Annotated in this window: 183 protein-coding genes, 3 pseudogenes, 1 riboswitch and 1 other annotated feature (2 of these 188 only partly in view); of the genes and pseudogenes, 145 read left to right on the top strand and 41 right to left on the bottom strand. The window is 45.3% G+C overall.

Annotation, left to right across the window (positions count from 1 at the left end):
* The 3 genes from MHI15_RS15490 to MHI15_RS15480 all read left to right on the top strand — a co-directional run.
* Window positions 1-573, top strand: the 3' portion of a protein-coding gene (locus MHI15_RS15490) for a hypothetical protein (protein ID WP_076282300.1). 105 nt of this gene lie to the left of the window's left edge; 573 of the gene's 678 nt are visible here — the last part of the coding sequence; its start codon lies off the left edge, out of view; the stop codon is at window positions 571-573.
* 443 nt (window positions 574-1,016) lie between these two features.
* Window positions 1,017-3,848 carry a glycoside hydrolase family 3 protein gene (locus MHI15_RS15485; RefSeq protein ID WP_076282302.1) on the top strand — a complete coding sequence of 944 codons (2,832 nt, stop codon included), beginning with the start codon at window positions 1,017-1,019 and terminating at the stop codon, window positions 3,846-3,848.
* Window positions 3,849-3,897: 49 nt separating this feature from the next.
* Window positions 3,898-4,314, top strand: a complete 417-nt coding sequence (locus tag MHI15_RS15480) for an HIT family protein (protein ID WP_076282303.1) — start codon at window positions 3,898-3,900, stop codon at window positions 4,312-4,314.
* Between the two features lie 56 nt (window positions 4,315-4,370).
* Here the strand turns inward: MHI15_RS15480 and MHI15_RS15475 are convergent, their stop codons facing one another.
* Window positions 4,371-4,706, bottom strand: a complete 336-nt coding sequence (locus MHI15_RS15475) for a hypothetical protein (RefSeq protein ID WP_076282304.1) — start codon at window positions 4,704-4,706, stop codon at window positions 4,371-4,373.
* Window positions 4,707-4,734: 28 nt separating this feature from the next.
* Window positions 4,735-5,673, bottom strand: coding sequence for an MBL fold metallo-hydrolase (locus MHI15_RS15470; protein WP_076282305.1), 939 nt, complete (start codon window positions 5,671-5,673; stop codon window positions 4,735-4,737).
* Window positions 5,674-5,821: 148 nt separating this feature from the next.
* Window positions 5,822-5,929: riboswitch (guanidine-I (ykkC/yxkD leader) on the top strand.
* Window positions 5,930-6,013: 84 nt separating this feature from the next.
* On the opposite strand from MHI15_RS15470, the gene MHI15_RS15465 reads away from it, so the two are divergent.
* From MHI15_RS15465 to MHI15_RS15455, 3 genes are all read left to right on the top strand, one after another.
* Entirely contained in the window at window positions 6,014-6,376 is a 363-nt protein-coding gene (locus MHI15_RS15465) for a DMT family transporter (RefSeq protein WP_036675723.1), read from the top strand.
* Entirely contained in the window at window positions 6,377-6,691 is a 315-nt protein-coding gene (locus MHI15_RS15460; protein ID WP_076125196.1) for a DMT family transporter, read from the top strand.
* 195 nt (window positions 6,692-6,886) lie between these two features.
* On the top strand, window positions 6,887-7,726 hold the full coding sequence (locus MHI15_RS15455; RefSeq protein WP_217696507.1) for an aldo/keto reductase: 840 nt from the start codon (window positions 6,887-6,889) through the stop codon (window positions 7,724-7,726).
* 668 nt (window positions 7,727-8,394) lie between these two features.
* Here the strand turns inward: MHI15_RS15455 and MHI15_RS15450 are convergent.
* Window positions 8,395-9,468, bottom strand: coding sequence for a M42 family metallopeptidase (locus MHI15_RS15450; RefSeq protein WP_076185305.1), 1,074 nt, complete (start codon window positions 9,466-9,468; stop codon window positions 8,395-8,397).
* Between the two features lie 563 nt (window positions 9,469-10,031).
* On the opposite strand from MHI15_RS15450, the gene spoVAC reads away from it, so the two are divergent.
* The 16 genes from spoVAC to MHI15_RS15370 all read left to right on the top strand — a co-directional run bounded on the left by spoVAC (window position 10,032) and on the right by MHI15_RS15370 (window position 22,983).
* Window positions 10,032-10,535, top strand: coding sequence for a stage V sporulation protein AC (spoVAC, locus tag MHI15_RS15445; protein WP_076125192.1), 504 nt, complete (start codon window positions 10,032-10,034; stop codon window positions 10,533-10,535).
* Entirely contained in the window at window positions 10,532-11,563 is a 1,032-nt protein-coding gene (gene spoVAD, locus MHI15_RS15440; protein ID WP_076185304.1) for a stage V sporulation protein AD, read from the top strand. Before spoVAC ends, spoVAD begins: the two co-directional genes overlap by 4 nt.
* A gap of 2 nt (window positions 11,564-11,565) precedes the next feature.
* The gene (gene spoVAE, locus MHI15_RS15435; protein WP_036675923.1) at window positions 11,566-11,916 is read left to right on the top strand and encodes a stage V sporulation protein AE; all 351 of its coding nucleotides are present in this window, start codon (window positions 11,566-11,568) and stop codon (window positions 11,914-11,916) included.
* A gap of 155 nt (window positions 11,917-12,071) precedes the next feature.
* Window positions 12,072-13,028 (top strand): AAA family ATPase, encoded by a 957-nt coding sequence (locus tag MHI15_RS15430; RefSeq protein ID WP_076125188.1) that lies wholly within the window; start codon window positions 12,072-12,074, stop codon window positions 13,026-13,028.
* A gap of 1 nt (window position 13,029) precedes the next feature.
* Window positions 13,030-14,274 carry a DUF58 domain-containing protein gene (locus tag MHI15_RS15425; protein WP_076185303.1) on the top strand — a complete coding sequence of 415 codons (1,245 nt, stop codon included), beginning with the start codon at window positions 13,030-13,032 and terminating at the stop codon, window positions 14,272-14,274.
* A 1-nt stretch (window position 14,275) separates the two neighbouring features.
* The gene (locus tag MHI15_RS15420; RefSeq protein ID WP_341164571.1) at window positions 14,276-16,516 is read left to right on the top strand and encodes a transglutaminase domain-containing protein; all 2,241 of its coding nucleotides are present in this window, start codon (window positions 14,276-14,278) and stop codon (window positions 16,514-16,516) included.
* 87 nt (window positions 16,517-16,603) lie between these two features.
* Window positions 16,604-17,125: a YqeG family HAD IIIA-type phosphatase gene (locus tag MHI15_RS15415; protein ID WP_036675921.1), complete on the top strand. Its 522-nt coding sequence runs from the start codon at window positions 16,604-16,606 to the stop codon at window positions 17,123-17,125.
* Between the two features lie 2 nt (window positions 17,126-17,127).
* Window positions 17,128-18,255, top strand: coding sequence for a ribosome biogenesis GTPase YqeH (yqeH, locus tag MHI15_RS15410; RefSeq protein ID WP_076125182.1), 1,128 nt, complete (start codon window positions 17,128-17,130; stop codon window positions 18,253-18,255).
* A 71-nt stretch (window positions 18,256-18,326) separates the two neighbouring features.
* The gene (gene aroE / locus MHI15_RS15405) at window positions 18,327-19,145 is read left to right on the top strand and encodes a shikimate dehydrogenase (RefSeq protein ID WP_081386436.1); all 819 of its coding nucleotides are present in this window, start codon (window positions 18,327-18,329) and stop codon (window positions 19,143-19,145) included.
* A gap of 67 nt (window positions 19,146-19,212) precedes the next feature.
* Window positions 19,213-19,506, top strand: a complete 294-nt coding sequence (gene yhbY, locus MHI15_RS15400) for a ribosome assembly RNA-binding protein YhbY (protein ID WP_036675703.1) — start codon at window positions 19,213-19,215, stop codon at window positions 19,504-19,506.
* Window positions 19,507-19,542: 36 nt separating this feature from the next.
* The gene (locus tag MHI15_RS15395; protein ID WP_076125178.1) at window positions 19,543-20,145 is read left to right on the top strand and encodes a nicotinate-nucleotide adenylyltransferase; all 603 of its coding nucleotides are present in this window, start codon (window positions 19,543-19,545) and stop codon (window positions 20,143-20,145) included.
* Window positions 20,117-20,695 carry a bis(5'-nucleosyl)-tetraphosphatase (symmetrical) YqeK gene (gene yqeK / locus MHI15_RS15390; protein ID WP_076125176.1) on the top strand — a complete coding sequence of 193 codons (579 nt, stop codon included), beginning with the start codon at window positions 20,117-20,119 and terminating at the stop codon, window positions 20,693-20,695. The genes MHI15_RS15395 and yqeK overlap by 29 nt, the downstream gene beginning before the upstream one ends.
* Entirely contained in the window at window positions 20,692-21,039 is a 348-nt protein-coding gene (gene rsfS / locus MHI15_RS15385; protein ID WP_036675699.1) for a ribosome silencing factor, read from the top strand. Before yqeK ends, rsfS begins: the two co-directional genes overlap by 4 nt.
* Window positions 21,036-21,959, top strand: coding sequence for a CvfB family protein (locus MHI15_RS15380; RefSeq protein WP_036675697.1), 924 nt, complete (start codon window positions 21,036-21,038; stop codon window positions 21,957-21,959). The genes rsfS and MHI15_RS15380 overlap by 4 nt, the downstream gene beginning before the upstream one ends.
* Before the next feature lie 55 nt (window positions 21,960-22,014).
* Window positions 22,015-22,785 (top strand): class I SAM-dependent DNA methyltransferase, encoded by a 771-nt coding sequence (locus MHI15_RS15375; protein ID WP_038569469.1) that lies wholly within the window; start codon window positions 22,015-22,017, stop codon window positions 22,783-22,785.
* Between the two features lie 36 nt (window positions 22,786-22,821).
* The gene (locus MHI15_RS15370) at window positions 22,822-22,983 is read left to right on the top strand and encodes a hypothetical protein (RefSeq protein ID WP_175623606.1); all 162 of its coding nucleotides are present in this window, start codon (window positions 22,822-22,824) and stop codon (window positions 22,981-22,983) included.
* Window positions 22,984-23,424: 441 nt separating this feature from the next.
* Here the strand turns inward: MHI15_RS15370 and MHI15_RS15365 are convergent, their stop codons facing one another.
* From MHI15_RS15365 to MHI15_RS15355, 3 genes are all read right to left on the bottom strand, one after another.
* Window positions 23,425-23,625 (bottom strand): hypothetical protein, encoded by a 201-nt coding sequence (locus MHI15_RS15365; RefSeq protein ID WP_076282309.1) that lies wholly within the window; start codon window positions 23,623-23,625, stop codon window positions 23,425-23,427.
* Window positions 23,626-23,762: 137 nt separating this feature from the next.
* On the bottom strand, window positions 23,763-23,921 hold the full coding sequence (locus MHI15_RS15360) for a hypothetical protein (RefSeq protein WP_036675694.1): 159 nt from the start codon (window positions 23,919-23,921) through the stop codon (window positions 23,763-23,765).
* 131 nt (window positions 23,922-24,052) lie between these two features.
* On the bottom strand, window positions 24,053-25,009 hold the full coding sequence (locus MHI15_RS15355) for an ArsR/SmtB family transcription factor (protein WP_036675692.1): 957 nt from the start codon (window positions 25,007-25,009) through the stop codon (window positions 24,053-24,055).
* Window positions 25,010-25,433: 424 nt separating this feature from the next.
* Between MHI15_RS15355 and MHI15_RS15350 the strand changes: the two genes are divergently transcribed.
* From MHI15_RS15350 to MHI15_RS15330, 5 genes are read left to right on the top strand one after another with little or no spacing between them, the layout of a single operon-like run.
* On the top strand, window positions 25,434-26,756 hold the full coding sequence (locus MHI15_RS15350) for an arabinan endo-1,5-alpha-L-arabinosidase (protein ID WP_370510820.1): 1,323 nt from the start codon (window positions 25,434-25,436) through the stop codon (window positions 26,754-26,756).
* The gene (locus MHI15_RS15345) at window positions 26,753-28,228 is read left to right on the top strand and encodes an alpha-N-arabinofuranosidase (RefSeq protein WP_076125169.1); all 1,476 of its coding nucleotides are present in this window, start codon (window positions 26,753-26,755) and stop codon (window positions 28,226-28,228) included. Before MHI15_RS15350 ends, MHI15_RS15345 begins: the two co-directional genes overlap by 4 nt.
* Window positions 28,229-28,232: 4 nt before the next feature.
* The gene (locus tag MHI15_RS15340) at window positions 28,233-28,505 is read left to right on the top strand and encodes a DUF6171 family protein (protein ID WP_076125168.1); all 273 of its coding nucleotides are present in this window, start codon (window positions 28,233-28,235) and stop codon (window positions 28,503-28,505) included.
* 31 nt (window positions 28,506-28,536) lie between these two features.
* Window positions 28,537-29,814 carry a glycoside hydrolase family 27 protein gene (locus MHI15_RS15335; RefSeq protein ID WP_339248756.1) on the top strand — a complete coding sequence of 426 codons (1,278 nt, stop codon included), beginning with the start codon at window positions 28,537-28,539 and terminating at the stop codon, window positions 29,812-29,814.
* Between the two features lie 12 nt (window positions 29,815-29,826).
* Window positions 29,827-30,792 carry a glycoside hydrolase family 43 protein gene (locus MHI15_RS15330; RefSeq protein ID WP_076125166.1) on the top strand — a complete coding sequence of 322 codons (966 nt, stop codon included), beginning with the start codon at window positions 29,827-29,829 and terminating at the stop codon, window positions 30,790-30,792.
* 81 nt (window positions 30,793-30,873) lie between these two features.
* Here the strand turns inward: MHI15_RS15330 and MHI15_RS15325 are convergent, their stop codons facing one another.
* Complete coding sequence (locus tag MHI15_RS15325; protein WP_076220854.1) at window positions 30,874-31,401, bottom strand: hypothetical protein; 528 nt, start codon at window positions 31,399-31,401, stop codon at window positions 30,874-30,876.
* 235 nt (window positions 31,402-31,636) lie between these two features.
* Between MHI15_RS15325 and MHI15_RS15320 the strand changes: the two genes are divergently transcribed.
* Window positions 31,637-34,312 carry a YhgE/Pip domain-containing protein gene (locus tag MHI15_RS15320; protein WP_076303802.1) on the top strand — a complete coding sequence of 892 codons (2,676 nt, stop codon included), beginning with the start codon at window positions 31,637-31,639 and terminating at the stop codon, window positions 34,310-34,312.
* 82 nt (window positions 34,313-34,394) lie between these two features.
* Here the strand turns inward: MHI15_RS15320 and MHI15_RS15315 are convergent, their stop codons facing one another.
* A complete protein-coding gene (locus tag MHI15_RS15315) occupies window positions 34,395-35,369 on the bottom strand; it encodes an aldo/keto reductase family protein (RefSeq protein WP_076280513.1) in 975 nt (324 codons plus the stop codon).
* Between the two features lie 66 nt (window positions 35,370-35,435).
* Between MHI15_RS15315 and MHI15_RS15310 the strand changes: the two genes are divergently transcribed.
* Window positions 35,436-36,143, top strand: a complete 708-nt coding sequence (locus MHI15_RS15310) for an SGNH/GDSL hydrolase family protein (protein WP_445668005.1) — start codon at window positions 35,436-35,438, stop codon at window positions 36,141-36,143.
* A gap of 41 nt (window positions 36,144-36,184) precedes the next feature.
* On the opposite strand, the gene MHI15_RS15305 is transcribed toward MHI15_RS15310, so the two are convergent.
* On the bottom strand, window positions 36,185-36,955 hold the full coding sequence (locus MHI15_RS15305; protein WP_076130709.1) for a DeoR/GlpR family DNA-binding transcription regulator: 771 nt from the start codon (window positions 36,953-36,955) through the stop codon (window positions 36,185-36,187).
* Window positions 36,956-37,197: 242 nt separating this feature from the next.
* Here MHI15_RS15305 and MHI15_RS15300 point away from each other — a divergent pair, with 242 nt between their 5' ends.
* From MHI15_RS15300 to fucU, 4 genes are read left to right on the top strand one after another with little or no spacing between them, the layout of a single operon-like run.
* Window positions 37,198-38,964 (top strand): L-fucose isomerase, encoded by a 1,767-nt coding sequence (locus MHI15_RS15300; protein WP_076142492.1) that lies wholly within the window; start codon window positions 37,198-37,200, stop codon window positions 38,962-38,964.
* A 29-nt stretch (window positions 38,965-38,993) separates the two neighbouring features.
* The gene (locus MHI15_RS15295; RefSeq protein WP_341164570.1) at window positions 38,994-40,439 is read left to right on the top strand and encodes a rhamnulokinase; all 1,446 of its coding nucleotides are present in this window, start codon (window positions 38,994-38,996) and stop codon (window positions 40,437-40,439) included.
* 20 nt (window positions 40,440-40,459) lie between these two features.
* Complete coding sequence (locus tag MHI15_RS15290; protein WP_038569477.1) at window positions 40,460-41,110, top strand: class II aldolase/adducin family protein; 651 nt, start codon at window positions 40,460-40,462, stop codon at window positions 41,108-41,110.
* A gap of 11 nt (window positions 41,111-41,121) precedes the next feature.
* Window positions 41,122-41,550, top strand: coding sequence for an L-fucose mutarotase (fucU, locus tag MHI15_RS15285; RefSeq protein WP_076282757.1), 429 nt, complete (start codon window positions 41,122-41,124; stop codon window positions 41,548-41,550).
* A 75-nt stretch (window positions 41,551-41,625) separates the two neighbouring features.
* Here fucU and MHI15_RS15280 read toward each other — a convergent pair whose 3' ends face one another.
* On the bottom strand, window positions 41,626-43,617 hold the full coding sequence (locus MHI15_RS15280) for a beta-galactosidase (RefSeq protein ID WP_341164569.1): 1,992 nt from the start codon (window positions 43,615-43,617) through the stop codon (window positions 41,626-41,628).
* A 264-nt stretch (window positions 43,618-43,881) separates the two neighbouring features.
* On the opposite strand from MHI15_RS15280, the gene MHI15_RS15275 reads away from it, so the two are divergent.
* Genes MHI15_RS15275 through MHI15_RS15235 form a run of 9 tightly spaced genes read left to right on the top strand, consistent with a single transcriptional unit; the run spans window position 43,882 to window position 57,608 of the window.
* A complete protein-coding gene (locus MHI15_RS15275; RefSeq protein WP_036675672.1) occupies window positions 43,882-44,853 on the top strand; it encodes an ABC transporter permease in 972 nt (323 codons plus the stop codon).
* 17 nt (window positions 44,854-44,870) lie between these two features.
* A complete protein-coding gene (locus MHI15_RS15270; RefSeq protein ID WP_076130713.1) occupies window positions 44,871-45,755 on the top strand; it encodes a carbohydrate ABC transporter permease in 885 nt (294 codons plus the stop codon).
* Window positions 45,756-45,789: 34 nt separating this feature from the next.
* Window positions 45,790-47,376, top strand: coding sequence for an extracellular solute-binding protein (locus tag MHI15_RS15265; protein WP_076220261.1), 1,587 nt, complete (start codon window positions 45,790-45,792; stop codon window positions 47,374-47,376).
* A gap of 51 nt (window positions 47,377-47,427) precedes the next feature.
* Window positions 47,428-49,842: a helix-turn-helix transcriptional regulator gene (locus MHI15_RS15260; RefSeq protein WP_341164568.1), complete on the top strand. Its 2,415-nt coding sequence runs from the start codon at window positions 47,428-47,430 to the stop codon at window positions 49,840-49,842.
* Between the two features lie 29 nt (window positions 49,843-49,871).
* Window positions 49,872-52,508: an exo-rhamnogalacturonan lyase family protein gene (locus MHI15_RS15255; RefSeq protein ID WP_445668004.1), complete on the top strand. Its 2,637-nt coding sequence runs from the start codon at window positions 49,872-49,874 to the stop codon at window positions 52,506-52,508.
* A gap of 27 nt (window positions 52,509-52,535) precedes the next feature.
* Window positions 52,536-53,243 carry a DUF1961 family protein gene (locus tag MHI15_RS15250; RefSeq protein ID WP_179089391.1) on the top strand — a complete coding sequence of 236 codons (708 nt, stop codon included), beginning with the start codon at window positions 52,536-52,538 and terminating at the stop codon, window positions 53,241-53,243.
* 21 nt (window positions 53,244-53,264) lie between these two features.
* Entirely contained in the window at window positions 53,265-54,074 is an 810-nt protein-coding gene (locus MHI15_RS15245) for a polysaccharide deacetylase family protein (protein WP_341164567.1), read from the top strand.
* Between the two features lie 27 nt (window positions 54,075-54,101).
* The gene (locus tag MHI15_RS15240) at window positions 54,102-55,373 is read left to right on the top strand and encodes a rhamnogalacturonan lyase family protein (RefSeq protein WP_076310670.1); all 1,272 of its coding nucleotides are present in this window, start codon (window positions 54,102-54,104) and stop codon (window positions 55,371-55,373) included.
* 15 nt (window positions 55,374-55,388) lie between these two features.
* Window positions 55,389-57,608 carry a glycoside hydrolase family 88/105 protein gene (locus tag MHI15_RS15235; RefSeq protein ID WP_341164566.1) on the top strand — a complete coding sequence of 740 codons (2,220 nt, stop codon included), beginning with the start codon at window positions 55,389-55,391 and terminating at the stop codon, window positions 57,606-57,608.
* Between the two features lie 280 nt (window positions 57,609-57,888).
* On the opposite strand, the gene MHI15_RS15230 is transcribed toward MHI15_RS15235, so the two are convergent.
* Complete coding sequence (locus MHI15_RS15230) at window positions 57,889-58,092, bottom strand: hypothetical protein (protein ID WP_341164565.1); 204 nt, start codon at window positions 58,090-58,092, stop codon at window positions 57,889-57,891.
* Window positions 58,093-58,251: 159 nt separating this feature from the next.
* Window positions 58,252-59,079, bottom strand: coding sequence for a helix-turn-helix domain-containing protein (locus MHI15_RS15225; protein WP_076141354.1), 828 nt, complete (start codon window positions 59,077-59,079; stop codon window positions 58,252-58,254).
* Between the two features lie 147 nt (window positions 59,080-59,226).
* On the opposite strand from MHI15_RS15225, the gene MHI15_RS15220 reads away from it, so the two are divergent.
* Window positions 59,227-60,513: a Gfo/Idh/MocA family oxidoreductase gene (locus MHI15_RS15220; protein WP_076141355.1), complete on the top strand. Its 1,287-nt coding sequence runs from the start codon at window positions 59,227-59,229 to the stop codon at window positions 60,511-60,513.
* Window positions 60,514-60,709: 196 nt separating this feature from the next.
* On the opposite strand, the gene MHI15_RS15215 is transcribed toward MHI15_RS15220, so the two are convergent.
* The gene (locus tag MHI15_RS15215) at window positions 60,710-61,972 is read right to left on the bottom strand and encodes a TraB/GumN family protein (protein ID WP_036675660.1); all 1,263 of its coding nucleotides are present in this window, start codon (window positions 61,970-61,972) and stop codon (window positions 60,710-60,712) included.
* A gap of 259 nt (window positions 61,973-62,231) precedes the next feature.
* Between MHI15_RS15215 and MHI15_RS15210 the strand changes: the two genes are divergently transcribed.
* The 13 genes from MHI15_RS15210 (at window position 62,232) to MHI15_RS15150 (ending at window position 86,390) form a co-directional block, all read left to right on the top strand.
* On the top strand, window positions 62,232-63,353 hold the full coding sequence (locus tag MHI15_RS15210) for a glycoside hydrolase family 88 protein (protein WP_341144015.1): 1,122 nt from the start codon (window positions 62,232-62,234) through the stop codon (window positions 63,351-63,353).
* On the top strand, window positions 63,343-65,502 hold the full coding sequence (locus MHI15_RS15205; RefSeq protein WP_341164564.1) for an alginate lyase family protein: 2,160 nt from the start codon (window positions 63,343-63,345) through the stop codon (window positions 65,500-65,502). The genes MHI15_RS15210 and MHI15_RS15205 overlap by 11 nt, the downstream gene beginning before the upstream one ends.
* A gap of 67 nt (window positions 65,503-65,569) precedes the next feature.
* Window positions 65,570-67,291 (top strand): sensor histidine kinase, encoded by a 1,722-nt coding sequence (locus tag MHI15_RS15200; RefSeq protein ID WP_076126253.1) that lies wholly within the window; start codon window positions 65,570-65,572, stop codon window positions 67,289-67,291.
* Window positions 67,291-68,874, top strand: a complete 1,584-nt coding sequence (locus MHI15_RS15195; RefSeq protein ID WP_076126255.1) for a response regulator transcription factor — start codon at window positions 67,291-67,293, stop codon at window positions 68,872-68,874. The genes MHI15_RS15200 and MHI15_RS15195 overlap by 1 nt, the downstream gene beginning before the upstream one ends.
* Before the next feature lie 169 nt (window positions 68,875-69,043).
* The gene (locus MHI15_RS15190) at window positions 69,044-69,973 is read left to right on the top strand and encodes a carbohydrate ABC transporter permease (protein WP_051490863.1); all 930 of its coding nucleotides are present in this window, start codon (window positions 69,044-69,046) and stop codon (window positions 69,971-69,973) included.
* A 15-nt stretch (window positions 69,974-69,988) separates the two neighbouring features.
* Window positions 69,989-70,825: a carbohydrate ABC transporter permease gene (locus tag MHI15_RS15185; RefSeq protein ID WP_036675652.1), complete on the top strand. Its 837-nt coding sequence runs from the start codon at window positions 69,989-69,991 to the stop codon at window positions 70,823-70,825.
* A 141-nt stretch (window positions 70,826-70,966) separates the two neighbouring features.
* Window positions 70,967-72,364: an ABC transporter substrate-binding protein gene (locus tag MHI15_RS15180; RefSeq protein ID WP_076100552.1), complete on the top strand. Its 1,398-nt coding sequence runs from the start codon at window positions 70,967-70,969 to the stop codon at window positions 72,362-72,364.
* Between the two features lie 115 nt (window positions 72,365-72,479).
* Window positions 72,480-73,754 carry an alpha-L-fucosidase gene (locus tag MHI15_RS15175; RefSeq protein ID WP_256715778.1) on the top strand — a complete coding sequence of 425 codons (1,275 nt, stop codon included), beginning with the start codon at window positions 72,480-72,482 and terminating at the stop codon, window positions 73,752-73,754.
* Window positions 73,755-73,779: 25 nt separating this feature from the next.
* On the top strand, window positions 73,780-75,612 hold the full coding sequence (locus MHI15_RS15170; RefSeq protein WP_076126257.1) for a glycoside hydrolase family 35 protein: 1,833 nt from the start codon (window positions 73,780-73,782) through the stop codon (window positions 75,610-75,612).
* 41 nt (window positions 75,613-75,653) lie between these two features.
* Complete coding sequence (locus MHI15_RS15165; protein ID WP_341164563.1) at window positions 75,654-83,621, top strand: polysaccharide lyase family 8 super-sandwich domain-containing protein; 7,968 nt, start codon at window positions 75,654-75,656, stop codon at window positions 83,619-83,621.
* A 162-nt stretch (window positions 83,622-83,783) separates the two neighbouring features.
* On the top strand, window positions 83,784-84,491 hold the full coding sequence (locus MHI15_RS15160; protein ID WP_076126261.1) for a DUF421 domain-containing protein: 708 nt from the start codon (window positions 83,784-83,786) through the stop codon (window positions 84,489-84,491).
* 108 nt (window positions 84,492-84,599) lie between these two features.
* Entirely contained in the window at window positions 84,600-86,096 is a 1,497-nt protein-coding gene (locus MHI15_RS15155; RefSeq protein ID WP_076126263.1) for an alpha-N-arabinofuranosidase, read from the top strand.
* Between the two features lie 12 nt (window positions 86,097-86,108).
* Entirely contained in the window at window positions 86,109-86,390 is a 282-nt protein-coding gene (locus MHI15_RS15150) for a DUF6171 family protein (protein WP_076100542.1), read from the top strand.
* A gap of 49 nt (window positions 86,391-86,439) precedes the next feature.
* On the opposite strand, the gene MHI15_RS15145 is transcribed toward MHI15_RS15150, so the two are convergent.
* From MHI15_RS15145 to MHI15_RS15135, 5 genes and pseudogenes are all read right to left on the bottom strand, one after another.
* Entirely contained in the window at window positions 86,440-87,354 is a 915-nt protein-coding gene (locus MHI15_RS15145) for an ArsR/SmtB family transcription factor (RefSeq protein WP_076100540.1), read from the bottom strand.
* A gap of 192 nt (window positions 87,355-87,546) precedes the next feature.
* Window positions 87,547-88,896, bottom strand: a pseudogene (locus MHI15_RS30790) (LamG-like jellyroll fold domain-containing protein); the annotation flags it as partial.
* Window positions 88,897-89,088: 192 nt separating this feature from the next.
* Window positions 89,089-90,888 (bottom strand): annotated as a pseudogene (locus MHI15_RS30785) (lipocalin-like domain-containing protein); the annotation flags it as partial.
* Between the two features lie 861 nt (window positions 90,889-91,749).
* Window positions 91,750-92,292 (bottom strand): annotated as a pseudogene (locus MHI15_RS30780) (S-layer homology domain-containing protein); the annotation flags it as partial.
* A gap of 534 nt (window positions 92,293-92,826) precedes the next feature.
* A complete protein-coding gene (locus MHI15_RS15135; RefSeq protein ID WP_076126270.1) occupies window positions 92,827-93,732 on the bottom strand; it encodes an ArsR/SmtB family transcription factor in 906 nt (301 codons plus the stop codon).
* Window positions 93,733-94,008: 276 nt separating this feature from the next.
* On the opposite strand from MHI15_RS15135, the gene MHI15_RS15130 reads away from it, so the two are divergent.
* The 4 genes from MHI15_RS15130 (at window position 94,009) to MHI15_RS15115 (ending at window position 98,225) form a co-directional block, all read left to right on the top strand.
* Window positions 94,009-95,253, top strand: coding sequence for an extracellular solute-binding protein (locus MHI15_RS15130; protein ID WP_076101554.1), 1,245 nt, complete (start codon window positions 94,009-94,011; stop codon window positions 95,251-95,253).
* Window positions 95,254-95,332: 79 nt separating this feature from the next.
* Window positions 95,333-96,211: a carbohydrate ABC transporter permease gene (locus MHI15_RS15125; RefSeq protein WP_076126272.1), complete on the top strand. Its 879-nt coding sequence runs from the start codon at window positions 95,333-95,335 to the stop codon at window positions 96,209-96,211.
* A gap of 53 nt (window positions 96,212-96,264) precedes the next feature.
* Entirely contained in the window at window positions 96,265-97,161 is an 897-nt protein-coding gene (locus MHI15_RS15120) for a carbohydrate ABC transporter permease (RefSeq protein ID WP_036675639.1), read from the top strand.
* Window positions 97,162-97,265: 104 nt separating this feature from the next.
* Window positions 97,266-98,225 carry a glycoside hydrolase family 43 protein gene (locus MHI15_RS15115; protein WP_076126274.1) on the top strand — a complete coding sequence of 320 codons (960 nt, stop codon included), beginning with the start codon at window positions 97,266-97,268 and terminating at the stop codon, window positions 98,223-98,225.
* 334 nt (window positions 98,226-98,559) lie between these two features.
* Here the strand turns inward: MHI15_RS15115 and MHI15_RS15110 are convergent, their stop codons facing one another.
* A complete protein-coding gene (locus tag MHI15_RS15110; protein ID WP_076134034.1) occupies window positions 98,560-99,372 on the bottom strand; it encodes an ABC transporter permease subunit in 813 nt (270 codons plus the stop codon).
* Complete coding sequence (locus MHI15_RS15105) at window positions 99,369-100,256, bottom strand: ABC transporter ATP-binding protein (RefSeq protein ID WP_341164756.1); 888 nt, start codon at window positions 100,254-100,256, stop codon at window positions 99,369-99,371. Before MHI15_RS15105 ends, MHI15_RS15110 begins: the two co-directional genes overlap by 4 nt.
* Window positions 100,257-100,421: 165 nt before the next feature.
* Between MHI15_RS15105 and MHI15_RS15100 the strand changes: the two genes are divergently transcribed.
* The gene (locus MHI15_RS15100) at window positions 100,422-101,015 is read left to right on the top strand and encodes a TetR/AcrR family transcriptional regulator (protein ID WP_076126280.1); all 594 of its coding nucleotides are present in this window, start codon (window positions 100,422-100,424) and stop codon (window positions 101,013-101,015) included.
* Window positions 101,016-101,052: 37 nt separating this feature from the next.
* Here the strand turns inward: MHI15_RS15100 and MHI15_RS15095 are convergent, their stop codons facing one another.
* Window positions 101,053-102,549 (bottom strand): amidase, encoded by a 1,497-nt coding sequence (locus MHI15_RS15095; protein WP_341164562.1) that lies wholly within the window; start codon window positions 102,547-102,549, stop codon window positions 101,053-101,055.
* 148 nt (window positions 102,550-102,697) lie between these two features.
* On the opposite strand from MHI15_RS15095, the gene MHI15_RS15090 reads away from it, so the two are divergent.
* Window positions 102,698-103,165: a MarR family winged helix-turn-helix transcriptional regulator gene (locus tag MHI15_RS15090; protein WP_076126284.1), complete on the top strand. Its 468-nt coding sequence runs from the start codon at window positions 102,698-102,700 to the stop codon at window positions 103,163-103,165.
* Between the two features lie 75 nt (window positions 103,166-103,240).
* Here MHI15_RS15090 and MHI15_RS15085 read toward each other — a convergent pair whose 3' ends face one another.
* Window positions 103,241-104,872: an MDR family MFS transporter gene (locus MHI15_RS15085; RefSeq protein WP_076192880.1), complete on the bottom strand. Its 1,632-nt coding sequence runs from the start codon at window positions 104,870-104,872 to the stop codon at window positions 103,241-103,243.
* A 217-nt stretch (window positions 104,873-105,089) separates the two neighbouring features.
* Between MHI15_RS15085 and MHI15_RS15080 the strand changes: the two genes are divergently transcribed.
* The 5 genes from MHI15_RS15080 to MHI15_RS15060 all read left to right on the top strand — a co-directional run bounded on the left by MHI15_RS15080 (window position 105,090) and on the right by MHI15_RS15060 (window position 110,023).
* Window positions 105,090-105,611, top strand: a complete 522-nt coding sequence (locus MHI15_RS15080; protein ID WP_076126288.1) for a MarR family winged helix-turn-helix transcriptional regulator — start codon at window positions 105,090-105,092, stop codon at window positions 105,609-105,611.
* Between the two features lie 69 nt (window positions 105,612-105,680).
* The gene (locus MHI15_RS15075) at window positions 105,681-106,427 is read left to right on the top strand and encodes a metallophosphoesterase family protein (RefSeq protein WP_305953551.1); all 747 of its coding nucleotides are present in this window, start codon (window positions 105,681-105,683) and stop codon (window positions 106,425-106,427) included.
* An 80-nt stretch (window positions 106,428-106,507) separates the two neighbouring features.
* Entirely contained in the window at window positions 106,508-107,545 is a 1,038-nt protein-coding gene (locus MHI15_RS15070) for a helix-turn-helix domain-containing protein (protein ID WP_341164561.1), read from the top strand.
* Between the two features lie 3 nt (window positions 107,546-107,548).
* Complete coding sequence (locus MHI15_RS15065) at window positions 107,549-108,811, top strand: FAD-dependent oxidoreductase (RefSeq protein ID WP_076184718.1); 1,263 nt, start codon at window positions 107,549-107,551, stop codon at window positions 108,809-108,811.
* Between the two features lie 294 nt (window positions 108,812-109,105).
* Window positions 109,106-110,023 (top strand): DUF5692 family protein, encoded by a 918-nt coding sequence (locus MHI15_RS15060; protein ID WP_076134042.1) that lies wholly within the window; start codon window positions 109,106-109,108, stop codon window positions 110,021-110,023.
* Between the two features lie 83 nt (window positions 110,024-110,106).
* Here MHI15_RS15060 and MHI15_RS15055 read toward each other — a convergent pair whose 3' ends face one another.
* Complete coding sequence (locus MHI15_RS15055; RefSeq protein ID WP_341164560.1) at window positions 110,107-111,000, bottom strand: CPBP family intramembrane glutamic endopeptidase; 894 nt, start codon at window positions 110,998-111,000, stop codon at window positions 110,107-110,109.
* A 487-nt stretch (window positions 111,001-111,487) separates the two neighbouring features.
* On the opposite strand from MHI15_RS15055, the gene alaS reads away from it, so the two are divergent.
* The 13 genes from alaS (at window position 111,488) to MHI15_RS14990 (ending at window position 127,023) form a co-directional block, all read left to right on the top strand.
* Window positions 111,488-114,121 (top strand): alanine--tRNA ligase, encoded by a 2,634-nt coding sequence (gene alaS / locus MHI15_RS15050; protein ID WP_341164559.1) that lies wholly within the window; start codon window positions 111,488-111,490, stop codon window positions 114,119-114,121.
* A 314-nt stretch (window positions 114,122-114,435) separates the two neighbouring features.
* A complete protein-coding gene (locus MHI15_RS15045) occupies window positions 114,436-114,711 on the top strand; it encodes an IreB family regulatory phosphoprotein (protein ID WP_036675601.1) in 276 nt (91 codons plus the stop codon).
* Window positions 114,708-115,127, top strand: coding sequence for a Holliday junction resolvase RuvX (ruvX, locus tag MHI15_RS15040; RefSeq protein ID WP_036675598.1), 420 nt, complete (start codon window positions 114,708-114,710; stop codon window positions 115,125-115,127). Before MHI15_RS15045 ends, ruvX begins: the two co-directional genes overlap by 4 nt.
* 13 nt (window positions 115,128-115,140) lie before the next feature.
* A complete protein-coding gene (locus tag MHI15_RS15035; protein WP_038569507.1) occupies window positions 115,141-115,449 on the top strand; it encodes a DUF1292 domain-containing protein in 309 nt (102 codons plus the stop codon).
* Window positions 115,442-115,750: a DUF1292 domain-containing protein gene (locus tag MHI15_RS15030; protein WP_076104918.1), complete on the top strand. Its 309-nt coding sequence runs from the start codon at window positions 115,442-115,444 to the stop codon at window positions 115,748-115,750. The genes MHI15_RS15035 and MHI15_RS15030 overlap by 8 nt, the downstream gene beginning before the upstream one ends.
* Before the next feature lie 172 nt (window positions 115,751-115,922).
* The gene (gene mltG, locus MHI15_RS15025) at window positions 115,923-116,972 is read left to right on the top strand and encodes an endolytic transglycosylase MltG (protein WP_248547697.1); all 1,050 of its coding nucleotides are present in this window, start codon (window positions 115,923-115,925) and stop codon (window positions 116,970-116,972) included.
* Window positions 116,973-117,028: 56 nt separating this feature from the next.
* Window positions 117,029-117,961 (top strand): peptidase U32 family protein, encoded by a 933-nt coding sequence (locus MHI15_RS15020; protein WP_076126299.1) that lies wholly within the window; start codon window positions 117,029-117,031, stop codon window positions 117,959-117,961.
* Window positions 117,962-118,060: 99 nt separating this feature from the next.
* Complete coding sequence (locus tag MHI15_RS15015; protein WP_036675585.1) at window positions 118,061-119,392, top strand: peptidase U32 family protein; 1,332 nt, start codon at window positions 118,061-118,063, stop codon at window positions 119,390-119,392.
* A gap of 319 nt (window positions 119,393-119,711) precedes the next feature.
* Window positions 119,712-121,898, top strand: a complete 2,187-nt coding sequence (locus MHI15_RS15010) for a methyl-accepting chemotaxis protein (RefSeq protein WP_248547696.1) — start codon at window positions 119,712-119,714, stop codon at window positions 121,896-121,898.
* A gap of 169 nt (window positions 121,899-122,067) precedes the next feature.
* Window positions 122,068-123,948 (top strand): cache domain-containing sensor histidine kinase, encoded by a 1,881-nt coding sequence (locus MHI15_RS15005; protein ID WP_076277086.1) that lies wholly within the window; start codon window positions 122,068-122,070, stop codon window positions 123,946-123,948.
* A gap of 22 nt (window positions 123,949-123,970) precedes the next feature.
* A complete protein-coding gene (locus MHI15_RS15000; RefSeq protein ID WP_341088732.1) occupies window positions 123,971-125,281 on the top strand; it encodes an ABC transporter substrate-binding protein in 1,311 nt (436 codons plus the stop codon).
* A 45-nt stretch (window positions 125,282-125,326) separates the two neighbouring features.
* Entirely contained in the window at window positions 125,327-126,391 is a 1,065-nt protein-coding gene (locus tag MHI15_RS14995; protein WP_339190192.1) for a LacI family DNA-binding transcriptional regulator, read from the top strand.
* Between the two features lie 71 nt (window positions 126,392-126,462).
* Window positions 126,463-127,023 (top strand): GNAT family N-acetyltransferase, encoded by a 561-nt coding sequence (locus tag MHI15_RS14990; protein ID WP_339190194.1) that lies wholly within the window; start codon window positions 126,463-126,465, stop codon window positions 127,021-127,023.
* A 62-nt stretch (window positions 127,024-127,085) separates the two neighbouring features.
* On the opposite strand, the gene MHI15_RS14985 is transcribed toward MHI15_RS14990, so the two are convergent.
* The 4 genes from MHI15_RS14985 to MHI15_RS14970 form a co-directional block, all read right to left on the bottom strand.
* Entirely contained in the window at window positions 127,086-127,988 is a 903-nt protein-coding gene (locus tag MHI15_RS14985) for a manganese catalase family protein (RefSeq protein WP_036675571.1), read from the bottom strand.
* A gap of 493 nt (window positions 127,989-128,481) precedes the next feature.
* Window positions 128,482-129,654, bottom strand: coding sequence for a glycoside hydrolase family 130 protein (locus MHI15_RS14980; protein WP_339190196.1), 1,173 nt, complete (start codon window positions 129,652-129,654; stop codon window positions 128,482-128,484).
* The gene (locus tag MHI15_RS14975) at window positions 129,654-130,868 is read right to left on the bottom strand and encodes an AGE family epimerase/isomerase (protein ID WP_339190198.1); all 1,215 of its coding nucleotides are present in this window, start codon (window positions 130,866-130,868) and stop codon (window positions 129,654-129,656) included. The genes MHI15_RS14980 and MHI15_RS14975 overlap by 1 nt, the downstream gene beginning before the upstream one ends.
* Window positions 130,869-130,889: 21 nt before the next feature.
* Complete coding sequence (locus MHI15_RS14970) at window positions 130,890-131,840, bottom strand: glycoside hydrolase family 113 (RefSeq protein ID WP_341164558.1); 951 nt, start codon at window positions 131,838-131,840, stop codon at window positions 130,890-130,892.
* Between the two features lie 296 nt (window positions 131,841-132,136).
* Between MHI15_RS14970 and MHI15_RS14965 the strand changes: the two genes are divergently transcribed.
* The 8 genes from MHI15_RS14965 (at window position 132,137) to MHI15_RS14930 (ending at window position 144,317) form a co-directional block, all read left to right on the top strand.
* Window positions 132,137-132,916 (top strand): response regulator, encoded by a 780-nt coding sequence (locus tag MHI15_RS14965; protein WP_076126317.1) that lies wholly within the window; start codon window positions 132,137-132,139, stop codon window positions 132,914-132,916.
* 319 nt (window positions 132,917-133,235) lie between these two features.
* Entirely contained in the window at window positions 133,236-134,603 is a 1,368-nt protein-coding gene (locus MHI15_RS14960; RefSeq protein WP_076134055.1) for an ABC transporter substrate-binding protein, read from the top strand.
* A 128-nt stretch (window positions 134,604-134,731) separates the two neighbouring features.
* Complete coding sequence (locus tag MHI15_RS14955) at window positions 134,732-135,613, top strand: carbohydrate ABC transporter permease (protein WP_036675555.1); 882 nt, start codon at window positions 134,732-134,734, stop codon at window positions 135,611-135,613.
* A gap of 3 nt (window positions 135,614-135,616) precedes the next feature.
* On the top strand, window positions 135,617-136,450 hold the full coding sequence (locus MHI15_RS14950; protein WP_076126321.1) for a carbohydrate ABC transporter permease: 834 nt from the start codon (window positions 135,617-135,619) through the stop codon (window positions 136,448-136,450).
* A gap of 76 nt (window positions 136,451-136,526) precedes the next feature.
* The gene (locus MHI15_RS14945) at window positions 136,527-137,558 is read left to right on the top strand and encodes a glycoside hydrolase family 130 protein (RefSeq protein ID WP_076126323.1); all 1,032 of its coding nucleotides are present in this window, start codon (window positions 136,527-136,529) and stop codon (window positions 137,556-137,558) included.
* Between the two features lie 1,693 nt (window positions 137,559-139,251).
* Window positions 139,252-140,214, top strand: a complete 963-nt coding sequence (locus tag MHI15_RS14940; protein WP_143763847.1) for an acetylxylan esterase — start codon at window positions 139,252-139,254, stop codon at window positions 140,212-140,214.
* Window positions 140,215-140,261: 47 nt separating this feature from the next.
* Window positions 140,262-142,334, top strand: a complete 2,073-nt coding sequence (locus tag MHI15_RS14935; RefSeq protein WP_341164557.1) for a methyl-accepting chemotaxis protein — start codon at window positions 140,262-140,264, stop codon at window positions 142,332-142,334.
* A gap of 171 nt (window positions 142,335-142,505) precedes the next feature.
* Window positions 142,506-144,317 (top strand): peptidoglycan D,D-transpeptidase FtsI family protein, encoded by a 1,812-nt coding sequence (locus tag MHI15_RS14930; RefSeq protein ID WP_445668003.1) that lies wholly within the window; start codon window positions 142,506-142,508, stop codon window positions 144,315-144,317.
* On the opposite strand, the gene MHI15_RS14925 is transcribed toward MHI15_RS14930, so the two are convergent.
* Window positions 144,275-145,468, bottom strand: a complete 1,194-nt coding sequence (locus MHI15_RS14925; RefSeq protein WP_341164555.1) for an AI-2E family transporter — start codon at window positions 145,466-145,468, stop codon at window positions 144,275-144,277. The genes MHI15_RS14930 and MHI15_RS14925 overlap by 43 nt on opposite strands.
* Window positions 145,469-145,676: 208 nt before the next feature.
* Between MHI15_RS14925 and MHI15_RS14920 the strand changes: the two genes are divergently transcribed.
* Window positions 145,677-147,077 (top strand): polysaccharide deacetylase family protein, encoded by a 1,401-nt coding sequence (locus tag MHI15_RS14920; RefSeq protein WP_076192865.1) that lies wholly within the window; start codon window positions 145,677-145,679, stop codon window positions 147,075-147,077.
* Window positions 147,078-147,254: 177 nt separating this feature from the next.
* Here the strand turns inward: MHI15_RS14920 and ilvD are convergent, their stop codons facing one another.
* Entirely contained in the window at window positions 147,255-148,940 is a 1,686-nt protein-coding gene (gene ilvD, locus MHI15_RS14915) for a dihydroxy-acid dehydratase (protein WP_076134060.1), read from the bottom strand.
* 493 nt (window positions 148,941-149,433) lie between these two features.
* Between ilvD and MHI15_RS14910 the strand changes: the two genes are divergently transcribed.
* The 8 genes from MHI15_RS14910 (at window position 149,434) to MHI15_RS14875 (ending at window position 160,618) form a co-directional block, all read left to right on the top strand.
* A complete protein-coding gene (locus tag MHI15_RS14910) occupies window positions 149,434-150,387 on the top strand; it encodes a glycoside hydrolase family 43 protein (protein ID WP_341164554.1) in 954 nt (317 codons plus the stop codon).
* 405 nt (window positions 150,388-150,792) lie between these two features.
* Entirely contained in the window at window positions 150,793-152,538 is a 1,746-nt protein-coding gene (locus tag MHI15_RS14905; protein WP_341164553.1) for an extracellular solute-binding protein, read from the top strand.
* An 11-nt stretch (window positions 152,539-152,549) separates the two neighbouring features.
* Window positions 152,550-153,521: an ABC transporter permease gene (locus tag MHI15_RS14900; protein WP_036680973.1), complete on the top strand. Its 972-nt coding sequence runs from the start codon at window positions 152,550-152,552 to the stop codon at window positions 153,519-153,521.
* A 15-nt stretch (window positions 153,522-153,536) separates the two neighbouring features.
* A complete protein-coding gene (locus MHI15_RS14895; protein WP_076126337.1) occupies window positions 153,537-154,472 on the top strand; it encodes a carbohydrate ABC transporter permease in 936 nt (311 codons plus the stop codon).
* Between the two features lie 58 nt (window positions 154,473-154,530).
* On the top strand, window positions 154,531-156,312 hold the full coding sequence (locus tag MHI15_RS14890; RefSeq protein ID WP_341164552.1) for a glycoside hydrolase family 2 protein: 1,782 nt from the start codon (window positions 154,531-154,533) through the stop codon (window positions 156,310-156,312).
* 27 nt (window positions 156,313-156,339) lie between these two features.
* Window positions 156,340-158,088 carry a glycoside hydrolase family 2 protein gene (locus MHI15_RS14885; protein WP_341164551.1) on the top strand — a complete coding sequence of 583 codons (1,749 nt, stop codon included), beginning with the start codon at window positions 156,340-156,342 and terminating at the stop codon, window positions 158,086-158,088.
* A gap of 42 nt (window positions 158,089-158,130) precedes the next feature.
* Entirely contained in the window at window positions 158,131-159,525 is a 1,395-nt protein-coding gene (locus MHI15_RS14880; protein ID WP_341164550.1) for a family 43 glycosylhydrolase, read from the top strand.
* Between the two features lie 145 nt (window positions 159,526-159,670).
* Window positions 159,671-160,618 carry an ArsR/SmtB family transcription factor gene (locus MHI15_RS14875; RefSeq protein WP_076126345.1) on the top strand — a complete coding sequence of 316 codons (948 nt, stop codon included), beginning with the start codon at window positions 159,671-159,673 and terminating at the stop codon, window positions 160,616-160,618.
* Between the two features lie 89 nt (window positions 160,619-160,707).
* Here the strand turns inward: MHI15_RS14875 and MHI15_RS14870 are convergent, their stop codons facing one another.
* Window positions 160,708-161,748 carry an acyltransferase family protein gene (locus tag MHI15_RS14870; protein ID WP_076126348.1) on the bottom strand — a complete coding sequence of 347 codons (1,041 nt, stop codon included), beginning with the start codon at window positions 161,746-161,748 and terminating at the stop codon, window positions 160,708-160,710.
* A gap of 193 nt (window positions 161,749-161,941) precedes the next feature.
* Between MHI15_RS14870 and MHI15_RS14865 the strand changes: the two genes are divergently transcribed.
* The 4 genes from MHI15_RS14865 (at window position 161,942) to mgrA (ending at window position 165,365) form a co-directional block, all read left to right on the top strand.
* On the top strand, window positions 161,942-162,685 hold the full coding sequence (locus MHI15_RS14865) for an alpha/beta hydrolase (RefSeq protein ID WP_076126350.1): 744 nt from the start codon (window positions 161,942-161,944) through the stop codon (window positions 162,683-162,685).
* A 34-nt stretch (window positions 162,686-162,719) separates the two neighbouring features.
* Window positions 162,720-163,484, top strand: a complete 765-nt coding sequence (locus tag MHI15_RS14860) for an HAD family hydrolase (protein WP_076126352.1) — start codon at window positions 162,720-162,722, stop codon at window positions 163,482-163,484.
* A gap of 34 nt (window positions 163,485-163,518) precedes the next feature.
* The gene (locus MHI15_RS14855; protein WP_076126354.1) at window positions 163,519-164,259 is read left to right on the top strand and encodes an NAD-dependent protein deacylase; all 741 of its coding nucleotides are present in this window, start codon (window positions 163,519-163,521) and stop codon (window positions 164,257-164,259) included.
* Between the two features lie 107 nt (window positions 164,260-164,366).
* A complete protein-coding gene (mgrA, locus tag MHI15_RS14850) occupies window positions 164,367-165,365 on the top strand; it encodes an L-glyceraldehyde 3-phosphate reductase (protein WP_341164549.1) in 999 nt (332 codons plus the stop codon).
* A gap of 94 nt (window positions 165,366-165,459) precedes the next feature.
* On the opposite strand, the gene MHI15_RS14845 is transcribed toward mgrA, so the two are convergent.
* Entirely contained in the window at window positions 165,460-166,326 is an 867-nt protein-coding gene (locus MHI15_RS14845; protein WP_076126358.1) for an AraC family transcriptional regulator, read from the bottom strand.
* 218 nt (window positions 166,327-166,544) lie between these two features.
* Here MHI15_RS14845 and MHI15_RS14840 point away from each other — a divergent pair, with 218 nt between their 5' ends.
* From MHI15_RS14840 to MHI15_RS14825, 4 genes are all read left to right on the top strand, one after another.
* Window positions 166,545-167,720 carry a galactokinase gene (locus tag MHI15_RS14840; protein ID WP_076126360.1) on the top strand — a complete coding sequence of 392 codons (1,176 nt, stop codon included), beginning with the start codon at window positions 166,545-166,547 and terminating at the stop codon, window positions 167,718-167,720.
* A 4-nt stretch (window positions 167,721-167,724) separates the two neighbouring features.
* Window positions 167,725-168,711, top strand: a complete 987-nt coding sequence (galE, locus tag MHI15_RS14835) for a UDP-glucose 4-epimerase GalE (protein WP_076126362.1) — start codon at window positions 167,725-167,727, stop codon at window positions 168,709-168,711.
* Between the two features lie 54 nt (window positions 168,712-168,765).
* Complete coding sequence (locus MHI15_RS14830; protein ID WP_076192848.1) at window positions 168,766-170,346, top strand: UDP-glucose--hexose-1-phosphate uridylyltransferase; 1,581 nt, start codon at window positions 168,766-168,768, stop codon at window positions 170,344-170,346.
* Between the two features lie 163 nt (window positions 170,347-170,509).
* Window positions 170,510-171,673 (top strand): iron-containing alcohol dehydrogenase, encoded by a 1,164-nt coding sequence (locus MHI15_RS14825; protein ID WP_076310207.1) that lies wholly within the window; start codon window positions 170,510-170,512, stop codon window positions 171,671-171,673.
* 150 nt (window positions 171,674-171,823) lie between these two features.
* Here MHI15_RS14825 and MHI15_RS14820 read toward each other — a convergent pair whose 3' ends face one another.
* Together MHI15_RS14820 and MHI15_RS14815 are read right to left on the bottom strand one after the other, a co-directional pair.
* Window positions 171,824-172,063 (bottom strand): hypothetical protein, encoded by a 240-nt coding sequence (locus MHI15_RS14820; RefSeq protein ID WP_341164548.1) that lies wholly within the window; start codon window positions 172,061-172,063, stop codon window positions 171,824-171,826.
* A 106-nt stretch (window positions 172,064-172,169) separates the two neighbouring features.
* Window positions 172,170-172,313, bottom strand: coding sequence for a hypothetical protein (locus MHI15_RS14815; protein ID WP_179088755.1), 144 nt, complete (start codon window positions 172,311-172,313; stop codon window positions 172,170-172,172).
* 2,590 nt (window positions 172,314-174,903) lie between these two features.
* Between MHI15_RS14815 and MHI15_RS14810 the strand changes: the two genes are divergently transcribed.
* The 7 genes from MHI15_RS14810 (at window position 174,904) to pulA (ending at window position 185,504) form a co-directional block, all read left to right on the top strand.
* Complete coding sequence (locus tag MHI15_RS14810) at window positions 174,904-175,440, top strand: hypothetical protein (protein WP_042186148.1); 537 nt, start codon at window positions 174,904-174,906, stop codon at window positions 175,438-175,440.
* Window positions 175,440-177,032, top strand: coding sequence for a flotillin family protein (locus tag MHI15_RS14805; protein ID WP_081392480.1), 1,593 nt, complete (start codon window positions 175,440-175,442; stop codon window positions 177,030-177,032). Before MHI15_RS14810 ends, MHI15_RS14805 begins: the two co-directional genes overlap by 1 nt.
* Before the next feature lie 411 nt (window positions 177,033-177,443).
* Window positions 177,444-178,322, top strand: a complete 879-nt coding sequence (gene glcT, locus MHI15_RS14800) for a glucose PTS transporter transcription antiterminator GlcT (RefSeq protein ID WP_341164547.1) — start codon at window positions 177,444-177,446, stop codon at window positions 178,320-178,322.
* Window positions 178,323-178,587: 265 nt separating this feature from the next.
* Window positions 178,588-180,657: a glucose-specific PTS transporter subunit IIBC gene (gene ptsG / locus MHI15_RS14795; protein ID WP_076135917.1), complete on the top strand. Its 2,070-nt coding sequence runs from the start codon at window positions 178,588-178,590 to the stop codon at window positions 180,655-180,657.
* 98 nt (window positions 180,658-180,755) lie between these two features.
* Window positions 180,756-181,031: an HPr family phosphocarrier protein gene (locus tag MHI15_RS14790; RefSeq protein ID WP_076126374.1), complete on the top strand. Its 276-nt coding sequence runs from the start codon at window positions 180,756-180,758 to the stop codon at window positions 181,029-181,031.
* Window positions 181,024-182,736, top strand: coding sequence for a phosphoenolpyruvate--protein phosphotransferase (ptsP, locus tag MHI15_RS14785; protein ID WP_076126376.1), 1,713 nt, complete (start codon window positions 181,024-181,026; stop codon window positions 182,734-182,736). The genes MHI15_RS14790 and ptsP overlap by 8 nt, the downstream gene beginning before the upstream one ends.
* A 380-nt stretch (window positions 182,737-183,116) precedes the next feature.
* On the top strand, window positions 183,117-185,504 hold the full coding sequence (pulA, locus tag MHI15_RS14780; protein WP_076279411.1) for a type I pullulanase: 2,388 nt from the start codon (window positions 183,117-183,119) through the stop codon (window positions 185,502-185,504).
* 61 nt (window positions 185,505-185,565) lie between these two features.
* Here pulA and MHI15_RS14775 read toward each other — a convergent pair whose 3' ends face one another.
* From MHI15_RS14775 to MHI15_RS14755, 5 genes are all read right to left on the bottom strand, one after another.
* Complete coding sequence (locus MHI15_RS14775) at window positions 185,566-187,179, bottom strand: sensor domain-containing diguanylate cyclase (RefSeq protein WP_340012152.1); 1,614 nt, start codon at window positions 187,177-187,179, stop codon at window positions 185,566-185,568.
* 413 nt (window positions 187,180-187,592) lie between these two features.
* Window positions 187,593-188,765 (bottom strand): ABC transporter permease, encoded by a 1,173-nt coding sequence (locus MHI15_RS14770; RefSeq protein ID WP_139330124.1) that lies wholly within the window; start codon window positions 188,763-188,765, stop codon window positions 187,593-187,595.
* Window positions 188,762-189,460 carry an ABC transporter ATP-binding protein gene (locus MHI15_RS14765; RefSeq protein ID WP_341164546.1) on the bottom strand — a complete coding sequence of 233 codons (699 nt, stop codon included), beginning with the start codon at window positions 189,458-189,460 and terminating at the stop codon, window positions 188,762-188,764. Before MHI15_RS14765 ends, MHI15_RS14770 begins: the two co-directional genes overlap by 4 nt.
* Window positions 189,457-190,881 carry an efflux RND transporter periplasmic adaptor subunit gene (locus tag MHI15_RS14760; RefSeq protein ID WP_341164545.1) on the bottom strand — a complete coding sequence of 475 codons (1,425 nt, stop codon included), beginning with the start codon at window positions 190,879-190,881 and terminating at the stop codon, window positions 189,457-189,459. Before MHI15_RS14760 ends, MHI15_RS14765 begins: the two co-directional genes overlap by 4 nt.
* A 24-nt stretch (window positions 190,882-190,905) precedes the next feature.
* Entirely contained in the window at window positions 190,906-193,467 is a 2,562-nt protein-coding gene (locus MHI15_RS14755) for a hypothetical protein (protein ID WP_341164544.1), read from the bottom strand.
* Between the two features lie 265 nt (window positions 193,468-193,732).
* Window positions 193,733-194,018 (top strand) — a binding site (T-box leader).
* Window positions 194,019-194,078: 60 nt separating this feature from the next.
* On the opposite strand from MHI15_RS14755, the gene pheS reads away from it, so the two are divergent.
* The 3 genes from pheS to MHI15_RS14740 all read left to right on the top strand — a co-directional run bounded on the left by pheS (window position 194,079) and on the right by MHI15_RS14740 (window position 199,999).
* Window positions 194,079-195,113, top strand: a complete 1,035-nt coding sequence (gene pheS, locus MHI15_RS14750; RefSeq protein ID WP_076126387.1) for a phenylalanine--tRNA ligase subunit alpha — start codon at window positions 194,079-194,081, stop codon at window positions 195,111-195,113.
* A gap of 118 nt (window positions 195,114-195,231) precedes the next feature.
* Complete coding sequence (gene pheT / locus MHI15_RS14745; protein ID WP_341164543.1) at window positions 195,232-197,676, top strand: phenylalanine--tRNA ligase subunit beta; 2,445 nt, start codon at window positions 195,232-195,234, stop codon at window positions 197,674-197,676.
* 205 nt (window positions 197,677-197,881) lie between these two features.
* Window positions 197,882-199,999: a hypothetical protein gene (locus MHI15_RS14740; protein ID WP_405169585.1), complete on the top strand. Its 2,118-nt coding sequence runs from the start codon at window positions 197,882-197,884 to the stop codon at window positions 199,997-199,999.
* 138 nt (window positions 200,000-200,137) lie between these two features.
* Here the strand turns inward: MHI15_RS14740 and MHI15_RS14735 are convergent, their stop codons facing one another.
* Complete coding sequence (locus MHI15_RS14735; protein WP_256715140.1) at window positions 200,138-200,491, bottom strand: cupredoxin domain-containing protein; 354 nt, start codon at window positions 200,489-200,491, stop codon at window positions 200,138-200,140.
* A gap of 315 nt (window positions 200,492-200,806) precedes the next feature.
* On the opposite strand from MHI15_RS14735, the gene MHI15_RS14730 reads away from it, so the two are divergent.
* Complete coding sequence (locus MHI15_RS14730) at window positions 200,807-201,874, top strand: GGDEF domain-containing protein (RefSeq protein WP_076126393.1); 1,068 nt, start codon at window positions 200,807-200,809, stop codon at window positions 201,872-201,874.
* Window positions 201,875-201,944: 70 nt separating this feature from the next.
* Here MHI15_RS14730 and MHI15_RS14725 read toward each other — a convergent pair whose 3' ends face one another.
* Window positions 201,945-202,292, bottom strand: coding sequence for a phage holin family protein (locus tag MHI15_RS14725; RefSeq protein WP_036683548.1), 348 nt, complete (start codon window positions 202,290-202,292; stop codon window positions 201,945-201,947).
* Between the two features lie 152 nt (window positions 202,293-202,444).
* On the opposite strand from MHI15_RS14725, the gene MHI15_RS14720 reads away from it, so the two are divergent.
* The 3 genes from MHI15_RS14720 (at window position 202,445) to MHI15_RS14710 (ending at window position 206,020) form a co-directional block, all read left to right on the top strand.
* Complete coding sequence (locus MHI15_RS14720) at window positions 202,445-204,811, top strand: endonuclease MutS2 (protein ID WP_076126396.1); 2,367 nt, start codon at window positions 202,445-202,447, stop codon at window positions 204,809-204,811.
* A gap of 31 nt (window positions 204,812-204,842) precedes the next feature.
* On the top strand, window positions 204,843-205,262 hold the full coding sequence (locus tag MHI15_RS14715) for a DUF350 domain-containing protein (protein WP_036683543.1): 420 nt from the start codon (window positions 204,843-204,845) through the stop codon (window positions 205,260-205,262).
* A gap of 212 nt (window positions 205,263-205,474) precedes the next feature.
* A complete protein-coding gene (locus MHI15_RS14710) occupies window positions 205,475-206,020 on the top strand; it encodes a hypothetical protein (protein ID WP_051491295.1) in 546 nt (181 codons plus the stop codon).
* 443 nt (window positions 206,021-206,463) lie between these two features.
* Here MHI15_RS14710 and MHI15_RS14705 read toward each other — a convergent pair whose 3' ends face one another.
* Window positions 206,464-207,714 (bottom strand): NAD(P)/FAD-dependent oxidoreductase, encoded by a 1,251-nt coding sequence (locus MHI15_RS14705; RefSeq protein ID WP_076281086.1) that lies wholly within the window; start codon window positions 207,712-207,714, stop codon window positions 206,464-206,466.
* A 176-nt stretch (window positions 207,715-207,890) separates the two neighbouring features.
* On the opposite strand from MHI15_RS14705, the gene MHI15_RS14700 reads away from it, so the two are divergent.
* The 26 genes from MHI15_RS14700 to MHI15_RS14575 form a co-directional block, all read left to right on the top strand.
* Window positions 207,891-208,124 (top strand): spore coat protein, encoded by a 234-nt coding sequence (locus tag MHI15_RS14700; RefSeq protein ID WP_036683535.1) that lies wholly within the window; start codon window positions 207,891-207,893, stop codon window positions 208,122-208,124.
* A 30-nt stretch (window positions 208,125-208,154) separates the two neighbouring features.
* Window positions 208,155-208,538 carry a spore coat protein gene (locus tag MHI15_RS14695; RefSeq protein ID WP_076126401.1) on the top strand — a complete coding sequence of 128 codons (384 nt, stop codon included), beginning with the start codon at window positions 208,155-208,157 and terminating at the stop codon, window positions 208,536-208,538.
* A gap of 259 nt (window positions 208,539-208,797) precedes the next feature.
* Entirely contained in the window at window positions 208,798-209,298 is a 501-nt protein-coding gene (locus MHI15_RS14690) for an Lrp/AsnC family transcriptional regulator (RefSeq protein WP_036683529.1), read from the top strand.
* A gap of 13 nt (window positions 209,299-209,311) precedes the next feature.
* Window positions 209,312-210,532, top strand: a complete 1,221-nt coding sequence (locus MHI15_RS14685) for an aminotransferase class I/II-fold pyridoxal phosphate-dependent enzyme (protein WP_036683526.1) — start codon at window positions 209,312-209,314, stop codon at window positions 210,530-210,532.
* A gap of 250 nt (window positions 210,533-210,782) precedes the next feature.
* Complete coding sequence (locus MHI15_RS14680) at window positions 210,783-210,971, top strand: aspartyl-phosphate phosphatase Spo0E family protein (protein WP_232061510.1); 189 nt, start codon at window positions 210,783-210,785, stop codon at window positions 210,969-210,971.
* A gap of 171 nt (window positions 210,972-211,142) precedes the next feature.
* Window positions 211,143-211,709: a cob(I)yrinic acid a,c-diamide adenosyltransferase gene (locus MHI15_RS14675; protein ID WP_076192825.1), complete on the top strand. Its 567-nt coding sequence runs from the start codon at window positions 211,143-211,145 to the stop codon at window positions 211,707-211,709.
* A gap of 1 nt (window position 211,710) precedes the next feature.
* Complete coding sequence (locus tag MHI15_RS14670) at window positions 211,711-212,697, top strand: RluA family pseudouridine synthase (protein WP_341164542.1); 987 nt, start codon at window positions 211,711-211,713, stop codon at window positions 212,695-212,697.
* A 193-nt stretch (window positions 212,698-212,890) separates the two neighbouring features.
* Window positions 212,891-213,256 carry an arsenate reductase family protein gene (locus MHI15_RS14665; protein WP_076126405.1) on the top strand — a complete coding sequence of 122 codons (366 nt, stop codon included), beginning with the start codon at window positions 212,891-212,893 and terminating at the stop codon, window positions 213,254-213,256.
* Between the two features lie 60 nt (window positions 213,257-213,316).
* Complete coding sequence (locus MHI15_RS14660) at window positions 213,317-214,216, top strand: 5'-3' exonuclease (protein ID WP_076126491.1); 900 nt, start codon at window positions 213,317-213,319, stop codon at window positions 214,214-214,216.
* Window positions 214,217-214,843: 627 nt separating this feature from the next.
* Window positions 214,844-215,800, top strand: coding sequence for an AAA family ATPase (locus tag MHI15_RS14655; protein ID WP_341164541.1), 957 nt, complete (start codon window positions 214,844-214,846; stop codon window positions 215,798-215,800).
* The gene (locus MHI15_RS14650) at window positions 215,800-216,681 is read left to right on the top strand and encodes a hypothetical protein (RefSeq protein ID WP_076301355.1); all 882 of its coding nucleotides are present in this window, start codon (window positions 215,800-215,802) and stop codon (window positions 216,679-216,681) included. Before MHI15_RS14655 ends, MHI15_RS14650 begins: the two co-directional genes overlap by 1 nt.
* Window positions 216,660-217,487 (top strand): hypothetical protein, encoded by an 828-nt coding sequence (locus tag MHI15_RS14645; RefSeq protein WP_076301354.1) that lies wholly within the window; start codon window positions 216,660-216,662, stop codon window positions 217,485-217,487. Before MHI15_RS14650 ends, MHI15_RS14645 begins: the two co-directional genes overlap by 22 nt.
* A 13-nt stretch (window positions 217,488-217,500) precedes the next feature.
* Entirely contained in the window at window positions 217,501-218,973 is a 1,473-nt protein-coding gene (locus tag MHI15_RS14640) for an ATPase, T2SS/T4P/T4SS family (protein ID WP_076281082.1), read from the top strand.
* The gene (locus MHI15_RS14635; RefSeq protein ID WP_076281081.1) at window positions 218,951-219,934 is read left to right on the top strand and encodes a hypothetical protein; all 984 of its coding nucleotides are present in this window, start codon (window positions 218,951-218,953) and stop codon (window positions 219,932-219,934) included. Before MHI15_RS14640 ends, MHI15_RS14635 begins: the two co-directional genes overlap by 23 nt.
* Window positions 219,931-220,812 (top strand): hypothetical protein, encoded by an 882-nt coding sequence (locus MHI15_RS14630; protein WP_076281080.1) that lies wholly within the window; start codon window positions 219,931-219,933, stop codon window positions 220,810-220,812. Before MHI15_RS14635 ends, MHI15_RS14630 begins: the two co-directional genes overlap by 4 nt.
* A 29-nt stretch (window positions 220,813-220,841) precedes the next feature.
* Window positions 220,842-221,036: a hypothetical protein gene (locus tag MHI15_RS14625; protein ID WP_076281079.1), complete on the top strand. Its 195-nt coding sequence runs from the start codon at window positions 220,842-220,844 to the stop codon at window positions 221,034-221,036.
* 17 nt (window positions 221,037-221,053) lie between these two features.
* Window positions 221,054-221,536, top strand: coding sequence for a hypothetical protein (locus MHI15_RS14620; RefSeq protein WP_339190238.1), 483 nt, complete (start codon window positions 221,054-221,056; stop codon window positions 221,534-221,536).
* 14 nt (window positions 221,537-221,550) lie between these two features.
* Entirely contained in the window at window positions 221,551-222,048 is a 498-nt protein-coding gene (locus MHI15_RS14615; protein ID WP_076281078.1) for a hypothetical protein, read from the top strand.
* 17 nt (window positions 222,049-222,065) lie between these two features.
* Complete coding sequence (locus tag MHI15_RS14610) at window positions 222,066-222,296, top strand: EsaB/YukD family protein (RefSeq protein WP_175623546.1); 231 nt, start codon at window positions 222,066-222,068, stop codon at window positions 222,294-222,296.
* Between the two features lie 14 nt (window positions 222,297-222,310).
* Window positions 222,311-223,138 (top strand): DUF5050 domain-containing protein, encoded by an 828-nt coding sequence (locus tag MHI15_RS14605; protein ID WP_339190240.1) that lies wholly within the window; start codon window positions 222,311-222,313, stop codon window positions 223,136-223,138.
* Window positions 223,139-223,143: 5 nt separating this feature from the next.
* Window positions 223,144-227,028 carry a type VII secretion protein EssC gene (gene essC / locus MHI15_RS14600; RefSeq protein WP_280752666.1) on the top strand — a complete coding sequence of 1,295 codons (3,885 nt, stop codon included), beginning with the start codon at window positions 223,144-223,146 and terminating at the stop codon, window positions 227,026-227,028.
* Between the two features lie 16 nt (window positions 227,029-227,044).
* On the top strand, window positions 227,045-227,392 hold the full coding sequence (locus MHI15_RS14595; protein WP_076281074.1) for a WXG100 family type VII secretion target: 348 nt from the start codon (window positions 227,045-227,047) through the stop codon (window positions 227,390-227,392).
* Between the two features lie 46 nt (window positions 227,393-227,438).
* Window positions 227,439-227,738, top strand: a complete 300-nt coding sequence (locus MHI15_RS14590) for a WXG100 family type VII secretion target (protein ID WP_036684485.1) — start codon at window positions 227,439-227,441, stop codon at window positions 227,736-227,738.
* An 85-nt stretch (window positions 227,739-227,823) separates the two neighbouring features.
* Window positions 227,824-228,963 (top strand): Mbeg1-like protein, encoded by a 1,140-nt coding sequence (locus MHI15_RS14585; RefSeq protein WP_339190243.1) that lies wholly within the window; start codon window positions 227,824-227,826, stop codon window positions 228,961-228,963.
* Between the two features lie 40 nt (window positions 228,964-229,003).
* Window positions 229,004-229,834 (top strand): hypothetical protein, encoded by an 831-nt coding sequence (locus tag MHI15_RS14580; protein WP_076281072.1) that lies wholly within the window; start codon window positions 229,004-229,006, stop codon window positions 229,832-229,834.
* Window positions 229,834-230,686, top strand: the beginning of a protein-coding gene (locus tag MHI15_RS14575; RefSeq protein WP_341164540.1) for an Mbeg1-like protein. 1,064 nt of this gene lie beyond the right edge of the window; the window shows 853 of its 1,917 coding nt (coding positions 1-853); the start codon lies at window positions 229,834-229,836; the stop codon falls past the right edge of the window. Before MHI15_RS14580 ends, MHI15_RS14575 begins: the two co-directional genes overlap by 1 nt.

Genomic DNA, 230,686 nt, shown 5'->3' with positions numbered 1-230,686 from the left:
ATGTTTGCGGAGAAGGTTTGGTGGCCAATGATGGGTCATTTTAATGATCTTCATCCTGAATATGAAGTGTTGGATTGGCGGGGATGGCCTTATTTTGTTGATTTTGCGTGGAAGCCTGGGCAGGTTAAGTTTGCTTTTGAGGTAAAAGGTTACGGCCCACATGTGCAAAACACAGATCGGACGCGTTATCGGCAGGAATTGAATCGAGAGACTTATCTACAAATCGCGGGTTATCGGGTAGTGGCGATACCATATGATGATCTGGAAGCGAGTCCTGAGAATACTATTTTTTTGTTGAGATCATTACTGATGCCGTACCTCGCTTTAAGGACAGAAGAGAAGGAGGCGTTTAGTCGACTGGAGCGTGATATTTTGCAAATTGCGGTGCGTTCGAACGGGGACATTCGGCCTGTTGATTTGGTGAGAGAGCTTGGCATTCATCCGCGTACGGCTAGAAAAGGATTGGGTACACTATGTGAAAAAGGGATATTTAGTCCAGTGGTTTCTTTAGAAAGTGGTAGAGTTTGTAGGTATGAGTATAAGCATTCTTTTAAGGATAATCAGATATGGTAAGGCTACTATTTTAATAAGGGCAAAAATGCCCTAGATATCGTCCGAATGGTGGGAGTCAGCCGAAAGAGGGGCAAAAATGCCCTAGATATCATCCGAATGGTGGGAGTCAGGCGAAAGAGGGGCAAAAATGCCCTAGATATCATCCGAATGGTGGGAGTCAGCCGAAAGAGGGGCAAAAATGCCCTAGATATCATCCGAATGGTGGGAGTCAGGCGAAAGAGAGGCAAAAATGCCCTAGATATCATCCGAATGGTGGGAGCCAGGAGAAAGAGAGGCCCCCTAAATCTCTAATTATGACCTGATTTCTATTTAGATTGTTAAGGTGTTGCGGAGGAGGGGAATCTTCTATGATTAGATGGATAGGACGTATGGGTGTTTTTTCGAAGGATTGTCCTCGAGAATGAATGAAACCGCTATCAACAAGAGACGAAGGAGCGATTTTGATGGGAACAGATATAGCTAGATATCCATTTCAACAGATTGATTTACCTTTAAATGAGCGAGTGCAGGATCTGATCTCCAGATTAACACTTGATGAAAAAGTAAGCCTGATGCCTCAGTATCAAGCTGCCATAGAGCGTTTGGGTGTTGGGGCTTACAAGCATGGTACGGAAGCGGCGCACGGGATTTCTTGGCTTGGAAAAGCGACTTCTTTTCCTCAGCCGAGCGGACTGGCTTGTACTTGGAATCCAGAGCTGCTGAAGGAGATTGGTTCGGCCATCGGAGATGAAGCTAGAGCCTTTTACAAAAAGAATCCAACGGTGAACGGTCTGACATTATGGGCGCCAACGGTGGATATGGAACGTGACCCGCGTTGGGGAAGAACCGAGGAAGCTTACGGCGAAGATCCAGAGTTGACCGGACGCCTCAGCACATCACTTGTGCAGGGAATCCAAGGTGATCACCCGGTCTATTTGAAAGCGGTAGCAACGCTGAAGCATTTCCTCGGCAACAATAATGAGATTGAACGCGGGAACTGCTCCGCGAGCATCGATCCGAGAAATATGCGGGAGTATTATCTGGAAGCGTTTAAGCCTGCTTTTCAAGAAGGTGGCGCACAGTCCATGATGACCGCTTATAACTCGGTGAATGGCGTGCCTGTTATTCTTCATCCGGCAGTAATGGATGTGGTCAAAGGCGAATGGGAAATGGATGGCTTTATCGTAAGCGATGCCGGCGATCTTTTTGGGATTGTGAAGGATCACAAGTATTATGAATCTTTTGCACAATCGATGGCTGAATCTATCAAAAATGGAATTGACAGCGTAACAGAAGAAACCGCAGAGACAATCAAGGTTCTTCACGAAGCACTAGACCAAGGCCTCTTAGCAGAGGAAGATTTGGATCGTGCGCTTGCCAACACTTTCAGAGTTCGTTTCCGTCTGGGAGAGTTCGATCCGGCTGAAGGGAACCCATACGCAGCGATCGACGATTCCGTTATACTTAGCAAAAAACATACCGCACTCTCCTTGGAAGCAGCGAAACAATCGATAGTATTGTTGAAGAATGACCAAGGTACATTGCCATTGAGCAAAAGCAGTCTGAGCAAATTGGCGATTATTGGTCCACTTGGTGATGAAGCTTTTAGAGACTGGTATTCTGGCACATTACCTTATGGAGTGACTCCGCTGCAGGGGGTTAGCAAAAAGCTGCCTGGTAAACACGTTACTTTTGAGAGTGGCGCAGATCAGATCATTCTTACTTCAGCTGCAAACGGCCAAGCCATTGGAATCACAGGTGAGGACGGAAGACTGGCTGTACAGCATGACATAGCAGCGCACGGAGAATTGTTCCAACATACAGCCTGGGGCTGGACTAGCAATACTCTGAAGTCGACAAGTCGCGGTCAGTATGTAACTTTAAGCGAAGCAGAGACTCTTACAGCATCTGCTGAGGAAATTTACGGCTGGTTTGTAAAAGAATCGATTAACATCGTTCCGGAAAGCGAAGATACGGTATCTTTGCGGACCTGGAATGATAAAATGATCTCGGTGAATCCGGAAGATGGAACGCTGCAGGTGGCAGATCAGGATGCCAATGCGCAAGCACGTCTTTTCAAAAAGAACATCGTAACTAACGGCATAGAGGCTGCAGTAGAAGCTGCCAAGGCGGCTGAAATCGCTGTGGTTTTTGTGGGCAACCATCCACTCCTTAACGGAAAAGAAGAAATCGACAGACCGGATATTGTGCTTCCAGAGGAGCAAGAGCGACTGGTCAAGGCTGTCTATGCAGCGAACCCGAATACAGTTGTAGTCATTGTCGGCAGTTACCCGATAACTTCCACTTGGATTGACGAGAACATCCCGGCTGTATTGTATACCTCCCACAGTGGACAAGAGCTGGGCAATGCGGTGGCAGAAGTTCTTTTCGGCGATTACAGTCCTTCCGGCAAGCTGAACATGACTTGGTTCCGTTCTGTAGAACAGCTGCCTGAGCTGATGGATTATGATATTATCAAAGGCAAAAGAACATATATGTACTTTGACGGAGAGCCACTGTATGCGTTTGGACACGGCTTAAGTTATGCCCAAATTTCCTACAGCAACCTAAGCCTAAGCGCTAAGGAGCTGCAAGCGAATGAGACGCTGAAAATTTCTGTTCAAGTAGAGAATACAGGCGTTGTTGATGGGGACGAAGTGGTGCAGCTTTATGTGCAAGCTCTGAATTCCCGGGTCAAACGTCCGATTAAACAGTTGAAGGGTTTTGAAAAAGTAAACCTAACCGCAGGTCAATCGCAAACCCTAGAGTTTACGTTACCGGTTGCCGAGCTGGCATTCTGGGATGTTACCCGTGAGCAATATTGCGTGGAAAATGGAGAGTATATGGTTCTGATCGGCCGTTCATCTGCTGACATCCAATTATCCGCTCAACTATCGGTCCAGGGGGACGTTATTCCGTCGCGTAATCTGTATATCAATACCAAAGCAGAGAATTACGATGACTACGAAGGCGTATATCTGGACGAGTGCAAAGCAGGCGGTGCTTCCATACATCCAGTAAAAGATGGCGCTTGGATCGCTTTTAAAGATGTATTGTTCGAGCAAGGGGCAGGAGCTTTTGAAGCCTTGGTATCCTCTGCAAAAGGTGGCACCCTTGAGATCAGAACGGGCAGCCCAGCAGGGAAGCTGGTTGGATCTGTTACTGTACCGTCGGGTGGCGTGTTGCAGCAGTGGAACACACTTACTGGTGAAGTGTCCGTGGAATCTGAAACTACCGATATTTATCTCATCTTTAATGGTGAGGTACTGCTTAGCCGTTTTCAATTTAATCAATAAGATAAGCTAGAACGCGCTTAATTTCTTCGGATGGAGTGGTGGTGCCTGTATGGATTGTTTGGGTTGTCGAATCGCTAACGGGATTGAGGCTAACGTAAACGTAGTATACGAGAATGAATTTGTAACTTGTGTGCTCGACATTGCTCCATTTAACGAAGGACATCTCCTAATTCTCCCTAAAAAGCATTATTGGGATCTCGAAGATATCGATTCAGAAACATCTTATGCGATTATGGACGCTTCAAAGAAGCTATCAGTCGTCCTGAAGGTTTTGTTTGAACCTGCTGGCATCAGCATTTGCCAAAATGGCGGGAAGTTTAACGACCTGACTCACTATCATATGCATCTTATCCCTAGATACGAAGGAGATGGCTTCGCTTGGAGCGAACCAATCCATCCGCTCCGTGCCGAAAAGTTATTAAGCCAAACTCAAGCTAAAATTCTCAGTATCATAAATGAGCATTAAAAAAAAGGGCATTCCTGAAGGATCAGGAATGTCCTTTTCTTTTCGTTTCTTTTCATCTAATCACAACCGCCCCCGCCAGCATCTCCACCACCGAAGTCTCCACCGCCACTATGTCCGCCGTCTCCACCCCAGCTATGCCCCCCGCTGTCAGGTCCAGAATGGTGATGCGAGTGATCTCCGTGGTGATTATGGTGGTGGTTAGAATGATTAGAGTGGTTAGAGTGGTTTGGATCCAGCAGATCCGGATGACTGGCAGCCATAAAAGACATGTTGGCGGCATCATTTTGCCTATTTCTATCAAAGGTACTTTTGTTTGAGCTCGAGCCATTACGTATTACGGCTTGTATAATAATAAATACAGCAACACCTACAAATAGTATCCCAAAAACCATAACGAACCGCTCCTTTCAACTCCAAAAATTAGTTACTAGCTGCTTTCGTCAAAAACTCAAGATTTCTGTAAAAAATACTCCCATAAGTCCAGCCCAGATAAGGCTCGGGAATTTCTATATGGTTCACATTCACATTCATGTCTTCGCGTATCAATGATTCGCTAATATGGATTATATCATTTATATACCGTTTTATTTGCTGTAGATAATGTTTTTGAGTAACGGGCCCATGACCGGGAACAATTATGTTCACATCTAAGCGCTCGACATAAGTAAGTGCCTCCAACCAGGATAAGGGATTACCGTCTACTACTAATGGATGATTATCAACTGCGACAATATCTCCAACAAAAGCTAAAGAATCGGATGGAGAAAATAGAATAGAATCGCATTCCGTATGGGCAGTACCCACCGATAGGAGTTCAACGGTCCTTGCCGAGCCATGTATAGTCATTTTGCGGTCATAAGTTAGTTGGGGAAGGGTTACTTCAAGCGTTAGTATAGACTCTTTGATTTCTTGTAAATAACCTATTTGCGAAAGGAGCTCTCGTTGTTTGGAATCGTTCAGTTTGAGCTCGAGAGATGTATTAAGCTTCGTAAGATCTTCTTCAAGATTAGGAAGCAGTTTCTTCATTCGGGCAAGCCAGTCTGGTTGAGTTTTTATCATGAGCTCTCTAGTTCTACTGGAGGATATGATTACTTCATCCGAGAAGAATTGGTTCCCTCTAACGTGGTCTCCATGCCAATGGCTGTTGACGATGTATCTGATAGGTTTATTAAAATAATACAGAGCGGCATCCCTAAGATCTTTGCCAGCTTGTGGAGTGTTGAATGTATCAAAGATTAATGTGTAATCACCCATATCTATCAAACCGGCATTACTCATGGCTCCGCCTTGCTCCTTCGCTTCAAGGCAATAAATGCCTTCCACTAGAGGGACGCAGTTAAAATGTCTGGAAAGAAACATGAATTAACCTCTTTTCCTAGATAATCGAATGAAATTTATATCTATTTTATAATTTTATGGAATTTTATACTATGATTTAATTACGCTCGGAATAGAAAAGGTTGCTTTTATACGCCCGATTTGCTACCATACGATGTAACTTAATCATTTATTTGTTTTCTAGGGTTCCGCAGCGGGTGCACAGCTGGTCTGGTCCGAGGGAAAACGCACGAACATTAAGTTTGTGTTTACACGGAGGGATAAAAGCCCGGGAGGTATCGCCATTTGGCGATGACCTTCCGGGCTTATTTGTTTGTCCGTGGGCAATCATAAGTTATGGAGAATTGAAGGAGGGCTTGAAATGAAAAAGAATTCAGAGTGGCTGAAGGTAGTTGGCGCTGCGATTTTCGAAGTCATGTGGGTCATAGGTTTAAAGCATGCTTCAAGCGTGTGGGAGTGGCTGATCACAGTTGTAGCCATAATCATAAGTTTCTATGTCATTATTTCAGCAAGCAGTAAATTACCGGTGGGTACCGTATATTCTGTATTTGTTGGGCTGGGGACGGCAGGAACAGTCATTGCGGACATGGTTTTATTCGGTGAACCCTTCAAGCTAATGAAGCTGGTACTGGTGGTTATTTTGCTGGCAGGAGTTATAGGTCTGAAAATGGTAACTAACGAAACCAAAGATATCAAAGAAACTGAAATAAAGGGGGAGTCTTAAATGGCATGGGCATTTTTGGTTGTTGCAGGATTGTTTGAAATGTTCGGAGTGGCTATGATCAACAGGTTGAATAAATACCGGAATCTGCAGTCGTTTTTGCTGCTCTTCCTTGGTTTTGGAGGAAGTTTTCTTTTTCTATCATTTGCAATGAAAAGTTTGCCTATGGGCACAGCTTATGCGGTATGGACGGGGATCGGTGCATCCGGTGGAGCAATTTTGGGGATGCTTTTATATGGGGAGGCCAAAGACTGGCGGCGGGTTATCTGTATTTTTATGATACTGGGAGCCGCAGTGGGGCTGAAGTTGATAGCGTAGTTAGCAATCAATTTGTTGCTTTTTCTCTCCTAAAGGAAAGATAAGTTATAAATTAGACACGATTCAGATGTTTCGAAAGGGTCATAAAGGTCGTATAAAGTAAGTATACAATTTATCGGTAAGGAGATTTTTACAATGACTAAGGATTCAATCGAGCATTTGGCTGAAATTGTGAAAGTGAACCGAGCTAACCGCATGCTGCTTCCAGACGGTACCTCTGTGCCTAGAATAGGACAGGGAACTTGGAATATGGGTGATGATGCTTCCCGTAGAGAGGAAGAAATTGCTGCTCTTAGATTAGGCGTGGAATTAGGCATGGATTTGATAGATACGGCGGAGATGTATGGGGAAGGAAACTCAGAGCTTTTAGTAGGTGATGCTATTAAAGGTATTCGGGATGACGTTTTCCTGGTATCCAAAGTATACCCACATAATGCCGGCAACGAGAATCTTATTCGCAGCTGTGAAGAAAGCTTGCAACGACTGAATACGGATCATCTGGATCTCTATTTACTGCACTGGCGGGGAGATATTCCGCTTGAAGTGACTGTGGAAGGCATGGAGAAACTGGTCTCTCAAGGTAAAATAGCAAGATGGGGTGTATCGAACCTCGATGTTGACGATATGAAAGAGTTGCTTAGTATAGCTGGGGGAACTCACTGTGCTATGAATCAGGTGCTGTATCATTTAGGGTCGAGAGGCATCGAAGCTGAATTGCTGCCATGGCAGAAAAGTCACCGCATGCCCGTAATGGCGTACTCTCCGCTTGCACAAGCAGGCGCGCTCCGCAAAGGGGTTATCGAGAGTGAGGCAGTTCAGGAAATTGCCCGTATTCATAACGCAACCCCACTACAAATTATGTTAGCTTGGACGATTCGCGAGGAGGAGATCATTACGATTCCGAAAGCTTCTTCACGTGAGCATGTAATTGAGAATGCTGCTGCAGGTTTAATTACGCTGAGTGAAGAAGAAAGATGGAAGCTGGATGAGGCTTTCCCGATACCTTCGTGGAAAGTGCCGCTGGATATGAGTTGATATAGCTGTCAAAGAGCTCGCCGTTGAGGCGGGCTTTTTTATATGAAAAGAGATAGGGGGAGTCTCTATAGGACACAGATGATCTTAAACGCAGAATTATGCCACTTTTGGGGGGATATCGGACACCATAGTCGCTATTAGCATAAATGACACCGATTATGAGCCCATTTCTCTGGAATAGTGTCACTGAGGTCCGCAACTTTACTCAAAAGGCTCTAAATTAGCAAATAGCGTCATCTGAGTCCGAAGCAATATGGGGAGCGTAAACAATAAACAACGTGGGGCCGTAAGCAAGCAACTTGAGAGCGTAAACAATAAATAATGTTTCGTCGCCGTAAGCAAGCAACGTTGGGAGCGTAAGCAATAAACAATGTGTCGCCGTAAGCAAGCAACTTGGGGGCGTAAATAATAAACAACGTGTCGCCGTAAGCAAGTAACCTTGGGAGCGTAAGCAATAAACAACGTGGGTTCGTAAGCATCATGGGTCCGTCGTAGTACCAATGGCGGGATCAGCGGGCAACGGGGTTCATAAGCACAATTGTTATTTAGAAGTAATATCGGGGTTTGTAAACACCACTGGGGCGCAAGTGACACAGGTCCGTAAGCCCCGACCCAAAAAAGAGCAGCAATCCTTCAAAAAGGATCGCTGCTCTTTTAAAAATAAGAACTTAGCTGTTCTCAATAATCGTTTGCAGTGTAGTGCGGTCGAGGCCTTCTACCAGTTTAACTAACAGCTCTTTAGCAGCTTCGTAGTCATCGCTATGAATAACTGATGAAGCAGTATGAATGTAGCGGGAGCATATTCCGATGACTGCGGAAGGAACGCCGATGCCACTTACATGAACCTGACCTGCATCTGTTCCACCTTGGGAGACAAAATACTGGTATTTGATCTTGTGAGTATCCGCTGTGTCTTGTACATATTCGATTAAGCCGCGATGTGTAACCATCGTAGGATCATAAATGCGCAGGAGAGCGCCTTTTCCCAAATGGCCAAAGGCTTGGCTATCCCCGGTCATATCGGCAGCAGCGCTCGCATCCAAGCCGAAGAAAATGTCTGGGGACAGAAGATTAGCGGCTGTACGTGCTCCACGAAGTCCGACTTCCTCTTGTACAGTAGCACCAGCATAAACAGTATTAGGCAGCTTTTTGCCGTGTAATGACTTAACCAGCTCAATGGCGAGACCTACACCGTAACGGTTATCCCACGCTTTAGCCATGATTTTTTTAGGGTTGGCAAGCGGGGTGAACGGACAGATCGGCAGTATTTGTTGACCTGGTCTGACGCCAAAGCTTTCCGCTTCTTCACGGCTGTCTGCACCGATATCAATATACATTTTGCTAATTTCGCCCGTCTTGCCGCGTTCTTCTGCGCTTAGTAGGTGGATAGGCGTGCTGCCAACAACACCGGTCAATGTGCCTTTTGGTGTAATGATTTGGAGACGCTGGGAAGCAACAGCAGAAGCAAGCCATCCGCCTAGCGGTTGAAAACGAATCATCCCGGTGTTAGTAATTCCGGTGACCATAAAGCCCACTTCGTCAAAATGTCCAGCGACCATAATTTTTGGCCCGTTTTCCTCACCGCGCAATACGCCGAACAGACTTCCGAGACGATCCTGCACGAACTCTTCGGTATAAGGTGTCATAGCATCCTTGACGTAAGCGCGGAGTTCGCGCTCAAAGCCCGGGGCTGCAGGGAATTCGGTAAGTGTTTTGAATAGATCCAATGTTTCTTGATTCATTTGAAATCACTCCTTTATTAAAATATAAGGACGTATAAGCTTTGCGTTATACATCATCCTTATAGTTCTACGAGAAACGGTTGCCATCCAAAATGGACGACAACGTTATTTCTTCCTGCCACTTAGTATGAACATTGTGAGCTCACTTGTCCATGCTAAAGAGACAAATGAACACCCGGTGAACGCTCCGCGAATACAATGCAATAGGGGCTCTGGTGGCAGGAGCTTTAGAAAGGATGCGAAGGAAATGAGGGTAGCAGGTAGTGTACCCAAAAGAAGGGTGCAGGGAGGATACTCCAAAAGAAACCTAAAGGTTAGCGGAGCGCGCAGACGTTACTGGCGCCACAACTCTCTGGAAAAGGAAGCAGTGCTTATTCTTGTGCTGTTCTTGCTGCTGATAGTTGTGTTACTGTATTTTTCCTGAATTGGAGGGACATAACGAAGCGGGGTATGGCAAACAATAAGGAAAACTTCTAAGCGAAGAAACAACTTGAGGGGCTCAAAGTGAGTACTACTATTATGCTTGTCAGCCCCCTTCGCCTAACTTTCAGGAGGTGCCCTCAATGCCGGCGAAAACGAAAAAATCGGGTGTCAAGCTGAAGCTTGATACCCTGACCCCGCAAGATTACGAGAAATTGTCCAAGCCCTTTGTACCCGCTAGGCCCGTATTCAAAAACTGTGTGCGAGCATTTCTTGCTGGCGGCCTAATCTGTGTAATTGGACAAGGGATTCAGGAGGCTTATATGGCAATATTCGATATGACCTCCAAAGAAGCCGCAAGTCCAACTGTAGCGACGATGATTTTACTTTCTGTAATCCTGACCAGCTTTGGCGTGTATGACAAACTGGCGCAATGGGCCGGTGCAGGAACTGCGGTTCCGGTTACTGGTTTTGCGAACAGTATGTGCTCAGCAGCTCTTGAACATCGTGCGGAAGGACTTGTGCTGGGTGTGGGCGGCAATATGTTCAAGCTGGCGGGTTCAGTCATCGTATTTGGTGCCGTTGCTGCTTTCATAATTGGTATCGTCTATCTCTTTTTAGGCGTTGGCGGAGGTGCACATACATGAAACAGCTTGGCAGTCAGACTTGGGAGTTCACGAGCCGTCCCGTTATTTTAGGCTCTTCCGCTGTAGTGGGTCCTGAAGAGGGAGAGGGTCCATTAACGTCAGATTTTGATTTTATATTTGATTCCTTGGAAATGGGTGAAAAAACATGGGAAAAGGCTGAGCGGGCTCTTTTCGAAAAAGCCTCCCTATTGGCACTGATTAATGCAAACCTGGATAAGGAGAAGCTGGAGTTTTTTGTTGGCGGAGATTTGATGAACCAGATTATCAGCAGCTCCTTCGCGGCAAGAAAATTAGGTGTGCCTTATCTTGGAGTTTTTGGTGCTTGCTCCACTTCTATGGAGAGCCTTGCAATTGCCTCTATGATCGTTGATTCCGGAGGCAGCAAATACGTGCTCGCGGGAACATCCAGCCATAACTGTACGGTGGAGAAGCAATTTCGTTATCCTACCGAATACGGTTCACAGAAGCCGCCAACGGCGCAATATACGGTCACAGGCTCGGGCTGTGCTGTAGTAGGTCAGAATGATGGGACTGGCAACAATCCGGTAGTGGTCTCGGCTACCCTTGGACGAATAATGGATCTCGGTTTGACAGATCCTTTTAATATGGGAACAGCGATGGCACCGGCGGCGGCGGATACGATCACTGCGCATTTTCGGGATACCGGACTATCCCCCGGGCATTATGACTTAATTGTTACAGGTGATCTTGCATCTGTAGGCTTGCCCATTGCGAAAACCTTATTAGCTAAAGAAGGAATTCCAATGGAGCAAACAACCTTTGATGATTGTGGTTTGCTTATCTACAATTTGGAGAAACAGAAGTATGTGATCGCCGGAGGAAGTGGTTGCGGGTGTTCCGCGGTAGTGACTTATGGTCATATACTCAAGCGTATTAAAAAAGGTGAACTAAAACGGGTGCTGATTGTGGCAACTGGAGCCTTATTATCCCCATTGTCATACCAGCAGGGAGAGAGCATTCCGTGTGTGGCTCATGCTGTTGCTATAGAAAGTGGAGGTGGAGTTTAATGATGATTTACTTATGGGCTTTTCTGATCGGAGGAGCCATTTGCGTTATAGGCCAGCTGATGTTTGATGTATTGAAGCTGACACCTGCACATACGATGAGTACATTAGTTGTAGCCGGAGCGATTGCTGATGCTTTTGGCATCTATGATCCACTTGTGAAATTTGCGGGTGCGGGCGCAACCATTCCAATCACAAGCTTCGGTAACTCTTTGGTCCATGGAGCATTGACAGAGCTGGAAAGGGATGGCTGGATCGGTGTAGTTACAGGGATTTTTGATATCACGAGCGCAGGGATTTCGTCAGCGATTGTGTTCTCTTTCCTGGCTGCATTGGTTGTTCGGCCTAAAGGATAATGGGATTTTAGCGCTTTAGATTAGAACCTGCGGGACATTTTGTCCTGCGGGTTTTTGGTTTGTTTACACTTCGTAAGCTTCAACAATGTACTTTGGGTCCCCTAATCATGTAAAATATAAATATTACTGCTTATTCTGACCTAGGAGGATCATATATGCCCGTTCGTCAAGAATCAATGCACATCATGAATGCTGTCCGTAATAATCTAGAATCCTGCATACTTGGAAAATCATTTGAAATACAATTGCTGCTAACAGCGCTGCTTGCCGGTGGTCATGTTCTGATCGAGGATGTACCGGGAACAGGAAAGACCCAACTTATTCGCGCACTTTCCAGATCAATGTCCGGAGAGTATCGCCGGATACAATGTAATCCGGATATTCTTCCGAGTGATATTACCGGTGTATCTGTGTATCATCCGAGAGATGAGATGTTTCATTTCCGCCCAGGTCCAGTGATGACGAATATCCTGCTGGCCGATGAAATTAACCGAGCCACCACAAAGACACAATCCGCCCTTCTGGAAGTGATGGAGGAACGAAATGTAACCGTAGATGGGGAGACCTATCCGCTGCCGCATCCATTTATGTTGTGCGCCACCCAGAATCCGATAGATTTTGAGGGAACCTACACGTTGCCGGAAGCTCAGTTGGATCGGTTTATGCTAAGAATTAGTCTTGGTTATCCTGATGCAGCAACCGAAAAAAATCTATTGTTGAGCCATCAAGAAGGTCAACCAGTGGACAGGCTTACGGCTGTCACTAGTATGGAGCAGATCGCTAGTATTCAGGAGGAGATTCGTGAGATTTATATGAGTGATCCTGTACTGAATTACTTGTTAGATATTGTGCGCCAGACAAGAGAGCATCCGCTTGTATTGCTCGGTGCAAGTCCACGAGCTTCGTTATCGTTTATGCTGGCTTGTAAAGCTTATGCTTTCTTACAGGGAAGAGATTATGTGCTTCCAGATGACGTAAAGGTGCTTACTCCATTTGCCTTGGGTCATCGTATATTGCTGCGTCCAGAGTCGCGCCTAGATAATGTTAGCGTAGATTCACTGCTTCAAAAGCTTCTGCAGAGCATTCAAGTGCCTGTTACGATGAGGCAATAATATGAGACGTTATTTGTCTACGATGGCAGCTCGCATTCAGCCTACTAAGTTCGCCAGCATCCTTGTAATTTGGAGTATTACGCTCTTATATGTACTATTTCAGGGCGGTAAAACTGCATTTATGTTGTTTATTATGGTCTCTGTACTTATTGCATATCTGATTGCTGGAGGTTTGGGAGGCGTTCGGCGGGCTAAGGGTGTTCGCAGTTTTTATGCCGAACAGGATAAGGGAGATTTGCTCTCTGCCGGTGGGTATCTTCGTGTAGGTCTGAAGGTCACAATCCCGGGGATTTTGCCTTTACCTTATGTAGTTGTTAGGGAAGTTCTGAAACGGCATAATGGCGAATCCTGGGTATTTGAGGAAAGCCTGATTCCCAGCCTCAGAGGACTTGGGGAACTGCGGTTTCAGACACCAGTTCTCGAACGGGGCACTTATACATTTTCAGATACGGATATCATCAGCCAAGATATTTTTGGCCTTGTTGAGCATAAAGGTACTTTTCTGGCTGAAGGCCAGTTTCAGGTGTTGCCTCGTGCAATCTATGTTCCGCGGTGGCAGTTATATGAAAGAAAATCCCGTCTTTCTGGGCCACAGACCTCTGTTGTTCAATCACGACGTGAGACTACCCAAATTAACGGTGTACGCGACTACGTATATGGCGATCGCCTAACACGCATTCATTGGAATGCAACGGCAAAGACAGGCTCGTGGAAGTCCAAAGAGTTCGAGCATGAGTCGATTCCCAAGACCATTCTAGTTCTGGACGGCTCTGCTTCTGCTTATATGAATTCGAATCAATTTGAACTCGCAGTCTCCGTCGCAGCCTCACTACTTGGATTCGGCATTCGAGAGCGAATTGGGATCGGTCTTTGCTGTTTGGATAAGACCACGAAGGTATTTGCACCTGTTGAAGGTGCTGCTGAGCGTCAGAAAATGATTCAATATTTGATCGATCTTAACGCCGAAGGGCACGGTCCACTCATATCCCGTTTGGAAAAAGGTTACCGTATGTTCCCTAAAGGCTCATACTTCGTGCTAATTAGTCCTCAACGTGGTCAGCCTGTACTGGATGCACTACGTTGGGCTGACAGCAGAGGGATGACTCCGTCGCACATTCATATAGGGAATTTATCAGAAACGAATAGCAGCACAGATTGGACAGACGTTCTAAGATCACGGGGGATTACAGGCTACAGCATTAGCTCACTGCAAGAGCTTCCCATAGTATTAGGAGGGGAAGTCTGATATGAGAAACTGGTGGAATCAGATGAAATTCTCCTGGCACCGTTCTTTAGGTCTATTGTGGCTTTTGATTATAGCCCACCAGTGGGTCTCTTATACGGAACCTATCTGGTTAAGACAGACAACTGCTGTTGTGTGGGCTGCATTAATAACGATCACTGTGATTGAAATCATAATTCCTGTAAAAGTTCAGATAAGGCTCTTTATTGAAGCGGCAGCTATTATTTATATCGTTTATCGGATACTTATCAATTATGGTATATACGTTGCTGATCCTTGGGCAACAACCCTCCCGGACAGACTGCAGGATATTGCAGTTCATATGGTGCCCTATATCTGGTTTGCTCTCGGAGCCTCAGCCCTGCTGCCGTTGTCGTCTTGGTGGGCATCCTCAAAAAGACGTATTTTATGGTTTATAGGAATGAACATAGTGGCCTTGGCTGCCTTGGATTCCTTTACATCTATTGTTTTGTGGCAGGAAGTAGCCTGGACGGTATTTGCGGGGATGGGCTGGCTGGTCAGCCAGCATCTGAGAAGCTTCCAGCTTCAATATCCGCGTGGTTGGGTGCATCTGCTGAAATATCCCACGAAAATAGTCATTAATATTGCCATCGTCTTCTCTTTGGTCATCCTAATTGGAGTGAATATGCCTGGGGTAAGGCCTACCCTAACCGATCCTTATACCGCTTGGCAAGAATGGAATGGGATTGGGAAGTCTTCTGGGAAGGGCACAGTTGGGACCACGAAATCTGAGATGGGTTCTGTCTCCCCTACTAACAATACATCGTCAGGCTACAGTCTGAATGATGATCAACTAGGTGGCGGCTTTACCTTCGATTATACACCGGTGATGACAGTGGTTTCTGATTTGCGTATTTATATGCGGGGAGAAACGCGCAGATTATATTCCGGAAGAGGTTGGGTCGATAGAGATCGGTTAAATCGGGGACCTCTAGAAGCGGTGGATGTAGGTGAAGCTTTAGAGAGCAGTGTGGGTTCTAAAGTAAATACACGAACACTGAAACAAACAGTAACCGTGCTTAATAATAATGAATTTCCCGTACTATTTGGCACTTATTCAGTATCTTCGGTGGATTCTTTAAATGGGGAAAAAGCTGGAGATGGACTCTCCTGGAGAAGCCGAGACAGCGAGCTGATCTGGGATGTGGATGGGAAGAAACTCGCTTATCCGTCTACTTTTGAGGTGACGTCTGAGGTTCCTGTAATTCCTGTTCAAGAATTGACAACAAAGACGTATGAGGAGCTATATAAAGGGAACGATTTGGAGAAAATGTTTCTTCAACTGCCTAACGATTTTCCTAAAAGAGTCAGGGAGCTGGCTGAGGAAATCACGGCTGAAGGAAAAACGCCGTATGAAAAAACAGCGCTTTTGCAACAATACTTACAACAAACCTTTCCATATACCAATAATCCAGATATATCACGTGTCACAAGCAACGATTTTGTAGAAGGGTTTTTGTTTGAGTTAAAGGAAGGTTACTGTGATTATTATTCTACGGCACTGGTTACTATGGCGCGCTCTCTGAACATCCCTGCACGGTGGGTTAAGGGGTACGCACCTGGGGAACAGCCAGAAATCCCAATGAATCCGGCACAACAGCAATCAGGCACAGTGAATAATAACTATACAATTACCAATGCGGATTCCCACTCTTGGGCTGAGGTTTATTTTGGTGATTATGGTTGGATTCCAGTTGAAGCTACACCTGGATTTAATATTCCGCTTTTAACTCAGAGTGAGCAAACCCCTGAAGTCGAACCAGAAGATCAAAAAGAGCAGGCAGAACCTACACCAGCGCCTGTGAATAACGCACAAGAAGATCAAGGGTTTCATGTAGGTCTATGGGTTGTTGTGGCAGCTGTAGTGGTGTTGCTGTCCTGGGCGATTTTTATAGTTTGGCATAGACGCTTTAAGCTTCGCTTCTTCATGCAGCAGCTGCGCAATGGCCGGCCTTTAACGCCAGATCAGAAAGTAGTGGCGGAAACTGAGCGTTGGGTAAGGTATTTGCATCGCAAGGGAATGCTAAAAGAAGAACACGAAACTTTACGTGAAGCCGTAGATCGCTGGAGTGGAGAACGGCCGGCAGTGGCTGATCATCTACACTCGCTACTAACAATGTTCGAAAAGGCGAAATATAGCCCTGAGGTTATTGAAGACAAAGACTGGCAGAGCGTGTATACTGAAGCTTTGTGGGTGCGGAGAAAAATGAGATCCAAGAAATAACACTTTGCGTGAAAGTATAGCTACAGATTTATTTGCGATGCGCAAGGAGTATGTTATAGTTTTTTGTATGAAATCGAGGTGAACGTATTGTTTGAAATGTTAGTTCCCAAACTCCGGGTGAATACGGTATTCGATATTGCTCTGGACGAGCTGTATAGACAGGGATATCGCGGAATCATCACGGATCTGGATAACACACTGGTCGGTGCCAAAGCGCCTGTGGCTACTCCGGAGCTGTTGTTATGGTTCGAAAAGGTGAAGGAACTGGGCTTTAAGCTCATCATCGTATCTAACAATAACATGGAACGGGTGTCCCGCTTTGCAACACCGCTTAATATTGAATTTGTGCACCAGGCTCGTAAACCGAGTAATGCTCCTTTTCTCAAAGCGATGAAGCAGATGGAGCTGCCCCCTGAACAAACGATTGTGGTGGGAGACCAAATGCTTACTGATGTATACGGCGGCAATCGCCTTGGCCTGTATACTGTTTTGGTACTGCCAATCTCCGTCAAGGACGAGGGGTTCGGCACAAGGTTTAATCGCCGGGTAGAGCGGGTTGCTCTGACACGGCTTCGCAAAAAAGGATTGTGGCACGAGGAGGATAAATAGTAATGAACGAACAAAGCGAAACACAGCGTCCTGAGAAGTGCAGCGGTTGCGGCATCAAGCTTCAGACGGAGCATAAGGATCAACCAGGATATCTTCCGGAGGTTGCACTTGAACGGGACCCGGTGATTTGCCAACGCTGTTTCCGGATTAAAAATTATAATGAGGCTTCATCTGTTTCGGTGAATCAGGATGAATTTCTTCGCCTGCTGAGTGGAGTAGGAGAGAAGAATGCGCTTGTTATTCATATTGTCGATATCTTCGATTTCGAAGGCAGTCTGATTTCCGGCCTGCAGCGGTTTGTTGGCAATAACCCTGTTATTCTTGCAGTGAATAAATGTGACTTGCTGCCGAAGGTTACAAACTGGAACAAGTTGCGTAACTGGATGCAGCAGCGCTGTAAAGAGGAAGGCTTGCGGACGGCTGAAATCGTACTTTGCAGTGCGAAACGCAATCAAGGTTTTGACCGTTTGCTGGAAGCCGTAACGGAGTTGCGCGGTCAACGCGACGTATATGTAGTGGGTGCTACCAATGTGGGCAAATCCACACTTATTAATCGTCTGATTTCGGACTATAGCGATTTAGAGCAGGAGTTAACGACTTCACGTTACCCTGGCACAACACTCGATACGGTCAAAATTCCACTGGATGACGGCCACTACATTATAGATACTCCAGGGATTGTGTATCCTTGGCGTTATAGTGAATTAGTTGAGCGTCAGGATCTGGATGCAGTTATGCCTGCCAATCCTTTGAAGCCGACAGTCTATCAGTTGAACGAAGGACAGACTCTTTTCTTCGGTGGATTGGGACGTTTTGATTTCGTACAAGGCCCGCATCAATCCTTCACTTGCTTTATTAGTGGTACTTTAAAAATCCATCGCACGAAGCTGGAACGCGCAGATTCCCTCTATCAGGATCATCGCGGTGAAATGCTGTCTCCACCGGGAAGTGACCGGATGGACAAGCTGCCACCTTGGCAGCGGCATGAGTTCCGGATTAACCGGGGCAGCAGAGCCGATCTGTATATTTCGGGTCTGGGCTGGATTAAGGTTAATGGAACTGAAGGTGCAGTTGTGGCCATTCATGTTCCGCGTGGTGTGAAGGTGCTTACCCGCCCTTCGATGATTTAACGAGGGAGGATAATCTATTGTCTACAACTGCAGTCGAAGGCTACAATAGCGGAAATATTCTACTCGGTGTAATGGGAGATCCTATTATACAATCCAAATCTCCAATTATGCATGAAGCAGCGCTGCAAGCGCTGGGAATTCCGGGTGCTTATGTACCGCTTCACATCCGCCCGGAGAAGCTGGGCGATGCGGTGCAAGCGATCCGTACGCTTGGTTTCCGTGGAGTGAATGTGACGATTCCGCATAAGGTTGCGGTGATGCAATATTTGGATGTATTAGATGAGAGTGCAGTAGCCGTTGGTGCAGTCAATACGATTGTTAATGATAACGGAGTGCTCACCGGATATAATACGGATGGGATCGGTTATGTGCGTTCGCTCAAAGCGGAAGCTATTTCTGATTTGTCTGGTGTGAAGATTATGGTTATCGGGGCCGGTGGAGCAGCAAGAGGAATTGTTGCCGCACTACTTCAGGAGAAGCCTTCTTCAATCATTATTGCTAATCGCAGTGTTGATAAGGCAGAGGACTTGGCGTCACAGTGCCGGAGCAAAGGGAATGTCATCGGGATTAGCATGAACGAAGTAGCAGAAATGCTAAGTGGTGTAGACGTGCTGATCAATACTACCTCCGTAGGTATGTATCCTCATATGGATGAGACACCGATAGATCCTGGACTGCTTCGTAAAGGAATGGTCGTAAGCGATCTGATTTATAATCCGCTGCGTACGCGGCTATTGTTGGAAGGACTCGAACGGGGCTGTACGATTCATGGAGGCCTTGGTATGTTTGTCTATCAGGGAGCTTATGCACTGGAGTATTGGACAGGGCAGCCTGCGCCTACGGAAATCATGCGGCAGACCATTCTCGATTGCTTGGGTGGAAATGAGTAAGAAATGGATTCATCAAGTTAGGGTAATAATAGGTAATAATATATGTTAATTAAGGAGTTATTCATTTATGTTAACTGGTAAACAAACACGGTATCTTCGTTCATTGGCGCACCATCTCGATCCTATTTTTCAAGTGGGCAAAGGTGGAGTAAATGATCACCTCGTACGCCATATTGAAGAAGCTATTGAGAAGCGCGAGCTTATGAAGATTAGTATACTGAGCAATAATATTGAGAATCCCAAGGAAATTGGCGCTGCTCTGGCTGAACAATCGGGTTCTGAGCTTGTGCAAGTGATCGGTAAGACTGTCGTTCTATACAAAGAATCACGTGATAACAAAACCATTGAGCTGCCGCGTTAATAGCTGTAAGTATACCTTACCGAGGAGGTCGTCCTCTTGAAAGTTGGAATTATGGGAGGTACCTTTGATCCTCTTCATATCGGTCATATGATGGCAGCGGAAGCCGCAAGAGATACTTATGGGCTGCAAGAGGTATGGTTTATGCCTTCACATATCCCGCCTCATAAACATGAGGCGGGTGTATCTGGAGAAGACCGACTAGCCATGGTGCAGGAAGCGGTGAAGAATCACGAAGCTTTTTGCACATTAGATTGGGAAGTTGTCAGAGGTGGCGTCTCCTATACCTATGAGACCATAAGACGTCTGCAAGAGGAGTATCCGCATTTCGATCTTTATTTCATCATTGGAGCGGATATGGTTCAGTATTTGCCGAAATGGAACGAGATTGAAGAACTGGTGCAGCGGCTTACATTTATTGGTGTGGGTCGTCCGGGGACACCTCTTGATCTAGATGCATTGCCAGACTTTATAGCAAAAAAGGTATTGCTTGCAGATATGCCACTGGTTGATATTTCGTCAACGATGTTAAGAGAACGGGCGGCAGCAGGTAAATCTATTCGTTATATGGTTCCAGAGGCAGTGTTCGATTATGTTCAAAGGAGTGGATTGTATGGCATACAGCCGCGAAGCACTGATTGAAGCGGTCTCCGCACAGATGCCTGATAAGCGCTGGAAGCATACACTCGGCGTGATGGAGACATCTATTCAACTGGCGAAGCAATATGGTGCTGACCCTGAGCGTGCAGAGACAGCAGCAATTCTGCATGATGTGGCTAAGTATTGGCCGGTTGAGCGTATGAAGGAGATCATTGAACAAAATCAATTAAATTTGGATCTTCTGGTGTATGACAAGCAGATGTGGCATTCGGAAGTAGGCGCCTTTGTAGCTGAGAAAGACTATGGGATTACGGATCCTGATATTATCAATGCGATTCGTTTCCATACCTCAGGCCGTGAAGACATGAGTTTACTTGAAAAGATCGTCTGCCTAGCTGACTACATCGAGCCTGGGCGTGATTTTCCCGGGGTTGATAAGATACGCGAGAAGGCACAAGTAAGTTTGGAAGAAGGATTAGTCGCTGGGTTCGATTCTACGATTAGTTTGTTACTGGAGAAACGCCGGGTGATTTTCCCCTTAACGGTACTGGCGCGTAATGATTTAGTTAGAATATTGGAGGATAAAATATGAGTGTACAACCAAGCAAGCTGTTAGAACTGGCCCTTAAGGCTGTTGAAGATAAAAAAGCAATGAACGTCGTGGCACTAGATCTACGTAATGTTTCACCAATCAGTGATTACTTTATCGTATGTCACGGTAACTCGGATATTCAGGTACAGGCGATCGCTACCGAAGTCCGTAAAGTGGTTCATGAAGCAGGCGGAGTGATCAAAGGGATTGAAGGCATGGATTCAGCACGCTGGGTGCTGATGGATCTTGGCGATGTTATCGTTCATATATTCCACCGCGATGAGCGTGAATATTACAATATCGAGCGTCTGTGGTCCGATGCCAAGGTTGTGGAGACTGTATGAGCCTGATTGCAGGAACTACGGTTACACTTCATGTAGAGCGGGAAGTTTCCCCATACGGATTTTTTCTGAATGCTGGAGACCAGGATGTTATGCTGCATTATACGGAGCTGACAGAGAAGGTAAAAGCCGGCGATAAAGTTGAAGTTTTCATTTTCTTTGATACCGAGGACCGTCTTGCGGCAACGATGAAAAAACCATTTCTGACGCTGGGCGAGATGGCGTTATTGGAAGTGGCTGATATTCATCCGCGTCTGGGCTGCTTTTTGGAGATGGGTCTTGGACGTCAGCTGCTGCTGCCTATCCGTGAGCTTCCAGAGCTTCCAGAGCTGCGTCCGCAGGTTGGGGACTATGTGTTTGCGATCATGGAGCATGATAAACAGGGGCGTCTGCGTGCCAAGCTGGCCGGAGAACAGGAGCTTGCTCCTCTAGCTCTGCCTGCACCTGAATCTTGGATGGGACAGACTGTAACAGCCCGAGTGTATAAGCCGCTGCAAATGGGTACTTTTGTACTTGTGGATGCGGGTGTGCTAGGCTTTGGGATTATCGGTATGGTCCATTCCTCGGAGCGGAGCCGTCTGCTGCGTCTTGGTGAGCAGTTTGAAGCACGTGTCTCTCATATCCGTGAAGATGGACGTGTTAACCTTTCTATGGGTCTTCGTAAAGAAGTGGGGATGGATGTAGATTCCGCCGCACTTTTGGAGTTCTTAAATGCTCGTCCAGGTGGAGCGATGCCTTATTCGGATGCTACGCCGCCAGATATTATCAAACAACGGTTCGGAATCAGTAAATCCGCCTTCAAGCGTGCACTTGGGAAGCTGATGAAGGAAGGCCATATTACTCAAAAAGAGAACTGGACGTATCTTGTTGCTAAGGATAATGAAGAAGGAACAACCGAAGGGCAAGAAGAAACGACGGATTAAGCTACGATTCAATAGACGGAATTTATAAAATGTTGTTATAGAAAGCGGTGTAATTGTGTCTTCCTATGGGAAATTTGCTTATGTATACGATGAGCTTATGGCAGATATGCCGTATCCAGATTGGATATCCTTTGCTGAAGCCGCATGGAGTAAATACGGCAAACCGTTAACTGTAGCCGAGCTTGGCTGCGGAACAGGAAGTATTACAATTCCTTTGGCGGGTTCAGGATATCATATGACCGGAATCGATTTATCTTCTGATATGCTCTCAGTGGCACAGCGCAAAATGGAGGAGCATCCCCAGGGACGGCGTTTTTTGCGCGAAGGCAGTGTTCGTTGGATTAGACAAAACATGAAGGAATGGGAGCTTCCGGAGCTGGTGGATTCTGTAATTTCCTTTTGTGATTGTCTGAATTATGTGTTGGAAGAGGATGACATCAGCGCAGTTTTTGCCAGTACCTATGCAGGGTTAAAGCAAGGCGGAACCTTCCTGTTCGATGTGCATCATCCAAACACACTAATTCGTTATGAAGAAGAACAGCCCTTTATTCTGGACGAGCCATCTGTTTCTTATATTTGGACTTGTGAGATGGATGTTCCACGCCGCGAAATTGAACATCATCTGTCCATTTTTGCCCGTGAAGACGGACATAGCGATCGCTATCGCCGATTCGAAGAGACCCATATTCAGCGCGCCTACGATCCTAACTGGATGAAGGAAGAGCTGCTTAAGGCTGGGTTTAGTGATGTGAAGATCTACGCCGATTTCGAGTGGGTAGAGGCAGAAGATGATGCTGAACGATTATTTTATGTAGCTATAAAATAATTATTCAAAATGTTAAGAGGGGCTGTCCCATAAGCTATGAAAATAGCTGCTGGGACAGCCCCTTTTTTTGACTTTAGCTTATTGCTGGGGGAAGCGAGTGGAATGCTGCTGTTGGAAGCACCTAGGTTGACGCTGCCGGAAACAAGTAGGTTGCCGCTATTGAATGCTCATGCATTGCCGCTTTGCGGAAGCGTGTAGGTTCCCGCAATCGAATGCTCTTGCATTACCGCTTTGCGGAAGCGTGTAGGTTGCCGCTATCGAATGCTCATATATGCCCATTGCGGAAGCGTGTGGGTTGCCGCTCTCGAATGCTCATGCATTACCGATTGCGGAAGCGTGTGGATTCCCGCTATCGAATGCTCATGCATTACCCTTTACGGAAGCGTGTGGGTTTTCACTACCCATCACGCATGCATGCACAAGTACCATCAGATATACGTATTAGTAGTAGCGATCGGACCCAGCGGACCTTATACGCAGCATTTTCCAATATTTTGGGTGCTATCGGACTCCATTGCAGCTATTGGCTTGAAAAACGTCCAATATTGGTCTTTTTCCAATGGATAGCGTCACTGGAGTCCGAAAACATGCTCCAAGAGCTAAAAATATGCAAATAACGTCATCTGGGTCCGTAAGCCGCTAAGCCGCGTAAGTCACGTAAGCCGCGTAAGTCACGTAAGCCACGTAAGCCGCTAAGCCGCGTAAGTCACGTAAGCCGCGTAAGCCACGTAAGTCACGTAAGCCGCGTAAGTCACGTAAGCCACGTAAGCCACGTAAGCCACGTGAGATACGTGAGATGATGGAGACAAGGTTGGAGCAACCAGCCAGCGCCCCAAACAAAAACAGCGCTTCTCCGATATCAGGAGAAGCGCTGTTTTTTTTATGACATCATTTGTTGGAGCAGCTTGTAATTGCGCCAACATAAGAAATACAAAATAAACCGGGCAGTGTTCATACCACCCGGCATCTTCCAATCCTTACCGATGCTCAAACAGATCAATGGCACCCAATACGACATGAGCCAGACCAAATCCAAGTACGCCTGTTGCTGCCATCTTATACTTGCTTCCAAGAAAAGCGGCGCTAGAAGCGGTTACGACGGTTCCAAGAACAGCGGGAATTAGACCTTCACGCATTCGAAACACTCCTTCTCGGTGGTTTGGGAGACAAAGTTATTATGGTTCAATATCGAAAAAATATACGAAGCACAAAAAGACCCTAAATCAGCGTTAGCTGAATCTAGGGTCTTTTTATTTAAGCGGGGTTGTTACTCTGCTATTATAACAGCGTTACGAGGGAGGCCCTCTCCAACTTCATGTACATCATACAACACACGTGCCAGTAGGTCCTGGCTATAATTGCCGAAATGTTTTCCGTAAATCGTGAGTCCACGTTTGTTTGTAGGCTTGTCGGTTACTGCGATACGGAAAGTGAGTTCACTCTTGTAATCCAATTGGATATCATCAAGGGTCACGTCAGAAATCCGACAGCCATCAATAAAGCTGCCTTCATTATTGATACGGATCAGCTTCAGCATACCGTATTGGTTTAGGTGCGGAGGCCACCAATCGGGGTTAAATGTTCCCCGGGTATCTCCGAAATCGCCAGGGCTAGTCCAGAATCCGATTTCAATTCCATTTAAATAGAAATAAAGGTCGGACGGATAGTTATCGTTAGACCCAGGAGCTTCAGAGCCGATCTCCATCGAGAACTGAATTTCGCGGAACGTTTGGTTGGCTTTAAGGTAGTTCGGAATTCTATATTCGAGGAACCCTTCAGCCATCCAAATAATTTCGGATTCAATTCGCTGCGGATCTGCAAAATAACGCGGCTCGTCGAAATCCCCGATGATGCTGTCTTTGGTAGCCAGTCCACAAGTTGGAACAGCCTGATAGTTGCTGTAATGACCTACTTGAATTTCTACTTCGTAAAGATTATCAACATCCTTGCTGCGAAGGTCAACAATAAGCTTGTCCTTATTTAAATAGCAGACCTTTTGAATACCGTGCTTACCCACTGATGTGTTTATCTCAATGAGACCGCTTTCTTCTAACTTTTTAATATGCATGGTGATGGCGCCGTTGCTGAGGTTCAGTTTCTTGGCAATTTCATTCAGGTTCAAGGCTTGATTGGTGGCAAGGAGCTCTAAAATGAGAATTCTGATTTCTGAGCTTAGTGCCTTAAAAATTTCTAATCCACTCATTAAATCTTTAATATAGATCATTTTATCAATACCTTCTTCCGATTACGTCATAAATTATACTATTTTATAAAATTATAAACTAATAAGGCATATAAATAAAGTATACTTCCTTATTTTGTAGAATGTACGAATATAAGAGGGATTTTTGGCATGATTTTTATTTGATTTAGTAAAATTTAAACATATAAAGAATTAATCTAAAGAAAAAGGCTGTTATTTCGCCCTAATTCATTTATTTCGAGTTTAATTTCATATAAATATAAAAAGGTTTATAGAAATATATTTACAAGGCTTTTTATATATGTTATTTTATATTGTAAGCGAATACATATTTTTTCATTTTAAATTTAATATTTATTGCTGTTCAATCTGTTGCTATTTCTGAGGTGATAATTTAATGGTAAAAAAAACATCAGATCTTGTCTTTCCAAGTTCCCCGGGGAACATGCCAATGTATGATCTATCAGTGATTGATATCGAGTCTTTATGGACGATTCACAACACACATGATCCAGGCATTATTAAAACAGATGAGGGTTACTATGTTTTTTCTACCGACATAAGAGTCGGAGGAGAATTACGTCCAGGCGTAATGGTTCGGAAATCACAGGATCTTATCCATTGGGAATGGGTTCATTATGCGCTGCCGGGAATTCCCCAAGTTGCGAAGGAATGGGCAGGGGCTACTAATTTATGGGCACCCGATGTGGTGAAATACGGTGAACAGTATCGAATGTATTACTCGGCCTCATCTTTCGGAAGTAGACAATCACTAATCGGACTTCAAACTTCAGCTTCTATTGAGGGACCTTGGACCGATGAAGGTGTAGTGATTCAGACGCGTGCTGAAGATTCACTGAATGCGATTGATGCCAATGTGCTTACGGATGCAGATGGGCGAATGTGGATGGTGTATGGTTCTTTTTTTGGTGGAATTCATATCATTGAGCTGAATGCGGAAACGGGCAAACCGAAGCAAGAAGGTTTTGGTACGCTGATCGCTAAACGGGATAACACCATTAAAGATGGAGCAGTTGAAGGACCGTACGTAGTGTATAACGAGCAATTCAAAAAATACTATTTGTTCGTCTCCTATGACTCTCTGTTTGAGGATTATAACGTTCGTGTCGCTCGTGCAGATACTATTACCGGCCCATATGTGGATTATAACGGACGAGATATGACTGATAGTGCGCATCAACCCCGATATGAGGTCGGCAATAAAATACTGGGTGGCTATCGCTTTGGACAAGATCCAGGTTGGATTGCTCCCGGCCATAACTCAGTTCTTCATGAGGATGGCAGCTATTATATAGTTCATCATGCACGTGGTGAAATCGATAAACATTGGTCCTATTTACAGATTCGTCGAATTCTGTGGACAGAGGATGGTTGGCCTGTTGTATCTCCAGAACGGTATGCGGGTGAAGTGGAACAGGATATTCCAGAACAGCTAATCGCAGGACAGTGGGAATGGATTGTAATGGACCCCTCAGCGGATGGCCAGATTCAGTCTGCCGTCATAAGTCTATCCTCTGACTTTAAGCTGGAAGGTGCGAATGGAAAGGGAAGCTGGTCTTTTGATGGATGCAGAGTCCTGACCTTGGTCTGGAATGATGTTGTCGAGGGTAGAGGCCGGATAGAGAAGGTGCAATTGCTTCCGTCATGGGATTGGGAGAAAGAAACTCAGACCCTTGTATTTACTGGATTAAATGAAAATGGAATTTCCATCTGGGGTAAGCAAAAGAATGGAGAAGAGAATAGATGACTACGATCAAGCTACATGCAGGTAAAGGAATTAATAAAATCAGCAAATATCTATATGGTCATTTTGCCGAGCATTTGGGCAGATGTATCTATGACGGGATCTATGTGGGGGAAGATTCACCGATTCCGAACACCAAGGGCTTCCGCAATGACATCCTAGCAGCACTCAAAAAAGTTAATATTCCTGTCCTTCGTTGGCCGGGGGGCTGTTTTGCCGATGAGTATCATTGGAAGGATGGCGTCGGTCCAAAAGAAACCCGTAAGCGGATGGTGAATACGCACTGGGGCGGTGTCGTCGAGAATAATCATTTTGGGACGCATGAATTTTTTGAATTATGTGAGCTGCTGGATTGTGAACCGTATATCTGCGGGAATGTTGGCAGTGGCACTGTTCAGGAGATGTCGGAGTGGGTTGAATATATGACCTTTGAAGGCGAATCACCGATGGCGGACTGGCGTCGTGAAAATGGGCGTGAAGAGCCGTGGAAGTTGAAGTATTTTGGTGTAGGTAATGAGAACTGGGGCTGCGGCGGCAATATGCGTCCAGAATATTATGCAGATTTGTACAGACGTTACCAGACATATGTGCGCAATTATGGTGAAAATCAGATCTATAGAATCGCTGGTGGCGCCAACGTTGATGATTATAATTGGACGGAAGTGCTAATGCGCGAAGCTGGACGGTTTATGGATGGTCTCAGTCTTCATTCGTATACGATTCCTGGAAGCTGGGAAGAGAAACGTTACGCTTTAGGTTTTGATGAAGCCGAATGGTTTGAGACTATGCAAAAAACCTTGCATATGGATGAATTGATTACTAAACATTCAGCGGTTATGGATAAATATGACCCGGATAAGCGGGTTGGAATGATTATAGATGAGTGGGGAACCTGGTTCTTAAGTGAACCTGGTACGAATCCAGGGTTCCTGTATCAGCAGAATACACTCAGAGATGCATTGGTAGCAGGGGTAACGCTGAATATTTTCCAAAAGCATAGCAGTCGTGTGCAAATGGCGAATTTGGCTCAAGTGGTCAATGTACTGCAGGCTCTTATCCTGACGGAGGGCGACAAGATGATTCTAACGCCTACCTATCATGTATTTGAAATGTACAAAGAGCATCAGGATAATGAACTGCTTGAAGTTACTATTGAGAGCCCTGATTATACGTTTGGGGAGCTTACAATTCCACAGATTAGCGTTTCTGCATCTCGTGATACGAATGGCAAAGTATATGTTTCACTCTGTAACCTGAGCCATAAGGACAGCGCATCGCTAAGTATTGGTATTGAAGAGGTTAGCTTTAGCAAAGTGACAGGTCAGATTTTAACGCATTCCGTGCTGGGAGCGCACAATACATTTGAGGCACCGGATACAGTTACTCCAGTAGCTTTTGAGGGTGCGTCTTTATTAGGTGAAAAGCTGAGCTGTGAGCTTCCACCTGCTTCCGTGGTAGTCTTGACTCTGGAATAACATCATGTCAGAGAACCAAGAAAAAAACCGTCGCTGCAAAAGCTGTGATGAGAACATGAGAATAAGCCCAGAAAAATTGGAGCGTTTAATAGAAATAGCCACTAGAGAAAGACCTTTAGCACCGGAGGAGCAATATTTGCAGCGTATTGAACATTGCCGAGATTGCTCTGGCCTGCAATTTGGTAGCACTTGCCGTTATTGTGGCTGTCTTGTAGAGGTAAGAACAAGATTGCAGGACTCTACTTGCCCTTATCCCTTGGCACCTCGCTGGGAGTGAATACTAAGTTTTTGAAAAGGACGTGAAAATCATCAAACAAAATTTGTTAGCTGCTACGCCCCCGATGGGCTGGAATAGTTGGGATTGTTACGGGGCCAGTGTAAATGAAGAAGAAGTAAGAGGCAATGCAGAATATATGGCTACCCATTTGAAGGACTTTGGTTGGGAATATGTAGTTGTGGATATTCAGTGGTATGAGCCTGGAGCGAATTCTTCGCAGTACCGCAACTTTGTACCGCTGGTTATGGATGAGTACTCCAGACTTCAACCTGCTGAGAACCGGTTTCCTTCCGCAGCGGGAGGCAAAGGGTTTGCGCCACTCGCTGAATATGTACATGGATTGGGTTTGAAATTCGGCATACACATTATGCGCGGAATCCCGCGTCAGGCTGCTCATGCGGCCAGTGCCATTCTAGGATCTGAGCAAACCGCACGCGATGTGGCTCACCCAAATTCTATTTGTCCATGGAATACGGATATGTATGGAGTAGATGCTTCAAAAGAAGGCAGTCAGGCGTATTATGACTCGCTGTTCCAGTTGTATGCCAGTTGGGGTGTGGATTATGTGAAAGTGGATGATATTGCCGCTTCACGCATTTATGGATATCACAAAGAAGAAGTTGCTATGATCCGTAAGGCTATTGACCGCAGTGGTCGCGAGATGGTGCTCAGTCTTTCGCCTGGACCTGCTCCAGTGGAAGAGGCTGAACACTTAGCCGGACACGCTAACCTTTGGAGAATGACCGATGATTACTGGGATCATTGGCATTTGCTGCGCGGGATGTTTGAGCGCTGTGAGAAATGGGCTCCTTATGTGCAGCCGGGCCATTGGCCGGATTGTGACATGCTTCCGTTAGGTCATCTGGGCATTCGTTCTGTAGATGGCGGGGGAGACCGGTTCACGCGGTTTACTCATGACGAGCAGGTCACCATGATGACACTATGGAGTATTTTCCGCTCCCCGTTAATGTTTGGAGGAGAACTTCGGGACAATGATGATTGGACATTATCTTTATTGACCAATAAGGAAGTGCTTCATCTGCATCGTTATGGTAAAGGCGGCAGACAGGTGGCGCTAAATGAGGAGCATGCGATCTGGACATCTGAGGATGAACAAGGTAACCATTATGTAGCTTTGTTTAATCTTAGCGATGAAGCTTTAACGCTTCAGGTGTCGTTCGAGCAGCTTAAGGTTTCAATTCCTAGTACTATACGTGATCTATGGCAAAGCCGCGATTTGGAAGTGGTTAACGAAGGTATTTCTCAAACTCTTCCACAGCATGGTTCTGTATTGTTAAAGTTTAAATAGAGGAGAGAGATTATGAATACGAGTGTAGAATATAAAAATCCATTGGTGGAGCAACGTGCTGATCCATGGGTATATAAACATACAGATGGTTATTACTACTTTATTGCTTCTGTCCCAGAATACGACCGGATCGAAGTACGGAGAGCAACAACAATCGAGGGATTGGCTGCTGCAGAACCGGTTGTAGCTTGGCGTAAATATGAGACGGGTCCGCTTAGTGCAAACATTTGGGCACCAGAGCTCCATTATATTGACGGGAAATGGTACATTTATTTCGCGGCGGCGCGTACTACGGAGACGAAGGATGGATTATTCGATCACCGTATGTTTGCTCTTGAGAATGAATCTGCCAATCCTTTAGAAGGAACATGGGTAGAAAAAGGCCAGGTAAAAACCGCTTGGGAATCCTTTGCATTGGATGCAACCACCTTTCAACACAAAGGAAAATTGTATTATGTATGGGCACAGAAGGATCTGAATATTGAGGGGAATTCTAACCTGTATATCTCGGAAATGAGTAATCCATGGACGCTAACCGGTCCTCAGACCATGATTGCTACTCCTGAATATGACTGGGAGATTATTGGGTACAAGGTAAACGAAGGAGCTGCAGTGCTTAAACGTAACGGCCGTATCTTTATCAGCTTCTCGGCTAGCGCTACGGACTTCAATTACTGCATGGGACTTTTGGTTGCAGATGAGGACAGCGACCTGCTGGATGCCACTTCATGGACCAAACTGCCGGAACCGGTATTCCAGACCAATGAAGAGAATGGACAATATGGACCGGGTCATAACAGCTTTACTGTAAATGAAAATGGGGAAGATGTACTCATCTACCACTGCCGCAATTATAAAGAAATTACCGGCGATCCGCTGTACGATCCGAACCGTCATACTCGTGCTCAAGTCTTCCATTGGAATGAAGATGGTACGCCGAATTTTGGGGTTCCCGTTAAGGATGCAGCTAAACAATAATTTGTTAAGGAAATAAAAAAAGAGGGTTACTTATAAGCCATTTACATGGCTGCTGAGTAACCCTCTTTCTTATGTTGCACCTTAAGGTATATATTGTTGAACGATAGAAGTAATTACGCCGTCCTGAATGGTGATGTGATACGGGAACTGGCTCAAGTCGATGACATCCGTTTTATTAAATTGATCCATAAATTGCTGTAAGGTGATGGACTCATTCCAGTTGATATCCAAGTCATCCATATTGCCAGTGTGATCAAAAATTTGCATCGTCACTGTGGCGTTATCCGCAATCGGATAAGTTGTCAGAGTATCAACATCATTTACAATATAATAACTGTCTGGAGCTCCGCCTATTTCTGCTGCAGCTTCTGGATCTCTTTCAGCAAAGATTCGATCGGCATCAGCACCCTGATACCAGTTTATTTCATCGGTCGTACCGGAGAGCTTGCCATGGTCGGATTCAATAGTATGAAAGTAAACTGTTTGATGCTGGGTCTTGTCACTATCTTGCGCATCTACCCGTGTTCCAATGGTACTTGCAGAAGTAATGAGGGAAAGAAACAACAGAACAACAACCGGTAACACATACGCTGACTTTTTCTTAAACATTATTAATCTCCCCCTTGAGATATGTAAGACGTTGTATAGAACTTATTACCCGCTCTGTTTTTTCTTAAACGGGTTTATATTACTCTTTACGTGAGAAGAGCAGTTTTTGTTGCATTTTTTTAAAAGTTTTTTTAAAAAGCAATGAGAAGTCATGAGTTTCCTAAAATGAATAGTAAAAGCTTGTCTCCTCGGGCATATTAAAATATCAAAACATGCAGATTAGGGGGAGCAGCGAATGGGCGGAATACTACGGATTTATAGGAACGATTGGCGTAATTTATTCAGAGTTCCTGTGGCCGTATTGCTGGTTGCCGCTTTGGTGGTATTGCCCTCCGTGTATGATTGGGTGAACGTTGCGTCAGTATGGGATCCTTATAGCAATACTTCTGGCATTAAAATTGCTGTTACCAGCTTAGATGAAGGTACTAAGGTGCAGGAGAAGGATTTTAATATCGGCAATGAGGTCATGGAAAGTCTTCGGAGCAATAAAAACTTGGGCTGGACCTTTGTAGATGCAGAGAGTGCACATAATGGTGTCAAACGCGGAGATTACTATGCCAGTATTGTTATCCCTGCTAATTTCTCCAAACGAATGACTGGAATTCTTGAAGGAACGATTGTGAAACCAGAGATCGAATATACCGTCAATGAGAAAATAAATGCGATTGCTCCTAAAATCACAGATAAAGGCGCCACTTCAATCACCACACAGATCAGTGAGAATTTCACGGAAACGATTAGTGAGACGGTATTTACTGTTTTAAGTCAAATTGATAAGGAATTTCAATCTGAATTGCCCATTATACGCAAGGTAGAAAAAGGATTGTTTAAATTAGAGGCGAGCCTGCCAGAAATTGAAACCGCAGGTAAACGTGTATTAAAAATTCAGGAAAATTGGCCGCAGATTCATGCCTCAGCAGAGCGTATTTCCACATTGGAGAATAAGCTGCCAGAGGTGGAAAAAGCGGGTGAGGCTTTAGAGAAAATTGCTGAGCATTGGCCGCAAATCGCGAGTACCTTAGATCATTTAGGGGGGCTACAGGACAAGCTGCCCAAGATTGAAGAAGCGGCACAGCTAATCATTCAACTTGATAACCATTATGGTGAAGTTGAACAGATCATGGCTCAGGCCTCGCAAGGTCTTACGGAAGCGCATAAAATCGTTAATGCTGCCTTAACAGCACTGCCTGAGGCAGAAAAGATTGCTACAGCCGGAAATGATTTTGTTCTGGAGCTTCAACAATTTTTGGAAAAGAGCAGTGCTGCATTTGAAGCTGTTCCAGCAGCTGTCAAACAGAATCTTAATCTCCTACAGCAAACGGAGAGCTCAGTGGTCAAGCTTGCTGAACAGTTAAAGGGAGAGGATAACGAGCCACAAGCTGTACGTGAGCAGTTGGAGTTACTCTCAGCACAGTTGGCTGCAGGAAGCAGCGTGATTGAACACACACTTTCTATGTTAAATGCATTGAACACATTTTCACCTGAAACAGTGTCTATTGCTGAGCTTGCGGCATTGAAAGGTGTAGACAGTGTTTTGAACAGTCAGAAGTCCTTGGTAAATGCTATGACGGCTGACCTTCAGAATAAGGATAACGCTGATTCCAGTGCAATTAACCAATTGTTCCTAAAGTCTGGTCTTGGGAAGCTGGCGATTGCGAAGCTTATCTCAGGATATGATTCGTCGACTATCCCTGCCATAAAAAATAAACTGGAGCAAATAACTTCGGCGGCAGATGTCACAGCCACCGCATTGCAGCAGGTGCCAGATCGTTTACCCGCGCTGGGTACCCTGCTGGAAGAGACAATGTCGGCGATTGAGTTCGGGCAGACAAGCTTAGCTAGTCTGCAGCAGGATTTGCCAGCTATACGCGAAGCGGTCCACACAGCAGCCAGTGGGGTTGCCGATCAGACCCAGGGCTTTGGTGCTTTCATCCGAGATACACTTCCGCTATTGGAGAGCAGCTTACCTACTGCTGGGGAAAAGATACAGCAAGCTGCGAATTTCGTGCGTCAGGATCTGCCTACTGTAGAAGAACGGGTTCATCAGGTCTCGGAGCTGATTCGTACAGGACTCCCCCGTGCAGACAAAGGAGTGGCGCTTGCCGCAGATTTGGTGAGAAATGATCTTCCAGTACTGGAAGACTCGATTCGAAAAGCCGCCTCCACGATCCGCCAAATTAAAGAAGAGATTGATCTGGGGGAAATTGCGCAACTGCTCGGAGGAGATATTAAGAGCAAAAGTGATTTTTTGGCCAATCCGGTAGTGTTAAAAGAGAATAAGTTATATCCCATTCCGAATTACGGCTCAGCAATGACTCCTTTTTATGTCGTACTTTCCTTATGGGTCGGAGGCACACTGCTTGTCTCTCTTCTCCGCACAGGTGTGGATACGGGGGGGCTAACGTACAAAAGATATCAATTGTATTTTGGCCGCCTGCTGACCTTCCTTACGGTGGGGATTCTTCAGGGGCTGGTGGCTGTCCTTGGCAACATTTTTATTTTGCACTGTTATGTGGTGAATAAGGTGTGGTTTGTACTTTTTGGAGTGTTAATCAGCATCGTGTTCGTAACCATTGTATTTACGCTTGTCGCTGTATTTGGCAACCTGGGAAAAGGAATAGCAATCGTGTTCATGGTGCTTCAATTCTCTAGCTCCGGCGGTACATTTCCGATTAGTACGACTGGGCGTTTTTTTCAAATATTAAATCCGTATATGCCGTTTACCTATGCAATTAGTCTGATGCGGGAGGCGGTTGGGGGAATTCTGCCGGAAGTGGCGATTCGTGATGTGATTTATTTGATTATCTTCGGTGTGCTGGCACTCTTGCTGGCATTACTCCTCAAGAAACCACTGGAGCCCTTTATCCATAAGGCTTCTGAACAAGCCGAAGAGTCTAAATTGATTTCTTAAAGAAAAAGAGGATGTGCCTAAGCCATGGTGATGGCTTTTGGCACAACCTCTTTTGTGTACTATATGGCAAGTGTGCAATAGGTTATCTTGCAGGAGCAAAATCAGCTACCGGCTTAAGAATCTCCTCGATTTGCTGTAAAGTATCTGCGGAGAGTACCGTATCTACAGCTTTGGCATTTTCTGCAACTTGCTCTGGTTTACTGGCACCAATTAATGCTGAACTTACACCAGGCTGGCGTAGAATCCATGCCAATGCCAATTGCGAAAGCTTCAGGTCTAAACTGTGAGCGAGTTCATCCAGCTGTCCAACCACAGACAACACATCATCACGGAGGTAGCTGGAGATCACACCATTAACTGAATTATCCGCTGCACGGGTTCCTGCTGGAGGTTGTTGCCCCGGTTTATATTTGCCAGTCAGAATTCCTTGCGCTAGAGGAGAGAAGACCACTTGGCCCAGCCCTTCACGCTGGGATACTTCAAGGACCTCGTCTTCAATATAACGTTCGAACATATTATAGATGGGTTGATTCGAGATCAGTGGACGCAGGTTCAGTCTGCGGCTGATACCAGCTGCATTGGAGATTTGGGCTGCGCTCCATTCGCTAACAGCGGAGTAGAGAATCTTACCTTGAGCCGTCAGATCATCCAGCGCGCGTAGAGTCTCCTCTACAGGGGTCTCTGTATCAAAGCGATGACAAAAATATACATCAATATAATCGGTGCCTAAGCGGCGGAGGCTGGCTTCACATTGCTCCATAATATGCTTCCGGGACAAACCACGGTTATTAACATCGTCTCCCATGGGGAAAAAGACCTTTGTACTTAGCACATAAGATGATCTTTCATAGGAGCGTAGAGCAGCACCCATCGCTTTTTCGCCTTCACCACGGTTATATGCATTAGCCGTATCAAAGAAATTGATACCGCATTCAAAAGCTTTGCTGATACAAGCATCGGCTGCCTTTTGCTCTGCTGCTGTTCCATATGTAAGCCAACTGCCTAGTCCGATCTCACTGATTTTGAGCCCTGAATTGCCTAGTCTTCTATATTTCATTTTTCTCTTTCCTCCTTGTATTCTATATGATAACTTTACTTGTATTATAGGAGACATTCAAGTTGAATGATTAATATACTAGTAATCAAGGAGATGAAAGATTCAATGACTAATCAAGCTACTAAAAAATCAAAAGTGATCTTATTTCAGGGTGACTCCATTACGGATGGGAATCGGGGTCGCGATGAAGACCCGAATCATATTCTTGGACATAGCTATGCGTATATCATTGGGGGCAAGCTAGGGAATGAGCGGGCAGAAGAGAATCTGGTATTCTATAACCGCGGAGTGAGTGGAGATCGAATCTCCGATTTATATGCACGCTGGAATGAAGATGCAATTAGCTTGCAGCCTGACATCATTAGTATATTGATTGGGGTTAACGATATTTGGAGAATGATGAAAGGGGAACCAAGTGGAGTTACGGACCGTTTTGAACGCGCTTACCGTCACGTACTTGAAGAAACACATGAAGTTCTGCCACATACGAAGCTGGTTTTATGTGAGCCTTTTATTTTAAATACCGGAGCTCCAGCTGAACAGTGGGCAGAATGGGAAGCGAAGATTACACATTATCAGGGAGTGGTTAAGCAGCTGTCTGAGCAATTTGATACGGTCTATGTACCTTTACAGGATGCTTTCAATGCAGCTGTGGAGAGAGCAGAAGCAGCCTACTGGCTGTGGGATGGCGTTCATCCGACGACTGCCGGGCATGATCTGATTGCTGGGGAATGGCTGAAGGTCGTCTTGGAAAGGGGTCTTTTAAACAACTAAGTTATAAAGTTATTATCTCTCTTTATCTATGCACCTGCTGATCACTCAGCGGGCGCATAGATAAGAGATACATGGTAATTATTTAAGAAATCGGTCCATTCCTCAGAAGGCTTCTGATCTGTAACAATATAATCCACTCTATCAAAGCTGAACAACTTAATGAACGCAGTCCGGTCAAATTTGGAGTGATCTACGAGCAGAACCACTTTATTTGCCTGCTGCTGCATAAGCACCTTCAGTTCACTTTCTTCTTCATTTGAATCACTTAGCCCGCCTGTCATGGACAATGCTTTACAGCTGAATATAGCTACATCCACATTATATTTTCGAATCGTCTGTGAAGCGGTATTTCCAACAAAGGAGCTGGTCTCGGGGCCTAAAATTCCACCTGTGGAAATTAGCTTTTGACCGGAGTGTTGGAATTCGGATAATACCACCAGAGAGTTCGTAATAATTGTCAGATTGTTTTTCTCCTCAATAATTCTACGCAAGGCTTCAAACACCGTTGAGCTCGTATCTGTCACCAAGCTGTCTCCATCATTGATTAATTGCAGTACATTATCGGCTATGATTCGCTTTGCTTCAATATTGACCTGATGTCTGCTGATGTAGGAAGGATCTTCATTGGTATGGGCGTTGAGAATGGCTCCACCATAATTTTTTTTGGCAAGACCTTCTTTGTCCAGTTTATCTAGATCCCGCCGAATGGTCTCTTCCGAGACGTTGAATTTTTGCGCTAGCTCTGCGACATGGACCTTCTTCTGTCTGTAAAGCTCTTTAATAATTAGATCCCGTCGTTCAAATGCTTTCATTCGTTCACTCACCTTTATATATAAATCGTCTGCTTTCTAGTGTACTACATTGTTGTTTAAATCTAAAAATAATTACATATTCACATAAAACCACAATATATAATAATTATATCACATAAAACCACACTTTTGTTTAGGTAATATGTTGTTTTGTGTTGACTAAAGCGCTTGCAGATTTTATGATGAAGGAGAAATAGATCTATTAACGAATGACTCTAAGATGATCTTGAGGAGGAACGGCATTGATAGAAAACTATCCGAAAATTGGTATCCGCCCAACCATTGATGGCAGAAGAAGAGGCGTTCGTGAATCACTGGAAGAGCAAACGATGGGCATGGCTCAGCGGGTGGCTAAGTTTATTGAAGCGAATTTAAGGTATCCGAATGGGAGTCCTGTAGAGTGCATCATCGCCGATTCTACGATCGGTGGAGTTAAAGAAGCTGCTGCTGCGGCTCAGAAATTCTCCGGGGCTAACGTAGGGGTGTCGATCACCGTGACGCCTTGCTGGTGTTATGGCTCAGAGACAATGGATATGGATACATCCATTCCGCATGCCGTGTGGGGATTTAACGGAACGGAACGGCCGGGTGCTGTGTATCTAGCTGCTGTTCTCTCGGCGTATGCTCAAAAGGGAATTCCTGCGTTTGGTATCTATGGTGAAGATGTTCAAGAGTCTAGCAGTGAAGAGATTCCAGCGGATGTGCAGTCTAAATTGCTGCAGTTTGCTAGAGCAGGCTTAGCAGTTGCTCAAATGAAGGGGAAATCATATTTATCTATGGGTTCTGTTTCGATGGGGATTGCGGGTTCCATTGTGAATGAACAGTTTTTCCAAGAGTATCTGGGCATGCGCAATGAATATATAGATATGTCTGAATATGTCCGGCGCTTTGAAGAAGAGATTTATGATAAAGAGGAATTTAAGCGGGCGCTAGCGTGGACTAAAGAAAACTGCCAAGTTGGCACCGATAATAATCCGCCGCATCTGCAAATCAGTGCAGAAGAGAAAGAGAAGCAGTGGGAGACCTGTGTGAAAATGACATTGATCGCCCGCGACCTGATGATCGGCAATCCGGTTCTCGCTGAGCTTGGTTTTGAGGAGGAAGCTAACGGCCACAATGCAATTGTTGGCGGTTTCCAAGGCCAGAGACAATGGACGGACCATTTCCCTAACGGCGATTTCATGGAGACGATGTTGAATTCTTCTTTTGACTGGAACGGCAAACGTGCACCTTATCTCGTAGCGACAGAGAATGACAGCTTGAATGGGGTAACGATGCTGTTCAATTATTTGCTTACGAATACAGCACAAATCTTTGCGGATGTCCGAACCTTCTGGAGTCCCGATGCTGTGAAGCGAGTGACGGGTCATCAATTGGAAGGAGAAGCAGCTCACGGAATACTGCATCTGATCAACTCTGGTTCGGCAGCGCTTGATGGTACAGGTGAGCAAAGGATAGAGGGTAAGCCTGCAATCAAACCTTTTTGGGAGATTACAGACGAAGAGGCTGAGGCTTGTCTAAGCAATACACAATTCCGGCCAGCTTCTCAAGAATATTTCCGGGGAGGCGGCTTCTCTACCGATTATTTAACCCAAGGCGGAATGCCGGTTACTATGGCTCGTTTGAACCTGGTGAAGGGGCTTGGACCTGTTCTTCAGCTTGTTGAAGGTTACACCGTAGAGCTGCCTGAAGAGGTTCATCATACTTTGGATCAAAGAACAGATCCGACATGGCCGACGACCTGGTTCGCTCCTAAGCTAACTAACAGTGGTTCATTCCAATCGGTATATGATGTAATGAATAATTGGGGCGCGAATCATGGGGCGATCAGTTATGGCCATATCGGGGCGGATCTGATTACGCTGGCGTCGATTTTACGCATTCCAGTAAGTATGCATAACGTTGAGGAATCACGTATTTTCAGACCACGGGTGTGGTCGTTATTTGGGACGGAGAATCTGGAAGGAGCAGATTACAGAGCCTGTCAGAATTTCGGACCGCTATATTAAAATCTTCTTGTGGAGCAGGTGTGCTTGAAATGGGTGATACGATTAAGCTTCTGGCTATGGATCTTGGCGCCAGTTCCGGAAGAGTGATGTTGGGATTGTATGACGGTAACACCCTTCGCATAGAAGAAATTCATCGGTTTGCTAATACGCCGGTGTATGTTGGCGGGCATTTGTATTGGGATGTTTTGAAGCTCTTCCACGAAATGAAAAAAGGAATCCAGAGAGCTTATAGGGCGCATGGAAAATTGAGGTCTCTAAGCGTGGATACGTGGGGAGTCGATTACGGTTTTATTGATAAAAGAGGGATATTGCTCTATTCCCCCCATCATTATAGGGATAGGAGAATGGGAAGCCATCGTCTAGGGTTGGAGGCGCTGCTTCCACCAAGGGAGCAATTTAGCATTACAGGTATTCAACCGAGCTTGATTAATACGGTTTATCAGCTGTTTGCTGATTTTCAGGATAATGATTCTCTGCTAGAGATCGCAGATACTATTTTAATGATGCCAGACCTGTTCCACTATTTATTCTCTGGTATCGCGGCAGCAGAAAGCACGATTTGGAGTACAAGTGGCTTAATGGACGCTGTATCTGGTGAAGTCTCCACTGAAGTATTCAGCAGACTTAATATCCCGGTTGGTCTAGTGCCACAACGGGTTCAAGCGGGAACGGTTATTGGTTCTATCCTTCCGGTAATTCAAGAGGAGCTTAGCGTAGGTTCAATGGAGGTAATTGCGGGCGCTTCTCATGATACGGCTTCAGCAGTAGCCTCTATTCCTTATTCTCTAAAGGATGATGCAGCATTTATTAGCTGTGGTACATGGTCGTTAGTGGGCATGGAGACGCCTAAAGCTGTCATTACAGAGAAAAGCTATGAATACGGATTCACAAATGAGCAGTGTTACGGCCAATCTAATCGTTTGCTCAAAAATATAACGGGACTATGGATTTTGCAGGAGCTGCAAAGGAATTGGGCCGAAGCGGGAAAATACGTCAGCCAAGGCCAAATGGTTGAGCTAGCCGAAACCATAAATCATGCTCCAGCAATTATTGATCCGAATGATGAGCTGTTTAGTACACCCGGTGTGATGACCCAACGGATTAGAGAATATTGCGAACGAACAGGCCAGCAAGCCCCTTATACGAAAGCTGAGATTATACGCGTCATACTTGAGAGCTTAGCAGAGTCCTATCGCCATACGATTGACGAAATGGAAGAGATCACCGGCAAAAAAATCAATATCATTCATATGGTCGGTGGTGGGATTCAGAATGAACTGCTCTGTCAGCTTACTGCTAATATTACGGGGAGAAAAGTTGTAGCGGGGCCTGTGGAAGCCAGTGCAATTGGCAATATAATTATTCAACTGGCTGCCCTAGGGGAACTGGAAATCTCCGGGGGCAAGCAGGTAGTGGAAAGATCTTTTGCCTTTAAGACATATCAGCCTTCTTTGGTGAAGGTTTGTGAAAAATAGGATACGAGGAGAGAAACCCTATGGATACCTTGGAACAAAAATTACGTTTGCAGATTTGTGATATCGGGAGAAACCTGTTTAATAAAGATTTTATCGCGGCTAATGATGGGAATATTTCTGCTCGCTTATCAGAGAATGTAATTCTGACTACCCCCAGAGCGGTGAGTAAGGGATATTTAGAGCCTCATATGCTTGTAAAAGTGAATCTGCAAGGTGAAGTCCTTGAAGCAGCTGAAGGCTACAGACCCTCAACGGAAGCAAAAATGCATCTAAGAATTTATAATGAGCTGCCAGAGATGAAGGGTGTGGTCCATGCACATCCCCCGTATGCTACTGCATTTGCCATAAAAGGTGAGGCGCTCGACAAGATGATGATGCCAGAGTCGGTGATTATGATCGGAGATATTCCGTTGGCGGAATATGGAACACCATCGACGGAAGAAATTCCAGATTCACTGATGCCTTTCCTGGGCAAAAAAACTGCGGTTCTGCTAGAGAATCACGGAGCCCTTACTTGGGGAGAAGATGTTATGGAAGCATATCTGAATATGGAGCGGCTTGAGTATACCGCCAAGCTCACCTTCATTACCCGGATGATTGGCGGGGAGAGAGAATTGCCACAGCATCGGATTGATGAGCTGGTAGCGTTGCGATCATTTTATGGGAAGTAAAGAGGTGCCTTATGTTAAAAGGAATTCCTAAGCTGCTGTCTCCGGAGCTGGTACGCATTCTGATGGAGATGGGTCATGGGGATGAGCTTGTATTGGCTGATGCGAATTATCCCGGACATTCGTTGAATCCGAGGGTACTGAGATATGATGGCATCGGTATTCCCGAACTGCTGGATGCCATCTTAGAGTTGTTACCTCTGGATCATTACGCAGAGCAACAGGTGGCTTTTATGGCAGTAGTTGCAGGAGATCCAACTGTGCCGGTTATCTGGTCCACATACGAGACAATCATCGCCAAACATGATGCTGAAGCCACGATTAAACAGGAGGAACGTTTTGATTTCTATAACCGTTCTAAGCAAAGTTATGCAGTTATAGTTACTGGTGAAGAAGCGTTGTATGGGAACGTTATTCTTAAAAAAGGCGTTATTAAAAGTTAAAATAAGGGAAACGAAGCCGCTAACCGCTTGGGTGACCAAGGAGTTAGCGGCTTTTTATGCTGCAAGGATAAGTATTTATAACCGGATTACTCGGTACTCATATGCACCAAGGGAGAGGGGGCCGCAGGCCACGGATTTGCCTGAGAGAACATCATGTCCGTCCCGCGGGAGTGTGAGACTTCCCCCGTGTCCATCCATATTTACAAGGGTCCAGACTTCGGCAGCCTGGTCATCGCTTCTAGGGCAGACAAGGGTTCCCTTAGTGACATTACTGCGTAGGGTGACACCAGCACGTTCTGCATAATGATCAATGAGTTTATATAACATTAGGTCGCCTTCTTCACCGGCAGGCATTGAACCCAGCATAACAATAGTACCTTGTCCGTAAGGCTGCTCCGTCAGGAAGGACAACCCCGGCGTCACCCCCTCCGTAACCATTCCGATACTGGAAACGGACTCTGAAACGGGTTCAAAAACAGAACTCCACAAGGACAAGGGAGCAGATACCCCAAAAGCGTGTCCAATCGTGCCTGTTGATTCCAGCGGATAGGTAAACTTAGTTTTGACGCCTGCTAACCGCTCTAATTCCCCAAGTCCGGCATTCGTATGAAGGGTATGCTCCTTCGTTCTTCCTCCGGTAAGAGGACCGACAATCCAAATCCCGCCAGCTGCTGTGAAGGCCAGGGCACTTTGCACATACTCGGGGGACAAATAATGTACGAACGGAGTGAATAACAGCTTGTATCCGGTTAAGTCTCCGCCTTCGGGCAGCAGATCCCTGTGAATGCCCATATGAAGAATTCTTTTGTAGAAATCGCCCAGCAGACTACGATAATTTAGCTTCCGATGAGGTTCAGTTGCGAGATAAGCTTTGGTTCTGTCCGAATAGGTGATCGCAACATCTGCCCGAAGGGGCCGGGTGGAGAGCATAATTTGTTCAATTTCCCGCCGTGCTTGATTGGCCTCCAGCACATTAACGTACCCTAGAGCTGGTTCTCCCCAGGCACTAAGGATCGAGCTATGTGTTTGTTCACTTCCGGAAGTATGCTGGCGCCAGAGCCAATAGCAAAATGCACCTGCACCCAGCGCATAGGCGGCAACCGCTTCTGCCTTCAGATATCCGTTCGGATGTGGCACACCAAAACTCACTAGAGATGCGGCAAACGAGGGTCCGGTCTCCATTATCCAGAAATCTTTTCCCGGCTTGAAATTTCGCCACAGATCACAGTTAAGCAGATAAGCATGCATATTTTCCTGTGAGGCATAGGTGTCGTAGGCAGCAAAGTCGAGATTTTGAAATAGCCGCTCATTATCTAGATGAAAAGCGACACTGCTGTTGTGGGTAATTGGCACAGTGGAGTGGCGGCGGATAATATCAGCCTGCTCATCGGCGAATTCAGCGATCTTTTCCATTGAAAATAAGCGGTACATCGTCCGCAGGGATGAATTGTGGAGGAAAGGTGCGGGTCCTGGCTGTGGTACCTGATCAAAACGTTGATAAGTTTGGCTCCAGACGGCTGTTCCCCATGCCTCATTCAACCTTTCAATGGAGCTGTAGCGCTGCTGCAACCAGATATGCCATAAGCCTTTACAGGTCTCACACATACACTCCGCCACATGCGCTTTGAATTCGTTATCAAGCTGCCAGGCGGTTAACCCCGGCAGTGCTCCGGTCTCCTTGGCAATATGCTCCGTAATGATGGCAGCCCGCTTACGAAAATAAGGATTGTTGGTACAAATATGCTGCCGTGCTCCATGTCCCATTACCGTTCCGCTTTCATCCACATAACAGCGCTCAGGATGTCCATGAGTAAGCCAGATGGGGGGTGTAGGTGTCGGCGTACACATTACTGTGTCAATTCCGTTTCTATGTAACCTTTCGATATATTTCACGACGGGGCCGATATCAATCTTATCTTCTTCTGGCTCCAAAGCAGACCAAATGAATTCTTCGATTCGTACGATATTAATCCCCGTTTCTTTCATTAGAAGGATGTCCTGCTTAAGCACCTCTTCACTCCATAGCTCGGGATACCAAGCAGCACCGTAGTATAGCTTGTTCTTCAATTCAGTTCCTCCTTTAAGGCAAACATTTGCTGGAAATCATCACTTGGAATCATAGGTGCTTAATGTCTTACGGACAATAGTAAACTTTTGCGCGGTTTGGACTTTTTAGATAAAATGGGATTTTTAGCTTATATAAAGCGTTCAAAAAAGTCCGATTGCTGGAAAAAATCACTAGCAGCATAATAGGAGTCGCAGTAAGGGTGATTGCAGTAATCCATGGCTACAGTAATCGCGAGCTGTACATGACAAATGGAGGTGAACAGGATGAAGCACGTAACAGTTCCGGGAACTGCAGAACAACAGCCAAAGCCGCAGACCTATCGAAATATCCGGGTAAGAAGATGGAAACGTTTTAAACGTGATAAATGGTTATATATTCTGCTGCTCCCTGGAGTCCTTTATTTTCTTGTTTTCAAATATGTTCCGATGTGGGGCGTGCTGCTGGCTTTTAAGAATTACCAGCCGTTTCTTGGTTTTCAGAAAAGTGAATGGGTAGGTTTTGAGCATTTTCGTGTTTTTTTCCAGAATCCCGATTTCTTTATGCTGCTGCGCAATACGTTATTGTTATCGTTTTATAATTTGATTTTCTTTTTTCCGGCGCCGATTATTCTGGCACTGCTTCTAAACGAAATACGGCTTTCCTTCTATAAAAAGACGATACAAACGATGATTTATGTTCCGCACTTTATATCCATGGTCATTGTGGCCAGTATGAGCTATGTATTTTTAACTACGGAAGGCGGGACTGTAAATGAGTTTTTGTATACGTTTACAGGCAGGAAAATAGACTTTCTAGCTAATCCTGACTGGTTCCGTCCATTGATTATTCTCCAGACGATCTGGAAGGAGTGCGGTTGGGGGACGATTATATTCCTGGCAGCGCTGGCCGGTGTAGATGTGGAGCAATATGAGGCTGCGGTAGTAGATGGTGCGAACCGGTGGCGGCAGATTTGGCATATTACGTTGCCTGCTATCCGCAGTACAATCGTTATTTTACTTATTCTTCGGATGGGAACGATTTTGGATAACGGTTTTGAACAAATTTATTTAATGATGAATGCTCTTAATCGTGAAGTAGGTGAGGTGTTCGATACCTATGTATACGCACTGGGGATTACCCAGGGAGCTTTTAGTTACAGCACGGCTGTTGGATTATTTAAATCAATAATCGGTGTGACGCTTGTGCTCGGGACGAATTGGATCGCCAAAAAATTTGGTGAATCTGGACTTTATTGAGAAGGGAGAAGCTTGCTGTGGCCAAACAATACAAGAGTACGGGTGGAACTGCATTTGATATATTCAATTATATATTTTTAGGGATTATCGGGATCGTAGCGATTCTCCCTTTCCTCTTTGTGGTTTCGGGCTCCTTCGCTACAGATGCGGAAATTACTAAACGTGCCGTATTCCTGATCCCGACCACGATTTCTTTTGACGCCTACCGATTTATCTTTTCAACAGATACGATTATGCGCAGTATAGGGGTTTCTATTTATGTTACGGTAATCGGAACTGTCGTTAATTTATTCTTCACGGTAACTATGGCTTATCCGATGGCAAAACGATATCTGATGGGCCGTAATTTGGTACTCAACCTTGTTATTTTTACGATGCTGTTTGGTGGAGGAATGATTCCAACCTATCTCGTCATTCGGGAGCTGCATCTGCTGGATACGCTCAATTCTCTTATTTTACCGGGAGCAATTAGCGCCTTTAACCTGATTATTGTCAAAAACTTTTTTCAGGAGCTGCCTATAGAAATGGAAGAAGCGGCGCGTATTGATGGTTGTTCTGAGCTGGGCTTGTTGTGGAAGATAGTCCTTCCTTTATCCAAACCGGTTCTCGCTACATTTACGTTGTTCTATGCTGTGGGACATTGGAACAATTTCTTCTCGGCACTGCTCTATATTACGGATCCGACAAAATGGCCTTTGCAGGTGATGCTGCGACAGATCGTAATGTTATCCCAATCTGCGGCTGGCGATATGAGTTCTATGGATCCAAGCTTTGTGCAGCCACCGGAGCAGTCGATTAAAATGGCGGTTATTGTAGTAGGTACTCTACCAATTTTATGTGTGTACCCATTTCTGCAAAAACATTTCGCTAAAGGGGTGATGCTGGGTTCTGTTAAAGGATAACAAACTTAACTTATTCCAATTTGGAGGTATAATAATGGAAGCTAATCGTTCGGTAAAAAAGAAGCGCTGGTTGTTACTTTTACTTGTGGCTATGATGGTTACAACTGTTGTTGCAGGTTGCTCAGGTAATGAATCTGCAGGTTCTAACAGCAAAAGTGAGGGAAGTAGTAATACTGGAGAAGAGAAAAGCGAGTCCCCGCTGGATCTGACCCTCATGCTGCCGATATTCAAAACAAATTATCCGAAGGATGGCAGTCCGGTTGCTGCTGAACTGGAGAAACAGACCAATACAAAAATCCACTTTGAGTGGGTCCCGAATGCATCTTATGCAGATAAATTTAATATTACGCTAGCTTCTGGGAAGCTGCCGACCATTATCTACGTGGGGGATGTTAAGGCTTCTAGTTTTGTGAACGCTGCCAAATCGGGTGCATTCTGGGAAGTAGGGCCTTACCTTAAGGATTATCCGAATTTAAGCCAAGCGAACCCGGTTATTCTGAAAAACTCGGCCATTGATGGGAAGAATTACGGGATCTATCGGGGGCGTGTACTCGGCCGTAACGGTATGGTTTTCCGCAAGGATTGGCTGGAGAAGGTGGGGTTGCAAACACCGCAGACGGTGGATGATTTCTACAATATGCTGAAAGCGTTCAAGGAAAAAGATCCAGACGGCAATGGTAAAGAGGATACGTATGGCATGGTGCTTGTCAAATGGAGCGGCCAGTGGGCCAGCGGTTTTGATACCATTAAGTTATGGTTTGGAACACCGAATAAATGGGGCGTGCAAGATGGCAAGCTGGTGCCTGAGCATGAATATCCAGAATATTTGGAAGCGCTTAAGTTCATGAAGAAGCTGTATGATGAGAAATTGATCAACTCCGACTTTGCTGTAATGGACAGTGCCAAATGGACAGATCCGATCGTGAACAATAAGGCAGGAGTAATCGTCGATGTGGTCGATACAGGCGCCCGGGTGGATGATAAAATTCACGCTGCGCTAGAAAAAGAAGGCAAAGACGAACCGGATAAACATTATGTAGATGTAAGCGGGGGCGTAACAGGTACGGATGGCAAGCTACACACATTGCCGACCTCTGGTTTCTCGGGCATGCTGGCTATTCCAAAATCATCTGTGAAGAGCGAAGAAGAACTGAAACGGGTACTGGCTTTTCTAGATCAAATCAATAATCCGGAATTACAAACGATGTTAGGTTTTGGTTTGGAAGGTACTCACTACACTATGGTGGATGGTTTTATTGAACGCTCCAAAGACACTGTACTTGTGGAGTCAGAAGTGGAAGGTCTAAACCAAATATTGGCCTATATTCCTGAGGATAAGTCCAAGACTGTAGCACAAACGCCGCTGCGTCTTAAACAAACTGAAGTTCAAAAGGCAAATGAAGCTTCGATCGTGGTTAATCCGGCAGAGGCCTTTATTTCCACAGTATATTCGCAAAAGGGTGCTCAACTCGACAATGTAATTAACGATGCACGCATAAAGTATATTGTAGGACAAATTGATGAAGCTGAATTGAAATCCGCATTTGACGTATGGAGAAAAACAGGTGGAGATGATTTAGTAAAGGAAATGAACGAATTATACGCTAAGGCTGACCAATAGATCCTTCCTAGTGCTTTTATCCGGCTGGAAAGGATCTGAGGAGCAAAACGAATGTGGTTCGATTGCACTTCAAATTTATCGGATTCGGCTGGTGAGAGCATAGTGATGAGAAATGTGGCGAAATGGAAGCGTTATACAAAAGGCTGGTCAGGCTGTAAAGGCCGGTATTATCGGAAAAACCTGATCATTATGCTGGTGGTGTCATCCATTCCGGGGTTTATTATTGGTGCGCTTGTCTACTGGATGGCAGGGGGACGTCTGGAGAGCGAGCTGCTGCAGATGCATAACAGGCAGATTGAACAGCGGGCGGCTAATATTGATGATCAGCTGTCCAATCTGGAGCTGATGCTGGCACATTGGGCTTTTGATCCCAAGTTTGATTACAGCTTGAATGGCCTTGATTTTATTCAGGATCATGAGCGGGCTTGGGATATTACGAAGACACTCGTAGTGATGCAGGGCTCGAACACGATGACGAGTAACGTTGAACTCTATCTATCAGGAGATCATCCATTACTATTTAATCCCGAATATGGCACGATTGACTCCAGCATGGTTTCTGGTCAATATGACAAATTGATTGATACTGAACAAAGCACCTATTGGACGCAGTGGGCATTCGATCCCAATAAACCAAATGTCAAAGAATTAACGCTTGTCCATCATATTCCGGGCGGAAGCTTGAAGCCCTTCGGGGCTCTTTTGCTCCGCATGGATACGGAGAAAGTAGCTGCGATGCTACGAACTATGACACCTTATAATAGCGGCGAGACATTTTTGCTGCAGACGACGGGGGATTTGTACGTATCTGCTGGAGACAGTGCCGAGGATTCTCCCTTACTTACCGCATTGCATAATGAGATTGTGGAACGGGGCGCGAACCATGAGTCAAATCTTGAGTCCTCTTTTCTCTTCGACTGGGGTAAGGCTACATATGCAGTGACTTATGGTGAGTTTTCCCGACTCTCCGCAGACTGGCTCTATGTGTCCGCTTCACCGATAACCAGCATAACTTCACCTGTCGTCTTCATTTCAAGACTGATATTTTTAGTTAGCTTTAGTGCTTTGCTGCTGGCGGCGATTCTGTCTTGGTTTGCTTCCCGTAAAATCTATTCACCGATAGGACGTTTGCTGCAGACTTTGTTGCCTGACCAAGCGGCGGCTGCGAGTAGGGAGGATGAGTTCATTCTGATTGAACGGCATTGGCAGAACTTGCACGGGGAGAGCCATGCCCTGAAGTACACTCTTTCCGAGCAGCTTCCACATGTGAAGGAAAGCTTCCTGCATCAGCTGTTTCAGGGGTATTTATATTCCTATTCTGAGCAGGATCTGCAAAGCCGGATGCGGCGCTTTAAGTGGGAAGTAGAGGATTGTCATTATATTATTCTTTATATTCAGCTTACAGGCATCTCCAGCCAGGAGGGGAAGTTCCGCAACGGTGATGAAAGTCTTGTATCATTCGCCGCCGTCAATATTATCGGAGAACTGTCTGCCGAGCACTTCAACCAGGCTGATATTATCAATTTCCATGATCTCACGGCAGGATTACTTCTTATCGAACCCGTTGCGAATCCATCGCTGGAAGTGGTGCAAGCCTTTAGCGAAGAACTGACAGGAACGATTAATCGCATGTTAAAAATGAGGGTAACAGTGGCGTTTAGTGCACCGGTTGGAAGGATATCCGGTATTCCGCTAGCGTTCGAGGCTGCGAAGCAAGCCGCTAGTTATCGCCAGTTTGGTGGTGAGAACCAGATTATTAATATGGAGCTACTGGATCGTGAGGGGCAAAGTACGCCTGAACCGCAATATTCGTTCACTTTGGAGCGCGGAATGATTCAGGCCCTGCGCACAGGAGAAGCGGAAGAGGCTTACCGGCTGTTGGAGGAATTTCTGGAGGCACTGTGTGCCAATGGGGCAAAAGTGATTGATGTGCAGCAGGGCATGCTTCATTTGTTAGGCAGTATTCAGCACGCCATTATGGTCTCAGGCATTCATCCAAACCAACTGTTCAAAGGGGCTAATCTGTACGCGGCACTGTCGCAAATTCATGAGCCGAAGCTTATCCTTGCCTGGTTTCAGGAAAAGGTAGTCGCACCGTATCTGACGGAGCTGAGTGAGCGTTCTGATGCCGGAATCAAACGGACGATTGAGCATGCCATGATGTATATCAATGAGCATTATATGGATAATATTTCGCTGGATGGATGTGCGGATTATACAGGGATCAGCCCATTTTTACTGAGTAAATCATTCAAACGGGTCACCGGGAAAAATTTCATCGATTATCTGACCGAATTACGGCTTGATAAAGCCAAGGAGCTGCTGCGTGATACCTCGCTGCGAATTAACGATGTAGCTGAACAAGTGGGTTATCAGCATAGCTATTTTAACCGGATTTTTAAGAAACAAGAGGGAATAACCCCAAGCCGCTATAGAGAGCTAAGCCATAGTAATGAAGCTCTTTAAAAGTAAAGAGAACGTGCGGCGAAGAACGTATGAAGGAGATGGTTGTTGTGCCTACGGCTCTGCCGATTGGCCTGCATTGGCTAAAAAAGCCCGCTATTGATGTGGGTGTTACCTGGGGGGTTCCTTGGAAAAAAGGAGCGCTCGACAGGGAATCGTTAAAGAATCTCTGCTTAAGTATGCCGAAGAACGAAAAGCATGTGCCGCTGCAAAGCTGGCCAGCAGCTTTTTGGCCAGACGGGAGCGTCAAATGGTCCACGCACTCGGCAGTAAACAAAAATTCGGATATTCAGCAGGATTCCTTAGTGACAATGACAATAAATCAAGCGACTCCAGCTACGGAAGTGACTGAGCGACTAACTGTGCAGGAAACAGAGGAAGCTTTCATTATAGATACAGGTGTTATTATTTGCACGGTTAACAAGCAGGGGAAGGGTCTTATCCGCAGTATTGTGCGCAGAAATCCGGCGGACACGGAAGGAACCGAAGTATGCAGTAATGGCGAGCTTGTATGTATACGTGAACAGAGAGATGAGGGTGCTGGCACCCTGAGCATACGTGAGGAGCGATTCGCAGGACGAACGTTAAGTGCCATCCTTGAACAGGACGGACCTGTTCGCGCAGTGGTGAAGCTAGATGGACTTCACCAAGCTTCGCACAGTGCTCGTGAGTGGCTTCCCTATACGTTACGTTTATATTTTTATGCTGGGCTGGAGTCTATTCGATTAGTTCATACGTTTCATTATGACGGCAATCCACAGCAGGATTTTATTAAAGGATTGGGAATAGAATTCACAGTGCCGATGCGTGGACCTCTTTACAACCGCCATGTTCGTTTTGCCGGAGATAGCGGCTTGTTTAGCGAGTCTCCTAAGACGTTGCATACACGGCGAACCAAAGGTAGGTACCGTGATTTATTCCTCGATCAGGTAGCAGGATGTGCTGTGACATTTAATCCAGAAGAGGATGCCTATTTCCTTAGTTTATTGGATGACTCCGCTACTTGGGGCAGCTTTCGGCTGGTTCAAGATTCTTCCGAGCATTATGGGATCTGGAAGCGGACAGAGGATGGCTGCGCTTGGATCAAGGCAGCAGAAGGCCGCCGGGCAGGTGGGCTTGGTTATGTTGGGGCAGAGGGCGGAGGGCTAGCCGTCGGGATGAAGAATTTCTGGCGTAAGCATCCGGCAGGAATGGAGATTGGTTCCACTGCCACTGACGCGGCAGCGCTTACTGTCTGGTTCTGGTCACCTGATGCGGCAGCTATGGACTTGCGGCATTATGATACGAAAACACATGTGGAATCCTCGTATGAAGGTGCAGAAGAATTACGGGCCACTCCATTTGGTATCGCTAATACTAGCGAGCTAACATTCTGGTGTACGGCGCAGACTCCCGGGCATGAATTGTTGCAGCGGATGCAGGCAGAAGCTGAAGAACCTTCATTGCTGGTTTGCGAACCAACTTATTATCATGAAGCGGGTGCTTTTGGTTTCTGGAGTTTGCCTGATCGGAGCACGCCAGCCAAGGCATATCTGGAAGATCAGCTGGACGGGATCATCTCCTTTTACCAGGAAGAGATCGAGCAGCGCAAATGGTATGGATTCTGGGACTATGGAGATTTCATGCACAGCTACGATCCGGTCAGACATGTATGGAACTATGATCTTGGCGGCTGCGCCTGGCAGAATTCCGAGCTGGTGCCAAATATGTGGTTGTGGGTAACGTTTCTCCGGTCCGGGAGAGCGGATGTGTTCCGTATGGCCGAAGCTATGACCAGGCATACGAGTGAGGTAGATGTATATCATTTTGGCGAATACGCCGGACTAGGCTCGCGGCATAATGTCATCCACTGGGGCTGCGGCTGCAAAGAGGCTCGTATCGCCATGGCGGGTCTGCATCGCTACTATTATTATCTGACCGGAGACGAGCGGGTCGGCGATATTATGGACAGTGTAAAGGATGCTGATTATTCAACAGTTACTCTGGACCCGATGCGGGCGTATTTTCCGAAGGATGAATTCCCGACTCATGTTAGGGTGGGTCCGGACTGGGCGGCCTTTAGCTCTAATTGGATGACCCGCTGGGAGCGGTTCGAGGATACCGCTTATCGTGACAAGATTATAACAGGCATGGATTGCATCAAAAGGGCAAATTTACGGCTATTATCTGGTCCCACATATGGTTATGATCCGGCAACTGGCCTATTGTCAGGAATGGGCGACGATAACTGGGGGCGTCATTTAGCGATTAGCATGGGAGGTCCGCAGGTGTGGTTCGAGCTGGCGGCAATGCTGGAGGACCCGGACTGGGAAGATATGCTGGCTGAGTTCGGCGTATTTTATAATTTGCCACAAGAAGAGAAGGACGCATTTACAGGAGGGTTGATTTCAGGAAAACTCCGTTTTGAGCATCCTGTACTCAGCGTAGCCATTGCTGCATATGGAGCATATTACCGCAAGGATCCAGCGACGGCAGAGCGGTGCTGGTCGATTTTGCTGGAGAATCCGTTTGGTTGTGTGAATCTACAGGAGGAAGCTGATCAGGTCACTTATATGACTGAGTTAAATGAGATCGATTGGATGAATACAAATGAAGCCTCGCAGTGGTCTTTAAATACGATCATTGCCTTGGAATTAATCGGTAGTGCTTTACCGGAACGCGCGAATTAAAGGCTTCATTGTGGGGAGGAATGTTTTATGGCTAGGCCGATGCAGGACACGGGTATAGGTGGTTTGATCCCTGAAGCATGGAAACCAATCTACCATAATCCCCTCGCTTCAACTAGTGATATCGCTGGATTCCAGATGGAGGGAGCGGGAGCGGTTTCCTTCCCTTTGCAGCGAATGAGACTGGAGAGTACTATCCATGCCGAGGCCGGACAACAAGCAAATGTCGTTCTCTGGTGTCCAGAAGAGTTCCCGGCAGACCTCGCCGTATCTTGGAATTTCCGCCCATTGCGTGAGCCGGGGTTGGCGATTTTGTTTATCGCGGCCAAAGGAGAGGGTGGGAAGGATTTATTTGATTCCACGCTTGCTCGCCGTACGGGTGAATATGATCAATACCATCACGGGCAGATAGATACGTATCATATCTCGTATTTTCGCAGGCGTTGGGTGGAAGAACGTGAATTTCATACCTGTAATTTGCGTAAAAGCTATGGTTTTCATCTGGTTGCGCAGGCAGCTGATCCGCTTCCGGACGTCAGCGACATGACTGAGCCCTACCGGATGTTAGTGGTGAAGCGTGGTCCTATGCTGTCTTTTGCAATCAATGAACTGCCGGTTTTTACATGGATAGATGATGGTGAAACCTATGGGCCGCTACTGACAGGCGGGAAAATTGGGTTTCGACAGATGGCACCCCTGATGGCTGAATACTCAAATCTGACGGTTTTTGGACAGTAATGCGAAGGAGGCTTCAGATTGATGTCTATTATTTATTATTGTTACCCTGAAGGCAGACATAAGGCGCTTACAATGAGCTATGATGACGGCAGACGGGCTGACGAAAGATTGGTAGGACTATTTAACCGCCATGGGATTAGAGGAACATTTCATCTCAATTCTGGCCTGCTGGGTGAAGGTGATCGTATTACGGCAGATGAAATAACTGAGCTGTACCAGGGACATGAGGTATCTGTTCATACGCAACACCATCCGACGATGGCCCGTTGTCCGCAGGAGCAAATCATCCATGAGATTATGGAGGATCGAAAGTGTTTTGAGACGCTGCTCCAGGTGCCGATACGGGGAATGTCTTATCCTAACGGTTCCTTTAACAAGGAGATAAAGAAGCTTTTGCCTCATTTAGGCATGGAATATGCCCGTGCGGTACAGACCACTGGCGGCGGCTTTGGGCTGCCGGAGGATTGGCTGGAATGGCGGGGGACTTGCCATCATAATGATCATTTGCTGGAGCATGCGGAGCAGTTCGTGAAGCTGCATAAACGGCAGTATTTATATCTGATGTATGTGTGGGGCCATAGTTATGAATTTGATAACGATAATAACTGGGAGCTGATGGAAAGCTTCTGTGAAGCAGTGGGAGGACTAGAGGAAATCTGGTACGCGACAAATATTGAACTCGTTCATTATATGAAGGCTTGTGAAGCCCTTATTTTCTCCGCTGCTCGGGATTTTGTATATAATCCGGGAGCGCTATCTGTCTGGCTGGAAATCGACGGTTTGATTATAGAAGTAGCAGGCGGACAAACCGTCCGTTTCCCAGAGATCTAATCGAAGAGAGAAGACAGGAGGATTCTAATGAAAACGAAGGACACACAATTAGTCTATCAGCTGGCAAAAGTAGATATTTCCGCTGCCGGTCCACGCTGCAAAATGCTTATTGGCGATCTGAATGGGGATGGACGTGCGGAAATGCTGCTGGTTCAGCCGGATAATCGCCAGGATGTACGTTATATTCCCCATCAGGTGCAATGCCTGACTGCTTTTGATATGGATGGCAAGCTGCTGTGGCAGGTGGGCACACCCGATCCTGACGCTGGCAGCCAAGGCTCGGACTATCCAGCGCAAATTTATGATTTAGATGGTGATGGGGCGCTGGAAGTATTATGTGTAATGGATGGACGGTTTCATATTCTTGAAGGTTCAACAGGAACGGTTAAATCCATATACGACTTACCGGCAGAACATGCACATGATTGCATTATCATCGCCAATCTAACAGGGCAAGAACATGCTTCCGACATCATTCTGAAGGACCGTTATCATCAACTGTGGGCCATGGATCAGGATTTCAATTTATTATGGACGCATAAAGGCAATGTAGGACATTATCCGTGGGTTCACGATCTTCATGGAAATGGACAGGATCAAGTGATGGCAGGTTATGATCTGCTTGATTCTAAAGGTGATTTATTATGGAGCTGCCATGATCTTGATGACCATGCGGACTGTATTTGGGTTGGCGATGTGAATGGAGATGGCTATCCTGAACTGGTTGTCGGCGGAAGCGTAACGGTGATGTATGACCGGGACGGACAAGAGCTTTGGCGTTATGATGGCTCCATCGAGTCACAGCATCTGGCGTTAGGCCGATTCCGGCCTGAACTGCCTGGCCTTCAGGTTGCCGGGCTGGACCGAATGATCCGCGAAGATGACGGCAAAGGGCTGAAGGGCAAGGATGCGTTGTTTCTTCTAGACTGTAATGGCAAGGAACTTTGGAAAGAAGAACGTACAAGCGACGGTTGGCTGACTATAGTTGAAGCCGTGAGCAACTGGCAAGCGGGTTCTCCGGATTATATTCTTGCGTACCGCCGGGGAGGCGGAGTATATCCTGCTTTGTACGATGGACATATGCGGGTTGTAGCTGAATTCAAGGAGGAAGGTTATGCCGTTCACGGCGATCTTCTGGGATGTGGCAGGGAACAGGTTGTAATTTATAATGATGAGTCCGCAACGGTATATTCAAGCGAGTGGATAGATATTAGTACCTGTGCCTCTGAGAAATCGTTACCTCAGCCTAAAAGATTGTACAACTCGACGCTGTATCCCGGTGGAGAAATAACGGTGTGAAGGAGGATACGCTTAGTGAGTACTTATATTCCAGAATACTTTCCTGATCCTGATTGTATTGCCAAATATAATGGGGGCAAAATCGAAAATGTACTGGCCGCAGTGGCCAGCCGTTTTATCGGTGCCTATCCCCCGCAGCCTCCGGTGTACCGGGTACATTCGCAGAGTGGTTTCAACCGGCTCCGCGACTGCCGTTACGATATGAATCTGGAAGAACGACTGCCGGAGCTAGCGGCAGGACAATTCGTATATGTATGGGGAAAGCTGTGGAGTGACAATGAGGTAGATGCCCCTTTCTCAGTTAGTTGCTATAGTCCAGTTAAGGTTTACATAAATGGACGGCTGGTGTTTAGCTCCAATCTAAATGATGATGTGTTTCCGGACAGAAGGACGTTTTTTCGGGCGAGCATGGATAAAGGCTGGAACCATCTTGTACTGGAGTATGTTGCAACAGGTACAGGTTGCGGAGGGGTTTTTGGAACGGGCAGTGTCAAAGGTGCACCAGTACACTTTCTTACTCCAACGGCGCAGTTAAGCGGTTGTGAAGGTTGGATTTATAGTGGACCCCAGCAGACATCTTGGGCAGCTTGGCTGGAAGCTGAATTCACTGAAGAGCAAATGACAGCTCGCTGCGTTTGGTTTCCGACACAGCAATGGTCGCCACAGGAACAGGCAACTGGCAACTGTTCACGCATATTTGGGGAAATGCTGGGAGCCAAGGCGTATGCTTGGTGTAAGCTGGAAGTTAACAGCCTACAGAAAGACGACATTCGTCTGCATGGTAGCTATCGTGGAATGGCTGAAATCTCTATCTATGTGAATGGGAAACTTGTAGCTGAGCATCAGAACGTGAAAGGCATGCTTGATATCCAACTGGAGCTTGGTTATGGACTACATGATCTCGTCGTGGAGTCCATCTGTGGAGAGGGGAATTGGGGATTTGAACTGGACGTACGGTCTGGTGGTGTTCAGAGTAGTCTCGTGCAACCATATCCCGTTGAAGGATTAACTGATCCATGGTTGTACCTTGGATTGTTCACCAAGGAGGCAGCGCCGAAAGTCTTAGAACTGACCTCTATGGATACTTTATTTGGGGAAGCGGATGAAGTAACCTTTTGGCGTGTGGACCAACCGAATAGCTGGGTTAGGCCTTATTTGGAGAGTGTTATGTTTGGGCGCTGGAATTACCCTCTAGGCGTAACCCTGTACGGATTGCTGAGAACAGGAGTAGAGCTTAAGGCCCCCCATTATGCCGAATATGCACAACACCATATTGAGCAATGTACAGGGCTGCATAAATATGCCTTATGGGACCTTGGACGTTATGGCGCTCCGGGCATCAATCATCAGCTGGCGCTGATGGATTCGCTGGACGACTGCGGATCCTTCGGGGCAACGATGCTGGAAGCACATAAGCTTCGTCCACTACAGGGCGCACCGGAAGCTGCTGCTGAAATTGCCAATTACATTACTAAAGTGCAGAGCAGGCTGCCTGACGGAGCTCTGTATCGGACCAGTGGCACAGTTGATTTCATGCAGCAGACGATGTGGTGTGATGATCTGTATATGAGCACGCCATTTCTAAGCAAATATTATGAAATGACCGGAAATGCGGCTTATCTTGATGATGCGGCGGCGCAGTTTTTACTTTACAAGGAGCGGCTGTTCCAGCCGGAGCTTGGCATTATGCATCATGTGTATGATTATAAGTTTAATAAACCCAATGGCGTGCCTTGGGGCAGAGGTAATGGTTGGGTGATTTTTTCGCTGACTGAGCTGCTTGAAGTTATGCCTGAGCAACATCCGTTGCGAGCTGATTTGCTTGATTATTTCCGCGAGCTTAGTAAAGGCTATCTTAAGCTGCAAGATGAGCGGGGCCTATGGCATCAAGTGTTGACGGATCCTGAGTCCTATGCGGAGGCTTCTTGTACCTCTATGTTTATTTACGCTTTTGCTAGAGGCGTACGCTGCGGCTGGCTGCTGGAACCAGAGTCATACGTAACCTCTGCAATCAACGGCTGGAGCGGCTTAACCCGTTATTGTATTGACAAACAAGGCAATGTTTACGGTGTCTGCCGCGGTTCGGGTTATTCGTTTAACAAACTGTATTATAAAGATGAATTGACCTGGCAATTAAACGATACACATGGGATTGGCATCGTGCTGCTGGCCGGAATTGAGGTTCACAGGCTCGTACGAGATTTGGAAATGAAATCACATGACGAAGCAAAATGAATGGCATGATGAGGAATGAGACGACCGTATTAATCACAAAATGCCAGCTGAGCAGCGATACTCCATTAGTGGGGATCGCTGCTCTTTGTTATGCGTTACAGTGCTGCTTAAACCCCCAAAACCCCGAAACCCCCCCGGCCCCCCCGGCCCCCCCGGCCCCCCGAAACCGCCGATTACTCCTGCTAGACAAAGTTATGCGGACTCAGATGACGTTATTTGCAGATTTATCGCCTTTTGGGGCCATTTTCGGACTCCAGTGACGTTATTGCTTCGAAAACGGCTAATATAGGTAGCTTTTTATGCCAATAGCGACTATGGGGTCCGATAAAATCCCAAAATAGCGATTATGCTGCGAATAAGGTCCACTGGGTCCGATAGCCTCATGAACTTTGTTCGCGCGAAAAGGTAATCTAGTGACGAGATATTGTTGTTGCTCAGATACTCCCGGTGCTCCCGGTGCTCCCGGTGCTCCCGGTGCTCCCATGCTCCCGATACTCCCGATACTCCCGGTGCTCCCGGTGCTCCCGGCGCTCCTGATGCTCCTGATGCCCTCGATGCCCCCATGCCCATGGCAGTTCACATAAGGTACTTTTGATCGACGGAGCGGCTACAAAGAGAACTGGTTGTGATTTCTAGCTGTGGATCAGCGGTTTTGCTTGCGATATTGCAAAGGCGAACGTTTAACGATTTGTTTAAACACACGCCCGAAGTGGGCGATGCTGTCAAAGCCGGTATCCTCGGCGATGTTCGTAACTTTAGCGTTGGTGCTCTGCAAGAGACGTTGGGCTTCCTTGATCCGAATGTAGTTTAGATATTCTACGATGGTGAAGCCAGTTGTCTGCTTGAACACACGGCAGAGATAGGTGCTGCTGATGAAAAAAGTCTCAGATAGCCGCTCCAATGTAAGCTTTTCAGCATAATGTGTTTGTAAAAAATCGATAATTTCGTAGACTTTTAGCTGCTTCTCACTGCTCTCAGGGGCAATGGGCTCGCGGCTTATTTCCTGTATTCTGTTCATTTCAATAAATAGTTGGATGAGCAGCGTCTGCAGATAGGGGGATTGCTGTGTCCGTGGTTCTGTTTGTTCTTTTAGCATGCTGAAAAGAAGATATTCAATGACCCCCTGCTCATGTACTCCGGGCCGCAAAAGCAAGCTTTGTGTAGCCATAAATGGAAAATGCAGCTCGAAATGTGCCAATGTCTTTTGCAGAAAGCTTTCCTCAAAGTTAATTAAGATCCGTTCATGGCTTGCAGAGCCTTTAGAGGTGGTACGATGGAGCTCGTTCTTGTTAATAAAAATCAGATCACCTTTACGCAAGGTGTAGATCAGATTGTTAATGTAATAACTGCGTTCCCCGGCGAGTAAATAATAAATTTCATAAGTATCGTGATAATGGTCGGAATCCATGCTGAATGGACCGGCTCTTTTTATTTGCTCAATTATAAAAGGAGGCTGAGGCTCCTGTTCCATACTAAATCTGCTCCTTTCTGATAATGAGGATAATATTTGCAAAGTTTTTGTTATTTCTGCTAAGAATCGCTTAGATTAAGATATATTTTATACTATACACTATAAGAAGAAAACGCTTTTAAATCAATAAGTGATGGAGTGATCCTGATGTCCAACAAGAAATATGCTTTCGTAGGAACCGGCGGCCGAGCGGAGTTTTTTTATGGTGAGATCACCACGAATTATCGTGAAACCTCTGAGATTGTAGGCTTTTGTGATGTGAATGGAGCAAGAATGGATTATGCGAACCGTTTGCTGGAGGAAAAATATAAATATCAAGCGGTTCCTACCTATAAAGCTCATGAGTTTGACCGTATGATTGAGGAAACCAAACCTGACACGGTTATTGTCACGAGTATTGACCGCACGCATCATCGTTACATTATCCGGGCGATGGAGCTTGGCTGCGATGTTATTTCGGAGAAACCGATGACAGTGGATGAAGAGAAATGTCAGGAAATTCTTGAAGCGATTGAGCGGACTGGGAAAAAGCTGCGTGTGACCTTCAATTACCGCTATGCCCCACACAACACCAAAATCCGTGAACTCATTATGGACGGCGCGATTGGAGAAGTGCTTTCCGTCAACTTCGAGTGGCTGCTAAATACGCAGCATGGGGCGGATTACTTCCGCAGATGGCATCGTGATAAACGGAACAGCGGAGGTCTGTTGGTTCATAAATCCACACATCATTTCGATTTGATGAATTTCTGGCTGGGTTCGCGCCCAGATACGATTTATGCGATGGGTGATCTAAGATTTTATGGCAGAGAAAACGCGGAGAAGCGCGGGGTGACTGAGTTTTATCAGCGTGCTCATGGTAGCAGTGCGGCGGAAAATGATCCGTTTGCCCTGCATCTTAAAGATAATGAGCAGTTAAAGCAGATGTATCTGGATACGGAGCATGAGGATGGCTACCTGCGTGACCAAAGTGTGTTCGGTGATAATATCAGCATTGAGGATACGATGGCGGTTATGGTCAAATACAAAAATAAGACGATTATGAATTATTCACTTAATGCTTATCTGCCTTGGGAGGGTTTCATTGTGGTATTTAATGGGACCAAGGGGCGGATGGAAGTAAAGGTCGTCGAACAGTCTTATGTAAATGCCGGAGGAAATAAGGAAGATGAAGGGGCGTTAAAAGACAAGCGGATCACGGTCTTCCCTCATTTCGCAGCACCTTATGAAGTGGAGATTGAAGAAGGAGTTGGGGGGCACGGAGGCGGAGATCCTGTGATGCTGCGTGATATTTTTGAACGTCCGCTGGAGGATCGCTTTAATCGTGCAGCATCCCATGTGGACGGAGCGTTGTCTATTATGACCGGGATTGCGGCAAATCGTTCAATAGCTACTGGACTTCCAGTTAAGGTAGATCAGTTAATAAAATTGTAGTAGCCCGTTTATGAACAAGCGGCTTTGGGTTCGTAGGGAGCGTTTCTCCAGAATCCCGGAGGGCCCTCCGCTCTGTCCACATGTTAAGCCAACTTCTACTCTTAGATTGAGCTAAAAAAAGTGAAAATAAAAGGCTGTCTCCAAAATCATCGTAGATGACTAAGAGACAGCCTTGTTTATTTTAGCTAAAACTCAATTATTGTTTGACGACGTTAAAGCCATCTTTTTGCAATTGGGTCACGATACCATCGTCACCGAGCATATGCAGCGCGCCAACGACGACAAGGTAAGTCGCTTTTTTATCACTATTCAAATATTCTTTTACATGCTTCACCATGTTGACGTTACGATCCGAAACCAGGCCTTTATAATACTCTGGCTCTTGCGCGACCGCTTTTGTCATCGCTACGAGCGACTGCTCATCACCTTGCATCCACATTTGGGATAGTGCATCCAGCGAAGCTGCTGCGGAAGTATTGTCCGTTTGATTGAGGCTGCCGAGTGTGTCGACAAGAAGCTTTTCTTGCAATCCATCTGAGAACTGGTCGAACATATTCAGCTGCAATTGTGTGTTTTCCAGTTCAATAATAGGTTTGTTCAGCTTGCCTGCTTTTTGTAAAAAATATAAATCAATGCCGGTATCCGCCGTATAACTTGTAACTTGCATCTGTAGACTTGAGACACCTTGGGTAACGACCCACGGTTTGAAGGAATCGAATGCATTTTCCGCCAGACCATTTGCTTTTAGCAGCTGAGTTACTTTGTTATATGTATCTGCGGATACATGATCCTTGAGCTTGGTTCCATCTGTATAAGAGCCTTTTTCCAAAATAAACTTTTGGATCTCAGCTTGATCAATCTTAGAGATATCTACTTCGACACCTAAATATTGCGAGGCTTCAAAAGCAGCTTCAATCTCCGGACGCAGCGGGTACATTTTGTCGTTAGCCACATGGATAGAACCAAGCAGATAGACGGTGTTGCCGTTGTTCTCCACTTTCCATAAGAATCCGGTGCTTCCGGCAGCTTGAGTATCGGCCACAAAAGTGATGGTGCGCAGCGCTGGACTCCACTCCACCTTATAGCCGATCGTTTCTCCTATAAAGCGGACAGGAACATAGGTGACATTGTTGATGGTTTTAGGAGCCACCTCTAGTTTTTTCTTCTCCCCGTTTACCGTTGCGGTTGTGCTACCGATGGTCAGTGAGAGGGCCAGTCCATTTTTGGTCCCTGTTACGGTTTGGGTTTTTTTATTCCAATTAATATTTACATTAAGCTTCTCTAGCAGGGGACGCATAGGAACTAGGGTCGTTCCTTTTTCTACAACAGGGTTAGAATTGCCTAACTTTATTTCGGTTCCATCAATCCATACACCGACAGGCTTTTCAGCAGCATGCGCAGTGGTAAAGACAGACATAACCATGAAAATGGATAAAAATAATGCACCTAGCTTTTTCATTAATAGGACACTCCGTTTCTAAAAAAGAATGAAAGATGTAAGTCACTCTCTGATTTTAACGTATTTTCCCATAAACAGTTATACCTTTTGTTACTATATTGATTTGATGCCTATGATTGGAAAGTAAACTTACAGTACTTCACGTCATTCAAAAGTCAAAATAATGCACATCAAAGCAAAAATCGCCCCTATTAGATCCTGTTCACTCTCCTTATCATGAAACGTAAGAAACGAAGAGCCTGAAGGGAGCAAGGAACTTATGTGGAGCAGTGCGATTGAAGATGCGATAGAGAAGGTACGTAAGAACATAGACCGGTTCGGGGGCAGTTTCCCTCATGTCAGCAGGAATGGAACTTATCAGCTCAATAACAACGACGATTGGACGAACGGATTTTGGAGCGGCATGTTGTGGTTGTGTTATGAATATACGCGGGATGACAGCTTCCGTATTGCGGCATCCCATACCGTAGAAGATTTCCGCCGCCGTTTCGCGGCAAAGACCGTGCTTGATCATCACGACATTGGCTTCCTGTATTCGTTATCCTCTAAAGCCCAGTGGATTATAGATAAAGACGAATCAGCGCGTCAACTGACATTGCAGGCGGCAGACCTGCTGCTGAAGCGCTGGCGTACAGCAGGCGGTTATATTCAGGCTTGGGGACCGGAGGGGGATACTCAGGAAGGCGGGCGGATCATTATTGATTGTCTGTTAAATCTTCCCCTTTTGTATTGGGCAGAAGAACAGACCGGTGATTCCGTATACAGGGAAGTGGCGGTCATGCAGGCGGAGAAAACGAGACGGTATCTGGTACGGGGAGATGACAGCTCTTACCATACGTTTTTCTTCGACCCGAAGACCGGAGAGCCGATTGGCGGCGCCACTCATCAGGGCTTTACTAACGGATCGACCTGGACGCGCGGGCAGGCTTGGGGTGTTTACGGTTTTGCGTTATCCTACCGCTATACCAAAGATCCGTTGTATTTGGAAACGTCCAAGCGGATGGCCCGCTATTTTCTGGAGCATTTGCCGCAGGATCATGTCGCTTACTGGGATTTTAATGCTCCGGTATCTCCGGATACTTACCGGGATAGCTCGGCCTCAGCAATAGTAGCAGCCGGACTACAGGAACTGCTGGAGCTAATGGATGGGGGGGATTCGGAGCGGGCTTATTTTCAGCAGGGATTAGTGCAGTCGATGACTTCGCTTGTGCAGAACTATTCCACGCTCGGTGAAGAGGCGGAGGGGCTGCTGAAGCATGGTTCTTACCATGTGCGCGGCGATCTGTCTCCAGATGACTTCATGATCTGGGGAGATTATTTCTATCTTGAAGCATTGATGCGGCTGCAAAAAGGCAACAAGGGGTACTGGTATGAACGCTGATGTCAGACAAATCTCCCCCTATGCCGTCTTTGCGCTGCTCAACCTTGAGTTGCCCGCTTTAGCTCTAGTGAAGAGTGCGCTCAGCCAAGCGCGGCAGGACGATGCGCTGACTGAATTACATCGGTATTTGACCCGACAGAGCACGCCGGGCTGGCGGAAAGAGGATAACCGGAAGCAGCTTATTGACTATGTACGGCTTTATTGTGCAGACGAGCTGGAAGCTGTAATGAAGACAGCGGATGAAGTTGTGGAGCAGACGTTTCTCTTTCGTTTTCCCTGGGATATGGAGCGCAGCCGCATTCCGGTTACCTTTGAGGAAGAAATTGACTGGCGTCATGTTCCGGACAAGGATGTAGAATGGGCTTATATGCTGAATCGCCACCGCTACTGGGTGGCATTAGGACAAGCGTATGCGATAACAGGTAAAGAGGTTTATGCGAGAGCATTTTGCTGCCAGCTTGAAGATTGGATAGACCGTACCCCCGTTCCAGACAAGCCTACGAATGATACGCTGACATGGCGTACAATTGAAGCGGGCCTTCGTTGTGCTAACTGGATTAAAGCGCTGTCTTATATACAGGATAGTCCGCTGCTCACACCGACGCTGCTGGCCAAAGTGATGATATCTCTGCATGAACACGGCCAATATTTAGCTTTATCGTTTACGGGCTGGAAGAAGATCAGCAACTGGGGGGTGCTGGAGACTTGTGGTTTGTTCCAAACTGCGCTCTACTTCCCTGAGTTCACTAGCGCCAATAACTGGCGACAGCTCAGTGAGGAGAGATTGGGAGAGACGGCGCGAATTCAGATTATGGCGGACGGCATCCACTGGGAGCAATCGCCTACCTATCACCATGAGGTTTTGGTATGTTTCCTCGACTGCATCCGCTTAGCCCGATTGAACGGACTGGAGCTTCAGGAAGAATTTCAGCAAAAGGTTCAGCAAATGGCTGTCGCTTCATTATATTGGGCCAAACCGAATCACCGGCAGCCGATGCTTGGCGATAGTGATGACAGCGATATTCGTTCGCTTTTGACTTATGCGGGCTGGTTATTTCAGGATGCTGTACTCCGTTTTGGCGGATACGATCAAATGGATTATGACAATGCCTGGTTGTTTGGGATAAATGGAGTTGAGGGCTACGAGCGGCTGAATGCGGAGCTACCGCCAAACTTGTCACGCTCTTATGCACATTCCGGTCATTATGTGATGCGAACGGGCTGGGACGAGCAGGATTTGTACCTATATTTTCACTGCGGACCACTTGGGGGTGGACATGGGCACGCGGATCTGCTACATTTCGATCTGTATGCCTATGGGCGGGATCTGCTTACCGATCTTGGCAGATACAACTATAGTGATCATACACCACTTAGAAAAGCGCTAAAAGAAAGCGCTGCCCATAATACGACCACTGTGGACGGAATTGGATTTACCGAAGTCACGGATACATGGTCCTTCTCTAAGATTGCGAAGCCAACGGGCTGCCAATGGATCATCCATCCGGACTTTGATTATGTAGAGGGCAGCCACGACGGCTACCGTCATTTGGATGATCCGGTCTACCCGTTAAGGAGGATCCTATTTATTAAGCCTTTTTACTGGCTTCTGGTGGACAGCTTCAGTTCCCGGCAGGAGCATACATTTTCCCAGCATTTTCATTTTGCACCCGGAACGGTTCAGATGGAAGATGGAACGCTAATATGCCGTACAAAAAATGAGCGGGAAGCCAATCTTTGTATCCTTCCTGTTCATGTTGATGGTCTTCAGGGCAGGGTTGATGCTGGGGTAATCTCCCGCGAATATAATCTGCTGGAACCCAATCAGTATGCTGTGTACTCCCGAAAGGGGAAAGGAACGGTCTCGATCATGCAGGTGCTGTACCCGCAGTCTGCGGGTGAGTTGTTCTGTCCGCTGGTCGAACAGGTGCCGATTTACCGCCATACGGGTGAACCGGTGGCTGCTGCACAGGCGGAGGCCTGCCGCATCATCCTCCCCGAAAGGAATGAGGAGCATATTATCGTGATCAGCCACGAGATTCCATCCAGTCATTTAGATTCCTATGTAGTGGAAGGCGTACAAATTTTTGGAGAAGTAGTGCTTATGGTTTCTGCAGACGGTCAAAAGAAAGTCACGGTAATCAGATAATGTATGAATACTGGACAACGGGCTGATAGAATAAAAGAAAAGAGCATGAGAGAGGCGCGGAGAAAACATGTTCAAATTCACTTACTATAGACGTATCCAGGTTTCATTTCTTTTGCTGATTTTTATCCCGCTGATTGCAGTATCGATCATCTCCTTCGTGCTCATCCGGGATACGATGGTAGAGAAGCTGCAGCTCAGCAACGATAACTTCCTGAACGTTATGATTGACGAACTAAATAAAACTATTGATGATGTGACGTTCGCTTCCCATTTTATTGTAAACGATACCAATTTCCGCGCTAATCTGAAGTCATTTGCGGATACTGAGCGGCTAAATAGCTATCAGGATTATGTACATTTCACGCAAATTCAAGATGTGTTTTCGCTCATCAACTCTAAGCCGTTGAATAATAATATTCGCATGTATTTGGTCAACCGGAAACACTTTGTGATCTCCTCTGGGACGGAGAATTTATCTGTAATCAATGCTAACCTGGACAAGCTGATGAGCCGTGTCAATATCCACGAACCGGAGACCTTGCAATGGCTTGGGATGGCTGACAGCGGTTCCGGTAAAAGCAGCAGCTATTATATTGCCAGAGTAATCTATGACAGCCGGGAGAAACGGCAGGTGTCCGTGCTGCTGATCTCAATTCCTGAATCCTATTTCAATAAATTGCTCGGACCCGTCGAATTTGGCAAGGTTGCATTATTTGATTCTGGAGGAGGCTTGATCGCTGGGAACTCAGAATTGGCTCCAGAAGGCAAGGAAGCGAGAGGAAGCGTTCGTACAGCCAGAGCTATCGACAAATCCAATTGGCAGCTGATCTATGAAGCTTCGGAGAAAGAATGGTCGGGCCAGATCTCGCGGACGTTTTATAGTGGCATTGGCTTGGTACTCCTCTTATTTATTGTCTTTTCGGCTACCTCCATGCTGATTGCCAAAAGATTGCATAGTCCGATCATGAAGCTGCAGCGCGTTGTGCGCCAGTTCGGGATGGGGAATCTTGATGTCAGGCTGGAGGTCAAGGGCAAGGATGAAATCGCTGAGCTGGGGCAGACGTTGAATACTATGCTGGACCAGCTGCAAGGACTGATTCACGACATCGAGCTGGAGCAGGAACAGAAGCGGGTGATGGAGCTGGAGGCGCTGTTTATGCAGATTCGCCCCCATTTTTTGATCAATACGTTGAATTCGATTAAATGTAGCCTTATTTTGGCCAAAGATAAGCTGCATAGCGGGATCATCGATTCATTAATGAGTCTGCTCCGGGCTTATTTGAAGGTCAATGAACCGGCTACCTTGCGGGAAGAATGCAAACTGCTTGGCCATTATATCGATATTATGAAGATCCGTAACGAAATCCCTCTTGAACTGGAGGTCGATCTGGAAAAGGATACAGAGAAGCTTATCGTCCCTAAGCTAATTTTGCAGCCCCTTGTAGAAAATGCAATCGTTCACGGATTGGTTGACCACCCGGCACCGCGTATTGTCGTTCGCTCGCGAACGGTCCCTGATGGGATCATGATTGAAGTTGAAGATAATGGCTGCGGTGCAGGGGCTGAAGTTCTGGCGGGCCTGAACCGCAGGTTACTGTATAAGGACGATGAACAGGATGAAGCTTATCAAAGGGTCGGGTTAATGAACGTGGTTCAAAGGCTGAGGCTGACCTATGGTCAGGATACCCGCTTGTCGCTGCATAATCTGCCGCAGGGTGGGGTGTCCGTTTCTCTGTATTTGCCGCAAGGCAATCATCAGGTTAATCTGTCAGAGAGAGAGGGATATTGATGTATAAAGTGATGCTCATAGACGATGATGTTCCTATGCTCAAAGTGCTTCAGCAGATGATTGACTGGGAGGCACATAGCTTGCAGATTGTCGGCAGCACCTATTCCAGTGCCAAGGCGTTATTAATGTTTGAGGAAGTGCAGCCTGACATTGTGATCACGGATATTGGTTTGCCGCAAAAGAACGGCATTGAGCTAGCCGATTGCTTCACCCGCATGAAGCCGGAGGTCAGAATTATTTTCCTGACCTGTCATGAGGATTTCCATTATGCTCAGCAAGCGGTAAAGCTGAAAGTGGATGATTATTTAATCAAGGACCAGCTTACAGAAGAGCAACTGGAGAAAAGCCTTGCCAAGTCCGTACACTTGCTTAAGTCGAAGATTGGGTTGATCAGCCATGGGGAGACAGGCTACAACAGCCAGCTCTTCCGGCAGAACCTGCTGCAAAGGGTGATTGGCGGTGCTCCGCCTGAAACCACACTGGCCTATGCGGCGCAAATCGGCATATCCTGGACGTATCCGTGGTTTATGCTGGGCACGGTCAGTATTCATTTTTCCAGTTTCGACAAGCGATACAAGCAGAGTGAGTATCCACTTATTCTATATGCTATTTACAATATAGCCTTGGAACTGTCCGAAACGTGTGAAGGGGTTACGCCTTTCTTGGAGCAAAAGAATATTGTGATTTTATATAATTACCGTGTGAATCTGGCGCAGAATGCCAGTCTTCATTTTCACGATTATTTACAGCGGCTGTGTTCTGAATGCTCCCATCTTCTTAAGATTCAACCGGGCATTATTGCCGTCACAGAGAAAATGGAGCTACAGGCGATTGGCCAGATCCATCGGCAGATTGTTCAGGACAAATGCGAGTTTTATGCAAGTGCGGATTACACGGTTCTGGATACTTTGCAAATCGCTTCTCCACGTTTCCAGCCTGCTCCCCAAGGATTTCTGGACAGCTATATCCCGCAGATGGAACGGGCCGTGATTAAAAAAGACCTTGAAGCCATCCGTGGCACTCTACAGGAAATCGCTAGGACTGCAAAAGTTATGTCTATTCATCCTGGCGATTTCGCCCGGGATTTATCCTTTATGCTCCGCGGCATCGAGTTAATGTTTACGAGCCTGATGTTCGATGAGGATCTGTTCGTCTATCTCGTGCAGACCCGCACACTTGAAGATACGATGGAACTGGTGGAGAGAAAGCTTGTACAGATTACAGGCAGCAAGCAGCAGGTGGCAGGAGCTTCTCCGCAGGAGCCCAAGCTGCAGCTTATCCAGCAGTATATCGACCAGCATCTAGGCGATAATATCACTTCAATTGATATGGCACGTTATCTGTTTCTGGATCCAAGCTATTTTTCGCGTTATTTCAAGCGCATGACTGGCCTGACCTTTACGGACTATGTGCATCAGCACAAGATGAAGGTCGCTACCAAAATGCTGAAAATCTCCAGCCAGAACCTGGAGTCGCTGGCCGTCGGCCTGGGATATTCGGACAGAACCTATTTTTCAAAAGTGTTCAAAAAATATGTAGGAACAACGCCAAGCGAATATAAATCCAAACATTCGGTACGCTGAGAAGCACAATTGTTAATGATATGAACAGACTCGCCGCCCCTCTAGGGCGGTTTTTTGTTGTCGGCGTACAAAGGTCAAAATCTTGCACATTCCGGGTCATAATCACTCCTTCTTGCGGAAGGCGGATGTATTACTATAATGACAAATCAAATTGTCGAGGTGATACAACGTGGAGGCTGCAAAACAACCTGTGCCAAAAATTCTGCAAGAGAAGCGGAAATTCTGGACTCCGCAACGGAAAGAGGCTTTAACCGGGTGGCTGTTTTTGGCACCGGAAATTGTCGGGATGCTTTTTCTTAATGTATTTGCGCTTGGATTCTCACTTTATTTGAGCTTCTCGAAATGGGATCTATTGTCGGGAGTCAAAGGAATCGAGTTCATCGGATTGGATAACTATATCAAAATGTTCCATGATCCGAGTATCATTCAAGCTTTGAAGAACAATGCTTTTTATATGATTATGACCGTGCCGATCCCGATTGCGATTGCGCTGGTGCTCGCGGCATTGATTCAAAACAGTGTGTTCCTCAAAAATTATTTTAAAGTGGCTTTCTTTATTCCTTATATTTCTTCGATTATTGCGATAGCTGCCGTATGGAGTGCATTGTTCCATCCGTCTCTTGGACCAATCAATCAGTTGCTGATGGAGTTTGGAATCTCCAGCCCTCCGAAATGGCTAGTTGATCCAAAGACCTCACTGTTATCCATTGCTATTATCAGTTCTTGGGCGAGTCTTGGCTACACCATAATTATCTATATGGCTGGCTTGACGAATATTTCCGATGAAATCTACGAAGCCGCCGAAATAGATGGCGCCAGCGCGTTGAAAAAATTCTTTGCCATCACAGTTCCGATGCTGCGTCCGACCACATTTTTCCTGCTTATTACCATGCTGATTGGCTCGTTTAAGGTGTTCGACATCATCGCCTTTTTGACCGAAGGTGGCCCGAATAATTCTTCTACCGTGCTTGTGTTCAGGATCTATGAGGAAGGGTTCAAATACTACAACATGGGCTACGCTTCTGCAATTTCCTGGCTGCTATTCGCTGTCATCGGCTTGATTACCGCAGCCACTTGGAAAATGAGAAATGAAGAATAAAGGGGGGAGATTAACATGCAACTGATTAGAAAAAATATGTCCAGAGTGATCACTACCTGCATCATGGGGGCTTTGTCCATTGTATTTCTTATTCCGCTGATCTGGATGATTTCCGCAGCCTTCAAATATGAAAAAGATGTAATGCGCTTCCCGATCCAATGGATTCCCGAGAAGATCAATGTAGCGTATAATTTCAAGATGGTTTGGATGGGACGGGTACCTTTCTCCCATTTCTATTTAAACTCCTTTAAAGTTGCGATTATTACAACCTGCATCACACTGATCATTTCATCTATGTCGGCGTATGCCTTGACCAAAATCAAGTTTAAAGGACGGAATATGGTCTTTCTGGCGCTGCTGTCATTCATGATTATTCCTGACCAGGCCACGCTGATTCCGCGTTTTCTGCTGATTCGTTGGTTCGGCCTCTATGATACTCATGCTGCTATCGTATTAATGAGTATGTTCTCCATCTACTTCACGTTCTTGCTGCGGCAATTTATGATTGGTATCAGCGACGAATATATTGAAGCGGCGCGAATTGATGGTGCAGGCCATTTGCGGATATTCTGGTCTATCATTGTTCCGCTCTGCAAGCCGGTGCTCGCTACCGTGGCGATCATCAAATTTATCTGGACCTGGAATGACTACCAGAATCCGCTGATCTTCTTGCTAAACAAGAATCTGTACACTATCCCACTCGGTATGACACTGTTCCGGGATGATTATTCGAACAACTATGCGATTATGATGACGGCAGCCGTTTCGGCGATCATCCCATTGGTCATCGTGTTCATTGCCCTGCAAAAGCAAGTCATTAACGGAATCTCCTTGGGAGGCGTAAAGGGCTGACTTGCGGGTATGCAAAAGAGGGTAAAAGTCAAAAATGTGATCCTACTACAGCAAAATTGTGCACTTGGCTTGTACAGCGGGTGCCTATAATAAGAAATGAACAAGGCACTATACTTAAATTTCAGTGCGGGGGGAAGTAAAATGAAAACAAAGGGCAAAAAAAGATTATCCGTTGTACTAGGCTCCATGCTGGCGGTTTCCTTAACGTTAAGCGCCTGTGGAAATTCCGGAAATTCAGAGAAGAATGGCGGTGCTGAAGCCAGTACGAATGCCGGGAACACCAAGGTGGACAAGCAAGTCGCCATCAAATATTACAACTGGGACAATGAAGCCCAATCAGCAGGCACGGATGCCATGCTGCAGGAATTTATGGATCAGAACCCAAATATCAAGGTAGAGCATGTGACACTCGTTCCCGGTGATTCTGTGGAGATGCTGAAGAAACTCGACTTCCTGATTTCATCCGGCGAAGCGATTGACGTTGTTCAGGTACCAAGCCTTGGAGGCGTACTTGAACGGGCGACCCGGGGAGCGCTTGCCCCGCTGAACGAATTCTATGAGAAGGATAACCTCGTTCCTGAGGATGAATATTATGTGAATGCTAAGGTAGACAACAACTATTATGGGATGCAATATACCAAGAGCAGCAACTATGTAATGCTGAACAAAGATGCACTGGATGAAGCGGGTCTGCCTGTACCTACTTTTGGCTGGACATGGGATGACTACCGCGACTATGCCAAAAAACTGACCAAAGGTGAAGGCGTAGACAAACGTTACGGCACATACTTCCACACCTGGGAGTTGTATATGAACGCACCGGCCCAAACGATGATGAAAGATCCATTCGTGTATGATGACGGGACGACCATTTTCGCGGATCCAACCTATAAATACTTCTTCCAGCTGCGCAAAGATATGGAGTCTGCTGATAAATCTGCGAAAACTTATGCAGACGCTTTAGCGGCTAAGCTCAATTACCGCACGGAATTCTTTAATGAAGAAGCCGCTATGATTCTGGCTGGTAACTGGACGATTGCTGATCCGGGCAATACAGAGCAGTATCCGCATGATTTCAAGACAGCTTTTGCTCCGGTACCGGTGCCTCCGGCAGGATCGGAACCGAAAGAATACGAGGGCAAATACTTCACCAGCGGCAATATGCTGGCGATGGGCGCTACTTCGAAGAACAAAGAGGCGTCTTTCCAACTGATGAGATTTATGTCAACGGCTGTTAGTGATAACAGACTGGAATTCTCCGGTTATAAAAAAGCGGATAATGAAGCCTTGCTGACCAAACTGGTAGCTGGTAAAGAGGATATGTATGATATGGATTCACTCAAATATACACTCTTTGACAGTGCAATCCAGTTCCTTGATGGTGCGCAGGTGATGACGACGGCAACGTCCGAATTGACCAAAATAATCGATGACGGCTTCAGCAGATTTATGCTTGGAAATGAATCGATTGATAAGGTGCAGCAATGGATGGTTGATGAAGCAACAAAAATTATCAACGAAAAAGGTGTTATCAAATAAATAGGGAATAAGCAAGTATCACAAGTTGTGGACGGGGCTTTGGAAGGTCATCAACTGGCTTTCCAAAGCCTTATTTATATATTGGGCCTACACAAACATATGGGAGAGTGTAGAAATGATGGAAAGCAGATTTTCACAGAACAAGCCGGAAGAGCAACTGGCGCTGCCTTCTAGGGAACAGCTGGAGTGGCAGGACCTGGAGCTGGGGATGTTTTGCCATTTTGGCATCAATACGTTTTGCGATCAGGAGTGGGGAGAAGGCAATGATTCACCTGCGGTCTTCAATCCGCTTCATTTGGATGCCCACCAATGGGTTAGTACAGCCAAAGAAGCTGGATTCCGTTATTTTATACTGACAGCTAAACATCATGATGGCTTCTGCTTGTGGCCGACTGCGACAAGTACTTATTCTGTGGCTTCTAGCCCATGGAAAGAAGGGCGCGGCGATGTCGTCAAGGAATGCGCGGAGGCTTGCCGTGAACTTGGAGTTGGCTTCGGCATTTATTTGTCTCCGTGGGACAGACATGAGCCCTGTTATGCAGATCCGCAAGCGTACGATGATTTCTATGCCCTGCAATTGCAGGAATTGCTTACGGGCTATGGTCCGCTTACGGAAATTTGGTTCGACGGCGCAGGGTCGGAGGGCCGCAATTACGATTGGCAGCGGATTATGGATCTGATCAAGCGCCATCAGCCAGGCGCCATGGTGTTTAATATGGGGGCACCAACGATCCGCTGGGTTGGCAATGAGGATGGCGTTGCTCCTTATCCATGCTGGAACACTGCGAATTCTGCGCGGGGTAGCATGTTCAGTGAAGCTTCATTGAACTGGCTACCCGGAACGCCGAGCTGGGTGCCTGCGGAATGCGATGTGCCCATCCGTAAAGACCGCTGGTTCTGGCATCCTGAGGAGGAGCATCTGCTGCTGTCTCTGGAGCAGCTAATGGATATTTATTATCGTTCGGTTGGACATGGGGCAACTTTGCTGCTCAATGTAGCCCCTGACAACCGCGGGCTGTTTCCGGAGGCTGATGTGCAGCGGCTGCTGGAATTCGGCAAGGAGATAAGACGCAGATTTGACAAGGCTCTGGCGGTAACAGCAGGTACTGGAGATATTGTTGAACTGGAATTGCCAGCAGCTACTGTGATTGATCATGTCGAGATTATGGAGGATATCGCTTACGGCGAAAGAGTAGAAGGATATATGCTGGAAGCGTACAGCAACGGAGCGTGGCTGGAGTTGAAGCGTGGCAGTTCGATTGGCCATAAGAAAATCGACGCCTTCCCTCCGGTTGTCGCAGAGAAAATCCGCTTACGGGTGTCAGAAGCTGCCGCAAGCCCCAAGATCAGACGGCTTGCCGTCTACCACTGCGGGGAATCGTTACAATAAATGTTAATAAAGGAGGTTGTCGATAATGAACCTGCTCACCTGGAACAACGGACACTATTTGCTGGACGGACAGCCTTATCGTATCGTATCGGGAGCCATTCATTATTTTCGGGTCGTGCCTGAATATTGGAAAGACCGGCTGCTGAAATTGAAAGCCTGCGGATTCAATACCGTGGAGACCTACATCGCCTGGAATATACATGAACCTAAAGAAGGGGAGTTCGTATTTGATGGCATGGCCGATGTGGTATCTTTTATCGAGCTGGCTGGGGAGCTTGGGCTTCATGTTATTGTCAGACCGAGTCCATTCATCTGTGCGGAGTGGGAGTTCGGAGGCCTGCCGGGCTGGTTGCTAGCTTACGGGGAACTCCAGCTTCGCTGCTGTGACCCTCTTTATTTAAGCAAGGTAGACCGTTATTACGATGAGCTAATTCCTCGGCTGGTTCCGCTGCTCTCCACACATGGCGGACCAATTCTGGCCGTTCAGGTAGAAAATGAATATGGCAGCTATGGTAATGACAGTGGCTACCTGGGCTATATGCGTGATGGACTGGTCAGCAGAGGGATCGATGTGCTGCTCTTTACTTCCGACGGGCCAACCGATGAGATGTTGCTCGGCGGAACACTGGAGGATGTGCATGCGACAGTCAATTTCGGCTCCAGTACAGAGGAATCCTTCCGCAAATATCGGGAATACCGCTCTGAAGAGCCGCTTATGGTGATGGAATACTGGAACGGCTGGTTTGATCACTGGATGGAGGATCATCATGTACGCGATGCCGGGGATGTAGCAGGTGTTCTGGATGAGATTCTGACCCAGGGCTCCTCATTTAATATGTACATGTTCCATGGTGGAACCAATTTTGGTTTCTATAATGGTGCGAATCATATCGTCACCTACGAGCCAACGACTACAAGCTATGACTATGATGCCCCGCTCACGGAATGGGGAGATACGACGGCGAAATTTGAAGCTGTCCGGTCGGTACTCAGCAACCATGGATTTGCCCCGACTTGTCCATTCCCTGAGCCGATTCCGAAGATTTCTTACGGGAAAGTCGCTTTGACGGAAAGAGCGGAACTATTCACGGCTTCCAATCTGGAGAAGTTATCAGAGACGGTGAACAGCGTGTGTGTACAGCCGATGGAGAAGCTCGGACAATCCTATGGTTTTATATTGTACAGCACTTATGTGAAAGGGCCGCGCTCTAGACAGAAGCTTTACATCGAGGGCGTGCGCGATCGGGCGCAGGTCTTCCTGGATGGACAGGTGCTTGGGGTGATTGAGCGCTGGAATCCGCTGCCACTGGAACTTTCCATCCCCGCTGGGGGAGCACAGCTGGATATCCTCGTCGAGAACATGGGACGAATCAATTACGGGCCGCTCATTCGCGATCCGAAAGGGATTCTGGACGGGGTTCGGATTGATAACCAGCTGCAATATAACTGGACGATTCGTACTTTGCCGTTGGAACAGGAACAGCTGGCTTCACTAGCGTACAAGAAGCACCCGGTGGAGAAGCAGCAAGCTGCGACCCTTTCGGGTCTGCCCGGATTCTACCGGGGCAGCTTCGAGGCGGAGGAGATTGGCGATACCTTTCTACGATTCGATGGATGGAATAAAGGGGTCGCCTGGATTAACGGATTTAATCTGGGCCGTTACTGGAACGTTGGACCGCAGCGGGCGCTATATATCCCTGGTCCACTCTTGCGCAAGGGGAGCAATGAGCTGGTTCTTTTGGAGCTGCATGGTTGTGCGGAGACTTGCGAGATTGAGCTTGTGAACCTTCCTGATCTGGGAAGAACTTCGGCCGTCGATGACGCCGTGTTGAATTTTGTGCAGGATGATAACTTGTAGATGCCTTTAGCTTTAACCAATTCTAAGATTGGGGTGAACAAATGCGTAAACCAAGTCTATTTTTAGTATTAGTTCTCATTGTTGATCTTTTTTCTTCCTGTGGGGGAGTTCTTTATCCCTCGCATAGCAGGGCATCTGCGGCTGCATCAAATCTTATGCTTAACGGAAGCTTTGAGAATACAACGACAGCCCTTGACTCAACCTGGACAGGGGTTACAGACGCTGCTCCGGTGGGCTGGAGCTTATGGGTCCCTACAGGTAGCGGGAAAGGCACGAATAAAACAGCGAATATCAAGATAGACGCTGGCACTGCGCATGAAGGAACCCGGTCCATGCTGTTCGATGCCTTTGCCACAAGCAGGATTTCCATCAATCAGGGGGTAACTTCGGTTATCCCCGGTAAATCCTACAGACTTAAAGTCTGGCTAAAGACGGACAACGTCACTGGACAGGGAGCCTACTTTAGAACACAGTATTACAATACTGCCAAAGTGGGAGATGGACCTTCCTCTCCCAAAATAACAGGCACACAGGACTGGAGTATGCAGCAAGTACTTCTAACTATGCCGGCTAACGCGACGAAGCTAGTCATCGAGCCTTTTTTGGAGACTGGAAAAGGAAAGCTATGGATAGATGATATCGCATTGGAGGAATATGCGGGTCTTACAGGAATTGCGCTAGACCGTACGGCCTTTTCTATGGTCAAAGGGGACACGGTTGCACTTCTGCCCACTTTATCCCCTATAACGGCGGTGGATAAAACGGTAGTGTGGACTTCGAGCAATCCAGAAGCTGCGACTGTGGACGCACTTGGTAATGTAATGGGTACGGGGATCGGTTCTTCGACCATCAAGATCGCCACACCGGATGGTAGCCTTGCAGCCGAATGTCTGGTTACTGTCGAAGCTCCCGACACGATACAGGCCTACAATAAACTGAGGCTGAAATGGTACGACCGATTAAGTGGTGGTCAATACGATGGGAGTGATCCTGATATAGCTGCTAGTATTAGCGCTCAGGCTGCATCGGCTGCTGTACTTTGGGAGAGTATGGATAAATCCTCCGGCCGCACCTCCTTGTGGAGTGATACCGCGAGCACTACAGATTCGCAGTTTATTACAAGCGCTTACAATCGCTTGAAGACTATGGCATTGGCCTATTCTGTGGAGGGATCGGAGCTTTACGGCAACAGCGTTTTGGTGAATGATATTGTAAGCGCAATCAATTGGATGTATACAAACCGCTATAATCCGAGCAAAAGCGCTTATGGGAACTGGTGGGACTGGGAGATTGGCACGCCGCAGATTGTGAATGATCTTATGGTGCTCATGTATGACCATCTAACACCGCAGCAAATCAATCAGTATCTTGCGGCTATTGATGCCTTCTGTCCAGACCCCAAAGTAGGGTCGGTGCTTGGCGTTAAGGGTACGAAGATGACGGGAGCAAATCTACTAGATAAAGCGCTTGTGGTCACGGTAAGAGGCGTGATTGGCAACAACAGTGCAAAGATCATTCAGGGCCGTGATTCCATTGGCTCCGAGTATGTGTACACGACCCATGGTGACGGTGTGTATAAGGATGGTTCCCTCGTTCAGCATAATAATATTGCCTATACGGGAGGATATGGTTCGGTCTGGCTCAAAGGGACGGCGGATATGTCTTATCTGCTGACCGATTCTCCATGGCCAATAACGGACCCGAATGTTCTGAACATTTACGAATGGGTGGCTCAGACTTACGAGCCGGTGATCTACAACGGTCAATTTATGGATTCGGTAAATGGCAGAGGTATATCTAGAAAAGGAAGCGGCAGCGCAAGAGGGTTAATTGTCACCTTGCTGCGGATGGCTGAAACTGCTCCGGAGAATATTGCAGTATCCATAAAGCAAGCGGCGAAGGAATGGATTTCAGCGAATATGACATCCGGCAATTATTATGAAGGGTTGTCGCTTGCCGATATAACGATTGTGAAAAAGCTGATGAATGACGGAAAGATCAATCCAAGAGGAGCTCTCATTAAGAATCAGGTATTCGCCGGCATGGACCGGGTGGTTCATCTACGCGAAGGTTACGGCTTCGGCTTGAGTCTGTTCTCGAATCGCATCTCGGCGTTTGAGAAAGGGAACAACGAGAACCTGAAAGGATGGTATACGGGAATTGGGATGACCTATTTATACAATCAGGATCTGACCCAATACCGGAATGACTTCTGGCCTACCGTCAATTCCTACCGCTTGTCTGGCACGACAACGGATGGATCGGGGCAGGGAATGGTGCCTGTGGAATGGAAAAGTTACATGAATCCGAAAACCTGGGTGGGTGGATCGTCGATGGAAGGCCTATACGGTGCAGCAGGTATGGATTTCTCACTCTCCCAAGTGACCGGTAGCGATTTGCAAGGCAAGAAATCCTGGTTTATGTTCGATGATGAGATTGTGGCGCTTGGTTCGGGAATTTCCAAATCAACTGCCGGCCCGCAGTCTGTTGAGACGATTATCGATAACCGCATGCTAAACGAAGTGGGAAACAACAAACTTCTAATCAACGGAGCTGTAGAACCGTCACAGTCCGGATGGTCAGCGACGTTAAAGAACGTTCAATGGGCCCATCTGGAGGGTAATGTGCCAGGTGCCGACGTGGGCTACTATTTCCCTGAAGCTCCAAGTATACTGGCGCAACGTGAAGCCAGAACCGGCAGTTGGAAAGAGATTAATGCCACTCAATCCGATGTTCCCATTACGCGCAACTATTTAAGCCTGGCAGTTGAGCATGGAGATACGCCTACGAATGGCTCATACTCCTATGTTCTGTTGCCTAATCGTGACATTGCCGGTACTGAAGACTATAGTGGCAACCCGGACATCGAAGTGCTGAGCAACAGCAAGGATGTGCATGCGGTCAGAGAGAAGAAGCTGGGCATAACCGCCGCTAATTTCTGGAATCCAGGAACGGTAGATTCCATCAAGGCACTCAATCCAGCTTCCGTGATGATTCGGCAGATCGATCAGGAGCTTGTCGTTTCGGTGTCTGATCCTACTCAGTCGCAAAACCTATTGTCCCTGGAACTGGATATACCGGGGTTGACACTGCTCAGCAAAGATAGCAAGACGGATGTAGTGCAAGCTTCGGGAAATACAGTTATAACGGTGGATGTGAAGAATTCTATAGGGGCAACGCATGTATTAAAATTTAATATTACTGAAGGAGAGACTCCAAAAGACGAATATGACGAGCTTCGTGGAAGATGGGTGGAGTATTTGACCGGAGGGCAATCCTTCGACCCGAATAACCCGGACATTGCCAAGTCTATAAAGACTTTATCCGATAAGATCAGTAATCAGGAGCGAACTGGATTCTGGGATACGATGAACAAGCAAATGAACCGTACTTATTTATGGAGCGATAAGCCGGGCAGCACAGCGGATGCTTTTGATACGGCAGCCTCTTATAACCGGTTGAAGGATATGGCTATTGCCTTTTCGACATCCGGCTCACCATTGTACGAGAATATGCAGTTGAAATCAGATATTCTGGATGGTTTAGATTTCTTATACGCGAATTGGTATAACGAAACTAAACTGGAGAAAGGCAATTGGTTCGAATGGGAGATCGGCATTCCGCTTGCATTGGGAGATACGATGGCCTTAATGTTCGAGTATTTGTCAGCCGATCAGATTACCAAATATACCAAAGCCATTGATAAATTCTGCCCGGACCCAACCAAACGGACCAATCAACCCTCGTTGATGGAAACCGGCGCGAATCGGCTGGATAAAGCACTGGCAGTGGTCTTGAGGGGCATTCATAATCGTGACAGCGCGAAGATCAAACAAGGGCGGGATGCAGTTAGCCAAGTATTACCCTATGTGACCCGCGGAGACGGATTTTATGAGGACGGCTCCTTTATCCAGCATAATAATATTGCTTATACCGGCAGTTATGGGGCTGTATTGCTTGGCGATATGATGAAAATGATGACTTTGCTGACAGGGTCCTCTTGGCCGCTGACTGATACCAATATGAAGAATGTATACAACTGGGTAACGGATTCTTATGAACCTCTTGTCTACAGAAAATTAATGATGGATATGGTGTTCGGTAGATCGATAGCCCGGGGAAACCGGCAGCTCGTGCCTTGGTCGCATATTTTGCGGCTGGCTTCTTCCGCGCCACCGGAGCAAGCGGCCCGATTTAAATCGATGGTGAAGTATTGGTTCGAAGCCGATACGGTAGTAGAAAGTTATTACGACGGTCTAAGAGTAGCCGATATTGTTCTGCTCCAGACGCTTATGGACGATCCAGAGGTGCAGCCATCAGGAGACCTTACTGTGCATAAGCAGTTTTCGGCTATGGACCGGATTGTCCACCATCGGCCTGGATATGCCTTTGGGATCAGCATGTCTTCGGCCCGAATTGCCAACTATGAAGCGGGCACAGAGAATCTGAAGGGCTGGTATACAGGCGAAGGCATGACCTATCTGTATAATCAGGATCTGGATCAATATGCAGATGCATTCTGGCCGACCGTGAACGCTTATCGTCTGCCTGGGGTTACATCGGATGGGGCAAGTCGCGGTGCAGCCAAGACTACATCTAAAACATGGGTGGGAGGATCATCCATAGACGGGCTTTATGGAGCGGCCGGCATGGATCTGGATCCGGATAACAGCACATTGTCCGGTAAAAAGTCCTGGTTCATGTTCGATGATGAAATCGTAGCACTTGGGGCAGGCATTACAAGCACGGATAACCGCAAGGTGGAGACCATCGTAGATAACCGTAAGCTCAAGGCGAGCGGAGACAATGTACTTACGGTCAACGGAGAGGCCAAGCCATCCGCCCTGGGTTGGTCTGAGTCAATGAATCAGGTGCATTGGGCACATCTGGAAGGCAATGTTCCCGGCTCGGGAATCGGTTATTATTTCCCTGATGCCCCAACGATAGACGGTCTGCGTGAGTCTCGGACTGGCGCATGGAAGGATATTAATCAAGGGGGATCAACGGAGCCGATTACGAGAAATTATGCCAGCCTGTCGATTGCTCAGGGAACGAATCCGGTGAATCAATCGTATTCGTATGTGCTTCTGCCGAATCAGGATGAAACGGCGACAGCGCGCTACAGCAGTAGTCCTGACATCGAAATTATAGCCAACACGGATAGTGTGCAAGCCGTCAAGGAACAGAAGCTGGGACTTACGGCTATGAACTTCTGGGTACCGGGAATGATCGAATCCGTGCGCGCCAATCATCCAGCCTCCATTATTATCAAGGAGTCTGGAGATGAACTGACGATAGCCATTTCGGATCCGACACAGTCTCAATCTGTGGTGAATGTGGATGTCGGCAGAATCGCGCTGGAAGAGCTGATGAAAGATCCAACCGTAACGGTACTGCAGACCTCGCCGAGGATTGAACTCGCAATTCATACCAGCGGGTCCAAAGGAAAAAGCCATGTTGTCAAGTTCAGAATTGATCCGAATGCCGAACCTTCTGAGCCTTCCGATTCGGAACCAGACGAAGCGGCAATAACGAAGCTGTATGTTTCTGAAGATGCGTATGTCAATGGAGGATCGAAAGCTGCAGTCAATTATAGTTCGGTCAATTACTTGCAGATCAGAAATGGCAGCGGGGACACAGACAGAAGGGTTTATCTAAAATTCGATCTGAGTCCATTTCTCGGTGAAGTCGGTTCTGTGAAGCTGAATGTGTTCGGAAAGACAAATGACGGGGCAGGCACTTTGTCCGATATCGGTGTATTTGGAGTCCAAGATGATGATTGGACGGAGGCAACGCTAAATTACAATAATGCTCCAAAAATCGGTACTCAAGCTGCGCTGCAGACTTTTTCCGGACCGGAGCAGTGGCGGCAGTTCGATATTACCTCATGGGTTGGCACGGAGTTCCCTTCCGATCCGGTGATAAGTCTGGCTCTTAGGCAGGTAGGCTATAATCTCGCCACAGACATAAGAAGCCGTAAGAATGAGAATGGCAAATATGCCGCGTATCTGGAAATTTTGCCGAAAGATACAACACCTCCAGTCACGAAGGCTACCATACTTGGAGAAACAGGAGAAGGGGGCGCATATAAGGGCAAAGTCAATATCACTTTTGATGTCACCGACCAATCCAATGGGGGAGCTGTCGGCTGGGGAGTCAAGCGGACAGAATACCGGCTCAATGGTGGTTCATGGAGTACGGTTACTCAGAGCGTATATATCGAGAACCCCGGAACCTTCGGGATCGATTATCGTTCGGTGGATAAGGCTGGAAATGTAGAGCCTTTCCGACAGCTTCAGGTGACAGTCATGGAGCCTACAGAAAGAGTCTCAACGGCAATTAGCGGCCCGGAAAGCCTGGCTGTCGGGGAGAACGGAACGGCGGTTACTTCGGTAGTGTACAGCGATGGCAGCCGTTATATAGTAACCGAAGGTATAGTCTATGAGAGCAGCGATCCTAACGTCGCAAGTATAGGCAAAGATGGCCATATTGAAGCTAAAGGACCGGGCGTTTCGGTTATTTCATCCGTATATGACAACATGACCGCTTCCTATTTATTAAAGGTGTATGGACAACTGCCGGAGCTCGTCTCTATTTCGTTAAGCGGTCCGACATCCTTGGAAATAGGGCAGAGCGGTAAGGTGGTCACAACGGCGGTATATAGTGATGATAGCCACCTTACGGTAACCGAGGGTGTGATCTACGAGAGCAGTAACAGGAAGGTAGCCACAGTAACGGCAACGGGGCAGCTGCAAGCACTTGATCCGGGCATGACTGTGATTACTGCAAGTTACGGAGGACGGCAGAGCAGTCTGAGGCTTCAGATTCTACAAGCGGAAGAGACTACTTCAACTGTTCCGAGTCCGCAACCACAAGTGCCTTCCGTACCGGAGGTAACGGCGGGGCGGCTGCAACTAAACGCAGCTTCGTTGAACGATCTTTCGGAAGCCATTGTCTACGAGGGTAAATTGAGAATGCTAGTATTGCCGGGGATGGCAGCAGACATGCTCAAACAGAAGCCGCTTCGGGTAGAGGCTTCTAACTTTAATCTGACCCTTCCGGCAGCGGTGCTTCAACAATTGCGGGTTTTGATTCCTGCGGAGCAATTGGCCGGCAGCCAGATCTTTCTGGAGGCTTCTGAGGTGAATGGGGAAGCGGCGCAGAGAATACTAGCTAGCGCAGAGAAGAAATCTGGTGCAGTGCTAAACCAGGCAGGAGAGTTCCTTCTCTTTACCCTGTATATTGTTGCTGGTGACGGTACAAGAAGCATACTTTCCAAATTTGTTGAGCCCGTTACATTAGAGCTTAACGCCTACCCTGAGGCCAAAAGGAATTTGCTCGGCGGCTATTATTTTCCAGATTCCGGAAATATAGAGTATGCGGGCGGTTCCTGGCTGAAGGGCAAGGTGGCTCTGCGCACCGAACACTTAGGCACATATGCCGTGCTGGAATACAACAAATCGTATGACGATGTTCCTTCTGGACATTGGGCGGCGGCGGTTGTACAAGAGCTAACGGCCAAACATCTGATTCAAGGAGTCGGACTTCGGAATTTCGAGCCGAACCGCTCTGTGACCCGTGCAGAATTTACAGCTATGCTGATCCGCTTGCTAGGACTTGAAGGGAAATCATCTACAGCATTTGCGGATGTATCTGCGGATGAGTGGTATGCGGAGGAAGTGGCGCAGGCAGTAGAGGCGGGAATAGTCCATGGGGTGAGTGAGACTCGCTTCGCTCCAGAAGCCCCTATTTCCCGCCAAGAGATGGCGGTCATGGTGATGCGAGCCTACGAATATGTCAGCGGGAAAAAGGTGGAACCGAAGCCTGTAATCCAATTCGGTGACTTGCGTGCGGCTGCCTCATGGGCCCGTGAATCGATCATTGCTGCCCAAGCCCTTGGACTTATCCAGGGTCGAAGTGACCAGCAATTCGCTCCGGGAGGCTCAGCAACTCGAGCTGAGAGCGCAATGGTTCTATACAATCTTTTAGCAATTAAGACTGAAAAGTAAGAATTTGAAGCCAGGGCTTTGGGTAGGTTCAGTAGAACCATTCCAGAGCCCTTTTGGCGTTTAGAGAAATTGGCAGATTTGGATGGGCAGAGCTTTCGTTGAGGTTTCATTTCTACTCGGTTTGTGAATAATGGAGGATTGAATAGGAAGGGAGCATTAGAGATGCAGGTATATATGGACATTGTGCTTAGGGCCTTTGTTGCTATGATCATGCTTTTGCTGATCGCCAAAATATTGGGAAAACAAACGTTATCTAACTTGACCTTCCACGATTTCGTGACGGGTATTATATTGGGCTCAATAGCCGCGAACTTGGCGTTTAATAAACAGCTGCATTCTTCCTACATGATCCTGGCGCTTATAGTCGTAACCGTTACATCTTTTTTACTATCTATCATCGCTTTAAAAAGTCGTAAAATGAGAAGCTGGATTTCAGGTTCACCCACTGTACTTATTGAGGATGGGAAAATTCTTGAGCAAAATATGAAAAAGGTAAGGTATTCGTTGGATTCTTTGGATCAGGCCTTGAGAGAAAAGGAAATCTTTAATCTAGAGGTAGTAGAATACGCTGTGCTGGAAGATAACGGAATGGTGTCTGTATTAAAGAAACAAGAGTACCAATATGTTACCCGAAAAGATCTAAAGCTGTTGTCCGTTCCTCAGAGCTTTCCCGTTGAATTGATTATGGATGGAATAATGCTCGCAGATAATCTTAAGGATAATGGCCTGACCCAAGAGTGGCTGGAGAACGAGTTAAGACGTAAGGGGAAACAAATTTCTGATGTGTTTTACGGGGTAAGAGGAACGCAGCAGCAGCTCATTTTTGACTATTATGAAGACGGGATAAAGAAACCTATTGATAAAGAATAGCTTTTGTTCATATTGGAGATTGACGGATACCTAAGCAGCGTCTTATAATGTTTATATAATTATTAATTAGTTAATAAAAATATAAACGTTGAGAGGCGGTATTTAACCATGGCAGAACGTGCGATCCTTAATACTGACATTCGCAAAGGGACGATTAACAGAAATATTTACGGACATTTTTCTGAGCATCTTGGCCGTTGCATTTATGAAGGGATTTGGGTTGGAGAAGATTCAACTATTCCTAACACCAACGGTATTCGTAATGATGTCGTGAAAGCGCTTAAGGAAATTAAAATTCCTGTACTACGCTGGCCAGGTGGCTGTTTCGCGGATGAATATCACTGGAAAGATGGTATCGGAGCCCGTGAAGGTCGTAAACGTATGATTAACACTCACTGGGGCGGAACGGTTGAGAACAACCATTTTGGTACGCATGAATTCATGGAATTATGTGAGATGCTGGAATGTGAGCCTTACATTAACGGTAATGTGGGCAGTGGTACCGTTCAAGAGATGTCCGAATGGGTGGAGTATTTAACCTTTGGAGGCGTATCTCCAATGTCCGAGCTTCGCCAGCAGAATGGTCATCAAGAGCCTTGGGCTGTGACTTATTTTGGCGTGGGGAATGAGAACTGGGGCTGCGGCGGGAATATGCGTCCAGAATATTATGCAGATCTTTATCGCCAATATCAGACGTATGTACGAAATTACGGGGACAATCGAATTCACCGGATTGCTTGTGGTCCTAACGTGGATGATTATCACTGGATGGAGGTTCTGATGCGTGAGGCAACACGCTTTATGGACTCGATTACCCTGCATTATTATACAATTCCTGGTCCAGCATGGGAGAATAAAGGCGCAGCTACAGGCTTTGAAACGAGTGAATGGTTTAGTACATTAGAGAAAGCCCTTCGCATGGATGAGCTGATCACCAGACATGGCGTTATTATGGATCAATATGATCCGGATAAAAGAGTAGGTCTTATCGTAGATGAGTGGGGAACTTGGTATGATGTAGAGCCGGGGACGAATCCAGGATTCCTGTATCAACAAAATTCAATTCGGGATGCTCTTGTAGCAGGCGTGACCTTGAATATTTTCCATAAACATAGTGACCGGGTACGGATGGCAAATATTGCGCAGACGATTAACGTACTTCAGGCAGTTATATTGACCGAAGGGGAAAAGATGGTGCTGACCCCAACGTATCATGTATTCAATATGTTTAAAGTCCATCAGGATGCGGAGTTGCTGGATTTAGCACTGGAAAGTGGCACTTACAGCTTTGAAGGCCGTGAGATTCCTGAAGTATCTGCTTCGGCTTCCGTAACTGCTTCTGGAATCATCCATGTCAGTCTTTGCAACTTGAACCATGCTGCTTCTGCTGCTGTTCCACTTGAGCTTCGTGGTCTTTCCGGGAAGAAGGTTGAAGTGACAGGCACAACACTTGCCGGTGATAAAATTGATGCTCACAATACCTTCAGCCAACCGGAGGCGGTAGTGCCGCAAGCCTTCACTGCCTTCACTCTGGAGGGCGATCTTCTTAATGTTGAACTGCCTCCAATGTCAGTAACTGTGCTGGAGATTACGCCGAAGGCTTAAGGTGGTGTTACCATGTCAACAACATCAACATGCAAGGGATGCAGAGAGGATTATAAAGTTACGCCAACGCAGATTAATCGTATCTTGTCTTCTTCCATGTTTAAGCCAGAGTTTTGTGTTCCAGATGAAGTTTACGCTGAACGGGTTGCCCTTTGTGGGACTTGCCCTAAGCTGCACGAAGGGGTAACTTGCGTCGCTTGCGGCTGCATCATCCCCGTAGTAGCCAAGCTTAAGGAACGTAGTTGTCCATTGCCGGGGGGTGGCTTGTGGGGTCCCTTTATCGAAAAGAATTAAGCTAAAATAAGAGCCGCATTCGACTCTCCAATGGGAGGTGAATGCGGCTTTATTCTTGGTTATCCGTATAGAACAACTCAACGATTAGATCTTCATTATAATTTCCAAAACCTTTGCCAAAAAGAGTAATCCCGCCAATATGCTCGGCATCTTCATCTACGGAAAGCTTGAAAGACCACTGTTTGTCACGGATATTCACTTGATCAAGGGTAACTTCTGAGAGCTTCAAACCATCCATAAATGTACCTTTCGCTGTAATGCGCAGCTGCTTGAGCAAGCCGTATTGGTTCGTGAGTGCTGGCCACCAGGCCGGTGTATATTTACCACGGCTATCCCCGTAGTCACCGGGACTTGTCCAGAATCCAAGCTTCACTCCGTTCAGAGTGAATGTGATATCCGAAGGCCAATTATTATTAATGGAAGGTGCTTCGGAAGCAATTTCCATGGTTATAATCAGTTCCTCAGGATGCTGGCTGGAGAGGAGGAAATTAGGGATTTTATATTCGATAAATCCTTTGCCGAACCAAAGAATCCCCGCATTCATACGCTCAAGATCCCAGAAATAGCGGGGATCATCAAAACTGCCGATCACTTTCTCAGTAGTTGCAAGACCACAGGTTGGCTCGATCAGGAAGTCGGAGTAATGTCCAACCGGAATTTCCTTGCGATAACTTTTGCGCTCATTGATCTGTCTGCCTGGGAATGTGATTTCTGCTCCTTCAGCAGCAAGAGTACAGATCTTTTGCAGACCACTTCGACCAGGTGCCATATGCGTCTGGATCAGTCCGGCAGCTTCCAGCTTACGCACATGCATAGTCATAATGGCGCTGCTCAAATTTACTGCTGCGGCCAATTCCTTAACATTCATAGGATTTTCGGCAAGCAAACGCAACATATGCAGGCGTACTGAGCTGGCTAAAGCTTCATAGACGGGAAGGGATTCTTCCGACAGGTCAAGTTTCATAAATGGCCTCCAATTAAAATTTATGGGCTAATCGCCGATGATTAAGAAATTTATTAATAACAATATAAAAATCGACGTTTATTTCGGATGTATAGTTAATGATTATATTAGTTAAATACTTTTTTTACAATATGGGACTTTAAAAAAAGAACGGAGCCTGTGGCTCCGCTCTCTTTTCAAATCAAATCTTGCTTAATCTACGTTCGAGCTATACTCTGCCTGTACTTCATCTGACTTGAGCGCTCTGCTGTAAATCTTCAGTTCATCAATCATACCCTTAAATGGTGCATCCCAATAGTTGACGCCTAGAGCGAAAACGCCGTTCTTGTTCTTAAAGACATTCGGGAAGCCCTCACCAGAGAACTGCTCTACTCCGTTGAGGTAAACTTTTACGGTACCATTGCTGACCGTAAACGCAACATGTGTCCATGTATTTACTGGAATCTTCATGGCAGAAATAGCATCATACCAAGCTTCTCCGGACCATAACAACGTTTTACCGCCACCGTTCTGAGGAACGAAGCTAATCCAGCTATTTTTAGTGGCAGCGCCGAAGAAAGTAGTTGTTGCATCTGTAAGTTGTTCAGGATTTAGCCACATAGATACGGTGTAGGTATTGCTGTCAATTAATCCATCAGGCAAACGGATACCGGAGGTACCGTTGAATATTGCAGCTTGACCGAGGACACCGTTACCGTATGTGATATTGCCTACTGTTGGGCTATCTACTTTTGCTCCTGTAACTTCGCCTTTTCCGTTCAATTGGAAGGAGTCATCCAGGTCGCCATCAAAAGCATAATGAGCTACTTTTCCATCAGTTACATTTACTGTGTAGCTGGCTGAAACTTCGCTTCCATCAGTCGCTGTTGCAGTAATTACAGCTTGGCCACCGACAGTTAGTGCTGTTACTATTCCGCTCGCTGCGTCAACAGCCACTACGCTGGAATCGCTAGAGCTCCAAGTTAGCGCCTTATTTCCGGCATTGGTTGGAAGCACACTTACTTGAGGGGTGAAAGTATTTCCTACAGCTACTGATTTAACAGCTTCACTGAATGAAATATTACTTACTTTAATGTTCGTATCAGGCTCACCGTTTACAAGCCAGCCCACAGCTTCCGCAGACAATGCTCTATCATACACGCGGAATTTATCAACCAAACCTTTGTATGGTGCATCCCAGTAGTTCACACCAAGAGCAAATACACCGTTTTCTGTATCAAAAATATCTGTGAATCCTTTTCCGGAGGATTTCAATATACCATTTACGTACATATTGACTGTTCCAGCATTGTAAGTGAAGGCAATATGCGTCCACTGGTTAACTGGAATTTGTAAGCCTGTATCAGCATCTAGCCAAGTATCGCTACCGAACCAGAGTCTGGTGGTTGCTCCACCGTTTCCATATGGCAGGAGACTGAACCAGTTCGTTTCGGTTTTAGCACCGAAGAATACAGGAGTAAAAGCTTTTAATTCGGATGGGTTCAGCCACATCCCTACCGAATATGCGCTACTTTGAATTAATCCGTCAGGTAGACGAACACCGGATTTACCATCAAACTTGGCTGCCTGACCGTCTTTACCAGCCTCAAAAGTGATGTCTCCATCCTCAGTGTTGTTGATCAGATTTCCGGTGACTATGCCGTCAGCTGTGCGATCCCCATTTTCTGCAAGGTCGCCATCAAAGTCAAAGGCAGCTACTAAGCCGTCTTCCAATTGCGTGCTCTTTTTTTCCATAACAACGGCGGTGAAGGTCTTAGTTACTGCGACTTCACCTAGCTTAATTGTAGCAGTCAGTTCAACTGTAGCGTTTCCAAGTCCAAGTTCAGGACGAGTAACCTTACCATTGTTAGCAATTACAGCCTCATTGGAAGAGGACCATGAAATTTCTGCTCCGCGCAAGCCTTCCGTAGGAAGGGTGATGTCATCGTATATTTTTCTTGTGTCACCAATACTCAAGCCTGCAGCAATATTGTTCAAAATCTGCTCAACGCTCATCGATTCCATCTGGCTGCCCCAGATAGTGATCCCTTGATCTGACATTGCGGTGAACGTCATAACATGCTGTTGGCGTGAGGAATCCCATTGCTTCACAAATACACCTTTGTAGAGATGTTGTACGGTGCTTCCATTTTCCGTTTCGTTAATGAGCAAATGAGCGAAGTACTCATCCTTCAATTCCCAAGTTCCGGTTAACGATCCAACGATCGTTCCGTCACTTTTTAGCTCGATATCTACTGTAGGTTTGATAATGCCTGAAACATCCTTGCCGTGGTTAACGAACTGATAAGAGCCGACAACATTATCCCGTGCTACAGCCCCAATAGTTTCACCCGTGTAACGATGTACGGCAGTTACTGGCCAGCCATCTTCGTTAGTGAACATTTGATGCACACGAAGTTCATGGGTTTCACCACGGAGTGGGAAACGAGTGTGGAAGAAGTTAAATATTTTACCCGTTTCATCATCATATTGTACCGAGTTATGTCCTGAGGACACATAACCATACGTTTGGAAATTCGGGTCTGCATTTTGATTTGTAAACATGAAGTTTCCTAACAGCTTATTACCATATGGTGTGTTGTCACCATCGGTAGTTAGAACAGCATTCTGTCCTGCTGCATCCGTATAAGGGCCGTCCGGATTTGTTGAACGGAACTGCCGCATGCTGTAACCGCCTTTGGAGTCCAATCCACCGTAAGTTACATACAAGAAGTAGTAACCAGTATCCTTATCGTAAACGATATACGGACCTTCACCCGATTTGGTCATTCCGCCAGAAATATGGGTTCCGAAATAGCGGTCGATAAGACGTCCATCAGCGGTCTTTCCATCTTTGCCTGGATATTTAGGTTCTCCGGTAGCTGGATCAATCTCCAGAATGAATATACCACCTGACCATGAACCATAAGTCATCCAAAGCTTGTTGTCTTTGTCGTAGAAAATAGTTGGGTCAATTGCATTTGTATAGGTTTTGTTTTGATACAAACCACCTGCATTAAACCAATCTGGATTGACACCTTCCAGCGTTCCATTGTCGATAAGGTCCTTGATATTTGTATTGTCCCATTTCTTATTTACTTTACTGTCACTGTCATAAGCTTCATCTTTGGTGAAACCGGAATAAATTACGGTATTTCCATAAGTATAAGGCCCTTCGATATTTTGCGAAGTGGCGTAGCCAATCGCCGAACGGATATAAGTAGAAGAAGCGCTGTAATACATCATATAAGCGCCAGTTGTTCCATCAGCGTTCTTATAATCGTTATTCCAGAATACGTCCGGTGCCCAGATGGAGAATCCGCCTTTACTGTCCGAATCGTTCTCGCCAGCCCACTTAAAGGATTCTGCCAGATTCTTGGACAGATCACCAAAAATCACGTTGCCCGGTGTTGTATAACCATTAGTGAACTGTGTCCAGTTCATCAGATCATCTGATTTGGCCGCATCGATATGGGAGCCAAATACATAATAAGTTCCATTATCCACTACCACCGATGGATCATGTACCGAGACATTGGTGAGTGCTGGTGCAGTTGCTCCCGGACTAGGTGTAGCCGTTGGTGCCGGAGTAGCCGTCGGATTTGGTGTAGCTGTTGGATTTGGTGTAGCTGTCGGATTTGGTGTAGCCGTTGGGGCCGGAGTAGCTGTAACTTCCGGAGCCGAAGTAGCAACAGAACCGCCGTTAGATCCACCGGTACCAGTGGTTGCCGTAGCCGTTGGAGTTGGTGTTTCAAAATGGATTAACTGACTGTACTTGCTATCAAAGATAACCTTACCCGTGCCTTGGATGGTTAGGATATCGTTGAAACCAAGGATTAGATTCTTGATTTCTGTACCTGCTTCTACACGCAGCTTGGCTTTTTGCTTCAGTGTAACTTCAGCAATACTGCCTGCTGTCAGATGGAGTGTAGGCTCTCCCAACGCTTGAAGCTCAACGGAATCAAAGCTTCCTTTCAGCTTGAGGATGGAATCCTTAGGCAGCGTATTCTCAACAATAACCCGGCTGAAACCTGCCCCCGTTAGTGCATCTTCCTCTAGTATTGCGCCGGAATGTACACGTACGTTTGGTACAGCACTTGTGCCTCTAGTAACGACTCGCAGCTTGCCGTTATGCTTATCTACTACCATTTCAGCAGCATTGGAGTCGCTTAGTACGACACTGTTCTCACCGCCACCAGAAACGAATACTTTTCCCTTAACAGTGACATTATTCAGTGTGACATCGCCCTCAGCAATACCTTCGGTAAGGTAGAGATTCCCTGAAATTGTGGAGTTTTTCAACTCTACGCCTGGGCTGCTGATAACCATATTCCGAGTGTTAATCCCCGAATAGCTTCCGCTCTTAGGCGTGATTTCTCCGCCCAGCTTCTCAATCATGCGCAGTGCTTCCGCTCTTGTTACAGCCTGAGTTCCTTTAAAGCTGCCGTCAGTGTAACCTTGCAGATAACCTTCACCAAGTAAAGACAATACTGCTTCTTGGCTCCATTCTGGCAAATCAGCAGCATCCTTTGGTGCAGAAGTGCCAACAGATGAGTTGAGTTGGAACAGTCTGTATAACATTACTGCAGCTTCTTGCCGACTTACTTGCTGTGCGGGTCGGAAGGTGCCATCGCTGTATCCTGTTACATATCCTGCAGCGGTTGCTTTTTGGATATCGCTGTAGTAAGCACCTGTCGTGGAAACATCCGTGAAGCCTATAACGGCTTTTTCCTGCAAATTAAAGACCCGATTAACCAGAGTAACCCACTCTGCACGGTTGATTTCTTGATTTGGCTTATATATTCCGTTTCCGTAACCGAGAATCAAGCCCTTATCTACCCAGGTTTGAAAATCTTTTTGTGCCCAGTGGCCGGAATAATCGGCAGTTTGTTGCTGAGTGGATAATGCGACTGCTTTGGAATCGCTTGCAGAAGCAGCAGAAATTAATGGAGCAGGCACTAATAGAGTGAGGGCAAGCAGGGAAGCGGTTAGTTTACCAGTAGTTTTTCTCAAATGTATGTTCCTCCGATTCTAGTGATGTAGAGCTTGTACACGCGTATTTTTCCAATTCCTCCCTTCTTTACTGAAAAAAATGTAAAACGCTTACATAAATAGCTACTAAAAAAACGCTTTCGAATATGAAAATGGTTTTAATTTATGTATTACTAAACCATAACACGGAAAACGTTTTATAATGCTCTCATTTTAAGCATGATATCAGCAAATAGTCAAATAGAAATTTAATGATTTATGAATCTATTTATATTTTTATAAATTATAAATTCAAAATAGAGGCAAATGATTTAACTACTGGTGATTACTGCTGAAGTGGATAAGAGTGAAATGTGGTGAATGGATGACTAGGCGGGATATATCAGCAAGATAAAGAGAGGGGATAGGGCATAACAGGTGGGGGGGAGCTAAAGAAGAATAGCTAATTAGTTGTTCACCCCCGCAAAAAAACCAGTTTTGCTTAGATCATAAATGAAAAATTTACAGATAGTACAACTTGAAAATGATATCTTGATCATGGTTTCCGAATTTTTTTCCGAAAATCGTTGCTCCTCCTACGTGTTTTGCATCTTCCTTCACTTCGATCCGAAAGGTCCAACGATCACAATTCGTATCTAAATCCTCAATCGAAACCTGAGACAGCGGGTCACCGTCAATATAAGTTCCATTGTGGTTTGTAATTCTAATCGTTTTTAGCAATCCGTATTGATTGATATTGTGTGGCCACCATTCCGGTGTGAATTTACCTCTAGCATCAGCGAAATCTCCGGGGCTCGTCCAAGTCCCTAATTCCAAGCCATTCAAAGAAAAGGTGATGTCTGAAGGCCATACGTCATTAGCAAAGGGGAATTCGGAAGAAAGCTCTAAGCTAATCTCAAATTGCTGTAGGGTTTCCTCTTTTTTTAGGAAATTAGCGATATTATATTGCACATAACCTTGCGTGAACCAGAGAATCTCTGCGTCCACTCTTTTAGAATCCATGAAATACTTAGGTTCGTCTACTCTGCCGATAAACTCCTTATCCGTAGCAAGTCCGCAAGTAGGTTTCAGATCATAATCGGTATAATGACCAATCGGCACTGATGTCTCGTAGGAGGCAAAAGAGTGAAAGATTTTTTTCGGGAAGTTAATCTCAATATGATCCACCCTAAGGATTGAGATTTTTTGCATTCCTGATTTACCAGGCACCTTTTCAGTTTTTATGAGCCCTGCATCTTCTAGTTTTTTAATGTGTTTGGTAACGATAGGACTGCTTATTTTAAGTTCTTCTGCCAAATCTTTGATGTTCATCTTATTTTTGGAGAGCAACTGAATAATTTTGATGCGTACTTCACTCGCTAAAGCTTCGTAAACAACAAGAGAGGATTTGTCGATTTCCAACTGCATTTTACCCACTTCTTTCAAAGTTATTTCATATACTGTAAAGTTTATTAATCTATATATAAAGTAACATGAAAGGTAACCGAAGTAAATATAATATCGCTTTCATCTCCGAGAGATGAATCAAAAGGTTAATTAAACGAAAAAAAATTCTGTTAAGTTTATTTAAATGTTATTGACTACGCTTTCACAATGAATGTATACTAATCTCAAGTTAATCGTTTTCAAAGAAAGTGAACATGAATGGTTATCTTAACATTACAGCTGCAGGGGGAGAGAGTAATGAAAAAGAAATTTGGAGTTTTATTAGCAACGGTTCTAACATTATCGACAGTTTTGGCAGGATGCGGTGGTAAAGATGATAGTAAGACGATTACGTTCTGGACACCGCTGACCGGTGATGACGGTGCTTATATGGATCAAATTGTTAAAAACTACAATGCAACGAATCCCGAAATCAAAGTAAAACATGTTATTACGGCTGATATGTACACAAAAATTTCTACAGTTTTGGCATCTAGCAAAGGTGTTCCTGATTTAGCAATTATCCACGCTGACCGTGTTCCTGGGTTTGTTAAACAAGGTGTACTAGAATCCATGCAAGATACCGTATTGCCAGCACAACCTGAACTGAAAGCTGAAAATTACTTACCACAAGCTTGGAACACTGGTAATATCGATGGAACTCAATACACAGTTCCTCTTGATATTCATAGTAACGTAATGTATTACAATAAAGATTTGCTGAAAAAATATAACGCTGAATCCTTCTTGGATGATAACGTTGTTACTATTGATGAAATGCTTTCCTTACAAGGTAAATTGGATGAAGGCGATTACGTAGTTAATGATGCCTTGCTGGGCTGGGTTATCTTGGCTCAAATTCAAGATTTGGGCGGGGATATCCAAGTCGATGGAAAACCGGCTGTTAATACCCCTGTATTTAAACAAGCGTTTGAAAATGTTAAGAAAATCGCCGATGCTGGACTGATGACTCCATTTGGTGAAGACGGTTACTTGATGTTCCAATCTCAAAATGTACTTTTCTCGACAGACGGAACTTGGAGTTCTACAGCACATGCTGGGGTTGAAGGCTTGAACTTTGGCGTGACCAATGTTTATTCTCCTACTCCTGATAAATTCACCAACAGATCTTCTTCTCACTTGTTCGCTATGTTGAAAAATGATAAGAGAACAGACGAAAAAGAAGTGGGTATTGCTAACTTCTTGGAATATGTTCGTACGAATTCGATGGAATGGGCAAAAGCTGGACAAAACGTAGCAAGTAACGTAGTTAACCAAAGCCCTGAGTACAAAGACTTTATGCAATCCTTCTTTACATCTGATGAAAAAGAAATCGAATCCCTATACATTTACACCTATGAATACTACCCATACATTGCGGAAGCTGTAGATACTTACTGTGCGGATATCGTGCGTGGCAACGTTGATATTGATGAGACTTTGGCAACGATGCAAAAATTTGTTGAAGATAAAATTGCGGAAAGCAGCAGTGCAGCAAAATAAAGCAAAATAGAATAGATTGTACGAAGTAATGTGCCATGTTATGGTGCATTACTTTGTGCAAAAGGAGAAATGAATTCCTATGAAAAAGAAAATCAATTGGGCACCTGCTTTCTTTGTAGGTCCGCATGTCATTTTGTTTGCTGTCTTCATTTTAGTGCCAACGATTTATGGGATTTATGCTTCATTTACAAAATGGAATTTAATGAGTGATCCGGTATGGGTAGGCTTTGATAACTATAAGGCTATTCTTTTTGACAACAGTTCAACCTTTCATACTCAATTTTTCAGAGGTCTAAAAAATACACTGATTTTCGTTGCTATGTCTGTTCCGTTGCTGATTATTATTCCATTAATGGTCGCGGTGGCGTTGGAACATAAAAAAGTTAAAATGAAGAGCTTAATTCAATCTATTCTTTATATTCCTGGCTTGATTTCAATTTCTGCGGCAGCACTGATTTGGCTGTTGATCTTTAATAAGCAACTTGGGATCACTGGTAATCTATTTGGATCACAAATTGCTTGGCCTGCAAATCAACCCTATGCGTGGATTATTATCATTGTAATTACTTTATGGGGTGGTATTGGGGGCAACATGATTATCTATCGTGCTTCCTTAAGTGGCGTTTCTCAAGAGTTATATGAATCGGCTGAGCTCGATGGTGCGGGTTCTATTAAAAAATTCACTAGTATTACCTTGCCATCTATTCGTTTTCCATTAATTTATACCTTTGTTATGACAACTGCGGGTGCCTTTAATGTATTCGGCCAACCGTTAATGATGACCGATGGCGGACCTCGACAAAGTACACACGTTCTAATGATGTATATTCGTCAATTAGCTTTCGGTAACGGTGAGTCCATCGCCGGGATGGCATCAGCTATGGCAGTTTTACTGGGATTAGTTATTTTGGTGATCTCAGCGCTGCAATATTTTGTAATGAACCGAAATGCTTCATAGGTTCGCAGAAACTAATTGACTAACAAGGAAATGGAAAAGGTAGGTGTACTAAAATGTCAAACCAGGCAGTAAATCCAGTTGTAAATACAACAGGCAAAATAAAAGGCTCCTCCAGTGTAAGTATTTCAAAATATATTTCCTATATATTTCTAGGTATCCTATGTGTGATTTGGATCATTCCTGTTATATTCGGGATTTCCACCTCATTTAGATCACAAACGGAAGTAGTATCCTCGGGCTTTAGACTATTTCCTAAAGAGTGGGTCTTTGAGAACTACGTTACAATCCTAAACAATACCTCTACAGCTCCAATTCTACGTTGGTTAGGTAACTCATTGTTTATTGCCACATCTCACACCATTCTGGTGGTTATTGTTATTTCGATTACAGGTTTTGGTTACACCCGTATTAAGTTTAAAGGAAGAGACACATTGTTCTTCACTTTGCTGGGGATCTCCTTCTTTCCGGGTGTTGTTAACTTGATTCCTTCTTATAAAATCATTGACTCCTTTGGTTGGGTGAATACTTCCTGGGCTATGATTATCCCTGGTCTTGCGGGTATGGGTAATATCTTCTTGGTCAGACAGTTTATGAACGGTATCCCAAAAGAATTAGATGAATCGGCTAAAGTTGATGGTGCTAGTGACTTTAGAATTTTCGCGCAAATTATATTGCCGTTAGTTAAACCAATATTGATTGTTTGCGGATTGTTCTCCTTTACTGGATCTTGGAATGACTTCCTCTGGCCGGTTATTGTGTACACAGATGTAGATAAAATGCCAATTACCGCTGGTTTGCTCTTATTGCAAGACATCTACGGAAACTATCGTATGATCGGACAATTAATGGGCTCGGCAATCATGGCGATTATTCCAACATTGCTGCTATTCGTTTTTGCACAAAAATACTTCGTTCAATCCATCAACCTGAATTCGGGTATCAAAGGTTAGATCGAATGAACTTAAACTTAAATACACCTTGACTTCTTATAAGGAAGGGTGTGTTTTGGTGACCTGCAAATATAAAAAAAGAGATAAATATAGGAGTTGTCATTGTGAGAGAATTTAATGTGAAAAATCCACTAGTTGAGCAACGAGCAGATCCTTGGATCTATAAACATACTGACGGGTACTACTATTTCATAGCTTCAGTTCCGGAGTTCGATAGAATTGAGCTTCGCCGTTCTGAATCTATTCAAGGATTGGCTGAGGCTGATGGAAAGACCATTTGGGTTAAGCATGAAACGGGTTTGATGAGTGCTAATATTTGGGCGCCAGAGATTCATTATATTGATGGAAAATGGTACGTGTATTATGCAGCTGCACATACCTCTGATACGAAAGATGGTTTATTTGATCATCGCATGTTTGCACTAGAAAACTCATCCGCAAATCCTTTAGAGGGTGAATGGGTGGAAAAGGGTCAAATAAAAACAAAATGGGAATCTTTTGCCTTGGATGCAACAACTTTTGAGCATAAAGGAGTTAGATATTACGTTTGGGCACAAAAAGATCCTGCTATCCCTGGCAATTCAAATATTTATATTTCCGAAATGGAGAATCCTTGGACACTAAAAGGCGAGCAGGTGTGCATCACCACTCCTGAATACGATTGGGAAAAAATCGGATTTTTGGTGAATGAAGGCGCGGCAATCCTTAAGCGTAATGGACGCATTTTCATGACTTTCTCAGCTAGTGCAACAGATCACAACTATTGTATGGGATTGTTGACTGCTGATGAGAATAGTGATTTGATGGATCCAAAATCATGGGTCAAGACACCTGAACCTGTGTTTACGACTTCTGAGGAAAACGGCCAATATGGTCCAGGACATAATAGCTTCACTGTCTCTGAGGATGGCACACAGGATATCCTTGTTTTCCATGCTAGAAGCTATAAGGAAATTGTCGGTGATCCACTTTACGATCCGAATCGTCACGCACGTGTGCAAGTAATCCAGTGGAATGAAGACGGAACGCCAAACTTTGGTGTACCTAGACCGGATACGAAATAAAAAGGGATTGGTCGCATAAAACAACAGAGCAATGATTCTCCCAGAGGTGGAGAAACACTGCTCTGTTGTTTTTTATAAGAGTCATAGTTATAACCCTCCTGAGGCTTAAGGACTCAGCTGACGCTATTTGCAAATTTTTGGACATTTGAGCAAGGTTGCGGACCCCAGTGCAGCTATTCCTTTAGAAAAGGTTCATTTTTGCTGTTCTTCAAGCCAATAACGACTTTAGGGTCCGTTAGGTACACAAATTTGTGATAAAGTTGCATTTAAGGTCAACGGTGTCCGATAGTTGCTTCGGGAATGCGTAAAAGCGAGTTTATCAAATGAGGTACTCTTATAATGGAAGATCCCGTCTTCTGAACAGCTCTACTCCCAAGGAAAAGGTGAACACTCCGATCAACAGCAGCCAACTGGAGACCTGAATAATCTCCACGTTGCCCTGAACGATTTCCCCGGGTTGATAGAAGGAGAATAAGGTTAGGAAACGCAGTCCTTCCAGTTTGTCGCTTATTTTACCGAGTAGATCCAGAGTGAAAAATCCGAAGGCGATGGCGCCGGAAATTCCGAGCGCTTTTTTCTCGTCATTACATACAGAGGACACGAGAAAGGTAAGGCCGCCTACCGCAAAAAATAATAAAAACGCCACGGTATTCAGCTGAGCGAAGCGACCACTGTTAAAGTCATATTCACTGCCAAGGAACCATGCTTTACCTAATAATCCGGCGAGGGTGGTTACACCCATAATTAAGAGTAATGCTGTAGTGAGAACAAGTGCCTGCGTGGTAGCGACTTTTCTCCGTGTAGTTGGGGCTATGAGCAGATAGGCCATGGAACCGCGATCCACGAGTCGAGCCATAAGCTGCGTTGACATTTGCACACAAACTATGGAAAGAATCAGAACTAGTATAAGTCCATAATATTCTCCGGAGATAAAAGCTTCTGCACTAGTAAAACCGCTATTTAGCCCAAAGGCTTTACCCACACCCTCTGGCATCGCCTTAATAAGGTCATCAATTGCTTGTGTACTCCCCGCAATCCCAGGATAAAGCCAGATCATAAACAAAATATAGAAGGCAGAACCAAAGGCGTAATTCAATATTCCTTTCAGGTTCACTCGCATCATTTCCTTATAGAGCGGAAGATTCATTGCACTGCCCCCTCGCGGTCATAATAGTCCATGAAGATGTCCTCCAGATTCTGCGTGAATACGTCGATGCTGCGGACATTGTATTTTCCAGTTTCCCGGATGAATCGGTCATAATTGCCCTGCACAGCTATGCGGACCCTATTTCCCTCGTGAGCTTCCACTTGTAGGCCGGAGGCGGCAAAATTCACTGCATCTTCACTATTCGCAAAAATGACCTCAAACAGCTTCCGTTGCATCGATTGCAGTTCATGAATATTTTTTACGGTGATAATCCGTCCGTCTTTGATAATTGCGGCGCGGTCACAGGTGCGTTCAATTTCTTGAAAGCTGTGTGAGGACATGAGAAAGGTGGTTCCGGCTGATTTTTCCTCCAGTACCAGATCAATAAATACCTTTTGCATGAGCGGGTCGAGACCCGAGGTAGGTTCATCCAGAATAATAACGTCAGGACTGTGCATAAAAGCAGCGACGATTCCGACCTTTTGCTTCATTCCCTTTGACATTTTTCGGATCGGAGTGGTGGCATCAAATTGCAAACGTTCAATCAGCTGCTCGCGTTTGGTAGTATTTTTGATTCCCTGCATGGCTGAGATAAATTTAAGGAAAGAAAGACCCGTCATCCCATCGAAAAAGTTGATTTCACCGGGTAAGTAGCCGATATGCTTCTGGACTGTCCCTTGTGCCTTCCATACATCAAGCCCATGGATACTCGTATGCCCTTGATCTGGTTTCATAAAACCCATGATATGCCGTATGGTCGTCGATTTACCCGCACCGTTAGGACCCAGAAATCCAAAAACCTCGCCTTTATTTACGGTAAATGTTACATCTTCGATTCCTTTGCCATTCGAAAATCGTTTAGTTAAGCCTTCTACTACCAGCATGCTGCCACCCCCGCCGCAAAATAATGAACTATTATGAATCAGATATTTCATATGTTATATTATTCCTAGTGGTTAATGAAGTCAATATAATTATGAAATAATTGAAATGGAATATTTCATTAAATTTGAATATGCATACTTAATAACGAAGTTAGGGTGGAAGCTATGAATGGATTTGAGAAGAGAGCAGCACAGATTAAACTCAAAATTATGAAAACTACCATGGAGATGCTCAAGAACTGGGAACCGAAACGTCTACGGATCGCTGATATTGCGAAAGAAGCAGGGGTCTCTCAGGTGACGATTTATAATTATTTTGGCAGCAAGGAAGCGCTGCTTAGTGAGTCTTTTAAGGACTTTGTTCAGAAGGAAATTCAGGAGTTTGAAGATTACATTTATCAAGAGCATTCTCTAAAGGAGATTATTGGTTACATTCTAACCATGGAGAGGGAAACTTACAGCGGTTTATCTCCCGCAACTGTGAAGGAGCTTATGGTTGAGGATCAAGAAATGTTCCATTATATTGAGGAACGATATGCGAATGACATTTTGCCGGTGCTGGTGAAGATGGTCGAGGATGGGAAAGCGCGGGGAGAAATCTCAAATAAAGTATCCACCAAAGGGATACTTTCACTAATGGGGATGTATATGCGTAATGCAGGTGAACTTCTAGACGAAGCTAGCAAACAGGAAGATATGGATGCCTTCATCGAGGAAGCCATCCATATTTTCTTCTATGGCATTTGCGGGAAAGAGTAAGGGGAGCTTGAGCTGCGAGAGCATCACCCTTAATTGATCAGGTGAACAGCGGATTTCCAGTCATGCCGACCCAAAGAGCGGATTGTTCAAGCTGGGCAGCAAGCTGAAGCAACAAATCTTCACGGCCTTTGTTCGCCATGACTTGAACGCCTAGCGGCAGGCCATTTGCTGACTTATGGACGGGCACACTCATTGCAGGCTGGCCTGTCAGATTTGCGAGCTGGGTGAACGGTGTATAGGTTAGGCTTGGCTCAAACATCTCGTAAATTAAGCGGCTCTGTTCTTCTTTTTGCAATTCATTTACGTGCAGCAGCTTTGCTATCTCTGCAGGTTTATGCGTTAATTCACCAATTTTGGGAGCAGAGTTTGCATTCGTAGGTGTTATATATAAGTCGTAATGATTAAACAGTTCCGCCATTTGGGCGGCTGCAACGTCCCATTCATCCAGACTATGTACGAATTCGGCCGCTGAAACATTTTTTCCGGTCTCACCAAGGACCCACGTAATGATATCGACATCGTCAGCAGTTATGGAACGTCCCATATTTCTCTCCAGGGAGACGAACATAGCTGCTACCTCTCCGGCATTCATCGTATAGTAGTTCTCCATCAGTCTTGTGCCATTCACAGGACTTTCTGTTTCTTCAACCGCATGTCCTTCAGTTTCGAGCCATTTCACGGTTTTGAGAACAGCATTTACGGCCTCTTCAGAGATAGGCGTACCTACTGGGGAAGCCGTCGTAAATCCAATTCGTAGTTTACGTTGCGTAGGCTTAAACAGGTCATCCAGATATACGCCCGGGTATAACGGGGTCTGGAAGGCGGCTTCCGGCTGCACAACCTGCAGCAGATCTAACATAGCAGCGCTATCGCGAACGGACCGGGTTAAGACAAAATCAATAGAAGCCCCTTGCCATTGACGGCCGACTCCAGGTCCTACTGGTGTGCGCCCGCGCGTGGGTTTAAGTCCGAATAGGCCTGTGAATGAGGCGGGAATACGGATGGACCCACCACCATCACTGGCTCCCGCTACTGGAACAATACCAGAAGCTACAGCCGCCGCGGCTCCGCCACTTGAACCTCCAGGAGAATATTCGAGATTCCAAGGATTACGAGCAGGGCCATGGAGGACATTCTCTGTAATGTTTTTTAAGCCGAACTCGGGTGTATTCGTGTGGCCAAGTGGAATAAAGCCGGCTTTCCTAATTCGTGCAACATAATTTGAATCCCACCGTGCGACATTGTTCTTCATCAGCATAGCCCCACAAGTGATGGGCTCGCCAGCGATAGATTGGGAAATATCTTTTAATAGAAACGGAACGCCAGCAAACGGCCGAGTGTTATCCTGAACAGGCATCTCGTCGGCTTCTCTAAGAGCAGCTTCACGACGGGTGCGCACCACCGCATTTATGACCGGATTGATCTCATCTAACCGAGCAAAGGCGGCTTCGACCAGCTCACGAGGTGAAATTTCACGTGCTTTGACAAGTGAAGCAAGTCCTAGAGCGTCATAGGTAGAGTAAGAAAAGGACAAATTAGATACCCACTTTCAATTTAGGATGATTATTATATTATACATCCCATTAGTTATTTTTTGAAAATGGGTAATCTGACATCTATCAATTCTTTTTTACGTCATATTAGGCTATACTTAGTGTTAAATGATTTTATGGGGTGTACTGATGAACGAAGAGAAATATCAGAATGTGGATGGATTAATGGAGGCTTTCCAACAATTCGCTAGAATGAACTGGCGTAAAACCACGATTTGGGGCTTGAAGCCAAGTGAGGTCCGGATGTTGGTTTCTTTAAAGCTTGGTAAAGAACGGGAAGGGAAGAAGGGACAGACGGTTTCGGAGATTAGCAAGTTTCTGAAAGTCACCTCTCCTACGGTTACCCAAATGCTCAATAGTCTGATTGCACAAGGATATGTGGTGCGTACTTCTGATGCACAGGATCGCCGAGTTAGTGAGATCACGCTTACGGAAAAAGGGGAGCATCTGGCTGAGATGGCTGTAACGAAATCCCGGAATACCTTTAAAGGTATGATTGATTACATGGGCAAAGAACAGACGGATACGTTAATGGAGCTGTTAAACGGAGTCTATGTTTACTTCGAAGAATTGAACGATCAACCAAACGAATCCTAGCCCTTCATATAAAAAAAAGAGATGCCAGACAGCCTAAGCTGTTTACGGACATCTCTAATGTAAGGTTATTTGTGATTAATGTGCAGCAGGCACAGATTTTTCGAGTTTTTTACTCCCGTTTTTATCCTCTGCGTGTGTCTCCATTTTTTTCTCTCCACTACGTAATGGAATCTCTTTAAGGAACAGAACGAGCAGTGCTGCGATAACTAACAGCGCCGTACCACTTAAGAACACAACTGTCAGGGAATCGCTTAGTGCGTTCCGCAGCATCTCAATCAATTGATTGAAGAGCGGCTGAATTTGCTCTGGCAGTGTTGCATGCAATTCTTTAAGCTTAGGCTGATCTAGCAGCATTTGAGGATTCATAAAGGCAGAAAGCTGTTTAGCGGATTCAGGATCAAGTTTGGATAAATCCGGACCTTTGCCAGAGGACACCGCTGCCTCTAATTTTTTGGTTAATGAGGAGTTCATAATGGTACCCATGATGGCAATACCTATGGTTCCACCTAAATTACGGAATAAAGTATTTGTAGCAGTAGCAACACCTAGCATTGAAGGCGCTACAGCATTTTGTACGGTTAGAGTAAATACAGGCATTGATAGTCCTAACCCAACCCCGAAGATAATCATGCTGACTACAGCCGTAGCAATGTTACTCATAAAGGCCATTAATATCATGGCTACAACCATGAATGGCATCCCCATTAGAGCATAACGTTTATATTTTCCTGTTTTGGAGATCCATCTTCCCACTAAAGTACTTAGTACAATCATAGTAAGTGACATTGGCATATTGATGAAACCAGATTTAGTTGGGGAGACGCCCTCTACCCCTTGCACGAAGAAAGGCAGGTAGATCATTGCGCCCATCATACCGGCATTCATCAGGAAGCCGACAATCATTGAGATGGATACGATGGAATTTTTAAATAAGGATAATGGCAATACTGGGCTTTTAGCTTTACGTTCAATCAGAATCAGGATAATCAGACCCAGAATGGAAGCCCCAAACAAGCCGAGAATCTCCGGAGAACCCCAGTCATATTTTGTTCCTGCCCATGAAAAGCCGAGCAAGAGCGCAACAATGGTCAGGGAAAGGAAAATGGAGCCTAAGTAGTCGATGGACTCAGATGTAGAACGCGTGGTTTTAGGGAACATTTTCAAAATCATAAAGAAGGCCACGATCCCGAAAGGTAAGAAGATCCAGAAGATCCATTTCCAAGCCATGTGATCTACCATGAATCCACCAAGGGTAGGACCAATTACACTGGAGAAACCAAATATCGCCATCATAATTCCAGTCCACTTGGCTCTCTCTCTTGGAGCGAACAAATCACCTACAGCGGTTACGGTAGCCGACATTAGAATCCCGCCGCCTAGACCTTGAATCCCGCGATAAGTGATCATTTGAAAAATGTTGGTCGACAATCCGGATAGGAAAGCACCTATAATAAAAATGACAATCCCTGATAACAGGAAGGGCTTTCTTCCGTAAATATCGGATAACTTACCGACAAGTACGGTAGCGATGGTTGAGGTGAGCATATAGATGGTAATTACCCAGGTATAATGTTCAATACCTCCAAGCATCGCAATAATTCGGGGCATTGCTGTGCCCACAATCGTCTGGTTGATTGCTGCGAAAAACATAGCCGCCATTAAAGCAATCATAATTGTAACTTTCTTTTTCTGAGTGAGATGCTCCAGAGCAGTTCCTCTCCTTTAACTTCTATATATTGTAGTTTGGGAATTCATGTCGTAATAATTAGGTAGCCAAACTATCATTTATGTATAATACACAAATTCATCAATTAGCACAACAGGTTAATTATTAAATTTTAATTTAAAGAGAATTTGAATTTGACTTGATTTTTTGGGAATAGGTAAGTAATCTAATTAGATTGAGGTATATTGGAGGTGCCCTATGGATACCCATGACAATCAAGAGCAGAAGCTGATCATAGCCCTTGAAAATATAAAGCGTCTGACTGCTCGCCCCTACTCGATTGATGTAGTATCGTATAGAGAGTTTGTTATGATGTACGTCATTCACACTGTAATGAAGCAAAAGAAAGCCACTGAAGGTGACAAACAGCACCGGGGAGTTATGATTTCTAAATTAAGTGACCTGCTCCAGATAAGTAGACCTACTGCCACGCAAATGGCAAATACGTTGGAGGAAAAAGGTTACGTAGTGCGTACAACATCCGATACAGATCGTCGGGTCGTATATATCTGTCTGAGTGAGCTTGGAGAGCAGATTTATAGCAGGCAGATGGCATCCTATTCCGGCATTTTGAGTGAAATCACGCAAAAGGTCGGTAAGGAAGAGATCGACCAGCTGATCTTTTTGTGCGATCGTTTTCAAGAAGCGGTGCATGAGGTCAGGAGCCGTCATTTTTTTCCACAGTCGGATGAGGAGCCATTAGTTATAGATTCAGTATAGAAAGCCCAACATCAAAAGATATTCCTGCAGACCTGCGGGAACATCTTTTTTTGCATCTTAGAGCAAGGAGTGATTATCATCAGAATATTAGCAATTAGTGACATTCACGGAAGTTATGTAGAATTCAATGCCCTATTATCAAAAGTGAATTATCGCCCGGCGGAGGATAAGCTTATTTTAATGGGAGATTATGTGGATAGAGGTCTGGACAGTAAAGGAATTGTGGAGCAAGTGATGACTCTGCAGCAAGAATGTGGAGCGATAGTTCTCAAAGGAAATCACGATAAAATGGCTTGCGATGCGCTCACCAGCGATGATGATAATTTGGATACCCATTGGCTAACTAACGGCGGATTTCATACACTGATGAGTTATTGCGAGGCGGGCTACGAAGGATTGCAGAAGGATTTTGGCTGGAAGGATTATATGCAGCTAAAAGAAAAAATTAGGCGGGACTATAGACATCATATAGACTTTCTGAGCACATTGCCGCTTTATCATGAGACGGAAGAACATATTTTTGTTCATGCAGGCATTAATCCATTAATAGAGGATTGGAAGCAGCAGGACCCTTATGATTTTATCTGGATTAGAGAACCCTTTTATAAGAATCCGGTAGTTAGCACTAACAAAACGGTTGTTTTCGGTCATACTTCGACGATGGATCTGCATGATTCAGAAGAAATCTGGTTTAGTCCACTGGGAGATAAAATTGGGATAGATGGCGGCTGTGCATATGGCCAACGACTAAATTGCTTGGAGATTTCCGCAGGGAAATACATAACGCATTTTGTTCGGAATGGTGAGACGCTTTGAGCGTTCTCCCATTTTTTTTAGAATAGTAATGAATTAAACGTTAACTATGTATAAAATAAAGATAGGAGGGGTGCAAATAGGTGAATGCGAACAACAAATATCATATCCTCATGCAAGGGGCCATCAGCAAGAATGTGAGCGAAACCTGTAAGGAGTTTGGCATTTCCCGGACGATCTATTATAAGTGGTCTAAAGCTTATCAACAACATGGAATGGATGGACTTGGGGAGAAGAAAAGAAAGCCGGTAATGCCTAATAAAGTAGATAAGAGAACGGAAAGATTGATCTTGGAGTACGTCGCCAGATTTCCTGAGGATGGGCCTAAACGCATCTTTTATGAACTGCAAGATGAAGGTATGCAAATAGGGGAATCCGGTATTTATAATGTACTACGTCGAAACGGACTAAATAAACGAATAGAACGTGAAGCTTACGCCAATCAGATCAAAGCAAAGAAGAGGAATCGCGCACAATCCACTCACACTAAAGGATTTAAAGAGAAACGGAAAATACTAGATTATAAGATGAAGAATCCGATAAATGCTCATCCCGGGTATATGTGTCAGCAGAGTATTAGCTATTTGGGAGTTTTCCCGAGGGTCGGAAAGGTATATCAATATGTAATTTATGATGCCTACTCCAGACTAGGTCTAGTTAAGCTATACAATCGGAAATCTACCATTCATTTTATAGATTTTATGCATCTGAAAGTTCTCCCATTGATGAAGACATTAGATTTTCATATCGATAATCTGGTTACGAACAAAAGCCGTGAATTCATTACGAACTGGGACAGAGGAAAACATAAATATAGTGAATTTTTACATAAGAACAATATTAATCAAGTCGCTATAACGGTAGACCAAACAGAGATATTTCAGCCCTTGCAGCAATTTGCGGCGGTGTTGACCAAAGAATTCTACCAGCAGGCTTGGGTAGATGATACGATAGATTCTTTTGAGATTTTAGAAAAGCGCTTACATGAATACTTGAGAACCTACAACTTCAGCAGGCAAATTACAGACGGACCTAATCAAGGTAAAATACCATCGGATGTCGCACTTGCCTATACGGGACAACGAGAAACTTTGCCATTATGGTTATTTACAAGGAGATAACGGATGATGACAAACACGAAGAATAAAGACCGAATTGGAATCATCGGTGCAGGGATTTCTGGGGTTACGGCTGCTTATGAATTAGCGAAAAAAGGATATACCAACATTACCCTCATGGAGAAGTCGGATAGAGTAGGAGGAAAGTGTCATTCTATTGAGTACAAAGGAAAAAGTTATGAAATGGGGACGCTAATCGGCCTGCCTACCTATAAACATACGATGGATTTTATGAGAGATTTTGATCTTATGGATAGGGGACCATTGTTAGAACGTGGATTTTTTGATAATAATGGGAGAAAAACTTCACAAATTCCCATGGAGCAGATAGAGGCGTTTACACAAGAATTCAAACGATTGCCGGATATTCTAAAACGCTATGAGTCTCTCCAAGAACCGGGTTTTCTCCACTTACCGCCAGATTTATGTCAGCCATTTTCGCAGTGGTGTGTAGAGAATAAGCTGTCTGTCCTTGAGCAGGTCTACATGCATTATTTTAATACTTTTGGATTCGGTGGTATCCATAATGTGCCCGCTGCATATGTGCTGAAATTTCTAAGCTATGATAATCTGTTGTCGTTTATTGAAATTACTCATATGATAACCTGGCCTAAGGGTGTTACTGAGCTGATTAGACGAATGGCCGACCAAGTAAACGATCTACGCCTGACTTGTGAAGTGCTTTTTATGGAGCAAGAACAAGATGGGCAGGTTCGAGTAGAGACGAGTCAGGACATCTTTTATTTTGATAAGGTCATTTATACAGCAGCTTTAGAGCAAATGGGCGATACAGTTAGCCTGTCAAGTGAGGACAAAACTTTATTAGCGAATATAACCTATGAATGGTTTAGGGTATATGCGTATAGAGTGAAGGGGTTGCCGGAGCTTTCTGGCTATATCCCCCGGAATATGTACCCTGAACGTAAAGGGCATATGATGGCATGGTACTATCGGTGGGCAGATATGGGAACTACGGATCTAGTTACGGTTTATGTAGCAGAGAATGAAGCTATGACTGATCTGGAAATGCGAGAGACGGTAGAAAATAAACTTCGCGAGCTGGGCGGAGAGAGCATTCGACTATATATGATGAAGCGTTGGAGGCATTTCCCACATGTGGATTCTAATGCGCTACATGAGGGATTTTATGAACGGGTTGATCAGATGCAGGGGAAAAACAATATCTATTTAGCTGGAGAAATCATGAACTTCCCTACACTTGAGAATTGTATTATATACGCGAAACACTTGGTTGAACGATTCTTTTGAATAACATTAATGAGGAACCTTGTCCACAAAGAAATTTGTCGACAAGGTTTTTTTACATTCAAGTTAGGTTTGCAGTATATAGTTCTATAGACATGTATTCTAATAGATTTCTCAGAAGAAAGGTAGAAAGTTTGGCGAATTCTAGTGCTAGGGTTGTGTAAACTTAACTTGAAATGAAACTAAAAAAACACTGATAAATCAACGTTTTAAGCGATTTGATCGTTTAAAGAGGGATGGGCTATATTGGACCTGAGACACAGATTACATACACCAACCTACAAGGAGGAGTAAAACATGTTTTTATTCGAATCGATTCCCTGGTACTCTGCGCTAATGTGGTTAGTAGTACTAGCAGGATTAATGTTTGTAAATGAAATCGCACGGAAGAGCAAGTGGTTCTCAATCATTCTTTTTATAGTTGTCCCTATTGTTCTTACCATAGCGGTTTGGCCAAATACGGCAGGAGAAGGTTCCAGTACTGGAACCTGGTTTCACTGGGTAAAAGTATATTCTGCTTTGGCAGGATGTATAGGGTTTATGGCTATCCGTTATGTTAAAGGATGGGACAAAAATAAATATATATTAATGTTCCCGGCTATTATCCTTGCAGTTAACATTCTTGAAGCAGTTATTCGTGATTTCCAAGTGTACAGCTTGCAAGGTATGGTGGATGGCGTAATGATGGTAGGTGGTCCTTGGAACATTATGAACGGGATCGCAGGTATTCTGAACATTATTACGATTTCTGGTTGGATGGGTATTGTGATCAGTAAAGATAAGAGTAAAGATATGTTGTGGCCTGACCAGCTTTGGTTCTGGATCATTGCTTATGACATTTGGAACTTTGCCTATGTATATAATGCGGTTTCTGACCATTCCTTCTATGCAGGTGCAGCATTGTTGATCTCTTGTACCATCCCGGCGTTCTTCTTTAAAAAAGGGGCATGGCTGCAGCATCGTGCACAGACTTTGGCGATTTGGATGATGTTTACGATGTCGTTCCCGGCGTTTGTTGGCGAGTCAAAGTTCTCTGTACAATCCTCTCATAGTGAAACCGCTCTGTGGATAGTAAGTGCATTATCTTTAGCTGCTAATATTGCAGTGTTTGGTTATCATTTCTATAAAATCATCAAGCATAAACGCAATCCGCTTAAAGAGGAAGTTTATACGGATTTAGCTGCTTATAAAGCTATTGCAGAGGGTGCGAATTAATAGAGAAATTATAGTAATAGTGATAGAAGTTCCTCCTGCTTAAAGGGGGAACTTCTTTTTGTGAATAATTAAAGTTCTAATTATCAGAGCCCCATATCCGCCCGTTGCTGCGCACGAAATGTTTTCCTTTTTATACAAAGCAAAAGACAAGTCAGTAATAAGACACATAATAAAGTTGCCGTATACGTGAAATTACTGTTCCAAAACACTATCTGAATATTCATTAATGAGTGAACGCCGATCACGAAAAATAAATTTCGGGTTAAGATATAGAGTAGAGCGAATATAATTCCTAGAATTAGAAGCATGATAAAATCATAAACAAACTCCATTCCAACTAATCCTGAGTAAATCCGGTTTGGGATATGTATGGCGGCAAAGATCGATTGTGAAATCAGCATTGCAGAGATCATCCGTGTAGTTTTGTTGTTGATTTTTTTTAAGTATAGATAGATTTGAACGAGCAGGAAGCCGCGAAATAAGATTTCTTCCAATAAAGCATTTCCCAAGACTTGACCTAGAATTTCACCGAAAACTAAATTTGAATGGCTGAAGATAGCATTGTTAAGTGTTAGCTCTGAGTGATTCAGGTGTACCATACACAAATCTACTATATTTATAGCGAGCCAAAACAGAAAGGTACCCAGCAGTCCGGCTCGTAATTTTTCTATTTTTAACCCAAAATCCCGGGGCGAAACTTTAGCTATCAGAATCAAAAAAATAATTACTTCTAAGAGAAGCCCAACTAGATTGGCGGCTAACGTTTCATTGATCCAGTGGTTTGTGTTTTTGGCAATAAAACTTAAATATCCATGCTCAAAAAGGATGAGATTAACCGCAAGAGTAAAGATAATATGAATAAAAATGAGGCTCGCTATAAAAAGGTAGTGTGTAGGCTTTGCTTCAAAAATCGATGATAGATTGAACTCCTTGGAGTGAAGCATCGACGGCAGTCCTCCTGATACAAAATATTCCAAATTAACCTTAGATTTCACTATATCCTTTTTGAGTCCAAGTTTACTGTTACAAAAATCATGTGTTATTCTTCACATTCGCCCATCCCCAGATTGACAGAAGCAAGGGCACTGGCTATACTTGAAATGTTAAAATGCAAATCGGACAAATCGTTGATGAAAATGAAGTACACCGGAGGATGGCTTGATCAGAGAAAAGGTTCCTTTACGAAACGTTTCGTAATGGCTGTGAGAACCTTGAAGACAGGCCGGTGGAAAGCTAATTTCGGAGTGTGAGATCAATGCTCACCGGGGGCGCCCGTTATCAGCCGCGACAAGGCGATCGTCTGCAATTGTCCCATTAGTGGGGTCAAGGCGATAACCAGGGTGGTACCGCGATATTAATCGTCCCTGAATTATTCAGGGGCGTTTTTTTGTTTTTATTTTTTAGGTATTTTGTAATTTCCGGTGTAAATGCCGAAGTAAAAAGATGAGACGGGAGCTGTAAATGATGAAAGCAAGTGAAATTCGTTCCAAATGGCTTAAATTTTTTGAAAGTAAAGGTCACAAGATTGAACCAAGTGCGTCCCTCGTTCCTCACAACGATCCTTCGCTTCTGTGGATTAATGCGGGTATGGCACCTTTGAAAGTGTACTTCGATGGCCGGGAGGTTCCAGAAAATCCGCGCCTGACTAACTCACAAAAATGTATTCGTACCAATGATATCGAGAATGTGGGTAAGACACGCCGTCACCATACATTTTTCGAGATGCTGGGTAACTTCTCCATCGGCGATTATTTCAAAGAAGAAGCTATCACATGGGCTTGGGAGTTCCTAACCGGCAAAGAGTGGATCGGCTTTGACCCGGAACGTATTTCCGTAACGGTGTACGCAGAGGATGAAGAGGCATTTAAGCTGTGGAATGAAAAGGTTGGCCTGCCTGCTGAACGCATCATTAAGCTGGGCGACGATAATTTCTGGGATATTGGCGAAGGCCCATGCGGTCCTTGCTCGGAAATCTTTTATGACCGTGGTGAAGCTTACGGCAGTGATATGAGCGATCCGGAAATGTATCCAGGTGGAGAAAATGAACGCTGGTTAGAAGTATGGAACCTGGTGTTCTCACAATTCAACCATAACAAGGATGGCAGCTATACGCCGCTTCCGAATAAAAACATTGATACAGGGGCTGGCTTGGAGCGTTTTGCATCCATTCTACAGGATGTAGATTCCAACTTCGACACTGATTTGTTCCAACCTATTATTCAAAAGACAGCACAGCTCGCGGGTGTAACTTATAAAGATAACGTTGAGCAGGATATCGCGCTTAAAGTAATCGCTGACCATGTGCGTACCGTTACTTTTGCGGTCGGGGATGGAGTACTTCCTTCTAATGAAGGACGCGGTTATATTATCCGCCGTTTGCTTCGCCGTGCTGTTCGGTACGGAAAGACCTTGGGTCTGGATCGTCCATTCCTGTATGAGCTGACTGAAACCGTTGGCGAAATTATGGGTGTCTACTATCCATCCGTTGTGGACAACCGCGAATATATCGCAAAGATTATTCGTACTGAAGAAGAACGTTTCCACGAAACATTGTCTGACGGATTGGCTATTTTGGGTGAGATCAGTGCTAAAGCAAAAGCAGAGGGTCTCAGCAATATTGCTGGAGCCGATGCATTTAAGTTATATGATACTTATGGGTTCCCATTTGACCTGACCGAAGATTTCGCAGCGGAGCAAGGTTTAACTGTAGACCGAGAAGGTTTTGATGCGGCTATGCAGGAGCAACGTGACCGTGCGAGAGCTGCACGTCATGATGGCGGCAGCATGAAGATCCAGGGAGGCGCACTAGCAGACCTGACGGTTAAAAGTGAATTTGTTGGATATAATGACTCGGTAACAGAGTCGAAAATCCTGGCTATTGTTGTGGGTGATGAATTGGTAGATGTCGCCGGTGAAGGCGCAGAATGCCAAGTTATTCTTGATACAACACCGTTCTATGCTGAGAGCGGCGGACAAGTAAGTGACACGGGTGTGCTTACTGGGGGTTCAGTTACAGCTAAGGTAAAAGGACTCTTTAAAGCTCCACACGGCCAACACGTACATTTGGTAACTGTGGAAGCGGGAGAATTGAAAGTGGGCGAATCCGTTCGCGCGGAAGTGGATCGTGCGGAGCGTGAAGATATCGTGAAGAACCACACAGCTACCCATTTATTGCACAAAGCGCTTAAAGAAGTTCTTGGCGGGCATGTTAATCAAGCGGGATCTTTAGTGGAAGGTGCTCGTTTGCGGTTTGACTTCTCCCATTTTGGAGCGATTACTCCAGAAGAATTGAGCGATATCGAACATCGCGTAAATGCACAAATCTGGCGCGGTCTAGATGTAGTGATTGAGAACAAGCCGATTGATGAAGCTAAAGCAATGGGAGCAATGGCACTCTTTGGTGAAAAATACGGTAATATCGTCCGTGTCGTTCAAGTGGGTGATTACAGCCTTGAGCTTTGCGGTGGTTGTCATGTATCCAACACGTCGCAAATCGGAATTTTCAAGCTGCTTAGCGAAAGTGGCATTGGTTCCGGAGTGCGCCGCATCGAGGCGGTTACCGGACGTTACGCTTACCAGTTCACTGAAAGTCAGCTAGATTTGCTCAAACATTCAGCAGGCCTTCTTAAGTCTTCTCTGAATGACGTTCCGAAACGGATCGAAGCGCTGCATAACCAGGTGCGTGAGCTTTCGCGTGAGAATGAGTCCTTGCAATCCAAGCTGAGTGCTACTTTTGCTGCTGAACTTACAAGCAGTGTGAAGACAGTTGGCGCAGGTACGCAGCTCCTGGCTGTTGCTGTTCAAGCAGGCAATATGGATGCTTTGCGTTCCACAGCGGATGAATTGAAATCCAAGCTTCCGGATGCAGTGCTTGTACTAGGTGCGGCGATGGATGATAAGGTGAACTTTGTAGTATCTGTACCGCAAGACCTGGTGAAGAAAGGTTTCCACGCTGGTAAACTCGTTAAAGAAATTGCAGCGGTTTGCGGCGGTGGTGGCGGTGGGCGTCCAGATATGGCGCAAGCCGGCGGTAAAGATGCTTCTAAGCTAAACGAAGCATTGGCAAAGGCTGAAGAATTGGTAGCTTCCTTAGCCTAAGTTAAAATTACGAAACCATTTCTCTAACTAAACGTATTACGAGAAAACATAGCGGTACTGAGAGTTTGATATCAGTACCGCTACTCTTTATTAGCAGGATGTTAGATATTCATGAATAATTGTGCTTGACAATAGCTTAAAAGCCAAAAATATCATAATTTTTGTAGAGAAAATGCCAAAAAAAGCGTTAATAACGGGCAGGATTTCCTCGTTGGGGCATGAATATGTTATGATAAAGGAAGCAAGCGAGCTGCACAGTAGCAACTTTGCGAAGCCGTCCCAAAAGGCGATTTTGCAGAAGGAAGGTGTCACAAATGGACTCCATGGACAAAACGGTCAAATTCAATGTGAAGGGCGACGAAAAGGAAGCTTCTCCCCAGGAAATATTGCTAGCAGTATACGATGCACTGGTGGAGAAAGAGTATCATCCGATCAATCAGATCGTAGGGTATCTTCTTTCCGGAGATCCGGCTTACATTCCGCGCCATAACAATGCGAGAAGTTTGGTCCGGAGAAAAGAACGTGATGAGCTGATTGAAGAGCTGGTTAGATTCTATCTCGTCAATCACAGGGTGGACAATCCGAAATGAAGAAGAAGTTAGGTTTAGATTACGGCGACCGTAGAATCGGTGTAGCCACAAGTGATGTTTTTGGCTGGACGGCGCAAGCTCTTGAAACGATTGAGCGCCGAGGTACGGGTAATGAGTTCGAACGCATTCGTGAACTTGTTGCAGAGCACGAAATTGGAGAGATTGTAGTTGGTCTACCGAAGAATATGAACGGCTCAGTAGGACCCCGGGGCGAAATCTGTATAGAGTTCGCTGATAAGCTACGGGAAGAGTTAGAAATGCCCGTACACCTTTGGGATGAGCGTCTGACGACGGTATCCGCAGAGCGGGTGCTGATTGAAGGGGACGTCAGCCGGAAGAAACGCAAGGGGATTGTGGATAAAATGGCTGCAGCCCTGATTTTGCAAAATTTTTTGGATGCTAACAGTAAAAGGTGAGGGGTGCGAGGATATGACAAACGAACAGATTGGCCAAGAGGAAGAACCGGAAATTATCTATATTCCCGATGAGGAAGGTAATGAAGAGGAATTCGAGGTCATTATGAAGTTTGAGGTTGATGGCTCGGACGCTAAGTATATGATGGTGGTTCCGCTAGACTCCGAGGACGAGGAAACCGATGAGGTATACGCGTTCCGTTATGTGGAAGAAGGCGACGATCTTCAATTGTTCATGATCGATAATGACGAGGAGTGGGCGATTGTCGAAGAGACTTTCAACACACTGGTCGACGAGTTGGACGGAGGATCGGAGAATGACTGAGATATCCGCTGATCAAGCGGTATGGACTTCACGGCTTAAAGAAGCCTACGGAGAAACTGTAGAACTGGAAGATGAGCAAGGCAAATCTTCCATTTACGATATTATCGCCGAATTTGAAGTCGGTGATCGCGGATATGCAGTGCTGAAAGGCTCTGGCAAAGACGTGGAGTATGAAATCCTGCGTATCGTTGTCTCTTCTGACGGACTTCCGGAATTAGAGAGCATTATGGACGATGAAGAGTGGGAAGACATCTCTGAGCTATACGATGAGATGACTTTTCCAGCAGATGGCGCTGAATAAAACTTAAACATGTACGTTACATTTATGATGGGCACGGAAGAGGGCGGAGAATTCCGCGCTCTTTTTGCTTGAAATGCGAGCAATATCCTATATACATCAATCTAAGGAAATATATATTGAATTTTAGGCAATACACTTTTATACTTTATAGTCGGAAAGTGAGGAACCAGACTTGAAATCCGCAATCCGTACTGTGTTAATCATTATTCTTTTGCTGGTAGCAGCAGGAGGTGGGGGCGCATGGTACATTTGGAACGGGATGCAGCCGGTAGAGCCTGCAGGTCCTGCTGTAACATTTACGATAGAGAAGGGCATGGGAAGTGCGGAGATTGCTGATCTGCTTGAGCAAAATGGCATTATCCGTAAGAGTCTTTTTTTTAAGGGATATTTGAAATGGACTAAAGAAGGCTCTAGCTTCAAAGCAGGTACTTATATCGCTAAGCCCGGTGACAGCTATGATGAACTCATTGCAAGATTAAATGCAGGTGATGTAGTTAAGGAAGAAACTGTGGTCTTTACTATCCCCGAAGGATATACTGCTGAGCAGATCGCTAAGAAGCTCGCTGAAGCCTGGAATCAGGATGCGGCTACTTTTCTTGAAATTATGGATACTGGTGCAGGTTTGAAGGGGATTGATATTCTGGGTATCCCGCAGGATAAGAATCTACGCCACCGTCTTGAAGGATATTTATTCCCCGAAACCTATGAACTGGCCAAAGATAGCACGCCCCAGGAAGTTGTAGAAGCGCTTTTGGATCAGTTCCAGAAGAAGCTAGATACGATTCCTAACTGGCAGCAAAAGCTAGAAACGCGTGGATTGTCTCTGCATGAACTGTTGACCGTAGCTTCGCTGGTTGAGCGGGAAGTTGTGGTGGATAGTGAACGTCCGCTTGTGGCTGGTGTTATTTATAACCGCCTAAAGAAAGAGCAGAAGCTGGAGATCGACGCTACCGTTCAATATTTACTCAATAAGCAGAAGGAAAGACTTTTGTATAAAGATTTGGAAGTTGATAGTCCATATAATACGTATAAGAATATTGGACTTCCTCCGGGACCTATTAGTAATCCGGGGCTGGAGTCCATTCAAGCGGCACTCGAACCAGAAGCTTCTGAATATTACTTCTATGTGACCAAAAAAGATGGTACACAGGGCCATTTATTTGCTAAGACCTACAAGGAACATTTAGCCAATATCGAAAAAAGTAAGCAAGAATCGAAATAAACTATTAAAATGAAGAGTGGTGCGGTTGAAATAACCGTACAAGTAGGAGGTACAACATGACTAACAAACCGGAATTGCTGGTAACGGCAGCGTCCTTGGAGGAAGCTGCTGCTCTGCTGGATGCCGGAGCAGATGCGTTGCTCATTGGGGATGACCGTTTTGGGATGCGGCTTGCTGGACATTTCTCTCTGGAGGATACAGCGACTGTCGTAGAAATGGCACATTCGCGAGGCTGCAAAGTGTATGCAAGCTTGGGTGGGCTGATGTCCAACCGTCTGCTGGATGAGCTTCCTGCCTATGTGAAGGCTTTAGGTGAGCTTGGCATTGATGGTGTTGAATTCGGGGATCCAGCAGTGTTAACCACTGTGAAGAAAGAAGCGCCAGCAATGAAGCTGCACTGGAATGCGGAAATGACTTCCACCAACTATGCGACCGCGAATTATTGGGGACGCAAGGGGGCTTCTCGCGTTGTGCTGGCCCGTGAGCTGAATATGGATGAAATGACGGAAATGGTTCCGCTTTTGGAGATTGAGGCACAGGTGCAGGTTCATGGAATGACCAATATATACCATTCCAAGCGGAAGCTTGTTGAAAGCTATATGTCACATCAAGGCCGTCCTAGTGATGGAGGAAGTCTCGGGAAGGAACGCGGACTATTTCTGATTGAAGAAGAACGAGATGACCAGAAATTCCCGATTTATGAAGACGAGAACGGCACTCATATTATGAGCTCGGATGATATTTGTATTTTGGAGGATCTGCATATTCTGATGGCTGCAGGTATACACAGCCTTAAGATTGAGGGACTCTTGAAATCGATAGCGTATAACGTAACGGTTGTGAAGACTTATCGTAAAGCTATAGATCTTTATGCGGCTGATCCGGAAGGTTATGCCTTCAATGAGGAATGGATGGATGTAATCAGAACGGTGCAGGACCCTGAACGGGAGTTAAGCTTCGGATTTTTCTATAAAGAGCAAGTATATTAAGTTTGACAAAAATAAAGAGGTTATAGGTCCCCACGAAGATTAGGTACAGCATTTATAGCATGTGACTTAGCTTTGTGGGCGATGGAGGGGAGAACAGGAATGGGAACCATGACAAAGCCGCAATATAAGGGCAAACGTTACCGTCTGGACAAACCGGAGCTCCTCGCTCCGGCTGGTAATTTGGAAAAATTGAAGTTCGCAGTACACTATGGTGCGGATGCTGTTTATATCGGAGGACAACAATACGGCTTGCGTTCCGGCGCAGATAATTTCAGCTTTGAGGAAATGCGCGAAGGTGTTGAATTTGCCAAGAAATATGGCGCTAAGGTATTTGTTGCAACAAACATTTATGCTCACAATGAAGATGTCGCGGGAATTGAAGAATACCTGCGTAACTTATATGAAGCTGGCATTGCTGCTATTATCGTAGCTGATCCAATCATTGTAGATACAGCACGCCGGTTAGTGCCTGGTCTTGAAGTGCATTTGAGTACACAGCAGTCTACGTTGAACTGGCAAGCGGTGTCCTTCTGGAAGGAAGAGGGGCTTCCGCGTGTTGTTTTGGGCCGTGAGACAAGCCTGGAAGAGATCGCTGAGATTAAAAAACATGTCGACATTGAAATCGAAAGCTTCATCCATGGTGCAATGTGTTCCTCGTATTCGGGTCGTTGTGTTTTGTCCAACCATTTCACCGACCGTGATTCCAATCGCGGGGGCTGTTGCCAGTCTTGCCGCTGGAAATATGATTTGTTTGAGGATGCACGTCCGGAAGGGACTTGGGTGTCTGAGGAAGAGCAGGCTGAAGCGAAATCTCCAGCTCCTTTGCTTCCAGGGGTAACTCAGATTCCACTGCATCAGCAAGGAGATAATCCCTTCTCCATGGGCTCTAAGGATTTGTGTATGCTGGAAAGTATACCTGAACTGATTGAAGTGGGCATCGACAGCTTCAAGATCGAAGGACGAATGAAGTCAATCCACTATGTGGCTACTGTCGTTAATGCATATCGTAAAGCCATTGATGCTTATATGGCAGATCCGGAAGGGTATGAATTGAAGCAGGAATGGCTGGATGAGCTTAATAAAGCCGCTAACCGTCCGCTAAACACAGGATTCTTCTATGATACTCCGGATCATGAAGATCATATCTATGAGCCTGAAGAAAAAGCAGCTCCGTATGATTTTGCCGGACTTGTAATTGAATATGATGCTGAAAGTGGTACGGCACTAGTTCAACAGCGCAATCACTTTAAGCCAGGTCAGGAAGTAGAATTCTTTGGACCTAACGATACGTTCTTCAAGCAAACGGTTGGCGAAATATGGGATGAGAAAGGCAATTCGCTTGATGCTGCCCGTCATCCACTGCAACCTATTCGTATGAAGGTAGATCAACCGGTTGCATACTTTGATATGATGCGTAAGAAGAAGTTTTAATAAAAAACAGGGAAGCCTTTGGTCATCCAAGAGCCTCCCTGTTTTTCTTTTTGACAAAGCAAACAATAAGTTATATATATTAGGGATTAACAAATATCTCCAAGAGAGGAGGTGCAGCAAGCTATTTATTATGTTTAAACATACATAGGTTAAAAGTTGTAAAAAAAGTCTCGTAAAGCTAAGGAAAAAGACCTAATACGCCGATATATATATTGGTTAACGCTTTCATGCGTATTCTAATATTAGCGGGTAGGTGATCAAGATGGGGGATCCTGATCAAGATAGTATTAGTGAAAAGCATAATGAGAGAAGGTTTAGCATGAATAAAAAGAATAAGAAATCGGCGATCACAGGAAACAAGGAAACAAGCAAGATTGAAGGGGCAGTTAAGACACCTAAGTTTAATTTGAAGAATGGGATAGATTTGCGGGGACAGATCAAAAGAGTTAATCCTATGGAATCTGTTGGCGTGAAGATATTCCTGATATTTTTGTGTGCAATTGTAATTGTGGTAATGGCACTTGGACTGCTATCTTATTCAAAAGCCAAGAAGACAATTAAGAACAACGTATCGGAAGCCTACCGTCAGACTATTATTCAGACCTCAGAAAAGTTAGATATTACTTTGAAACAGTACGAGAACTTGGCTTTACAGCTTTATTTTGATGCGCAGATGCAAGAAGATTTGAAGTCTTTAGTGACTGCACAATCTTCCTATGAGAAATTTGAAGCTACAAGCGCAGTAAGTAAAAAGTTATCCAGTCAGATTACAACGGATTCTAATATTCTTAGTGTTTCTTTGATCCCGGAGTCGCCTGATCAAGATATTGTTACAAGTGGCAGTGGCGGCATTAAGTTAGATAACATAAGAGAACAAGAATGGTATAAGAAGATTGTCGACAACACTGCATCTTATGAATCCTACTATTCTAAAGGTGATGGTGATGCAGCCAAGAACATATGGTTCTCGACAGCTGTTCAAGGTGATGGAGACAAAAATATTGCTATGGCAAGATCTCTCAAAACCCTGGGCTCAGGTACAGGATACATAGTCATCCTTGTGTTGAAGAATACATTGCTGGAGGAATCATTCGCAAGTGTACAGCTGGGAGATGGCTCTCGAATTCAACTTGTCACTCCTGATGGAACCGTAGTAGCTTCTTCGGATTCAAAAGACGATGGTAAACCTTCAGAGTTCGCTTTTATTCAGGCAAGTAAAAAGGATAACAAAAGCTTGGATGAGAAGGATACAAACGGGAAAGAAATCCTTGCTGTCTTTAATCCAATGATCCGGGCGGATTGGAAGTTGGCAGGAGTAGTCCCAACAGATGAGCTAGTAAAAGAAGCACGTCCGATTCTGTTGACTACTTTTATTGCGGCTGCTGGTGCGGCTCTGCTAGCCATAGTAATCGGGATCTGGATGGTGCGTATGATTGCTCGCCCTCTAGCACGCTTGAAGGATCTTATGGTACAAGGTGCAGGTGGTGATCTAAGTGTACGTACAGAATATGTCTCTAAAGATGAAATTGGCCAGCTATCAGCTTCCTTTAACGTGATGATGGAGCGTATTACTGAGCTTGTATCGCAAACGACAGAAACCGCTCGGGATGTGCTGGAGACCGCTGGTGAGCTTGGTGAAGCCTCACGGAAGACAGCTATTTCTGCGAAGGAAATCGCAGCCGCCACGGAAGAAATTGCCGGTGGGGCAGGCAGTCTGGCGCTTGAAGCTGAACGAGGTAATGAGCTAACAGATGTGATTGCTACGCAAATGCAGACTGTAATATATGCCAACACTGAGATGGATGAAGCAGCACGTGGGGTTGGTGAAGCTAGTGCTCAAGGCGCTAAGCAATTAACTGACCTGCTGGATCAGACTAGCCGCACTGGAGAAAAAACAAGTGCACTTGTCGAACGTGTCAACCACCTGAAGGAGACAGTATTCTCCGTAATTAAGGTGTTGGATGTGATGAAGAGTATCACACAACAGACGAATATCTTATCGTTAAATGCAACAATAGAAGCCGCTCGTGCAGGAGAAGCTGGTAAGGGCTTCATGGTAGTTGCGGGTGAAGTGCGGCAGCTTGCTGACCAATCGAAACAATCTATTGCCCTTGTTGCTGGAATTACGGATAAGATCATGGCGGAAATGAACGAAACGGAAGCTGTATTATCCGAAGTAGCACCACTGTTTAAAGAACAAGTAAGCTCCGTGAAGAGTACAAGTGATATCTTCCTGTCCGTAAAAGGACAGATGGATGAATTCATAACAAGCCTGGAATCGGTGACGACAGCGATCAGCAGTCTGAATCATTCGCAAGGTGTGTTGTCAGAGGCTATGGGGAACGTTAGCGCTGTAGCTGAGCAATCTTCAGCAACTTCCCAAGAAGTAGCTTCACTCAGTAATGAACAGCAAAATGTAAGTGATCAACTCGTTTCATTATCTGGCAAGCTGGAAAGTGCTTCAGGTCAATTGAAGGACAAGCTGTCATTATTCACTATAAAATGAGTGGATTCATCACTAATTTCTAAATTGTTTACCTAACAAAACCGCTTCTTCAACATGAAGAGGCGGTTTGTTGTTGTGTAATGAAGAACTACACCGTATAATAACTTTGTTAGGTATTTGTTATAATTTAATAACAAGTTAGGTAAAAAGTATTAAGGAGAAGGACCAAATGAAAGGTAGACGCATCTCTGGCTGGTGGTCCGTTATCGGGGACATGAGCATGGAACGCAAGCTGCTCCTCGTCTTTTTAATTATCATTACCCTCCCGCTATCCTTCATCAGTGTATTTACCTTCAAGAGCTACTCAGAATCTATTCAGGGGAACACCATTGCTTATTCTGAGAAATTAATCGATCAAATGATGGATGGAGTAGACGATTATATCGAAGATATGAAGCGTATTTCATCTATGCCCGCCTATGTGAATGATATCAAACAGAATTTAATACGTTCGAACAACTACCATGAGCAGAAAAAGATTATGGGAGGCGCAACTGGGAGTGCTGCTTTGTCGCCCGGTGATTTTGATCTTCTGTTGTCCATTCAACGGGGGATAGAGGGCAACATTTCGTTTATTAACAATATTAAGCGAGGTGCGAACTCGGTTTATATTTTTGACGCTTACGGAAATGGTTATTATTCTGCGAAGGATGGTGGCGTACGACTTGATCTCGAGCAAAGCTATAAATACTGGAGCCAGCAGACTAAGGATTCCAGCGGAGAAGCATTATTGTTCGGTACTCAAGCGTATACAAGTAATCTGCAGAGCACCCGATATGCTTTTACCGTTGTTCGCAAAATCGTGGATGGCTTGTTAAATCCAATCGGGCTGATTGCGGTTGAAGCGAATATTAGCAATTTGGAGAATCAAGTTACGGAGCTGGATAAAGTCACCCATGGGAAGTCGTTGATTGTGGATGAGAAGGGAATGGTCATCTACGACAGCGACAAGAAGCTGCTGGCCACAGATATTTCTGATTCAGACTTGTTCAAAAGAGTTGGAGGCATTTCTGGAAGCTTTTATGATACAGTCAACGGAAAAGAGCGGTTGAATATTTACTCTGGCTCTACCAAAACCAATTGGAAGGTAATTATCTCTATTCCTGTTGATGTACTGATGCGTGATGTGAAGCTGACCCGTAATACAACACTTGCTGCTACATTAAGTATCATAGTACTGGCGTTAATTATTTCGATTATTCTTTCCGTTGCCCTTACTAAATCGCTGACTCAAATGATTCAATTGATGAAAAAAGTTCAGGGCGGCGATCTGGATGTGATGTTCAGAGTTAAACGGCGTGACGAAATTGGTCTGCTAGGGCATCAATTTAATCGTATGTTAGCCCGAATCAGGCAGCTAATTCAGGATATTTACCGCATAGAAGAACAGAAAAAGGAAGCAGAGCTTCATGCGCTGCAGAGTCAAATCAATCCTCATTTTATCTATAACACACTGGAGTCCATCCGAATGACCGCCGAGCTGAATGATGATGTCGAAGCTGCGGATATGATCTCTATTCTGGGCAAACTGCTACGGTACAGTACAAGTGATCTGAGTGGTAATACGACATTGAAGCAAGAGCTTGGGTATGTGCGTAATTACGTCGAGCTGCTGAACTATCGTTATCCTAACCGTTTTTTACTGGATATCGATGTGCCGAAGTCGTTAGATAATTACTCTATTATCAAGCTGGTCTTCCAGCCTATCATTGAGAATGCAGCTTACCATGGCTTAGATGATAATAAGCCGCAAATGCATTTAAGCATCCGCTGCGAGATTACAGAGCAAATGCTGTTGTTTCATATTAAAGACGACGGGATCGGAATGGATGAGAAGACTTTGGAGAAATTGAATGATGGGCTGCAGAACGAAAGTCCTCCTAAGAAAAGCATTAACGGGGGGATAGGCATGAAAAATGTACAGCAGCGAGTGCGTCTTCATTATGGAGCGGCATTTGGGATCCAGGTATATAGTGAGCTTGGACGAGGGACCGATGTTATTTTGTCGCTGCCATTACTGGAACAGGAATTAATTGGCTTACCTGAGTAACGAAATAAGAGGGGGCTGTCCGTTGAAGGGGTTGAAATTAGAATGGACTATGCGGACCATACTGTTACTTCTCTTAGTGTTATTGAGTAGTAGCTGTGCCAATAACAATAAGCAGACGGAATCCACTCCGCCTCCAGTTGGAGACGAGGTGAAGTCTGACTTGTCCGGCACCATAGTCATGATGACCAATCGAATAGATCTGATTGAGAACGGAACTTTTCAAGGATACGCGGACCAATTTAAACAGAGATACCCCGAAGCCAATGTGGAATTTGAAGGCTTGTCCAATTATGCAACGGATATTCTGGTACGGCTGTCCACGAAAGATGCCGGTGATGTACTGTTGCTTCCGGTGAATCTTCCGTCAAAGGAGCTGGATTATTTTTTCGAACCGCTGGATGAAGAAACCGCCGCTAGTGAGCGTTTCACCTCTTTTGCTACGTATAACGGCAAACGTTATGGGCTGTCCACGGGGACTACTACGGTTGGGATTGTCTATAATAAAAAGGCATTCGAAAAAGCAGGAATAGCTACTGTTCCTAAGACGCTGGATGAATTCTACGAAGCTTGTGCGAAATTAAAACAAGCGGGTATTATCCCCCTATATATGAATTATGGAGCCGTCTGGCCTTTACGTGAATGGGGAAACAGTTTGGTTAACTATATGACAGGTAATCCAGAGTATCTAAATAATATGGTAAATGAGGATAGCCCGTGGCAGCTTGATAATGAGTGGGGGAAATCAATTTCCATTGCTCGAACCTTAATTGGTAAAGGCTATGTTGAAGATGAACTATTCTCGAACAATTGGGAGATATCGAAGACTAAGCTAGCTAAAGGTCAAGCAGGGATGTATTTACTGGGAAATTGGACGATTGGACAAGTCCTTGATGTGGGGGCTGCCCCGGATGATATTGGATTCTTCCCGTTTCCGTATGATAATAGCAGTGCTCATTATGCGCCGATCAATCCAGATTGGTTCATGGGGGTTAGTAAATATACCAAGAACAAAGAGCTTGCTATGGCGTGGTTGAATTTTTTTGTGAAGGAGACTTCCTATCGAGATGATTGGGGATTTCTTCCGGCAGATGGAAGCTTGAATCCCTCTATGTCGCAGTATCGTGAGTTTTTATCTTATAAGCCTAAGCTACTCGATGCTACTGTACAAAGTGATGCGTTCATCGAGCTGGCGAATAGAGCCAAGCTATCCTTTTGGTCCGGGGATTATATTCAGGAGTTACTGGCTGCGCCTGATTTACAAAAGGCTTTTGACGAATTAAATGCAAAATGGAAGGAAGCGCGGGCAGGAGCGTCACAAACTTCTCAGCCTTAAAGTTAGTACTACATAAATTTGATGACATTCTCTGGAGGGTTATATATGGCTAAAAAGGTCACCATGCAAAAAATCGCTGATCATCTCGGCGTATCCAAATTCGTTGTCTCCAAGTCACTTTCGGGTAAGGGCGGCGTTAATGAGACGACAAGAGAACGAGTGATTCAAGCGGCATCGCAGCTGGGTTATTTTACGCAGAAAAATGCTTTTGTCCAAGGCATAAAACGCACCCCCCCGGTAGGTGGCGGGGATCGGAATAAGCAATCCGTGCTGGTGTTAATGCCGAATATTCGTTCTCAGACGCAGGATTCCTTGTATTGGGGAAAAATTGTGGATGGTATTGCGATTGCGCTGGATCAGGAAGGGCTTGGGATGGTCATTATCTCCGAGAACCGTGCGGATAATTTCGTTAATATTTTGAATCCCAATGGAATCCTTGGTTTGATAGGTGTGGGCCAAATCTCTACTTCCTTGCTGCTTGAGGTACACCGTATTGGTTTGCCGATGGTGTTGATTGACCATGAAGATCCGCTAATTCCAAGTGATACCGTGTTTGCGAATAATGTGGATTCTATGGCTCGACTTACGAATCATTTGATGGGCACAGGCCATACCCAAATGCATTTTATCGGCAATATTGGATTCTCACGCAGTTTCCGCGACCGGTGGATTGGCTTCCGGAGTGCGCTGGAGGAGAGCGGAATAAGACTGCCTTTGGAAGATGATGCGAATCTTTTTCTGGAAGGGGTGGAGGAAGACTTATTTCAGGAGGATTTTAAAAACTGGGTGAATAAGCGTAAAAAAGTCAAAACACTCCCGACAGCCTTGGTTTGCGCTAACGACTCCACAGCCCTTTCGGTCAGTGACATCCTCAAGGAAGAAGGGTTTAATATTCCGGAGGATATCTCGGTTACTGGCTTTGATAATATTGAGGATGCCTTAAGAGGCGTTCCACCGCTTACAACTGTTCATGTTCCTAAAGAAGCGATGGGCCGAGCCGCAGTGGAGAAACTTCTGAGCCGTATTCATAATCCTTCTGCACCGCTTGAGAAAATTCTTATTGCAGCGGATATTGTACATCGTGATTCCGTGGATAAGCCGCGAGACTAGAACTATGTTGATCTAAAAAGTATATAAAAGCCATGGAATCTAGTTTTGCTTGAGTAAGGGGGAGTTTAGTTATGACAGAATCAGTTGCCATGCCAAAGATTGAAGGCGAACAGATTCAACTACGCGGTGTGCAAGCATCCGATCTGGAGGCTTATTATAATTTTTTGCTTGATGTTGAGATGGGGCAATTAACAGGATCGCAAGAAGATTTCTCCCGTGAGCAGACGGCAGCTTGGATTCGTAAGATTAGTGTTCCAGCCGAGGATCGTGTGGATCTTATGATTATAGTAAAGGACACGGGTGAACTCATTGGAGAAGTGGTACTAAATGAAATAGATCCGGACAATCGTAGTGCAAATATCCGGATCGGCATTTGTGGGCATGAACATCGGGGTAAAGGTTACGGTACTGAAGCTATGATTCAAATGCTACGATATGGCTTTGAAACTTTGAAGCTGCACCGCATCCATCTCGGCGTATATACTTTTAACCCCAGAGCCGTTCATGTCTATGAGAAGCTTGGTTTTCAACGCGACGGTGTGGAGCGGGATGCTCTTTATGTAGACGGAGAGTTTCATAACATGATTATGATGTCCATGCTTGAAGAGGAGTTCCGCAGTTTGTACAATTAAAAAAAGTGAATCTAGGGTAAGGAAGATTGTAGGTAACTTCCTCACCAGATTCACTATGAATATTAGTCTGTAATATTTCCAGCCATTTTGAGGCGTTTGGCAATTTCTTTAAAGTCTTCGGGGGAGATTCCGGGAGCGAATTCCTCTTCGACTGCCGGAGCAACGGGGATCGGAAAGCCTTTAGGGGCTCCTTGAATAACTTCAAGCGGAAGATTATCCTCTGGGTGGGTTCCCTTCCAAATCTGATCGATGGCGCCGAAGTCACTTTCACTCCAGGTGTATAGCTTGGTATGCACGCCTTTTTCTTCATATTTTTTTGCTTCACTGAATGATTTATTATTTAACGAAGGAATCGGTACGAGCTTAGTTACATTAACACCTGTTGCCACTTCGATGGCTTTGGCATAAGCGACCACGTGGACACCACCACGGACTAAAAGGAATCCGACTACAGCGCGTGCAGCTGGATGGTCAGTCATTTCGTAGACCTTCATTTTATGTGTTCTGGCTCCGCATTCGAGGAAGAAGTTATGTAGCAGATCTTCCACTAGGTTTCCGCTATTAAAGACGTTTGCACCCGTCCACGGGTTCCCCGTTGAATCAAAAGGCATAGCCCCTTGTGCACCAGCCAGAAAGTGATAGGATAGACGCGCATCTTTTGCGGACCCTAGAGGGGTGGAATCGGGCTCTTTATAACTTGTTGACCCTCGAAGACATTTGTTGATGGCATGCGAAACCAGCTCGACATGGCCAAGCTCTTCCGCTGTTATGCTCATCACCAAATCATAAAAAGGCTTCAGTTTGTCTTTTGAACGGAAATTAAAGGATTGAAAGAGGTAATTGTTAAGGGTCGACATTTCTCCGAACTTTCCGCCAAGTAATTCCTGAACAGCGGCAGCAGCATTGGGATCGGGCTTCTCAACTTCAGGAATCTCAATCATGATTTCATCCATACGTTTGAACATTAATATCTCAGCCTCCTTGGAGTTAGGGGTTACTGACCTATTTTGAGCTTAATCTATAGGAATTACTCATGAATGGGCTGGAAAGTATGGATGTGCGTCATGTAAAAGGCTTTTTGTGTCGAAAAGGCAAACGGCAAATACTATCAAATACGCAATTAAAACCACAATCAAATACGCATAGTAACCTGCTAACGGACACAGCAGACCCTATATGCAGTATTATCCGATATTTACAATGCTAACGGACTCCAGCGCAGCTATCGGCCTAGAAAACGCCCCAAATGGGACTCTTTTCAGGGAATAGCGCCCCTGGAGCCCGAAAACTTACTTTGAAGGCTAAATACATGTGAATAGCGTCATCTGAGTCCTTAAGTTACTCTGGATGATTGATATTCGCTTGAAGCAAACAGTGAATGATCAAAACGCAGAGCAGCGATCCTCCTAATATAGGAGAATCGCTGCTCTGTTGATTTTTAGGGTTTATGAACTTTTTTTACAATGCTAAATTACGATCAATAAGAGCAATACGTTGCTGTACACAAGCATAAGAGCGAAGGGGATCCTCTGGAGTGTTCAGCACATAATCTAACATTTGGTCAACGGTAGTTGTAGCCACATGGATACGAGTGTCGGAGGAGGCGTAGTAAATATAGATTTCACCGTTATCAAGTGCAATCACGCCATTACAGAACACGACATTGGAGACATCGCCGACACGTTCTTCACCGTCTGGTGCGATGAAATGACCACCAGGTGAATGAGTAACTTTGTTTGGCTCATCCAGGTCAGACAAGAAAGCATATAGCACGTATCGGAGTCCAGCAGCTGTGTTGCGTACACCATGAGCAATATGCAGCCAGCCTTTTGCAGTTTTGATTGGAGCTGGACCTTGGCCATTTTTAACTTCCTTGATGGTATGGTAGTAGCGTTCGTCCATGATAGTCTCGCTGGTAATTACGGCATCTTCAATTGTATCCGAGAGTCCCCAGCCAATACCGCCACCGGAACCTGCATCGATAAAGCCATCTTGTGGGCGAGTGTAGAAAGCGTATTTTCCATCTACAAATTCAGGGTGTAGCACGACATTACGCTGCTGAGCAGAGCCTGTTTCGAGATCCGCCAGACGTTCCCAGGTCTTCAGATCTTTGGTGCGAACAATACCACACTGTGCTACTGCGCTAGAAAGGTCACCATGTGGAGCTTCTGGATCTTTGCGTTCTGTACAGAAGAGGCCGTAGATCCAACCATCTTCATGGCTAACGAGGCGCATGTCGTAGACGTTGATATCAGGAACTTCTGTCTCCGGCAGCACAACTGGATGATCCCAGAAGCGGAAGCCGTCCACGCCATTGTCGCTTTCTGCTACAGCGAAAAAAGATTTGCGGTCATTGCCTTCCACGCGAGCAACAAGATAGAATTTGCCATTCAGTGCAATAGCACCCGGGTTGAAGACGCCGTTGACGCCAATTCTTTCGGCAAAATAAGGGTTGGTATCTGGGTTAAAATCATAACGCCAGATTAAGGGCGCATGCTCAGCAGTTAGCAGTGGATGAGCATATCGGTCATAAATGCCGTTTCCATAAGGAAGCTTTTCGTTCTTGCGAGCGATCAGGGCTTCATAACGTTCTGTTAATTGTTGTTTGCGTTCTTGGAATAATGATGACATTAGACAGTCTCCTTTATAGTTGATTTCAGTCGTGCGATCATTTCGAAGCAGGCTCTGCTGTTATGATAAGGACATTTCCAGGCGCTAACCTTTGATCCGTGAGGCAGGGGCTGAAGGTTCTCGTCCACGCCCCAGTACCATTCACCCAGCTTGTGATCCACCATGTATTTATCGATAAAAGTCCAGGAGGCTTGGGCAGCCTCATTAAATTTGCTGTCACCAGTCAGCTGATAAGCATTATAGAATCCAACAACCGCCTCAGCTTGCGGCCACCAATCTTTATCTTTGCTCAGCAGCCCGCTTGGGTCAGCTTCATTCCATATCCCTCCATCGCTATCTATACCTTCCGCAAGAACGGCTTCTGCCATGGAGACAGCGACTGTTCGCACACGCTGCAGCAGCTGCTCTTCTCCAAGGGTTTCAGCAGCTTCCACCAGCAGCCAGCTTCCTTCGATGTCATGTCCGTAGGAGATAATATCTGATTTCACATTCCATGCTTCATCTAAGAAAAGATGAAAATGCTGGCCTTCCTGATCAATGATATGATCCAGCATCGTTTCGATTAGCTCAGTTAGCGTGCTCTTTAGTTCCTCCGACTTCCATACTCGATAGAGACCGGTATACGCTTCCAGAACATGCAGATGGGTATTCATAGATTTTTTTTCATTCATATCTTTGCTGCTGAGACTGAGGTTATCAGTGATTTGCCATTCCCGTGATAAAGCTTCGACATAACCTTTATAAATAGAATCATAGCCGTATTTTTCAACTAGCTGGAATAATTGAATCGCATCCTCTAAGACTTCTGGACGTCCGGTCGCATGGTAGAATTCAGCCAGTGCGTAGATAGCAAAGGATTGGCCATAGATCTGCTTTTTCTCTTGAGAAGGTCTGCCCTCAGCATCCACCATCCAGTATAATCCGCCATACTCTTTATCAATGAAGTGTTCCATCAGGTAGGTATAAGCACGTTCTGCCATCGCCAGATATTCCGGTTTACCGTAGATCCGGTAAGCGCTCGCAAAGGACCAAAGGATCCGGGCATTAAGCACAAGGCTTTTCTCTGCGTTAGGAGTAATGTTCAGCTGATTGTCGATTTCACCTACAAAACCGCCGTTTACTTCATCCTTCGTCTGTTTCATCCAAAAACTAAGAATATTATCCTGCAGCTCATCCTCAAGTTGGGTCAACCATAATTCTGGTGAATTAATCATTGTAATCAGTCACTCCTCACATTATTTGGTGATTTTTGAGGTGAAATATTCGTTGATGATCCCAGCGGCTTGCTTACCGTACATACAGTAATCATCATTCTGTGCTGCTTCTTCAATTGGATAAAGATGAGTAGGCCAATCCCAGAGCATAAAGCCCTGAACCCAATCTCTGTGCTCACAGCCTTGAAACATTGCCTGATAGAATTTACTTTGTTCTTCTTGACTTGGTTCGCCCTTTAAAGTCCAATCATTGGGAATCGCAGCGCTCCCGCTCCGGCTTGGGCAACCTGCTTCCATGAAAAAGAACGGCTTATTCTGTGAGCGCACCACTTGCTCAATCCGGTCGAGCTGAGCCTCCCAATCACTAGCTGGATAATACCCACTTGAAGAAATAACATCGAGCGCATCCCACCAGGTTACGTTATCCTCCTGATACTTATCGCAATTATAAGTAAGAATACCTGAGTAGACCTTCCGCACCTCAGCAATAAGCGAACGCCATTCGGCTTCGCGTCTATCCGTCTGTACAAGCTCACAGCCAATACAGAACATTTCACAGCCTGTTTCCTCAGCGATAGCGGCATAGTGCAGAATAAATTTAGTATAAGAGCTGAACCACTCAGACCATTTAGGCTCGCAAGGGACATCCTTATCAAAAAAGTTAATATGGGCACGCCAAGTTCCGTCAGCACAATTAACAATCGACTTCAGGCATACTTTTAGCTGCAGTGACTTCGCTTTGCTGATAGCCCATTTAACTTCTTCGTCGCTAACGGTTGGAGCCTCCCAGTAAGGGATTTCCGTAGAATGAGCGGTAGCTTGAAGCGCGCTGAGCGCAATGGCCGTCCAGTTCGCTCCGGTGACAGAGGACATTAATTCCAGCGAACACTCAGCTTCTTTTGTTGTCCATGAACCACGTCTACCCGAGAAACCCCAGGTTACGCCTGCAATGTATTCGTTGTTTAACATCATCGAGAATCCTCACTTTACACACAAAAATAGAAAAATTATCAATCTTCATTTTGTTAGATAGTTATTATCGTTTTGTTAGTTTATAATAACAACTTAATTTAGTTATATACTTTTTCGCAGATGATTTCAAGGACAATTTGTAGTTGAAGCTGGGAAATTTGAATAACTTTAGTTATAGTAAATATAAGACTATAAAAGGGCGCAATCGTACATTGACGTAATACATGGGGAGATACTATTCGTGATGATAGCGCAATCATAATAACTGGCGGATACAACTGGAGGGAATTACTCAAATGATAAATGTTATGATTGCGGACGACGAGGAAGTCATTCGCAGGGGGCTCGAAAAAATCACATCCAGAATGGAAATAGACGTACATGTAATTGGATCTTACGGCAACGGGTTGGAAGCCTGGGAACATTTAGAAAAGTTATCCCGGGAGGATATAGATCTGCTTATTACAGATATCAAAATGCCTAGAATGGATGGTTTTAAGCTGATTGAACAGGCTAGAGACCATATGGAGGATATCCCTATTGCTGTCCTTAGCGGTTTTAGTGAATTTGAATATGCCCGTCGAGCGATCCGTCATGGGGTGATGGATTATTTGCTTAAACCGATTGATAAGACTCAGCTATATGAACTGCTTAAGAGAGTAGAGGATGTAAAGAAAAAGACCGTGACGGAGCATGAGGAGATTTTCTCACAAGCTGCGGATGGTGGAGAACATTATGTAGTTGAGCAGACAAAAAGTATTCTGGAGAGAGAGTATGATCAGAACTTCGAGCTTGAACGTCTAGCGGAGATGGTGGGCATGAATGCGAGTTATCTCAGCCGTTTGTTCAAATTAAAGACGGGGCAGACGATCACAGACTATCTGATTCGGATTAGAATTTCTAAAGCAAAGGAACTGCTAATGGAGCATCCTGACCTGAAAAATTATGAAATTGCCGAGAAGGTGGGTTATAGCGATCCGGTATATTTTAATAAATTGTTCAAGAAAATGTGTGGTATGACACCTAAGGATTATAAAAGCGGCTGTAAATTCCCGAAAATTGAACGTGAGTTTTAGGCATATATAGGAAGTTATTTATTAGGAGGGCGAAAAGCTCTCTTTTTTTGTGGATGTTTTTATAAATTAGATAACAAAATTATTATAAGTAAAACAAAAATAACAAATACAAGACCAGAAAAAGCAATTGAAACCATCGTTTTGCGTCGAAAATAGATTTATAATGGATTTGTAAGCGATATCATCACTTGTTTTCAAGAGTAATTCAGATAATCCGGTATTAATGGCTACTCTTTCAAGTTATGAGTGATGATAAAAGTTATTATTTTTGTTATTTACCTAAAACTAGAGTTGAATTGAAGAGAGGGGTCGTAACAGCATGAAAAAAGGCAAAACAATGATGGGCTTGATGGCACTAACACTTGTGGCGGGATTGTTTAGCGGTTGTTCCTCAAACAACAACACTAACAATGAAGCTGCTAAAAACACAGGAAACAATGGTTCTTCAGCAGAGGCAACTGCTCCAGCTGATGGTACAGCAGCTAAGGATATCAAAGGGGATATCACAGTCATAACGCAAAGAACAGATATTGTTGATACCGTATTCAAAGAGTATGCGGCTAAATTCAATGAGAAATATCCTGATGTAAAGGTGAACTTTGAAGCGCTCGCTACTTACGAAGATCAAATTAAAATTCGTATGAGCACTAGTGATTATGGCGACGTTCTTTTGTTACCTACTAGCATAGCTGTAAAAGATATTCCTGATTTCTTCGAACCCCTTGGCAAGCTTGAAGAAATGAGCAAACAATACACAGGGTTGGAAGAACGTGCAGTAGACGGAGTTGCCTATGGTATTCCGATGACCATCAACTTTAACGGGATTATCTATAACAAACAAGTCTTCAAAGATGCCGGAATTACAGAGGTTCCCAAAACCCCTGAACAATTCTTGACTGCCCTGCAGACTATTAAAGACAAAACACAAGCTGTTCCTCTTTACACAAATTACGCAGCAGGCTGGACATTGACACAATGGGAAGCGGATCTGGCTACAGTAGCTGGTGATCGTGATTATGTAAACATTGCTCAAGTGGCTAGCGACGACAACTATGTAGCGGGTCAACCACACTATGAATTGTACAAAATTTTGTACGATGCAGCACAAAAAGGTTTGATTGAAGAAGATCCAACTACAACAGACTGGGAATCTTCCAAAGCTGATCTGGCCAACGGAAAAATTGGGACTATGGTGCTTGGATCTTGGGCAATTGGCCAAATCAAAGGCCTGGCTACAAATCCAGACGATGTTGGATTTATGCCTTTCCCAACCAATGCGGATAAAATCCTTGTGCCGCTTGCTGGGGACTACAATCTGGGTGTCAGCGTGCACAGTAAAAACAAAGAAGCTGCTAGAGCTTGGGTGGATTGGTTCATCAACGAATCTAACTACCCTACAACTGAAGGCGGCGGTATGAGCCCGGCTATCGGTGCAGAGCTTCCAGAAATCCTGAAACAATATGAAGGTACAGATGTAACCTTTGATACTCTTGCTCCTGCTAAAGCTGGCGAAGAAGGCTGGTCTGATGAAATCGACAAACAAGCTGAGATCGGTGCTTGGCAGCCAGACTTCAAGAAACGGATTATTGAAGCAGCGATTGGCAACAGAAAAGAATCCTATGATGACATCATGAAGGACCTGAACGACAAGTGGAAAGCCGCTCGCGCTAAAGTCACAGCACAGTAACAACTATAAGCTTCTTAGATGCTATAGGCGGTAGTGAATGTGGGAGGGGATATGCTAACAAGCATTTCCCCCTTCACATTTAAACGAGTCTTAAATAAATGAGGATGCTTTTTCTGGAGGTGTATCGGGTGTTTAAGTTTTCAAATTTGAGCTATAAAAATCAAAGAATCGCTATCATCATCTTATTCTCATTAGTGCCGATATTGTTGCTGCTCACATTCGCTTATTATCCAGTCATCAGTATGTTTCGGTACAGCTTCACCAGTTGGAATGGATTGAGCAAAAATATGGAATATGTCGGTTTAGAAAACTACAAGACCATTTTTACGAAACCTGAGTATTTTTCTGTGTTTAAGGTCAGCTTGTATTATTTCTTTACCACCTTTATTCAGATGGCACTTGCCTTGTATTTTGCAACCATCTTGAGCTTTAGTGTTCGCATGAAAAACTTGTTTAAAGGGATTTTGTTCTTCCCAACCTTGCTAAACGGTGTAGCAATCGGTTTTATCTTCCTGTTCTTTTTCAAACCAGATGGAACGTTAGATACGATTCTTAATCTGATTGGGCTTGGCAGTCTGCAGCAGAAATGGCTTCTGAATCCTAACTTGATCAACTTCTCGCTCGCAGGTGCGTCACTGTGGAGATACATGGGAATGAACTTCCTGATTTTCCTAGGAGCTATTTCTTCTATTGGTAAGGATATCTATGAGGCCGCTGAAATTGACGGTGCAAACAGATGGCATCAGTTTATGCATATTATTTTGCCAAGCATTAAACGTATTCTGCAATTGAACTTGATTCTTGCGGTTAGTGGCGCCATTGGGGTATTCGAAATTCCGTACGTCATGACAGGCGGATCTAACGGAAGTAGTACATTCGTAATTCAGACAGTCGATGTAGCTTTCAAATACAGCAAGGTTGGTTTGGCATCGGCGATGGCCGTGGTATTGCTGGGTATTGTTATCATAGTTACTATTTTGCAGCGCGTTCTGATCAAGGAGGAGAAATAAACTATGCATTCTGTAAAATATACCACTGCTAGTATATTCAAATATCTCACCTTGATTTTGGGAGCACTTGTAGCTTTGATACCTATCGTGGTCGTGTTTTTCGCTTCATTAAAAACCGGAGCCGAATATGCTTCTACCGGACCGTTAACGCTGCCAGAGAATTGGTTGAATTTCTCCAACTACACTAAGGCTTTTGTAGACGGAAAAATGCTGCTCGGTTTTAAAAATACTGTCATTATCGTTGTGATTTCTATTGCGGGTGCTACGTTGACGGGTTCGATGATGGCTTATATTTTATCGCGCTTCAAATTTAAAGGCAGTAAGATCCTAATTAGTATGTTCCTGATTGCTACCCTGATTCCAGGCGTAACTACACAAGTAGCTACTTTCCAAATCATCAATCACTTGGGATTATTTAATACCAGATGGGCACCAATTGTTATGTACTTGGGCACGGATATTATCGCTGTTTATATCTTCATGCAGTTTTTGGATTCGATCTCCGAGTCACTGGATGAATCCGCGATGCTGGACGGAGCTTCTTATTGGACGATTTATTGGAGAATTATTTTGCCACTGTTGAAGCCGGCGATTGTAACTGTAGTGATCGTGAAGGGTGTTAATATTTATAACGATTTTTACACCCCTTTCCTTTATATGCCGAAAACAGATCTGCAAACGATCTCCACAGCACTCTTCAAGTTTAAAGGTCCATATGGATCGCAGTGGGAAGTAATATGTGCGGCGATTATGATCGCAATTATACCGACATTGGTTGTGTTTACCGCCTTGCAAAAATATATCTACAATGGTTTTTCACAAGGTTCTGTAAAGTGAGCTCGACAGTAAATTTAATAACAGTACTAGATAAAATAGCATACTGAAAAGTTGCATACATTTGGAGGGAAAACTAATGAGTGAAGTAAAATTGGTTGGAGCAAGTGCAATTAACATCCCGAACATGCCTTGGCAAGAAAAGCCTGCTGGCTACGAAAATCCGATTTGGAGACATAATGATAACCCGGTTATCAAAAGAAATCCTGCAAAAGGTGTAGCCCGTATTTTCAATAGTGCGGTTGCTGCGTATGAAGGCAGTTTTATTGGTGTATTTCGTGTAGAAGATAACACTACTCGTCCGCATCTGCGTATGGGACATAGTGTGGATGGTTTGGATTGGAAAATCGATGATGAGCCGATCCGATTTATAGATGAAGAAGGTAATCCTTATCAGCCGCGTTATGCTTACGATCCGCGTCTGGTGAAGGTTGAAGATACATTTTATATTATCTGGTGTACAGATTTCTACGGAGCAGCTATTGGGGTAGCAAAAACACAAGATTTCAAAACATTTATCAGCTTGGAAAACCCATTCCTGCCATTCAACCGGAACGGCGTACTGTTCCCTAGAAAAATCAACAACAACTTCGTGATGTTGTCCCGTCCAAGTGACAGTGGCCATACGCCATTTGGTGATGTATTCCTTAGTGAGAGCCCTGACTTCGTATATTGGGGAAAACACCGCCATGTAATGACCAAGGGTGGTCAAGGCTGGTGGCAAAGTGTCAAAATTGGTGGCGGACCAGCGCCGATTGAAACTACTGAAGGCTGGTTGATGTTCTACCATGGCGTAACTGGAACGTGCAATGGTCTTGTGTATAGTATGGGAGCGGTTATTTTGGACATCAATGAGCCCTCGAAAGTAAAATATCGCTCGAAGAACTTTGTATTAACGCCAGAAGAATGGTACGAGGAAAGAGGTTTTGTGAATAACGTACTGTTCCCATGTGCTACTCTGCATGATGCAGAAACCGGCCGTATCGCCATCTATTATGGCGCGGCTGATACTTATGTAGGCGTTGCTTATACAACGGTTGATGAAATCGTCAACTATGTCATCGAAACCCATGAAGAGGTTGGCGATGATGCAGGTTTAGGCAAAATCTAATTGGACTTAATAACCTATATTTTCAGTGAGCTTGCTAGAGTTCCGGAGAATTGCGTAGCGTAGAGTTCGCAAGAAGTGTGTTGGGTTTGGTGTGTTGAATGTTGTTGGGTGTGCTCAGTGCGGAGGTTGCCTTGTGCGACCTCCGTGTTCTGTTGCAGAATGTACAACAGAACGACACATTATCGCCTGTAATAGATAAGTAGCAGGCGAGGGTGAAATTCGGCTCTGTTGGCGATTCTGATCACTTCGTTGTTTAGTCACTCTGTGGCTTGGTCACTCTGTGGCTCTGACGTAAATAGTTGCACTTTGTGCATTTAAACTAACATTTCTTTGGTTACTAGGCGATATAGTTGCACTTCGTGCAACTATATCAGCGAAGTAACCACCAAAAGCTCCTTTTACCGTTTTTTAGTTGTACAAAGTGCAACTAAGATTAGAAACAAATATATTTCAGCTGTAATAGCTGCACAAAGTGCAACTATCCAGTCGCAAACTGTTACTGTGCCGATTATAAAGAAGTTAATAGGCAAAATGGAAATGTGGGTGTTGTGAAGGCAATAAGAAGGTAGCGTGCAAGTAGAATGTGAGTGGTTGTAGAGATAATAAGAAGGTAGTAGATACGCAGAATATGATTAGTTGTGAAGGTAATAGGCGAGCAGCAGTTGAGAGGAGAATGTGGCTCTGTTGGCGATTTGTCAGGCTGTTGCTTAGTTACTCTATGGCTTGGTCACTCTATGGCTCTGACGTAAATAGTTGCACTCTGTGCACTTAAACTAACATTTTTTTGTTTACTAGGCGATATAATTGCACTTCGTGCAACTATATAAGCCAAGTAACCACCAAAAGCTCCTTTTACCGTTTTTTAGTTGTACAAAGTGCAACGAAAAGGGAAAAAACACATATTCAGCTATAATAGCTGCACAAAGTACAACTATCCAGCCAGAAGCTGTTACTGTGCCGATTATAAAGAAGTTAATAGGCAAGATGGAAAATGTGGGTGTTGTGAAGGTAATGGGAAGATAGGTGCAAGTGGAATGTGAGTGGTTGTAGAGGTAATAAGAAGGTAGTAGGTACGTGGAATGTGATTAGCTGTGAAGGCAATAGGAAGATAGGTGCAAGTGGAATGTAAGTGGTTGTAGAGGTAATAAGAAGGTAGTAGGTACGTGGAATATGATTAGTTGTGGAGGTAATAGGCAAGCAGCGAGTGAGTGGTGAATGTGGCTCTGTTGGCGCTTCTGCTACTCTGTTGCTTAGTTACTCTATGGCTTGGTTACTCTATGGCTCTGACGTAAATAGTTGCACTATGTGCACTTAAACTAACATTTCTTTGGTTACTAGGCGATATAATTGCACTTCGTGCAACTATATCAGCGAAGTAACCACCAAAAGCTCCTTTTACCGTTTTTTAGTTGTACAAAGTGCAACTAGGAGGGAAAACACACATATTCAACTGTAATAGCTGCACAAAGTGCAACTATCCAGCCTCGGAGCTGCGACTAAACTATCCAGTCGCAGAAAACGCAACTATTGCATCCCACTCCATCGCAACTATCCCATCGCAACTATCCATACATCAACGGAAAACCCATATTGGGTTTTCCGTTTCTATCTAGCATAGTAACTCTAACGTTGCTTCGCGGTTACGAACAGCAAGCGAACAATTTCGTTACATAACTTAAGGAGGAACAATATTTTGGGAAGCGACATGAATTTGTCACAGTTAAAGGAATATAACGGAAGTAGTCCAAAACCGGATGATTTCGAGCAGTTTTGGGAGCGGGCATTGCGTGATCTGGATGCACAGCCGCTGGATTATGAACTGGAACCAGCGGAGTTTGTCAGTGAACTTGCGGAATGTTTTCATTTGTATTTTACCGGAGTTGGCGGTGCAAGAATCCATTGCAAATATGTAAGACCGAAGAACAGCGTACATAAAAAAGGTCCCGGTGTAGTGATGTTCCATGGATACTCCTGTGACAGCGGGGATTGGATGGAGAAGGTGGCTTATGCTGCTCACGGGATTAGCGTCCTGGCGATGGATTGTCGCGGCCAGGGTGGCCTCTCCGAAGATAACCTTACCGTAAAAGGGACTACGATACGCGGACATATCATTCGAGGGATGGATGATCCTAATCCTGATAACCTTTATTATCGCAATGTGTTTTTGGATACGGCACAGACTGCCCGAGTTCTGATGTCTATGGATGAAGTTGATCCTGAACGTGTAGGAGCCTTTGGACTATCTCAAGGTGGAGCGCTGACTGTGGCTTGTGCAGCATTAGAGCCTCGCATAAAAATAGCCCTGCCTGTATATCCCTTCCTTTCAGATTATAAACGTGCTTGGGAGCTGGATATTACCACCTCAGCTTATGAGGAGATCAACTATTATTTCCGTTTTTTTGATCCCCATCATTTGCGTGAGGATGAGATTTTTAATAGGCTCGGTTATATCGATATTCAGAATCTTGCCGAAAGAATACAAGCTAAAGTACTGTGGGTTACCGGGTTATCCGATACGATTTGTCCACCTTCAACTCAATTTGCCGCATACAATAAAATACTAGCGTCCAAAGAGCTTATGGTTTATTATGAGTACGGTCATGAGTATTTACCATATCTTGCCGATCGGGCGTTGGGATTGTTCATGACCTTGTAAGAGATAAGCCAGCAGGCATAACTGAAGACAACGGTGGTGAACAATTGATGAAGTCGCAAGTAAAAAAAGAAAAGGCGCATTTCCAGCTGCACCCTGCCAAATCGATTGGGGTGCGGCTTTTTCTCATCTTCTTCATCTCAACAATGGTACTCGTTCTCTCACTTGGCTACATTTCCTATTCCGTAGCTGAGCAAACGATCGAGAATAACGCGCTGTCAGCCAATCAACAGACAGTCGTCCAAGCTGCAGAGAAGTTTGATGTTGAATTATTGCGTTATGAGGATGGCCTAGGAAGAATTCTTTACAACAATGAGATTCAGGATGCACTCAAACAAGGGAATAATCCCACTACAAGTAATGAGGATCGTAATTTGCAGTCCAACCAGATTAGCGCCGAGCTAAATGCCTGGCTGACCGCATCAAAGGGGGTAGAAGCTGTATACCTCATCCCGATGAATCAGGAAGTCCCTACTTCGTCAGCGGGATCAAAAGACAGCGCTTTTATCAAAGAATTCAGAGAGTCCTCATGGTTCAAGCAGCTTGAGGAGCAACCACAAACATTGTGGATTCCCCGAACAGAACAGGGGCAAGCCGGAAATACTTCGGGTATGTTTCATTTGGCACAATCGATAGCTGGGGATACACAAAGCCCGGGATACATAATTATCTGTGACATTAGAATTAGTGAATTAGAAAATCAGCTTCGTAAAGTTGATCTCGGACCCAGCTCTTACATGCAATTGCTGACGGATAAGGATGAATTGATCGCATCGTCCCAGCAAGTGGGAACAGATACTTATCTCAGTCTGGGAGGGACTCTTCTTCATGGTTTGGAGCATGAGGCTGGGTCATTGCCAACGAAGGATGAGAAAGGAAAATCCATTCTGGCTGTGTACGGGACGATGGAAAGCTCCAACTGGAGATTGCTTGGTGTTGTTCCGGCTGAGAATCTTACGAAAGACGCACTTCGTATTCTAAAAACTACATATATTATTGTTGCGGTGGCTGCTATTGTCGCCATTCTAATTGGTTACTGGATGTACAGAATGGTATCTAAGCCCTTGACCCGACTTAAGGATCTAATGTCTCAAGGGGCAGATGGAAATCTTGGAGTACGTACGGATATTACCTCACGAGATGAAATTGGTCAGTTATCGGGTTCCTTTAATAGGATGATGGAACGGATCACAGAACTGGTAATCCATACTAATGAAACCGCGAGGAAGGTAATGGAAACTGCCGATGAACTTAGTAGAGTATCGCGTAAGACAGCGATGGCAGCCAAAGAGATTGCCGCAGCAACAGAAGAAATTGCCGGAGGTTCAGGCAGCCTAGCTTTGGAGGCGGACCAGGGTAACGAGCTTACGGGGCAAATTTCGGTGCAAATGAACAAAGTGAACTCAGCTACGCATGAGATGGATCATACCGCACATAGTATCGGCGTGCTTAGTGAAGAAGGTTTTAATGAGTTAAAAGAGCTGCTTGGCAAGACCAATAAGACGGGCGATATGACGAATAAGCTCGTGTTGAAAGTGAATGAGCTGCAAGACACCACATCATCAGTGATGAAGGTGCTTGATGTTATGCAGAATATTACACAGCAGACGAATATTTTGTCTCTAAATGCAACGATAGAAGCGGCAAGGGCAGGGGAGTCAGGCCGGGGATTTATGGTAGTGGCCGATGAAATACGCCAGCTTGCAGATCAGTCCAAAGAATCCATTGCTGTGGTGGCTAATATAACTGACACCATTATGAAGGATATGAACGAGACCGTAGGTGTTCTCTCGGAAGTAGCCCCTCTTTTTAATCAGCAGGTGACTTCAGTGGAGAGCACTAGCGATATCTTCGTATCTGTACAGGATCAGATGCGTCATTTTATTACACGCTTGGAATCTGTTGCTTTATCGATGGATAGCTTGAGCCAATCCCAGAAGGTGCTGTCAAATTCGATGGGTAATATCAGCTCCATTGCAGAAGAATCATCAGCAGCTTCTCAAGAAGTGGCTTCGCTTAGTGGGGAGCAACAAAGTGTGAGTGATCATTTAGTGGAGCTGTCTGAGCAGCTTGAGCATGCGTCCCGGCAGTTGCAAGAAAAACTGTCCAAGTTTAATTTGTAACTTTGCATAACCTAAGTAAATATTTTTAACTACAAAGACCAGTCTCCAATTATTTGGGACTGGTCTTTGTGCTATTCAAAAGGCTATAAATTAGCTAACTAAGCATGAGTGTAAATAATCCAGTGGGTGGGACATAATAAAGGCTATGAACGTCAGTCAGGAGGAATGGGATTGCACAATAATGTCCACAGACGTATACTCGGCGGACTGATTATTTTATGTTCAGTTGTAGCCGTGTTGGTCCTTAGGCTGGCGTGGATTCAACTGTTTATGAAGGAACAGACGGTCCCTGGAACGAAATATACACTTGCAAAGATGGCAGAAATTCAAAGCGAACGGGAGACGGTATTGGACACTGGGCGGGGGCGTCTGTATGACCGAAAGAGTGAACCCCTTGCCGGGGAAACCATTTGGACGGCTGCGTTTTTTCCTCAAGAGGCGAAGACTAGGAATACCGTGACGCAGGTCGTATACGAAGAAGCTGAGTCCATGCACCGGTTGGCAGCTATCCTTGGAGTGAGTTATGAGCAATTGCTAAACAAGCGCTCTTCTCTTAAAGAACCATTGCTTTGGCCATCCTCAGTGGGAAAAGGACCGCTCGCACTTACATCCGCACAAGCGGAAGAAGTGAGTGCATTGGGGATCGACGGCGTAGGCGTGCTTCCTTTTGCTCGCAGATATGATGGGAACGCAACTGGACGGCAGTGGCTTGGATATTTATCGGAAGCGGCCCCAAACCCTGGTGGGAAGGCTTCCCCATCGGGGCTGAGAATTCCGATGACAGGAACGGACGGATTAGAAAAGACCCTGGAGCCGTTGCTTCGAGGTGTAGGGCATACTGAGGCATACGCTCAGGTTGATGCGCGCGGGCAACGTGTCCCGGGCAGTCCCATTCAAGTACGAGCCCCGGGCAATCCGTATTATCCGCTGTCTTTATATACAACGATTGATAAAAAGCTTCAGGAACAAATAGAGGAGTTAGCTGTCAAAGCTGGAATGAAGGAAGGAGCCGTGGTGGTGTTAGACACCGGAACGGGAGATATTGAAGCCATGGTATCTTTACCTTTTTACGACCCAGAGAAGATATCCCCTGAAGGGGGAGAGTGGAATAACCGGGCGTTGCAGGCTGCCGTACCTGGATCAATTTTCAAAATCGTCACAGCAGCAGCAGCACTAGAAGCTGGGATCACCTCAGCGGATGAGCTTTTCTATTGTTCAGGGCAATATGAGAAATATGGATTGTCTTGTTTAAAAGGAAAAGGACACGGTCCCCTCACGCTGGCGCAAGGGTTCGCCGTGTCCTGTAATACTGTATTTGCTGCGCTGGCAGAACGTTTGAGTGGGGCGCAGCTTCAAGCGACAGCACTCGCGCTGGGGCTCGGAAGAGATATTAGCTGGCAAGCGGAGAATACGCTTGGTTTTCCAGTTCTTAAGCCACTGTCCGGTGAGCAGAAGGGGACGATCTTTACTTCTTTGCTGCCGGATGATCCAGGCGCCAGAGTGCAGACGGCCATTGGGCAGCGAGATGTGCAAGTGACCCCACTTCAGGCAGCGAACCTGGTGGTGACGTTACTGCATGGCGGGGAAGTGAGAGCGCCAAGAATTCTCCAGCGTGTAACCTTTGCAAATGGGCAAAAGCTAGAGGATCTGCCGGGTCATCTTTCCCCTTCAACTGCCGGGAGGATCTCAGAATCTACAGCCCGCCAGCTGCTGTCCTGGATGCGTAAAGTAGTTACGGATGGAACCGGCACAAGTCTGCAGAGCACGAAATGGCCGGTTGCCGGGAAATCAGGTACGGCACAAACCCTTGTTAAGGGTATGCCGCGTAACAATCAATGGTTTATCGGCTATGGGCCGGTGGATCATCCCAGATATGCTGTGTCGGTAGCGGTGGAGAACGTCGTTCCGGACAGCTCACATCTAGCCGTTAAGCTGTTCGGTCAGATATTGGATTTATTATCATCGGTTCCCTCTGAAGCTTGAGGTTCAGGTGGTGGCGCAGAGCTGGTCTGATTGGAAGCTGGACCGTTAGCTGCAAAGGGTGAAACGATAAATTCCTCTTGCGGGAGATAGATCCAGCTCTGAAGATACCCTTGTTGAATCAGTTCTTTTATCAGAATAAGCAAAATCGGCGACAGAATCAGACCAGCCATACCGAAAGCAGATGTGGACAGAATGACGAACGACAGCATAAGGAAGGCTGAGGATACGCCAATTGAATTCCCGGTAATCTTCGGCTCAAGCAATTGCCTAACAATTAGTACAATGGCAAGGAGGATAATTAATCCAATAGCCAGTGATGTATTGCCCACGATGAACAAATAGATGATCCAAGGGACTAAAATTGTCGTCACGCCAAGAAGCGGCAAAACATCAAATACCGCGCAGACTAATGCCATTGTGATTTCGTTGCCGGTTCGCAGAATAAATAAGCCGACTAGAACTATGGCAAAAGTAATGCTGATCAGAATAAGTTGTGCTTTTAAATAGGAACCGATGGCTTTGAATACATTGCCTTGCAAAAAGGCGAAGGCGTTCTTAAAGGTTTTTGGCATTTTGTCATGCGCGATTTTACGCCAATCTTTGATTTCCATGCTAAGAAAAAATGCCAAAATAATGGCTATCCCGAAATTGGCCATGAAGGTGGAGAAGGAGCCTAGAATACCGGCCATGTATTTTAGAAAAGTAATCAGCCATCCTGTTAGAACATCCGTGGCATCTTTAAAGTACCCGTTGACCTTGTTCGTAATATCGGGTGGCAAGTTATCTATTTTTTGCTGCAGGTAGGTCGTGGTCTCCACAAAATGCTGCTGCACCACATATGTATATTTAGGGAGGTTCTCTTGGAAGTGAAGGGCCTGGATCGTAATCAGTAGACCGGCACCAAATAATGTACCTAACAGCACAATCAGAAAGAGCAACACTGAAATGGCGGAGGCAAAAGGTTTACCAAGACCACGGCGGTTCAAGAAGCGGGCCAAGGGTTCGATAAGCAAAAATACAAAAAAAGACAGGAATACAGGTGCAGCTAACTGATACAGCTTACTAAAGGAGAACATAATTAGATAAACCGTGAGGACAATTAATCCGATGTCAAAAAATGTGCGCCAATATTTTTTGTATAACGGCAGCATAGATATAAACAACTCCCTTTTTTTATAAGTGGATACGCCAGGTTGATTACATTGTACATGATTTTACTTTAAAAGCGTCTATTTCTTTGATACATGTGTTAAAATAGGGGGTAACGTTTTTTTATTCTACTTCACTTGGCCGTTTCACGGGTTCTGCTTGCAGACATTAGGCGAGCCAAAGTCAACTCTGGAAAAGCGGGGAATTAATATGCAGACTTTGCTGCTCTGGTTATTTTACATCTCATCATTTTATGCTTTTATCCCTGGTATGATCAGCCGGATTTTTGGTTACCGTGTCTTTCGTAAAGGAACTGGGCGAAATGAATTCGCACTGACCTTCGATGATGGACCTGATCCTCGATTTACACCATTACTGCTGGAATTACTGAAGAGGTATGATGCAAAAGCAACCTTTTTTGTAGTCGGCTCTAATGCTGAACGTTATCCTGATCTTATTCAGCGTATCCATGATGAGGGACATCTCATCGGAATTCATAATTATGTTCACAAGACGAACTGGCTCATGCGGCCAGCAACCGTCCGCCGGCAGATTCAACGTACGAATGATATTATCTATAATATTATTGGCGAACGCAGTACGTATTACCGTCCACCTTGGGGTATTGTCAATTTATTTGATATTTCCAAACGACGCCAAGTTGAAATTGTGCTTTGGTCGGCAATGTTTGGCGATTGGCGTGAGAAGCTCGGCGCCGAAAAACTCACTGAGAAGATGCTGGCCCGTCTAAATCCCGGGGAAGTGATGTTGTTGCATGATAGCGGCACAACGCTGGGTGCAGATGCGGATGCTCCAGGGAATATGCTTGTGGCTCTTGAGCAGACTCTGGAGGAAGCCCGTAAACGGGGACTACGCAGCATTCGAATTGATGAGATGATTAAGATGGCTGAGACGTCACCTATCCGGCGCTTATCTTTTGGTAAACGGGTGCTTGTAGGACTTTGGTTAGCTTGGGAACAGGTATTTCAAGCTCTTTTTCATCTCCAAACGATTACTCCGTCAGATCCTTTCCTGCATTATCGGATGCGGAAATATCAGGGTGAACCGGTTGAACTCGAGGGCGGAGAACTGCTGCGTAAAGGTGACAAAGTCATTGAGCTGCACATCGATAATAAACAGTTGTTCGAATTAGGGATTCATTCACGTTCTTCCGCTCAACTTGCGATTCGAATGATCCGCAGAATGGAAAAGGATCTGCCCATTCTTGCTGAGATCATTGCCAAAGATGTGGATCTTGCGGAAGCCAAAGCGCTTTATGGAGTCAGCATGATTAACCGGGGACCGGAGAAATTCGGCTTTACCGTACGTGATTTGCCGGATGGCTTATTCGCACGTTCCTCCAAATTTTACTTAAGAATCCTGTTAAGTGTGATTCATCCAGCAGGTGGGGCAAGGCTTAAAGAACGGAGCGAGGTCCTTGTGCCGAAGCTTATCCTGATGCCTGTTTCAGAGCTGCTCAAAAAGATGAATCAACAGCTGCCTCATCATCCGAAAACTGCAAAAAAACGCAAATCGCAACAGGAAGAATCGTTGTCACTTAATGATTCGGTTGCGGATGTAGAAATGCCAGGTGCGACAGTAACCAATTGATTCATGATCTTATTGATAAATATTTTACAGTGGACATGTAAAGAGATGTTCTACAATCCAGCGATGGGTTGTGGAACATTTTTTTATTGGGATAATTAAAAAAAGAGCAGCCCGCCAGTAGAAATACTAAGGTGGGACTGCTCTTGCTTGTTTTAATATTCTTTTTTGCTAAAGGGATTAGATCTTCAGCACTGCGCCGTTACTTGCATTGGTTACCATCTTGGAGTAACGAGCCAGGTAACCAGTTTTAACTTTAGGTTCGAATTCTTTCCAACCCGTACGACGAACTGCTAATACTTCTTCTTCAACCAGCAATTCAATCTTCCGGTTGTTGAGATCCAGCTCAATGATGTCTCCATCCTCAACAAAAGCGATCGGACCGCCTTCAGCTGCTTCTGGAGAGATATGACCGATACTGATTCCGCGGGAGGCCCCCGAGAAACGACCGTCTGTAATCAGACCGACCTTAGCACCTAGCCCCATACCCACGATTTGTGAAGTAGGCGCCAGCATTTCCGGCATTCCTGGTCCGCCCTTAGGACCTTCATAGCGGATAACGACTACATGGCCTTCTTTAACTTTACCGTTCGCGATACCTTCCAGTGCAGCTTCTTGGGAATCAAAGCAGATCGCAGGACCTTTATGATATCCACCTACTGAAGCATCAACTGCACCAACCTTGATGATAGAACCCTCTGGAGCCAAGTTTCCGTAAAGTACGGCAAGACCGCCTCTTTCGGAGTAAGGGTTGTCGATAGTATGAATTACGGAAGTATCTTGGATCTCGTGTCCGATTACGTTCTCAGCTAATGTTTTGCCGGTAACGGTCATACATTCCCCGAACAGAGCACCTGGTTTCTTCAGCAGTTCATTCAATACAGCACTAACGCCGCCCGCACGGTCCACATCTTCAATAAAGATATCAGAAGCTGGAGCCAGCTTAGCCAGATAGGGAACACGGTTTGCAACTTCGTTAATGCGTTCAAGCGGATAATCGATACCTGCTTCTTGAGCTAATGCAAGGGTGTGCAGCACTGTGTTAGTAGAACCACCCATTGCCATATCCAGTGCAAATGCGTTATCAAGGGATTCTTTAGTTACGATATCTCTTGGTTTAAGATCCAGCTTAATCAATTCCATCAGTTGTGTTGCGGATTTGCGAACAAATTCTCTACGCTCATCAGCAACAGCCAGAATCGTACCGTTACCTGGCAATGCCAGTCCAAGTGCTTCTGCAAGGCAGTTCATGGAGTTGGCAGTGAACATTCCGGAACAAGATCCACAGGTAGGACAACCAAATTGTTCTAATTCAAGCAGCTCTGCATCGTTGATTTTGCCGACTTGGTGAGCACCAACGCCTTCAAATACCGAGGTCAGAGAGAGCTTTTTACCTTTACTATCTACGCCGGCTTTCATTGGGCCGCCGCTTACGAACATGGTTGGGATGTTAACACGCAGTGCGCCCATCATCATGCCCGGTGTAATTTTATCACAGTTAGGGATGCAGACCATGCCATCGAACCAATGCGCGGAAACTACAGTTTCCAAGGCGTCAGCGATGATCTCGCGGCTTGGCAGTGAATAACGCATGCCGATATGTCCCATAGCAATTCCGTCATCTACGCCGATCGTATTGAATTCAAAAGGAACGCCACCAGCTTCGCGAATCGCTTCCTTAACGATTTTACCGAACTCTTGCAAATGCACATGCCCTGGAACAATATCAATATAGGAATTGCAGACCGCAATAAACGGCTTTCCGAAATCTTCTTCTTTTACTCCGGCTGCTCTCAGGAGACTACGGTGTGGAGCACGGTCAAAGCCTTTTTTAATCATGTCTGAACGCATTTTCTTGGCTGCCATAATGACATTCCCCCCTAAATGAATTTCAATCAAATATAGTGTCGCATTAACGCAATGAACTCCAAAGACCTGCGTATATACGGTTTATAGAAAGAACGGGGACCTGCTTCCTCAATAAGAAAAGCGATGCCGTTTCTATAAAAAAAGCCGCTGTTTTGGTATAAACAGTTACCGCCTAAAATGAACGGAGAAGTCATTGTTATTAGTGAGTCTATCACAAAGAGCACGTTTTTTCTACCGGACAATGTGAAGTTTGTCGATTGACGCAAAGCGTGGGAAGTGGAGGAAAAGCTCATTTTCGAAAGGAAAGTGCTTTATTTGGAAAATGGAACAGGGTTCGGATGTATCTATTTACCACTCTAGACAACTTTAGGAGAGCTGAGTATGATGGGAGTTATTATTTTATGGGAGGTGCTGGAAAATCGGGATTTGTCTATTATTATCGCCGCGGTGGATCGTTTTACGGGGATGAAAAGCTAAGGAGGGAAAGGGAATGTCACAGCGTACAACTTTTTTAAATCCAATTGTAGCAAGCTCAGGAGACCCATGGGTATTCAAACATACCGATGGCTATTATTACTTTATGGCCACAAAAGCTAAATGTCTGGAGCTGACGAGATCTAGAACCTTGACCGGCCTTGCGGAGGGCGACAAGAAAGTGATCTGGTCTCCCGAACCGGGGGGCAGCTACAGTTACAATCTGTGGGCGCCGGAAATTCATCATTTGGACAACAGATGGTACATTTACTACACTGCGAATGACGGAGGAGGCGACGATTCACGGCGGATTTGTGTGCTGGAGAATGAAGCAGCGAACCCGCTGGAAGGACAGTGGGTATGGAGAGGGGCTTTGCAGACACCTGTCCCAGGGTTGGATGGAACAGTAATGTCTTTGCGGGATCAGCTGTATTTTCTGTATGCGGGATATGGTCATTTTCCTGATTATGGGTCGGCTATTTACATTATGCGAATGAGTAATCCTTGGACCTTGGAAGGGGAGCATCACCTGCTTACCGCTCCAACTCAGTCATGGGAGAAGCAAGGTGGCATGGCGATTAACGAAGGTCCGGTAATTTTGCAGCGCAACAATCGTATTTTCATGGTTTATTCGGCAAGTACGACTTGGTCTGAGGATTATGCACTAGGGATGCTCACCATGAGCGAAGCGGCAGATCCTTTGCAACCGCTGTCATGGGAAAAATCAATGTCGCCTGTATTTTGCAAAAGTGCAGAGAACGGGATTTTTGCCACGGGGCACAATAGCTTCACACATTCTCCTGATGGCAAGGAAGATTGGATAGTCTATCATGCGCTTCCTTCCGCTGGAGCGGATGTGTCTTTGCGCGCGACCCGTATCCAGAAATTTGGGTGGAAGGTGGATGGGACACCAGATTTTGGGGTTCCTTGTAGGGATACGCTTGCTCAGAACGTACCGTCGGGAGAATAAGAATAAAACAGGAAATCAAGACTGAAAAGGCCATTCATTACAGAAAAACTGTAATGAATGGCCTTTTCATGTAATGCAGATATTTTTATTCGCTGTCGATAATAATTGACGAAAAACGCCTGTTTTATAAGGGGTTTTTCGCCAAAATACAGGATGGTTAGTACGCTTTTTTAATAGGTTTGTAGTTGGCATAGCCATATATTTGTTTGAGAAAAGTTCATAAGATTACAAAATTATTGTATGAAAGCGTTGACATATGAATTTTGGATGCTTATAATTCGATCTGAGATACAGAAAAACTGTATTAATCAAGGGGAGTTATCTACAGGTCAAAAAGGAGCGTGGTTCCAAGCTTTGGATTTGCTTAAGGCGTTGTGGCAAATATTTTATAGTGGGAGGTTAAGTATGAAGAACAATGCAAAGCGTTATTTTAGTCTTTTATTTGTGTTAATACTGATCATTTCGACTGTAACAGCATGTAGTGGCAACAGTGCAAACAATGGGGCTGATAAGGGTGTCTCCAACAACAAAGAGAACGAGAGCACAGCCAAAGACCCGGTTGAGTTTACAGATATCAGCGCAGACATACGCGGCAATACAGCCCCAACGCAAGAGCAAATCGACGAAGTTAATCATTCCTTGAATGATACATACCTCGGCGACGTCTTCGATGAAGTCATTCCAAATGATTACTCAGCTTATCCTGTTAAAGGTGATGTGGTTCTGGATGTATGGATGCCTGCGAATTCCAATATTCCGGATATGAACAATCATGCTGTCCAGAAGCAGGTGGAGCAATTAACGGGAATCAAAGTAAACTTCATCACGCCGCCAATCGGCCAGGAAGCGGATGCCTTCACGTTGATGATCTCCTCCGGTGAACTGCCTGACATTATCATTGAGCCGGGACGTTATCCGGGAGGTTTTGAAGCGGGCGTAAATGACGGTGCTTATATCGATCTGACAGATCTGATGGAGAAAAATGCTCCGAACTATACGAAGTGGCGCAATTCGGATGAATCAAGAAGAAAAACCACGGTCACGGATGACGGCAAGCTGCTCGGCTTCTATGGCATCGCCCCATATTCAGAGTGGACTTGGTTTGGAACATTGATTAAGCAGGAAGCGCTGGACAAAACAGGGCTTGAAGTTCCAAATACGATTGATGAATGGCATACCTTCCTGACTAAAGCAAAGGAAGTCGGATACAAAGCACCGCTTAATTACGGCTCTACTTACGGCCAGATTTTTACCGGCATCATAAATGGCGCATATGGAGTATGGGATTGGACGTTCCTTGATGAGAATGGCAACGTGGCCTGGGGGCCAGCACAGCCGAAAGCTAAGGAATATTTGACCACCATGCAGCAATGGAACAAAGAAGGATTACTGAACCCGGACTGGGCAACGGCAGACTTTAACCAGAGAATGGCGAGCGCCATTTCGGGAGATACCGCGATGATGATGGACTCTCCGGATACGATGTGGAGTTATTGGAAAGAGCAGAGCGGTATCGACTTTGTGGGCGCACTGAACCCGGTTCTGAACAAAGGAGATAAGTCCGCAACCACGTACAAAAATTTCAAAAGAGCGGGGATCGAAGCTGCAATCACCACGCAAAGCAAAAATGTAGAAGCGGCAATGGCTTGGCTTGATTTTAATTACAGTAAAAAGGGCTGGGAATTGATTAACTTTGGTGAATACGGCACGGTCCACCTGATTGATGAGACGGGAATGCCTTATTATCCAGAGAACAGTTATATCTTTAAAGACCCTGAAGGTCAGCCCGTATCGACAACCTTATGGAAATACCGGATGCACAACTGGCCGGATATCCGGGATGAGCATCATTCCAACCCGCTGATCGCTGCCAAAGGAAGTTACTCGGGAGACATTCGCAAGAATTGGACAGAAAATATGGACACCAGTATGGCTATGCCACCTATTTCCTTTACCAAAGATGAAGCTTCGCGGGAAGCCGAGCTTGGAAACCAGCTGTCGACACTGCGCGGAGAGTATTTTGCAAAAATCATAATGGGAGACCTGCCGGTAGATGCCTATGATAAATTTTTGAAAGAAGCTCAGAGTATGGGACTGGAAGAGTTTTTGAGTATCCATCAGGCAGCCTTAGATCGATATAACAAACGATAGGTGGTTGTTTTATGGAAATATTACGAAAAAACAGAGCGATAAAGCCCATTCCTCAGGACGCCAAACCTAAAAATACCAAGTTAGTGATTAAGAAGGATTTGAAAAAGAACTGGTTTGTCTATCTGTTGGCTGTCCCTGTTGTAGCGTGGTTCCTGATTTTCTGCTACGGGCCGATGTGGGGGGTTATGATCGCCTTCAAGGATTTTAAACCCCTGCTGGGGTTTGGCCAGAGCGAGTGGGTAGGGTTTAAGCACTTTATTGATTTTTTCCAAGGGCCTTATTTCTGGCGGGTCGTTAAAAACACCCTTCTCCTCAATGTTTGGGGGATTGCCTTTGGATTTACAGCCCCGATTATTCTGTCCTTGATGCTGAATGAAATCCGTGGGGTTAAGTTTAAAAAAGTGGTCCAAACGATCACCTATATGCCGCACTTTATTTCCCTGGTGGTGGTATGCGGGATCATTCATATCTTTGCCGCAGATGAAGGGATTATCACGCAAATCCTGCAATTTATCACCGGAAAAGAGTACTCTTCACTGCTCGGCTACTCTTCGTTCTTCCGGCCGATTTATACCTTCTCCGGCATTTGGCAGAGCATCGGCTGGGATAGCATCATCTACCTTGCGGCGATGAGTTCCATCGATACTTCATTATATGAAGCTGCTGAAATTGACGGAGTGGGACGGATTAAAAAAATGTGGCATATTACGCTGCCGCAGATTAGCCCAGTTATCATCATTCTGTTTATTTTTGCCATCGGCGGGTTGATGTCGTCCGGGTACGAGAAGATTATCCTGCTGTACAATCCTCTGATTTATGATACGGCGGATGTTATTGCCTCTTACGTGTATCGTCGCGGTTTAAGAGAAGCCAGTCTTAGTTATTCCACGGCTGTGGGCTTGGTCAGCTCAATCGTTAACTTTGGGCTGCTCTGGATGACCAATACAATAGCCAAACGCAGGTCCGAGGTCAGCTTATGGTAAGAAAGAGGGACAGCTATGAAAGATAATTTGCAGCGTAAAGCGAAAAAAAGACGAAAACATAAATCCATCGGTGACAGAGTATTTGACGGCACACTTTATACTCTGCTGACCGCATTAACCTTGGTGTGTTTTTATCCGATCCTGCACATCCTGTTTGCCTCCGTCAGCGACCCCGGCATGTTGATTGCTCATAAAGGCATTTTGCTGAAACCGCTGGGATTCACTTTGGATGGCTATAAGCTGGTATTTAAAGATAACAGTCTGATCAACGGCTATAAAAACACGATTATATATGTAGGATTAGGCACATTAGTCAACATGATCATGACCATTCTGGGAGCTTATGTATTATCCAGACGAGGATTGTATTTCAAAAACTTCATCATGATCCTGATTACAATCACCATGTTTTTTGGCGGCGGGTTGATTCCTTGGTTCTTATTAATGAAGGATATTGGTCTGTACAATAATTTGTGGGCCATGATTTTGCCAAGTGCTTTAAGCACATGGAACATTATTATCCTACGAACTAGCTTTCAAGCCATTCCGCAGGAATTGGAAGAAGCGGCTACCATAGACGGGGCAAGTCAGGCCCATATTTTAACGAATGTGATTCTTCCGCTGTCCAAAGCTACGCTGGCCGTAATCTTTTTATACTATTTAGTGGGGAACTGGAACTCATGGTTTAATGCGATGGTGTTGTTGAAGGACAGACAGCTGTTCCCACTGCAGCTATTAATGAAGGAAATATTAGTAGCTAATGATGCAACCGCAACCTCGATCGGCAGTGCAGGCGGGGTAGTCATCGATAGTGCCCAGAGCCAGACGGCTTTCCGCGAGCTGGTTAAGTATTGTGCGATCGTCGTTTCTACGCTTCCTATATTAATGGTATATCCTTTCTTGCAAAAATATTTTGTTAAAGGTGTTTACGTAGGTTCGATTAAAGGATAGCGGGCAAAAAAACAAGTTCATCTTATATAGAAATTATTTAATAGGAGTGAAGTACACCATGTTGACAGAAGCAAGCAGCACATCCGTTCCACGTCCAGAATATCCAAGACCCCAATTTGCCCGTAAGGATTGGCTTAGCCTAAATGGAGAATGGGATTTTACGTTTGATGATGAAGATGTCGGTGAGGAAGAACAATGGTATCGGACGGACACAAAGGGTTTATTTTCACGGGTTATTCAAGTGCCCTTTGCGTTTCAGAGCAAGCTGAGCGGGATTGAAGATCCTTCATTTCATGATGTTGTGTGGTATAGAAGAACTTTTGAAGTTCCTGAGGGTTGGAATGGGAAGCGGATTGTCCTCCATTTCGGCGCCGTTGATTATTTGGCAAAAGTCTGGGTGAATGGTCAGCTGGTGGCCGTGCATGAAGGCGGACATACACCATTTCAGGTCGATATCACTCCTTCGCTGCTCAAAGGAAGGAATACCATCATACTGCGCGCAGAGGATTTCAGCCGTGATGTCACCTTGCCGCGTGGCAAGCAATATTGGCTGGAGCAGTCTGCTGCCATCTTTTATACCCGCACAACCGGAATCTGGCAGAGTGTCTGGCTTGAACCGCTGTCTGCAGTGCATCTGAGTAAAACCATGATGACACCAGATATTGACCGCAATGAAATCCGGCTTCGGACCTTTCTGCAAGGATTTAAGTCTGCTGATCCGCTCAAGCTGCGCATAACGGTATCGTATGACAGTGAAGTAATTGCGGAAGATCAATATATGGTCATGAATGGTGAGCAGCTGCGCACTATCGGCTTGGGTGATTTTGCGGATCATGGTCTTGGACGTTTATGGAGCCCTGAGCATCCGAATTTGTATGATATTCAATTTCAATTGCTTCGGAATGAGGAAGTAATTGACGAAGTGGCGAGTTATTTCGGCATGCGCAAGGTGTCGATTGAAAATGGCAAGCTATGCTTGAATAACCGCCCATATTTCCAGAGACTGGTGCTGGATCAGGGATACTTCCCTGACGGGATACTAACCGCACCTACAGACGAAGAGCTGAAACGTGATGCCCAGCTGACGAAAGAAATGGGCTTTAACGGGGTGAGAAAACATCAGAAGACAGAAGATCCCCGGTTCCTGTATTGGTGTGATAAGCTCGGCCTGCTGGTATGGAGTGAGGCAGCCAATGCTTACGAATATTCCGAGGAGTATGTCCGCCGTTTCACGAAGGAATGGCAGGAGATCATCGAGCGCGACTATAACCATCCTTGTATCGTGACCTGGGTTCCGCTTAATGAGAGCTGGGGTGTTCCCAATGTCCAGATTGATACACGCCAGCAGCAGCACGGATTGGCTATGTATCATTTAACGAAATCCTTGGATGAGATGAGACCTGTTGTGTATAACGATGGGTGGGAGCATATGACTACAGATTTGGTGACTATTCATGACTATGAGAGCCATCAGGCAGTGCTGGAGGAGAGATATGCCACGGTAGAATCTTCTGTAAATGCGATGCCGGCCAACCGCAAAATATTTGTCGGTGGAGCTTCGTATCAAGGCCAGCCGATTCTCGTATCCGAGTTTGGTGGAATTGCCTTCAAGAAAAGTGAGTGGGAGGGCTGGGGTTATTCTGGGGCAGAGAATGAAGAGGATTTCCTGATGAAGCTCAAGGCTGTGGTTGACCCGATGTTCACTTCCCCGGTGATCCAAGGGTATTGCTATACCCAGCTGACGGATGTCGAGCAGGAAATCAACGGACTGCTCACCTATGATAGACAGCCCAAAGCTCCGCTTGAAGCGATCCGCAACATTATGATGCATATCCAATAAATAACATTTACTAAAAGGAGTTACACCATGACACAACAAGCAACGCTTCCGCGTCCTGAATATCCCCGCCCTGACTTTATTCGACCAGAGTGGATCAATCTGAACGGCCAGTGGCAATTCGAAATTGATCATGGCAAAAGTGGGAAGGAACGCGGATACCCTGTTAACGAACATAATCTCTCAGGGACAATTACTGTGCCCTTCTGTCCGGAAAGCAAGCTGTCCGGTGTAGAATATAAAGATTTTATGGCTGCTGTATGGTATAAAAGGGAGTTTACCGTGCCGGAGAGCTGGACAAATGGCAGAGTTATCCTTCATTTTGGCGCCGTTGATTATATGGCGGAGGTCTGGGTGAACAGCGTATCCGTAGGTACGCACCGCGGAGGATATACTCCGTTTAGCTTTGATATTACTTCTAATCTTTTAGCGGGCAGTAATGTGATTACTGTCTATGCTGAAGACGACGTTCGATCGGGACGACAGCCACGGGGCAAGCAGAGTGAACAGTTCCATTCGCACGGCTGTGATTATACACGCACTACAGGAATCTGGCAGACGGTATGGCTTGAGCAAGTCCCTGAAACCTATCTGTCTAATCTGAAAGTTGTCGCTGATCCCGACAATGGCTGTGTGCACCTCGAAATGAAGGTACAAGGGAACGCAGCGGGGGACACGCTTAGGGCCACTGCTCTTTATGGCGGCAAACCCGTTGGGGACAGCAGTGTGATCGTTTCCGGACCCTCTATAAAACTTACGATTCCACTATCAGAGATTCACTTGTGGGAAGTTGGAAACGCCAGATTGTATGACCTGAAGTTGTCCTTGCATAGTCAGGGACGGGAGAGTGACGTGGTCCATTCTTATTTTGGACTCCGCACGGTACGACTGGATGGGATGGCATTCCGGATCAATGGGAAATCCGTATTTCAGCGGTTAGTTCTGGATCAAGGTTTTTATCCGGAGGGAATCTATACCGCTCCTACTGATGAAGATCTGCGCAGAGACATCGAAATCTCAATAGGGCTTGGCTTCAATGGCGCGAGGCTTCACGAGAAGATCTTTGAACCGCGTTATCTTTATTGGGCTGACCAATTAGGTTATCTTGTCTGGGGAGAGCATGCCAATTGGGGGCTGAATATTACTGGAGCGGATAGCCTGACTCACTTCCTGCCGGAATGGCTCGAAGGTATGCAGCGTGATTTCAATCATCCCGCGCTGATCGGCTGGTGCCCTTTTAATGAGACCTGGGACCGGGACGGTGCGAAACAGCATAACCCCGTGCTCCAGATTGTTTACGACGTAACAAAACGTATGGATCCAACACGTTCAGTAATTGATACAAGCGGCAACTTCCATGTGGCTACAGATATCTTCGATCTTCATGACTATGACCAGAATCCGCAGACGTTCCGGGACAGATATGAACCGATGAAAAGTGGCGGAGAAGTATTCAATACCTTCCCGGATCGCCAAACATATGAAGGTCAACCTTACTTCATCAGCGAGTATGGCGGAATTTGGTGGAACCCGCAGCAGAAAGATGAAAAATCATGGGGGTATGGGGACAGACCGACCTCAGAGCAAATGTTTATCGAACGCTACGAGGGGTTGACGAATGTTCTATTGGATCATCCGCTGATGTTTGGATTCTGCTATACCCAGCTGTACGATGTGGAGCAGGAAGTCAATGGACTGTACACTTATGACAGACAGCCGAAGTTCGACCCCGAGCGAATCCGCGGCATCAATGCGCGTAAGGCTGCAATTGAAGATTAGAGGCGCTACGTAACTATTCATTCGAAAGGAATGTGATAGATTATGAAAGTGAATTTCCGGCAAAAATGTCTGGTCGCCTTAAGTGTTCTTCTTATTCTTCCAATGGGGAAGGTGACCCTTGCAGTCTCTGATCATAATGACTTTTACAACGTGGTTATGCAGGACGGGGCGGACCCATGGGTGTATAAACATACAGATGGCTTCTATTATTTCACCAAAACAACAGGTGGCAATGTTACCCTCTGGAAGTCAGCCCAGTTGACCACTATTGATGCAGCGCCTACTAAAGTTGTCAACACGGGCGGTAGCGGCATCTGGGCGCCTGAACTACATTATATAAACGGAGCTTGGTATATCTACTATGTGATGGACGACGGAGATAACGTAAACCACCGAATGCATGTAATGGAGAACACAGCAGCAGACCCGATGCAGGGAACTTGGCAGTACAAAGGCCAGATCACAGATTCAAGCAATAAGTGGGCTATAGACGGTACTGTGCTGCAAGTGAACGGCGAGCTGTATTTTATCTGGTCCGGCTGGGAGGGGAATGTTAATGTGCGGCAGAATCTCTATATCGCGCATATGAGTAATCCCTGGACCATTGATTCCGAACGCGTAGAGATTTCAAGACCAGCGTATAGCTGGGAAACGAATCATTCCCCAAATGTGAATGAAGGACCACAGGTGATTATAAATGGAGAAGTCATTAGTTTGGTCTACTCGGCAAGCGGAAGCTGGACTAATGATTATTGTCTGGGACTGATCACCGCAGACATCTCCAGTGATCTGTTGAATCCGGCATCATGGAATAAACGCAATCAGCCTATCTTTTCCTCAGGCAATGGACTTTATGGACCTGGACACCATTCGTTTACAAAGTCTCCTGACGGCCAAGAGGATTGGATCATGTACCATGTCGCCAAATACAATAACGCTGGCTGGAACCGCGAGGTGCGGATGCAGAAATTCAGCTGGAATGCTGATCATACACCTAATCTGGGTATTCCCGTTGACCCTAATCTTCCGATAACTTTGCCTTCAGGTGAAACCATGCATACCCGCTACGAAGCGGAAAAAGGGACATTTGACGGCGATGCCTATGCCTCTTCGAGTCCCAAGGGCTCGGCTGGACTTAAGGCGGGTCATATTGATACGCCGGACAGTTACGTGGAATTTTCGGTTGATGCGGCAGCCGCAGGCGAGTATATTCTTTTGGCTCGAACGGCGAATGGAACGTCTGGCGGGAATTGGTCGAATTTTCAGCTTAGTGTCAATGCAGGACCTGCCAGCCCATTCTATATCACCAATAAAGGGTGGGAGAATTGGGGGCTGTCCACAGCCCGGGTTCAACTGAAGGCAGGCATGAACAAGCTTCGTTTTACCAAAGGCGAAGGTTACGGAGAAATTGATTTCATTGATATTAAGCCATTGTGAATCGAACAAACCTAAGAGACATATGAAATGGCTTCCGGTTTTCCGGAGGTCATTTCTAGGTGAAAGGGCTTGTAGGTGTAATTGTTTTTCATCTCATTAAGAAGTAAGATTAGGATAATTATTAGGATACAAGGAGAGCTGATTTGTGCTGGAACTTAGCTTAAACGACCCGGAAAAATTAGTCACAGTAACGCATGCTTTATCAACTCGTTCTAGGGTTGATATTCTTCGGCTCTTAAACTCCAAAAACTTAAATATTATTGAAATCGCTGAGAGGCTGAAGCTTCCAGTGTCGACGGTAGCAAGCAATATTAAAGTATTAGAAGCAGCAGAGTTAATTCATACAGAATTGCTTCCGGCTTCACGCGGGGCAATGAAAGTTTGCAGCCGGAATTATGATGATCTTCATATTGCCTTGAATTTGAAAGAACCGATGTCAAAGGGATTAACTCATGTCTATGAAGTAGAGATGCCGATCGGCCATTATAGCGACTGTGAGGTATCTCCTACTTGCGGAATGGCTAATAGCGAGGGTCTTATTATCAAAGAAGATGAACCGTCGAGCTTTTATCACCCTAAACATGTCAACGCTCAGCTGATCTGGCTCCGCAAAGGATTTCTGGAATATTTGCTGCCTATGGATATCCCCTCCGGAGCACAAATTGAATCGCTGGAATTATCCATGGAGATCTGTTCGGAAGCTCCGAATTATGACCAGAACTGGCCTTCGAACATCTCTGTATGGGTGAATGGATCGGAGATCGGCATGTGGACCAGTCCCGGTGATTTCGGTGACCGGCGGGGCAAGCTGAATCCGAACTGGTGGTGGGATGGATCTACACAATACGGGTTTCTCAAGACCTGGCGTGTTGACCATGAAAAGACGACACTTGATATGGAGAAAGTGTCGAATGTTTCCTTAAATGATCTACTGATTAACCGGAGCCCTAAATTGCGGCTGCGCATTGGAATCAACCCTGATGCAGTTCATCAAGGCGGACTTAACCTGTTCGGGCGCCAGTTTGGCGATTATGAACAACATATTATGATGAAGGTAAAATATACCATGGATCAGGATGAAGTAGAACTTTAGCTTAGGAGATGAACAAAGCAAGGCGGTTCCTCGGAAACGAATCTTCGTATCCAAGGAACCGCCTTGCTTTGTTTGTTCTGGATGTAAAGCTAGAGTGTGCGCCGTAGGGCGGCACGCTGAAGGGTGATCATCCAGTCAACGGACGGCTCAACCAGCGGGTGAAAGAGCCGTTTAACGGACGGCTGAGCCAGCAATACGGTGAATAATACGGCGGTGAGCAGCAGGACTACTGCCCCAGCAGCATTGCCAATATAGGTGTAAATCCCGGAAACGGCAGCCAGACGAACGATAAAACCATGAAGCAGGAAAACATACAACGTGCGGCGCCCCCAGTCGGTCATGCGGCTCGCTCCGTAAGGTACGAGGCCGAGGAAAGCGAGTGAAGCGACAATTTGTAGTCCGTACAGTCCCAGACGGTATACGCCTGCATACCATACATTGGCATCAAGCTGCATATAGGTCATGCTGCCATATAACCAGCCAAAGGGAAATCCTGCCCCCCATGCGGCCATGATGGCAAGGAGTAGAATGGAGGCGGCTGCTGCAAAGATTTTGATATATTTCTGATAGAGCTTGACGAAGGTTTCGAAGGAGAAATGATAGCCGATAATGAAAAAAGGCAAATATACAAAGGTACGGCTGATGCTAAACCATACACCGTCCAGCTGGAGATATCCGACAGCCACCCCCGCTGTTACAGCGAAGAGGAGCTTAGCGGTTATGGACCATCTGCTCATACCGAGCATCAGGAGGCGCCAGCAGGCATGACTGGCCAGAAACCATAGGAGCAGATAGGGTGCGAAAATGGAATGCTGGATGTTGCTTACATGAAAGAGGGAAACGTCGAGTGCGGAATATAAGCTTTGAAAAATGAGGTATTGCAATCCAATTTGCAGCAGCATTTTGCGGCCGGTAGTTCCGGCAAGGCTTTTTCTGGCGAAATAGCCGGTCACCAGTACGAACAGCGGCATGTGAAAGCTGAAAATCCACATATATAATCCGTGTATTCCGCTCATTTTGTTAATCAGAGGTTCAATTGCATTACCGGCAAAAACAGTGATAATAAGCATAAAACGCAGGTTGAGAAAAAAGGTTTCTCCGCGCGTTTCCAGCGAGTTTTCCCCTACCATGATTTAGCCTCCAAATTATGCTGTATGCAAATTAATTTAATTTTAAAATACTAGATTTTCTTTGATTTAATTGTGAATTAAGTCACAATAGAAAGCGTTATCATGTGTGCGAAATGTGGCGATGTGTTGAAGGTTGTTAGAATAGAGGGATTCCACTATAATTTTTATATGCATTAACATCTGGGAGTGGAACATGTTGAAGAGAAGAATAACTAAGCGTCGCGTCGCTATTTTTGTATTGATTATTTTAGTGGTAGCCGGGTTGCTGATATGGAAGTATTTAACGCCATATGCACCGGCTCAAGAAGCCGAAACTGCACTGATTTCAAGTGGCGGAGTTACCGTCGAACAGAATGATAATTGGATCTCGTTCGAACCTTCCATTACTAAAGGCGCCTCGATTATTTTTTATCCCGGGGCTTTGGTTAAACCGGAAGCTTACTCCCCTCTTGCGAAGAGCGTCGCTGCTGCAGGGCATCCCTTCTACATCGCCAAAATGCCGTTTAATTTAGCCGTAACGAAGGGGGATGCTGCAGAAGAGATTATTCGTGTGCATCCGAAGCAATCTTTTGTGCTGGGTGGACATTCACTTGGGGGTGTCATGGCCTCACGTTACGCAATTGAGCATACGGACCAACTGGAAGGTGTATTTTTCTTAGCCTCTTATCCAGATGAAAAGGGCAGTCTACGAGAGACTACTTTGTCAGTGTTGTCGGTTGTGGGTACTGAGGATCAAGTGATTGACAGAGATAGCTACAACAAAGGGCGCTCCTATCTGCCAGATAATACAGTTTATAGTTCAATTATAGGTGGGAATCATGCGCAATTTGGCAGCTACGGGCCTCAGAAGGGGGACGGCGAAGCCACAATATCCGAGGAAGAGCAGCAGAGTCGCACAGTAAGTGCCCTGTTGGATTGGCTGGGAAATCTGAGGTAGTTACGGGTCATTCAACAGAGGGAGGAAACAATTCATGCCCATATTACACATTAACGATGAATGCGTTCCCTGCTCCGGAATATTGTTTGATAAAGACGGGACGTTACTCGATCTATTAGCCACCTGGGGGAATTGGGCGGAGCTTGTGCTGCGTGGACTGGAAGATCAACTCGCGATCATGGGAGCGGGATTTATTGTAGAGCGCAGCAAGGTGCTGGGTACGCAACATGATCCGCAAGGGAAGTTAATAGGGTACGACCCGGCGGGGCCGCTTACCATGGCTACAGAAGAAGAAAGTTACGGTGTACTCGCATGGCAGCTATATGCAGCAGGAGTTCCTTGGAATGAAGCGCTGACCCGTGTGAAAAGCATAACTAAAAACGCGATGTATGAATTACGCCGACGCCGTATGGCACAGCCTTTAGCGGGACTTCATTCTTTTTTGGAGCAATGCTCTGCGGCATCGCTTAAGCTTGGCGTGGTTACCTCCGACGGGGCAAAGACCACCGGAGAGCATTTGGAATGGCTTAATGTGGCAGGCTATTTTGATTCGGTAGTTACTAGGGACAGAGTAAAAAACGGAAAACCAGCTCCTGAAATGGCTGAATTGGCCTGCCGGGAGTTAGGGCTTTCGCCTGAAGAGACGATTATTATTGGGGACAGTAATGCCGATATGCAATTAGGTAAAGGTGCAGGACTTCGCCTCGCAATTGGGATTTCCGCCAGTGGTGATGGGGAGCACCTTATAGATGCAGATGTAATCATTTCCGGTTTCAATGAGCTTCGGATCACTTACTGATCAGCTAATAAAAGGAAAGGATGTGCTACTTAGCATGGATCAATTGCAGACACTTGCTTCTTGGATCAAAGAAAGTGACAATATCGTTTTTTTCGGAGGGGCGGGTACGTCTACAGAGAGTGGAATTCCTGATTTCCGCTCCGCAGCTGGATTATATCAAACTCAGCACAATTCACCTTATCCACCTGAAGTGATGCTGAGCCGCACTTTTTTTATGTCCTCACCGGACATTTTTTTTGATTTTTACCGCAGTAAAATGATTCATCCAGAGGCCCGTCCGAATGGTGCGCATCAGCTACTAGCGGAGTTGGAACAGCAGGGGAAGCTGAAAGCGGTGATTACGCAAAATATTGACGGCCTGCACCAGCAGGCGGGCAGCCGTAGTGTCCTTGAGCTGCATGGTTCGATCCATCGCAACTATTGTATGGACTGCTCACGGTATTACGGGCTGGATCAACTGCTGGAAATGACTGAGGTCGTTCCTCGCTGCCCGGAATGTGGCGGAATTATCAAGCCGGATGTGGTTTTATATGAAGAAGAATTGGATCACTCCGTGCTTATGGGCTCTGTCGCAGCGATTGCCTCTGCAGATATGCTTATTATTGGTGGAACCTCGCTAACGGTTCAGCCTGCGGCCAGTCTGGTGACTTATTTCCGGGGCAAACGTACGGTGCTGCTGAACGGAGATCCCACACCTTATGATGATCAGGCGGATCTGCTGATTACAGATCGAATTGGAAAAGTAATGGGCAGTGTCAAGGATCTATTAAGCTAGAAGAAAAAAGCTGTCCTTTGGTTTCTCTTGCCAGATTATTATTACGCTCAGAAGTTTAAAGATAAGGTAGGCTCACAACAGCGTGTAATGAGAGGCAGGGATAAGCAATGGTATATGTAGCAGACGATAAACGGTATGACAACATGCGTTATAATCGTTGCGGGAACTCAGGTCTCAAGCTCCCAGCAATCTCATTAGGATTATGGCAGAATTTTGGTGGGATCGATAATTACGAGAACGGCAGAGAAATGATCACTCGTGCTTTTGATCTTGGAATTACCCATTTTGATCTGGCCAACAACTATGGTCCACCAGCTGGTTCAGCAGAAGAGCTGTTCGGTAAAGTTCTTGCCAATGATATGTATCCTTATCGTGATGAAATAGTGATCTCTACAAAAGCAGGGTATAACATGTGGCCCGGCCCTTATGGGGAATGGGGTTCACGTAAATATATGCTGGCTAGTCTGGATCAGAGCCTGAAGCGGCTAGGCCTAGATTATGTTGATATTTATTACTCTCATCGTCCAGACCCGGAAACACCGCTTGAAGAAACCATGCAGGCGCTGGATTATGCGGTACGTTCTGGCAAAGCTTTATATATAGGACTATCCAACTATAATGCGGAGCAGACGGCTGAAGCCCTTAGTATTCTAAAAAGCCTGGGCACACCGCTCTTAATCCATCAGCCTAGTTATTCTATGCTCGATCGCTGGATTGAGGGTGGCTTACAGGATGTACTGGAACATAGTGGTGTAGGAAGCATCGCTTTTACACCCCTGGCTGAAGGCTTGTTAACCAACAAATATTTGAATGGTATTCCAGAAGGGTCAAGAGCTGCCAAGCCGTCTGCCGCCTTGAATGAGAGCCGGATTACACCGGAGGTGCAGCGGAGGATTCGCGCACTTAATCAGCTTGCGGTTTCGCGAGGACAGAGTCTGGCTCAGTTTGCACTGGCTTGGACACTCCGGGGTGGCAAGGTTACTTCTGCCCTGATTGGAGCAAGCAGAGTGGACCAGATTGAAGAGAATATAGCTGCTTTAGCTAATCCTGATTTCCGTCCGGAGGAGTTAGAGCGGATTGAAACGATTCTAAAGACAGAACTATAGCATATTAAACACAGTAACAGCCCGGTTCCTTACGTTAAGGAAGGCGGGCTGTTGTTGTATAGTGGATTTATGGATTTATGGATTAAAGGGCAAACTAACGTTCAGGTTTCTCTGCTTGTCTCGTTGTAGTCATCCGGTAAGCCGTCGGTGACTGGGCACAAAACCGTTTGAATTGGCGAGAGAAGTATAAAGCATCGGTGAGCCCCACAGATGCTGCTACCTGTTCCACGGACAGCTCCGGTCGTTCACGCAGCAGTTGTCTGGACTTTTCAATCCGCAGCTTCAGCAAGTAGGTCACCGGAGATAATCCGGTCTCTTGCTTAAATACACGGGACAGGTAGGCTCGATTATAACCCAACGTATCACACATTTGTTCAATAGAGACCGGGTGCGCATATTGAGAAGCCATGTAGTGGATCATTTGCTTCACAGTACGCTTAACCTGTGATTCTGCGCCGGGCAGACGGGAGAAGGAAGAGAGCAAATCAGCTGCTTCGCCGACAATGAGATAGAGATAGCCAAGCGAAGTCAGATGGGCACTCTCTTTGTTGGCGTTGAAGGCTTGCATGATGCTGGACAGGGCACCTGGAATGAGGCTTTCACCTGTTGTAGTCACCACAGGCTGTTGTGGTGTGAACCCTGTCTGCAGCACCAGATCGTCAGCTTCACTGCCAGTAAAAGCTGCCCAGCGATAGCACCAGGGCTGGTCTTTATCCGAGACGTAACTGACTAATTGTCCCGGATGGATCAAGAAGCAGTCCCCTTTACCCAACTCATATTTATGATGTTCTGTACGGAAAACGCCCGAGCCAGATTCTATGAAATGCAGCAAATAATAATCATAGATCTTGGGTCCAGCTTGATGCATGGGCAGGGTCTGACTCTGGCCGGCAAACAGTACATGAAGGTTCTGTTTATCGTAATACACTGGATTGGATCCTACGGAATAAGTATGCTCCATTTGGGACAGCCTTTCTTGTGTTAATGTCATTTAATGGCTTATAGTTTAGAGAGTAACAGTAATATATGTAATTATTATATTATGGGAAGTCACATTTATCCATACATTACACACATGATTGCATTATCAGAGGATGAATGAATCTATTATAATGAGTACATAAAGAACGCTTTACTAATTCCCACTGGCTGAAGCAGCGAAAGGATGGAGTGGCATTAATGAGCATACAGGAACTTAATAACAAATTTATTGAAAAATATGGGGTGAGCGGGGAAGAGGCTAAGGTGTTTTATGCACCAGGTCGTGTCAATCTCATCGGAGAGCACTTGGATTATAACGGCGGGTATGTACTTCCCGCAGCTTTGGAATTCGGTACAACGCTGATTGTGCGTCCACGTAGTGACAGCAAAGTGAATTTTGCATCAACTAATTTTCCTTACGAAGCTTCTATTGATTATAGCGAAATTGGCAAGGCCAAAACGGGTGAATGGATTGACTATCCGATTGGGGTAATGGTTGAGCTGGATAAGAAAAGCACACCAGTATCCAAAGGGTACGATCTGCTGTTCCATGGCGATATTCCGAATGGAGCAGGCTTGTCCTCCTCGGCCTCTCTTGAAGTCGTTACTGCTTATGCGTTCCTGACTCTCGAAGGTGGCGATACAGACACTGTTGAGATTGCACTTTTGTCCCAGCGTGCTGAGAACCAGTACGTAGGTGTAAACTCCGGAATTATGGATCAGTTCGCAGTTGCTAACGGCAAACGCGATCATGCGATCCTGCTGATGTGCGACACACTTGAGTACAATTTGGTACCGTTCATCACAGGTTCATACAAATTGGTTATCGGCAACACGAACAAACGCAGAGGGCTTGTAGATTCCAAGTACAATGAACGCCGTCAGCAGTGTGATGAGGCATTGGCTATTTTGCAAAAAGAAGTGCCTTCACTAGCTTATCTGGCACAGCTTAATCGTGAACAGTTCGAAGCACATCAAGATAAAATCACAGACGAAATTGTAAGACGCCGCGCTCGCCATGTTGTGGAAGAGAACCAACGCGTGCTAGATTCCGTTGAGGTATTAAAAAACAATGATCTGAAGCAGTTTGGACAGTTCATGAATGATTCGCATGCATCCTTGCGCGATTTGTATGAAGTTAGCTGTGCAGAGCTTGATATTATGGTTGAAGAAGCTGGGCGCATCCCAGGTACACTCGGTTCCCGTATGACTGGCGCGGGTTTCGGAGGCTGTACAGTATCTTTGGTACATGAAGATGATATAGAACGTTTTATTCGTGAAGTTGGTGAAGCCTATACCACAAGATCTGGTTTGGTTGGCGAGTTCTACGTTTGCGGCATCGGTAATGGTGTCCAAGAATTGAAGGGAGTGTAATCAGATGGCGATTTTAGTAACAGGTGGAGCAGGGTATATTGGGTCTCATACTGTAGCGGAGCTGCTGGATCGTGGCGAAGAAGTGGTGGTCCTCGACAATCTGCTAACAGGGCATCGTGAGGCGTTGCTGGGTGGCAAGCTGTACGAAGGTGATCTGCGTGATAAAGAACTGCTGGGTAAGCTGTTCGCTGAAAATGAGATTGAAGCGGTTATCCATTTTGCTGCAAGCTCTTTGGTCGGAGAAAGCATGAAGGACCCTGTAAAATATTACGACAACAACGTATATGGTACACAGTGTCTTCTAGAAGCTATGCAAAAAGCGGGCGTGAACAAGATCGTATTCTCGTCCACAGCCGCAACCTACGGCGAACCGGAAAAGGTGCCGATTGAAGAAACAGACCGCACTGAACCAGCCAATGTGTATGGAGAAACTAAGCTGACCATGGAACGGATGATGGCTTGGTTTGACAAAGTACTGGGCATCAAATACGTAGCATTGCGTTACTTTAATGCAGCTGGCGCACATGCCAGTGGCAAAATCGGTGAAGACCATCGTCCAGAAAGTCATTTGGTGCCGCTGGTATTGCAAACGGCCTTGAAGCAACGTGACAGTATCGCAGTTTTCGGAGATGACTATCCTACAGAAGACGGTACTTGTGTGCGCGACTACATCCATGTCAGCGATCTGGCTGACGCCCATGTTCGTGCGGTAACTTACCTGCGCAGCGGAAGCAGCAGCAATATTTTCAACCTGGGCAATGGACTTGGATTCTCGGTAAAACAGGTGATTGAAACGGCGAAGAAGGTTACTGGACTTGAAATTCCTGTAGTCATTCAAGAACGCCGTGCCGGCGATCCGGCTGTGCTGGTAGCTTCCTCCGACAAAGCGCGTAGCGTCCTTGGATGGAACCCGCAGCATGCAGATTTGGAAGATATCATTCAAAGTGCATGGAACTGGCACTCTGCCAATCCGCAAGGATACGGAGAATAAGGGACTTTAGGTTAGCTTATCTTGAACTTGAGACCCTACTTAAGGAGAATTAAAATGCACAACGAGAATAAGATTACACCTGCTGGTCAGAAAGCATTACATGCGATTGAACAGCTTGTTCTGTTCGCACTGCGCCAGCAGCTTATAGCTCCATCCGATGAAGATTATAGCCGTAATGTGCTGCTCGAACAGTTCGGTTTCAGTGAGCCGCATGTAGGTGACATCGATCAAAGTCCATTGGAAGGGCCGCAGGCTCCACTCGATGCACTGATTGATTATGGTTTTGAAATCGGATTGATCCCAGAGAATAGTGACACTTACCGTGACTTGCTGGATGCCAAGATTATGGGACTTCTCATGGCCCGTCCTTCGGATGTAAATGCTGAGTTCTATAGTCTGACCGCTGAAAAAGGCATCTCCGCGGCTACAGATCGTTTTTATAAATTGAGCATTGATTCGAACTATATTCGGATGGATCGGATCTCGAAGAATGTCTACTGGCTGCAGGATTCGCCGTACGGAGACATTGAAATGACGATCAATTTGTCCAAGCCTGAGAAAAATCCGAAGGAAATCGCAATGGCTCGGCTGCTCCCGCCGCCAGTCTATCCGAAATGTCTGCTGTGCCGTGAGAATGTAGGTTATGCCGGACGGATCAATCATCCGCCACGCCAGAACCTGCGTATCATTCCGCTTAACCTGAATAATGAAAAATGGTTCTTCCAATACTCGCCATATGTTTACTACAATGAGCACTGTATTGTATTCCATCATGATCATGTGCCAATGAAGCTTACCAAGGATACCTTGAAGCGGCTGCTTAGCTTCGTGGAATCATTCCCGCATTATTTTATTGGCTCCAATGCAGACTTACCGATTGTTGGCGGCTCTATTCTGACGCATGACCATTTTCAGGGCGGACGCCACACATTCCCGATTCAAAAAGCGCCTAAGGAAGATACATTTACACATGCTTCTTATCCGGGTGTCAGCATTAATATCGTAAAATGGCCGATGTCCGTATTGCGCTTAAATGGAGAAGATCCTGCGGTTCTATTGGAATGCGGAAATGCGCTTTATGAAGCTTGGAAAGCCTACAGCGATCCAGAGGCGGAAGTGCTAGCCTTTAGTGAGGTTGACGGTGAAGTACAACCTCATAATACCGTTACTCCTATCGTACGCCGGGCCGAGGACGGCAGCTTCGAGATGGATCTTGTGCTGCGGAATAACCGGACTAATGAGCAATATCCTGAAGGGATTTTTCATCCGCACCGGGAAATGCATCATATCAAGAAAGAAAACATCGGCTTGATCGAAGTTATGGGACTGGCGATTCTGCCGGGCCGTTTGAAGGAAGAACTCGATTCCATCGCAGGTATTCTTGCAGGAGATCAAGCGCTGTTAGAAGCGGTGAAGAATGACCCTAGTCATTCTCTTGCGCAGCATGCGGCTTGGATTCAGGAGCTGGTGGAGCGATTCGGAACTGCACTGCAACACGAGGAAGCGCTCAAGATTGTGCAGAACGAAGTTGGCATCAAGTTTACGCATATTCTTGAACACGCTGGCGTTTACAAACGGACTCCAGAAGGTCAAGCAGCTTTCCGCCGTTTCGTAACAAGCTTCGGTGCTTTGTAGTAAGTGAGTTTGGATTTAAGGATGTCCTCAAGCCTATGGGCTTGGGGCATCTTTTTTTATTCGGAATGACGAAACCCAGCCACCTAATTTGAATGCGGGTAACCAGAGGTTTATAATACGAAGGAGTAAGACATTATGAATTAACTACTGGAGGTTTACACATATGCGTAAATTTGAATTTTATAATCCTACCAAGCTGATTTTTGGACAAGGTACCCTTGAAGCCTTGAAGACAGAGGTGCCTAAGTACGGTAAAAATGTGCTTTTGATGTACGGTGGCGGCAGTATCAAGCGCAGCGGTTTGTACGATAAAGTAGTTGCTGAGCTGAGTTCAATAGGCGCTACAGTGACTGAACTCTCTGGAGTAGAACCCAATCCACGTCTTTCCACAGTACATAAAGGCGTAGACCTGTGCCGGGAGCATAATATTGACCTTGTTCTCGCAGTAGGGGGCGGAAGCGTATTGGACTGCGCAAAAGCTGTTGCTGTTGGAGCCAAATATGATGGTGATATGTGGGACTTTGTAGAGCGTAAAGCAGCGGCCCAAGACGCGCTTCCACTGGGCACAGTGCTGACAATGGCTGCTACGGGATCTGAAATGAATAACGGCTCCGTAATTACAAATGAGGTTACTAAGGAAAAAATGGGCTGGGGCAGCGTGCATGCCTACCCGGCATTTTCGATTCTTGATCCAGAGAACACTTTTTCTCTGCCACGTGATCAGACCGTTTATGGCATGGTGGACATCATGTCACATGTACTGGAGCACTATTTCCATACAGACGGCAATACACCGGTACAAGACGGGTTCTGTGAAACTTTGCTGCGCACTGTAATTGAAACCGCGCCGAAGCTTATCGAAGATCTGAACAACTACGAGCTGCGTGAGACCATTATGTACTGCGGTACGATGGCGCTTAACGGAATGGTCAGCATGGGTTTTGCCGGAGATTGGGCGACTCATAATATCGAGCATGCAGTGTCGGCTGTTTACGATATTCCACATGGTGGAGGTTTGGCGATTTTGTTCCCGCAATGGATGAAATATAACCTCAGCACAAACCCTGCGCGTTTCCGTCAGCTTGCAGTAAATGTGTTCGGAGTTGATCCTGCTGGCAAGACTGATGAAGAAATCGGGCTGGAGGGTATTGAGGCTCTGCGTAATTTCTGGGATTCCATCGGTGCGCCGAAGACGCTCGGAGATTATGATATTGATGACAGCGAGATCGGCAGTATGGCTGACAAGGCTGTTCGTTTCGGAGCATTTGGTAATTTCCGCAAGCTTGAGCGTGAAGATGTAGTTGAGATTTATAAAATGGCTTTGTAAGTAATTCTTCTACGAAAAGAGACCATTTGTCTTTATTCCAGAAGCCACAATAGAATGTCAAAGAAGCGATTCCTCCGTTATGGAAGAATCGCTTCTTTGTATTTATGTTCTAGTGTGACTTGCTCCTCTTGCTATACTTTTCGGTCGCTCTCATCCCAAGATTTCGCTGCCGCTGGCCGAACCTCCGCTGCCGCTGGCCGAACCTCCGCTGCCGCTGGCCATACCTCCGCTGCCGCTGGCCGTACCTCCGCTGCCGCTGGCGTACCTCCGCTGCCGCTGGCCGAACCTCCGCTGCCGCTGGCGAACCTCCGCTGCCGCTGACCGCACCTTCGCTGCGGCTGGCTGGACCTGCACTGCCGCTGGCCGCACCTGCACTGCCGCTGACCGCACCTTCGCTGCGGCTGGCTGGACCTGCACTGCCGCTGGCCGCACCTGCACTGCCGCTGACCGCACCTGCAGTGCCGCTGACCGCACCTGCACTGCCGCTGACCGAACATCACTGCCGCTGACCGAACATCACTGCCGCTGACCGTACCTCCGCTGCTGCTGTCCGTACCTCCGCTGCCGCTGGCCGTACCTCCGCTGCCGCTGTCCGTACCTCCGCTGCTGCTGTCCGTACCTCATCTATCACTGTTCGCACCCGTAATCTAATCCGTCGACCGTCCTCCAGAGTCTTACGGACCCAGCTGACGTTATCTGTGAATTTTCAGCCTTTTGAGCAAGTTTTCGGACACCAGAGACACTATTGCTTCGAAATGGTCTTATATTTGCTGTTTTTCATGCCAATAGGGGCTATGCGGTCCGATAGCATACCAAATGTCGGAAAAATCGGCGAATAGGGTCTGCTGAGTCCGATGGGCCGAGGTGCGAAAGCAGCATAGCCTCTTCATATGCGCGAGAGTGTTACCCAACCAACTAGGGTTTGTAAGATCCCCACACGACTGATTCCTCTACCAATACACGCCTACCCTACGGACCCAGCTGACGTTATATGCGAATTTTCAGCCTTTTGAGCAAGTTTTCGGACACCAGAGACACTATTGCTTCGAAATAGCCTCATATTTGTTGTTTTTCATGCCAATAGGGACTATGCGGTCCGATAGCATACCAAATGTCGGATAAATCGGCGAATAGGGTCTGCTGAGTCCGATAGGCCGAGGTGCTGAGGCGCCGAGGTGCGTAAGCAGCATAGCCTCTTCATACGCGCGAGAGTGTTACCTAACCAACTAGGGTTTGTAAGATCCCCATGCGACTGATTCCTCTCCCAATACACGCCTACCCTACGGACCCAGCTGACGTTATATGCGAATTTTCAGCCTTTTGAGCAAACTTTCGGACACCGGAGACACTATTGCTCCGAAATGGTCTCATATTTGCTTATTTTCATGCCAATAGAGACTATGCGGTCCGATAGCATACCAAATGTCGGATAAATCGGCGAATAGGGTCTGCTGAGTCCGATGGGCCGAGGTGCGAAAGCAGCATAGCCTCTTCATATGCGCGAGAGTGTTACCCAACCAACTAGGGTTTGTAAGATCCCCACACGACTGATTCCTCTACCAATACACGCCTACCCTACGGACCCAGCTGACGTTATATGCGAATTTTCAGCCTTTTGAGCAAGTTTTCGGACACCAGAGACACTATTGCTTCGAAATAGCCTCATATTTGTTGTTTTTCATGCCAATAGGGACTATGCGGTCCGATAGCATACCAAATGTCGGATAAATCGGCGAATAGGGTCTGCTGAGTCCGATAGGCCGAGGTGCTGAGGCGCCGAGGTGCGTAAGCAGCATAGCCTCTTCATACGCGCGAGAGTGTTACCTAACCAACTAGGGTTTGTAAGATCCCCATGCGACTGATTCCTCTCCCAATACACGCCTACCCTACGGACCCAGCTGACGTTATATGCGAATTTTCAGCCTTTTGAGCAAACTTTCGGACACCGGAGACACTATTGCTCCGAAATGGTCTCATATTTGCTTATTTTCATGCCAATAGAGACTATGCGGTCCGATAGCATACCAAATGTCGGATAAATCGGCGAATAGGGTCTGCTGAGTCCGATGGGCCGAGGTGCGAAAGCAGCATAGCCTCTTCATATGCGCGAGAGTGTTACCCAACCAACTAGGGTTTGTAAGATCCCCACACGACTGATTCCTCTACCAATACACGCCTACCCTACGGACCCAGCTGACGTTATATGCGAATTTTCAGCCTTTTGAGCAAGTTTTCGGACACCAGAGACACTATTGCTTCGAAATAGCCTCATATTTGTTGTTTTTCATGCCAATAGGGACTATGCGGTCCGATAGCATACCAAATGTCGGATAAATCGGCGAATAGGGTCTGCTGAGTCCGATAGGCCGAGGTGCTGAGGCGCCGAGGTGCGTAAGCAGCATAGCCTCTTCATACGCGCGAGAGTGTTACCTAACCAACTAGGGTTTGTAAGATCCCCATGCGACTGATTCCTCTCCCAATACACGCCTACCCTACGGACCCAGCTGACGTTATATGCGAATTTTCAGCCTTTTGAGCAAACTTTCGGACACCGGAGACACTATTGCTCCGAAATGGTCTCATATTTGCTTATTTTCATGCCAATAGAGACTATGCGGTCCGATAGCATACCAAATGTCGGATAAATCGGCGAATAGGGTCTGCTGAGTCCGATGGGCCGAGGTGCGAAAGCAGCATAGCCTCTTCATATGCGCGAGAGTGTTACCCAACCAACTAGGGTTTGTAAGATCCCCACACGACTGATTCCTCTACCAATACACGCCTACCCTACGGACCCAGCTGACGTTATATGCGAATTTTCAGCCTTTTGAGCAAACTTTCGGACACCAGAGACACTATTGCTCCGAAAGGGTCTTATATTTGCTGGTTTTTATGCCAATAGGGACTATGCGGTCCGATAGCATACCAAATGTCGGATAAATCGGCGAATAGGGTCTGCTGAGTCCGATAGGCCGAGGTGCCGAGGCGCGAAAGCAACATAGCCTCTTCATACGCGCGAGAGTGTTACCAACAAAAATCCGTGCTCCACCAACTATTGAACGGCCTTTAGGACAGCCCCAGCACATGTAATAAAATAGTGCCAATGTGAGCATGCTTATCCTCTGAATGGAACTTATTTGGGTGAATATCCAAAGATTGTGAAACCAAGGACCTACTTTGTACGTTTAATGTAATATGACAGTCCTGATTGAAGACAGGAGGAAACAAAAATGCAAACGCTGTATTTAGGCTGCTTGGCGCTAGGCGTCATATTTGCCATAGTCAGCGTCCTGGTGGGCGATGTGATCGGAGATGCCTTGCATGGGGTCTTTGATTTCGTATCCGTAGATTTTCTGAATCCCACCGTACTGGCTGGAGGAATAACCGTGTTCGGCGGAGCGGGCATTCTTCTAACCCGGTACAGCGCTCTGGAAGCTGGGGCGATCATTGCTTTGTCTTTGTTAGCCGCCGCTTTTTTGGGAGTACTTATGTATCTAGGGGTGGTTAAGCCCATGGAAAAAAGCGAAATGTCCAATGGTTTCTCAATGAGTGATCTGCCTGGCAAGATCGGGGAAATCACAATTCCTGTTCCCGCCACTGGTTATGGTGAGATTATGGTAAAGTTTGGCGCCGGCAATAGCCTGCATACGGCAGCAAGCTTTGATCATGAGCTGCTTCCGGCAGGGATTAAAGTTGTTGTAGTGGAGGTTAGAGAAGGCGTTGCATTGGTGTCAGAATTCGAAAAGAGAAGAGGAGTGGATCTTTAATGTTCGGTATTCCTGAGTATTTGTTAGTCCCTGCTGTTGTCGTTGCTGTCTTGTTTGTGCTAGGTATCGCATTCTGGGCACGTTACAAAACGGTTGGACCCGATGAAGGGATGATCGTAACGGGGTCGTTCTTGGGGAAAAATCATATTTCAGACGATGGTTCTGGTCGTAAAATAAAGATTGTACGCGGGGGCGGGGCCTTTATACTCCCAGTCTTTCAGAAGGCTGAATTTATGTCGCTTCTTTCTCATAAACTCGATGTGACGACCCCGGAAGTATACACCGAACAAGGGGTTCCGGTTATTGCCGACGGCGTAGCGATCATTAAAGTGGGTAGCTCAACGGAAGATGTGGCGACAGCTGCTGAGCAATTTATGGGCAAACCGATTGAAGCACTGAAGAGCGAAGCACAAGAAGTTCTTGAAGGTCATCTGCGGGCCATTCTCGGTTCGATGACCGTTGAGGAAGTATATCGTAACCGTGACCGCTTTGCGCAAGAGGTTCAAGGCGTGGCGGCACGTGATCTTAAGAAAATGGGTCTGCAAATTGTTTCCTTTACCATCAAGGATGTGCGAGACAAACATGGATATCTAGAGGCACTGGGTAAACCGCGGATAGCTGCTGTGAAGCGGGATGCAGAGATCGCTGAAGCAGAAGCAGTGCGGGATGCGAGAATTCAAAAGGCAAACGCAGAAGAGCAAGGGCAAAAAGCTGAGCTGCTGCGGGATACGAATATTGCCGAAGCCTCCAAGGAAAACCAGCTTAAGGTGGCTGCGTTTAAACGGGATCAGGATACAGCGAAAGCGGAAGCCGATCAGGCTTATCATATTCAAGAGGCACGTGCAAAGCAGACCGTTGTTGAAGAACAGATGAAGGTTGAGCTGGTACGTAAGGAACGTGAAATCGATTTGCAAGCCAAAGAAATTCAAGTTCGCGAGAAGCAGTATGATGCTGAAGTGAAGAAAAAAGCAGAAGCGGATCGTTATGCAGTAGAGCAAGCGGCGGAAGCCGATAAGGCGAAGAGAATGCGTGAGGCAGATGCCTTGCAATATAGTATTGAAACGCAAGCTAAAGCGACATCTGAGCAGAAGCGTCTTGAAGGTCAAGCGATGGCGGATGCAGAGCTGGCTAAAGGTACAGCGGATGCTGAGGTTATCCGGTTGCGTGGTCTAGCGGAAGCAGAAGCCAAAGAGAAACTGGCGGAAGCTTTCCAGAAATTCGGCGAAGCAGCGGTGCTCGATATCATCGTCAAAATGCTGCCTGATTTGGCTGGCCAAATTGCGAAGCCGCTGGCATCTATTGATAAACTTACCGTTGTAGATACAGGTAACGGGGAAGGTGCAGCCCGGGTCAGCAATTATGTGACTCAGCTAATGTCCACCGCTCCAGAGATGTTGAAGAGCGTCTCAGGGATTGATGTAGAGGCACTGATCAAGGGGTTGACCTCTAAAGCTTCCGGAAGCAAAGGAGCATCAGTTACACCAGTCGCACCTGTTGCACCAGCTACACCTGCAACTTATATTCAGCCATCAGCAACATCTAGTACAGCCAGCGAGACTTTAACTTCTGTGCCTGAACAAAAGGAAAAATAGTTTAATGCAATTTATATGGTTTTAATTTACTTAAGGTATGACTGGCAAAGCTGCTGGTCATACCTTAATCTTTATGTTTTGATCTGTTTTGATCTAAATTAGACAACATGATAAAAAGCTCATGCGTTTACAGGTGATTTTTGATGAAGCTTTATAGCTTATCGGCATCCCGTGGGAATTATTGTATATATAGACATCGACGCTTTCACTGGTGTTTAAAGATTTTTTCAGGTAAAATAAAAGCCTTTAAGGCTGTTCACTCTGATCTACTAGCTTAGTAAGGACACAGAGTGTTCTTCTAATATGCAATTCTTGGTGTTATGATGGTAGCAAAGCTTGTATTCATCGTACGATTTCTTATTGCGTATGCTGCTGGAAGTTAGGTGTTTAGAAATAAAAGAGGTGTCAAAAATGAGTAGCATAACAGTGGCGAAGGTGTTGAATAACAACGTTATCATTGCCCAGCATCCTCAATATTCCGAGGTTGTAGTTATCGGTAAAGGGATAGGGTTTAACCGCAAGCTGCGGGATCAGATTAATCTATCCTCCGTGGAGAAGATGTTTATTCTTCGCAGCCAGGAGGAGCAGGAACAATATAAACAGCTTCTTCCCCAAGTGGATGAGAAGTTGATTGAGGTCGTTCAAGAAATAGTATTACATATTATGCATTATAGCCGTCAGCCGCTTAATGAGCATATTCACATTGCACTTACCGACCATATTTCCTTTGCTATCCGTCGTTTTGAACAAGATATCCCAATTCATAATCCATTTTTGTATGAAACTAAGGAGATTTATCCTGAGGAATATAAGATGGCAGAATATGCGATTGGACGGATCAATGAGGCTATGGGCGTGGAATTGCCGGTGGATGAGATAGGTTTTGTGGCTCTTCATATTGTCAGCGCACTTAGTAATAGGCAAATTTCCGAGGTTAGACAACATTCTCTCTTGATTGGAGAGCTGGTTGGGTTAGTCGAGAATTATCTGGACTATCGAATCCCACGTGATTCACTTGATTACTCAAGACTGGTAACCCATCTGCGATTCGTTCTAGAAAGATTACGCCGCGGAGAGGCGGTACAAGAGACCTCAACCCTGGATGGACTCATGAAACGGGAGTATCCTGAGATGTATTCGTTGGCTTGGAAATTAACAAAAATTATCGAACAGCGTGTGCGAATTCCCGTGTATCAAGCTGAGGTAAGTTATTTGACGATTCATCTGCAGCGTATTGCTCAGAAAAAAGTGGACGAACAAGATATGGACAAGAATGGTGAAGCTCCTTAAAGTGCAAAAGTTGTAACAAATCATGGTTTCAAAAAAAACGCTTGCCACTTAAAAAAAACGATGCTACAATGTTCACTGTCATCAACAAAACAGAATATCGAGCGTGTAACTGATTCGATCAGGCATGAGTGAATTACAGTATTTTGGTTGTTAACCCCCTTCTTGGGGCAATCTAACGATAGCGTTAGATTACAACTCCTATACTGTGTTGCTCATGCCTTTTTTGGCATCTGTTTTAGTGAAATTAATGAAAGGAGTAACCTAAATGTTTAAAAAGTTGTTTGGTGTTTTACAAAGAGTTGGTAAAGCTCTGATGCTTCCAGTAGCTATTCTGCCTGCGGCAGGTTTGCTTCTTGGAATAGGAAACATGCTGGTAAACCCAGACTTCCTGCAATATGTTCCAGCACTGGAGAACCATGTTGTTCAGGCTGTTGCCAACGTATTGATGAACTCAGGACAAATTGTATTTGATAATCTAGCCTTACTCTTCGCGGTGGGGGTTGCGATAGGTTTAGCCGGCGGTGAAGGTGTTGCGGGTCTAGCTGCCATTATCGGTTTCCTCGTAATGAACATTACGATGGGTACAGTTATTGGCGTTAATGATTACGTCCTGAGCCAAGGCGACTTCTCGTATGCCAGCGTATTAGGGATTCCAACACTGCAAACAGGGGTGTTTGGAGGTATACTCGTCGGTATATTGGCTTCGGCCATGTACAAGCGATTCTTCAAAATTGAGCTTCCTTCTTACCTGGGTTTCTTCGCAGGTAAACGTTTCGTACCGATCATGACGGCGGTAACAGCTCTAATCTTGGGCTTGTTACTGACAATAGTATGGCCACCTATTCAACATGGTCTGAACTATGTGTCACAAAGTATGATTGATACGAACAAAACGCTTGCAGCGTTTATCTTCGGAACGATCGAACGTTCGCTCATTCCTTTTGGACTGCATCACATTTTCTACTCTCCATTCTGGTATGAATTTGGTACCTACGTTGATAAAGCTGGAGAATTGGTACGTGGTGACCAACGGATCTTCATGCAGCAGCTTCGCGATGGAGTAGACTTCACAGCAGGGACATTTACTACAGGTAAATATCCATTCATGATGTTTGGTCTTCCAGCAGCGGCTTTGGCTATCTATCATGAAGCTAAACCTCAGAATAAAAAGATCGTCGGAAGTTTGATGATTTCCGCGGCATTGACATCGTTCTTGACAGGGATTACTGAGCCGCTCGAATTCTCGTTCCTATTCGTGGCTCCGTTGCTGTTCGCTGTACATGCTGTGTTTGCAGGTCTGTCCTTTATGACTATGCATATTCTGGATGTTAAAATCGGCATGACATTCTCGGGTGGCTTTATCGATTTTGTGCTCTTCGGTATTATCCCGAACCGTACAGCTTGGTGGCTGGTCATTCCGGTAGGTCTGGTCCTTGCCTTAATTTATTACTTCGGCTTCCGGTTTGTAATTCGGAAATTCAATCTTATGACACCGGGTCGTGAAGAAGATACGAATGAAGAAGAAGAAGTGAATACGGAGTCTGTCTCCAGAGCCGGTGATGATCTACCGCGGAACATTTTGTCCGCTCTAGGTGGTAAAGAAAACATCACTCATCTAGACGCTTGTATTACCCGCCTTCGTGTTGAAGTTAAAGATAAGGCAGGCGTAGACAAGAACCGTCTTAAGAAACTTGGTGCATCAGGTGTGCTGGAAGTGGGTAATAACGTTCAAGCGATTTTTGGCACACGTTCAGATACGATTAAATCGCAGATTCAAGATGTGATTAACGGAAAGACACCTGCAGCGTCAGCAGCTCCAGTAGTGGTTACTCCAGAGCCAGAAGAAGAACAACAGGCAGGTGAAGCTGGTGAAGCGATTATCAAGGAAGATATCGTATCTCCAGTAAACGGTGAATTGTTGGATATCACAGAGGTGCCAGATCCAGTATTCTCCCAAAAAATGACGGGCGACGGCTTCGCGTTCCTATCCGAAGATGGGAAGATTGCTTCACCGGTTTACGGTAAGGTATTTAACGTGTTCCCGAGCAAACATGCCATCGGTATTATGTCTGACGGAGGCAAGGAAGTGCTCGTTCATATTGGGGTTAATACGGTTAAGCTTAAAGGTCAAGGCTTCACGGTATTAGTTGAAGAGGGCGATCTTGTAGCGGCTGGACAACCGATTATGGAAGTGGATTTAGAGTATGTAAAAGCACATGCACCTTCTGTAATCTCACCTGTTATTTTCTCTAATTTACCAGAAGGCTCTTCTGTAACATTGAAGAAGCCGGGTAAGGTTTCTATAGGAGACCAAGACATCATTACGATTCAGTAAAAGTGCAAGGGCCGATGCTTCCTTGTTCATACAAGGAAGCGAAGCTTTCACTATAAATTTAAAATACTTTAATAACAGAAAGCGAGTTGGATAATATTATGCAAAAAACATTCAGAATTGTCGATGAAGATGGAATTCACGCACGTCCAGCAACTGCCTTGGTAAATACAGCAACAAAATTTAAAGGTACAGAAGCATATGCAGAAGCTAAAGGTAAAAAAGTAACTTTGAAATCTATTCTTGGCGTATTGTCATTGGGTCTTGAAGCTGGAGATACTTTGTCTTTGATTACTGAAGGAAGCGAAGAAGCAGAAGCTTTGAACGCTCTTCAAGAAGTAATGATTAAAGAAGGGCTAGGGGAAATCCATGAATAAGATTTCAGGAATCGCGGCTTCAGCAGGGATTGCAGTAGCCCGTGCTTTTATCCTGAAACATCCGGATTATACGATTACGAAGACAAGTATCAGTGATACTGAAGCAGAAGTCGCTAAGTTGAATGATGCACTCGCCAAATCAAGAGTGGAGCTGCAAACGATTAAAGAGCGTACTTTGGCAGAGCTGGGGGAGAAAAAGGCTGAGATTTTCGAATCACATCTGCTTATTCTTGATGACCCAGAGCTGATCAATCCTGTAATTGATAAAATCCGTGAGGAATCGGTTAACGCGGACTATGCGCTAAACGAAGTGGCTACGCAATTCATTGAGATGTTCGAAAATATGAAGAGTGCCTATCTGCAGGAACGTGCAGCTGATATGCGTGATGTTACCAAGCGCTTGCTGAACCACCTGCTGGGCATTCATTATGTAAGTCCTGCAGAAATCAGTGAAGAAGTAATCGTGATTGCTCAAGATCTAACACCATCGGATACAGCACAGCTTAATCGTAAGTTCGTTAAAGGCTTCACAACGAACATCGGTGGACGGACTTCTCACTCTGCAATTATGGCACGTTCTTTGGAAATTCCAGCGGTTGTGGGAACTAAAACGGTTCTGTCAGAAGTGAATTCTGGCGATTTGGTGATTGTCGATGGTCTGAACGGAGACGTTCTGATCAATCCTAGCGAAGCTGAAGTGGCAGAGTACACTCGCAAGCAGGAAGCTTACGACTTGCAAATCGCAGAATGGAAGAAACTTCGCGACGAACCTACAGTATCAGCAGACGGTAAACATGTTGAGCTAGCTGCCAATATTGGTACACCAAATGATGTGAATGGTGTCATTGAGAATGGTGGCGAAGGTGTAGGTCTGTACCGTACTGAGTTCCTTTACATGGGTCGCGATAAGCTGCCTTCTGAGGAAATTCAATATAACGCCTACCGTACTGTACTTGAGAACATGAAGGGTAAGCCGGTAGTCGTACGTACCCTGGATATCGGTGGCGATAAAGAGCTGCCTTATCTTGACCTTCCGAAGGAAATGAATCCTTTCCTTGGTTTCCGTGCGATCCGTCTTTGCCTGGATCGTCAGGATATTTTCCGTACTCAATTACGCGCGTTACTAAGAGCAAGTGTTCACGGGGATCTTCGCATTATGTTCCCTATGATAGCTACGCTTGGTGAATTCCGTGCTGCACGTGATCTTTTACTCGAAGAGAAAGCTAAGCTTCGGGAAGAAGGTAAGGAAGTATCAGACAACATTCAGCTTGGCATAATGGTTGAGATTCCATCAACTGCTGTACTGGCTGACCAGTTTGCTAAGGAAGTTGATTTCTTCAGTATCGGTACGAATGATCTTATTCAATATACAATGGCTGCGGACCGTATGAATGAACAGGTATCTTACCTGTATCAGCCTTACAATCCAGCCATCCTGCGTTTGGTCAAAAATGTAATTGATGCAGCCCATGCAGAAGGTAAATGGACGGGGATGTGTGGTGAAATGGCTGGTGACGCAACAGCTATTCCGCTGCTACTGGGTCTTGGTCTCGACGAATTCAGCATGAGTGCAACTTCCATTTTGCCAGCGCGTAGTCAAATATCTAAATTGTCGGCTGCCGACATGAAGGATTTGGCTGCAAAAGCGTTGCAGCTTGGCACGGCTGAAGAAGTCGCTGCGCTTGTTCAAAGTATCGCTAAGTAACTTTTTACGCATGCATTAATCCGTTTTAGCGTTCTACTGTTTTTCCAACTACTATTGCCGACTTCCGATGGCTGGAGGTCGGCTTTTTTATGTTTTTTAACCTATAATTTTCTGTAATTCGACCTCATTTACTGTTCACTGTTTATTTTCTTTATTGCGCAGATGTCTATACCGATAGTATTAGTAATGAGCATAAAGTCGATAAGGAACCCAAACCTATAAATATGTCGTACATATAATAGTAAGGATCCATAGAAAGTTTATACTCCATTTGCCGACTTGCAGCGCTGTGCAAGTATTAATATGAAATGAATTGGTAATATATGGACTTATAAGCAACCCCACAGGTTAGGTGGGGAGCCATAGGATGGTGTTAATTCATGAGTAAAAATTATATAAATGCAGAATTGATGATGGAAGTCTACGAGGGCAAGGATTTAGGCTTGACGTATTCAACGGAGTACAGTGTATTTAAAGTCTGGGCACCTACGGCACTTGCTGTGTCCCTTGTACTGTACGAAACAGGTGGGCATCAACTGAATACTGAGTCACCTAAGAGTGCTATGGACAATGGACGTATTGTATATATGCAGCGTAGTAATGGTGGAGTCTGGCAGACCAAGTTATCAGGTGATCTAAAAGGGAAATATTATATGTACCGTGCTGTTTTTGCAGATGGCAATGTGACGGAAGCAGTAGATCCTTATGCAACAGCGGTATCTGCAAATGGTTTAAGATCAGCAATCGTTAATTTGCAGGATACGAATCCAGAACATTGGGATCAGGATGTAGCGCCTCCGTTACAGCATCCTGCCGACGCAGTGATTTATGAACTGCATGTTCGTGACTTCTCCTCACATGAGAGCTCAGGTATGCATTATAAGGGTAAATTCAAAGCATTTACCGAATTTGGATTAAAGGATTCGGCAGGAAATACAGTGGGGATTGATCATCTGGCTGAATTAGGGATTACCCATGTACATCTGATGCCGGTATTTGATTTTCAGACCGTGGATGAGCTGAAGGTGGTCAATCGGGGTTCCTCCATAGCTAATGTGGACTACAATTGGGGGTATGATCCCCAGCATTATAATGTACCTGAAGGATCTTACAGCACCGATCCTGCCAATCCTGGCTTGCGGATTCGTGAATTTAAAGAGATGGTGCAGGCCATACACAGCCGCGGGATCGCGGTAATTATGGATGTCGTTTACAACCATACGTATGCTGTTGAGAATGGCCCCTTTGAGCCGCTTGTCCCAGATTATTTCTATCGCCGCGATTTTACGGGACGTTTGTCGAATGGCTCCGGGGTTGGCAATGAGCTGGCTACAGAACGTCCGATGGTCCGTAAATTTATTAAGGACTCCTTATCTTATTGGGCTTCGGAATATCATATGGATGGTTTCCGGTTTGATCTAATGGGACTGATGGACAGTGTTACCATGCGGGAGATTACCGAAGAGCTTCGGCTAGAAGTGAATCCGAATCTGTTGCTTTACGGTGAACCTTGGACGGGTGGAGATTCTCCGCTGGCCACTAAAACGCTAAAAGGTGTACAACGGGGCAAGGGCTATGCTGTCTTCAACGATAACTTCCGTTCAGCGATCAAAGGGGATAGTGATGGCTTCGGAAGAGGGTTCGTGACAGGCGAATACGGCAAAGAAGGTGCTATTGCAGCCGGAATTAAAGGAGCAATTCATGAGTTTACGGACTCGCCTGTGGAATCGGTGAACTATGTAACTGCCCATGATAATTTGAATTTATGGGATAAGATGCTTATCGTTCAAGGAGGGAGTCAGCAAGCTGATTTTCCGGTAATCGCTAACATGGATAACGAAGATCTGGAAGAGGCAGTGGCCCTTGCCAATCCATACGTGAATGTAGATCAGGAGAATATTCTCGGTAATGAAACTGTACGTCGATCCATGCTTGCTAACGGAATTATTCTGACCTCGCAGGGGATTCCTTTCCTGCATGCAGGAGATGAGCTCCTGCGCAGTAAATTTGGAGATCATAACAGCTACCGCAGCGGTGATGCGGTCAACTCGATCCGCTGGAATATGAAAAGCGCATTTAAGCCCGTATTTGAATATTATAAAGGCCTGATCGAGCTGCGGCGTACACATCCGGCATTTCGTCTGCATGGCCGCCAGGAAATTGAACGCTCCTTAGAATTTCTGCGTTGTGATGGCGGAATAGTATCGTATCTGCTTAGAAGCCATGCAGGAGGTGATCTCTGGAACAATATTACCGTTGTCTTCAATGCTAATAATGACCGGATGTCGGTATCACTTCCTGAGGTTGCTAATAGTTGGAACGTAGTAGTAGACCATACCCGTGCCGGGATAGAAGCCATCCGCAGAATCGAAGGCAATGAGGTAGAGGTGGAAGGGTTGTCGATGATGGTCCTTTATGATGAATGTGGTGAGCCAGCCCCACGCTCTAAAATTATCGAAATACACTATGAACGCCCAGATCAGAATTACCAAGGCTGGAATCTTTGGGTTTGGGATACAGGAATCCAGGATGGACAATGCGATTTCCGTTATATGGAGAACGGGCGTGCAGTAGCCCGCATCGAAGTGCTGCCAGATACCCAAACTATCGGATATATTTTGCGGCTTAATGATTGGGAAGAAAAAGATGGGGACGGAGACCGTTTCATTGATTGTTCTACGAATGGAGAGTTAACCAAGGTCTTAGTTCGGGATCGTGATCAGGAGATTGACGAAATTTCAGAAGATCATCTTCGGTTAAGCAGTTAGAGGCCATACAAAAAAAGCTGTTTCAGGGTTGGTTTTTCCTGAGACAGCTTTTTATTTGCTCTTATGGTTTTACAATGGTCTGGTTAGCTAACCCTTCGTCCACAAGCTCGTAGTAGAGATTGGCTTTATTGCCACCATGGTCTTTGGAGCGATACATCGCCAAATCGGCGGCACGGAGCAGTTCATTAATACTGCTTCCGTGTTCAGGAAATAAAGCGACTCCGATACTCGCGGAGGTATGGAAGCTGGACCCGTTATCAACAGACCAAGACTTGTTGAACAGTTTAAGTAACCGCTGCAGTGTTTCATCAAGCATCTCTGGAGAAGTGAATCGATGCAGTACAACTGCGAACTCATCTCCGCCGATCCGGAAGGCCTGACCTATTCCTTTAACCGTATGCTGAAGTTCACGGGAGAGCAGCTGAAGAAATTCGTCTCCAGCCAGATGGCCTAAGGTATCATTTAGCTGCTTGAATCTATCACAGTCCAGCAGGGCAAGCGCAATATTTTGCCTCCGTCCTTCGGGTTGGGTGATAAGGTTCTCCATATACATTTTGAAATGAGCCCTGTTGGGAATCGCTGTTAAATGGTCATAGAAGGCTAGCTTATGTAGTCGTTCTTCGTATTGTTTTCGCTGGGTAATTTCCCGAGATAACAGCATAAATTGTGCTGGAAATTTACGGCTGCCGAGAACAGGTGACACCTTAGTTTCAAGCCATACCCACTGACCTTCTGCTCCGCGCATGCGCAGTTCAGAAATGCGCGGAGTTCCCTGAACAACACTTTTTAATTTAGCCCAGGCAATTTCCGGTTCACGTATGTAGTTGGATAACGGATCTCCTTTTTTAGGCACATAGCCTAGAATACTGGAGTGTGAGGGAGAAGCATATAGAATCAACCCGTTGGGATCCGTCAAAATAATGAAATCAGACATGGTTTCACCGATAAGCTGATAAAGTGTTTGTTCTTCCAGCATTTCATTCTGGAGCCAGATGATTTTGCGTCCAAGGTAAATAATAACTAGGAGAAACACAAATAAGAGAAGTGAATAAAGAGAGAACAAAGCGCTTTTTTTATCTCCAAATCCATCCGTTACTTGCAAGGCGTAGTTGCCAATCAAGTCCTCTGCTTGATCGAGATGTGCCCTAGCTTCATTGAATTGCGAGTTTAGGGTGAGCGCAGAATATGAATCTGGGTTCCAGCTGCTCTTCGTCCGTTCTGTTATTAGCTTATACCCTGAATTTTTCCATTTGATAATGGTAGTTTCGAAGGAGCTGAGCTCGTTTTTTAATTCGGAAAGGATAATTCCACTTTGTTTCATATCACTGTAAGGATTTTTTATAGCGTTGATATTTGATCTTGCTACACTTATTCGTTCCTCCGCTTGAAGATTATTATCTATAAACTCCTTAGTGAACTGTTCACCTTCTGCGGCTGTTAGGTTTGGACCCATTGCGATTTGCAAGGCTACAGCGGCTTGATGCAGATCACGATCCGCGCTCAGTATAAGCTTAGAGTTCTGATATATATCATCATAAAGAGAATCTGACAATCTATTAATCGTGTAATTTAAATAGAGTAGCGAGGCGACGCTGATCCCAACCAGAAGGACGGAGATTGCAGCGAAGACATAGAATAGTTTGCGTGTTACCTTGAACTCAAAGAATCCTGCCACAGTCATCTTCTCCCTGTATAAGATGATTAAGAAAATCTATTGCTGCTTAAGTAGAACCTGCAGAACGCAATCTATGGTCAGGCGTAATTTAATTCATTCACTGATGTTTGAAGGTGCTTTTGGGATAAAAGAGGTGTTGTATACATAGTGGAGAACATAGGAAAGTGTACGTGTGAGTAAATGGTAGTTTCTAGTATATCAAGTATATAGGACGTGCTGCTTATAGAGCAATCTTTACTCAGATAATAATCAAAAAGACAAAATTTAAAGTTTAGTGTATGGGCCTATTGAATTATCTATATTCAAACCGATGGTTCCTATTACCCAACTCGATCATAAATGATACCTTTTACAGCTGCTGAAAAAAAACTGCCCTTAGTCATCTTAATGACTATAGGACAGCTAATCATTCATTATTCGTTACGCAGTGCGTGAATGGGGCGAAGTCGTGCGGCTTTGTTCGCAGGCATCATTCCAAAAATCACGCCGATGAGTAAGGAGAAAATAAAAGAAATCAGTACCATATCCCAAGCAATGGAAACTGTAAGTGCAGAGTATTTACCCAGCAGCCAACTGCCCGCGATACCAATGCCGACCCCAAGCACCCCACCCAAACCGCTGAGCACGATGGATTCAATCATGAATTGAGCGAGGATATCGAATTTTTTGGCACCAATTGCTTTACGGATACCAATCTCACGTGTTCTTTCATTGACAGATACGATCATGATGTTCATGATTCCGATGCCGCCGACAAAAAGTGAGATGCCTGCTATGCCTGCAAGCGCCATGGAAAGTGTATCTGTTGTGGAATTGACAGTTTCCAGCATTTCCTGAGAATCAAACACACTAAAAGCATTATCCGCATAATTGAATTTAGCATCAAGCGTACTTTCCAGTTTTTCTTTTGCAGCTGCTACAGTATCTGCTGAAGTTGTCTTAATGGTGATGGAACGGACGCCTTTACTTTTTAATTGGCGTTCTGCAGTGCTTATAGGAATTAGTATGATATCGTCGTTGGAACCACTTAGACTGGAGCCTTTTGTTTCTAAAAGCCCAACGATTTTATAGCTAATTCCGTTTAACTGGACCTTCTGCCCTACAGGATTGTCTGTACCGAATAAATCTTCGGCCGTACCTGAACCGATCAACGCTACCTTTTGCCGGTATTCGTTATCAATATCAAGTAAGAAGCGGCCCGCCTGTACATGAAAATCTTTAACCTCCTCATAAGAGGGGGTGATTCCTTCTACAGTTACACTAACGTTGTCCGTTTTGTTCTTGGCTGTAGCATTGCCGCTGATCACAGGAGCTACATTTGCTATACCCTCTATATCCCCTAGAGCAAGGGCTTCCTCATAGGTGAGAGAGGTAGTCGCCCCACGGCCAGTAATGTTTACAGTGAGTTGGTTTGTGCCTAGTCCGTTTAGCTGCTCTGTGATCTGTGAAGTAGTTCCTTGTCCAACAGAAACAAGAATGATGACCGAAGAGACTCCAATAATAATCCCAAGCATCGTTAAAAAAGCTCTAACCTTACTGCTGTTGATGCTCTTCAGGGCCATTCGCATGCTTTGGTACAATTTCACCCCGCATTCCTCCGATCTTCCACGAGGTTGCCATCCTGAATACGAATAATCCGCTCCGCTTGTTTAGCTATTTCCAGATCATGTGTGATAAGGATAATGGTATGTCCTTGCTTATTCAACTCACGTATCGTTTGCATGACTTCCTGCCCCGTTCGCGTATCCAGTGCCCCGGTTGGTTCATCGGCGAGTAGAATAGGGGGAGATCCCGCCATAGCCCGGGCAATCGCTACCCGCTGTTGCTGTCCTCCCGAAAGCTCAGAAGGGCGGTGATGCATCCGATCCTCTAGCCCTACTTTAATGAGTGCTTCCTGTGCTAGTTGTCTTCTTTCCCGATGGGGGAGGCCACGATAAATCAATGGCAGCTCCACATTTTCAATGGCTGACAGCTTGGGGAGCAGGTTGAAATTTTGAAAGATAAAGCCGATCTTCTCATTGCGGATCGTTGCGAGCTTATTGTCGGATAACTTGCGAACCTCTTGTCCATCTAGAAGATAACTTCCTTCATCGGAGATATCGAGGCAACCAAGCATATTCATGAGTGTTGATTTACCAGAACCGGAGGGACCAATAATAGCTACGAACTCCCCCAGATCAATTGTAAAGGAAAGGCTATTTAAGACCGTCATGGTTTCTCCGGCCATTGTGTAGCCGTGGGACATGTCGTGAACTTCGATCAGAGGTGCTGAAGCACTCATCTGCCGCCACCTCCGCCACCACCTGGTGCGCTGCCCATACCACCAGCGCCACCTCCGGTGAAGCCGCCACCCCCACTAAAGCCACTGCCGCCGAAGCCAGCGCCACCCATACCGCCCATACCACCTCTAGTTTCCGTTTCCGTGCTGGTTGTTCCGGTTTTCGTAGAGATTACGGTAGGGATGATCACCTGGTCCCCTTCATGGAGTCCGCTGACAATTTCAATGCTGCTCTCATCATGGAGACCCACTTCGACAGTGACCATCTGTCCTGAGCTATTGCCGCGATTTCTTCCACCGGCAGCGCCGCTGCGAGCGTCAGGAGCCCCGCTGGGCATAGCGCCGCCGCGAGCATCAGGAGCCCCGCTGGGCATAGCGTCGCCGCGAGCGTCAGGAGCCCCGCTGGGCATAGCGCCGTCGCGAGCGTCAGGAGCACCGCTAGGCATTGGTACTTGGCCCTCGCCAGCAGTTTTGGAAGTTGTGACTGAACCCGCTGCTAGAGGAATAGAAACTGTGTATTTTCCGTTTCTTTCTTGTACAGCTTCAATAGGTACTGTTAATACATCCTTTTTCTCAGCAGTGGTTACTGAAACTTCCGCAGACATTCCAACAAGAGCACCTTCGGAGCTTGTTAGACCTATGGTAACATCGAAGAGGGAAACACCGTTTGAGGCGGTGCCCTCATTAGCTATTTTCGTAACCGTTCCCTTGAATTCCGTATCAGGCAGAGCATCCAATGAAATAGTGGCAGGCATCCCTAGCTTTACAGTAGGAATATCAAGCTCATCCACCTGCACAACTACACTTAAATTAGCATAATCGGTAATGTCGATGAGTTCAGAGCCGTCCATGGCTTTTTCGCCGCTTGCAATATTAACTGTCGTTACAGTTCCATCAATAGGAGCCGTTAACGGATCAGGAGGAAGCATATCTTCTTGGACAGAAGCTATTTTTTCCTGTTGCGCCGAAATGTCGGTTTTGGCCTTTTCAATCGAACGTTTGGCATTGCCTAGCTCATCTTCTGATGCACCTGCCACGGCCAGCTTCTTATATTGCTCCTGCTTGTCCTCAAGATCGGTCTCAAGCGAGGCAAGTGAAGCTTGCTCCTGCTTGAGATTGTCACTCAGATCATTGCCTTCAAAGGTAATCAAAGTCTGGCCTTTTTTCACGAGATCGCCCTCTTTGACAAGAACCTCAGCTGCCGTCCCGCTGTCCTTCGTTTTTACTTTACCAGTTTCTGTAGCAATCACGGAGCCGGCTCCGGATACACTAACTACGATATCGCCCTTTGTAACGGTAGCTGTATTAATAGGCACTTCAGCGGCTTGACTGTTCTTATCAGGTAACAATGTATAAACCAGCATTCCTGCTGTGGCTACAACTACTACTCCAAGAGTCCAGAACACTATTTTTTTCTTCTTCATTTCTATCCTCCCTAGCTCATCATATTAATTGCCGGATGTATTGCTGGTGTCTGGATCTGTGCCAGAAGTAGAGTTGCTGTTCGAAGTCGTTGATGCCCCCTGATAAGTGACGACATAGGTTTGTGTTCCCAGCAGATTTCGATGGCCTTGGAATTCGTCGTATAGATTCAACCGGATTGCGCCGCCACCCAGTGTTTTGTACAGGCTGCTTGTGAAGGTTGTGGTGTACGACTTGAAGTTACCTAATTGTAGATCTGTGCCAAGTGTTAATGTTTTTTCCATGCTTTGTCCTAAGGGGTCAATCAGCTCCAACACCAGTTTGTGCTCGTAGGTGCCTGATTCATAAAGCGTGCTGGCTGACATGTTGTAGGTTAGTGCAGTGCTGAGCGTATCTTTACCAGCGGTGACGGTGGCGACTGCATTTGTAACGGATAGGGTATAAGGAAACATTTCCACGTTCAAAAGATTGCCTTTGGGCTCCACTCCCAGCTGGTTCAGTCCAAGTGATACCGTATTGATGTAACCCGTCGATTGGCCGTCAGGAGCGGTAAGCTTGCCTTCTGAAACACCCTCCCCGATATAAAGGACAAGGTTCGCTGGATCTATACCTAGAGGGAGCTTACTCCAGAGTGTGACCAGACTTTTTCCGTTAGGACTGGTGGAGGTTTTGGACTGGGTGACTTCGGCTTCATAATATTGATTGTCTTGTGTTTTGTAATAGGCTACGAGTTGAGCCTGTTCGGATTTACGCGATTCCTCACTGTTCATTTCTAGTTCTGTGTACAAGAGATTTGAATCTGTACCTGGGTACACGAGGGTCCGGCGTACAAGTAATTCCGCTTTTTTACCTTCAAGCTCAAGATGGAAAGAATTTTCAGCTGCAACACTCTGTACTCGGCTGTCCAGTTGGGTAGTACTTAGAGAAAGGAAGTTAAGCTTACTTTCACCTGAAGTTTCTTGCAGGGTGATTTTTAATTGATTGAAAGTATAGCTATAAGGAACATTGGCTACGACATACACAGCAGCCGATTCATTTGGACGGAGGATGGTTTGCGTACTTTCTGAGACAACCTGGGAAGTGCTGCTGATGTCACTTTCTCCAGCTTTGACGACACTTGTAAGCGCAGGAAGCTGAACAGAGGTCGATTTAGTGTTGCGGATGTTGATTTTAGCCACGATCTGGTCTTTGTCGGACCAAGGGAGTCTTTGAATGTTTGCAATTTTGACAACAAATGTTCCGTGACTGTTCTCAATGGGGTATTCCGTGTCCTGCCAATTGTTAGTTTGCAGCGTGTAAGGGATCTGATAATAGGCGGTAGGAAAAATGATCTTGCCTTCAGCAGCCGGCTCAGTCATTTGCAGCTGCAATGTTCCTTGATTGAGTGTGAGTGGTACATCTGCGCTGAGTTCAATAATCTTTTCTTCAAGCGGTTTCAATGTTAGGCTGGCAAAATCCTTCGTATCTACCGGAAAGCTATACCCTTCAGCGGCTTTAATAGCAAGTTCATAGGCAGGCACATTCACCGCTTTGTTGCCGCTATTTTTGATGCGGAACTGTAGTGTCCACTTTGCGTTGCCATTGTCAGCATAGACGTTAGCCGTTTTCAGCTGTGTTTCGACTGTATTATTGCTGATTGTAAGCTTCTTCGTGACATTGCTGGCTACGACAAGATCCGGTGTTGTTGCAGCGGGGAGATTGTAGGCGACAACCGGCAACGCTATTTTTAATGAGGCATCTTCTCCGGCAAATTGCAGCGCCATGTTGTCTGTCTTCATATAAGAAGGGATTTCCGTCAAATAGTAGATCGTCTTCTTTTCCTGAGGCTGTACTTTATAGCTGGTGCTGGTGTCATCAAGCGCGAGTTCAAATACAGATCCTCCAGCGGAAGCGAGGTATCCTTTAAGTCCAGTATCACTGAGCACCTTGGTTCCTTGATTAGTGAAGCTAACACCAACCTTGGCATAGACCTTACCGTTATATTTATAAATTTGCAGGCTCTCTGCCTTGGTGGTTACAGGGAGATTGTTTAGGGTGATCTTTTTACTCTGCCCTCTGGCGACAGCTTGTGAATATCCTGTTGGTACGGTGAAGTTCCCTAGCTTTTTTTGATAATCGGTGGTGTTGAAGTCCCATCCGTACAATGAAATTTTGACCCCGTTTAAAGAGGTGGATTTGCCGATGTTTACATAGTAGGTGATAGATTGACTGCTTTTCGCGGCAATGGATTTGATGGTTGCACTGCTGGTAATAGGGCTTCCTTGAATAACTGTACCGCCGCTAGTAGTTACTTTGGAGAAAAAGTCCACCAGATTGAGGCTAGCGTTGCTTCCATTAGAGTAGCTGAGTGTGTATGTAAGAATATTTCCGCCATCCTGAGTTAATAAGCTGACATCCGTCAGCTTTGCGCTGATGTTAGTCTTCAAGGCTATGGAGCCTAGTTTATCCAGAGCGGATACAGTAGCTGTTGTTGCTACTTTGGGGGATGTAGTCCCGGCCGAAGCGGCATGAACTCCATACGCTGCAGATTGGCTAAGTACAGCTGTGCTTAGCAGCACCGCGGCTACTTTTATTCTCCGTACATGCATTTGATTTCCTCCCAATAGGATAGTTAATAGTCTGCGAAGGTGCACCCGAGTGGATAAGCAAGCCTTCCTAGTAATGGAAATTATCAAGCTCCGCTGAATGTTAGCTGAAAAAAAGTTCTGAAAATGGCTCTGAAGCTTAAAGCCAGCTTAAAAGAAGATAAAAATTAGCCTAATTTTGTCCAGCTTGTCAAAACGACAGATTTTGCATATAATAAAGAGACATATCTCTTGTAGTAAAGAGATACCTGACAATTAGCATGAATTGTGAAATGCAGTGATGGAGAAGAGTACACAGTGCCTGACTTACAGGGAGGAGACGCCGCGGATTGAGAGCGTTTCTAAGAAGCAGAGCTGTCGAAGTTCACTCCGGAGCAGTTCCCTGAATTCCTTAAGCTGTCTAATAGGGAAGGGTAGGGGATACCGGTCACAGACCGTTATTTCTGTATAAAGTGAGATAGGTATCTGTCCAGCCAAAAGAGGGAATGAAGCTCTTAAGGGGAACAGATCAGCTTGTCTAACAAGGGTGGTACCACGGTCTTTTCGTCCCTTACCGGGAGGAAAGGCCTTTTTTTGTTGAACTAGACAATGATTGAAGGGGGCTGTACACGGCCATGAAAGAGAAGTTGGAAGCATTGAAGGTTGAAGCGCTGGCTAAGCTGCAGGAGGTTATGGATCCGCAGGTACTAAATGATCTAAGAGTGAAGTATCTCGGTAAAAAAGGTGAGCTTACAGAGGTTCTGCGCGGTATGGGAGGACTTAGTGCTGAGGAACGTCCGGTAATCGGGCAAGTAGCGAATCAGGTTCGCAGTGCTATTGAGGAGATTATCGGCGCGAAGCAGGAGGCTTTTCAAGAGCAGGAAACCCAGCAACGTCTGCAGGCTGAAAAAGTAGACGTAACCTTACCGGGTCGCCGTATGCAGCAAGGGGGCATTCACCCGCTTAGCAGAGTCGTACAGGAGATTGAGGATATTTTTATCGGCATGGGCTACCGTGTAGCTGAAGGTCCGGAAGTAGAGACCGATTATTATAACTTTGAAGCTCTAAATTTGCCTAAGAATCACCCGGCACGTGATATGCAGGATTCTTTCTATTTAACGGATGACCTGTTAATGCGCACACAAACCTCGCCGGTACAGATTCGTACTATGCAGGCTATGAACGGTGAAGCTCCGGTAAAAATCATCTGCCCGGGTAAAGTATTCCGCCGTGATGATGATGATGCAACGCATTCCTTCCAGTTCCACCAAATCGAAGGTTTGGTCATTGGAAGTAACATTCGAATGAGTGATCTGAAGGGCACCCTGCAACAATTTGTGCAGGAGATGTTTGGACCGAATACAGGCATTCGTCTTCGTCCGAGCTTTTTCCCATTCACTGAGCCAAGTGTTGAAGTAGATGTAAGCTGCTTCAAATGTGGCGGCGATGGCTGCAGACTATGCAAGCAAAGCGGATGGTTAGAAATCCTTGGCGCAGGTATGGTGCATCCAAATGTACTGAAAATGGGTGGCTATGATCCTGCTGAGTACAGCGGCTTCGCTTTCGGAATGGGTGTAGAGCGGATTGCGATGCTTAAATACGGCATCGATGACATCCGACATTTCTATAGTAATGACATGAGTTTTGTGAAGCAATTCAAGGGCGTTTAGTTTTTGTGGGCGCGTTGGCTGATAGTGGCGGAGAATGGCTTTGGAGCATTCTCCCATAGGAAGCAGCGCGAACGACAGTGAAATAAATACATCTGAAACATAAAGGAAGTGAGCGGATATGAAAGTATCAACCGGATGGTTGGCTGATTATACATCGATTGAAGGAGTAACCGCCGAACAGCTAGCGGAGAAGATTACCGCTGCCGGCATTGAGATTGACGGCGTAGAGCGCCGCAATAAAGGCATTTCCGGCATCGTAACCGGCTATGTGAAATCAAAGGAAAAACATCCTGATGCAGACAAGCTGAACGTATGTATCGTGGATGTGGGCCAAGATGAGGAGCTACAAATCGTTTGCGGCGCAAAAAATGTAGCTGCAGGTCAAACTGTACCTGTAGCAATGGTTGGCGCTAAGCTGCCAGGACTGGATATCAAAAAAGCCAAGCTGCGCGGTGTCCTGTCGCAAGGAATGATCTGCTCGGCCAAAGAATTGGGACTGAATGATAAATTGCTTCCAAAAGAGCAACAAGAAGGTATTCTTGTGCTGCCTGAAGGGACAGAGATTGGTCAGGATATTTCCAAGGTCCTCGGCTTAGATGACGAGATTCTGGAATTCGATCTGACTCCGAACCGTTCAGATTGCCTCAGCATGATTGGTGCTGCTTATGAAGTAAGTGCAATTCTTGGGCGTGAAGTTAAATTACCTGATCCAAAAAGCGAAATGATTGAGATCAGTGGTCCTGCTGCGGATTCCATTTCCGTCAAGATTGAAGATGAAGAATACTGCAGCCATTATGCAGTTCGTTATATTGCAGGTGTTAAACCTGCACCATCACCGCTGTGGATTCAGAATCGTCTGATGGCTGCTGGGGTTCGTCCAATTAATAATATTGTGGACATTACCAATTATGTGATGCTGGAATATGGACAGCCGCTGCATGCTTTTGATGCAGATAAAGTACAAGGTGGAGAACTCGGCGTTCGTCTTGCCCATGAAGGTGAAGTTTTGGTTACACTTGACGGTCAAGAGCGTAAGCTAGAGCCGCAAATGCTCGTTATCGCTGATGGAGTAAAAGCTGTAGGTCTGGCCGGAGTAATGGGTGGACGGGATACAGAGGTTACTGCTGAGACGGTAAACCTTGTTCTGGAATCTGCTAAGTTTGATGGAGGAACGATTCGTAAAACCTCGCGTCAATTGGGACTTCGCTCGGAAGCCTCCCTTCGTTTCGAGAAGGAAGTGGATCCAAGTGCAGTTATTCCTGCATTGAACCGTGCAGCCGTACTGATTGCACGTTATGCTGGCGGATCGGTCCATGAAGGCATCGTGCAAGCAGGAACTGACGCTGTTCAAGAGAAGGTTCTCACCTTGTCCTTAGAGAAACTGAATCGTTATCTGGGAACGGATTTGTCCTTGTTGGAAGTGAAGACATTGTTTGGCCGTCTACATTTCAAATGTGGAGATACCGCACAAGGGCTGATTGAAGTTCAAGTCCCAACCAGACGTGGCGATATCAGCTATGATGTTGATCTTATTGAAGAAATTGCCCGCCTGTACGGGTATGACAATATTCCAACGACTCTAATTGAAGGAATTACAACGCCAGGAGCACTAACTCACAAGCAAGCGCTCCGTCGTGAACTGCGTCGCCTATTGTCACATGGCGGTTACCAAGAGGTGATGGGTTACTCCTTCATCCAGCCGCAACAAAGCACAATGTTCCCTGAGTTATCAGAAGGAGCAGTAGCGGTGAAGCTGGCTATGCCGATGAGTGAAGAACGCAGCGTACTGCGTACCAGCCTTCTACCACAACTCTTGGATATTGCCAGCTACAATACCAATCGTCGTCAAAGCGACTTGGCATTGTTTGAAATCGGCAACGTCTTCTTCACGGATGAAGAACAGTTGACTCGTCAGCCACGCGAACTGCCGGTGCTGGGGCTGCTGCTTAGCGGAAGCTTAACAGTGAAGCAATGGAATGTTTCGGCACATCCTGTGGACTTCTTTGATTTGAAGGGTGCGCTGGAAACTGTATTTGCTCATTTAGGGCTGACCGATAAAATCGTCTATGTAGGAGATAGTCCAGAAGGATATCATCCTGGGCGTTCCGCGTCGGTATATTTACTCGGAAACGAGGGTCGTGTGAAGATCGGAACGATGGGACAGATTCATCCGGATCTGCAAAGACAGCTGGATCTGGTGGATACTTATGCGGCAGAAATTTTATTGCAGCCGTTATATGAAAGTGCGCAAAGCCGTTTGCAATATAATGAGCTTCCGCGTTTCCCAGGAATGGAGCGGGATATTGCTGTGGTCGTGGATTCCGCTGTACCAGCGGGCGATCTGCTAGCTTCCATCCGCGATAACGGAGGTTCTTTGCTCCAGTCCGTACAGGTATTTGACGTTTATACTGGTGGTAAGCTGGAGAATGGAAAGAAGAGCATCGCGATCTCACTGCTGTATCGTCATAGTGAACATACACTGACTGATGAGGAAGTAGGAGAGGTGCATGAGAAGGTATTAGCATCTCTTCAACAAACTTTTGGTGCAGAATTAAGAAAGTAGCAGGAATTGTGTAAAGCCGCAGCGAATCCATTTAGAAACTGAGATTCGCTGCGGCTTTTTCTAGGTAGAGTGCAAAGCGGAGAATATCAGCCATAATCTATTGAATATTAGGGATTTTGCCAAATGCTTACCAAAAAAGCTACAATAGAAGAAGTGAAACTAGCTTAGAATCCGCACACATACAAAGGAGGGCACAACTGTGGCTATGGACCGGACACGTGTCGCCGTGGAGATATACGGAACTTCCTATAAACTCGTCGGAAGCAGTACTGAATATATGAAACAAGTGGCCCGTTATGTTGATGAACATATGCGCACGATTTCTAAATCTCACACCAGACTGGACACACCGCGTATAGCGGTGCTTGCAGCTGTACATATGGCGGAGCAGGCTATTCAGGTTCAGGACTTCAAAAATGAACTAAACATGATGACAGGTGAACGCAGTGAACTGCGATTGGAAGTATCTCGCCTGCTGGAGGTACAGCGGGAGCGGCAAGAAGAATTCGAGCGACTTGAAGCTGCGGCCAAAGAAGAGGCTGGGCGACTGATTGCTGCTGCGGAGGAAGAACGTAAGCGGCATTTGGAGATTCAGGAGAATGAACGCAAGGTACATGCGGAACAGCTTCAGGAGGCAGTGCAAGCTGTGGAAGCTGCACGCAAGAAGCTGGAAGAAGAATTGCTTGAGCGTGAGATAGAGCTGCAAGCACTGCGGACAAGCTACGAAGAAGAGCAGGCAGCTAGTCGTGAACACCAGCGGCAGGAACTGGCGAAGGCGGAAGCCATCCGTTTGCAGCAGCTGGAGGAGCAGAAGGCTGCTCATCTGCAAGAGCTGGAGAACATCCGGGAGACGCTGACCAAGGAGAAGACAGACACGCTGTCTGCTCTGCAGCTTGAGCTGACCGTGACCAAGTCAACACTGGAGGAAGAGCTTGAGGTTACCAAGTCTACATTAGGTAAAGAACTCGAAGATACCAGATTGACGCTGGGTAAGGAGCTTGAGGATACCAAGTTGACGTTAGGTAAGGAGCTTGAAGATACCAAGTTGACCTTAGGTAAAGAGCTTGAGAGTACCAAAGCGAAGTTAGGCAAAGAGCTGGCGGAAGAACGTGAAGCACTGCAGCGGGAACAAACCAAGAATAAGGAACTGCGGCAGTCACAAGGCACTCAAGAGCATAGACATAAGCAAAATATTCAAGAGCTGGAAAAACAGCTGGCTGAGCTTCGTGGTGGGACAGGGCAACTTCAGTCCAGATTACGTGCGGCTGAAGCCAGTCTTAAGAGTGAACGAGATGCAAGACAGACGCTTCTTGGACAATATGAAGCGATTGTTAAACGTGAAGAACAGCTCAGTGAAGAGCTGCGCACGGCTACTGAGCTGGGCACACTGTTGAATGAGGAGCTGGAAGAGTTACGCCAGCGTTATCAACAGTCACAGAATGAAGCTACAGAGCTAAGAGCGTCACTACAGGAGACGAGTGAAAATCTGCACCGTGTTCAGGAAGAGCTTGCGGGATCAGCAGCAGAGGCGGCTAACTGGCAGGAGCTTTCGGATAAACGCATGGAAGATATTGGTGAACTGGAAATGAATCTGCTGGAGTCTGAGGAGAAATCCGTGTTGCTCCAGAAAGAGATCGACACGCTACGTGGGCAAGCCGATGGATTAGTACAGCAGCTGGATCAGGAGGTTCAGCTTCGTACAGATGCAGAACGCGAAACAGCGGTACTTCGGGAGCAAGGTGTGCAGGCTCAGAAGGAATTGTCTGCGCTTCGTGTTCGTTATGAGGAATTGATTGCTCAATACGACGATGTACTGCAAGAAGGAGAACGCCTGCAGGAAAGATATCAACTGTTGCAGGAAGAAGGCGAAGAGGCAACACGACGCTTAGAAGAGTTATCTGAAGCTAGTCGTGAAGCTGCTGCTACTGTTGCTGAGCAACAGGAAGTGCTGAAGGAAGCAGAGGCGTACGGAGCTTCCTGGAAGCATAAGTACGAGGAACTATCCGATCAGCAGCTGCAGTGGACGGATCTCGAAGCGAAGCTGCGTGAGGAGATCGACATTTGGCAGCAGGAAGCCGGTGAGGCTGAAATGAAGCAGGAAGCTATTGATCGTGAACGTAGCGAAGTGCTTCAGCAGCTAGGTGAAGTTGGTGAAAGCTATGAAATGGTTCAAGGACAGCTTCGTTTGTTGCAGCTCCAGTTTGAAATGCGTCAGGAAGAGCTTGACAAGCTGACAGATGAGCATCGTAACCTTAAAGAGGAATATGCCAAGCTACAAAATGAATATAATGAATGGATTCAACTGATCGAGCAAGACAGTTGAGTGCCGGATGCAAGTAAGAGAGCTGACCTGATGAGTAGAGAGATCTATTTCGGGTCAGCTCTCTTTATTAATGAGCTCAAATTAAAAAAACAGCCGATCTCAGGGGGAATCCCTAATAATCGGCTGTTTATGTGTAATCTATTCCACGATGATTGTAGCTCTCATTCCGCTATGTCCGGAGCCACACATAATGGAGCAGGTCATTTCGAAAGTTCCAGCTTCCTCGGGTACGATCACCTTTGAGGATTTTTTTTCATTAAGCTGCAGCTCGAACTCTGGAATAAGGATACCGTGATTACCGTCATCATTTTTAAAAATGATTTTGACGGGAACACCCTTTTTTAGATGATATTCTTCCTGATCAAAGCTGTAATTTGTAGCTGTGATTATGAGTTCTGTTTCTGCCTCGATTTCCGGCTCCGATGTGTTAGCATTGCCAGCAGCACTATCATTGTTGTTCCCACAGGCTGTAAGTGCTATAACGAACACCATTGAAAGTAGAATTGCAAATTTTTTAATAATCTAAATCCCCTCCCAAGAAGTCCAAGCATAGTGAAAATGTGACAATTATGTAGACATCATAACTTAAAATTTAAGTAAGCGCTTTGATTAAATGTGAAAAATATGTGAACAGGCAGACTGTTCAAACTTTGTCGTAAATTGCAAAAAAATGATGAAAATATAACTAAAATTTATTATAATGAAAGCTATTACATTAACGTATAAAAGTAGGGGATACATATTACAAGTATTAATGATGCGCTAAGTACGGAGGTTTGGCACCGTAGAATCTTACAAGGCTATTGGATGGTAGTCATTCTTTTATTAATCTCACAGTTGCTGTTTTTGTCGAATATTGACCGACTCCAAATAAAAACAACCATGGATACGAATCTATGGCATTTATTTATAGCCTGTAATTTACTAATTGTGTTCCTTATGATTACTGCGGAGCTGTGGCTGCGTTATAGTAAACAGTCCCCTAAATATGGGGTGGTTAGCTGCGGGTTTTTAGTGTCCTATCTTATGTATTTTGTATTAGAGCCTTTTGTTGACGGTGCTCAGATGACACTTATGATGCCGATTATGGTTGCTCTTATTTATTTTGATCGTAAGCTCCTGTACATAATGGGGTTATTTAGTATTGTGTTTTATGCCGGGGTATATTTTGGGTTGGAACGGCCATTCCTACATAAACCGCTGCTTGAATTCTTGATGGTAGAGTGTGTATTTTTGGTATTTGTGCTGATGGCTATTGCAGTAATTATTCGTGCTCGTGAAGCGCGTATTAATTTAGAAAGATTAACCAAGGCGGGCCAAGATCTAATGGTGGAGAGGGCTATTTCGGATAAGCTGCTGAAGATAGACGCACTCACTGGACTCTATAATCATAAAACCTTTCATGAATATTTGGATTCATTATTGGAGCAATGTGAAAGCAACAACCTTCAGCTACAGCTGGCTCTTTTCGATATTGATAACTTCAAGCAAGTGAATGATACCTACGGACACAGGGTTGGAGACCTTGTACTTAAGGTGATAGCGGACAAGGTAGGCGGCATGATTGAGTTAAATGATTTTGCGGCTAGATATGGCGGGGAAGAGTTCGCTGTGATTTTTACAGATAAAAGTTTCTCGGAGTCCTATGAAGCAGTAGAGAAATTACGGAAAAATATTGCTCAAATTGAACATTTGCAGGCTGGTAACAAGCCGATCACCGTGAGCATTGGAATTTGTGATTATCAGCTTGGGGATGGAAAAGAGCTTCTCTTTCGTAAAACAGACAAAGCGCTCTATACCGCTAAAAAGCAAGGCAAGAACAGAGTGGTCAACTGTGCGGAGAGTCATAAAGAGGAGATTGTGTCTTTTGCATAAAAACAACACAGAACCCCTTATTGCCGGAGAAGAACCGGAATAGGGGGTTCTGTGTTGTGAAGAGCTTTTGTTACTTAGCGGCCTCAAATGGAGTGGATACCGGCAGAAACAGGTCGATAATCCCAATGACAAGAGCTGCTAAGATGGCACCCAGAATGGATACGCTGACTCCGCTGACTACGAATTGAGCGACCCAGATTACTACCGCACTGACAATAAAGCCGACGATACCACGACCGAAAGGCGTTGCTTTTTTGCCGAAGATTCCTTCGACTACCCAGCCGAGTAGCGCAATCACCAGTGCAAGGATTAAAGCGCTCCAGAACCCACCAACCGTGAACTGTGGAACAATCCAGCCAACAACCATCAGAACAAGCGCTGCGACCACAAAACGACCAACATGACTTAAGAAATTCACTGTACTAACCTCCTTTGGCCCATGCTAAGGATATGTGCAGTTCTTATTGTGACCTTATTACGTGATTCTATGCTTAAAAATAAGACCCAAATAGCGAAATTGACCTGAATTCTGTATAATGGAAACATCTATGAAGGGAGCTGTGACTGTAATTGGACGACAAAATTTTGCATACGCTTGAATATCGCAAGATTTTAAATAAATTAATGCAATATACGCAAACCCCCATGGGAAGATTGGCTGCGGAGCAGCTAAGGCCCTCCGGCGATTTCGAAGGTGTGAAGAAGCTGCTTCAAGCCACGGATGAAGCGGCTAATGTGGATCGCCTGAAGGGCATTCCTTCGTTCGGCGGGGTAAGCGATATTCGAGCTGCACTAAAACGTGCTTCTATCGGCGGAATGCTGGGAACAACTGAGCTGCTGGCCGTTGGAAATACCATTGGCGGCGCACGCAGAGTCAAACGTTTCCTGGCAGCTATGCATGAGGAAGAAAAGATTGAGCTCCTGTTCTCACTGAGCGACGTTTTATCGGAGCAAAAACATGTGGAAGATGCCATCCGTTTATGTATAGACGAGAATGCTGATGTACTTGATACAGCTAGTTCTGAGCTGGCTAACATTCGCCGTGAATTGCGCGGAGGAGAGACCAGAATTCGTGAGAAGCTGGATTCGATGATTCGTTCGTCTTCTGTAGCGAAAATGCTGCAGGATCAGCTGGTGACCATTCGTGGTGATCGGTTTGTTATTCCCGTAAAAGCGGAGTACCGTGCCCATTTCGGCGGTATCGTACATGATCAGTCTGGATCAGGAGCGACTTTATTTATCGAGCCAGAGTCTATTGTGGCGATGAATAATAAACTTCGTGAAACACGGCTGCGTGAGGAACGGGAAATCGAGATCATTTTACACAGGCTGACGGCACTTGTAGCCGACATTGCGGAAGAAATGACCTACGATATTGATATTCTGGGAGAACTGGACTTCATCTTCTCCAAGGCGCGTCTTGCTCGTGATATGAAGGCTACTCAGCCGCGTATGAATGACCGCGGTTATCTTAAGCTGCGCAAAGGGCGGCATCCGCTTATTCCAGCGGAGCATGTGGTTCCTTTGGACGTGGAGCTGGGCAATCAATACAGCTCAATTATCGTAACCGGACCGAATACCGGTGGTAAGACCGTTACCCTCAAAACCATCGGCTTGTTGAGCTTAATGTCGATGTCCGGCTTGTTTATTCCAGCAGAGGAAGGCAGCCAGATGTGTGTGTTTGATGCCATTTATGCTGATATTGGCGATGAACAGAGCATTGAACAAAGTCTGAGTACCTTCTCTAGTCATATGACTAATATTATCTCCATTCTGCGTAGAATGACTCCTAAGAGCCTTATTCTGCTTGATGAGGTGGGGGCTGGAACCGACCCGGCAGAAGGCTCTGCGCTGGCAATTGCCATTCTGGAGCATATTCACCGGATCGAATGCCGGATGGTCGCAACAACACATTATAGCGAACTGAAAGCATACGCTTATGAGCGTAAGGGAGTCATCAATGCCAGTATGGAATTTGATGTCCAGACCCTTAGCCCAACCTATCGCTTATTGATCGGCGTACCCGGACGAAGCAACGCCTTTGCGATTGCCGAGCGTCTAGGCCTGCCTCATGCGATTCTGGAGCATGCCCGCGGCGAAGTGAAGGAAGAAGATCTGCGCGTGGAGCATATGATTGCTTCTCTCGAAGAGAATCGGCTGGGAGCGGAACAGGAGCATGAACGTGCAGAGGGCATCCGCCGCGAAGTGGAGGAGCTGCGCAGCAGACAACAGCAAGAGCTTGAGAAGCTGGAAAGCCAGCGTGAGAAACGCCTCGAGAAGGCTGAGAAGGACGCCAGCGCGATCCTGGACAAAGCGCGTAAGGAAGCTGAGGAAATTATCAGTGATTTGCGCCGCTTGGCTATGGAAGAAGGAGCTTCAGTTAAAGAGCATAAGCTGATTGAAGCGCGGCGACGTCTGGATGAAGCTGAGCCATCACCGCGCAAGAAGGCTGTTACCCGCAAGACTACCAAGGCTCCACGTACAATTGGTCCTGGAGATGAAGTGAAAGTCGACAGCTTGAACCAAAAGGGCTTTGTGGTGGAGCTAAGCGGTACTAAAGAGGCGCTGGTGCAGTTTGGCATTATGAAGATGAAGGTAAGGCTGGATGATTTGGAATTGCTCTCCTCGAAAGCAACAGCTGCGCCAACGGCCCTTCGCCATGCGACAACCGTCAAACGTTCCCGTGATGAGAACATTCGCAGTGAACTGGATTTGCGCGGGACTAACCTGGAGGAAGCTATCATGGAGACAGATCGTTTTATCGATGAAGCCTTTTTAGGTAATCTGGGTCAGATCGCCATCATTCATGGTAAAGGAACGGGTGTGCTGCGCACAGGAATTCAGGAATATTTGCGTAAGCACAAGCATGTGAAGAGTTATCGGCTCGGGAATTATAACGAAGGCGGCGCGGGCGTAACTGTGGCTGAGCTGCAATAGCGGGATTTCCCGGCAGAAAGAAGGGGAAAGCGTGCAAGAAGATATTGATCTTTTGCTGGGTCATCCGCTAGGTGCCTTGCTTGGCTACTTTGCAGTGGCGATTCTTGGGCTGGTTGTATTTCTGTCTTTTTTTGAAATGGTAACGAAATATAATTGCTGGGAAGAAATTCGTAAGGGAAACCTGGCAGTGGCAATGGCCACAGGCGGCAAAATCTTCGGAATTTGCAACGTACTGCGTTTCAGTATTGAAGCAGGTGTTTCAATTTACGAGACAATGAAGTGGTCCGTCGTCGGTTTTTTGCTGCTGCTGCTTGCCTATTTTTTATTTGAATTTCTGACCCCTGTATTCTCTATTGACGAGGAGATCGCTGCGGATAACCGTGCTGTTGGACTTATTGCCATGCTGATCTCGGTATCGTTGTCTTATGTAATAGGTGCGGCTATTTTTTAAATCCGTCCTTATAAGGACACCCTGCAAAGGATTATGGATCTGGACAAGCTTTGAATTGAGCAGTCCCACTCTTTGTGGGGTATCTTAGGAGGAAATCATGAAGATTCTCACCCGAGTTCTGTTTCTGTCAGCGATTGCTTTTATAGCAGCCGGTATTATTTATTTAATGATGAATTAAATTTAAAAGTGAAAGTATGAAGGAGATTATAAAGATGGAAACAACTGTATGCCCTTGGTGTCATACTGAAATTGTATGGGACGAGGAATTTGGACCTGAGGAGAATTGTCCTCACTGTAACAATGAGCTTAGCGGATACCGTACGGTCACTGTTGGGATTGACGGCATCGAAGAAGAAGAAGTAGAGGAAGTCGTAGAGGAACCCAAACAAGAGGTTGTTAATGACGATGATCTTTGGGGAGAGCCTGATAAAGACAGCGTAGTTCCAATCTATAATACGCTTAATCAATTCGGCGATGATTATGACTTGAACAAGTACGAAGAGAGTGTCTCAGCTATTCTGGCCATTCAGGAGGAAGCTCCGGAATGTACTCAATGCCATGAGCTCACTATCCTTGCGGGTAAGCAGCCTGTGAGCAGCTTTGAGCCGTCTGCTCCAGCTACACTAGGTAAGTCGGTATTAACCGCTCCATTCTCACTCAATGTTTACGTATGTCCTTCCTGCTTCCATGTTCAGCACAGTCTGGCACAGGAAGATCGGATTCAGCTCGTACGCAATTTGAGCAACGCTCAGGCGTAAGAATAAGTATGTAAAAAAAGGGGCGGTCCCATAAGCTAATAGCTGCTGGGGCGTGCCCCTTCTTTTTTTGGACCTTACTTGACCGTTGACCGTTGTCGGAAGCGTGCGTATATGTAATCACTGTCGGATGCGCATAGTAACCCGCTAACGGACACAGCCGGCCTTAATCGCACCATTATCCGATATTTGGAATGCTATCGGACTCCAGTGCAGCTATTGGCTTGAAAAACGCCTATATATGGGCCTCTTTCCAAGGATAGCATCACTGGAGTCCGAAACCTTGCTTTAAAAGCTAAAAACATGTAAATAACGTCAACTGTGTCCGTAAGCTCCATGGGATGATGGATTTACGATTGTAGCAGGCAATTTAATAAAAAGCGGGGTTGTCCAAAAAGCAGTGAAGCAGCTGCGAGGGCCAGCCCCGTTTTTATTTTCTACAAAAATCAGTTCTGTTTCATCACGTCCAAACTCTTAGAAGGAGAGGGTTTGGCTGACCGGGTGAGTGAGAATAAATCTAACTCAGGCCGATGTTTGCCGGCAATCGTATCCGTTAACAACTCCGCAGCGATCATACTGTACACCGTCCCATTGCCTCCGTAGCCCTCGATGAAGTAACAGTGAGGGAACTTTGGATGTGGGCCGATATATGGAAGCCCATCACGAGTAGAACCGAACACAGCACCCCAGGAGTACTCCAGCTCAATGCCTTTAATTTCTGGAAATAAGGCTTCAAGCTCTTCGAGCAATTTTTGACCTTGAGAAATCACTCGGACCTCACGACGTTCGGGGTCTGTCAACTGCTCATCCTTACCTCCCGCAATAATCCTGCCTTCAGGGGTTGTCCGAAAATATAAATAAGGGCGGGCTGTCTCCCACAGCAGGCTACGGTCATGCCACTTTGGAAACTCCTTTAGAGGTTTGGTCATCACTGCATACGTGTTGATCAGCTCAGCGCCCCGGTCTTTTTTGAATTCCTGTGTTTCATAACCCATTGCAAAAATAACATCCTTGGCAATAATCCGGCCATTTTCTGTGTGGCAAATCACGCCATCCTCAGTAAACTCATAATGTTTCGCTTCGCTCTGTTCAAAGACGCGGATGCCATTCGACGCTGCCTTGGCGATTAGGCTGTGCACCGTTCGATAAGGATTCGCTTCGGCATCCCCACGTGAATAAAGTCCTGCTGGTTTTGAAAAAGAGTACAGAGCTGCAATCTTATCCTCTTCCCAAAATTCAGAATCGAAGCCATTAGCCACGAGATTCTCATATTCTTCCCGCAATGCTGGTACATCCGCAGGAGTGCTGGCATATAAAAGACTGCTGCGAGGAATGATCTGCGGATCGATACCGAGCTTGTCCGGCAGGTCCAGAATGTTCCTTACCCCAGCTTGGCATAACTGATAAAAGAGCAAACCGTTCTTTTGCCCAAAGGTGTTCATGCATGAGGTTAACGATTTATCGTTGGAAATCTGCAGGAGTCCAGTGTTAGCATGCGAGCTGCCGCTGCCGACCCGTCTTTTTTCGATCAGAACAGCATCCGCTCCACTTAAGGACAAGCGATAGGCGGCCATTGCCCCACCCATTCCGGCGCCTACAACCAGGCAATCACAATGAATAGTACCTTCTAGAGAGGGGTAAGTTGGAGGGTTCTGTAAAGTGCTTGACCAAGGTGTATTTCCACTATTTAAATTCATGAATTGTTCGCTCCTTCATTCGTGCCGTGATTTAGTATTGGCGGCATTTTATCGTCTCATTCGCGGTATGTTCTTATTTCTGTCATAACTCTCTAGTGCCTTTCGGCAAATAAATCGCGGGCATAGGCGGCATACTAAAGCCTGTATGAATCAACTACAAGGAGGGACTACAACAAATGCAATCAACGCAAATGCAAGCGCTAAGTGGTAAGGAATTGGAATATATCGCTGACTCCATCTCTAATGAGGACTTGCTTCTCAAGCAATGTGCAGCAACGGCTGCGACAACACAGAATCAACAAGTTCGCCAAATTTGTATGCAGCATATGCAAAATCACACCAAACACATGACTGAGCTCACTCAGTTAATCCAACAACATCAACAATACGCGCCAACAAGCCCACAATAATTGCAATATTAATTCTAGGGAGGTTATTTAATGAACGCGCAAAATACTGGGGCATTTATGCCGGATGAGGATTTACTAAACACCATTTTGTGTGATTTGAAGCGGACCGTACGCGAATATGCTACAGCTGCTACAGAATCAGCATGTCCAGCCGTTCGTAGGGTTTTTAACACTATGACCATGGACACTTTGCAACTCCAAGGTGATTTATACACGCATATGTCTCAACTGAATATGTATCCTGCACCTGCAAAAGCATTGCGCCAAGATGTGGACAAGCAGCTTCAAACCGCACAGCAAATGCAACAGCAAACAGGGCAATTTGTTCAACAAAAAACCGGGCAATTTGGCGCATACGCTCAGAATGCTCATATCCCGGCTAACGGACAACATCAGCCTTCTCATTTAATGTAACCATGATGGTTGGCGAATGAAGCAAATCGCTTCATGAGTGTGGAGATAACGCCCGTTTTTACTGGTTAAATCCGGTAGAACGGGCGTTTTTTCTATTTTTTTGTGTATGTTCTATGTAAACTCTGCCTTTCATGGAAGCTCCTATGGGGTTATTTTGTTTGCAGAGATGCACATTTCATGTCATATTAGTATTAAACTCTTTTCGCGGGGCGACGCATTAATAGCGTACCGTCATTGGCGAACTATCCGGAGGGAAGGCATGAAGGAAATGAACGAGCTTAAGAGGAAAGTGCTGGAACTGCTTAAGGAAGACGCGAGAAGATCTACTGCACTCTTAGCAACGCTGCTTGGCGCGGAAGAAGAAGATGTGAAGACTGCGATTGAGCAGTTGGAGAAAGATCATGTCATTGTAAAATATGCCGCCGTTGTAAACTGGGATAAAGTGGACGATGAGAAGGTAACCGCACTGATTGAGGTGCAGATTACGCCTGAACGAGGACGTGGTTTTGAAGGGATTGCCGAGCGAATCTACCTGTATCCACAGGTCAAATCAGTTTATCTGATGTCTGGTGCTTATGATCTTCTGGTGGAAGTGGAAGGCCGGAATTTACGTGAAGTGGCCAATTTTGTATCTGAGAAGCTGTCTCCAATTGATTCAGTACTTTCAACCAAAACGAATTTTACCCTTAAAAAATACAAACAGGACGGGATCATCTTCGAAGAGCATGAGGAAGACAACCGTCTGATGATCTCTCCATAAAGGAAGTAATCATATGATCACGAATAAATCGCAGCTAACTGGAGAAGACAGCAAATCAATGGATTCTTATTTGGCCCCGTTGGTACAGCAAATTCAACCTTCGGGTATCCGCAAGTTTTTTGATCTGGCTGCAGGCAGTAAGGATATCATCTCTTTGGGAGTTGGAGAGCCTGACTTCAAGACCCCCTGGCATGTCAGAGAGGCTTGTGTCTATTCGCTGGAAAGAGGATTTACAGGGTATACATCCAATGCAGGAATGCCTGAACTGCGGGAAGGGATCGCGAATTACTTGCACAGCCGTTTTGCTGTGGAATATGATCCTGCCAATCAAATTATAGCAACCGTTGGCGGAAGCGAGGCCATCGATTTGGCACTACGTGCGCTGATTTCACCGGGGGATGAAATTCTGATTCCGGAGCCTTGTTATATCTCTTATTCGCCGATCACCGCGATTGGTGGAGGAATACCTGTAGGTATTGAAACGGTTGGTGAGAATAACTTTAAACTTACTGCGGAAAGCTTGGAAGCCAAAATCACTCCGCGCTCCAAGGTTCTGATTTTGTGTTACCCTAGTAACCCTACGGGAAGTGTAATGACCCGAGAAGATTGGGAGCCGATTGCTAAGGTAGTAGAGAAACATGATCTTATAGTGATTTCAGATGAGATTTATGCAGAATTGTCTTATGGCATTAATCACGTCAGCTTTGCCTCTTTACCAGGCATGATAGACCGTACGATTCTGGTTAGCGGCTTCTCCAAAGCTTTTGCAATGACCGGATGGCGGATGGGGTATGCTTGTGGTCACCCGGATCTTATCGCTGCAATGCTTAAGATTCATCAGTATACTGTGATGTGTGCTCCTTCTATGGGACAGGTGGCTGCACTTGAAGCGCTGACCAATGGGATGGAAGAGAAGGACCGGATGGTGGATTCCTATAACCAACGGCGGAGGTTGATCGTCAAGGGCCTACGCGATGCAGGGCTGGAGTGCCATGAGCCGCAGGGCGCCTTCTACGCTTTTCCAAGCGTGCGCAAGACAGGGCTGACTTCTGATCAGTTTGCTCAGCGGCTTTTGCTTGAATACAAGGTTGCAGCTGTGCCTGGAAGTGTCTTTGGATTAGGTGGAGAAGGTTACTTACGCTGTTCTTACGCCACTTCAGTATCCCAACTGAACGAAGCGGTAGAACGCATTGGTGCTTTTGTCACAAAGCTTACACGTGAGAGAACGGATTAGTGAAAATTGAACTATAGCCGATCATACAATCCTATGGTATTATTTTACTTTGAGAGTAATTAGCCCCTATAATAGAACTTACAAGGATCCATTTACTCTGGAACTAAGCGTTGCTTTGAAGTTGCTTTATTTAACTTTTATGCTCTTTTGCAGCACGCGCTCAATAATACTTTTGGGAGGGATGATTGTGCTTAGCGCCGATTATTACTTACCTTCCTATGGTGGGAAATGTTTCTCTGGAAATGGGAAAATACCCCCCAAGGGTGATGCTTCTGCTCGCATACTCTCTCTGGAAGATGAAATTAGAATACTCCGCAGCAAGATGGAGCAGCTTTTCCTGCAGGAAAAATCATTCACTTCGGATAATGTGATTGAAATTAGCAGTTTATTGGACCTCAAAATAAATGAGTACATGAAGGGGCGTCCAGCTGGAAAATAGTGCTGCTGAATGCTCTTGAGAGGACCCTAGGGTCCTCTTTTTGTTGTGCACTCTTACTAATGATGGTGTTTTTGTGTATACTCTTAATTTGCTATCTTTATTGCCTTCCTTATAGCAGAAAGCTTAAACTATCAGTATATGTTTTTTAAGAATGGATAGGAGGCTTAAACCATGGCGATTTATACACGTACGGGTGATGCAGGTCAGACCTCAGTGATTGGCGGCCGGGTCGGCAAGGATGATGTCCGCGTCGAGGCCTACGGAACGATCGATGAGCTGAATTGTTTTGTAGGGCAAGCACGAAGCCTGATGGAAATTGATAATTTCGACGATGTCCGCGAGCAATTGCTCGAAATACAGCATGAGCTGTTTGATTGCGGTACGGATTTAGCATTTGTTAGACTTGCTGATGGTGGTCAATATATGGTGACAAGTGAGATGGCTCAGCGGCTGGAAGGCTGGATAGATACTCTACAAGAGGAGAATCCGCCACTTGAGAAATTTATCCTGCCAGGAGGTAGTCAGCTGGCTTCGGTTCTACATGTATGCCGCACGGTTTGCCGTCGTGCAGAACGCCGGGCGGTTACCTTAGGGCGAACTGCGGACATTAACCCAGAAGCGGTGATTTATCTCAATCGATTGTCGGATTATTTTTTTGCTTTGGCTAGAACGGCTAATACACGGTCAGGGATTACTGATGTAGAATACATCCGCAGTAAAAAGGTGTTCCGAGACTAATATGACAAGCTATTATTCACCCATTACTTATATCATACCGCCTGAAGAAGATGACTTCCTGCTGAAGACCATCCTGCACAAACGGATGGATGTCTCACGCAAGCTGCTCTCTCGCCTGAAGCAGACGGAGCAAGGCATTACATTAAACGGTGAACGTGTATACATTAGTGTGCATGTAAAGGCAGGAGATACCGTGCAGATTCGCATGGAAACGGAGACTTCGGATGATATTTTGCCGCAGCCGATTCCATTTGAGATTTTATTTGAAGATGAACATCTGCTAGTGGTTAACAAGGCAGCGGGAATTATAGTTCATCCCACCCATGGACATTACACCGACACGCTTGCCAATGGTGTGGTTTATTATTGGGCACAGAAGAATGAACGCTTCCGTTTCCGGCCTGTTCACCGTCTGGATCAGGAGACCTCCGGTGTGTTAGTGATCGCCAAAAATCCTTACAGCCATCAGCATATTTCCGAGCAGATGATCGCCGGTACTGTGGATAAGCGTTACGCTGCATTTGTTCACGGGGTTCCTGCGGAGTTATCCGGCGATATCGACGGCCCTATCGATCGTGATCCTGAGGAGCCACATCGGCGTATCGTGACACCGGATGGATATCCTTCCCTAACCCGATATGAGGTTAAGCAGGTGTATTCAGCTGGCTCTAGAGTTGAACTAAAGCTGGAGAGTGGGCGTACGCATCAAATTCGGGTCCATATGACCTCAATCGGCTGTCCGCTGATTGGGGACAGCATGTACCGTCATGAGCTGTACAATCTACCAGAATTGACTTCAACTCAAATCGAGCAATTGGAGACCGTTGCAGCACTCGATGCTTCCATACCGCGTCAGGCACTGCACGCAGTCCGTCTGACGTTCAAGCACCCGGTGCTTCTGCAAGAAATGATTTTCGAGGCCCCGTTGCCACCTGATATGGCAGACTTGGAGAAAATATTGGAGCAAGGTCCGACAGCGGATTTGTGATAAAATTATAATTCAGGCGATGGAGTGGCGAAGGGGAAGCTTGGAACTGTAGGAGCGATAGCGACCGCCCTTGTCTGCGGATTTCAACCTCGTTTAACGGTGAAATTGAAGAAATCTGTAGACAACAGCGGCCAGAAATCCAAACATTCCCCGTGTTTACGATATTATTAGCCGATTATTAAAGGAGCACAGCATGAGCAAATTAAAAGTATATCAATATCCCAAATGCAGCACCTGCCGCAGCGCAGTGAAATGGTTGCAGGGACAAGGTCATGAGCTGGAGCTTCAGCACATCGCAGAGCAGCCACCTACGGTGGACGAGCTGCGTGAGCTGCTCGCGAACAGCGGCCTTGAGCTGAAGAAGTTTTTTAATACAAGCGGTGAAGTATATAAATCATTAGGTCTGAAGGACAAGCTGCCCCAGCTTACGGAACAGGAGAAGTTAGAACTGCTCTCAAGCCACGGGATGTTGATCAAACGTCCGATTGTCACCGATGGAGTTAAAGTTACGGTGGGATTCAAAGAAGACCAATATGCCGATACTTGGGCTAATGTTTAATATCAATACAACGATCAAGGGAGAGGTTTATAAGTGAGAACAGATACAACGGGCCGGGTAATGCTTGTAGATGGAATGGCTCTGCTGTTCCGGGCCTTTTATGCGACCTCTTATGGAGGATATATTCGCAAGACAAAAGAAGGTTTACCGACGAATGCGGTATATGGATTTTTGCAGTATTTTTTTGATGCAGTAAGTACGTTTGAGCCTTCTCATGTCGTATGCTGCTGGGATATGGGTAAAGGAACGTTCCGTACCGAGAAATATGATGGATACAAATCCAACCGGATCGAAGCTCCGCTGGAATTAATTCCGCAATTTGATCTAGTAAAAGAAGTAGTGGCTGAGCTAGGTGTGCCAAACATCGGTCTTGCCGGCTATGAAGCAGATGATTGCATTGGTACGCTAGCATCCTGTTACAGCGATAATTCTGAGGTTTACATTCTGACGGGTGACCATGATATGCTGCAGCTTATTGATGAGAATGTTAAGGTCGTCATTATGAAAAAAGGACGCTCCAACTATAAAGTTTATGACCTTGCAGAATTGCTTGAGGATAAAGGTCTAACCCCTAGACAGGTTATTGACCTGAAGGGCTTTATGGGCGATACAAGTGATAATTACCCTGGTGTAAAAGGGATTGGTGAGAAAACCGCGCTGAAGCTGTTAACGGAATACGGTACAGTTGAAGGTGTAATTGAGAATCTTCACTTGCTCCCTAAAGGTGTACGGTCCAAAATTGAAGCCGACCTTGATATGCTGCATCTATCAAGAGAGCTGGCTGAAATCCGTTGTGATGTGCCTGTGGTCTGTGAGCTGGCGGAAGCTTTATGGCAATTACAACGGGAAACAGCCGCGCGTAAATTTCAAGAACTGGAATTTGGCAGCCTGATGCATTTGATCGCTGAGGTGCAGGACGAACGGGGAATTGTACAGATTGAGTTAGGTGATCTGGGTTAAGGAGAGTGGTTCTCTTCTGATGAAAAGGTGAATAAACATAATGGCAGGTCAAGGTTACTTTCCTTGATCTGCTTTTTTTGTTGTCGAATTCATGTGGAAATTTATCAATATATGTCTTTTTTTGACTTAATTACAAATTAAGGTTTCTAATCATGGATATTGGTTTAATGAAATTTCAAAGGAAATACATAGGGATTATTTTCCATAGTAGGTGATGATGAGATGAAGATACTTTTGGTCACGCACAAGTTCCAGAAGATAGTAGGTAATTATTGCAGGCGGACCATAGACGTAGTGAACGAGTCTGAATTAGTCCTTGGAGGTATTTTGGAGTTTTTGCAAAACATCAATCCTTCTATAGACAGCATATTAATAACAGATGATGCATTATCTCTGAGGATGGAACAGAACAGGAGTGATTTAAATAACCTAATCAATTGGCTCTTATATAATCAAAAGTCAAATGTAAAGATTTTAATCCTCACCAGGCACATAAGGAAAGATAAAGAATGGGAGAATCTCAGCTATAGATATCCGAATCTCCAAATTAAGAATTACGAATACATACGCATTACACCAGTACTATTTCAGGAAGCTCTTGAGCATTTATCCGATACCAAACCTCAATTGAAACAACATTCCAGACTTCACGACGATAAGAGCAATCAAAAAAGTATAGACAGAAAAGGGTCGTTTCTGGATCGCTTTAAACCGAAACTGAAAGCCCCAACTGAATTACAGGCTACGGATACCCTTACTAGGGAGCTTGATAAGATTAGCCGAGGGATTAGTCGTATTGTAGCGATAACCGGCCATAGTGGATGCGGAATTACTAGCACAACTATCAATGTTGCAAGTGAAGCGAGTAAACGGGGTCTGAATGTAATAATCGTGGATATGGACATCGAATATCGAAGTACGAATATGTATTTTAGCAGCTTTCATGAACGAACCAAGCGGGATGAAGATATAAATGCATCTCTCATCCGAACGTTAGCAAGACCTCAGGATTGTTTGACTACGGCTTTTCATTTGAAAGAAAATCTATGGCTGGCTGGACTGGGTTACAGCTTTTCCGACCCCAAGTTAATCGAGCAATTTTACACCAGCTCTAAACTTGTCGGTCTGTTGTCCTTACTCCGAAACAAATTTAATTTGATCCTATTGGATCTACCACTGAACTTATTAGACAGATTTCGAGAAGCATTAATCCATATCGACAGCTTTGGCCTCTGTATTCCCAATAATCTATATGCTGTTTTAAGCACTCTGAGGAATGTGGAAGAGACACTGAATAAGGAAAATACGGCCTATTTGAATGCTAAATCAAAAGTAATTGTCACCAAATATAATGACCGTTCCAGATTTCAAGGTGAAATTTTCGTACCAGATAAGGTAAGTGCAATTGCTACATCCGGTCTTTTAGAAAGCTTTACATACGGAATGAAAGTGGCAGGTCATGTCTCTTATGACACGGACTTTGATATTCAGATTGAAACCGATGTGCCGCTTGTATATTCAAACAAAGACCATGAGCGGGCATATGGAAATATACTTCTTAGATTACTGGAGGGGAGTAGTTAATGGATTTAAGCGGGCTTAAAAACGCGACACCCAATAAGCAAATGTTCAAGCGGGTTGCGGCATTGCTCTTTAGTCTATTGATCATCGTGGTTTCATATATGTTCATTACGAAAGCCAGCAAAGATGCCAGCGATGTGGTAGAGGTGTTGCGGGTGAAGCAGAGTGATGGTATTCCGGCTTACGTAGTCATTACGGAACCTATGATTGAGAAATACAATATTATCAAAAAAGAATACACGGAGGACATGGTGTTGTCTGAAGATATAGATTCGGTGAAGGATAAACTGTCCGCATATTATCTTCGAGAAAACAGCGTGCTCTACAAAGATCAGTTACTGGATGAAAAACCGCAAAAAAATGAATGGCTGTATCAAGTGAATGAGGAAAATGAGGTCTTGACGCTTCCTTATAATTTTCTGGAGGTTGGTGGAGATATTCTAATGCCAGGAGACCGTGTTCGTATCCGTGTGTCCTATGAGGTAGAGGAGAAGGATACCGCGGGTGGCAATCCAAACGCTATTTATTCCGAGTCCACGAATACGATCAAAAAAACTGAAGTATTGTTTGAAAGCATTGTTGTGAAGGATATGCTCAACGCAAGTAGTCATTCCATCTACGAAGTATATAAAGAAGTGCAGAAACTGGATGAGGATAAGAAACAAAATGTTATGAAGAGTAAGGATTTCTTAAAGAACATTCAACCTAAAGCATTACTTCTCGAGGGGACGAGTGCACAAATTAACAACTATGCCAAATACAAAGGACTTAATGGAAATTCATTTCTGATTACCATACTGAGCAGAAAAAGTAGTGATGTCATCATTGACCAATTGCCCACTTTGGAGAAAGAGGTGGAATCGTGGATCGGAAAAGAGGATTAGGAATCGACAGCATTTTTCAGAAAATATCATCTAAGGATCTCGTCGGTGCCGAACTTCAAGAGAATAATCTGATTTATAGTGTAGTAGGTTTTATACCTGCTTGTGATGGTGTAGATAATGCCATGCTCATAAGCAACTTAGGATATTTGTTATCTCAAAAGGGTCTAAATACTTGTGTGGTTGACCTTAAGGTGTTTTATCCAAACTTATATCAATTTCTAGATGTCCCTGCACATAAGAAGGGGCAAGGATTAATTAAGGTGTTGAAAAGCGACAAGGTAGATTTCAGAGATGAATTACAGCGGACCAAATACGAGAAGCTGTTCCTGTTATCAGCTAGTCCACAGGATCTAATGGAGGAGTATTTTGATTTTGAGTTTGGAAATTTAGAGCGTGTAATTACTACACTTAAGCAGATGTTTGATATCGTGCTGATCGACATTCCCAACAACCCTCCATTGGAATTTTGTCTGGGTGCCATGAAGTATTGTCACATAGGATTCTTTACGGCAACAGAGAGGATGGAAGCTACAATAAATATGGTGAAGCTGCTGGACTATGCTAAATCGGTGGGGATAAGTACGGCTAAGTTCACCAGTGTGGTGATGATGAATATTCAGCATGTTGAATTTGATTATAAGGTTATGAAGGATATGGGTTTTAACATAGTTTCTGTACTGCCACTTGTGAAGGATGCCGTAGTTCGTGCACATGAGGGCAGGCTGTACATAAAAGATAACCCCCTAATCAATAAATATTTCAAAAAAGAGATCCAAAAACTGGCCGATCGGTTGGCGGATCAGTAAAGGGGAGAGCGATTTGCTGACACGTGCGAAAATTAGCGATATGCAGCAAAAAGTACTGCATCAGGTAGGACCGAAGGAGAACATGGAGGATCTGGCTAGTAAATATACGACCATAAGCTTTGATGAGGCTTTGGAGTTATGCCAAAAATATATTACGAAAATAACGACACATGCCTATAGGCGAGAAAGCGACCCTGCTCGAAAACGTGAAATGACGAAGGCTTACATAAATGAATTTGTAGATGCACAGAAACCTTCTGTCGAGGGATTTTATGACCTAGCAGAGTTGAAAAACGCACTCACCAATGAAATCACTCACTATGGTCCTATTACCAAGGCTATGGAGGACCCTAGTATAGATGAAATCAGAGCCAACGGACCTGATCAAATCTTTGTGGAAAGCGGCGGAAGAAGCCTGCAGTGGGATCAACATTTTACAGATCGTGATCATATGGAACGGATTATCGCCAAGCTTATAGGTATCTCCAAGGTTCGGCTGATTCCAAAGATACCCATGGTAAATGCCAGAACGATTGAGGGGTATCGTGTGAATGCCACTCATGCTGAGATCTCACCGTATGACCAACCAGCGTTTGTGATCCGAAAGTTCAGCAAGAAGAGTATTGTTCCGAAAATGCTTATTGAGAATAAATCCTTCTCCTCAAACATGTATAAATTATTGTCTTTGATCCCGAAATCAGACTTATCCTGGATTACAGTGGGACCGACAGGAAGCGGAAAGACAACGCTAAATGAAATTCTTGTGAAGGAGATCAATCCTCTATCAAGGATCATTACCATTGAAAATCCTTCGGAGATGAGATTGATTCAAAGAGAAGATAACAGCGAACACGGTAGAGTGCTGAATGATGTGTTGCAATACGAGTCGGTCCCTGATGATGATGACTCAAGCCCAGCGACTATGGAAAATTTGCTTATTAATGCGATGAGACAATCACCTCACTGGATTGGACCAGGGGAGCTTCGAACACCCGGTGAATTCGCCACAGCGCTCCGAGCAGCACAGACGGGACACTATTTCTTTTCCACACTTCATGCAGAGGGGGATAAGGAAGCGATCTTCAGATTTCTAACGGCCTATCTAATGGCCTCTAATGAGCCAGCGGAACTTGCTCTACGAAATATCTGCAGTGCTGTAAAATTTGTAATCTTTCAAGAGAAACTGGCAGATGGTACGCGTAAAGTGACTTCAATTTCAGAGATTTTGGGCTCAGATGGCTTGAATCCACTGATTAATCAAATCTATAGATTTGATTGTGATGATGTTATTGAAGAGATGATTGAAGGCAAGAAGATGATCAAAATTGTTGGCAGACATTTACGTGTAGGAAAGATCTCGGAGAATATACAGCAGCTAATGCTCAAGGCCGGAATTAAGAGAAGCAGGTTTGAGTTCTTTACCAAGGATCCGTTGGAGGGCGAAACAGAGGTGTACGAATTCGATGAATACAACTTTAATCATTAGTCTACTTCTTGGTACGGCTGCATTTGTACTATTTAACGCCATCTTTGAGGTCAAGTTTTTTCAGGGGTCTGTAAGATATGTTCTCGACGTTATGGATACCCTCGCAGAGTACCTTGGCAAGTATAACACAAAGCGTTATGTCGACCGGATCAAGAAGGAACGAATTGTCAGGCAGAAGGAAAATATTTATGCGAAATACAATCGAATGGTAGAGGGTCTAATTTTAGATTTTAATATGCCTTTTACACTGGAGAGCTTCACCTCAATGCTTTGCATTTGTTTTGCTATTATAGCTCTGCTAGTGGTTCTGCTTATGAATAGCATTACGCTTTCGCTTGTGATCACGATTTCAATCTTTGTAGGCTTGTTTACTTTTTTCGTGATGCAGTCTAGAGCCATCCAAGCAGAACGGCTGGAAAATATAATGGATGCCGAAGATGTAATTTGTCCGTTAGCCCGTGAAGGTGTACTAGTAGCCATTAAAAAGGTGATGGAGAGCGATGAATATATCAGTCCTAACCTTAGGCCCTATTTCCAGCAGTTTATAGATAATTGTGATAACAACGGCTATTCCTTTAAGCAAGCTATTACGCTGTTAAATAGACAGCTTGGTCCTAAATTTGATAATTTCACAAAAAAAGCAGTGGTTTTCGAATATAACGAAAGAAAAGGTATGGCAGACATTTTCCTCGATATTGTAGATGAAAATGCCGTGCTGCGCGAGATTAACTCTAAAAAGGAACGGATTTTTAGAAAGATGAATCGAGATTTTATGTTTAAAACCGGAATCATTGTGCTTTTTTTCTTGTACGCATTAACTGTAAAGGATTTTAGAGAATTTATGCTTGTAAGTAATGTTGGGAAATTGATCAACACGATATTGATTAGTGTCATTTGTTTAAGCTTTGCACGCAGCCAGGTACTCCAAGGGAACGTCGGCATGGGTGGTGAGCGCAAATGATATTCCTAGTTAAGCTGATAGCCATGCTCTCCATCCTTTATTTGATCAAGATATTGTTATACCCCTTCTTTAAACCTGTGAGCAGAAAACAAAAAAAACGTGCACGTCAATATATCAAGCAGCGTAAAAATGCGGCGTTAAAAGAGAAGTTCAACCAATATAAACGAAGAATTGCAATGAAATATGTTAAAGGGTTATTGGGAAGTGCTGAAAGGTTAAGATTCAAGAAAATCATTGACCGACTTGATCTACAAAAGACTCCAGAGGAAATACGGACCGAGCAATTCATGTACTCGCTAAGTGCTATTGTGATTATGTTGTTGCTATGGAAGGTGAACATCCTGCTTGGCTGTATCTCTGCCATCTTCATCATGCTGGGCTGGCTCTATCCGGTGGTCGAGTTGGAGAAGATTATCGATAAGAAGAACAAAAATATATCCCTGGATTTCCCAGCCTTTTATAGTATGGTCTATTACCAGTATATAAAGTCGGTCAACATACATTTCTCGGATGTGCTTAAGGATTACATTCCCAGTGCAAATCCTGATATAGCCGAGGAGCTTGGTGTGATGCTGGATAATATTGATTACGGAGAAGAATTCGCTTTTAAGCAGCTGAAGAAACGGATTCCAATGCATTATGTGATCAAGTTCTGCGACATTATGGAGACTAGGCTTAAAGGATACGATAATGTGTCTCAGATGGCATATCTCAAGAATGAATTAGATGGCTTCAGAATCAGGGCTTTGGAAGAAGAACTGGAGAGCAGGCAGCGCAGCAGTGCAAGAATCCAATTTCTACTTATTATAGTGTTGGCCATTTATATCGTTATGTACTATTTATTTACCATTCTGAGTTCGATGAAGATGTTTCAATAAGCCAATTTTATTTATAGGGGGATACACGAATGAAGACAGATCTAAAGGAATTGCTAGTGGAGGAAAAAGGGGAAGTAGGCATCAAGCAAATCGCGATTACGGTCGGCGTTATTATATTAATTGGTGTGGTAGTCACTTATTTAAAGGGCGGAGTACTGGCAGGATGGGTTGATGATATCTGGACATTTTTATTCGATGATTTGATCAAAAAGATGGTTAGCTAATTTGGGGTGAAAATACAATGCAAGGGATAGCAAAGGCAGTATTACTTACCATACTGACTTCGGTTACGATTCTGCTGTTTGTGAATTTGGCTTTCTTTTTCCCATGGTATTTAACGCTAGTCACAGAGACGTATAGTGTTTCGCAGATTGTAGCTGGTGATAACTACTTGAAGGAATCGTATTATGAGGATGCTATGGAGAGATTACAGGAGCGCCCTATTTACCGAGATAAAGCCGGTGATATTGTCATTACGGTCACTAATGCAGATCATGATAATGCGATTGGTAATGATGATGAAACCTCATATTACGATGAAGGGAACGAATGGAATAAACCTTATCGGCAAAGAGGCGAACCACTTACGGTTGAGATTAAAGCTGTGTATCCTTTCTCTATCACTTTATGGGGAAAGAAGCTGGAGCGTGAAATTCCGGTCCACTTCTCCATGTCAACGACAGGCCTGAAACATTATAAGGATCTGGACTACTATATAGATTGATAGGATGACTTTTGGTGAAAAATATTGCAGTAGGAGTATTGTTGATTATTCTAGTGTCAATTGTTGTGGAGCCTTTGGTGGAGATGGGCATTGTATTTAGAGAGAAGGTAGTGCTGAGCACTGCGATCTCAAATGCTTGCCGCGCAGCTAAGGATCGGAGTTTGGAGTATGAACTGCTACGTGGACTGGATGCGGTGATTAACGAGGAGAGGTTCAAAGAATACTTTTCAGATGCGTTCGAAAGCGCTCTAAATGTATCGGAACAGACCGATGATGGCAACGTGCTTACATTTACATCCAATGATGATAGATACAATGATTTTACGGTAAGTTTAGATTTTTCTAACATGGAGAATGCCCAAACCAGTCAAAGAGTATCAGAAGTTAATGTGAAAGCACAGGCAACATACAAATTTAAAACCAGATACTTAAAGCTCGCTGAAGAAGCAGACAAAGAAGTAGATTATCAGTTAATTAGCGAGAGGAAATATATTCTCTCCGTTAAGAATTGATGAAAGGAATAATCGGAATGGATTATATAATGGTTACTTTTCAAACGGATACAGCTCTAAGAATGGACCTAAAAGTTCCGGTGTTTGTGACTATAGAAGAACTGTTAGACATGTTAATGGAGTCCTTGAGCTTAAAGGAGAGAAGCGGGGCCAAGCTTCAGGCTGAGCCATTAGGCAGAATATTAAGTAATAGTAAAACCTTGGATCAAGAAGGTGTAGCCCAAGGCGCACTGCTCACACTTATCTGAGAAGGGGCAATGAAATGAATAGCAACCTGCAAAGTGGCGGATTAATCCTAAAGGCTGATGAATCTCTTTTTATTACGGATATTAAAAATTATTCAGGAACCTATTCTTTAGATAGAGCGAATGATCAAGCAGTGCCTATTCATTATGAGGGTTTGTTCTGGTTCATGAATGAGGCTGGAAATTTCCTTTATTACAGTGATCAGTTAAAGGGGAATGTGCTCTGTAAGCTTGATATTGTAAAGCAACATACAGAAGTATTGTTAGACAAACCTTGTTATCAGCTTCAGCGACATGAAGATTGGATCTACTATATTCACGAGGAGGACCATCGATTGTATCGCTGTGCTACTAGTGGTAAACGTGATATGAAGCTGATTGATGAGCATGTGGAGAGTTTTCTCTTGTATGAAGGACAAATCTACTATGCTACACCAAATGGGATTAAGAGGAGCATAGTATCCGGTGAGGCTAGTGAAAGGATTAGTGAAATGGTTACAAGTTTACTGATCCGAATAGGAAGTAAACTGTGTTTTCCAGATGCCGGGAATGGACACCGCTTGACGCTGCTTGATGTGGAGCGTGATACGTTAACTGTGGTAGACAATATAGATGCCCTTAGTATGAGCTCGGATGACAAATATATTTATTGTGCTAACCGATTAAATGACAACAGTATATATCGAGTGGATCCATTGCATGGAGGGAGTATTCGAATATCTGGGGAAAGCGCGGACTATTTACATGTTCTGGACAATGATCTTTATTTTTGCAGTGGTCGTGAATGGCATCGAATCTCTCTATTTGGTGGAGAGGCGGAGACAATAACCTTTATAGGAAGGTAGATCTAATGAGCTATGAATTCAGTCGTCAGCCCCGTTTCCTACCGGATATGCCCCGGGGAGAAATTGATGTTCCTAATCCACCTATGATTAACGAGAAACCAGAAATCTCTTGGTTCGGAATATTGCTTCCACCTATCGTAATGTTGATTATTACCGTATTAATCGCAATGACTTCACAGTCTATCTATTTACTGATCTCAGTTGCGACTACAGTAATGACACTGATTGGGTCATTGACAGGAGCAACTTCTCAGATTCGGAAATATAAGCTAAAGAAGAAGGAACGGGAAGAAAAATATCTTCAATTTATAACCGATGTCCGCAGCGAATTGTCGATAGCTCGCGAACAACAGGTAAAAGCCATGAATGAAATGAGCCCGGAACCTGCGGAATGTGTGCAACGAATCCTGCGCAGGGATAACAAGCTATGGGAAAAAACGCCTTCACATAATGATTTTCTGGCTCTGCGGATCGGGGTGGGAAGTGTACCGCTGGAACTGCACATCAAATACACCAAACAGGCGATCATCCTTGAAACGGACCCGCTGTTGATGGAGCCGCAGAGATTGGCCATGGAATTCGAGAAGGTCTCGAATGTTCCCATAACGGTTAATCTGGTGACTTCCGAAATATGCGGGATTGCCGGTGAAAGCGATAAAACAGCTGTGCTAATAAAGCTGATGCTGCTACAGCTTGTGACTCATCATGGTTATGACGATGTCAGGGTTATTGTTCTTGCCGCAGAGGATGAATTGGAGAAATGGGATTGGCTGAAATTTGTACCCCACCTATGGGATGACGGGTTTAATATCAGATTTCTTTTATGTGGTAAAGCCATTGCCCATCAGACCTTGTCCGAGATTTATGGCTCTTTGAAGGAACGGGAGATGAGGTCTTTGAGCGGTGGTGTATTGCCCCATTATCTCTTTATTGTAGAGGACGCTTCCTTGCTTGAGAATGAGCTAATCAGTAAATATTTGTACAACGGCAGTGTAAAGCTTGGAGTATCAACCCTTTTTATCGCCAAGAATTCCGCTTATCTGCCCATGAACTGTAAAACGGTTATTCATTTAAACGGAAAAAGTGGTGAAATGGCCAATCGATTAACCGGAGAGAAGATCGTGTTTACTCCAGACCAGGCAGACATAAATGATTTAGATCTAGTCGCGAGAAAGCTCGCACCGCTTCGTATTAAAAATTCAAGTGCTAGTTTCTCGCTTCCATCCTCCATCACGCTGATGGAAATGCTACAGAACGAAAAGGTGTCTGAAGTAAATGTAATTCTGAACTGGACCCGCAACAAAACCTATATGGGCATGAGCGTACCTATAGGGGTGAGAGCTGGCGGAGAAGCTTTATTTTTAGATATGCATGAGACGGGGTTTGGGCCCCATGGTCTTGTAGCCGGAACAACAGGTTCTGGCAAAAGTGAGTTACTGCAAAGTATCATCGTATCCCAAGCCATTCATTACCATCCCCATGATATTGCTTTTGTTCTCATCGATTACAAAGGGGGAGGCATGGCAGATGTATTTAAAGGAATGCCTCATTTGGTCGGTACCATTACGAATTTGGATGGAAATCAAACGACGAGAGCACTATTGTCTATCAAAAGTGAGCTCATGCGGCGGCAACGTGTCTTCTCGGAATATGGCGTGAACAATATTGATAAATACCAGAAATTATTTTATAGCAAAGATGTAAAAGGTGACATGCCAGCTATTCCCCATCTGATTATGATTGCGGATGAGTTCGCGGAGCTTAAGCAGGATCAACCGGATTTCATGAAAGAGCTTGTAAGTACGGCCCGGGTAGGTCGAAGCCTTGGCGTCCATTTGATCCTTGCCACCCAGAAGCCTGCCGGCGTAGTGGATGACCAGATATGGAGTAACTCGAAATTTAAAATATGTCTTAAAGTGCAGGATGAGGCTGACAGTAGGGATGTTATTAAACGTCCTGATGCGGCCATGATTAAGGAACCGGGACGGGCGTATATACAGGTCGGAAATGATGAGATCTTTGAGTTGTTCCAATCTGCGTATTCTGGTGCTGATTATGATCCGAAAGGCGAACTACAGAAACAGGAGAACAAGCCCAAACGAATCTATAAGGTAGCTCTGAATGGTAGAAGCGAGCAGATCTTTCCGCTTGAAGAAGAGAAAATCTCCAAAAATGAGTCCGCTTCCCAGCTCCATGCCATGGTTGAATACATTACAGAAACCGCCAAGCAATATGGGATTTCTCCAATGAAGGGGCCTTGGCTACCGCCACTGCCTGATGTAGTCTACCTCGATTTATTGCTGCCGAATAGCTTAGCAGAAGGTAGATGGCCGCAGCAGCAGAAACTGCTCAGTGTGCCAGTGGGGCTCATGGATGATCCAAGAGGACAGAGACAGGAAGCGCTGGAGATAGATTTTGCATCTGAGGGGAATCTGTTTGTCTATGGAACGCCGGGTACAGGTAAAACTGTGTTCCTCAAAACGTTATGTTTATCGATGGCTCTGATGTATCCGCCGGATGACGTCAATATCTATATTATGGATTTTGGCGGAAGCTCACTTAAAGCTATGGAGAAGCTTCCTCATGTCGGTGGGGTAATGACACTGGAACAAGAAGATAAAATTGACCAATTTATGCGCTTTATGTTCAGGGTTATGGAGGATCGAAGAACGCTGTTTCAAAATAATGGAAGTGAAGGGTTCAATGATTACCGTAGAAGTGGACGAAAACTTCCCGCATTTATAGTCATAGTCGACAACTACTTTGCTTTATCGGAGACCTACGAAGATTTTGACGCTCAAATGGTGCTGCTGGCTCGTGAAGGTTTTAAATACGGTATTTATATGGTCGCTACAGCAACCAATAGTGCTTTGGTCAGATATAAATTTTCGGTTAACTTCAAAATGGCGATCAGCTTCCAGATGACTGAGAAGAGTGAATATGATGGTATTGTAGGACGAACGGAAGGCTTGGAACCCGCAAAGGTTGCAGGCAGAGGATTGGTAAGAGGCAAGCCGCCTTTGGAATTTCAGACTTCGCTTCCTGAATATCAACATTCCGCTACCGAGCTCATCTTGAAGAGAATGGAGGCTTTGAATCTAAGTGGAGCCGCACCAATTCCGGTGATGCCTTCTACGATTGATCTGCGGCAGCTCAATAATAATACAGAGCAACTGGCCATAGGCTTGGGCAATAATGATTTACAGCCTGTGTTTATAGACCTTGTTGCAACACCAGTGCTGATGATAGCTGGAGAGGCTATGTCAGGAAAGAGCACTTTACTTGTATCGTGGATGAAGCTGATGAGCGAAAAGCAGGATATAGAGGTATATGCGCTGGATTCATCTGCTATGGGCATTTATGAACTGATACAACAGTCTTACGTAACGGATTTATCGAACGTGGATGATTTGGACAATTTCATTGATGGGATCAAAGAACAATTGGAAACTAGACGCAGTGAGCTTCTCTCATGCAGAATGTCCGGTGGTGACGTTGGCGCTCTGATGAAACAGTGGAAGCAGATCATCTTCGTTATTGATCGTCTAAGTGAATTTACGAGCGGAGACAAGTACATGCTGCATGAGCTGATTGAACGAATTGTGAAGCAAGAACGCGGTATGAAGGTAGCTGTTCTAGCGGCAGATAACACAAGTGATCTTACCTCTAATTGGGATTCCTTGGGCAAGACTATCCGAGAAGAACAGACCGGGATTTTGCTAGGAAGAATGAAAGAACAAAATCTTTACAATGTTTCTTTACCTTACGGAACCCAGGAGAAAGAAGGGGAGCAAGGTGATGGCTATCTCATTGTAAAGAATAAATATACCGGATTAAGATGTGCCGTATGGAGTAAGGAGAATCGAGTTAATGCGGGAGTAGGAGTTTAGGATGGAGGTGTAGCTAGTGTCAGTTAGTCCATCAGAAATCAGGGGAAACGCTTCACAGATCCATAGTCTAACTAATGAAGTAAACAGTACTTCAAAAAAACTGCAAAGCGATTATACACAATCGGCCAGCTATTGGACCGGTACGGCTTCTAAGGCATTTCAAAGTGAATACAACGAGCTGGATAGCGAAATGAAGACCCTGCTCACAATGCTGGGTAGGCTCGAAAGTGGGGTCCAAAGAGTGGCTTCAGAAGTGATCCGTGCTGAACAGGAAAGAGAAGAAAAGCGAAGACTAGCAGAGAAGGCGGCGCAAGAGGCACTGAAACAAAAGCAATTAGAAAAACAAAAGCAAAGCCAGAAGTAATGACAGGGTTGTTGAGATATAAATGCTTTGAAAGGAGGTGAATAATGTGGCGGGAAACAATCTTACATTTAATCCGGATCAGGCACTAGGTGTAGCTAAGTCTATTAAAACCAAAGCAAATAATGCAGATACTCTTATCAAACAATTGCAATCTGAAATTCATGCCGTTAGCGGTTGGTGGCAAGGAGAATCACAAACAGCTTTTATACAACAATTCGATGGACTTATGCCTAGTTTTAAGGAAATGGTTCTCTGTGTAGAGAATATCAGTAAGAACCTAACGCAAATTGCTAACATCAAGCAACAAGCCGAGCAAGAAATGGCAAGTAAACTGCGTGGAAAATAATGCTGGCATACATAACAAGGCAGATTTTGAGCCATCTGCCTTGTTAGTATGATTTTAATGTGAATTTATTTGGGGGGATCTGTAAGTGAAGCTGACCGAACAACAATACATAACACTGGCATCAGTTGTAGAAGCAGCAGACGGTCTCGAACTGACGGATAGTCTGGCTTTTGCTGGTGCAGCAGCCTATGCCTATAGAGATGAGCATGATGATAGATTAATTATCTTTACATATAAAGGAAAAGATTGGCTTGCGGATCTGCAGTCTCTGTTAAGCGGTCAGAGCAGCATGCCGGAGGAAGCATCAAGATTTTTATTAAAAAACAAAGGGGAGAAGGATTGCCAGGTTACTGGTTATTCCATGGGCGGTGCCTTAGCTCTTTATGCAGCAACGGTTAATGAGGGGATTGGTGGTGTGGTATTCGATGCACCAGGTATAGCAAACATTCTGACTGTGGAGCAAAAGGGAAAGCTTCAGGTTAAAAATATTGTGGCTTATAACAGTCTTGTATCCGCGTTAGGCAAACACAACGAAGAGATTGTATTTGCTAAATCGGGTATAGAAGAAACGGAATTTCTAATTCCTGATTCGCTTTGGCAGCGCTATACCTTTGACGCTGAGGGGAATGTGATTATAGGTGAAAAAGGGAATGCCTATGCTTTGCTATCTAAGATTAATATCCTAACGGAAGAGCATACGCCTGTTTTTGATGCTGTTATGAGTGGATTTGGGGATACCGTCGGACTAACAGAAGCTGCATCGGACCATTTGGGTTACGTGATATTTACCTTAATAGATCAGTTGGATGTAGGAAAAGTGCGAGGTGCACTGATTGAAATTGCCCACAAATATGAACGAATGTTGGATGCGAAGTTCAGCGAGTGGAGAACCGAAATGAATAATATTCCGGAATCCTTCTTATTCGATGACATCTCTGCGAAATTTGAACAACTATCTGAAGCAGCCATGCTAGAGGCAGCGGGAATAGCAGAAGAGCTTAATGAAATCACGCAAGCTGTCTTATCCATCCTACTGATTTGCAGTCCGGTAGGGGATAAGCTGATGGACCATGTAGAGGAATGGTTGAATAAACTGACAAATGCCCTCATGGAACGTATGGAGAAACTAACGAACCAAATGACATTACATCTAGATAAGGTGGTTGAAACAACCATGAATCAAATGCTCAAATTTCCAGAATTGAAGCTGGATTTTGAATTCTGATTACTAACTGGAATCGCCATCAAAAAGGAGTGAAGCCAGCATGAAAAAGATTTATACAAGGAAGGTGTTGACTCTGATGTTGATATTATCAATGTTCAGCTTTATGGGATGTGGCTCTAGAGAGGAGAAAAGTGAAAAGAAAATTTTGAGCTCCTTGCAGGAAAAGTATGGCGAGGAATTCATCCTTGATGGCATAGGCGGCGGTTGGGGAACGATGAACAACAATACATTGAAGGCGACTGTGCATCCTAAGAAGGATGACACGATTAATGTACGGGTGGAAATCACGAAGGATTTGGAAAAGGTGTATGACAACTATTTAAACCAGGTGGTAGCAAAAAAAGACGAACCAATGATTCAAGCAATCGCTGCTAGCATTTGGCCTGACAGTAAAATTATCGTTGCCAACGAAACGGGGTTGGTTTACCCCAAACATAACGATACAAAGCTTTCCTACGAGCAATTTCTGAAGTTATATCCAACGAATACGCTGGTGATTTCAGTCTATTTAAATAGTGATAACTATGTTGATGGTAATGGAGATATGGACCAAGAGGCAGAAATGAGAAAATATATGGATTTTGCAAAAATACTAGCAGAAAATAAATATGTGAGTAGTCTGATAGGGATAGGATACCTCACTCCAGAGGCCTATGGTCGATTAGAAGAGGTCAAAAAGGCAGAGGAAAGTGTTGACATATATTTTAGTGACGAAACTAAAAAAACAGGAATTATTAATATAGTTACAATGGCTGGATTCAAATTAGGAGTTGATGGAAAGATTGTAGAATCTCAAGACAAGATTAGAGAATTCTTTGATATATGGAAAGAGGACAGAATAAAAAGAATGGAACAAAGAGGGGGATTGTAATGGACGATACGCTTACAGAGGTAGAGTTAAAGCAGATCTCGCAACTTGTTTATTTAGATATACTCAACATTAAGGATTTGGAAAAAACTTATGCATTATATAAAAAAATCACTCTCGGCGAAGTTCTCAACTTCTACGCTTCTCCCGCAGGTCAGCAACAATTAAAAGAACGCTTTCCTGACGATCTTAACGGAGTCAAAGAATACAAGCAGTGGAATGATCTCATAGAGCAGATGAATATATCTGATTATCAGAATTGGGAAATCTCCAATATCGTCTCTCATAATAAAAAAGAGGAATCAGGTTTTGTTGCATTTACAGTAGATACCAAGAACGGGGCAAAGGTAGCGGCGTTCCGGGGTAGTGAACCAATGGATAACCCGCTTTACCATAATGACTGGAAAAACAACGGAACAACTGCATATGCCCTTGAATCTTTACAACAGGCGGAAGCTAAAGAATATATGAATAATTTCAAAATAGATGCGGGTTATGAATTGTTTCTGACTGGGCACTCGCTAGGAGGTAATCTAGCCCTATATTCCTCTTTTATATTACCTGAGAATTTACGGAACCAACTAACTTCCGCATCAACGTTTAATGCACCGGGATTTAATGGAACCTTGCTTGATAAACACAGGGCCACTATAGACGAATTGAATGAGAATGACAAAATTAAAGAGTTCAGAAATAAAAATGACATCGTTCCGGCCCTATTTCAAAATCCATCGGCAGGTATTTACATTGATACTGAATCTGAAAGGAATACCGTCCTGCCACATCATTCCTTATTCTCACTGAAGATCGACGGGAACAATGAGTCCTTTCAACGTTCAGAGTCACAGACTCGGG

This window comes from Paenibacillus sp. FSL H7-0918, assembly GCF_038007025.1.
Classification (GTDB): domain Bacteria; phylum Bacillota; class Bacilli; order Paenibacillales; family Paenibacillaceae; genus Paenibacillus_AQ; species Paenibacillus_AQ odorifer.
The sequence above is the reverse complement of the archived record's forward strand: the minus strand, read 5'-3'. Positions and strand labels throughout refer to the sequence as shown.

What these genes read in the sequence shown, in the direction of transcription:
- MHI15_RS15485 (WP_076282302.1), top strand. Translation starts at nt 1,017, where the DNA reads ATGGGAACAGATATAGCTAGATATCCATTTCAACAGATTGATTTACCT.
- MHI15_RS15480 (WP_076282303.1), top strand. Translation starts at nt 3,898, where the DNA reads ATGGATTGTTTGGGTTGTCGAATCGCTAACGGGATTGAGGCTAACGTA.
- MHI15_RS15475 (WP_076282304.1), bottom strand. Translation starts at nt 4,706, where the DNA reads ATGGTTTTTGGGATACTATTTGTAGGTGTTGCTGTATTTATTATTATA.
- MHI15_RS15470 (WP_076282305.1), bottom strand. Translation starts at nt 5,673, where the DNA reads ATGTTTCTTTCCAGACATTTTAACTGCGTCCCTCTAGTGGAAGGCATT.
- MHI15_RS15465 (WP_036675723.1), top strand. Translation starts at nt 6,014, where the DNA reads ATGAAAAAGAATTCAGAGTGGCTGAAGGTAGTTGGCGCTGCGATTTTC.
- MHI15_RS15460 (WP_076125196.1), top strand. Translation starts at nt 6,377, where the DNA reads ATGGCATGGGCATTTTTGGTTGTTGCAGGATTGTTTGAAATGTTCGGA.
- MHI15_RS15455 (WP_217696507.1), top strand. Translation starts at nt 6,887, where the DNA reads ATGCTGCTTCCAGACGGTACCTCTGTGCCTAGAATAGGACAGGGAACT.
- MHI15_RS15450 (WP_076185305.1), bottom strand. Translation starts at nt 9,468, where the DNA reads ATGAATCAAGAAACATTGGATCTATTCAAAACACTTACCGAATTCCCT.
- spoVAC (WP_076125192.1), top strand. Translation starts at nt 10,032, where the DNA reads ATGCCGGCGAAAACGAAAAAATCGGGTGTCAAGCTGAAGCTTGATACC.
- spoVAD (WP_076185304.1), top strand. Translation starts at nt 10,532, where the DNA reads ATGAAACAGCTTGGCAGTCAGACTTGGGAGTTCACGAGCCGTCCCGTT.
- spoVAE (WP_036675923.1), top strand. Translation starts at nt 11,566, where the DNA reads ATGATTTACTTATGGGCTTTTCTGATCGGAGGAGCCATTTGCGTTATA.
- MHI15_RS15430 (WP_076125188.1), top strand. Translation starts at nt 12,072, where the DNA reads ATGCCCGTTCGTCAAGAATCAATGCACATCATGAATGCTGTCCGTAAT.
- MHI15_RS15425 (WP_076185303.1), top strand. Translation starts at nt 13,030, where the DNA reads ATGAGACGTTATTTGTCTACGATGGCAGCTCGCATTCAGCCTACTAAG.
- MHI15_RS15420 (WP_341164571.1), top strand. Translation starts at nt 14,276, where the DNA reads ATGAGAAACTGGTGGAATCAGATGAAATTCTCCTGGCACCGTTCTTTA.
- yqeH (WP_076125182.1), top strand. Translation starts at nt 17,128, where the DNA reads ATGAACGAACAAAGCGAAACACAGCGTCCTGAGAAGTGCAGCGGTTGC.
- aroE (WP_081386436.1), top strand. Translation starts at nt 18,327, where the DNA reads ATGGGAGATCCTATTATACAATCCAAATCTCCAATTATGCATGAAGCA.
- yhbY (WP_036675703.1), top strand. Translation starts at nt 19,213, where the DNA reads ATGTTAACTGGTAAACAAACACGGTATCTTCGTTCATTGGCGCACCAT.
- yqeK (WP_076125176.1), top strand. Translation starts at nt 20,117, where the DNA reads ATGGCATACAGCCGCGAAGCACTGATTGAAGCGGTCTCCGCACAGATG.
- rsfS (WP_036675699.1), top strand. Translation starts at nt 20,692, where the DNA reads ATGAGTGTACAACCAAGCAAGCTGTTAGAACTGGCCCTTAAGGCTGTT.
- MHI15_RS15380 (WP_036675697.1), top strand. Translation starts at nt 21,036, where the DNA reads ATGAGCCTGATTGCAGGAACTACGGTTACACTTCATGTAGAGCGGGAA.
- MHI15_RS15370 (WP_175623606.1), top strand. Translation starts at nt 22,822, where the DNA reads ATGAAAATAGCTGCTGGGACAGCCCCTTTTTTTGACTTTAGCTTATTG.
- MHI15_RS15360 (WP_036675694.1), bottom strand. Translation starts at nt 23,921, where the DNA reads ATGCGTGAAGGTCTAATTCCCGCTGTTCTTGGAACCGTCGTAACCGCT.
- MHI15_RS15355 (WP_036675692.1), bottom strand. Translation starts at nt 25,009, where the DNA reads ATGATCTATATTAAAGATTTAATGAGTGGATTAGAAATTTTTAAGGCA.
- MHI15_RS15350 (WP_370510820.1), top strand. Translation starts at nt 25,434, where the DNA reads ATGCCAATGTATGATCTATCAGTGATTGATATCGAGTCTTTATGGACG.
- MHI15_RS15345 (WP_076125169.1), top strand. Translation starts at nt 26,753, where the DNA reads ATGACTACGATCAAGCTACATGCAGGTAAAGGAATTAATAAAATCAGC.
- MHI15_RS15340 (WP_076125168.1), top strand. Translation starts at nt 28,233, where the DNA reads ATGTCAGAGAACCAAGAAAAAAACCGTCGCTGCAAAAGCTGTGATGAG.
- MHI15_RS15330 (WP_076125166.1), top strand. Translation starts at nt 29,827, where the DNA reads ATGAATACGAGTGTAGAATATAAAAATCCATTGGTGGAGCAACGTGCT.
- MHI15_RS15325 (WP_076220854.1), bottom strand. Translation starts at nt 31,401, where the DNA reads ATGTTTAAGAAAAAGTCAGCGTATGTGTTACCGGTTGTTGTTCTGTTG.
- MHI15_RS15320 (WP_076303802.1), top strand. Translation starts at nt 31,637, where the DNA reads ATGGGCGGAATACTACGGATTTATAGGAACGATTGGCGTAATTTATTC.
- MHI15_RS15315 (WP_076280513.1), bottom strand. Translation starts at nt 35,369, where the DNA reads ATGAAATATAGAAGACTAGGCAATTCAGGGCTCAAAATCAGTGAGATC.
- MHI15_RS15310 (WP_445668005.1), top strand. Translation starts at nt 35,436, where the DNA reads ATGATTAATATACTAGTAATCAAGGAGATGAAAGATTCAATGACTAAT.
- MHI15_RS15305 (WP_076130709.1), bottom strand. Translation starts at nt 36,955, where the DNA reads ATGAAAGCATTTGAACGACGGGATCTAATTATTAAAGAGCTTTACAGA.
- MHI15_RS15295 (WP_341164570.1), top strand. Translation starts at nt 38,994, where the DNA reads ATGGGTGATACGATTAAGCTTCTGGCTATGGATCTTGGCGCCAGTTCC.
- MHI15_RS15290 (WP_038569477.1), top strand. Translation starts at nt 40,460, where the DNA reads ATGGATACCTTGGAACAAAAATTACGTTTGCAGATTTGTGATATCGGG.
- fucU (WP_076282757.1), top strand. Translation starts at nt 41,122, where the DNA reads ATGTTAAAAGGAATTCCTAAGCTGCTGTCTCCGGAGCTGGTACGCATT.
- MHI15_RS15275 (WP_036675672.1), top strand. Translation starts at nt 43,882, where the DNA reads ATGAAGCACGTAACAGTTCCGGGAACTGCAGAACAACAGCCAAAGCCG.
- MHI15_RS15265 (WP_076220261.1), top strand. Translation starts at nt 45,790, where the DNA reads ATGGAAGCTAATCGTTCGGTAAAAAAGAAGCGCTGGTTGTTACTTTTA.
- MHI15_RS15260 (WP_341164568.1), top strand. Translation starts at nt 47,428, where the DNA reads ATGTGGTTCGATTGCACTTCAAATTTATCGGATTCGGCTGGTGAGAGC.
- MHI15_RS15255 (WP_445668004.1), top strand. Translation starts at nt 49,872, where the DNA reads ATGAAGGAGATGGTTGTTGTGCCTACGGCTCTGCCGATTGGCCTGCAT.
- MHI15_RS15250 (WP_179089391.1), top strand. Translation starts at nt 52,536, where the DNA reads ATGGCTAGGCCGATGCAGGACACGGGTATAGGTGGTTTGATCCCTGAA.
- MHI15_RS15245 (WP_341164567.1), top strand. Translation starts at nt 53,265, where the DNA reads ATGTCTATTATTTATTATTGTTACCCTGAAGGCAGACATAAGGCGCTT.
- MHI15_RS15240 (WP_076310670.1), top strand. Translation starts at nt 54,102, where the DNA reads ATGAAAACGAAGGACACACAATTAGTCTATCAGCTGGCAAAAGTAGAT.
- MHI15_RS15230 (WP_341164565.1), bottom strand. Translation starts at nt 58,092, where the DNA reads ATGGGAGCACCGGGAGCACCGGGAGCACCGGGAGCACCGGGAGTATCT.
- MHI15_RS15225 (WP_076141354.1), bottom strand. Translation starts at nt 59,079, where the DNA reads ATGGAACAGGAGCCTCAGCCTCCTTTTATAATTGAGCAAATAAAAAGA.
- MHI15_RS15220 (WP_076141355.1), top strand. Translation starts at nt 59,227, where the DNA reads ATGTCCAACAAGAAATATGCTTTCGTAGGAACCGGCGGCCGAGCGGAG.
- MHI15_RS15215 (WP_036675660.1), bottom strand. Translation starts at nt 61,972, where the DNA reads ATGAAAAAGCTAGGTGCATTATTTTTATCCATTTTCATGGTTATGTCT.
- MHI15_RS15210 (WP_341144015.1), top strand. Translation starts at nt 62,232, where the DNA reads ATGTGGAGCAGTGCGATTGAAGATGCGATAGAGAAGGTACGTAAGAAC.
- MHI15_RS15205 (WP_341164564.1), top strand. Translation starts at nt 63,343, where the DNA reads ATGAACGCTGATGTCAGACAAATCTCCCCCTATGCCGTCTTTGCGCTG.
- MHI15_RS15200 (WP_076126253.1), top strand. Translation starts at nt 65,570, where the DNA reads ATGTTCAAATTCACTTACTATAGACGTATCCAGGTTTCATTTCTTTTG.
- MHI15_RS15195 (WP_076126255.1), top strand. Translation starts at nt 67,291, where the DNA reads ATGTATAAAGTGATGCTCATAGACGATGATGTTCCTATGCTCAAAGTG.
- MHI15_RS15185 (WP_036675652.1), top strand. Translation starts at nt 69,989, where the DNA reads ATGCAACTGATTAGAAAAAATATGTCCAGAGTGATCACTACCTGCATC.
- MHI15_RS15180 (WP_076100552.1), top strand. Translation starts at nt 70,967, where the DNA reads ATGAAAACAAAGGGCAAAAAAAGATTATCCGTTGTACTAGGCTCCATG.
- MHI15_RS15175 (WP_256715778.1), top strand. Translation starts at nt 72,480, where the DNA reads ATGATGGAAAGCAGATTTTCACAGAACAAGCCGGAAGAGCAACTGGCG.
- MHI15_RS15170 (WP_076126257.1), top strand. Translation starts at nt 73,780, where the DNA reads ATGAACCTGCTCACCTGGAACAACGGACACTATTTGCTGGACGGACAG.
- MHI15_RS15165 (WP_341164563.1), top strand. Translation starts at nt 75,654, where the DNA reads ATGCGTAAACCAAGTCTATTTTTAGTATTAGTTCTCATTGTTGATCTT.
- MHI15_RS15160 (WP_076126261.1), top strand. Translation starts at nt 83,784, where the DNA reads ATGCAGGTATATATGGACATTGTGCTTAGGGCCTTTGTTGCTATGATC.
- MHI15_RS15155 (WP_076126263.1), top strand. Translation starts at nt 84,600, where the DNA reads ATGGCAGAACGTGCGATCCTTAATACTGACATTCGCAAAGGGACGATT.
- MHI15_RS15150 (WP_076100542.1), top strand. Translation starts at nt 86,109, where the DNA reads ATGTCAACAACATCAACATGCAAGGGATGCAGAGAGGATTATAAAGTT.
- MHI15_RS15145 (WP_076100540.1), bottom strand. Translation starts at nt 87,354, where the DNA reads ATGAAACTTGACCTGTCGGAAGAATCCCTTCCCGTCTATGAAGCTTTA.
- MHI15_RS15135 (WP_076126270.1), bottom strand. Translation starts at nt 93,732, where the DNA reads ATGCAGTTGGAAATCGACAAATCCTCTCTTGTTGTTTACGAAGCTTTA.
- MHI15_RS15130 (WP_076101554.1), top strand. Translation starts at nt 94,009, where the DNA reads ATGAAAAAGAAATTTGGAGTTTTATTAGCAACGGTTCTAACATTATCG.
- MHI15_RS15125 (WP_076126272.1), top strand. Translation starts at nt 95,333, where the DNA reads ATGAAAAAGAAAATCAATTGGGCACCTGCTTTCTTTGTAGGTCCGCAT.
- MHI15_RS15120 (WP_036675639.1), top strand. Translation starts at nt 96,265, where the DNA reads ATGTCAAACCAGGCAGTAAATCCAGTTGTAAATACAACAGGCAAAATA.
- MHI15_RS15110 (WP_076134034.1), bottom strand. Translation starts at nt 99,372, where the DNA reads ATGAATCTTCCGCTCTATAAGGAAATGATGCGAGTGAACCTGAAAGGA.
- MHI15_RS15105 (WP_341164756.1), bottom strand. Translation starts at nt 100,256, where the DNA reads ATGCTGGTAGTAGAAGGCTTAACTAAACGATTTTCGAATGGCAAAGGA.
- MHI15_RS15100 (WP_076126280.1), top strand. Translation starts at nt 100,422, where the DNA reads ATGAATGGATTTGAGAAGAGAGCAGCACAGATTAAACTCAAAATTATG.
- MHI15_RS15090 (WP_076126284.1), top strand. Translation starts at nt 102,698, where the DNA reads ATGAACGAAGAGAAATATCAGAATGTGGATGGATTAATGGAGGCTTTC.
- MHI15_RS15080 (WP_076126288.1), top strand. Translation starts at nt 105,090, where the DNA reads ATGGATACCCATGACAATCAAGAGCAGAAGCTGATCATAGCCCTTGAA.
- MHI15_RS15065 (WP_076184718.1), top strand. Translation starts at nt 107,549, where the DNA reads ATGATGACAAACACGAAGAATAAAGACCGAATTGGAATCATCGGTGCA.
- MHI15_RS15060 (WP_076134042.1), top strand. Translation starts at nt 109,106, where the DNA reads ATGTTTTTATTCGAATCGATTCCCTGGTACTCTGCGCTAATGTGGTTA.
- alaS (WP_341164559.1), top strand. Translation starts at nt 111,488, where the DNA reads ATGAAAGCAAGTGAAATTCGTTCCAAATGGCTTAAATTTTTTGAAAGT.
- MHI15_RS15045 (WP_036675601.1), top strand. Translation starts at nt 114,436, where the DNA reads ATGGACTCCATGGACAAAACGGTCAAATTCAATGTGAAGGGCGACGAA.
- ruvX (WP_036675598.1), top strand. Translation starts at nt 114,708, where the DNA reads ATGAAGAAGAAGTTAGGTTTAGATTACGGCGACCGTAGAATCGGTGTA.
- MHI15_RS15035 (WP_038569507.1), top strand. Translation starts at nt 115,141, where the DNA reads ATGACAAACGAACAGATTGGCCAAGAGGAAGAACCGGAAATTATCTAT.
- MHI15_RS15030 (WP_076104918.1), top strand. Translation starts at nt 115,442, where the DNA reads ATGACTGAGATATCCGCTGATCAAGCGGTATGGACTTCACGGCTTAAA.
- MHI15_RS15020 (WP_076126299.1), top strand. Translation starts at nt 117,029, where the DNA reads ATGACTAACAAACCGGAATTGCTGGTAACGGCAGCGTCCTTGGAGGAA.
- MHI15_RS15015 (WP_036675585.1), top strand. Translation starts at nt 118,061, where the DNA reads ATGGGAACCATGACAAAGCCGCAATATAAGGGCAAACGTTACCGTCTG.
- MHI15_RS15010 (WP_248547696.1), top strand. Translation starts at nt 119,712, where the DNA reads ATGAATAAAAAGAATAAGAAATCGGCGATCACAGGAAACAAGGAAACA.
- MHI15_RS15005 (WP_076277086.1), top strand. Translation starts at nt 122,068, where the DNA reads ATGAAAGGTAGACGCATCTCTGGCTGGTGGTCCGTTATCGGGGACATG.
- MHI15_RS14995 (WP_339190192.1), top strand. Translation starts at nt 125,327, where the DNA reads ATGGCTAAAAAGGTCACCATGCAAAAAATCGCTGATCATCTCGGCGTA.
- MHI15_RS14990 (WP_339190194.1), top strand. Translation starts at nt 126,463, where the DNA reads ATGACAGAATCAGTTGCCATGCCAAAGATTGAAGGCGAACAGATTCAA.
- MHI15_RS14985 (WP_036675571.1), bottom strand. Translation starts at nt 127,988, where the DNA reads ATGTTCAAACGTATGGATGAAATCATGATTGAGATTCCTGAAGTTGAG.
- MHI15_RS14980 (WP_339190196.1), bottom strand. Translation starts at nt 129,654, where the DNA reads ATGTCATCATTATTCCAAGAACGCAAACAACAATTAACAGAACGTTAT.
- MHI15_RS14975 (WP_339190198.1), bottom strand. Translation starts at nt 130,868, where the DNA reads ATGATTAATTCACCAGAATTATGGTTGACCCAACTTGAGGATGAGCTG.
- MHI15_RS14970 (WP_341164558.1), bottom strand. Translation starts at nt 131,840, where the DNA reads ATGATGTTAAACAACGAATACATTGCAGGCGTAACCTGGGGTTTCTCG.
- MHI15_RS14965 (WP_076126317.1), top strand. Translation starts at nt 132,137, where the DNA reads ATGATAAATGTTATGATTGCGGACGACGAGGAAGTCATTCGCAGGGGG.
- MHI15_RS14960 (WP_076134055.1), top strand. Translation starts at nt 133,236, where the DNA reads ATGAAAAAAGGCAAAACAATGATGGGCTTGATGGCACTAACACTTGTG.
- MHI15_RS14950 (WP_076126321.1), top strand. Translation starts at nt 135,617, where the DNA reads ATGCATTCTGTAAAATATACCACTGCTAGTATATTCAAATATCTCACC.
- MHI15_RS14945 (WP_076126323.1), top strand. Translation starts at nt 136,527, where the DNA reads ATGAGTGAAGTAAAATTGGTTGGAGCAAGTGCAATTAACATCCCGAAC.
- MHI15_RS14935 (WP_341164557.1), top strand. Translation starts at nt 140,262, where the DNA reads ATGAAGTCGCAAGTAAAAAAAGAAAAGGCGCATTTCCAGCTGCACCCT.
- MHI15_RS14925 (WP_341164555.1), bottom strand. Translation starts at nt 145,468, where the DNA reads ATGCTGCCGTTATACAAAAAATATTGGCGCACATTTTTTGACATCGGA.
- MHI15_RS14920 (WP_076192865.1), top strand. Translation starts at nt 145,677, where the DNA reads ATGCAGACTTTGCTGCTCTGGTTATTTTACATCTCATCATTTTATGCT.
- ilvD (WP_076134060.1), bottom strand. Translation starts at nt 148,940, where the DNA reads ATGGCAGCCAAGAAAATGCGTTCAGACATGATTAAAAAAGGCTTTGAC.
- MHI15_RS14910 (WP_341164554.1), top strand. Translation starts at nt 149,434, where the DNA reads ATGTCACAGCGTACAACTTTTTTAAATCCAATTGTAGCAAGCTCAGGA.
- MHI15_RS14905 (WP_341164553.1), top strand. Translation starts at nt 150,793, where the DNA reads ATGAAGAACAATGCAAAGCGTTATTTTAGTCTTTTATTTGTGTTAATA.
- MHI15_RS14900 (WP_036680973.1), top strand. Translation starts at nt 152,550, where the DNA reads ATGGAAATATTACGAAAAAACAGAGCGATAAAGCCCATTCCTCAGGAC.
- MHI15_RS14895 (WP_076126337.1), top strand. Translation starts at nt 153,537, where the DNA reads ATGAAAGATAATTTGCAGCGTAAAGCGAAAAAAAGACGAAAACATAAA.
- MHI15_RS14890 (WP_341164552.1), top strand. Translation starts at nt 154,531, where the DNA reads ATGTTGACAGAAGCAAGCAGCACATCCGTTCCACGTCCAGAATATCCA.
- MHI15_RS14885 (WP_341164551.1), top strand. Translation starts at nt 156,340, where the DNA reads ATGACACAACAAGCAACGCTTCCGCGTCCTGAATATCCCCGCCCTGAC.
- MHI15_RS14880 (WP_341164550.1), top strand. Translation starts at nt 158,131, where the DNA reads ATGAAAGTGAATTTCCGGCAAAAATGTCTGGTCGCCTTAAGTGTTCTT.
- MHI15_RS14870 (WP_076126348.1), bottom strand. Translation starts at nt 161,748, where the DNA reads ATGGTAGGGGAAAACTCGCTGGAAACGCGCGGAGAAACCTTTTTTCTC.
- MHI15_RS14865 (WP_076126350.1), top strand. Translation starts at nt 161,942, where the DNA reads ATGTTGAAGAGAAGAATAACTAAGCGTCGCGTCGCTATTTTTGTATTG.
- MHI15_RS14860 (WP_076126352.1), top strand. Translation starts at nt 162,720, where the DNA reads ATGCCCATATTACACATTAACGATGAATGCGTTCCCTGCTCCGGAATA.
- MHI15_RS14855 (WP_076126354.1), top strand. Translation starts at nt 163,519, where the DNA reads ATGGATCAATTGCAGACACTTGCTTCTTGGATCAAAGAAAGTGACAAT.
- mgrA (WP_341164549.1), top strand. Translation starts at nt 164,367, where the DNA reads ATGGTATATGTAGCAGACGATAAACGGTATGACAACATGCGTTATAAT.
- MHI15_RS14845 (WP_076126358.1), bottom strand. Translation starts at nt 166,326, where the DNA reads ATGGAGCATACTTATTCCGTAGGATCCAATCCAGTGTATTACGATAAA.
- MHI15_RS14840 (WP_076126360.1), top strand. Translation starts at nt 166,545, where the DNA reads ATGAGCATACAGGAACTTAATAACAAATTTATTGAAAAATATGGGGTG.
- galE (WP_076126362.1), top strand. Translation starts at nt 167,725, where the DNA reads ATGGCGATTTTAGTAACAGGTGGAGCAGGGTATATTGGGTCTCATACT.
- MHI15_RS14830 (WP_076192848.1), top strand. Translation starts at nt 168,766, where the DNA reads ATGCACAACGAGAATAAGATTACACCTGCTGGTCAGAAAGCATTACAT.
- MHI15_RS14825 (WP_076310207.1), top strand. Translation starts at nt 170,510, where the DNA reads ATGCGTAAATTTGAATTTTATAATCCTACCAAGCTGATTTTTGGACAA.
- MHI15_RS14810 (WP_042186148.1), top strand. Translation starts at nt 174,904, where the DNA reads ATGCAAACGCTGTATTTAGGCTGCTTGGCGCTAGGCGTCATATTTGCC.
- MHI15_RS14805 (WP_081392480.1), top strand. Translation starts at nt 175,440, where the DNA reads ATGTTCGGTATTCCTGAGTATTTGTTAGTCCCTGCTGTTGTCGTTGCT.
- glcT (WP_341164547.1), top strand. Translation starts at nt 177,444, where the DNA reads ATGAGTAGCATAACAGTGGCGAAGGTGTTGAATAACAACGTTATCATT.
- ptsG (WP_076135917.1), top strand. Translation starts at nt 178,588, where the DNA reads ATGTTTAAAAAGTTGTTTGGTGTTTTACAAAGAGTTGGTAAAGCTCTG.
- MHI15_RS14790 (WP_076126374.1), top strand. Translation starts at nt 180,756, where the DNA reads ATGCAAAAAACATTCAGAATTGTCGATGAAGATGGAATTCACGCACGT.
- ptsP (WP_076126376.1), top strand. Translation starts at nt 181,024, where the DNA reads ATGAATAAGATTTCAGGAATCGCGGCTTCAGCAGGGATTGCAGTAGCC.
- pulA (WP_076279411.1), top strand. Translation starts at nt 183,117, where the DNA reads ATGAGTAAAAATTATATAAATGCAGAATTGATGATGGAAGTCTACGAG.
- MHI15_RS14765 (WP_341164546.1), bottom strand. Translation starts at nt 189,460, where the DNA reads ATGAGTGCTTCAGCACCTCTGATCGAAGTTCACGACATGTCCCACGGC.
- MHI15_RS14760 (WP_341164545.1), bottom strand. Translation starts at nt 190,881, where the DNA reads ATGAAGAAGAAAAAAATAGTGTTCTGGACTCTTGGAGTAGTAGTTGTA.
- MHI15_RS14755 (WP_341164544.1), bottom strand. Translation starts at nt 193,467, where the DNA reads ATGCATGTACGGAGAATAAAAGTAGCCGCGGTGCTGCTAAGCACAGCT.
- pheS (WP_076126387.1), top strand. Translation starts at nt 194,079, where the DNA reads ATGAAAGAGAAGTTGGAAGCATTGAAGGTTGAAGCGCTGGCTAAGCTG.
- pheT (WP_341164543.1), top strand. Translation starts at nt 195,232, where the DNA reads ATGAAAGTATCAACCGGATGGTTGGCTGATTATACATCGATTGAAGGA.
- MHI15_RS14740 (WP_405169585.1), top strand. Translation starts at nt 197,882, where the DNA reads ATGGACCGGACACGTGTCGCCGTGGAGATATACGGAACTTCCTATAAA.
- MHI15_RS14735 (WP_256715140.1), bottom strand. Translation starts at nt 200,491, where the DNA reads ATGGTGTTCGTTATAGCACTTACAGCCTGTGGGAACAACAATGATAGT.
- MHI15_RS14730 (WP_076126393.1), top strand. Translation starts at nt 200,807, where the DNA reads ATGGTAGTCATTCTTTTATTAATCTCACAGTTGCTGTTTTTGTCGAAT.
- MHI15_RS14710 (WP_051491295.1), top strand. Translation starts at nt 205,475, where the DNA reads ATGGAAACAACTGTATGCCCTTGGTGTCATACTGAAATTGTATGGGAC.
- MHI15_RS14705 (WP_076281086.1), bottom strand. Translation starts at nt 207,714, where the DNA reads ATGAATTTAAATAGTGGAAATACACCTTGGTCAAGCACTTTACAGAAC.
- MHI15_RS14700 (WP_036683535.1), top strand. Translation starts at nt 207,891, where the DNA reads ATGCAATCAACGCAAATGCAAGCGCTAAGTGGTAAGGAATTGGAATAT.
- MHI15_RS14695 (WP_076126401.1), top strand. Translation starts at nt 208,155, where the DNA reads ATGAACGCGCAAAATACTGGGGCATTTATGCCGGATGAGGATTTACTA.
- MHI15_RS14690 (WP_036683529.1), top strand. Translation starts at nt 208,798, where the DNA reads ATGAAGGAAATGAACGAGCTTAAGAGGAAAGTGCTGGAACTGCTTAAG.
- MHI15_RS14685 (WP_036683526.1), top strand. Translation starts at nt 209,312, where the DNA reads ATGATCACGAATAAATCGCAGCTAACTGGAGAAGACAGCAAATCAATG.
- MHI15_RS14675 (WP_076192825.1), top strand. Translation starts at nt 211,143, where the DNA reads ATGGCGATTTATACACGTACGGGTGATGCAGGTCAGACCTCAGTGATT.
- MHI15_RS14670 (WP_341164542.1), top strand. Translation starts at nt 211,711, where the DNA reads ATGACAAGCTATTATTCACCCATTACTTATATCATACCGCCTGAAGAA.
- MHI15_RS14665 (WP_076126405.1), top strand. Translation starts at nt 212,891, where the DNA reads ATGAGCAAATTAAAAGTATATCAATATCCCAAATGCAGCACCTGCCGC.
- MHI15_RS14660 (WP_076126491.1), top strand. Translation starts at nt 213,317, where the DNA reads ATGCTTGTAGATGGAATGGCTCTGCTGTTCCGGGCCTTTTATGCGACC.
- MHI15_RS14650 (WP_076301355.1), top strand. Translation starts at nt 215,800, where the DNA reads ATGGATTTAAGCGGGCTTAAAAACGCGACACCCAATAAGCAAATGTTC.
- MHI15_RS14635 (WP_076281081.1), top strand. Translation starts at nt 218,951, where the DNA reads ATGAATACAACTTTAATCATTAGTCTACTTCTTGGTACGGCTGCATTT.
- MHI15_RS14630 (WP_076281080.1), top strand. Translation starts at nt 219,931, where the DNA reads ATGATATTCCTAGTTAAGCTGATAGCCATGCTCTCCATCCTTTATTTG.
- MHI15_RS14625 (WP_076281079.1), top strand. Translation starts at nt 220,842, where the DNA reads ATGAAGACAGATCTAAAGGAATTGCTAGTGGAGGAAAAAGGGGAAGTA.
- MHI15_RS14620 (WP_339190238.1), top strand. Translation starts at nt 221,054, where the DNA reads ATGCAAGGGATAGCAAAGGCAGTATTACTTACCATACTGACTTCGGTT.
- MHI15_RS14610 (WP_175623546.1), top strand. Translation starts at nt 222,066, where the DNA reads ATGGATTATATAATGGTTACTTTTCAAACGGATACAGCTCTAAGAATG.
- MHI15_RS14605 (WP_339190240.1), top strand. Translation starts at nt 222,311, where the DNA reads ATGAATAGCAACCTGCAAAGTGGCGGATTAATCCTAAAGGCTGATGAA.
- essC (WP_280752666.1), top strand. Translation starts at nt 223,144, where the DNA reads ATGAGCTATGAATTCAGTCGTCAGCCCCGTTTCCTACCGGATATGCCC.
- MHI15_RS14580 (WP_076281072.1), top strand. Translation starts at nt 229,004, where the DNA reads ATGAAAAAGATTTATACAAGGAAGGTGTTGACTCTGATGTTGATATTA.